Source organism: Oerskovia enterophila (assembly GCF_044748475.1).
GTDB lineage: Bacteria > Actinomycetota > Actinomycetes > Actinomycetales > Cellulomonadaceae > Oerskovia > Oerskovia enterophila.
Genome location: NZ_JBIVFZ010000002.1, coordinates 204,658 through 378,652, shown reverse-complemented (window position 1 = coordinate 378,652; position 173,995 = coordinate 204,658). Strand labels below are relative to the sequence as shown.

The 173,995-nt window shown below is 71.8% G+C and carries 148 protein-coding genes, 1 tRNA gene and 1 pseudogene; 85 read left to right on the top strand and 65 right to left on the bottom strand.

All coding sequences use genetic code 11. The features are described 5' to 3' along the window. Positions 1 to 470: 470 nt before the first annotated feature. From ACIPWA_RS06315 to ACIPWA_RS06260, 12 genes are all read left to right on the top strand, one after another. Positions 471 to 2,498, top strand: coding sequence for a carbohydrate-binding module family 20 domain-containing protein (locus ACIPWA_RS06315; protein ID WP_400288867.1), 2,028 nt, complete (start codon positions 471 to 473; stop codon positions 2,496 to 2,498). Between the two features lie 67 nt (positions 2,499 to 2,565). Continuing rightward, the gene (locus ACIPWA_RS06310; RefSeq protein WP_400288864.1) at positions 2,566 to 3,372 is read left to right on the top strand and encodes a nucleoside triphosphate pyrophosphohydrolase; all 807 of its coding nucleotides are present in this window, start codon (positions 2,566 to 2,568) and stop codon (positions 3,370 to 3,372) included. A 182-nt stretch (positions 3,373 to 3,554) separates the two neighbouring features. After that, positions 3,555 to 4,835 carry a phosphopyruvate hydratase gene (eno, locus tag ACIPWA_RS06305; protein WP_068624355.1) on the top strand — a complete coding sequence of 427 codons (1,281 nt, stop codon included), beginning with the start codon at positions 3,555 to 3,557 and terminating at the stop codon, positions 4,833 to 4,835. 234 nt (positions 4,836 to 5,069) lie between these two features. Continuing rightward, a complete protein-coding gene (locus tag ACIPWA_RS06300; protein WP_400288860.1) occupies positions 5,070 to 6,008 on the top strand; it encodes an FtsB family cell division protein in 939 nt (312 codons plus the stop codon). Between the two features lie 198 nt (positions 6,009 to 6,206). After that, the gene (locus ACIPWA_RS06295; protein WP_400289652.1) at positions 6,207 to 6,725 is read left to right on the top strand and encodes a DUF501 domain-containing protein; all 519 of its coding nucleotides are present in this window, start codon (positions 6,207 to 6,209) and stop codon (positions 6,723 to 6,725) included. 68 nt (positions 6,726 to 6,793) lie between these two features. Beyond that, positions 6,794 to 7,747 carry a Ppx/GppA phosphatase family protein gene (locus ACIPWA_RS06290; protein WP_068624357.1) on the top strand — a complete coding sequence of 318 codons (954 nt, stop codon included), beginning with the start codon at positions 6,794 to 6,796 and terminating at the stop codon, positions 7,745 to 7,747. A 181-nt stretch (positions 7,748 to 7,928) separates the two neighbouring features. Then, positions 7,929 to 8,261: a PadR family transcriptional regulator gene (locus ACIPWA_RS06285; protein ID WP_056645746.1), complete on the top strand. Its 333-nt coding sequence runs from the start codon at positions 7,929 to 7,931 to the stop codon at positions 8,259 to 8,261. Further along, a complete protein-coding gene (locus tag ACIPWA_RS06280) occupies positions 8,261 to 9,664 on the top strand; it encodes a DUF1129 domain-containing protein (RefSeq protein ID WP_400288857.1) in 1,404 nt (467 codons plus the stop codon). Before ACIPWA_RS06285 ends, ACIPWA_RS06280 begins: the two co-directional genes overlap by 1 nt. Before the next feature lie 201 nt (positions 9,665 to 9,865). Continuing rightward, positions 9,866 to 11,425 carry an NAD(P)/FAD-dependent oxidoreductase gene (locus tag ACIPWA_RS06275; RefSeq protein ID WP_400288854.1) on the top strand — a complete coding sequence of 520 codons (1,560 nt, stop codon included), beginning with the start codon at positions 9,866 to 9,868 and terminating at the stop codon, positions 11,423 to 11,425. A 173-nt stretch (positions 11,426 to 11,598) separates the two neighbouring features. Continuing rightward, positions 11,599 to 12,453, top strand: coding sequence for an oxygenase MpaB family protein (locus ACIPWA_RS06270; RefSeq protein ID WP_400288851.1), 855 nt, complete (start codon positions 11,599 to 11,601; stop codon positions 12,451 to 12,453). A 113-nt stretch (positions 12,454 to 12,566) separates the two neighbouring features. After that, positions 12,567 to 12,640 (top strand) — tRNA-Leu (locus ACIPWA_RS06265). Between the two features lie 196 nt (positions 12,641 to 12,836). Further along, positions 12,837 to 13,106, top strand: a complete 270-nt coding sequence (locus ACIPWA_RS06260; RefSeq protein ID WP_400288848.1) for a hypothetical protein — start codon at positions 12,837 to 12,839, stop codon at positions 13,104 to 13,106. A gap of 26 nt (positions 13,107 to 13,132) precedes the next feature. Here ACIPWA_RS06260 and ACIPWA_RS06255 read toward each other — a convergent pair whose 3' ends face one another. Next, complete coding sequence (locus ACIPWA_RS06255) at positions 13,133 to 13,528, bottom strand: VOC family protein (RefSeq protein WP_400288845.1); 396 nt, start codon at positions 13,526 to 13,528, stop codon at positions 13,133 to 13,135. A gap of 154 nt (positions 13,529 to 13,682) precedes the next feature. Here ACIPWA_RS06255 and ACIPWA_RS06250 point away from each other — a divergent pair, with 154 nt between their 5' ends. Together ACIPWA_RS06250 and ACIPWA_RS06245 are read left to right on the top strand one after the other, a co-directional pair. Beyond that, complete coding sequence (locus tag ACIPWA_RS06250) at positions 13,683 to 14,108, top strand: helix-turn-helix domain-containing protein (protein ID WP_082608448.1); 426 nt, start codon at positions 13,683 to 13,685, stop codon at positions 14,106 to 14,108. Positions 14,109 to 14,287: 179 nt separating this feature from the next. Next, on the top strand, positions 14,288 to 15,052 hold the full coding sequence (locus ACIPWA_RS06245; protein ID WP_400288841.1) for a DUF6882 domain-containing protein: 765 nt from the start codon (positions 14,288 to 14,290) through the stop codon (positions 15,050 to 15,052). Positions 15,053 to 15,154: 102 nt separating this feature from the next. On the opposite strand, the gene ACIPWA_RS06240 is transcribed toward ACIPWA_RS06245, so the two are convergent. The 5 genes from ACIPWA_RS06240 to ACIPWA_RS06220 all read right to left on the bottom strand — a co-directional run bounded on the left by ACIPWA_RS06240 (position 15,155) and on the right by ACIPWA_RS06220 (position 18,056). After that, entirely contained in the window at positions 15,155 to 15,760 is a 606-nt protein-coding gene (locus ACIPWA_RS06240; RefSeq protein ID WP_056645763.1) for an ATP-dependent Clp protease proteolytic subunit, read from the bottom strand. Beyond that, on the bottom strand, positions 15,760 to 16,395 hold the full coding sequence (locus ACIPWA_RS06235; RefSeq protein WP_056645766.1) for a ClpP family protease: 636 nt from the start codon (positions 16,393 to 16,395) through the stop codon (positions 15,760 to 15,762). Before ACIPWA_RS06235 ends, ACIPWA_RS06240 begins: the two co-directional genes overlap by 1 nt. 108 nt (positions 16,396 to 16,503) lie before the next feature. After that, positions 16,504 to 16,731: a hypothetical protein gene (locus ACIPWA_RS06230; RefSeq protein WP_068624377.1), complete on the bottom strand. Its 228-nt coding sequence runs from the start codon at positions 16,729 to 16,731 to the stop codon at positions 16,504 to 16,506. Then, positions 16,728 to 17,366: an ArsR/SmtB family transcription factor gene (locus tag ACIPWA_RS06225; RefSeq protein ID WP_082848739.1), complete on the bottom strand. Its 639-nt coding sequence runs from the start codon at positions 17,364 to 17,366 to the stop codon at positions 16,728 to 16,730. Before ACIPWA_RS06225 ends, ACIPWA_RS06230 begins: the two co-directional genes overlap by 4 nt. 135 nt (positions 17,367 to 17,501) lie before the next feature. Beyond that, entirely contained in the window at positions 17,502 to 18,056 is a 555-nt protein-coding gene (locus ACIPWA_RS06220) for a MarR family winged helix-turn-helix transcriptional regulator (RefSeq protein ID WP_082848738.1), read from the bottom strand. A 97-nt stretch (positions 18,057 to 18,153) separates the two neighbouring features. On the opposite strand from ACIPWA_RS06220, the gene ACIPWA_RS06215 reads away from it, so the two are divergent. Beyond that, entirely contained in the window at positions 18,154 to 19,389 is a 1,236-nt protein-coding gene (locus ACIPWA_RS06215) for an MFS transporter (protein ID WP_056645780.1), read from the top strand. Between the two features lie 76 nt (positions 19,390 to 19,465). Here the strand turns inward: ACIPWA_RS06215 and ACIPWA_RS06210 are convergent, their stop codons facing one another. Continuing rightward, positions 19,466 to 19,966, bottom strand: a complete 501-nt coding sequence (locus ACIPWA_RS06210; RefSeq protein WP_056645783.1) for a MarR family winged helix-turn-helix transcriptional regulator — start codon at positions 19,964 to 19,966, stop codon at positions 19,466 to 19,468. Positions 19,967 to 20,132: 166 nt separating this feature from the next. Here ACIPWA_RS06210 and ACIPWA_RS06205 point away from each other — a divergent pair, with 166 nt between their 5' ends. Then, on the top strand, positions 20,133 to 23,336 hold the full coding sequence (locus ACIPWA_RS06205; protein WP_400288836.1) for an efflux RND transporter permease subunit: 3,204 nt from the start codon (positions 20,133 to 20,135) through the stop codon (positions 23,334 to 23,336). 93 nt (positions 23,337 to 23,429) lie between these two features. Here ACIPWA_RS06205 and ACIPWA_RS06200 read toward each other — a convergent pair whose 3' ends face one another. From ACIPWA_RS06200 to ACIPWA_RS06180, 5 genes are all read right to left on the bottom strand, one after another. Next, positions 23,430 to 24,707, bottom strand: a complete 1,278-nt coding sequence (locus ACIPWA_RS06200; protein WP_400288834.1) for an alpha/beta hydrolase family protein — start codon at positions 24,705 to 24,707, stop codon at positions 23,430 to 23,432. A 105-nt stretch (positions 24,708 to 24,812) separates the two neighbouring features. Next, positions 24,813 to 25,457, bottom strand: a complete 645-nt coding sequence (locus tag ACIPWA_RS06195) for a response regulator (RefSeq protein WP_197486996.1) — start codon at positions 25,455 to 25,457, stop codon at positions 24,813 to 24,815. 104 nt (positions 25,458 to 25,561) lie between these two features. Next, positions 25,562 to 27,004: a sensor histidine kinase gene (locus ACIPWA_RS06190; protein WP_068624384.1), complete on the bottom strand. Its 1,443-nt coding sequence runs from the start codon at positions 27,002 to 27,004 to the stop codon at positions 25,562 to 25,564. A 65-nt stretch (positions 27,005 to 27,069) separates the two neighbouring features. Beyond that, on the bottom strand, positions 27,070 to 27,954 hold the full coding sequence (locus ACIPWA_RS06185) for an ABC transporter permease subunit (protein WP_056645794.1): 885 nt from the start codon (positions 27,952 to 27,954) through the stop codon (positions 27,070 to 27,072). Then, positions 27,951 to 28,925: an ABC transporter ATP-binding protein gene (locus ACIPWA_RS06180; RefSeq protein ID WP_056645797.1), complete on the bottom strand. Its 975-nt coding sequence runs from the start codon at positions 28,923 to 28,925 to the stop codon at positions 27,951 to 27,953. The genes ACIPWA_RS06185 and ACIPWA_RS06180 overlap by 4 nt, the downstream gene beginning before the upstream one ends. A 286-nt stretch (positions 28,926 to 29,211) precedes the next feature. Between ACIPWA_RS06180 and ACIPWA_RS06175 the strand changes: the two genes are divergently transcribed. Genes ACIPWA_RS06175 through ACIPWA_RS06165 form a run of 3 tightly spaced genes read left to right on the top strand, consistent with a single transcriptional unit; the run spans position 29,212 to position 32,046 of the window. Further along, positions 29,212 to 30,081, top strand: coding sequence for a Bax inhibitor-1/YccA family protein (locus ACIPWA_RS06175; RefSeq protein WP_400288831.1), 870 nt, complete (start codon positions 29,212 to 29,214; stop codon positions 30,079 to 30,081). A 59-nt stretch (positions 30,082 to 30,140) separates the two neighbouring features. After that, positions 30,141 to 30,632 (top strand): hypothetical protein, encoded by a 492-nt coding sequence (locus ACIPWA_RS06170; RefSeq protein WP_157257357.1) that lies wholly within the window; start codon positions 30,141 to 30,143, stop codon positions 30,630 to 30,632. Positions 30,633 to 30,639: 7 nt separating this feature from the next. After that, a complete protein-coding gene (locus tag ACIPWA_RS06165; protein ID WP_068707379.1) occupies positions 30,640 to 32,046 on the top strand; it encodes a cystathionine beta-synthase in 1,407 nt (468 codons plus the stop codon). Between the two features lie 105 nt (positions 32,047 to 32,151). On the opposite strand, the gene ACIPWA_RS06160 is transcribed toward ACIPWA_RS06165, so the two are convergent. The 4 genes from ACIPWA_RS06160 to ACIPWA_RS06145 all read right to left on the bottom strand — a co-directional run bounded on the left by ACIPWA_RS06160 (position 32,152) and on the right by ACIPWA_RS06145 (position 36,442). Further along, positions 32,152 to 32,850 (bottom strand): hypothetical protein, encoded by a 699-nt coding sequence (locus tag ACIPWA_RS06160; RefSeq protein WP_400288830.1) that lies wholly within the window; start codon positions 32,848 to 32,850, stop codon positions 32,152 to 32,154. A gap of 36 nt (positions 32,851 to 32,886) precedes the next feature. Then, a complete protein-coding gene (locus ACIPWA_RS06155) occupies positions 32,887 to 33,483 on the bottom strand; it encodes a TetR/AcrR family transcriptional regulator (protein WP_082848744.1) in 597 nt (198 codons plus the stop codon). Further along, positions 33,476 to 34,336, bottom strand: a complete 861-nt coding sequence (locus ACIPWA_RS06150) for an alpha/beta fold hydrolase (protein ID WP_400288828.1) — start codon at positions 34,334 to 34,336, stop codon at positions 33,476 to 33,478. Before ACIPWA_RS06150 ends, ACIPWA_RS06155 begins: the two co-directional genes overlap by 8 nt. 81 nt (positions 34,337 to 34,417) lie before the next feature. Continuing rightward, positions 34,418 to 36,442, bottom strand: coding sequence for a glycoside hydrolase family 15 protein (locus tag ACIPWA_RS06145; protein WP_400288824.1), 2,025 nt, complete (start codon positions 36,440 to 36,442; stop codon positions 34,418 to 34,420). Positions 36,443 to 36,623: 181 nt separating this feature from the next. Between ACIPWA_RS06145 and ACIPWA_RS06140 the strand changes: the two genes are divergently transcribed. Then, positions 36,624 to 37,028: an FKBP-type peptidyl-prolyl cis-trans isomerase gene (locus tag ACIPWA_RS06140; RefSeq protein WP_056645814.1), complete on the top strand. Its 405-nt coding sequence runs from the start codon at positions 36,624 to 36,626 to the stop codon at positions 37,026 to 37,028. 35 nt (positions 37,029 to 37,063) lie between these two features. On the opposite strand, the gene ACIPWA_RS06135 is transcribed toward ACIPWA_RS06140, so the two are convergent. Next, a complete protein-coding gene (locus ACIPWA_RS06135) occupies positions 37,064 to 38,311 on the bottom strand; it encodes a class I SAM-dependent methyltransferase (protein WP_400288822.1) in 1,248 nt (415 codons plus the stop codon). Between the two features lie 34 nt (positions 38,312 to 38,345). Further along, positions 38,346 to 39,215 carry an ArgP/LysG family DNA-binding transcriptional regulator gene (locus ACIPWA_RS06130; protein WP_056764133.1) on the bottom strand — a complete coding sequence of 290 codons (870 nt, stop codon included), beginning with the start codon at positions 39,213 to 39,215 and terminating at the stop codon, positions 38,346 to 38,348. A 69-nt stretch (positions 39,216 to 39,284) separates the two neighbouring features. On the opposite strand from ACIPWA_RS06130, the gene ACIPWA_RS06125 reads away from it, so the two are divergent. After that, positions 39,285 to 39,896, top strand: coding sequence for a LysE/ArgO family amino acid transporter (locus ACIPWA_RS06125; RefSeq protein WP_400288820.1), 612 nt, complete (start codon positions 39,285 to 39,287; stop codon positions 39,894 to 39,896). A gap of 229 nt (positions 39,897 to 40,125) precedes the next feature. Then, positions 40,126 to 40,434: an Rdx family protein gene (locus ACIPWA_RS06120; protein WP_400288818.1), complete on the top strand. Its 309-nt coding sequence runs from the start codon at positions 40,126 to 40,128 to the stop codon at positions 40,432 to 40,434. A gap of 35 nt (positions 40,435 to 40,469) precedes the next feature. Here ACIPWA_RS06120 and ACIPWA_RS06115 read toward each other — a convergent pair whose 3' ends face one another. Then, a complete protein-coding gene (locus tag ACIPWA_RS06115) occupies positions 40,470 to 40,904 on the bottom strand; it encodes a DUF5997 family protein (protein WP_056645819.1) in 435 nt (144 codons plus the stop codon). Positions 40,905 to 40,963: 59 nt separating this feature from the next. On the opposite strand from ACIPWA_RS06115, the gene ACIPWA_RS06110 reads away from it, so the two are divergent. Then, complete coding sequence (locus ACIPWA_RS06110) at positions 40,964 to 41,893, top strand: LysR family substrate-binding domain-containing protein (protein ID WP_400288814.1); 930 nt, start codon at positions 40,964 to 40,966, stop codon at positions 41,891 to 41,893. Positions 41,894 to 41,920: 27 nt separating this feature from the next. On the opposite strand, the gene ACIPWA_RS06105 is transcribed toward ACIPWA_RS06110, so the two are convergent. Further along, positions 41,921 to 42,757, bottom strand: coding sequence for a CPBP family glutamic-type intramembrane protease (locus tag ACIPWA_RS06105; RefSeq protein ID WP_400288812.1), 837 nt, complete (start codon positions 42,755 to 42,757; stop codon positions 41,921 to 41,923). A 126-nt stretch (positions 42,758 to 42,883) separates the two neighbouring features. Between ACIPWA_RS06105 and ACIPWA_RS06100 the strand changes: the two genes are divergently transcribed. Both ACIPWA_RS06100 and ACIPWA_RS06095 read left to right on the top strand, forming a co-directional pair. Further along, positions 42,884 to 43,663: a phosphatase PAP2 family protein gene (locus tag ACIPWA_RS06100; RefSeq protein ID WP_400288810.1), complete on the top strand. Its 780-nt coding sequence runs from the start codon at positions 42,884 to 42,886 to the stop codon at positions 43,661 to 43,663. A gap of 197 nt (positions 43,664 to 43,860) precedes the next feature. Then, complete coding sequence (locus ACIPWA_RS06095) at positions 43,861 to 44,778, top strand: glycoside hydrolase family 19 protein (protein ID WP_400288808.1); 918 nt, start codon at positions 43,861 to 43,863, stop codon at positions 44,776 to 44,778. Between the two features lie 122 nt (positions 44,779 to 44,900). Here ACIPWA_RS06095 and msrA read toward each other — a convergent pair whose 3' ends face one another. Then, positions 44,901 to 45,563, bottom strand: a complete 663-nt coding sequence (msrA, locus tag ACIPWA_RS06090) for a peptide-methionine (S)-S-oxide reductase MsrA (RefSeq protein WP_056645828.1) — start codon at positions 45,561 to 45,563, stop codon at positions 44,901 to 44,903. Between the two features lie 164 nt (positions 45,564 to 45,727). Between msrA and ACIPWA_RS06085 the strand changes: the two genes are divergently transcribed. From ACIPWA_RS06085 to ilvA, 3 genes are read left to right on the top strand one after another with little or no spacing between them, the layout of a single operon-like run. After that, a complete protein-coding gene (locus ACIPWA_RS06085; RefSeq protein ID WP_400288806.1) occupies positions 45,728 to 46,960 on the top strand; it encodes a cystathionine gamma-synthase in 1,233 nt (410 codons plus the stop codon). Further along, positions 46,957 to 48,339, top strand: coding sequence for an AI-2E family transporter (locus ACIPWA_RS06080; RefSeq protein WP_400288804.1), 1,383 nt, complete (start codon positions 46,957 to 46,959; stop codon positions 48,337 to 48,339). Before ACIPWA_RS06085 ends, ACIPWA_RS06080 begins: the two co-directional genes overlap by 4 nt. Before the next feature lie 50 nt (positions 48,340 to 48,389). Next, a complete protein-coding gene (gene ilvA, locus ACIPWA_RS06075) occupies positions 48,390 to 49,556 on the top strand; it encodes a threonine ammonia-lyase (protein ID WP_400289650.1) in 1,167 nt (388 codons plus the stop codon). Between the two features lie 305 nt (positions 49,557 to 49,861). Here ilvA and ACIPWA_RS06070 read toward each other — a convergent pair whose 3' ends face one another. The 3 genes from ACIPWA_RS06070 to ACIPWA_RS06060 all read right to left on the bottom strand — a co-directional run bounded on the left by ACIPWA_RS06070 (position 49,862) and on the right by ACIPWA_RS06060 (position 52,578). Beyond that, positions 49,862 to 50,845: a DUF559 domain-containing protein gene (locus ACIPWA_RS06070; RefSeq protein ID WP_400288802.1), complete on the bottom strand. Its 984-nt coding sequence runs from the start codon at positions 50,843 to 50,845 to the stop codon at positions 49,862 to 49,864. Between the two features lie 298 nt (positions 50,846 to 51,143). Continuing rightward, positions 51,144 to 51,626, bottom strand: coding sequence for a transcription elongation factor GreA (gene greA / locus ACIPWA_RS06065; protein ID WP_056645841.1), 483 nt, complete (start codon positions 51,624 to 51,626; stop codon positions 51,144 to 51,146). A 460-nt stretch (positions 51,627 to 52,086) separates the two neighbouring features. Next, positions 52,087 to 52,578, bottom strand: coding sequence for a DUF4307 domain-containing protein (locus ACIPWA_RS06060; RefSeq protein WP_083201190.1), 492 nt, complete (start codon positions 52,576 to 52,578; stop codon positions 52,087 to 52,089). A gap of 166 nt (positions 52,579 to 52,744) precedes the next feature. Here ACIPWA_RS06060 and mca point away from each other — a divergent pair, with 166 nt between their 5' ends. The 3 genes from mca to ACIPWA_RS06045 are packed head-to-tail and all read left to right on the top strand — an operon-like array spanning position 52,745 to position 55,036. Next, positions 52,745 to 53,614: a mycothiol conjugate amidase Mca gene (gene mca, locus ACIPWA_RS06055; protein ID WP_400289649.1), complete on the top strand. Its 870-nt coding sequence runs from the start codon at positions 52,745 to 52,747 to the stop codon at positions 53,612 to 53,614. Further along, entirely contained in the window at positions 53,611 to 54,051 is a 441-nt protein-coding gene (locus tag ACIPWA_RS06050; protein ID WP_400288797.1) for a hypothetical protein, read from the top strand. Before mca ends, ACIPWA_RS06050 begins: the two co-directional genes overlap by 4 nt. 1 nt (position 54,052) lies before the next feature. Beyond that, positions 54,053 to 55,036 (top strand): carbon-nitrogen hydrolase family protein, encoded by a 984-nt coding sequence (locus ACIPWA_RS06045; RefSeq protein ID WP_400288794.1) that lies wholly within the window; start codon positions 54,053 to 54,055, stop codon positions 55,034 to 55,036. A 69-nt stretch (positions 55,037 to 55,105) separates the two neighbouring features. Here ACIPWA_RS06045 and ACIPWA_RS06040 read toward each other — a convergent pair whose 3' ends face one another. Together ACIPWA_RS06040 and trhA are read right to left on the bottom strand one after the other, a co-directional pair. Further along, a complete protein-coding gene (locus tag ACIPWA_RS06040; protein WP_400288792.1) occupies positions 55,106 to 55,420 on the bottom strand; it encodes a hypothetical protein in 315 nt (104 codons plus the stop codon). A gap of 162 nt (positions 55,421 to 55,582) precedes the next feature. After that, the gene (trhA, locus tag ACIPWA_RS06035; protein ID WP_400289647.1) at positions 55,583 to 56,257 is read right to left on the bottom strand and encodes a PAQR family membrane homeostasis protein TrhA; all 675 of its coding nucleotides are present in this window, start codon (positions 56,255 to 56,257) and stop codon (positions 55,583 to 55,585) included. A gap of 412 nt (positions 56,258 to 56,669) precedes the next feature. Between trhA and ACIPWA_RS06030 the strand changes: the two genes are divergently transcribed. From ACIPWA_RS06030 to ACIPWA_RS06005, 6 genes are all read left to right on the top strand, one after another. Beyond that, entirely contained in the window at positions 56,670 to 57,431 is a 762-nt protein-coding gene (locus ACIPWA_RS06030; RefSeq protein ID WP_400288791.1) for an isoprenyl transferase, read from the top strand. Positions 57,432 to 57,599: 168 nt separating this feature from the next. Beyond that, on the top strand, positions 57,600 to 58,106 hold the full coding sequence (locus ACIPWA_RS06025) for a MarR family winged helix-turn-helix transcriptional regulator (protein WP_056645854.1): 507 nt from the start codon (positions 57,600 to 57,602) through the stop codon (positions 58,104 to 58,106). Next, on the top strand, positions 58,103 to 58,708 hold the full coding sequence (locus tag ACIPWA_RS06020; protein WP_400288789.1) for a CE1759 family FMN reductase: 606 nt from the start codon (positions 58,103 to 58,105) through the stop codon (positions 58,706 to 58,708). The genes ACIPWA_RS06025 and ACIPWA_RS06020 overlap by 4 nt, the downstream gene beginning before the upstream one ends. Positions 58,709 to 58,884: 176 nt before the next feature. Further along, complete coding sequence (locus tag ACIPWA_RS06015; RefSeq protein ID WP_400288786.1) at positions 58,885 to 60,783, top strand: alkaline phosphatase; 1,899 nt, start codon at positions 58,885 to 58,887, stop codon at positions 60,781 to 60,783. 224 nt (positions 60,784 to 61,007) lie between these two features. Further along, entirely contained in the window at positions 61,008 to 62,276 is a 1,269-nt protein-coding gene (locus tag ACIPWA_RS06010; protein WP_400288784.1) for a hypothetical protein, read from the top strand. Positions 62,277 to 62,299: 23 nt separating this feature from the next. Beyond that, complete coding sequence (locus tag ACIPWA_RS06005) at positions 62,300 to 63,547, top strand: glycerate kinase (protein WP_400288782.1); 1,248 nt, start codon at positions 62,300 to 62,302, stop codon at positions 63,545 to 63,547. Between the two features lie 67 nt (positions 63,548 to 63,614). Here the strand turns inward: ACIPWA_RS06005 and ACIPWA_RS06000 are convergent, their stop codons facing one another. The 6 genes from ACIPWA_RS06000 to ACIPWA_RS05975 all read right to left on the bottom strand — a co-directional run bounded on the left by ACIPWA_RS06000 (position 63,615) and on the right by ACIPWA_RS05975 (position 71,266). Further along, the gene (locus ACIPWA_RS06000; protein ID WP_400288780.1) at positions 63,615 to 64,925 is read right to left on the bottom strand and encodes an AAA family ATPase; all 1,311 of its coding nucleotides are present in this window, start codon (positions 64,923 to 64,925) and stop codon (positions 63,615 to 63,617) included. A gap of 110 nt (positions 64,926 to 65,035) precedes the next feature. Beyond that, complete coding sequence (locus tag ACIPWA_RS05995) at positions 65,036 to 65,443, bottom strand: RidA family protein (RefSeq protein WP_068624466.1); 408 nt, start codon at positions 65,441 to 65,443, stop codon at positions 65,036 to 65,038. 69 nt (positions 65,444 to 65,512) lie between these two features. Next, positions 65,513 to 66,937, bottom strand: coding sequence for a type III PLP-dependent enzyme domain-containing protein (locus ACIPWA_RS05990; RefSeq protein WP_400288776.1), 1,425 nt, complete (start codon positions 66,935 to 66,937; stop codon positions 65,513 to 65,515). Next, positions 66,934 to 67,809 (bottom strand): IclR family transcriptional regulator, encoded by an 876-nt coding sequence (locus ACIPWA_RS05985; protein ID WP_400288774.1) that lies wholly within the window; start codon positions 67,807 to 67,809, stop codon positions 66,934 to 66,936. The genes ACIPWA_RS05990 and ACIPWA_RS05985 overlap by 4 nt, the downstream gene beginning before the upstream one ends. After that, entirely contained in the window at positions 67,806 to 69,458 is a 1,653-nt protein-coding gene (locus ACIPWA_RS05980; protein WP_400288772.1) for an N-acyl-D-amino-acid deacylase family protein, read from the bottom strand. Before ACIPWA_RS05980 ends, ACIPWA_RS05985 begins: the two co-directional genes overlap by 4 nt. Beyond that, a complete protein-coding gene (locus tag ACIPWA_RS05975; protein WP_400288771.1) occupies positions 69,455 to 71,266 on the bottom strand; it encodes a beta-N-acetylhexosaminidase in 1,812 nt (603 codons plus the stop codon). The genes ACIPWA_RS05980 and ACIPWA_RS05975 overlap by 4 nt, the downstream gene beginning before the upstream one ends. A 118-nt stretch (positions 71,267 to 71,384) precedes the next feature. Between ACIPWA_RS05975 and ACIPWA_RS05970 the strand changes: the two genes are divergently transcribed. The 8 genes from ACIPWA_RS05970 (at position 71,385) to hemQ (ending at position 81,127) form a co-directional block, all read left to right on the top strand. Then, positions 71,385 to 71,750: an ACT domain-containing protein gene (locus tag ACIPWA_RS05970; RefSeq protein WP_400288770.1), complete on the top strand. Its 366-nt coding sequence runs from the start codon at positions 71,385 to 71,387 to the stop codon at positions 71,748 to 71,750. An 82-nt stretch (positions 71,751 to 71,832) separates the two neighbouring features. Beyond that, positions 71,833 to 72,852 (top strand): LacI family DNA-binding transcriptional regulator, encoded by a 1,020-nt coding sequence (locus ACIPWA_RS05965; RefSeq protein ID WP_400288769.1) that lies wholly within the window; start codon positions 71,833 to 71,835, stop codon positions 72,850 to 72,852. 384 nt (positions 72,853 to 73,236) lie between these two features. Next, the gene (locus ACIPWA_RS05960; RefSeq protein WP_400288767.1) at positions 73,237 to 74,952 is read left to right on the top strand and encodes a glycoside hydrolase family 13 protein; all 1,716 of its coding nucleotides are present in this window, start codon (positions 73,237 to 73,239) and stop codon (positions 74,950 to 74,952) included. An 82-nt stretch (positions 74,953 to 75,034) separates the two neighbouring features. Next, positions 75,035 to 76,426 carry an ABC transporter substrate-binding protein gene (locus ACIPWA_RS05955; RefSeq protein ID WP_068624472.1) on the top strand — a complete coding sequence of 464 codons (1,392 nt, stop codon included), beginning with the start codon at positions 75,035 to 75,037 and terminating at the stop codon, positions 76,424 to 76,426. Between the two features lie 408 nt (positions 76,427 to 76,834). After that, positions 76,835 to 77,707, top strand: coding sequence for a carbohydrate ABC transporter permease (locus ACIPWA_RS05950; protein ID WP_068624474.1), 873 nt, complete (start codon positions 76,835 to 76,837; stop codon positions 77,705 to 77,707). 146 nt (positions 77,708 to 77,853) lie between these two features. Further along, positions 77,854 to 78,822: a carbohydrate ABC transporter permease gene (locus ACIPWA_RS05945; RefSeq protein WP_400289645.1), complete on the top strand. Its 969-nt coding sequence runs from the start codon at positions 77,854 to 77,856 to the stop codon at positions 78,820 to 78,822. A gap of 285 nt (positions 78,823 to 79,107) precedes the next feature. Continuing rightward, entirely contained in the window at positions 79,108 to 80,304 is a 1,197-nt protein-coding gene (locus ACIPWA_RS05940; protein ID WP_400288765.1) for a ferrochelatase, read from the top strand. Positions 80,305 to 80,392: 88 nt separating this feature from the next. After that, positions 80,393 to 81,127 carry a hydrogen peroxide-dependent heme synthase gene (hemQ, locus tag ACIPWA_RS05935; protein ID WP_068624476.1) on the top strand — a complete coding sequence of 245 codons (735 nt, stop codon included), beginning with the start codon at positions 80,393 to 80,395 and terminating at the stop codon, positions 81,125 to 81,127. 89 nt (positions 81,128 to 81,216) lie between these two features. On the opposite strand, the gene ACIPWA_RS05930 is transcribed toward hemQ, so the two are convergent. Beyond that, positions 81,217 to 83,079, bottom strand: coding sequence for a M48 family metalloprotease (locus ACIPWA_RS05930; protein WP_400288762.1), 1,863 nt, complete (start codon positions 83,077 to 83,079; stop codon positions 81,217 to 81,219). A 187-nt stretch (positions 83,080 to 83,266) separates the two neighbouring features. On the opposite strand from ACIPWA_RS05930, the gene ACIPWA_RS05925 reads away from it, so the two are divergent. Then, positions 83,267 to 84,103 (top strand): tryptophan-rich sensory protein, encoded by an 837-nt coding sequence (locus ACIPWA_RS05925; RefSeq protein WP_056645883.1) that lies wholly within the window; start codon positions 83,267 to 83,269, stop codon positions 84,101 to 84,103. Between the two features lie 115 nt (positions 84,104 to 84,218). Here ACIPWA_RS05925 and ACIPWA_RS05920 read toward each other — a convergent pair whose 3' ends face one another. The 4 genes from ACIPWA_RS05920 to ACIPWA_RS05905 form a co-directional block, all read right to left on the bottom strand. After that, entirely contained in the window at positions 84,219 to 85,520 is a 1,302-nt protein-coding gene (locus ACIPWA_RS05920; RefSeq protein ID WP_056645886.1) for a Glu/Leu/Phe/Val family dehydrogenase, read from the bottom strand. A 117-nt stretch (positions 85,521 to 85,637) separates the two neighbouring features. Next, complete coding sequence (locus ACIPWA_RS05915) at positions 85,638 to 86,408, bottom strand: aldo/keto reductase (RefSeq protein WP_400288761.1); 771 nt, start codon at positions 86,406 to 86,408, stop codon at positions 85,638 to 85,640. Between the two features lie 80 nt (positions 86,409 to 86,488). Then, positions 86,489 to 87,037, bottom strand: a complete 549-nt coding sequence (locus ACIPWA_RS05910; RefSeq protein WP_400288759.1) for a hypothetical protein — start codon at positions 87,035 to 87,037, stop codon at positions 86,489 to 86,491. Between the two features lie 91 nt (positions 87,038 to 87,128). Beyond that, positions 87,129 to 87,896, bottom strand: coding sequence for a helix-turn-helix domain-containing protein (locus ACIPWA_RS05905; protein WP_400288757.1), 768 nt, complete (start codon positions 87,894 to 87,896; stop codon positions 87,129 to 87,131). 53 nt (positions 87,897 to 87,949) lie between these two features. On the opposite strand from ACIPWA_RS05905, the gene ACIPWA_RS05900 reads away from it, so the two are divergent. Then, a complete protein-coding gene (locus tag ACIPWA_RS05900) occupies positions 87,950 to 91,510 on the top strand; it encodes a proline dehydrogenase family protein (protein WP_400288755.1) in 3,561 nt (1,186 codons plus the stop codon). Between the two features lie 105 nt (positions 91,511 to 91,615). Beyond that, positions 91,616 to 91,909: a hypothetical protein gene (locus ACIPWA_RS05895; protein ID WP_400288753.1), complete on the top strand. Its 294-nt coding sequence runs from the start codon at positions 91,616 to 91,618 to the stop codon at positions 91,907 to 91,909. Positions 91,910 to 91,951: 42 nt separating this feature from the next. On the opposite strand, the gene ACIPWA_RS05890 is transcribed toward ACIPWA_RS05895, so the two are convergent. Next, positions 91,952 to 92,740, bottom strand: a complete 789-nt coding sequence (locus ACIPWA_RS05890) for an anaerobic ribonucleoside-triphosphate reductase activating protein (RefSeq protein ID WP_400288751.1) — start codon at positions 92,738 to 92,740, stop codon at positions 91,952 to 91,954. Positions 92,741 to 93,039: 299 nt separating this feature from the next. Here ACIPWA_RS05890 and ACIPWA_RS05885 point away from each other — a divergent pair, with 299 nt between their 5' ends. Together ACIPWA_RS05885 and ACIPWA_RS05880 are read left to right on the top strand one after the other, a co-directional pair. Then, positions 93,040 to 93,258, top strand: coding sequence for a helix-turn-helix transcriptional regulator (locus ACIPWA_RS05885; protein WP_400288749.1), 219 nt, complete (start codon positions 93,040 to 93,042; stop codon positions 93,256 to 93,258). A gap of 12 nt (positions 93,259 to 93,270) precedes the next feature. Continuing rightward, a complete protein-coding gene (locus ACIPWA_RS05880; protein WP_068624490.1) occupies positions 93,271 to 93,645 on the top strand; it encodes an SdpI family protein in 375 nt (124 codons plus the stop codon). Positions 93,646 to 93,896: 251 nt separating this feature from the next. Here ACIPWA_RS05880 and ACIPWA_RS05875 read toward each other — a convergent pair whose 3' ends face one another. The 6 genes from ACIPWA_RS05875 to ACIPWA_RS05850 form a co-directional block, all read right to left on the bottom strand. Continuing rightward, positions 93,897 to 94,913, bottom strand: a complete 1,017-nt coding sequence (locus ACIPWA_RS05875; protein ID WP_400288747.1) for a LacI family DNA-binding transcriptional regulator — start codon at positions 94,911 to 94,913, stop codon at positions 93,897 to 93,899. A 57-nt stretch (positions 94,914 to 94,970) separates the two neighbouring features. Then, positions 94,971 to 96,422: a GH1 family beta-glucosidase gene (locus tag ACIPWA_RS05870; RefSeq protein WP_400288745.1), complete on the bottom strand. Its 1,452-nt coding sequence runs from the start codon at positions 96,420 to 96,422 to the stop codon at positions 94,971 to 94,973. Then, a complete protein-coding gene (locus ACIPWA_RS05865) occupies positions 96,419 to 97,348 on the bottom strand; it encodes a carbohydrate ABC transporter permease (protein WP_068624496.1) in 930 nt (309 codons plus the stop codon). Before ACIPWA_RS05865 ends, ACIPWA_RS05870 begins: the two co-directional genes overlap by 4 nt. Continuing rightward, positions 97,345 to 98,472, bottom strand: coding sequence for a carbohydrate ABC transporter permease (locus tag ACIPWA_RS05860; RefSeq protein ID WP_400288743.1), 1,128 nt, complete (start codon positions 98,470 to 98,472; stop codon positions 97,345 to 97,347). The genes ACIPWA_RS05865 and ACIPWA_RS05860 overlap by 4 nt, the downstream gene beginning before the upstream one ends. A gap of 103 nt (positions 98,473 to 98,575) precedes the next feature. Beyond that, positions 98,576 to 99,910, bottom strand: coding sequence for an extracellular solute-binding protein (locus ACIPWA_RS05855; RefSeq protein ID WP_400288741.1), 1,335 nt, complete (start codon positions 99,908 to 99,910; stop codon positions 98,576 to 98,578). A 285-nt stretch (positions 99,911 to 100,195) separates the two neighbouring features. Beyond that, a complete protein-coding gene (locus ACIPWA_RS05850) occupies positions 100,196 to 100,702 on the bottom strand; it encodes a DUF2505 domain-containing protein (RefSeq protein WP_068624500.1) in 507 nt (168 codons plus the stop codon). 123 nt (positions 100,703 to 100,825) lie between these two features. Between ACIPWA_RS05850 and ACIPWA_RS05845 the strand changes: the two genes are divergently transcribed. Further along, positions 100,826 to 102,313: a sensor histidine kinase gene (locus tag ACIPWA_RS05845; RefSeq protein WP_056646729.1), complete on the top strand. Its 1,488-nt coding sequence runs from the start codon at positions 100,826 to 100,828 to the stop codon at positions 102,311 to 102,313. Between the two features lie 110 nt (positions 102,314 to 102,423). Here ACIPWA_RS05845 and ACIPWA_RS05840 read toward each other — a convergent pair whose 3' ends face one another. Beyond that, positions 102,424 to 102,672 (bottom strand): WhiB family transcriptional regulator, encoded by a 249-nt coding sequence (locus ACIPWA_RS05840; RefSeq protein WP_056645926.1) that lies wholly within the window; start codon positions 102,670 to 102,672, stop codon positions 102,424 to 102,426. A 298-nt stretch (positions 102,673 to 102,970) separates the two neighbouring features. Here ACIPWA_RS05840 and ACIPWA_RS05835 point away from each other — a divergent pair, with 298 nt between their 5' ends. Next, a complete protein-coding gene (locus tag ACIPWA_RS05835; protein ID WP_400288738.1) occupies positions 102,971 to 103,369 on the top strand; it encodes a hypothetical protein in 399 nt (132 codons plus the stop codon). 56 nt (positions 103,370 to 103,425) lie between these two features. Here the strand turns inward: ACIPWA_RS05835 and ACIPWA_RS05830 are convergent, their stop codons facing one another. The 5 genes from ACIPWA_RS05830 to ACIPWA_RS05810 form a co-directional block, all read right to left on the bottom strand. Next, positions 103,426 to 107,646 (bottom strand): FtsK/SpoIIIE domain-containing protein, encoded by a 4,221-nt coding sequence (locus tag ACIPWA_RS05830; RefSeq protein WP_400288737.1) that lies wholly within the window; start codon positions 107,644 to 107,646, stop codon positions 103,426 to 103,428. A 114-nt stretch (positions 107,647 to 107,760) separates the two neighbouring features. After that, entirely contained in the window at positions 107,761 to 110,463 is a 2,703-nt protein-coding gene (locus tag ACIPWA_RS05825; protein ID WP_400288735.1) for an ABC transporter permease, read from the bottom strand. A gap of 23 nt (positions 110,464 to 110,486) precedes the next feature. After that, complete coding sequence (locus tag ACIPWA_RS05820; protein ID WP_056645935.1) at positions 110,487 to 111,329, bottom strand: ABC transporter ATP-binding protein; 843 nt, start codon at positions 111,327 to 111,329, stop codon at positions 110,487 to 110,489. Between the two features lie 244 nt (positions 111,330 to 111,573). Beyond that, positions 111,574 to 112,296 carry a response regulator gene (locus tag ACIPWA_RS05815; RefSeq protein ID WP_068624511.1) on the bottom strand — a complete coding sequence of 241 codons (723 nt, stop codon included), beginning with the start codon at positions 112,294 to 112,296 and terminating at the stop codon, positions 111,574 to 111,576. Beyond that, positions 112,293 to 113,813 carry a sensor histidine kinase gene (locus ACIPWA_RS05810; RefSeq protein ID WP_400288732.1) on the bottom strand — a complete coding sequence of 507 codons (1,521 nt, stop codon included), beginning with the start codon at positions 113,811 to 113,813 and terminating at the stop codon, positions 112,293 to 112,295. The genes ACIPWA_RS05815 and ACIPWA_RS05810 overlap by 4 nt, the downstream gene beginning before the upstream one ends. A gap of 289 nt (positions 113,814 to 114,102) precedes the next feature. On the opposite strand from ACIPWA_RS05810, the gene ACIPWA_RS05805 reads away from it, so the two are divergent. Next, the gene (locus ACIPWA_RS05805) at positions 114,103 to 114,786 is read left to right on the top strand and encodes a response regulator transcription factor (RefSeq protein WP_056645940.1); all 684 of its coding nucleotides are present in this window, start codon (positions 114,103 to 114,105) and stop codon (positions 114,784 to 114,786) included. Positions 114,787 to 114,821: 35 nt separating this feature from the next. Beyond that, positions 114,822 to 116,177 carry an ATP-binding protein gene (locus tag ACIPWA_RS05800; protein WP_056645943.1) on the top strand — a complete coding sequence of 452 codons (1,356 nt, stop codon included), beginning with the start codon at positions 114,822 to 114,824 and terminating at the stop codon, positions 116,175 to 116,177. Positions 116,178 to 116,216: 39 nt separating this feature from the next. On the opposite strand, the gene ACIPWA_RS05795 is transcribed toward ACIPWA_RS05800, so the two are convergent. Continuing rightward, positions 116,217 to 116,753 (bottom strand): GtrA family protein, encoded by a 537-nt coding sequence (locus ACIPWA_RS05795; protein ID WP_400288731.1) that lies wholly within the window; start codon positions 116,751 to 116,753, stop codon positions 116,217 to 116,219. A 101-nt stretch (positions 116,754 to 116,854) separates the two neighbouring features. Here ACIPWA_RS05795 and ACIPWA_RS05790 point away from each other — a divergent pair, with 101 nt between their 5' ends. Then, positions 116,855 to 118,090 (top strand): 5-(carboxyamino)imidazole ribonucleotide synthase, encoded by a 1,236-nt coding sequence (locus tag ACIPWA_RS05790; RefSeq protein ID WP_400288730.1) that lies wholly within the window; start codon positions 116,855 to 116,857, stop codon positions 118,088 to 118,090. A gap of 3 nt (positions 118,091 to 118,093) precedes the next feature. Beyond that, positions 118,094 to 118,666, top strand: a complete 573-nt coding sequence (purE, locus tag ACIPWA_RS05785; protein ID WP_400288728.1) for a 5-(carboxyamino)imidazole ribonucleotide mutase — start codon at positions 118,094 to 118,096, stop codon at positions 118,664 to 118,666. Positions 118,667 to 118,748: 82 nt separating this feature from the next. On the opposite strand, the gene ACIPWA_RS05780 is transcribed toward purE, so the two are convergent. Continuing rightward, a complete protein-coding gene (locus tag ACIPWA_RS05780) occupies positions 118,749 to 119,645 on the bottom strand; it encodes an LCP family protein (RefSeq protein WP_400288727.1) in 897 nt (298 codons plus the stop codon). Positions 119,646 to 120,664: 1,019 nt separating this feature from the next. On the opposite strand from ACIPWA_RS05780, the gene ACIPWA_RS05775 reads away from it, so the two are divergent. Both ACIPWA_RS05775 and ACIPWA_RS05770 read left to right on the top strand, forming a co-directional pair. Beyond that, positions 120,665 to 121,636 carry a glycosyltransferase gene (locus ACIPWA_RS05775; RefSeq protein WP_400288726.1) on the top strand — a complete coding sequence of 324 codons (972 nt, stop codon included), beginning with the start codon at positions 120,665 to 120,667 and terminating at the stop codon, positions 121,634 to 121,636. Then, positions 121,629 to 122,468, top strand: a complete 840-nt coding sequence (locus ACIPWA_RS05770; protein WP_400288725.1) for a glycosyltransferase — start codon at positions 121,629 to 121,631, stop codon at positions 122,466 to 122,468. Before ACIPWA_RS05775 ends, ACIPWA_RS05770 begins: the two co-directional genes overlap by 8 nt. A 13-nt stretch (positions 122,469 to 122,481) precedes the next feature. Here the strand turns inward: ACIPWA_RS05770 and ACIPWA_RS05765 are convergent, their stop codons facing one another. Further along, positions 122,482 to 122,877, bottom strand: a complete 396-nt coding sequence (locus tag ACIPWA_RS05765; protein WP_400288724.1) for a DUF2304 domain-containing protein — start codon at positions 122,875 to 122,877, stop codon at positions 122,482 to 122,484. 11 nt (positions 122,878 to 122,888) lie between these two features. Continuing rightward, complete coding sequence (locus ACIPWA_RS05760; protein WP_400288723.1) at positions 122,889 to 123,629, bottom strand: glycosyltransferase family 2 protein; 741 nt, start codon at positions 123,627 to 123,629, stop codon at positions 122,889 to 122,891. Between the two features lie 31 nt (positions 123,630 to 123,660). On the opposite strand from ACIPWA_RS05760, the gene ACIPWA_RS05755 reads away from it, so the two are divergent. After that, positions 123,661 to 124,797, top strand: coding sequence for a hypothetical protein (locus ACIPWA_RS05755; RefSeq protein ID WP_400288722.1), 1,137 nt, complete (start codon positions 123,661 to 123,663; stop codon positions 124,795 to 124,797). Here the strand turns inward: ACIPWA_RS05755 and ACIPWA_RS05750 are convergent. From ACIPWA_RS05750 to pseB, 3 genes are read right to left on the bottom strand one after another with little or no spacing between them, the layout of a single operon-like run. Beyond that, positions 124,772 to 126,163 (bottom strand): lipopolysaccharide biosynthesis protein, encoded by a 1,392-nt coding sequence (locus ACIPWA_RS05750; protein ID WP_400288720.1) that lies wholly within the window; start codon positions 126,161 to 126,163, stop codon positions 124,772 to 124,774. The genes ACIPWA_RS05755 and ACIPWA_RS05750 overlap by 26 nt on opposite strands. A gap of 53 nt (positions 126,164 to 126,216) precedes the next feature. Further along, positions 126,217 to 127,362: a DegT/DnrJ/EryC1/StrS family aminotransferase gene (locus tag ACIPWA_RS05745; protein ID WP_400288718.1), complete on the bottom strand. Its 1,146-nt coding sequence runs from the start codon at positions 127,360 to 127,362 to the stop codon at positions 126,217 to 126,219. Then, positions 127,359 to 128,339: a UDP-N-acetylglucosamine 4,6-dehydratase (inverting) gene (gene pseB, locus ACIPWA_RS05740; protein WP_400288717.1), complete on the bottom strand. Its 981-nt coding sequence runs from the start codon at positions 128,337 to 128,339 to the stop codon at positions 127,359 to 127,361. The genes ACIPWA_RS05745 and pseB overlap by 4 nt, the downstream gene beginning before the upstream one ends. A 79-nt stretch (positions 128,340 to 128,418) precedes the next feature. Here pseB and ACIPWA_RS05735 point away from each other — a divergent pair, with 79 nt between their 5' ends. Both ACIPWA_RS05735 and ACIPWA_RS05730 read left to right on the top strand, forming a co-directional pair. Then, positions 128,419 to 129,162: a cytidylyltransferase domain-containing protein gene (locus ACIPWA_RS05735; protein WP_400288716.1), complete on the top strand. Its 744-nt coding sequence runs from the start codon at positions 128,419 to 128,421 to the stop codon at positions 129,160 to 129,162. A 119-nt stretch (positions 129,163 to 129,281) separates the two neighbouring features. Continuing rightward, positions 129,282 to 130,643 (top strand): GNAT family N-acetyltransferase, encoded by a 1,362-nt coding sequence (locus tag ACIPWA_RS05730; RefSeq protein ID WP_400288714.1) that lies wholly within the window; start codon positions 129,282 to 129,284, stop codon positions 130,641 to 130,643. On the opposite strand, the gene pseI is transcribed toward ACIPWA_RS05730, so the two are convergent. After that, positions 130,636 to 131,703: a pseudaminic acid synthase gene (gene pseI / locus ACIPWA_RS05725; RefSeq protein ID WP_400288712.1), complete on the bottom strand. Its 1,068-nt coding sequence runs from the start codon at positions 131,701 to 131,703 to the stop codon at positions 130,636 to 130,638. The genes ACIPWA_RS05730 and pseI overlap by 8 nt on opposite strands. 145 nt (positions 131,704 to 131,848) lie before the next feature. Between pseI and ACIPWA_RS05720 the strand changes: the two genes are divergently transcribed. The 10 genes from ACIPWA_RS05720 to ACIPWA_RS05675 all read left to right on the top strand — a co-directional run bounded on the left by ACIPWA_RS05720 (position 131,849) and on the right by ACIPWA_RS05675 (position 146,466). Further along, on the top strand, positions 131,849 to 133,834 hold the full coding sequence (locus tag ACIPWA_RS05720) for a DUF6541 family protein (protein ID WP_400288710.1): 1,986 nt from the start codon (positions 131,849 to 131,851) through the stop codon (positions 133,832 to 133,834). A 127-nt stretch (positions 133,835 to 133,961) separates the two neighbouring features. Next, the gene (locus ACIPWA_RS05715; RefSeq protein WP_400288709.1) at positions 133,962 to 134,945 is read left to right on the top strand and encodes a glycosyltransferase family 2 protein; all 984 of its coding nucleotides are present in this window, start codon (positions 133,962 to 133,964) and stop codon (positions 134,943 to 134,945) included. Continuing rightward, a complete protein-coding gene (locus tag ACIPWA_RS05710; RefSeq protein WP_400288708.1) occupies positions 134,945 to 135,394 on the top strand; it encodes a GtrA family protein in 450 nt (149 codons plus the stop codon). Before ACIPWA_RS05715 ends, ACIPWA_RS05710 begins: the two co-directional genes overlap by 1 nt. After that, complete coding sequence (locus ACIPWA_RS05705; RefSeq protein WP_400288707.1) at positions 135,391 to 137,715, top strand: hypothetical protein; 2,325 nt, start codon at positions 135,391 to 135,393, stop codon at positions 137,713 to 137,715. The genes ACIPWA_RS05710 and ACIPWA_RS05705 overlap by 4 nt, the downstream gene beginning before the upstream one ends. A gap of 153 nt (positions 137,716 to 137,868) precedes the next feature. Further along, positions 137,869 to 138,465, top strand: coding sequence for an acyltransferase (locus ACIPWA_RS05700; RefSeq protein ID WP_400288706.1), 597 nt, complete (start codon positions 137,869 to 137,871; stop codon positions 138,463 to 138,465). After that, complete coding sequence (locus tag ACIPWA_RS05695; protein WP_400288704.1) at positions 138,462 to 139,562, top strand: DegT/DnrJ/EryC1/StrS family aminotransferase; 1,101 nt, start codon at positions 138,462 to 138,464, stop codon at positions 139,560 to 139,562. Before ACIPWA_RS05700 ends, ACIPWA_RS05695 begins: the two co-directional genes overlap by 4 nt. After that, complete coding sequence (locus ACIPWA_RS05690) at positions 139,562 to 140,548, top strand: Gfo/Idh/MocA family protein (RefSeq protein WP_400288703.1); 987 nt, start codon at positions 139,562 to 139,564, stop codon at positions 140,546 to 140,548. Before ACIPWA_RS05695 ends, ACIPWA_RS05690 begins: the two co-directional genes overlap by 1 nt. Next, positions 140,538 to 141,428, top strand: coding sequence for a hypothetical protein (locus tag ACIPWA_RS05685; protein ID WP_400288702.1), 891 nt, complete (start codon positions 140,538 to 140,540; stop codon positions 141,426 to 141,428). Before ACIPWA_RS05690 ends, ACIPWA_RS05685 begins: the two co-directional genes overlap by 11 nt. A gap of 105 nt (positions 141,429 to 141,533) precedes the next feature. Further along, positions 141,534 to 144,317, top strand: a complete 2,784-nt coding sequence (locus tag ACIPWA_RS05680; RefSeq protein WP_400288701.1) for an FG-GAP-like repeat-containing protein — start codon at positions 141,534 to 141,536, stop codon at positions 144,315 to 144,317. A gap of 97 nt (positions 144,318 to 144,414) precedes the next feature. Next, positions 144,415 to 146,466 carry a DUF6541 family protein gene (locus ACIPWA_RS05675; RefSeq protein WP_400288700.1) on the top strand — a complete coding sequence of 684 codons (2,052 nt, stop codon included), beginning with the start codon at positions 144,415 to 144,417 and terminating at the stop codon, positions 146,464 to 146,466. Between the two features lie 7 nt (positions 146,467 to 146,473). Here the strand turns inward: ACIPWA_RS05675 and ACIPWA_RS05670 are convergent, their stop codons facing one another. Next, entirely contained in the window at positions 146,474 to 148,627 is a 2,154-nt protein-coding gene (locus ACIPWA_RS05670) for a SpoIID/LytB domain-containing protein (protein WP_400288698.1), read from the bottom strand. Here ACIPWA_RS05670 and ACIPWA_RS05665 point away from each other — a divergent pair. From ACIPWA_RS05665 to ACIPWA_RS05640, 6 genes and pseudogenes are all read left to right on the top strand, one after another. Continuing rightward, positions 148,607 to 149,044, top strand: a complete 438-nt coding sequence (locus ACIPWA_RS05665) for a GtrA family protein (RefSeq protein ID WP_400288697.1) — start codon at positions 148,607 to 148,609, stop codon at positions 149,042 to 149,044. The two genes, ACIPWA_RS05670 and ACIPWA_RS05665, sit on opposite strands and share 21 nt — an antisense overlap. Beyond that, complete coding sequence (locus ACIPWA_RS05660; RefSeq protein WP_400288696.1) at positions 149,041 to 150,003, top strand: glycosyltransferase family 2 protein; 963 nt, start codon at positions 149,041 to 149,043, stop codon at positions 150,001 to 150,003. Before ACIPWA_RS05665 ends, ACIPWA_RS05660 begins: the two co-directional genes overlap by 4 nt. A 142-nt stretch (positions 150,004 to 150,145) precedes the next feature. Next, positions 150,146 to 151,345, top strand: a pseudogene (gene glf, locus ACIPWA_RS05655) (UDP-galactopyranose mutase); the annotation flags it as partial. Next, entirely contained in the window at positions 151,342 to 153,300 is a 1,959-nt protein-coding gene (locus ACIPWA_RS05650; RefSeq protein WP_400288694.1) for a glycosyltransferase, read from the top strand. The pseudogene glf and the gene ACIPWA_RS05650, both read left to right, overlap by 4 nt. Beyond that, positions 153,297 to 154,166 carry an ABC transporter permease gene (locus ACIPWA_RS05645; RefSeq protein ID WP_400288693.1) on the top strand — a complete coding sequence of 290 codons (870 nt, stop codon included), beginning with the start codon at positions 153,297 to 153,299 and terminating at the stop codon, positions 154,164 to 154,166. Before ACIPWA_RS05650 ends, ACIPWA_RS05645 begins: the two co-directional genes overlap by 4 nt. Then, positions 154,166 to 154,885: an ABC transporter ATP-binding protein gene (locus tag ACIPWA_RS05640; RefSeq protein WP_400288692.1), complete on the top strand. Its 720-nt coding sequence runs from the start codon at positions 154,166 to 154,168 to the stop codon at positions 154,883 to 154,885. The genes ACIPWA_RS05645 and ACIPWA_RS05640 overlap by 1 nt, the downstream gene beginning before the upstream one ends. A 65-nt stretch (positions 154,886 to 154,950) precedes the next feature. On the opposite strand, the gene ACIPWA_RS05635 is transcribed toward ACIPWA_RS05640, so the two are convergent. Then, positions 154,951 to 155,751 carry a TIGR03089 family protein gene (locus ACIPWA_RS05635; protein WP_400288691.1) on the bottom strand — a complete coding sequence of 267 codons (801 nt, stop codon included), beginning with the start codon at positions 155,749 to 155,751 and terminating at the stop codon, positions 154,951 to 154,953. Between the two features lie 154 nt (positions 155,752 to 155,905). Between ACIPWA_RS05635 and ACIPWA_RS05630 the strand changes: the two genes are divergently transcribed. From ACIPWA_RS05630 to ACIPWA_RS05620, 3 genes are all read left to right on the top strand, one after another. Continuing rightward, positions 155,906 to 156,235 (top strand): WhiB family transcriptional regulator, encoded by a 330-nt coding sequence (locus ACIPWA_RS05630; protein WP_056764226.1) that lies wholly within the window; start codon positions 155,906 to 155,908, stop codon positions 156,233 to 156,235. 286 nt (positions 156,236 to 156,521) lie between these two features. Continuing rightward, a complete protein-coding gene (locus tag ACIPWA_RS05625; RefSeq protein ID WP_400288690.1) occupies positions 156,522 to 159,827 on the top strand; it encodes a glycosyltransferase in 3,306 nt (1,101 codons plus the stop codon). 5 nt (positions 159,828 to 159,832) lie between these two features. Continuing rightward, a complete protein-coding gene (locus ACIPWA_RS05620) occupies positions 159,833 to 161,590 on the top strand; it encodes a DUF5719 family protein (protein ID WP_400288689.1) in 1,758 nt (585 codons plus the stop codon). 2 nt (positions 161,591 to 161,592) lie between these two features. On the opposite strand, the gene ACIPWA_RS05615 is transcribed toward ACIPWA_RS05620, so the two are convergent. Then, positions 161,593 to 162,231 carry a metallopeptidase family protein gene (locus ACIPWA_RS05615; protein ID WP_400288688.1) on the bottom strand — a complete coding sequence of 213 codons (639 nt, stop codon included), beginning with the start codon at positions 162,229 to 162,231 and terminating at the stop codon, positions 161,593 to 161,595. A gap of 32 nt (positions 162,232 to 162,263) precedes the next feature. Between ACIPWA_RS05615 and ACIPWA_RS05610 the strand changes: the two genes are divergently transcribed. Genes ACIPWA_RS05610 through ACIPWA_RS05600 form a run of 3 tightly spaced genes read left to right on the top strand, consistent with a single transcriptional unit; the run spans position 162,264 to position 164,348 of the window. Continuing rightward, positions 162,264 to 162,617: a DUF3499 domain-containing protein gene (locus tag ACIPWA_RS05610; RefSeq protein WP_056646034.1), complete on the top strand. Its 354-nt coding sequence runs from the start codon at positions 162,264 to 162,266 to the stop codon at positions 162,615 to 162,617. Between the two features lie 35 nt (positions 162,618 to 162,652). Further along, positions 162,653 to 164,113 (top strand): phosphomannomutase/phosphoglucomutase, encoded by a 1,461-nt coding sequence (locus ACIPWA_RS05605; protein ID WP_400288683.1) that lies wholly within the window; start codon positions 162,653 to 162,655, stop codon positions 164,111 to 164,113. Between the two features lie 10 nt (positions 164,114 to 164,123). Continuing rightward, on the top strand, positions 164,124 to 164,348 hold the full coding sequence (locus ACIPWA_RS05600; protein ID WP_400288681.1) for a Trm112 family protein: 225 nt from the start codon (positions 164,124 to 164,126) through the stop codon (positions 164,346 to 164,348). Between the two features lie 92 nt (positions 164,349 to 164,440). On the opposite strand, the gene ACIPWA_RS05595 is transcribed toward ACIPWA_RS05600, so the two are convergent. The 4 genes from ACIPWA_RS05595 to ACIPWA_RS05580 all read right to left on the bottom strand — a co-directional run bounded on the left by ACIPWA_RS05595 (position 164,441) and on the right by ACIPWA_RS05580 (position 170,149). Then, entirely contained in the window at positions 164,441 to 166,606 is a 2,166-nt protein-coding gene (locus ACIPWA_RS05595) for an acyltransferase family protein (RefSeq protein ID WP_400288679.1), read from the bottom strand. Positions 166,607 to 166,816: 210 nt separating this feature from the next. Then, positions 166,817 to 167,749: a glycine betaine ABC transporter substrate-binding protein gene (locus ACIPWA_RS05590; protein WP_400288678.1), complete on the bottom strand. Its 933-nt coding sequence runs from the start codon at positions 167,747 to 167,749 to the stop codon at positions 166,817 to 166,819. 94 nt (positions 167,750 to 167,843) lie between these two features. Then, positions 167,844 to 168,719, bottom strand: coding sequence for an ABC transporter permease (locus tag ACIPWA_RS05585; protein ID WP_056764017.1), 876 nt, complete (start codon positions 168,717 to 168,719; stop codon positions 167,844 to 167,846). Then, positions 168,716 to 170,149 (bottom strand): quaternary amine ABC transporter ATP-binding protein, encoded by a 1,434-nt coding sequence (locus tag ACIPWA_RS05580; protein ID WP_400288675.1) that lies wholly within the window; start codon positions 170,147 to 170,149, stop codon positions 168,716 to 168,718. The genes ACIPWA_RS05585 and ACIPWA_RS05580 overlap by 4 nt, the downstream gene beginning before the upstream one ends. Positions 170,150 to 170,703: 554 nt before the next feature. Here ACIPWA_RS05580 and ahcY point away from each other — a divergent pair. Both ahcY and ACIPWA_RS05570 read left to right on the top strand, forming a co-directional pair. Beyond that, entirely contained in the window at positions 170,704 to 172,227 is a 1,524-nt protein-coding gene (ahcY, locus tag ACIPWA_RS05575) for an adenosylhomocysteinase (protein WP_400288672.1), read from the top strand. A 209-nt stretch (positions 172,228 to 172,436) separates the two neighbouring features. Further along, positions 172,437 to 173,873, top strand: a complete 1,437-nt coding sequence (locus ACIPWA_RS05570) for a hypothetical protein (protein ID WP_400288670.1) — start codon at positions 172,437 to 172,439, stop codon at positions 173,871 to 173,873. Positions 173,874 to 173,995 lie beyond the last annotated feature (122 nt).

Below are 173,995 nucleotides of genomic sequence, written 5' to 3'. Positions count from 1 at the left end.
GGGCCCCCGGGCCCGGGGGGGGGGGGCCGCCGGGGGCGCGGGCGCGCCCCCGGGGGGTCCCCGGGGGGGGGGGGGGGGGCCCCCCCCCCCCCCGCCCGCCCCCCCCCGCCCCCCCCCCCAACCCTCTCTCTCGTGGCGCCTGAACTGCACTGCCCGACAACCCGCAACCTTCTTGCATGTCCGGAAAGGGAGACACGTCCCTGGGGTCTGTGTAATCTTTCAGCAAGAACCCGCAATTCTCTGCAATGGTGACAGGCGCGGGTTCGGCCGGCGGTCAGGCCGGTCCAGGGGGACAGGGGGAGCGGTAACGCCCCGGCACCGACGCCGGGGCGCGGACGGGCAGCCACGCACCGACGCGGGGCTGTGCGCAGCACCGAACGGAGAACGCAGCAATGATGCTCAGCCGAACAACCAGACCGGTCCGCAGGAACTCACGGCACAGACTCCTCGCCGGGCTCACGGCGCTCGCCGTGCTCACCTCGGGCCTCGTCGCCGGGGCGGTACCCGCCTCGGCCAAGGCCCCGACGCCCTCGCCCGTGGTCGCGTCGGAGAACGGTCGGGGGAACGTCGTCCTCAACATGTTCCAGTGGACGTGGGACGCGGTCGCCGCCGAGTGCACCAGCACGATCGGACCGGCCGGCTTCGGATACGTCCAGGTCTCCCCGCCCCAGGAGCACATCCAGGGCACCGCGTGGTGGACCTCCTACCAGCCCGTGAGCTACAAGATCGAGTCCAAGCTCGGCAACCGCGCCGAGTTCCAGAACATGGTCAGCACCTGCAGGACCGCAGGCGTGGGCATCGTGGTGGACGCGGTCGTCAACCACACGGCGGGCGCCGACACCGGCTCGGGCACGGGCACGGGAGGGACCAGCTACTCGGTCGACAGCTTCCCCGGGGTCCCGTACGGCGCGAACGACTTCAACGACTGCCGCGCCAACATCACCAACTACGGCGACCGGTACAACGTCCAGAACTGTCGTCTCGTCTCGCTCCAGGACCTGCGCACCAGCTCCGACTACGTGCGCGGCAAGATCGCGGGCTACATGAACGACCTGCTCGGCCTGGGCGTCGCGGGCTTCCGCATCGATGCGGCCAAGCACATCCCGGCCGCAGACCTCGAGGCCATCAAGGCCAAGCTCACCAACCCGAACGTCTACTGGGTCCACGAGGTCATCGGGGCCGCGGGCGAGCCCATCCAGCCCTCCGAGTACCTGGGCAGCGGGGACTCGCACGAGTTCAACTACGCGCGAGACCTCAAGAGCAGGTTCGACGGGAGCATCAAGGACCTGCGCTACATCGCCGACAACAAGCTCGCTTCCGATCGTGCGGGGGTCTTCGTCGACAACCACGACACCGAGCGCAACGGCGAGACCATGAACTACAAGTGGGGCGCCAAGTACAAGCTCGCCAACGCGTTCATGCTCTCGTGGCCCTACGGCTCACCCTCGGTCTACACGGGCTACACGTGGACCGACAAGGACGCGGGCGCGCCCGGTGCCACCAACAGCTCGGTCCCCGACGCGAGCTGCTCCAGCAGCGCCTGGACCTGCACGCAGCGCTGGACCGAGATCGCGGGCATGGTCGGCTTCCACAACACGGTCGAGGGCACGTCCGTGACGAACTGGTGGGACGACGGCAACAACAACATCGCCTACGGCCGCGGTGACAAGGGGTACGTGGCGATCAACAACACCGGTTCGGCCGTGACGCGCACCTACCAGACGTCGCTGCCCGCGAACACCTATTGCGACGTCGTGGCGAGCAAGGACTGCTCCACGACGTACACCGTGAGCTCCTCGGGAACGTTCACCGCGACGGTGCCCGCGTACGGGGCTCTCGCGCTGCACGTCGGGAAGACCGGCGGCACGCCGTGCACGGTCGACTGCCCGACCACCTCCGCCACCACCGTCTACTACTCGACCTCGAAGGGGTGGAGCGCGTACAAGGTCCACTACAAGATCGGTGCGGGCGCCTGGACCACGGCTCCCGGCGTCGACATGACCGCAGCCTGCACGGGCTGGGTCTCGCGCGAGATCCCCGCGAACGGGGCCACCGTCACGGCCGCGTTCACCAACGGCTCGGGCACGTGGGACAACAACGGCGGCAAGGACTTCAGCCTCACGGGCCGGCACGTCCAGGTCTCGGGCGGCGTCGTGACCGCGGGCGACCCGTGCGCAGGGACCGAGGGCGGCGGGCCCGGTGAGACCGAGGGCGACGCGAGCTTCTCGGTCGACGCCACCACGGTCCTGGGGCAGAGCGTCTACGTCGTGGGCAGCATCACGGCCCTCGGCTCGTGGGCACCCGCCTCGGCCAAGCCGCTCTCGGCCGCGAGCTACCCCGTCTGGAAGCTCACGCTCGACCTGCCCGCCGGGACGACCTTCGAGTACAAGTACGTCAAGAAGGACGGCGCGGGCAACGTGGTCTGGGAGAGCGGTGCCAACCGCACCGCGACGGTCGGGGCGAACGGGGCCGTGACCTTGAACGACACCTGGAGGTAGCCGCAGCAGGCAGTCCGGAGGGTCCCCGTCCGGGGGCCCTCCGGTCCGTCGTCCCTACGATGGGCGCATGACCACGAGCGAGCCCTCCAGCCCCGTCGACCCCCTGCGCGAGTCCGTCGCCGTCATGGACCGCCTGTACTCGCCCGGCGGGTGTCCGTGGGACCGCGAGCAGACGCACGAGACCCTGGTCCGCTACCTCCTCGAGGAGGCGCACGAGCTCGCCGAGGCCATCGAGACGGGCGACCGCGCGGGCATGCGCGAGGAGCTGGGTGACCTGCTGCTCCAGGTCCTGTTCCACGCGCGCATCGCGAGCGAGGACCCGGTCGACCCGTTCACGGTCGACGACGTCGCGGCCGACCTGGTCGCCAAGCTCGTCAGGCGGCACCCGCACGTGTTCGCGGACACCGCGGTCGCGACGGGCGACGGCCACGCGGCCCTGTACGCCCAGTGGGACCAGATCAAGCAGCAGGAGAAGCAGCGCGAGTCGGTCCTGGAGGGGATCCCGCTCGCGCAGGGTGCGCTGGCCCGCGCGCAGAAGGTCCTGTCCCGCGCGGAGCGCGCCGGGGTGACGTCGGGTTCCGGCCCGACGACGGAGCCCCCGTCGGTCCCGACCCTCGCCCCGGGCGAGGCGCGGCCGGGGAGGGGAGCGGCGCCGTCGGGCACGGGGGGCGGCGCAGCCGCGGGCGACCAGGACGAGAACCGCCCCGCGCCCGAGGACGCGACCGAGCGGGCGTACGGGCGCGAGCTGCTCGACGTGGTGCGCCGCGCGCAGGCCGACGGCGTGGACGCCGAGACGGCGCTGCGGGGTGCCCTGCGCGAGGTCGAGCGGGCGATCGTCGCGACCGAGAGGAGCGCGAGCGCGCCCCGTGGGTGACGCACGCCGGCGCTCCGGCGGGCGTGGACGGTCGACATGCGGGCGATCGTGTCCACGTGCCGACGGCGGGAGCACTATGTGTTCCCGACCACTAGGCTGGGTTGCGACAACCCCGGACGCGCCCGACCGCCATCGTCGCCTGCCCTGCGCTCCGGACCTGGAAGCAGCCTGAAGGAGCAACCGTGGCAAGCATCGAAGCCGTTGGAGCACGCGAGATTCTCGACTCGCGCGGAAACCCCACCGTCGAGGTCGAGGTCGTTCTCGACGACGGTACCTTTGCGCGCGCAGGCGTCCCCTCGGGTGCCTCGACCGGCGCCTTCGAGGCCGTCGAGCGCCGTGACGGCGACAAGTCCCGCTACCTGGGCAAGGGCGTCGAGAACGCGGTCAACGCGGTCATCGACGAGATCGCCCCCGAGCTGATCGGCTACGAGGCAGAGGACCAGCGCCTCATCGACCAGGCGCTGATCGACCTCGACGGCACCCCGAACAAGGGCAAGCTCGGCGCGAACGCCATCCTCGGCGTCTCGCTGGCCGTCGCGAAGGCCGCTGCCAAGAGCTCGGGCCTGGACCTCTACCGCTACGTCGGTGGCCCCAACGCCCACGTCCTGCCCGTCCCCATGATGAACATCCTCAACGGTGGGTCGCACGCCGACTCCAACGTCGACATCCAGGAGTTCATGGTCGCCCCGATCGGCGCCACGTCCTTCCGTGAGGCGCTGCGCACCGGTGCAGAGGTCTACCACTCCCTGAAGTCCGTGCTCAAGAGCAAGGGCCTCGCGACGGGCCTCGGCGACGAGGGCGGCTTCGCCCCCAACCTGCCGAGCAACCGCGACGCGCTGGACCTGATCCTCGTCGCGATCGAGCAGGCCGGCTTCAAGCCGGGCGTCGACGTGGGCCTCGCGCTCGACGTCGCCGCGACCGAGTTCTTCAAGGACGGCGCGTACCAGTTCGAGGGCAAGGCGACGAGCTCGGACGAGATCATCGCTTACTACAAGCAGCTCGTGGCGGACTACCCGCTGGTCTCGATCGAGGACCCGCTGTCCGAGGACGAGTGGAGTGCCTGGTCGCAGCTCGTGGCCGAGGTCGGCGACAAGGTCCAGATCGTCGGCGACGACCTGTTCGTCACCAACCCGGAGCGCCTCGCCAAGGGCATCGAGCTCAAGTCGGCGAACTCGCTGCTCGTCAAGCTCAACCAGATCGGCACGCTCTCGGAGACCCTCGACGCCGTCGAGCTCGCGCAGCGCAACGGCTTCACCGCGATGGTCTCGCACCGTTCGGGCGAGACCGAGGACACGACGATCGCCGACCTGTCCGTCGCGACCAACGCCGGCCAGATCAAGACCGGTGCCCCCGCCCGTGGCGAGCGCATCAACAAGTACAACCAGCTCCTGCGCATCGAGGAGGCCCTGGACGACGCGGCACGCTACGCCGGCGCCTCGGCGTTCCCGCGCTGGAAGGCGTGAGCTGACGCTCACCTGCTAGCCGCGGTCTGATCGCGGTCGGCAACCGGACGCCCGGTGGTTCCTCGGAACCGCCGGGCGTCCGCGCGTCCGGGGTCCTGCACGCCCCCACGAGTGCCTGCCGCGACGGGTCGGGGCGGCGCGGGTTGTGAACGCTTGGTGTGGATCCGACCACGTTGCCCGGCACGCCGCGGACCCTGCGGCGGGCGGGGACCGCGGGACGGCACAATCGGCACCATGCCCTCGAACCGCCGCCCGTCCACCCCTGGCGCCTCGGCGCGCCCGGGCGGCCGTGGCGCGGGGGGATCGCGCGGGGACGGACGTTCGTCGTCGGGCCGCGCCCGCAGCACAGGCTCCAGCCCGACGACGTCGCGCGCCGACGCGGGGACGTCGGGCCCGGCGTCGGGCAAGCCGGGGGCGGCGGGCACCGCGAAGCCGACGAAGGCTGCGTCGCCGGGGAAGTCCGCGAAGTCCCCGGGCACGAAGCCGGCCGGCTCGGCGTCCGCCGCGGCGAAGGGCTCGGCGAAGAGCTCCACGAAGAAGCCCCCGGCCCCGGGCGGGGCGGCCGCCCGCTCCGGGGCGGCGAAGGCCTCCACCACCCGGACCCCTCGTGCTCGCGGTGCAGCGGGGGGCCGCGCCCCCGCGCTCGCCGACCGTCGCCGGAGCAGGTACGGCCTGCTGCTCCCCGAGGTCGTGACGGTCCGCGCCCTGGTGATGTCCGTCGTCGTGCTCCTGGCCGTGATCCTCCTGCTGCCCACCGTGCGCGCCTACGTCAACCAGACGGGCGAGCTCCGCGCGCTGCGGGCCGACGTGGCCGAGGCGCAGGCGACGCGCGACGAGCTCGAGGTCGAGCTCGGCCGGTGGGACGACCAGGCCTACGTGATCGCGCAGGCGCGCGACCGGCTCAGCTACGTCATGCCGGGCGAGCGGGCGTGGCGGGTCGTCGACCCGGACACGGTCGTCGACGACCTGGACCCGGAGACGGGGCAGGTCGTGACCGACGGACCGGTCGACGTCGCGGGGCACGCCGGGGCGCCCTGGTACAGCTCGCTGTGGCGCTCGGTCCAGCTCGCGGGAGAGCAGCCGGAGCCTGCGACGGTCGACCCCGCGGGCAGCGTGCAGCCCCCGCCGCCCGCGACCGACACCCCGACCGATCCCGCGACGCCCACGGGCTGACCCGGCGGATTGCAGAACCACCCGGGGGAGCGGGGACAATGGGAGGGCGCCGGTACCCGGCGCCGGACCAGCACCGCACGCCGCAGAACGGAACCTCTCGTGAACGACTCGTACCCCGCAGCCTCCGACCTGGGCGACGTCCCGGTCCCGGGGAACCCCTCGGGCAAGTCCACGGCCGCTACCGACGGCACCGACGCCGTGCCCGTCGTCCCCCAGGCCGACCGGTCCCGCCCCGAGGTGACCCCGGAGGACCTCGAGGTCCTGCAGGAGCAGCTCGGGCGTCCGGCGCGCGGCGTCGTCGGCATCGCGGCGCGCTGCGTGTGCGGCCGCCCGCTCGTGGTGCACACCGCCCCGCGCCTGCCCGACGGCACGCCCTTCCCCACGACCTACTACCTCACGAGCCCGGGAGCGGTCGCAGGAGCCTCGACGCTCGAGGCGAACAGTGTGATGAAGGAGATGTCGGAGCGTCTCACGCAGGACGAGAAGCTCGCGGCGGCCTACGCCCGCGCGCACGAGCACTACCTCGCGGCGCGCGAGTCGCTCGGCCACGTCGAGGAGATCGCGGGCATCTCCGCAGGTGGCATGCCCGTGCGCGTCAAGTGCCTGCACGTGCTGGTGGGCCACGCGCTCGCTGCCGGCCCCGGGGTGAACCCGCTCGGCGACGAGGCGCTCGTCATGATCTCCGGCTCGTGGCGCGCGGACCGCTGCACCTGCTGACCTCCTGAGCCGGTCCACGGGCGGGCCGAGCGCCCGTCGGCAGCGCGAGGGATGGCACCCTTGATGCCATGACTTCTTCTCGTGTCGCCGCGATCGACTGCGGCACCAACTCGATCCGCCTCCTCGTCGCCGACGTCGACTCCACGACGGGCGTCCTGACCGAGCTCGACCGCCGCATGGAGGTCGTGCGGCTCGGTCAGGGCGTCGACCGCACGGGACGCCTGGCTCCCGAGGCGCTGGCCCGCACGCTCGACCAGGCGGCCGAGTACGCGGCCGTGATCGAGGAGCTCGGGGCGACGCGCACGCGCTTCGTGGCGACGTCGGCCACGCGCGACGCGGAGAACCGCGGCGAGTTCGTCGAGGGCGTGCTCGCGCGCCTGGGCGTCGAGCCCGAGGTCGTGTCCGGGAACGAGGAGGCCGAGCTGTCGTTCCGCGGGGCGACCGGCGTGGTCGCGGCGCACCACGAGGGGCCGTTCGTGGTCGTGGACCTCGGAGGAGGGTCGACCGAGATCGTGCTCGGCACCGACGCGCCCGAGGCCGCGTGGTCCATGGACGTCGGGTGCGTGCGCCTGACCGAGCGCCACCTGCGCTCGGACCCGCCGACGGCCGAGGAGATCGCGGCGGCGCGGGCCGACGTGCGCGCCGCGCTCGACGTCGCGACGCAGACCGTCCCGCTGGGCAAGGCCGCGACGCTCGTGGGGCTCGCGGGCTCGGTGACGACCGTGACCGCGCACGCGCTGGGCCTCGAGCGCTACGACCGCGACCGGATCGACGGCGCGGTGCTGACGGTCGAGCAGACGCTGACCGCGTGCGAGGACCTGCTGGGTCGCACGCGCGCCGAGCGCGAGGCGCTGGGCTTCATGCACCCGGGTCGCATCGACGTGATCGGGGCGGGGGCGCTCGTGTGGGCAGAGGTCGTGCGCCGGGTCCGCGACGACGTCGCGGCCGCGGGCGGCGAGCTCACGTCGGTCGTGACGAGCGAGCACGACATCCTGGACGGGATCGCGCTGTCGATCGCGTGAGGTTCGCGGAGTCTCCCACCGAGAAGTGAGTAGATGCCCCTGGATCGCGTGATCCAGGGGCATCTACTTCTTGGCGAGCGCGTGCAATGAGGAGCGCGACACGCGGTAGTTCACTCTGCCAGGTAGTGCGGTTAGCGTAGTAGTGTCTGCCGCACAGGAGTCGGTCGAGCAGGGAGTCAGGGTGGACACCACACAGCTGTTGAAGGGCGTCCTCGACGCGGCGGTCCTCGCCGTCGTCGCGGACGAGGACGGGTACGGGTACGACGTCGTGCGTCGCCTGCGGGCCGCGGGGCTCGTCGAGGTGGGCGACGCCTCGGTCTACGGCACGCTGCGCCGCCTGTACTCGGGCGGGATGCTCACGAGCTACGTGGTCCCGTCCGACGAGGGCCCGCACCGCAAGTACTACGGCATCAACGCGCAGGGGCGGGCCATGCTCGACACCCAGCGCAAGGAGTGGCAGGAGTTCTCCGGCACGCTGACCGGCCTCCTCGGGACCTCGGAAGGAGCCGCGTGATGTCCACGACCATGAGCCCTGAGGCCGTGATCCTCGACCAGGTCCACCGCTACGCCGCAGACGTCCGCGCGCACCTCGCGGACCTGTCGCCCGAGCAGGTCGACGACCTCACTGACGGCCTCGAGGCGGACCTCGCGGAGGCGCTCGCCGACATGCCGGGTGCGCTGCGGCCCGTCCCTGCGGGGAGCGAGGTGCCCGACGGCGGAGCGACCTCGTTCCTCGACGTCACCGCACGCTTCGGTCCGGCCGCCGAGTACGCCGCCGAGCTCCGGTCTGCGGCCGGTCTGGATCCCGCAGCACCGGGGCCCCGCCCGCGGATCGGGGTGCGCGGACGCCTGCTCGTGCTCGGAGGGATCTTCGAGTCGGGGTGGAAGTCCCTGTGGGCTCCGGTGACGTCCACCTCGCAGTGGGCCGCGTTCTTGGATTTCGCTGCGGTGCTCCGTCCCGTGTGGTGGGTGCTGCGGGCGTGGGTCGTCGTTCTCGTGCTCCATGCCTGGTTCGGCTTCTCGACCGGCTTCGCCCTGGTGCCGCGCGTGCCCTTCTGGCGCCTGCTCCTGCTGGCGGCGATCGTCGTGAGCGTGCAGTGGGGGAGAGGCCGGTGGCTGCGCTGGCGCGCGGTCCACGCCCTGCGCAAGGTCGTGAACGTCGTCGCGGTCGTCGTCGCCGTGCCGGTCTTCCTGAGTGCAGCCTTCGGGGCGAACAACGAGCTCAACGGGTTGTACGCCGAGCCGTCCGGATCCTACCGGGACGGCTATCAGGACGGCCTCCGTGAAGGCCGTCCCGGCTACAGCGCGAGCGACGTCAGCACGGACGGCGGCGGCGGCGTGTTCGTCGACGGCTCGCAGGTCAGCAACCTGTTCGTCTACGACGCGAGCGGACAGGCGCTCCAGGACGTGCAGATCTTCGACGACCAGGGGCGACCCGTGCGGACCATCACGGGTGAGGGCACCACGCAGGCCTGGACCCTTCCCGACTTCGAGCAGGGCTGGTACTTCCAGCCGTCGTTCTCGACCGACGGTCGCGAGCGCTGGAACGTGTACCCCTTGCGCGGGCTGCCCGAGGACGCTGTCGAGTGGGACGGCTCCGAGCGGCCGGTGCCGCTCGAGGGCGAGCAGCCGCGGTCCATGCCGTCGCCCTTCCTGCAGGCGCAGCCGCTCCTGGTGCCCTCGACGGGCGGCAGCGGACAGGCGACCACCCCTGGCGCGTCGCCTGACGCTGCGCCCGACCCGTCGGCCCCCGAGTCCCCGGCCTCTCCGGAGGCTCCGGCCGGCGGCGAAACCCCGGCCGACCAGTCGGTCGAGGGGACCGCGACGCCGTCGGGACGGGGCCCGGGCGCGCCCTCCCCGGCCACCGCCCGCCCGGTGCTCGAGGCCTCGACGGGAGCTGCGTCGTCGGGCGGCTGACTTCCGGTCCTCGACCTGAGGTTCGTCGGGCGACCCCCGTCGGTCGCCTGGCGAACCTCGATCTTCACCACCTCGCAACCCTCGCCAAAACGGCCGTACCGCCCCCAAACGACGCGCAACCCGGCCGCTTGTGAAGGTTGTCACGCCCACGGATCGGACAGAAGTTCACCAAGAAGTTGAAGACGGTAATACTCTGGTTTCATGCCTCAGAATGACCTGACCTCGGTCACCCCTGCCCAGAACGCGGACAGCGCTGCGTCGCCGCGTCCCCGCAAGGTCCCTCGCATCATCGTCCTGGGTGGCGGCTCTGTCGGTCTGTACTCGGCCCGCCGCCTCCGCAAGAAGCTCGGCAAGCGCGAGGCGGCCATCGTCGTCGTCGACCCGCGCCCGTACATGACGTACGCGCCCTTCCTGCCGGAGGCCGCCGCCGGGTCGATCGACGCGCGCGACGTCGTCGCGCCCCACCGCCGTGCGCTCAAGGGCGTCGACGTGCTCCAGGGCAAGGTCGTCGAGATCGACCACGCCGGGCGCAACATCACGATCCACCCGGAGGAGGGCGACGACTACTCGGTCTCCTACGACCACCTGATCGTCGGCCTCGGCTCGGTCTCGCGCACGCTGCCCATCCCGGGCCTCGCGGAGAACGCGATCGGCTTCAAGAACGTCGAAGAGGCCATCGCGGTCCGCAACCACGTCATCAACCGGATGGACGTCGCGTCGTCCACCTGGGACCAGGACATGCGCAAGCGCATGCTCACGTTCGCCTTCATCGGCGGCGGCTTCGCCGGCATGGAGGCGATCGCCGAGATCGAGGACATGGCGCGCTACGCGACCCGCAACTACCCGACGATCAACCCCGAGGACCTGCGCTTCGTGATGATCGAGGGCTCGGGACGCATCCTGCCCGAGGTCTCCGAGCCCATGGGCCTCTACGCGCTCGAAGAGCTCAAGAAGCGTGGCATCGAGTTCCACCTCAACACGTTCCTGTCGTCGTGCGTCGACGGTCACGTCGTCACCTCGACGGGCGTCGAGTTCGACACCGACACGATCGTGTGGACCGCGGGCGTCAAGGCGAACCCGGTCCTCAAGGAGAGCTCGGACCTGCCGGTCGACAAGCTCGGCCGCGTGATCGTGCTCCCGACGCTCCAGGTCGCGGACGAGGACGGCAACGTCATCCCCGACGCCTGGGCCGCGGGCGACTGCGCCGCCGTCCCGGACCTGCTGAACCCCGGCAAGTTCTGCCCGCCGAACGCTCAGCACGCGATCCGTGAGGCCACGCGCCTCGCTGACAACCTGGTCGCGGTGCTGCACAGCGACGAGCCCGTCGAGTACAAGCACAAGAGCGTCGGTACGGTCGCCTCGCTCGGCCTGTACAAGGGTGTCGCGGAGCTGTTCGGCATCTTCAAGCTCAAGGGCTTCCTGGCCTGGGCCATGCACCGCAGCTACCACGTGATGGCGATGCCCACGGGCAACCGCAAGATCCGCATCGCGATCGGCTGGATGGGCCAGTTCCTCATGGGCCGCGAGCTCGTCTCGCTCGGTTCGCTGCACGACCCGCGCGCGGAGTTCCGCCAGGCGTCCGTGCCGCCCAAGGCTGCGGGCGAGCCCGTCAAGCAGGAGGCCGTGTCGTCGGCCGCCGAGGCCGAGTCGGGCGGCGGCGAGGCGAAGTCCTCCGAGGCTGCTCCCACCGAGGCCGCGGGCACCGAGGCGGGCCACGGTCCCGCGAAGAAGGCGACCAAGAAGGCCGCGACCAAGGCCTGAGTCACCCGCACGTCAGCACGTCCAGAGGGCGGTCCCGGAAGGGGCCGCCCTCTCGGCGTTCCCGGGCTGGACCGGCTGATTCCCGGGGCGGCCTCGGCCGGGGCGCGTGCCCCACCCGTGTACCTGTGGCCGCGGGATCCCCTGCCGTGCGCGGCGGCGCGCACAATGGACGGGTGAGCACTCGCATGGTCGACGACCTGCGGTCCCGGGCGGGCCGTGCCCTGTTCGAGCGTGTCGCGGGGCCGGACGGCCCGGCCGAGCGCTCCCGGATCCACGACACCCCGGGCCCGCGCTGGTTCGCACCGGACTCGGCGATCGCGCGCGTCCACGGCGACGCGTCGATGTTCGTGGGCGGGCTGCGGGCCCTGCTGCTCCAGTCGTTGCACCCGCTCGCCATGGCGGCGGTCGCGGCGCACTCGGGGTACCGGGGCGACCCGTGGGGTCGCCTGGCCCGCACGAGCACTTTCCTCGCGGTCACGACCTTCGGGACGGTCGAGCACGCGCAGCAGGCGATCGACGTGGTCCGCTCGGTGCACGTCCGCGTGCGCGGCACAGCTTCTGACGGACGCCCGTACGCGGCCGACGACCCCTGGCTGCTGCGCTGGGTCCACGTGGCCGAGGCCGACAGCTTCCTCGCCGCGCACCAGCGCTACGGCGAGCGTCCGCTCGACGCCGCGGGCTGCGACGAGTACCTGGCCCAGGCCGCGACGATCGCGGACCGGCTCGGGGCCGTGGACCCGCCGCGCTCGCGCGCCGAGCTGGCGCGGGCCTTCGAGGAGTTCCGCCCACAGCTCGCCAGGACCACCGAGTCCGACGACGTCGCTCGCTTCCTGCTGTCCGAGCCGCCTCTCCCGTTCCTCGCCCGGGGCCCGTATGCGGCGCTGGGAGCGGCCTCGGTCGCGTCGTTGCCCCCGTGGTCACGACGCATGATCCCGGTGCGGTGGCCGATGCGGGGCGAGTCGGTGCTCGTCCGCGCCGGTGGCCGGACGGTCACGAAGGCGATCCGCTGGGCGCTCGCGGGGTCGTAGCCGGACGAGTCGGGCTGCTTCGGCCGAGCCACGCTGCGCCGCTGCCGGCGGGGACAGCCGCGCCGGACGGGCGCTCCGGTCGACCGGGCCGTCGCCGGGATATCCTCACCCAGGCCCCTATAGCCCAATCGGCAGAGGCAGCCGACTTAAAATCGGCGCAGTCTGGGTTCGAGTCCCAGTGGGGGCACTTCGGAGTTCGTATGGCAGGATCCTCCCCATGAACATCCCCCCGAAGGGCTGTGCCGCGTAGGCCCCCATCGCAGGTTCGAGCGCATCGAACCATGCCTCGGCGATCCGATCGCCTGAAGAAGGACGGCCGCTTGTCCGGCTCGGTCCACTCAGCCATCGCACGGCTGGAATCTCGTCGTTTCTGGCCCAACGCGTTGTCCGCTGACCTCGCCCTCCTGGAGACGGTCGCGCGCCAGGGGAGGTGGCCGTCGGACTGTTGCGGATGCAGCCCCGACGTCTACCAAGGACGCATCGACCTCGAGCGCGCCGCCCATGCCATGCCACGAGGCCCTGCCCGCGAGCTCCGGCGTCTGCTCGCGTCCCTCGATGCCAGGATCCTGGCGAGCGGCGCCTTCGTGGTCGAGCCACCTGCGAGCGGATGGTGGACCGTGCCGCCCGACCGTCGCTGGTGGTTCGAACGGTGATCGCAGCGGGCCGTCCACCGCTGGCACTATGACAACCCCGTCGGCCCGTCCGGCTCCGGGGCCTCGGCGGCCTCCTGGCCGAGGGACACCTGGTTCCCGTCGGGGTCCAGCACGCGGGCGACGCGTTCGCCCCACGGCTGGTCCTCGGGCGGCGAGACCACGACGACCCCGGCTGCGGCCAGGTGCGACACGGCCTGGTCGCAGTCGTCGACCGTGACCCACAGGTGCGTGTGCCCGACGTCGGCGCTCTCGCGGTCGACCCCGATCCCCAGCGACGCGTCGCCCACGGCGACCGAGACGTAGACGGGGGGACCGTCAGCGGGGAACTGGTACGTCACGGTGCCGCGCAGGAGGTCGCGGTAGAAGACGAGCGCCCGGTCGAGGTCGGTCGTGGTGAGGATGGGGAAGAGCGTGCGGAACATCGGTGGGCCGCCTCTCGCGAAGGTCACCTCGGAGTCGTTCCCACGTTACGCCAGCAGCAGACGAGCCACTCCTGCGGGCATCCCGGGCGTGGGTCGGCGCTAGGTTGAGGGGACGAGGGCCGCCGAGCCCGCGACCGCGACGAAGGAGCACGCGATGGCAGCCGCAGGCCAGGTGGTGCTCTTCGAGCGCCGGACCGCCGAACCGTTGCTGCGCCACGTCGTGGGCGGGATCCTGCGGGCAGAGCGCACCGAGCAGGCGCGCACGCTGCTCGACGTCGCCCTCGCGGCGCAGGTCTCGACCGCGTACCTCTCGGAGGTCGAGCGCGGCCGCAAGGAGGCGTCCTCGGAGGTGCTCGCCGCGATCTGCCGCGCGCTCGGCCTGCGCGTGGTCGACCTGCTGGCGCGCAGCCAGGACGAGTTCGACGCCGAGGCGAACCGCCGTGCGGGCGTCGAGCGCCGCAGCCTCACCTCGCGGCCGCGTGCCGCGCGCGACCTCCACGCGCTGGGTCCGGCTCCCGCCAGGACGGCGTCGTCACGCCAGAGCGTGTCCACGACGACGGTCCTGCTGCTCGCGGCCTGATCGCCTCGGCTCACCCCGTCCACCGCGCCGTCCCCGGCCGGGCCCGCCTCGTCCCCTCGCCCCGCGGGCCGCGCGCTCCGGCGAGCCACCGATTCCGCCGAGGGTGAATCGCCCCCTCCCGCGCGGCGATCTGTCCGTTTCGCCGCGCGCCCGCGTCCGGTCGGTGGTGTGCTGAACGGATGTCGCAGACGAACCCGGCCCCGACCCTCCAGGACCTCGTCGACCGAGCCGTGATCCTCTCGACCGAGCACCAGGCGCACTTCGCCGAGCTGGGTGGCGAGTCGGCGTGGGACGCCGACCTCGAGGCGGGCACGCTCACGTTCCACAGCGAGATCCCGCTGGTGTGCGGGGCGCACTTCCTGGGCACCGCGGCCCCGGGGACGCAGAGCTGGTTGTGGGGCTGGCACAACGTGAACAACTTCCCCGAGGGCGTCGTGGCCGCGGCCGAGCACGTCCACCAGCGCGGGGTCTCGGGAGGGATCTTCGAGCTGAGCACGGCCGAGATCCTCCTGACCGACGCGGTCCCGTACCGGCTCGCGCTCGCGGCCAAGGCCGTCACGGGCCACTTCACGCACTTCGCGGCTCCCACGGGCGGCGGGACGTGCGCGTGGTTCCTGCTGACCCACCCGCGGTTCGAGCTCCCGCCGGCCTCGGTCCCGCGGGTCCTGCGCGTGATCCCGGAGGGGATCGGCAGCACGACGGTCGCCGACCACCGCCGCGCGGTGCGCGCGTACGCGGTCCTGCGCGGCCTCGACATCCGGTGGCTCGACGAGCAGACGGCTGTGGTCGGTGCGTCCGACGGCGAGGTGGCGGTCGCGTTCGACGGTCACGGTCGCCTGACGAACCTGTCCGCGACGCTCACGGCCGCCCCGGAGCCGGAGCCCGCGCCGGCGCCGCCGCCCGAGCGGCCCGAGCGCCGTGGCTGGTTCGGCCGCAAGAAGTAGCCTTCCCTCCGCCCGTCCTGCTCACCGCGCGGGCGACCCGGGCGCGGGAGGTGAGCGACGTCGTCGGGCAGGGGGACCACCGTGCCCGACGGCGCCACGCACCTACGCCGCGACCGGCAGCTTGCGCGAGGTCACCACGGCGTCGGCGAGCCCGTACTCCACGGCCTGGTGGGCCGTGAAGATGCGGTCACGGTCGGTGTCGGCACGCAGCCGCTCGACGGTCTGGCCAGTGTGCCGTGCGAGGACGAGCTCGGTCTCCGCGCGCAGGCGCAGGATCTCCTGGGCCTGGAGCGTCAGGTCGGAGATGGTGCCCTCGGCGCCGCCCGAGGGCTGGTGCAGCAGGACCCGCGAGTGCTCGAGCACGAACCGCTTGCCGGGCGTCCCCGCGGCGAGCAGCACCGCGGCGGCCGACGCGGCCTGACCCATGCAGATCGTCGAGACGTCCGAGCGGATGAACTGCAGGGTGTCGTAGATGGCCATGAGCGCCGTGATCGACCCGCCGGGGGAGTTGATGTAGAGGCCGATCTCCTGGTCGGGGGCGTCCGACTCGAGGTGCAGGAGCTGGGCCATGACGACGTTGGCGACGCCGTCGTCGATCTCTGTTCCGAGGAAGATGATGCGCTCCGAGAGGAGGCGGCTGAAGACGTCGAACGCGCGCTCGCCGAGCGGGGTGCGCTCGACGACCGTCGGGATCGTGTAGGTGGACATCAGAGGCCGACCTTCCGGGAGTGGGCGGTGGGGCGGACGTCGTCGACCGACGTGACGACGTGGTCGACCATGCCGTAGGCGAGGGCCTGCTCGGCCGTGAACCAGCGGTCGCGGTCGCTGTCGGCCGTGACGGTCTCGGTGGTCTGGCCCGTGTGCTCGGCCGTGAGCCGGTGCATGAGTCCCTTGGTGTACTCGAGGTTCTCGGCCTGGATCGCGATGTCCACGGCCGTCCCCCCGATCCCGGCGGACGGCTGGTGCATCATGATGCGCGCGTGGGGGAGCGAGTAGCGCTTGCCCGCGGTGCCCGTGCACAGCAGGAACTGGCCCATGCTCGCGGCGAAGCCCATCGCGAGCGTGCTGACGTCGTTGGGGACGAGCTGGATGGTGTCGTAGATCGCGAGCCCCGCGCTCACCGAGCCGCCGGGCGAGTTGATGTAGAGCGCGATGTCGGCGCGCGGGTCCTCGGCCGAGAGCAGCAGGATCTGCGCGCACACGCGGTTCGCGACGGCGTCGTCGACGGCGGTGCCGAGGACCACGATGCGCTGGTGCAGCAGGCGCGACGCGAGCTGGTCGTCGAAGGGGGAGCTGGGCGGCGGGGCCGCCTCGGTCCGCAGGAGCGGTGGCTGGTTCGTCATGCCTCGACCATCTCGCGGGGGAGGAGGGCGAGGTCGGGGTATCTGCCGAGGGCGGATCTGCCGACGGCAGACGGGATCCGCGGTGCGACGACGCACCGCGGGATCCGGTCAGACCATCGAGCGGCCCTCGTGCAGACGAGCGGCGAGCTGTGCCCGGTCGTCCGCGGCGGCGTCGAGCCCGGTGCGGCGGGCGAGCCGCAGCGCGTGCGAGGCTGCGCGGCGCTCGCCCCAGGTCGTGAGCCGGGCGCCCGTGACGACGAGGAACCGGTCGCTCGGGCGCAGCGCGCGCAGGGACGGTGAACGGAGGTCGGCGTGGGTCGGTGCGTAGGTGCTCATGAGGGGTTCTCCTTGCCGTTGATCAGGGGGAACGCGTTGAAGTGGACCTGGACGGGGCGGGCCCCGGGGGTGTCCTGCTGACCGGCGAACCGGTCGAGGACCGTGTCGCTGAAGCGCTGCCACTCGGCCTGCACCTCGGCGAGCTGCTCCTTGGTGAGCCACATGTTGATCGTGGCGAGCGTCGCGCCCGAGTCGAGCCACGCGCGGTCGAGGGTGCGGGCGTTGTCGAGGAAGTCCATGATCTTGCGCTGACGCATGGCCTCGAACTCGCGGTTGACCGCCAGCGTCGCGACGACGGCGCCTTGGTTGCCGTCGCCCGCCGCGGCCTCGTCGTCGGGCAGCTCGATGGTGAACCCGCCGGGCGCCCGCTCCCACCAGCGCTCGCGGGCGGTGCCACGGCCCGGGACCTCCTGGACGAACCCGTGACGCTCGAGCTGGCGCAGGTGGTAGCTCGTGGCGCCGCTCGACTCGCCGAGCAGCTCGGCCAGACCGCTCGCTGTCAGTGCGCTGTGGTGCCCCAGGAGATCGAGGATCTGGATCCGCAACGGGTGCGACAGCGCCTTGAGCGCGTCAGGGCCGACGGGCCGCTGAGTGCGGGGCTCGGGTGCCTGCTCGGGTTCGTGGTTCGTGGGCATGACACCACCGTAGCGATGCAAAGATCTCTTTGCAAGAGTTTCTTTGCAAGAAGTTCTTTGGAACCGGTGGTGGTGGCGTGGCGCGGTGGTCTGCGGGGTACGGAGCGTTGCGCCACGCCAAGCGGGCGGGGGGCCTCAGTCCGTGGCCCTGCGTCCGCCGCGCTTGTAGGCGTCCAGGTCGTCGTTGAGCCGTTCGAGCAGCTCGCCCAGCAGTGCCCTGTCCAGGCGTGACCAGTCGGCCAGGACCTCGGCGTAGAGCTCGGTGCGCATCTCGCGGTGCCGGGCCAGCTCGTCGACGCCCTGCGGCGTGGCCTCGACCAGGACGGCGCGCCCGTCCGCAGGGTCGCGCGTGCGGCGGGCGAGGCCGGCCCTCTCCATCGCGACGACCTGCCGGGTCACGGTCGAGGCGTCGAGGCCCAGGTGGTCGGCAAGGGTGTTGACGTTCTGGGCCCCGTCGACGAGGAGGTCGTGGAGCAGGAGGTAGGCCGACCTGTCGAGGGTGCCACTCGGCGGCCCCCCGGCCCGGACCGACTTGGCCCGTCCCGCGGCCGTGGTCCGTTCGGCGCGCCGCAGGAGCTGGGCGAGCTCGAGCTCGATGGTCGAGAGCACCTCGCGCGCGGCCGGATCGGGCGCCCCGGTGCTGCCGTCGGCGAGGCGATCCGCAGAACTGTTACCCCGAGCAACTGTCATGGGTGTATTCTACAGGTAGTTATCTGCATGATGCAGGTAAATCCCGGCGGAGCCCCAGCGGCCCGCGCACCAGCACCCACCAGACCCCGGGGGACGTGTGTCCAGAACCACCAGGAACGAGCCCAACAAGACCGCGATCTACGCGACCGCCCTCACGGCCTTCTTCGCGATCGCCGGTATCGCCGTGGTCGACCCGATCCTGCCGATCATCGGCCAGGAGATCGGCGCGACCACCTGGCAGATCGAGCTGCTCTTCACCGCGTACATCGCCGTCATGGCGATCGGCATGATCCCGGCCGTCCTGGCGACGGGCAGGTTCGGCTACAAGAAGGTCCTCGGCGCGGGCGTGAGCCTGGTCGCGGTCGCGGCGATCCTCGCCGCCCTCTCGCAGAGCATCGGCCAGCTCGCCGCGCTGCGCGGGCTGTGGGGCCTGGGCAACGCGATGTTCTTCGCGACCGCGATGGTCCTGCTCGTCTCCTTGGCCAACGACCGCGAGTGGGTCGTGGGCCTGTTCGAGACGTGCGTGGGCCTGGGCTTCGCGGTGGGCCCGCTCATCGGCGGGCTGCTGGGCCAGTTCAGCTGGCGCATCCCGTTCCTCGCGTGCGGCCTGTTCATGATCGTCGCGCTCGCGCTGTCGATCACGCGCCTCAAGGACCCGGCCGAGAAGCCCGCGCCTCTCCACGTGGGGCAGGTCTTCGCGCTCTTCCGCAAGCCCGGCTTCCGGGCGCTGTGCATCGTGACCGCGGCCTACAACTTCGTGTTCTTCATCATCCTGGGCTACACGCCCGTGTTCCTGGGGCTCGACGTCATCCCGCTCGGCCTCGTCTTCACGGCGTGGGGCATCGGGCTCGCGTTCGGCATCCTGGTCGTCGGCCATCGGCTCGCGCACGCGGTCGGCGCGGTCCAGACCATGGGGATCGCGGTCGGTGGCGTGCTCCTGGCCACCGTGGCCCTCGCGCTCGACCTCGGCACGGCCTGGTCGGTCGTCGTCCTGGTGGTCGCGGGCGTGTTCATGGGCATCGCCAACGCGAACCTGACCGACCTCTCGCTCGCGCTCGGCAGCCCAGACCGCCGTGTGACCACGGGCGCCTTCAACCTGGTCCGGTGGGGCTTCGCCGCCCCGGCGCCCGTGATCGCGGGCCTGCTCCACCCGGTCGGCCTCACGGTCCCGTACTGGGTCGGCGCGGGCGTGCTCCTCGTCGGGGTCGTCGCGTTCCTCGCGACGGCTCACCAGATGGCGGGCGAGCTGGGGGAGTCGGTCCTGTGGTCGCGCTGGAACCGCCGGGCCCGGGCCGTCGAGGGGACGCCCGAGGAAGCGCTCGGCGAGATCTGAGCGGGTGGTGGGCGGCGCCGTCGGGCCGGGCGGAACCTCCCGTCCGCGATGCCCGACGGCGCCGCTCGCCCCTCGCCTACGCCTCGCCCGGGCCGGACGAGCCGGGGGCCTCGTGCTCGTGCGCGCCGTCCTCGCGCACGACGCGCAGCAGCCCGGCGAGCCCGGCCTGGAGACCTTCGAGCTCGGCGATCGTGAGCCGTGCGAGGGTCTCGGGCCCGGCGGGCCCGTCGTTGGCGACGATGCTGCGCACGGCCTCGGCCCCGCGCTCGGTCGCGGCGACGAGGCGGACGCGTCCGTCCTCGGGGTCGGGGCGCCGGGACGCCATGCCGGCGGCCTCGAGCCGGTCGACGATCCCGGAGATCGTCGCCGGGCTCACGCCCAGGACCTCGCCGAGGTGGGTCGTGCTGCGCTCGCCGTCGATGAGCAGGATCCCCAGCGCGCGCATCTGCTGGGCGGTCAGGTGCGTGCGCATGAGCGGCTCGAGACGCCGTGCGAGCACGAGCTCCTGCAGGGTGCTCTGCGCCTCGACGAGCTCGTGCTCGAGCCGGGCGCGGTGGGGGTCGGGGGACGGGGTCACGCGGCAGACTCTAGCGGAGGCACCACGCGCGTCCTGGCCCTGCGAGACCTCGTGACCTGCGGTTTCCCGGCTGCTGGGACGCGGGAACTTCTCGGAATTGCTTAGCGTTAGGCTAACGACCCCGCGACGACGACGTCGTGACAATCCACCGTGCCCTGGAGGCCCCGTGTTCCGTCTCGCCCGAACGTCGCTGGCGAACCGCGCCGTCGTCGCGCTCGCCACGATCGCGATAGCCGTGTTCGGCGTCGTCAGCATGGGATCGCTCAAGCAGGAGCTCATCCCGAGCTTGCAGATCCCCACCGCCGCCGTCGTCGCCGTGTACCCCGGGTCCGCCCCCGCGATCGTCGAGCAGCAGGTCACGACTCCCCTCGAGACCGCTGCGCGGGGTGTCGACGGCGTCGAGGACGTCACGTCGAGCTCCTCGACCGGCATGTCCGTGACGACCGTGCAGTTCACGTACGGCACCGACATGGACCTCGCGGCCCAGCAGCTCCAGACCGCGGTCACGCGCGTGAGCAGCCAGCTGCCCGCCGACGTGGACCCGACCGTCGTGACCGGCTCGGTCGACGACCTCCCCGTGATCCAGCTCGCCGTCTCGGGCGGGGCCGACGAGGCCGCGCTCGCGGAGACGGTCAACGGTGTCGTGGTCCCCGCCCTCGAAGAGGTCGCGGACGTGCGCAGCGTCGCGGTCAGCGGCGTCGCCGACCAGCAGGTCACGATCGACCTCGACGTCGCGGCCCTCGCCGCAGCGGGCCTGAGCCCGGCCCAGGTCACCACGATCCTCCAGGACAACGGCGTGGTCGTCCCGGCCGGGACGGTCGCCGCGGGCGACCGCACCCTGTCCGTCCAGGTCGGCTCGGCCATCACGAGCGCCGACGACCTGGTCAACCTGCCCCTGGTCGTCTCTCCCTCGGCAGCAGGCCCGACGACGCCCGCCGGCCCGAGCGCTCCCGTGACCCTGGGCGACGTCGCGACCGTGACCGTGGGCCCCCAGCCCGCGACCTCCTACTCGCGCCTCGACGGCGAGCCCGCGCTCGCCGTGGCGATCACCAAGACCCCGGCCGGCAACACGGTCGAGGTCTCGCACGCGATCCAGACCGCGATCGACGACATGGACGGTGCCCTCGAGGCGAGCGACGTGCGCGTCGAGGTCGTGTTCGACCAGGCCCCGTTCATCGAGGAGTCCATCGAGGGCCTCGCGACCGAGGGCCTGCTCGGCCTCGTGTTCGCGGTCGTCGTGATCCTGCTGTTCCTCGCGTCCCTGCGCTCGACCCTGGTCTCGGCCGTCTCGATCCCGCTGTCCCTGTTCGTCACGTTCATCGTCATGAACGCGACCGGGTACACCCTGAACATCCTGACCCTCGGGGCCATGACGGTCGCGATCGGGCGCGTGGTCGACGACTCGATCGTCGTGATCGAGAACATCAAGAGACACCTGTCCTACGGCGAGAAGAAGACCACCGCGATCCTCACCGCGGTCAAGGAGGTCGGCGGCGCCATCACCGCATCGACGGTCTGCACCGTCGCGGTCTTCCTGCCCATCGCGCTGGTCGGCGGCATGGTCGGCGAGCTGTTCCGTCCGTTCGCCATGACGGTCGCGATCGCCATGACCGCGTCGCTGCTCGTCGCCCTGACGATCGTCCCCGTCCTGGCCTACTGGTTCATCAAGGCCCCCGCGGTGCCGGCCGACCCCGAGCAGGCCCGCATCGTCGCCGAGCAGGCGCGCGAGGCGGCCGAGCTCAAGGAGCGCCGCGGGCTGTGGCAGCGCGGCTACCTGCCGACGCTCAACGCCGCACTGCGCCACCCCGCCATCACGCTGACCGTCGCGGTCGCGGTCCTCGCGGGCACGGTCGCGCTCGTGCCGCGCCTCGAGACCAACTTCCTGGGCGACTCCGGCCAGGACACCCTCACGGTCACCGAGTCCTTCGCCCCGGGCACGTCGCTCGAGACCCAGGACGCCGCGGCCCGCGAGGTCGAGCAGGCGCTCATGGACCTCGACTCGGTCGACACCGTCCAGACGACGGTCGGCACCGCGGGCGGCCCCGAGGCCGCGTTCTTCGGCGGCGGCGGGTCGCCGCAGGCCACGTTCTCCCTGACCCTCGCGGCCGACGCCGACGGCGTCGAGGCGCAGCAGGAGGTCCGCGACGCGGTCGCGGACCTGGGCGGCGAGGACTCCGAGGGCATCACGGTCGCGGGTGCGGACGCCGCGTTCGGCAGCTCGACCGTCGACCTCGTGGTGCGCGCCCCCGACACCGAGACGCTGGCCGCCGCGGCGGACCAGGTCCAGCAGGTCGCCGAGGACACCGAGGGGGCCTCCGAGGTCACCAACAACCTCGCGAGCGCCCAGTCCACGATCCAGGTGACCGTCGACCGCGACGCCGCGGCCGCCGTCGGGCTCACCGAGACGCAGGTCGCCGGGACCGTCGCGAGCCTCATGTCCCCGGCCCCCGTGGGGAGCGTGAACCTGGGTGACGGGCCCGTGCAGGTGCGCGTCGCCGTCGGGCAGGCTCCTGCCACGGTCGACGAGCTCGAGGCGCTCGTGGTGCCCACGGCCGCGGGCGTCGTCCCGCTCACCCAGATCGCGAGCATCGACGAGGTCGACGTGCCCACGTCGATCTCCCGGGTCAACGGCGAGCGCAGCGCGACCATCGCGGTCACGCCCGCCGGCCAGGACCTCGGCACGCTGACCACGGCCCTCACGGCCGCGATCGAGGACCTCGACCTGCCGGGCGGGGCGACCGTCGAGCTCGGCGGCGTCGCGACCCAGCAGGCCGACGCGTTCGCCGACCTGGGCCTCGCGCTGCTGGTCGCGATCGCGATCGTCTACCTCGTCATGGTCGCGACCTTCCGCAGCCTGCTGCAGCCGTTCATCCTGCTCGTGTCGATCCCCTTCGCCGCGACCGGTGCGCTGCTCCTGCTGCTCGCCACGGGCACTCCGCTCGGGGTGCCCGCGCTCATCGGCATGCTCATGCTGGTGGGGATCGTGGTCTCGAACGCGATCGTCCTCATCGACCTCATCAACCAGTACCGCGAGCAGGGCCGCGGGCTGGACGAGGCCGTGCTCGAGGGCTCGCGCCAGCGCCTGCGCCCCATCGTCATGACGGCCGCGGCGACGATCTTCGCGCTCACGCCCATGGCGATCGGCATCACGGGCGGCGGCTCGTTCATCTCGCAGCCGCTCGCGCTCGTCGTGATCGGCGGGCTCCTGACGTCGACGCTGCTCACGCTCGTCGTGGTGCCCGTGCTCTACACGATCGCCGAGCGTGCGGGCGAGAAGCGCGCCGCCCGGCGCGCCGCGAAGCGTGAGGCCGAGGCCGCGGAGCTCGTCGACAGGAGCACGGCGAAGCCGGAGGCCGAGCCCGCGGTCTGACCCCCCGGGGCAACTGCCCGCGGGCCCGCCGCGCGCGGGCCCAGCACTCCCAGGCCCGCCCGTCCGGAAGGACGGGCGGGCCTCGGCGTGTCCTCAGTCGTCGGCGGTCACGAGCACGGGCGCGAGCGCCTCGTCGAGCCAGTCGAAGACCCGCTGCTCGGTCAGGGCGCGTGCGAGGGGCTGACAGTGCAGGTTCGCCCCCTCGGCCGCGGTGAACCGCACGAGCGTCGCGACGTCGGGCGCGAGCCGCACGAGCTCGTCGGACTGGCCCGGCCAGAACTGCTCGCCCTCGGGGGCCGTGACGAGCAGGGGAGTGGTGATGCGTGCGGCGACGTCCCGCAGGTCGTACTTCTGGACCTCGCGGAGAGTGGCGGCGTACCCCTCGACCCCGTAGGGGCGGGAGCGGAACCGCCAGGTGGCCGCAGTGGATTTCGACAGGCGCAGGCCCATGTCCATGTCCCGGTCGAACGCGTGGTCCTTGCCCTCGTCGAGGAGCTTGAGGAGCGTCTTCGGCATCGTCCGGGTCCAGGAGGCCGCGACCTCGACGACCCCGGGATCGACGACGGCCGCGGCAGGACGGTGCTCGAACGCCAGCGCGCGCGGCACCCAGTAGCCCCCCTGGCTCGACCCGTAGACCGCGATCCGTGCGGCATCGACGTCGTGGCGGTCCACGAGCGCGTCGAGCACGGGGGTCAGGACCGCCTCGAAGTCGTGGCGGAACGGCACCTGGTGCTCGAACAGCATCGACTGCTGACCCGGTCCGTCGAACACGAAGGCGTGGTACCCGCGGCGCAGCGCGCCCGCCACGCACGCCGTCCACATCGAGGTCAGCGAGCCGTCGGACCCGTTGACCGCGACGAGCAGCGAGCGCGGGGGGACCCGCCCCGGGTCGGCGGCGATCGCTGCGGTGGACGCGGCGTCGGACGCGCTGAAGAAGTACCCGGGCAGCGTCGTGCCCTCGTACGGGACGTCGATGCGCTCGACGACGAGCCCGCTCGTCCCGACCCACCGGTCCCACGCGTCGCGATGCTTGCGGAACGTGGGCAGGAGCAGGCTGTCGTCCTCGAGCGCGGCCACCGCGTCGACCGCGACCGCGTAGTACGCCGACGCCCGCAGGAACGCGGCGGCGGCGCTCGCGTCGTGCCCGGCGGCCGCCGCGTCCGTGGCGATCCCGGCGACCCGGTCGCCGAGATCGTGCCACGCGTCGAACCATCCCCTGTGGTCCTTGTCGCGCACGTGCGCGACGGCAGCGAGCACCTCGCCCACGTCGGCGGCCCCGCTCGAGGCGCCGCCGAGGACGGTCCGGATCTCGTAGTCGCGGTCGTGGTCGCCGGAGAACCCGGCGTCGAACGGGTCGTGGTGGGCTGGCATGGCGATCCTCTTCCGCGACGTGCAGGGACGGAGCCGACGGGCGTCGGGCCCCTTCCGACGATCCTCCCGATCCCACCGGCCCACCACCCGGCCCGACGGCGTCGCTCAGCTCGGGCGCGCCACGCCCGTCTCGTACGCCAGGACCACGGCCTGGACGCGGTCGCGCAGACCGAGCTTGCCCAGCACCCGCCCGACGTGGGTCTTGACCGTGGCCTCGGAGACCACGAAGCGCGCCGCGATCTCGGCGTTCGACAGTCCCTCGCCCAGCGCGGCGAAGACCTCGAGCTCGCGTGCGGTCAGCTCCCGGAGGCGCGGGTCGTCGACACCGTGCCCCGGGCCGGCAGCCCCCTGGGCGTGCGCGTCCTCGGGCAGGTAGCCCGCGAACATCTCGAGCATCCGGCGCGTGACCCGCGGCGAGACGGCGGCGTCGCCGCTCGCGACGTTGCGGATCGCGCCGACCAGCTCGGCGGGCCGGGCGTCCTTGAGGAGGAACCCGCTCGCACCCACGCGCAGCGCCGCGAACGCGTACTCGTCGAGGTCGAACGTCGTGAGGATGATGACCCGGCTCGCGGGGAGCTCGGCGACGATCCGCTCGGTCGCGTCGATCCCGTTGACACCGGGCATGCGTACGTCCATGAGGATCACGTCGGGGCGCAGGGCCGTGGCCTGGGCGAACGCGGTCTCGCCGTCGCTCGCCTCGCCGACCACCTCGATGTCGTCCTCGGCGGCCAGGATCATGCGGAAGCCCATGCGCAGCAGCGACTGGTCGTCGACGAGCAGGACCCGGACCGGGTGCGCGGCGTCGTGCGGCACGGCGCCCTCGGCACCACCCGGACGCTCCGCGGGCGGGAGGCTCACAGCGCGACCCCCGTGCCGCCGTCGGGCCGGGACGCCTGGTCGCTCCCCGTGCGGTCGAGGCGCAGCCTCGCCACGACCTCCCAGCCCGAGCCCGTGGGACCGGCCGTGACCGTCCCCCCGTAGACGGCCGCACGTTCGCGCATCCCGATGATCCCTCTTCCTGTGCCGATGGGTTGGTCGCCCGCGATGCCCGCGGGCAGCGGGCGGGCGTCCGCGCCGTCCCGGGCCGTCCCGCCCGGTGCGCGGCCCGCCTTGTTGGTGACCGTGATCTCGAGCCAGTCTCCACCGTCGGGTGCGCCCGCGTCACGCCGGGCGATCTCCACCACGACCATGGGCGTCAGGGGCGCGTAGCGCAGCACGTTGGTCAGCGACTCCTGCACGATCCGGTGCGCGGCCTGGCGCAGGCCCGGGTCGGGGTCCGGCTGGACGCCGACCCGCACGAGCCGCACGGGCAGGCCCGCGTGCCGGAAGCGTTCTGCGATGTCCTCCATGGTCGGGACGTCGGCGGTCGGGGAGAGCGGGGCGACCGAGCCGTCGGGGTCGCGCAGGACCCCCAGGACCCGGCGCATGTCGGCGAGCGCGGCCCGGCCCGTCTCGGTCAGCTCGTCGAGCGCCTGGCCCGCGAGCTCGGGGTCCTTGGCGCCCAGGGCCTTGGCGCCGTCGGCGAGCGCGACCATGACGGTCAGGCTGTGCGCGACGACGTCGTGCATCTCGCGCGAGATCCTCGCGCGCTCGGCCGCGGCCGCGAGCTGGGCCTGCTGGTCGCGGTCGCGTGCGATCGCGTTGGCGCGCCCCACGAGGTCCGCGACGTGCTGACGCCGCCCGCGCACGCTCGACCCGATCGCGATGCCCAGCAGCGCGAACGTGAGCGTGATCGCGACGGCCGCGACCCGGGCTCCCGTGACCTCGCCGCTGCCCACCTCGGCGCGCACGATGGCCCCGGACTCGCTCACCGCGAAGTCGTACCAGATCATCTCCGCGGCACACACGGTCAGGACCAGCGCGCCCAGCACGCTCCACGCCACGGCGGGGCGGTACGTCGTCGCGACCGCGTAGATCGCGAACGCGACCGCGAGCTCGAAGCCCGCAGAGTCGCCGCTGAGGGCGATCGTGAGGACCGCGAGGACCCCGATGACCGCGGCGGTCAGGAGCGGGTTGCGGCGGCGCCACAGCAGCACCGCGCCGCCCGCGAGCGTCGCGGCGGCGACGCCGTAGCGTGCGTGCTCGGGCGGCAGCAGGGTCGTCAGCAGGCCGGGGACGGTGAACCAGGCCGCGACGAACCAGTCCATGACGACCGGGTGACGCACGAAGTACCGGCGGACCGGCCCGAGCTTGCGCGCGTCGAGCTCGGTGAAGACCGCGATGCTGCCCGAGCGCGGCCGGGTGGAGGGCTTGGGTGCCTTGCCGGCACCGGGGACGCCGGGCGCCCCGGGACGCACGGCGCCCGACGCCGGACCACGGGTCTCGTGGTCCGGCGCCGGGCTGTGCGCGGCGCGGGAGATGGTCAGGCGTCCCGACGCTTGAGCAGCACCGCGGCGACGACCAGGACCAGGACGGTCCAGCCGACGAGGACGCCGTAGCCGACCCACGGTTCGAGCGCGCCCGAGGCGGAGGCTCCGGTCATGGGGTCGATCGACCCGCCCGTGGCGAGCAGTCGCTCACCGGCTACCCCGGGGAGGAACTTGTAGATGTTCTCCACGACCTTGTTGCCCGTGGCCATCGCGACGATCGACAGGATCTGCGGGACCACCATGAGCAGGCCGACGACCGTGAAGATCGCTCCGGCCGTGCTCCGGAGCAGCGCGCCGATGCCGAGCGAGAGAGCCGAGATGGTCGCCACGTAGAGCGCCGCGCCGACGAGGATGCGCACGTTGTCGCTCGACCCGAGGTCCAGGGCCATGCCCTGGTTCGACAGCAGCGGGGCCGTGACGAGAGCCGAGAGGCCGACGCCGAGGAGCGTGACGACGAAGCTCGTCACGAAGAGCACGGCCAGCTTGGCGAAGAACGCCGGCAGGCGGCGCGGGACGGCGGAGAACGTCGAGCGGATCATGCCCGTGGAGTACTCGCCGGTGATCGCGAGCACTCCGAGCACCGCGATGGCGAGCTGTCCGACCGAGTAGCCGATCGTCACGATCGTCGCCGAGGGGAAGAAGTCGGACATCGACGCGCCGTCGGCCCCGCTCGTCTCGACGTCGGGGATGTTGATGATCGCGGCGAACATCAGTGCGATCCCGACCATGACCACGACCGTGATCGCGAGCGTCCACACGGTCGAGCGCAGGGTCCAGAGCTTGATCCACTCGGACTTGAGGACACCGCCGAAGGTGAGGCGGGCGGACGAGGCGCGCTGCGCCGTCGGGCGTGCTGCGGAGACGGTGGCGGCGGTCATCGCTTGGCTCCTTCGGAGATCGGGGCGTCGGCCGGAGAGTCGACGCCGTGGCCCACGTGCTGGGTCGCGGACTCGGTCTGGTACTCGACCGAGTCGGCCGTGAGGAGCATGTACGCCTCCTCGAGGGTCGAGGTCACGGGCGTGAGCTCGTGCAGGACGATGCCGGACGCCGCGGCGAGCTCACCGATGCCGGGCGCCTCGACGCCCGTGATCTGGAGCAGGCTGGGCTCGTCCGACGTCACCGTCGCGCCGTCGCGGGTCAGCAGCTCGGCGAGCTGCGTGGCCTGCGGGGTGCGGACGCGGACCGTGTGCTGGGCGCCGCCGTCGACGATGTCCTTGACGGGCGCGTTCGCGATGATGCGCCCCTTGCCGATCACGATGATGTGGTCCGCGGTCAGCGCGACCTCGCTCATGAGGTGGCTGGACAGGAAGACCGTCCGCCCCTCGGACGCGAGGTAGCGGGCCAGGTTGCGGACCCACAGGACGCCCTCGGGGTCGAGGCCGTTGACCGGCTCGTCGAGGATGAGCGTCTTGGGGTCGCCCAGCAGCGCTGACGCGATGCCCAGGCGCTGGCCCATGCCGAGCGAGAAGCCGCCGACGCGCTTCTTCGCGACCGACTGCAGGCCGGTCATCTCGATGACCTCCTGCACGCGGGTCTTCGGGATGTTGTGCGTGGCCGCCATCGCGAGGAGGTGGTTGTAGGCGCTGCGGCCCGTGTGCACGGCCTTCGCGTCGAGGAGGGCCCCGACCTCGGTCAGGGGCGAACGGTGCGCGGCGTAGGGCTGACCGTTGACGGTCACGGAACCGGCCGTCGGGCGGTCGAGTCCCATGATCATGCGCATCGTGGTCGACTTGCCGGCGCCGTTCGGGCCCAGGAAGCCCGTGACCTGGCCGGGCTGGACGGTGAAGGAGATCCCGTCGACAGCTGTCTTGGGCCCGTACCGCTTGGTCAGGCCTCGTGCTTCGATCATGCTCGCCCCTCGGGTGGGTTGCGTGTGGTGGCTCGTACGTCCTCCAGCCTAGGGACCGGGACGTCCGCAGGGATGCCCCCGCACGGTCGATCTTCACGACCGGGTCGCATACGCCGCAAGGATGACGTCGTCGACCAGGGGAGCGATCCTGCGCCCCGAGCGGGTGGAAAAGTCGGACGAAGCCCCCGGGAACACCGGCGCGAACCCGCTCGTTGCATAGGATGGAAACACGGCCAGCGACACCCGCCTCGCCAGAGGGCACTGGACGCCGCGACCAGGAGGAAGCATGAGCAACCCCGTCTTCAACAACAGCGCCATCTTCGGCGAGCCCAAGCGCGCGCGCACCAACCAGGGGGCTGCGGGCACCGTCCAGCAGAACCCCGCGTACGGCACGCCGCCGCAGCAGGCCCAGTACGGCAGCTACGGCGCCCAGGCGGCCGACGCCGCGTCGCTCGACGCCATGTACAACGCGCCGACCGCGACGACCGCGGACACCAAGCGCCTGACGTACGACGACGTCATCATCAAGACCGGTGGGCTGCTCGCTCTGCTCGTCGTCGTGGGCGCCGCGAGCTGGCAGCTCGTCGACACCATGCCGTTCCTGTGGATCGGCGGCGCGATCGTCGGCCTGGTCCTGGGTCTGGTCAACGCGTTCAAGAAGAGCCCGAGCCCCGCGCTCATCGTGGCGTACACGATCGCGCAGGGCGCGTTCCTCGGTGGGATCAGCGCGTACTACAACGCGCAGTTCGACGGCGTCGTGCTCCAGGCGGTCCTCGCGACCGTCGTGACGTTCACCGCCGCGCTCTTCCTCTTCAAGTCCGGCAAGGTGCGCGTCACGCCCAAGTTCACGCGCTGGCTGCTCATCGCGATGGTCGGCTACCTGGCCTTCTCGCTCATCAACATGGTCCTCATCATGACGGGCGTCCTCGACGGCTGGGGCGCACGTGGCGGCACGCTCGGCATCATCGTCGGTCTCGTCGCGGTCGGCCTCGCGGCGGCCTCGCTCATCGTCGACTTCGACTCGATCAAGCGCGGCGTCGAGGGCGGCGTCCCCGCCAAGTTCGCCTGGTCGGCCGCGTTCGGCCTCATGGTCACGCTCATCTGGCTGTACCTCGAGTTCCTGCGCCTGTTCGCGATCCTGCAGAGCAGCGACTGACCTTGGCCGACGCCCGGAAGAAGTCCCCGGCACCCGCTTCGGAACCCGTTCCGACGCGGGTGCCGGTCTTTGCCGCCGGCCTCGTGCTGGCTGCCTTCACGCTGCTCGCCCTCCAGGTTCCCTACGGGCTCCTCGTGGGTCGCAGCCTCCCCAACGCCGTCGCGTGGATCACGGTCGCCGCGGTCGTCATCCTGCTCGTGATGCTCACGGCCGGTGCGGTCGTCGCCTGGCTCGGGCACCGCATCTCGCGCGAGTGGGACGACCGCAAGGCGACCACGCTCTTCTTCGTGCTCGGTTTCGTCGGGGTGGGGATCTGGAGCTTCATGGTGCTCGGCTCGCTGCTGAGCGCCGCGACCGGGAACCCGGGCACCGCGACGAGCGGCGTCGCCCTGGCCTCGGTGCTGTACCTGGCCGTGGCGGGAGGGCTGAGCGGCGCCGTCGGGCGGTACTTCGCACGTGACGCTGCGGACCGTCCCCTGCTCGTCGTGGTCCTCGGGGTCGCTGTCGCCCTGTGTGCCGTGCTGGGCGGGATGGCCCTCGGCAGCGCATGATCGGTGCATGAAGTTCGCACACCACATCTCCGACCTCGTCGGCGGGACACCCCTGGTCCGGCTCGGATCGGTGACCGACGGCCTCTCTGCGACGATCCTCGCCAAGGTCGAGTACCTCAATCCCGGCGGCTCAGTGAAGGACCGCATCGCGCTCAAGATGATCGAGGCGGCCGAGGCCTCCGGCGAGCTCGCTCCCGGCGGCACGATCGTCGAGCCGACCTCGGGGAACACCGGGGTCGGGCTCGCGCTCGTGGCGCAGCGCAAGGGGTACGACTGCGTGTTCGTCTGCCCCGACAAGGTGAGCCAGGACAAGCGTGACGTGCTGGCCGCCTACGGGGCGCGCGTCGTCGTGACCCCCACGGCCGTGGCTCCCGACCACCCCGACTCCTACTACTCGGTCTCGGACAGGCTCGTCGCCGAGATCCCCGGGGCCTGGAAGCCCAACCAGTACGCCAACCCCAACGGCCCCGCGTCCCACTACGAGAGCACGGGCCCGGAGATCTGGGCCGACACCGACGGCCGCGTCACGCACCTCGTGGCGGGCGTCGGGACGGGCGGGACCATCACGGGGACCGGTCGGTACCTCAAGGACGTGTCGGCCCCGCGGGAGGCCGAGGCCGGTGGCCGGGTGCACGTCGTCGGGGCCGACCCCGCCGGGTCCGTCTACTCGGGCGGCGACGGTCGTCCCTACCTGGTCGAGGGCGTGGGCGAGGACTTCTGGCCCGCCGCGTACGACCCGACCGTGCCCGACGAGATCATCGCCGTGAGCGACGCCGACTCGTTCGAGATGACGCGCCGGCTCGCGCGCGAGGAGGGCCTGCTCGTGGGCGGCTCGTGCGGCATGGCCGTGGTCGCGGCGCTGCGGCTGGCCCGTCGGCTCGAGGACGAGGACCCCGAGGCCGCGGCACGCGCCGTGGTCGTCGTGATCCTGCCCGACGGCGGGCGCGGCTACCTGTCCAAGATCTTCAACGACTCCTGGATGCGGTCCTACGGGTTCCTCGACGCCGAGGAGGGCGTGACCGCGGGCGACATGCTGCGCTCCAAGAGCGGGCAGCTGCCGGACCTGGTCCACACCCACCCGGGCGAGACCGTGCGCGACGCGATCGAGATCCTGCGCGAGTACGGCGTCTCGCAGATGCCCGTCGTCGGGGCCGAGCCGCCCGTCAAGATCGGCGAGGTGGCGGGGGCCGTGAGCGAGCGGGCCCTGCTGGACGCGGTGTTCTCGGGCAAGGCGTCGCTCGCCGACCGGGTGGACAAGCACATGGAGGCGCGGTTCCCGCTCATCGGGGCGGGCGAGGGCGTCGCGGCGATCCGCTCGGCGCTGCACGACGCCGACGCGCTGCTCGTGATCGACGACGGCGACCCGGTCGGGGTGCTCACGCGCCACGACCTGCTGGGTTTCCTGGCGCACTGACGGCCGCTGGTCCGCCGGCCCGCCGAGGGTGACGGAACCGCCCGCCGAGGGTGACATCGGATGTCACCCTCGGCGTCGGTGGCGGTCACCCTCGGCGAACGGGCGTCACCCTCGGGGCCGATCCAGGTCACCCTCGGCGTTCGAGGTGAGGGTCCACGCCACGAGCCAGCAACCAACGGCCAGCAGCACCCCGTGCGCGATCCGTCCTGCCGGAGGCGTGAAGAACTGCGGCAGGTAGAGCGCGAGCCCCGCTGCGAGCGGGACGCCCACCCAGCGGGGCACGAGCCCGCCGCGCCACGCGGCCACGGCCACGAGCACCCCGCTCGCGCCGATCGTCAGCAGACCCGCGCCGAACATCGTCACCGCGACGGGCTGCATCCGGACGGCCTCGATCGTCGTCAGGAAGTCGAGGCTGCCGGTCGAGAGGGCATCCTGCGCGATCGCATGGATCCCGAAGATCTCCGCCCCGAAGTAGGGCAGGACCAGCCCCGCTCCCAGCCAGCTCGTCACCACCGCGCCCGACGCCGGAGCCTGGCCCCGCGTCCCGGCGAGCCGTTCGCGCAGCGCAAGGAACGTGGCGGGGAGCAGCACGAAGCCCGCCGCACCGCACAGGTGCGCAGCGATCCAACGCCTCGAGGCGAACGCGGCGGCGAGCTCCGGCGCGGCGACGTCCTCGGGGACCCACGGGCGTACGAGCGGGAACGCGAGGAAGAGAACGCCCGTGACCACGAGCAGGATCGCTCCAGTGCGGGGGCGGACGAGGCCCAGGTCGGGGCGGGTCCGGTCGATCGACGGTGCGTTCATGGCGGCTCTCCTTCGGTGGGTGGGACGGCGGTCGTGTCAGGACGTGGCGGGGCGGGCGAGGTCCGCGATCCCGACCACGAGCAGGCCGACGAGGACCTCGAAGCTGTGGTCGACGTCGTCGGGCATGCCGAACCCGCCCAGGAGCTCGAGCGAGACGAACCCGTGGACCGCCGACCGCACCGCGCGGATCGCGTCGACCGTCGAGGCCTCCGGCAGGCCGAACCCGCGCAGGACTGCCGCGACGACCGCGACGGACTCGGCGCCCGCGAGCGACAGCGGGTCGTCGGCCTGCGCGCCGAGGTCGGGCGAGACCTGCGTCGCGGCGTACCTGCCCGGGTGCTCGCGCGCGAAGCCGCGGATCGCGTGCGCGAGCGCGGAGAGCGCGTCCGGGCCCGAGCGGCCGATCGTCGCTGCCGCCGCAGCGCGCGTGAGGTCGTCGACCGCGACCACGGCGACCGACCGCCGCAGGTCCGCGAGAGAGCCGACGTGCTTGTAGAGGCTCGGGGTCGCGACCCCGGCTGCCGCGGCGACCTTCGCGAGGGTGAGGTCGGCGAACCCTTGCGGGCCGCCGTCGTCCACGACCCGCAGCGCGAGGGCCGTGACCGCCTCGCGGCTCAGGCCCGCCCTAGCCACGGGCGGCCCAGCCGTGCGCACCGGCGGACGAGCGCAGGCCGTCGAGGAACGCGCGGGTCGCGGGCGCGACCACGTCGGGGGACTGGTGCTGCGGATAGTGCCCGACGTCGGGCACCAGGTGGCCCTGCGCACCGATCGACTCCTGGATCCACGCGAGCTCGGCGGCCTGGTCCGAGAAGTCGGGGTCGAGTGACCCCATGAACGCGATCGCGGGGGCGTGGACCTCGGGGAGCCGCGCCTCGACCGGTGCGTGCGTGAGGGCGAGCGCGAGCTCGCGGAAGCTGCGCAGACGACCGGGCTCGCGCATCGAGGTGCGGAGCGCGGCCACGTGCTCGGCATGCCACGGGGCCTTGCGCCCCTTGGTCAGCGACGAGTAGAAGCCGGCCCACGCGGCGGCGCCCCAGGGGCGGGCCAGGGTGATGCGGTAGAGCAACCGGTTCGCGCGGGCGCGGGCGGCGCTCACGGCCGGGTCCCGCAGGAACGGGCCGAGGAGGACGAGGCCCGCGACGGCGTCGGGTCGCTCGGCGGCAGCCCACGTCGCGGCGCCGGCGCCCATCGAGCTCCCGACCAGTACCGCAGGCCCGCCCAGCTGCTCGACGAGCGCCAGGAGGTCCTGGCCCGTCACGACGTCGCCGTGCGTGCGGAAGGTCGTGTCGCTGTCGCCGTGGCCGCGCAGGTCGGTCACGGCGACGCGGTAGCCCGCGGCCACGAGCGGGGGCACGAGGTCGCGGTAGGTCGAGCGCAGGTCGCCCATGCCGGGGACGGCGACCACGAGCGGGCCCGTGCCGGTCACGGTGTACGCGATGCGCCCCTCGGGGCGGGGGAGGAACTCCACGGTCTGGTGAGTGCTCATAGCGAATAGGCTAATACCATTAGCCAAGGGTGTGCAAGAGGGGCACGTGGGTCTGTCCGTCACCCTCGGCAGGAGAGCCCGTCACCGTCGGCGGGCCGCCTCGAAGTGCCCCGCGTCGTCGCGCCGCTCCTCGGCCCGCACCACGTGCACGACCGCGTTGATGAGCGCGAGGTGCGTGAACGCCTGCGGGAAGTTCCCCAGGTGACGACCCGAGTGCGGGTCGATCTCCTCGGCGTACAGGTCGAGCTCGCTCGCGAACGACAGCAGCCGCTCGCACAGCGCCCGCGCCCGGTCGAGCTCCCCGACCTCGACGAGCGCCGACACGAGCCAGAACGAGCAGATCGTGAACGTCCCCTCCTCGCCCGAGAGCCCGTCGTCGGTCTCGTCGGTGCGGTACCTCAGCACGAGCCCGTTGACCGTGAGCTCGCTCGCGATCGCGTCGACCGTCGCGACCACGCGCGGGTCGTCGGACGGCAGGAACCGCAGGAGCGGGACGAGCAGCAGCGACGCGTCCAGGGTGTCCGAGCCGTAGCGCTGGACGAGCACCCCGCGCGCGTCGACTCCGTGCTCGAGCACGTCGGCGCGGATCTCGTCGGCCACGGCCTGCCACTGGTCGGCGTAGTCGGGCTCGTCGTACATCCGGGCCAGGCGCGCCCCGCGGTCGAGCGCGACCCAGCACATGACCTTCGACGACGTGAAGTGCTGGGGCTCGCCGCGGATCTCCCACAGCCCGCGGTCGGGCTCGTGCCAGTGCGCGGCGGCCTCCTCGACCTGAGCCTTGAGGACGGGCCACAGGGACTCGGGCAGCTGCTCGCGCGACTTGGCGTGCAGGTACACCGAGTCGAGCACGGCCCCCCACATGTCGTGCTGCTGCTGGTCGTACGCGGCGTTCCCGACGCGCACCGGTCGGGCGTCGTCGTACCCCGCGAGGTGGTCGAGCGTGCTCTCGGTGAGCTCGGTCTCGCCCCCCACGCCGTACATGATCTGCAGCTCGCGCCCGTCCCGGCAGACGTCGTGCACGAACGCGAAGAAGTCGTCGGCCTCGCGGTCGAGGCCCAGCGTGTACAGGCCCCACAGTGCGAACGTCGAGTCGCGGACCCACGCGTAGCGGTAGTCCCAGTTCCGCTCGCCCTGGGGCGCCTCGGGCAGGGACGTGGTCGCGGCGGCGAGCAGCGCCCCGGTCGGGGCGTACGTGAGCCCCTTGAGCGTGAGCGCGCTGCGCTGGAGGTACGAGCGCCACGGGTGGTCGGGGAAGACGCCCTGCGTGATCCAGTCGCGCCAGTACTGCTCGGTGCGGCCCAGGGCGTCGGCGGCCTCGGGCCAGGTCGTGGGGGTGGGACGGTCGGACCACGACAGCGTGACGTACGCGGTCTCGCCCGCGCTCATGCGCGTGCGGCCCTGCGCGCGACGGTCCTCGACGCCGAGCCGCAGGCTGCCGCTCAGGCGCAGGTCGGGGGTCGAGGCGTGCGCCGAGCGGGTCACGAGCGTGCTGTACGTGGGCCCCTCGTACTCCCACCGCGCGGGCTCGCGCCCGTAGTCCGGGAGCGGCTCGCACACGACCTCGACGTCCACGGTCCCGTTGACGCACACGATGGTGCGCAGCAGCATGTGCTCGGCGTCGCAGTCCGTGGGCGTGCGCCGGTGCGTCCGTGAGCGTTCGTCGACGTTGTGCCACGGCCCCATGAGCATCGCGTCGCGCACGACGAGCCAGCCCGTGGGCGTCTGCCACGTCGTCTCGAGCACGAGCGTGCCCGGCACGTAGCGCCGGGCCGCAGGCACGCGCGCGCCGTACGGCCCCACGCGGAACGAGCCCGCCCCCCGGTCGAGCACCGCCGCGAAGATGCTGGGCGCGTCGGGGCGCGGCACGCACATCCACTCGATCGCGCCGCTCGGGGCCACGAGCGCGTTGCACTCGCAGTCGGACAGGAACGCGTACTCCGCGATCCCGGGGTACGCCGAGCGCCGCCCGCTCGGCACCTGGGCGCCGCCCGCGTGCGTCACGGGCGAGTCGAGCCCGTCGCCCGCGTCCACGGGCCGGGCCGAGTCCGCCGGGGCGAGCGGGGCGGCGTCCTGGGTGGTCTCGCGATCGGCACGCGGAGCGTTCATGCAGCCAGCGTGCGCCTCGGGGCGGCAGTTGTCAGGTGGAGCGGTGCCCGACGGCGGAGCGCACCCAGGAGCGTGCGGTGCGCTCCGGCGTCGGGCACGCGGGACAAGCGAGCCGGGGCTCCCGGCGGCGCGACGCTTAGGCTTGTCCCCGAAACCCTGACTCCCACCGAGAGGTAGCACCATGAGCACGCAGCTCCCCACCGCGTCCGGCACGTTCGGCGACAAGCCCGTCCTGACGTTCCCCGAGGGCGGCGCACCCGCCGGCCTCCAGGTCCAGGTCCTCGAGGAGGGCAGCGGCCCCGTCGTCACCGCGGGTCGCACCATCGTCGTGAACTACCTGGGTCAGGTCTGGGACGGCGACATCTTCGACACTTCGTACGACCGCGGCCAGACCATCTCGTTCCCCATCGGGACCGGCGCGGTCATCGGCGGCTGGGACAAGGGCCTCGTGGGCCAGAACGTCGGCTCGCGCGTCCTGCTCTCGATCCCGCCGGAGCACGGCTACGGCATGCGCGGCGTCCCCCAGGCGGGCATCGGCGGCACGGACACGCTGGTCTTCGTGGTGGACGTCGTCGGGGTCCAGTGACTCCTCGCGACTGACGGGCCGGGGCCCTCAGGTCCTCACCGGGCGACGCTGCGCGTCACCGTGAACTTGGGGCCCCGGCCCGCCTGCGTCGTGGGGCCGACCGCGCGCTCGAGCGCGGGGCGGTAGCGCAGGTGCGAGTTGTAGACCGTCCACAGCTCGCCACCCGGGCGCAGCACGCGCCCCGCGGCCGCGAACATGCGGTGCGCGACGCCCGTGCTCAGGGCCGCGCCCTGGTGGAAGGGCGGGTTGCACAGCACGACGTCGGCGCTGCGGTCCGCGAGCGAGGAACCCACGTCGTCGCGCACCACGCGCAGCCGCTCGCCCACGCCGTCGGCCTCTGCCGTGGCGCGGGCCGAGCGCACCGCGGCCTCCGACTGGTCGGTCGCCACGACCAGGGCGTCCGGGCGCGAGCGCGCGAACGAGACCGCGAGGATGCCCGTGCCGCAGCCCAGGTCGACGGCATCGGTCGCACCGGGCGAGACCTGGTCGAGGAAACCCAGCAGGTAGCGCGTGCCGATGTCGAGGCTCGCGCCCGCGAACGCCGCGCCGTACGCGACCACGTCCAGGTCGAGCTCGCCCAGGTGCGCGGTCACGGGATACGTGAGGTCGACGGAGGGCCGGGGCCCGCGGGCCACCAGGACGCGCGACTTCTGCCGCGCGAGGCTCGCCCGCACGTCCGTGAAGGACTCCGCCAGCACGTCGTTCATGGCCGGGGTCATGTGCTTGAGGCGGCCCCCCGCGAGCAGGACCACGTCCGGGGCGGCGTACCGCGCCACGTGCTCCGCGACGTCGCGCAGGGCGGCGAGCGAGCGCGGGAGCTGGAGCACGACGACGCGTGCCCCCCGCAGCAGGTCCTCACCGAGCGGGAGATGGGTGAACGTGGCGTCCAGGCCGGGGAACGCGCCGCGCGACGCTTCCTGGGCATTGTGGTCCAGGGCGATCTCGCTCGTGAGGGCGTCCTGGTGGACCCGGACGCCCGAGAGCCCGTGCGCCACCACGGCACCCAGGGTCAGGGCCCCGAACCGGTCGTCGATCACGACGACCTCCCCGGGGCCGGTCGCGGCCAGGGCGCTCGCGGCCTCGTCGAGCAGCAGCCGGTCGGTCGCGTCGACCGCCACGAGCGTGGGGTCTGCCGTGCCGCCGCGCGGGAGACCCGGGCCGTCGTCGGACGCGAAGCGCTCGAGCCCCGCGAGGAGCCCGTCGAGGGCGGCCTGGTCGCGCGCGGACTCGGGGCGCTCGGGTGTACTGGGCGTGACGGGGTGGTCGGAGGTGGGGGAGGGCACAGGACAAGTCTGCCCTGCCCCGACCTGCCCGGCGTCAGCGCAGGTGGGCGGCCGCGGCCTCGCGGACCGCCGCCGCGACCCGGTCGAGCGTCGGGGAGTGCAGGCGCCACTGCTGCCAGTACTGCGGCACGGTCAGGCTCGCGGCGTCGTCGAACCCCACGAGCCGGCCTGCAGCCTCCGCCTCCTGGCTCTGGAGGTCGGGCAGCATGCCCCAGCCCATGCCGAGCTCGACCGCCCGCAGGAACTCGTGCGAGGCCGGGACGTGGTGGCGTGGGCCGCCCGCACGACCGCGCAGGTAGCGGTCCTGGAGGTCGTCCTTGCGGTCGAACACCAGGACGGGCGCCGCAGCGAGCGCGGCGGTCGTGGGACCGTCGGGGAACCAGCGCTCGACGAACGCGGGGCTCGCGAACGGGCGGTAGCGCATCCGGCCCAACGGCGTCGAGCGGCAGCCGGGCACGGCAGCGGCGACCGACGTGATCGTGGCGACGGCCGTGCCGTCCCGCAGGAGGTCGATCGAGTGGTCCTGGTCCTCGCGCAGGATCTCCAGCCGGGCCCAGGACGAGGCCTCGGCGAGCACGGGCAGGGCCCAGGTCGTCAGGGCGTCGCCCGTGATGACGAGCGTGATCTCCGGGGTGCTGCCCGAGGTCAGGTCCAGCTCGGCCAGGACCTCGGAGTGCTGGAGCGCGAGCCGGCGCGCGTGGCGCACGAGCACCTCGCCGGGCGCCGTGAGCGTCGCGGGCCGGCCCCGGCGCACCAGCACCTGGCCCACGGCGGCCTCGAGCGCACGCATGCGCTGGCTGATCGCGGACGGGGTCACGCCGAGGTGCTGCGCGGCGGCCTCGAACGTGCCCGTGGTCGCGATCGCGTCGAGCGTCCGGAGCTGGTCGGGCTGGAGGTCCACCATGAGCAGATCTTAAGGTTCTGCAGGAACATTCGCTGTACTGAACCTCGGGCCGTACCTACCGTGGAGGGCGTGACCACCCTCGCGCCCCTGCTCGCCGGCCTCGGCACCGGACTGTCCCTGATCGTCGCGATCGGGTCGCAGAACGCGTTCGTGCTCCGGCAGGGGCTGCGGCGCGAGCACGTCCTGCCCGTGGTCCTGGTGTGCGCGCTGTCGGACCTGGTGCTCGTCGCGGCAGGCGTCGCAGGCTTGGGAGTGCTCGTCTCGAACGCACCCGTGCTGCTCGCGGTCGTGCGCTGGGGCGGGGCCGCGTTCCTGCTCGTCCTGGCGGTGCAGGCCGCCCGGCGCGCGCTGCGTCCCGCGACCCTCGATGCGGCCGGAGGTGGGCTGCGGATGTCGGTGGGTGCCGCCGTCGGGACCGCGCTCGCCCTGACGTGGCTCAACCCGCACGTCTACCTCGACACGGTCCTGCTGCTCGGCTCGCTCGCGGCCGCGTACGGGGAGAGCGGGCGCTGGGTCTTCGGGGCCGGGGCGGGGATCGCGAGCATCCTGTGGTTCACGACGCTGGGATTCGGGGCGCGAGTGCTCGCCCCGGTCTTCGCACGACCCGTCGCGTGGCGCGTGCTCGACGGCGGGATCGCGCTCGTCATGGCCGTGCTCGCGGTCGTGCTCGTGGTGCGGTAGCTGGTCGAGCAGGGAGTCGGGGCTTCCCGGCACGACAGCGGCCCTCTCCGGTGTTCTGCACAGGGGGGCCGGCCGCGGCACTGTCGCATCGGTGCCGAGCACGAGGTTGCGGTCGCTATGACGGGTGTGGCGACCGCGACCTCGTGCTCGAGTGCGCGCAAGGTCGTGCTCGGGCATTGCCGATGGGTACGCGGCCCCGGCGGGCCCCGCCGTCTGGCACGCTGGGCGCGTGGACGAACAGAGCACCGAGACCCCGGCCCGCGTGGCCATCACCTACTGCACGCAGTGCAGCTGGATGCTGCGCGCGGCGTGGCTCGCGCAGGAGCTGCTGACGACGTTCGGGACCCGGCTCACCGAGGTGGCGCTGGTGCCCGGCACGGGCGGGATCTTCCAGATCCACGTGGGTGACGAGCTGGTGTGGGACCGCAAGGAGAAGAAGGGCTTCCCCGAGGTCCCGGTGCTCAAGCGGATCGTGCGCGACCGCGTGGCCCCCGGCCTCACGCTCGGTCACACCGACCGCGCCGGGGGCGCCTCCTAGCCGCTGCCTCCGGGCCGCTCAGACGACGCGAGGCGTCACTCGCCCGCCGCGGCCTTGTGCTCGGCCTCGCGGTTCGCGCGCGCGACCTTCTTGGCCTTCTTGAGGTCGCGCTCCTTGATGCGCTCCTCCTCGGCGCGGACCTCGGCCTGGACGGTGCGCTCGCGCTCGAGCCACGCCGGCGGGTCCTCACGGAGCTCGTTGATCTGCTCGGTGGTCAGTGCTTCCTCGACGCCGCCGCGGGCCAGACCCGCGATCGAGACGTTCAGGCGACCGGCGACGACGGGTCGCGGGTGGGGTCCGTTGCGGCGGAGCTCGACGAGCCACTCGGGCGGGTTGGTCTCCAGCTCCTCGAGCTGGCCGCGCGTGATGGTCCCCTCCTGGAACTCCTGGGGAGTGGCGGGAAGGTACACCCCGAGCTTCTTCGCCGCGGTAGCGGGCTTCATGGTCTGGGAGGAGTGCGGGGTGCTCATGGTCCCAGGGTATCGGTCCCGGCCGCGGTTCCTCGTCCCGGGGCGGCTAGTGTTGTCGGGTGGAAGAGACTGCGCGCAGCGCCGAGCACGAGGCCGAGCAACCGGCCGAGGACGTATCCGACGCGCAGGCCCTCGGCTTCCGCGTGGCCTACGTCCCCGGCGTCACCCCGTCCAAGTGGGTGCGGACGTGGATCGACCGGGTCCCCGACGTGCGCCTCGAGGCGCTCGCGGTGCCGTCCGCGCAGGTCGAGGCCCTCCTGCTCGACGGCGGAGCGGACGTCGCGATCCTGCGTCGCCCCGTGCGCAGCGAGGACCTGAGCCACATCGCGATGTACACCGAGGTGCCCGTCGTCGTCGTGCCGCGCGACCACGTCTTCGCGGCGCTCGAGAGTGACGAAGCGCTCACCGTGGCCGACCTCGCCGACGAGGTGCTGCTGCACCCGCTCGACGACGTGCTGGGCTGGGCCGAGGGCCCCGACGGCGCTGCCGCGGACGACGACCGGCCCGCGCTGCCCGGCAAGCCCGCGCGCGAGCGGCCCGCCACGACTGCCGACGCGATCGAGCTGGTCGCCGCGGGGATCGGGCTGCTCGTCGTGCCGCAGTCCCTCGCGCGGCTGCACCACCGCAAGGACCTGACGTACCGGCCGCTCGGCGACGGCCCCGAGGCGCCGGTCGCGCTGGGCTGGGTCACCGAGGACAAGACGGACCTCGTCGAGGAGTTCATCGGCATCGTGCGCGGCCGCACCGCGAACAGCTCGCGAGGCGTGGCCGGCCCGACGCCCCCCACGCCCGAGGTGAGCAAGAAGAAGGACGGGCGTTCGTCGTCGGGCAGCAAGAGCGGCGCAGGTGCCAAGGGGGCCCGGGCCACGAGCGCCGCCGCACGCAGCGGCGCCAAGCAGGCCCCGAGCGGCGGCAAGAAGTCCGGCAAGTCTGTCGCCAAGCGCCTCGGCAAGTCGCAGTCGATGAAGGGGCGCAAGAAGGGGCGCTGACGTCGCCGCGCCCCGCGCACAGGCGGCTCAGCGCCCGCCCGTGACGAACACGTCGAACAGCTCCGGGTGGTGCGCGTGCACCAGCACCGCGAACACGATCGCGTCGAACAGCAGGTGCACGCACACCACGTAGGTCAGCGACTTGGTGCGCGCGAAGATCCAGCCCTGGACCAGCGCGAACGGGATCGTCAGGAGCGGACCCCAGCTGCGGTAGCCCAGCTCCCACAGGAACGACACGAAGACCGTCGCCTGCAGGAGGTTCGCGGGCCACAGCGCGAAGTGGCGGCGCAGCAGCGCGAACACGACGCACACGAAGAACAGCTCGTCCCAGATCCCCACGGCGTTGACGCCCACGAAGAGCCGCGCGATCTCCTGCGGCGTCTCGATCGGCGGCCAGTTCTGGTAGGAGCCCGACCCGATGAAGTACGCGGGCAGGATCAGGTAGCCCGCGACCAGGACGACGAGCAGGTACACGATCTGCGTCCGGTTCCAGCGCCTGCCCGTGCGCACGGGGAACCGGATCGCGTCGTCGCGGTAGACGTAGCGCGAGACGGCCCACGGGACCAGCACCGCGAGCGAGAGCACCACGGCGAAGCGCGCGATCCCGGCGTCGCTCAGGTCCGCCGCGAGCGGGATGGTGCTGATGATGCCCATGCCGAGCGCGATCAGCAGCAGGTCGCGCCCGAGCCGCCGGTCGACCAGGAGTCCCAGCACCACGCCCGCGACGAGCGGGACGTACCCGAGCGGCCGCACGTGCACCGCGAACAGGAGGACCGCCGACCCGCACACGAGCGCCGCGGCGAGGAGCCGCCAGGCGACGCGCAGGGCCGTCTCGGGAGGGGCGGCGCTGCGGGCTGCGGTCACGCGCCCCACGATGCCACGGCTGTGCTCGTGAAGGCGGGGTGTGGGCCGCGCGAGGGTTGCCGGGAGGTCGCCGGGTCCGACCGTGGGCGGATGTTCATCCCCTGTTCACCTCCGTACCATTCCGGGGTGAAGTCCCCCAGATCGCCTCTCCTCCTGGCCCTGCTCTGGCTGCTCGCGGCCGCTGTGATCGTGCCGTCGCTGCTGCTCCTGCGCGGACCCAGCACCGACCTCTACCTCGCGGTCACGGCCCGGACCGCGGACCTGCCCGGGGTCGAGCTGGTCGCCGAGGTCGGCGTGATCGTCCTGGCCCTGCTGTGGCTGCTCGCGGCCTGGCAGGCGCGCGGGGCGGGGCTCGTGGCCGTCGCGACCGCGGTCGTCGGCGGCGCGGGGGCCGTGCTCGCGTACGTGACGTCCGAGGTCGCCAAGACCGTCGTCCAGCAGCCCCGCGGCTGCTGGGACCTCATCGAGATCGCGCACTGCCCCGAGGCGGGGGACTGGTCGTTCCCGAGCAACCACACGACCATCGCGTTCGCGCTCGCGACCTCGGTGGTCCTCACGGCGCTCGCGACGGGTCGGGCCCGCGGGGGAGCCGCGGACGCCCTGTTCGGCACGACGACGGCGCTCCGGTTCCGCCGCGCGCGTCGCCTCCCGCCGCACCGGGCCATGGTCGTCGCGCCCGTGCTCCTCGCGGTCGTCACGGGCGCGGCGCGCCTGGTGCAGGGTGTCCACTTCCCGCACGACGTCGTCGCCGGCGCGACGGTCGGTGTGTGCGTCGTCGTGGCGGTCGTCCTGGCGCTGCGGAGGCCGGGGGCGGCGGGGCTCGGGGTGCTGTGCCGCAACGAGGTGGTGTGCCGGCTGGTGCTGGCGCCGGGGGTTCGTGGCGAGGCCGACGTGCGGCGGGGCTGACGGTGACGTGCAGGGCGACGAGGGCGACCTGACCCCTCGCGTGGACGCGCCGAAACCTGTCGATTGGTCGGTTTGTTCGAGTTGCTGACATTTGTCCGCGTCGCTACCTTGTCACCGCGGCGAGATGTCGCTGTGAAGTGTTCAACGATGAGCAATAAATGGGGGCTTGGATGTTCGGCACAAGAACTGTCTCTGGTGTGCGCCGAGGCGTCGCGATCGTGGCCGCAGGACTCGTGAGCGCGGTCGTCGCGACGGCAGCGGCCGCACCAGGAGCCGCGACCACCGCACCGGCCGCAGCGCCGCTCGCGGTCGTCACCGAGACGACGGCACCCGCGAGCACGTGCGCCGGCGCCTGGAGCGAGACCACGGCCTATCAGGGTGGCGCGACCGCCTCGCACCACGGCCGCAACTTCGTCGCGAAGTGGTGGACGCAGCGCGAGAGCCCGGGCGCGACGAGCGTGTGGACCGACGCCGGGGCGTGCACGGGCCTCGAGTCCGACTTCGTGATCAGCGAGGCCGAGTTCGACGCGATCTTCCCGAAGCGCGACGCGTTCTACACCTACCAGGGGCTCGTCGACGCCCTGGCCGCGTACCCGAGGTTCGCGAACACCGGGACCGACACCATGAAGACCCAGGAGGCGGCGGCGTTCCTGACCCATGCCGACTTCGAGTCGGTCGGCCTGCGGTACGTCAAGGAGATCAACACCGCGAACTACTGGATCAAGTGCGACTACTCGCAGTCGTTCGGGTGCCCGGCGGGCCAGGAGGCCTACTACGGTCGCGGGCCGATCATGTTCAGCTGGAACTTCAACTACAAGGCGGCCGGCGACGCGCTCGGGATCGACCTGCTGAACAATCCGTGGCTCGTCGAGCAGGACCCGTCGATCGCGTGGCAGACCGCGCTCTGGTACTGGAACACGCAGAACGGCCCGGGCGTCATGACGTCGCACGAGGCGATGGTCGGTGGTGCGGGCTTCGGTCAGACGATCAACTCGCTCAACGGGGCGCTCGAGTGCAACGGGGGCAACCCGGCGTCGGTCCAGAGCAGGGTCGACCGCTACCAGAAGATCACCGCGATCCTGGGCGTCGCGCCGGGCTCGGGCCTGACGTGCTGAGCGGCTGAGGGGCGGCTCGCCCCGGACCCGCAGGGTCAGCCTGCCGAGAAGTGAGGAGATGCCCCTGATCCGACCGGATCAGGGGCACCTCCTCACTCTCGGCGAGGCTGCTCAGCCCAGCGTCACGCCGCGTCGGGGAACGGGATCCCCGTCGTCGCGTGGCAGCGGTACCCGTTGGGGTTCTTGTCGAGGTACTGCTGGTGGTAGTCCTCGGCGTAGTAGAACGTGCGGCCCTCGGCCGGCGCGACCTCCGTGGTGATGGGGTCGAGCCCGCGTGCGGTCAGCACCTTCTGGTAGCGGGCCTCGGTCTCGCGGACCGCGGCCTCCTGCTCGGGCGTCGTCCAGTAGACCGCCGAGCGGTACTGGGTGCCGACGTCGTTGCCCTGCCGGTAGCCCTGCGTGGGGTCGTGGCGCTCCCAGAAGATCTTGAGCAGCTCCTCCTCGCTCACGACCGACGGGTCGTACGCGACGAGCGCGGTCTCGGTGTGCCCCGTGCGTGCGGTGCAGACCTCCTCGTACGTGGGGTTCGGCGTGGTGCCGCCCATGTAGCCGACGGCCGTCGAGATCACGCCCGGCACCTGCCAGAAGATCTCCTCGGCTCCCCAGAAACAGCCCATCGCGAGGTACAGCACGCGTGTGCCCTCGGGCCAGGGACCCGTGATCGAGGTCCCGAGGACCGTGTGCGGGCGGGCTGCGGGGAGCACGGGCTGGTCCCGCCCGGCGAGCGCCTTCTCGGGCGCGACCATCTGGGTCTTCATCGAGGACCCGAACAACGACTCGAACATCTTTACCTCCACCTGTTGCCGACACCTGGGCAACACCTCGTCGCCGTCGGCTGTTCCCCGGAACCCTCCCGCCACGAGGGCGCGGGTGAAATGCACACGTCCGCTCTCCGAGAACCGTCGTGTTCCGCAGGAACGCGCGCCCTCGGGGCACGTAGGCTCACAGGATGAGCAGCGCGAGCACTCCCTCCCACCCCGACTGGTCGAGCACCGGCTTCGCGACCCGCGCCATCCATGCGGGACAGGACCCGGACGCGACGACGGGGGCCGTCGTGCCCCCGATCTACCAGGTCTCCACCTACAAGCAGGACGGCGTCGGCGGTCTGCGCGGGGGGTACGAGTACTCCCGGTCCGCGAACCCGACCCGCACCGCGCTCGAGGAGGCGCTCGGCGCCGTCGAGACGCCTGCCGGGGCTGCGCAGGCGCGCGGCTTCGCGTTCGCCTCGGGCCTCGCCGCGGAGGACACGCTCCTGCGGGCGACGCTGCGCCCGGGCGACCACGTCCTGGTGCCCGACGACGCCTACGGCGGCACGTACCGCCTGGTCGCCCGGGTCTTCGGCCCGTGGGGGATCGAGCACACCGCGGTCGACCTCACCGACCTCGACGCCGTGCGGGCTGCGGTCCAGCCCGGCCGCACCAAGGTCCTGTGGGTCGAGACGCCCACGAACCCGCTGCTCGGGGTCAGCGACATCGCCGCCCTCGCGGAGATCGCGCACGAGCACGGCGCGACCCTCGTGGTCGACAACACGTTCGCGACGCCCTACCTGCAGCAACCCATCGGCCTGGGCGCGGACGTCGTGGTGCACTCCACGACCAAGTACATCGGCGGGCACAGCGACGTCGTCGGGGGAGCGCTCGTCGTGGCTGACGGGGCCGAGCTCCCCAGCGATCTCGTCTCGCCCGCGGGGACCCGCAGCCTGGCCGACGCGGTCGGCTTCCACCAGAACTCCTCGGGCGCGGTCGCGGGGCCGTTCGACGCGTGGCTCACGCTGCGCGGTCTCAAGACGCTCGCGGTCCGCATGGACCGGCACGCGGCCAACGCCGCGGCCGTGGCCGAGTTCCTCGAGTCGCACCCCGCGGTGACTCAGGTCATCTACCCGGGGCTGGCCTCACACCCGGGTCACGAGCTCGCGACGCGGCAGATGCGCGGTTTCGGCGGCATGGTCTCGTTCCGCGCAGGGAGCGAGGAGAAGGCGCTCGAGGTCTGCGCCCACACCCAGGTGTTCACGCTCGCGGAGTCTCTCGGCGGGGTCGAGTCCCTGATCGAGCACCCTGCTCGCATGACGCACGCGTCGGTCGCGGGGTCGGCCCTCGAGGTCCCCGACGACCTCGTGCGCCTGTCGGTCGGCATCGAGGACGCGGCCGACCTGATCGCGGACCTCGCGCGGGCGCTCGCGTGAGCGCGGCACCCCGCAAGCGTCGCGCCGCCCAGGCGCAGGCCGGCACCCCCCGCCCGACGGCGTCGCCCGCCACGGCAGGGGCCGTCGCGTCCTCGACGGCCTCCGCCGGCAAGGGCACGCGCGGCGGCAAGCCGTTCGGCGCGGACGCCGTCCCGCCGTCGATCCAGACCGCTGCGGCCTGGTCCTGGAGACTCCTCCTGATCGGCGCGCTCGTCACCGCGAGCCTCTACGTCACGGGGCTCTTCAAGGTGATCGTCGTCCCGGTCGCGATCGCGCTGCTCCTCACGGTCCTGCTCACGCCCGTCCGCGGCTTCCTCCAGCGACACCTGCGCTTCTCGCGCGGGCTGGCCTCGATCTCGGCGCTCCTCGGCATGCTCGTGGTCGTCGCAGGGCTCGTCACCGTCGCCGGCAGCACGATCGTGAGCGGTATCGCCGAGCTCAAGGACAAGGCGATCGACGGCTTCAACGAGTTCATGAGCTGGTTGGAGTCGGGTCCGTTCGGGCTCGGCGTCGAGCAGATCAACGGGTACCTCAAGGAGCTCGAGGGGTTCATCGCCTCGAGCCAGGACAGCATCGTGTCGGGCGCGCTGGGCGCGGCCACGACGGTCGGTCACGTGGCCGCGGGGGCCGTGATCGCGCTGTTCTGCACGTTCTTCTTCCTGCTCGACGGACGGACCATCTGGTCCTGGTGCGTGGGGCTGTTCCCGGCGCGCTCGCGCGACACGATCCACCAGGCCGGACGCCGCGGCATCGTCACGCTGTCCGCCTACGCCCGCACCCAGATCCTCGTGGCGCTCGTCGATGCGGTCGGTATCGGTGTCGGTGCGGCGTTCTTCGTGCCGTCCCTGGCCCTGCCGCTCGGCATCCTCGTGTTCGTCGGCTCGTTCATCCCGATCGTGGGCGCGGTGGTGACGGGCGCGGTCGCCGTGCTGGTCGTGCTGGTCGCGAACGGGTGGGTCGCGGCGCTCATCATGCTGGGCATCGTGCTCGCGGTCCAGCAGATCGAGAGCCACGCTCTCCAGCCGTTCCTCATGGGGCACGCGGTCTCGCTGCACCCCGTCGCGGTGCTCCTCGTGGTCGCGGCCGGCGGGTTCGCCGCAGGCATCGTCGGCGCGCTGTTCGCGGTGCCGCTCGCTGCCCTGATCAACACCGTGGTCCTGTACTTCAACGGGCACGACAAGTTCCCCGACCTGGGGACCGACGACACCCTCGTCATCCGGGGCGAGCCCGTGCTCCCGGTCATGATCCGTCGCGCCGAGGCCGACCTCGCGGACGACGAGATGGTCCCGGCCTCCTCGACCCCCGCGGGTCGACGGCGTGCCCGCCCCGGGCGCGCGGCGCCGTCGGGCCCTGGGACGAGCACGGGCGAGGACGCGTGACCCTCGCCCGACCCGCCGTGACGCTCGACAGCATCCGCGACGCGGCCCGCATGCTCGACGGCGTCGCCTACCGGACCCCCGTCCAGACGAGCCGCGCGATCAGCCAGGTCGTGGGCGTGCCCGTGCTGCTCAAGTGCGAGAACCTCCAGCGCGCCGGATCGTTCAAGATCCGCGGGGCGTTCATCCGCATGGCCCGGCTCACGGCCGAGGAGAAGGCGCGCGGCGTCGTCGCGGCGAGCGCCGGCAACCACGCCCAGGGCGTCGCGTTCGCGGCGGGGCTGCTCGGCATCCAGGCGGTCGTCTACATGCCCGTCGACGCCGCGCTGCCGAAGGTCGCCGCGACGCGCGAGTACGGGGCCGAGGTGCGCCTGGTCGGCGTCGACGTCGACGAGACGCTCGCGGCGGCCAAGGCCGAGGCCGAGCGCACGGGCGCCGTGTTCATCCACCCGTTCGACCACCCGGACGTGGTCGCGGGCCAGGGCACGCTCGCGCTCGAGATCCTCGAGCAGGTGCCCGACGTCCGTACGGTCGTCATGCCGCTCGGCGGCGGCGGGCTCGTCGCGGGTGTCGCGGCGGCCATGGCCGAGGCCGCGCCCCACGTCAAGGTCGTGGGGGTCCAGGCAGCGCGCGCGGCGGCGTACCCGGGGTCGCTCGCGGCCGGGGTCCCGACGACGTCGCTCGCCCGCTCGACCATGGCCGACGGCATCGCGGTGGGCACCCCGGGCCCCGTGCCGTTCTCGATCGTGTCCGAGCTCGGCTCCGAGGTCCGCACGGTGACCGAGGACGAGCTGTCCCGGGCGCTGCTGATGATCACCGAGCGGGCCAAGCTCGTCGTCGAGCCCGCGGGAGCCGCCGGGGTGGCCGCGCTGCTGGCCGACCCGACCGGGTGGGAAGGCCCGGTCGTGGTGATCCTGTCCGGCGGGAACATCGACCCGCTGGTGCTGCTGCGCGTGCTGCGGCACGGGCTCGCGGCCGCGGGCCGGTACATGCAGATGCAGGTCCTGCTCGACGACCGGCCGGGGGCGCTCGCGCAGATGCTCGACGTCATCGCGGGGGTCGGTGGCTCGATCATGCACATCGACCACGACCGCACCGACGTGCACCTCGCGATCGGTGAGGCGTGGGTGCGCATGCAGGTCGAGACCAAGGGGCAGGAGCACTGCGAGGCGCTCGTCGCGCAGCTGAGGGGCGCGGGGTACCGGGTCCTGGCGGGCTGAGGTGGGCCGCGCTGCTCGTGGGCGCCGGGCTGGACGGGCTGAGGTGAGCTGGCGCCGTGGTGTCGCGGCCCTGCTGCGGGCTGAGGGGGCCTGACTCGCTGAGTCGGGCCGGCGCTCTTGCGCTCGCTGGGGGCTGGGCTGACCTGACGCCGAGATGCGGCCAAGGGGGGTTGAATCGCTGAGACGGCCCCCGTTGGCCGCATCTCGCGGGTGGCGGCCGTGCGCTGGCGCCTGCGCTCTCCGGCGGCGTGGGCGTGGGGCCGGGCCGGCCCCGGAGCCAGGCCCGGAGCCGGGGCCGGGGCCGGTCAGCGTCGAGCGACGACGACACGGGCGCTCACCGGGGTGTCGGGAGCGTCGGCGAGCCGGCGGAGGTCCACGCCCTGGTCCTCGAACGCGGTGATCAGCCGCCCGCAGGTCACTTCCCACGCCGTGAGCACGTCTTGCGAGTAGAGGACGATCACCCGCCAGCCGAGCCGCTCCATGTTCTCGCGCCGGGCGACGTCGCTGCTCATCTGATGCTGGGACGAGTAGTGGTGTGCGCCGTCGTACTCGATCGCGATGCGCGCCTGCGGCCAGCACATGTCGGGACGCGCGACCCACTGGTCCTCGGCGAGCAGGTCTGCCCCGACCACCGGGCACGGGAAGCCTGATGCGACCAGCTGGAGCCGGACCCGCGTCTCCATCGGGGAGTCGACGAACGACCGGGCAGCGGCGAGCGCAGTCCGCAGGGTCTGCCGCCCTCGGCCCCTCACGAACCAGGACAGTGCGCTCTCCAGCTGGAGGCGCGTGGTGGCCGGGTGGCGCAGACCGAGGACCGCGTCGGTCAGGACGACGAGGTCCTCGACTGTCAGGAGGGTCCCTGTGCCGGTACCCGTCATGCTCCCGAGGTCGAGCCACGTACGTGCCGGGACGGTCACGGGAAGCTGTCGCTGTCGGAAGGAATGCCGGGCGATCGCCCCGGAGTGCCCGACGATCAGCGCCGCCTCGCGCGGTCGTAGCCCAGCGCGGCTGGAGACGTGCAACCTCTCGAGCGGTCGATGGTGCGCGGGCAGAGGCAGTCCCAGGAGAGCGGCCGCCGTGAGGTGCGAGAACGTGTCCCCGTCCCGGAAGGTCAGCGCGACGGCTCGGCAGAGTGCTTCGAGGTCGTCGGCGGAACTGGCCGCCATGCGTACCCCGCGCACCGGCGCGTGCAGCGCGGGGTGGCGAAGCTGGTCGCGCGTGCACCCGGCCGCGTAGGCGTCGGCCACGAGGAACGGGGTGGGCGGGAGCGGGACGAGGGCAGACGGCACGGGGAGAGGCTCGCAGATCCGGGCGTCCTCGTGGGGCCGGTCGTGGTTCCTGTGGATGACGGGCCAGGCCGCGAGGGGTGGCCAGGGCCCGTCCCTGGGATCGAGATGCGGCCAACGGGGGTCGAACTGCCGAGATGACCCCCGCTAGCCGCATCTCGCTGGGCGCCCCGGACGCACGCCGCGAGCCGCGCCCCATGCCCCGGACGCACGACGGCCCGGGAACCGTTGCGGTTCCCGGGCCGTCAGGGGTGCGTCGAGCCTGCTCCGGCCGGAGCGGCGACGCCGGTGTGCAGCGAGGTCAGGCCTCGAACGGCTTGGCGGCGAGGATCTCGACCGCGATCTCGTTCCCGTTGGGAGCCGTGTAGGAGACCTTGTCGCCGATCGAGGTGCCGTTGATCGCGGCGCCCATCGGGGACGTGGGGGAGTAGACCCGGATGTCCGTGCCGCCGGCGATCTCGCGCGAGCCGAGCAGGAAGGACATCTCCTCGCCGGCCACGTTCGCGGTCACGACCATGCCGGGCTCGACCTTGCCGTCGTCCGGGGGCGTGCCGATCTGCACGTTGCGCAGCTTCGCGGTGAGTTCGCGGATGCGCGCCTCGTTCTTGGCCTGCTCCTCGCGGGCGGCGTGGTATCCGCCGTTCTCCTTGAGGTCGCCCTCGTCGCGGGCGGCGGCGATGCGCTCGGCGATGTCGGTGCGGCCAGCACCGGACAGGTGAGCCAACTCGGCCTGAAGCCTGTCGTGTGCCTCCTGGGTCAGCCAGGTGACGCTGGTCTCGGTCACGGTTCGCTCCTTCCTTTCCTTGCGTTCCGGCGGCCGTCGTCTGTAGACGTGGCCGCACAGGGGGGAGGCAGTGGGTGCGGGTGAGAGCGACTCCGCTGCCTGCCCGTGGTGGTGGCACCGACCGGTGGCCGGTGCCGCGTGGCGGGTTTCGCTGGTCCTGAAGCTTCTGGGGCAGCGTGAATCCCTCAGGATACCAAATGTCCGCTGCATCACACCGTTCTCTGCCCCCGCAGACCTCCGTGGTCTGCCCCGCGACCCGTCGTGGGACGCCTCCGAACCGTTGCGGGCGGCACCGCCCGCGGTCCCATCCTTGCACTGCTCACGGAGCGGCCGCCAGGAGCTCGTGCAGCCGGCTCTTGGCGCCGTGCCCAGCACGCGGTCGCAGTCTCTACGCCGGACGCCGGGCCACGTCGACCACCCCTGGTCTCACCCCGACGTAGGGCCCACAGCGCACCTGGCGTCAGGGCAGCGCGACGCAGCTCTCGACGATCCCGGTCGTGGCGAGCTCGGACGTGGCCACGCTCACGGTGTACCGGCCTTCGAGCTTGTCGCTCGGGCCGACGACCACCTTGACGGTCCCGACCTGGGCGTAGCTGTCGGCGAGCGCGTCGATCGTGCACTCGGCCTGCGTGCCGGGCTTCATGGAGACCTGGAACGTCACGTCGATCTGCTCGGAGCTGACGACCTTGAAGCCGAAGTCGTCGTAGCGCACGGGCGTGGCGGCCTGCCCCAGGCCGATCCAGACCGTGACGGCGATCCCGACGAGCGCGGCGGCGACGATGCCCGCGATCGCCAGGCGGCGTCGCAGGGGCGTGGGCTCGGGCCCGTAGCGTCCTGCCGGGGGCCGGGGGCCCTCGCTGCGCGGCACGAGGCCGATCGGGTTCTCGTCCTCGTCGAGGGCGTCTGGCCCGGGGTTCGGGGAAGTTCCCAGCGGGGGCGTGCTGTTCGTCATGGTCGATCGACGTCCAAGGGTTGGGTGGACTACCTGCTCGTGAGTCATCATTGTCTCTGAACTTCTTCACCGCGAAGTACCCCCAGGAGGACCTGTGACCGAATCGACGGCGCGCCAGACCGCAGGATCGGCGCCCGGGACGGTCGACCGCGCACCGCTGCGCCTCATGGCCGTCCACGCGCACCCCGACGACGAGTCGAGCAAGGGGGCTGCGACGTCGGCCCGCTACGCCGCCGAGGGCGTCGAGGTCCTCGTCGTGAGCTGCACGGGCGGCGAGCGCGGCGACGTGCTCAACCCGAGCTTCGGCGAGCTCCCCGCGACCGCGGAGGGCATGGCCGAGCTGCGGCGTGCGGAGATGGCCGCAGCGGCCAAGGCGCTCGGCGTGAGCCACCGCTGGCTGGGCTTCGTCGACTCGGGGCTGCCCGAGGGCGACCCGTTGCCCCCGCTGCCCGAGGGCTGCTTCGCGCTCGTGCCGCTCGACGAGGCTGCGGCGCCGCTCGTCGAGCTGGTCCGCGAGTTCCGCCCGCACGTCATCACGACGTACGACCCGAGCGGCGGCTACCCGCACCCGGACCACATCATGTGCCACAAGGTCGCGTTCGAGGCGTTCCACGCAGCAGGCGACCCGGAGCGCTACCAGGTCGAGGGAGGGGCGCCCGCGTGGGAGCCCGCCAAGCTGTACTACAACCACGACTTCTCGATGAACCGCATCCGCACGATCCACGAGGCCGTGGTGGACGCAGGGCTCGAGTCGCCCTTCAGCGACTGGGTCGAGTCGCGGGCCGCCCGCGAGATCCCCGAGCGTGAGGTCACGACGCGCGTCGAGGTCGCCCCGTACTTCCCGCAGCGCGACGCGGCGCTCATCGCGCACGCGACGCAGATCGACCCCGAGGGCTTCTTCTTCGCGATCCCGCGGGACCTCGAGGCCGACGTGTGGCCCTTCGAGGAGTTCGAGCTCGCCGAGTCGCGCGTCCCCACCACGCTTCCGGAGGACGACCTGTTCGCCGGCATCCGCACCGAGGAAGGTCTCGTATGAGCCCGACGCCGCAGCTCGCGGTCGATCTTTCGTCCCACCTGGCCGGAGGCCCCGGTTGGGCGGCGGGGGTGACTGCCGAGACGACGCCGTCTCCCGCGCCGACGACCGACGAGCTCCGTCCGGGGCTCGAGCCGACCGACGTGTCGCCCGGCCTCCCGGGCTTCCTCACGATCTTCGCGGTGGCCCTCGCGTGCGTGGTCCTGTTCCTCTCGCTGACCAAGCAGCTGCGCAAGGTCCGCTACGACGAGCGCGGCGCCGGGGCTGCGTCATCGGGCGGGGCCGCAGCGACGGGAACGGCCGGCACGGCCGCTGACCCGGACCGTCGGGACGGCCTGTCGGACGCCGGCTCCAGCCGCGACGACGCGGGATCGAGCGACTCCGGGAGCAGCAGCGACTCGGGATCGAGCGGCGGCGACTCCGGCGGCGGCGGCGACTGACATGACGCAGACGCCGCACGGTCCGGTCCGGGTCACGATCGCCCAGATCGAGGTCTCGAACGACCATGCGGCGAACCTGCTGGTGGTGCGCTCGGCGTTCGCCGAGGCAGAACGGTTGCACGCCGATCTCCTGGTGCTCCCCGAGTACGCCTCGGGGTTCGACCCTCGGGGTGTGGGGATCGAGCACGCCGAGCCTCTCGACGGCCCGTTCGTCACGACGCTCCAGCGTTGGGCGAGCGAGACCGGGGTCGCGGTGATCGCGGGCACGACGATCCCGGGCTCCCTGTCACCGCTGGGTGGCTCGGACGAGCAGGGCGGTGGGCCCACCTCGCGCGGCTCGACGTCCTCCGACGGCGCAGCCTCGCAGGAGGGCTCGGGCGGCGCACCGGTGAGCACCCCGGCCGCAGCGGCACCTGACCGCCCCACCCGAGCCGTCAACGCGGTCGTCGCGATCGACGCGCACGGTCGGCTGTCGGGCGTCTACCGCAAGGTGCACCTGTACGACGCGTTCGGGCACCGCGAGTCGGACCGCCTGGAGCCGGGACCTGCCGACGCGCCGCCGACGGTCCTCACGGTCGGCGGCCTGACGTTCGGCGTCATGACCTGCTACGACCTGCGCTTCCCCGAGGCGGCCCGTCGCCTGGTCGACGCGGGCGCAGACGTCCTGGTGGTCCCGGCCGCATGGGCCGCGGGCGATCTCAAGGCCGATCACTGGCGCACCCTGGCCCGCGCCCGGGCGATCGAGAACACGTCGGTCGTGCTCGCCGTCGGGCAGGCCGGGAAGGGCGTGACTGGACGGTCGCTGCTCGTGGGACCCGATGGTCAGGTGGGGCTCGAGCTCGACGAGCGAGCGGGCCTGCGTACCGCCGACATCGACCCCGAGGCCCTGGCCGGGGTGCGCCGGACGAACCCGTCTCTCACGAACCGGCGCTACGCCGTCGTGCCGGTGCCCGGCCCTGCAAACGAGCCGCACCCGACGCGGTGAACGCGGCGCCGCCGTCGATCGACTTGATCGGCGGCGGACACCCCGCACCCGGCGTCCCGAGATCTACCCCTAGGACATGTCTCCTGATGGGGTCTTCGGCGTGGGCAAGCTGTTGAGGTTGTCGACGAATCGCTCGGTTGCTTCCTTGCCGATCACCTCGTTGAGTGGCTCGGCGAACCACTTGAGCCAGATCGCATCGACCTGCGCGTTCGTGATGACGCCGTCGTTGATCAGCCGCTGAGCGATGGGCTTCGCCTCGAGGTCGTACTCGTCTTGTGGCGCGCCGTCGGGTTGTCCAGGGGTGAGGCCGTACGGGTCCAGTTCGTTGAGCAGTTCGAGGACGTTCTTGATCGTGCTTCTCCACACCTGCATGTCTTCGCGCATCCTCACATGATGCGGCAGGTGCGTCGGCTCGGCCGCGAAGCCAGGTGATCGTCAGCCCACCCCGGGAGCGGCCGAAGGCAGGACCCGCGGGCCCACTGCGGACGAGGGCGTCAGCGCGATTCTTGTGAGTGGGCGTCGCCCCCGGTGTCCTTCTCTGGGCGGCTAGGCGTTGAGCGCGGCGATCATGATCGCCGCGTAGTGGCACCCGAAGCCCACGACCGTCAGGACGTGGAAGATCTCGTGGAACCCGAACCACCGGGGGCTCGGGTTGGGGCGCTTGAGGCCGTAGACCACGGCGCCCAGCGTGTAGGCGAGCCCGCCGATCGCGACGAGCCACACGATCGCGGGGCCACCTGGCGTGGTCCAGAACTGCGGCATGTAGCCGACCGCGACCCAGCCGAGCGCGACATAGATCGGGACGTAGACCCACCGCGGTGCGCCGAGCCAGATGATGCGCGCCGCGAGCCCGAGCAGCGCCCCGGACCACACGATGATCAGCAGGACCGTCGCGGTCTGCTTCGGCAGGAGCAGCACCGCGAGCGGCGTGTACGTGCCCGCGATGATGAGGAAGATGTTCGAGTGGTCGGCTCGGCGCAGGATCCCCGCGACCCGGGGGGACCAGGTCCCACGGTGGTAGACGGCGCTCGTGCCGAACAGCAGGCAGGCGCTCAGGCCGAAGATCGCGCACGCGACCTTGCCCGCGACCGGGGGAGCGAGGACCACCAGGACGATGCTCGCGACGAGGGCCACAGGGAAGGTGCCGGCATGGATCCAGCCGCGCAGCCGGGGCTTGACCGCATCGAGAGCGTCGGCGGCCTTCTCGCCGATGCTCGACAGGGCTTCGCCTGTCGACGCCAGCGTGTTCTCGACGGCGTCGCCTGCGGACGGGCGCTCGGAGGGTCGTGCCACGGAGAGACTCCTACTCGTTCTGCGTCGGGCCAGGGAGCGGGGTGTCCCTGACCCGGGGGACTGCACGTGAGTCGACGTGAACGGCTCAGGAAACAACCTACGCCATCGTAAGTTACGTCACCGTAGGTAGCAGCCGCGGACTGTGAAGATCCTGCGCAAAGGCGCACCGTAGCGCGGGCGTCTGGACATTTCGACTGTTGCCTCCGGTACCGTTTGGCGGGCGACCTGCTCGATCGTGACCTGCGGCCGCGCGGCTCGTGCCCCTCGTGCTCGTCGCGGGAGCGCCCCGGCCGCGTCGGCCCCCGTCGCTCCACTCCCTTCATACCGCTAAGGACCTCACGTGCGCATGCCCCACCTGCTCTACGGGCTGTACGAGCGACGACTGGCGACCTCGCTGCCGCGCGAGGCGATGCCCCGGCACGTCGGAGTGATCCTCGACGGCAACCGGCGCTGGGCCAAGTCGTTCGGCGAGACCGCCGCGACAGGCCACCGGCGCGGCGCCGACAAGATCGCCGAGTTCCTCACCTGGAGCGAGGACCTCGGCATCGAGGTCGTCACGCTCTGGATGCTGTCCACGGACAACCTCTCGCGCTCGCACGAGGAGCTCAGTGCGCTGCTCGACATCATCGAGGACGCCGTGCGCGACCTCGCCGAGACCGGCCGCTGGCGCCTGCGCGTCATGGGCCGCCTCGACCTGCTCCCCGAGCGTCTCGCGACGGCGCTGCGTGACGCCGAGGAGCGCACCGCGGGGGTCGACGGCCTCCAGGTCAACGTCGCGATCGGCTACGGCGGTCGCCACGAGATCGCGGACGCCGTCCGGTCCTACCTGCGGGAGCAGGCCGACCGCGGCGCGTCCCTCGAGGACCTGGCGGAGAATCTCGACGTCGAGCACATCGAGGAGCACCTCTACACCAAGGGGCAGCCGGACCCCGAGCTCGTGATCCGCACCTCGGGCGAGCAGCGGCTCGGCGGGTTCCTGCTGTGGCAGAGCGCGCACGCCGAGTTCTACTTCTGCGAGGCGTACTGGCCCAGCTTCCGCCGGGTCGACTACCTGCGTGCCCTGCGGTCGTACTCGCAGCGCGAGCGCCGGCTCGGCAGGTAGGCCTCCGGGGCGGAGCGCCCGCCCGTGCCGTCCTGACGGTCCGGAATACACCTCTCGCCCCGCCGGTTGTACCGCTCGAGTTCATACGAACGCATCTACCCGGGTGACGTGCGCCGACGAGGCGAGCGGCGCCGTCGGGCCGGTGCACCCCGCAGGATCGAGAGACGCATGCCAAGCCCCACCACCGCCCTCCCCGCCGTCCACGACCGAGCCACCACGCGCGAGGCCGCCGAGACCTGGGAGTCGCTCTTCCGCACCCAGGTCGCCCTCATGCGCCGCTTCCAGGCCGACGACATCTGGGAGGAGCTCACCATGCGCGAGTACGACGTGCTCTTCACGCTCTCCACGTGCCCCCAGGGCGGGACCCGGCTGCGCGACCTCAACGAGTTCGTCCTCATCAGCCAGCCCTCGCTGAGCCGCATGGCAGAGCGCCTCGAGCAGCGCGGCCTCGTGGAACGCGTCCCCGCGCCCGACGACGCACGCGGCACGATCGTCCGGCTCACCCCGGAGGGCGCGCGGCTCCAGAAGGAGATCGGGCGCAGGCACGTCCGCACGATCAGCGCCTACGTGGGCGGGGCCCTCGACGCCGACGAGCTCGCGACCCTCAAGGGACTGCTCGACAAGCTCCGGGGTGCACAGGAGCACCTGCCCGCGCGCGAGGGGAGCGAGGCGTGAGCGCGGGCCCCCAGGAGGGGAGCGCCGCGGAGCCGACCGAGGCCCGGACGCTGAGCGTCGTCGCCGTCACGGGCGGGGTGAGCTTCCCCTCGACCACGCGCGCGCTGACCGACCTGCTGCTCGACAAGACCGTCGCCCGCCTCACGGCCGCGGGGGTCGCGGTCGACGCCCGGACCGTCGAGATCCGCGAGCACGCGCAGGACGTCGCGACCGCGACCGTCGTGGGCATGCGCAGCGAGGAGCTCGAGCTCGCGCTCAAGACCGTCGAGCAGGCCGACCTTCTGGTCGTCGCCTCGCCCGTGTTCCGCGGCTCCTACTCCGGGATCTTCAAGTCCTTCTTCGACCTCGTCGACTCGCTCGCGATGGTCGACAAGCCCGTGCTGCTCGCGGCCACGGGCGGCACGGCCCGTCACACCCTCGTGATCGACCAGGCGCTGCGCCCCCTCTTCTCCTTCATGGGCGACCTGATCGTGCCCACGGGCGTGTTCGCGTCCAAGGAGGACTGGACGATCGAGCTCTTCCCCATGCCGTGGCTCGACGAGCGCGCCGAGCGCGCCGTGGGTCAGCTCGTGCGGTTCGCGGACCTGCCTGCCGCGCAGTGACGGCCTGACCGGGCCGCGGCGCCCGCAGGCGTCCCACGGCCCGGCCGGACATTTACCCCATCTGTCCCCGCACGGCCTCTCACCGTTCACCGTCGCGCCACCTCGACCCGCTTGGCTCTCAGGTGCCGGCCGGAACTCGACTCCGGACCGGACCAGACCTCGACAGGGAAGAGACCATGACTTCACGTGTACCGATGAAGTGGCTGCGGATCGCCGGGACCGGCGTCCTCGCTGCTGGTATCGCGATCTCCTCGACCACGCCGGCGCTCGCCGCGCCGTCCGCAGACCCCGGGGCGCCCGGACCGAAGAACATCATCCACCTCATCGGTGACGGGATGGGGTTCAACCAGGTCGACCTCGGCAGCCAGTTCGAGCACGGCCGCACGGCCTACCAGACCACCGTGAAGCCCGGCGGCGTCTCGACCCCGGTCCCCGGCCAGGCCGGCACGCAGGTGTACCAGGAGTTCCCGGTCGCCCTCGCGATGTCCACGTACCAGTTCGGCAACACGTACGACCCGGTCCAGAACTGGAGCAGCTTCTCCGCGCCGCTCAAGAACTCGACCGACTCCGCGGCCGCCGCCACGACGCTCGCGACGGGCGTCAAGACGCTCAACAACGTGATCGGCCAGGACGAGAACCACGAGGACCTCAAGACGGTCGCCGAGCGCGCGCTCGAGCTGGGCAAGGCCACGGGAGTCGTCACCTCGGTGCCGTGGACCCACGCGACGCCCGCGTCCTACCTGGCGCACAACGAGCACCGCAACAACTACCACGACATCGCCGCCGACATGATGGACTCGGGCGCGAACGTGATCTTCGGCGCGGGCAACCCCTGGTACGACGACAACGGCGACAAGCGCGCCAACCCCAGCTACAGCTACATCGGCGAGACCGAGTGGAACAAGCTGGTCGACGGCCAGTCGGCGTTCGACCTGGTCGAGTCCAAGGACGACTTCCTCGCTCTCGCCGACGGCGACACGCCCACGCACGTCCTGGGCACCGCGCAGGTCGCGGGCACGCTCCAGGCCGACCGCACGGCGCTGAAGTCGGGCGACGTGCCGTTCACCGCCCCGCAGAACGACAACGTGCCCTCGCTCCCGCAGATGACGGACGCCGCGCTCAACGTGCTGTCCAACGCCTCGGACGAGGGCTTCTTCGTGATGATCGAGGGCGGCGCGATCGACTGGGCCTCGCACGACAACAACACCGCAGGAGCGGTCGAGGAGCAGGTCGACTTCAACCGGACCATCGAGACGGTCGTGGACTGGGTCGAGGAGAACTCGAGCTGGGACGAGACCCTCGTGGTCATCACGGCGGACCACGAGTGCGGCTACCTCTCGGGCCCCGCGGCGAACCCCGCCTGGACCCCGGTCCAGGGCGCGCAGGGCGAGGCGCCCCAGGTCAGCTGGAACAGCGGCGGCCACACCAACCACCTCGTGCCCGTGTTCGCCAAGGGCCCGGGCTCGGAGCTGCTCGCGGCGGCCGCGACGGGCACCGACCCGGTGCGTGGCGCCTACCTCGACAACGCCGACGTCGGCCGCGTCTCCAACGCCCTGTGGGCCGCGAACGACACCGACGGCATCCCGCTCCTCGCGACCGTCCCCGAGGCCGGTGAGGTCGGCGGCAAGCTCACGCTGTCCGTCGCGGACTTCGGTGCGGGCGTGGCGCTCACGGGCGGCGAGAACGTGGGCGACCGCCTGCGCTTCGCGGGCACGCTCCCCGAGGTCTCGGTGACGGACTCGCGCGCGACCGCCACGGTCGGCACGGGCGGCTGGACCGTCTCGGGCCAGTCGGGCGACCTGTCCTCGGGCCCGCGCACGCTGCGCGCCCAGAACCTCGGCTGGACCCCCGGCCTGGTCTCGGCCAAGGACGGCGTGATCGCGGGCTCGCCCGTGGCCTCGCTCCTGGGCGGCGGCACGGGCCTCGCGGCCCCGGCCACGCTCGCGACCGCGACCTCGGACAGCCGCCTGGGCACCACGACGGTCTCGGCCGACCTGGCGCTCGAGGTCCCCGTGGACACCCGCGAGGGCGACTACGCGGGCACCCTGACGGTCTCGCTGTTCCCGGTCGACTGACCGTCGTCACCTGACGGAGCCGTCGGGTCCCGGGTGCGCTGCGGCGCGCCGGGGGCCCGGCGGCCTCTTCGGGTTCCGCTCGTCGGTCTCGACGACGTCACGCACCGTGCGTCGTCGGGTGACCGCGGGCCGCGCCCGTCCTCCTGCCCGACGGCGCCACGCCCGTCCCGCCCGCGGGTCGCGCTGGGCGCGGGGCCACGACTCTTCCCGCTCGGAGCTCCTCGATGAACGTCACCCCCCGCCTCACGGCTCGTCCGCGCCGCCTCACGGCTCGTCCGGCAGGCCCGGTCCGCCTGCCCGCCCCGGCGCGCGTGGCCAGGACGGCCGGCGCCGCAGCCCTCGTGGGCGCCCTGCTGACGGGCGCGCTCGCGGCGCCCGCCGGTGCGCTGGTCCTCCCCGCGCTCACCCCCGGTTCCCACGCAGCGACCGGAACCGTCGCCGGGACGGGTGCGGCGCCGTCGGGCACGGCGACCTCGACCGTGGACGGCGCAGCGACCGCTGACAGCGCCGCCGCCCCGGCTAGCGACGAGCCGCCCGCCGCGCGCACGACCTGGGCCGTCGAGCCCGCGACCGCCGAGGGGCCCGACGGACGCGTGTCCTACCGCGTGACGGTCGACCCGGGTGGCCAGGCCGTCGAGCACGTCACCGTGACCAACTTCAGCGACCACCCCGCGACGTTCGACGTGTACGCGAGCGACGGCGTCGTGACCGCGGACGGGCAGTTCGACCTGCTGTCGGCAGGCACCGCGCCGAGCGACGGCGGCTCGTGGATCACGCTCGGCGAGGGCGAGACGGCGGGACCGAGCCAGCGCGTCGAGATCGCGGCCGAGTCGTCGGCGACCATCCCGTTCACGGTCGCGGTGCCCGCCGACGCGACCCCGGGCGACCACCCGGCCGGGGTCGTCGCCGCGCTGGCCCGCGCCGAGGGGGACGGGTCGAGCGTCACGTTCGACACCCGTGTGGGCGCGCGCCTGCACCTGCGCGTCGCGGGCGACCTCGCCCCGGCGCTCGCTCTCACCGACGTCCGCGCGACGTACGAGCCGAGCTGGAACCCGTTCGCGCCCGGCTCGGTGCGCGTCGAGTACTCGGTCGCGAACGAGGGCAACGTGCGCCTGGGCGCCGACACGCAGGCTGCGGTCGCGGGCCTGTTCGGCTGGAACGCGCGCGAGGTCGTGGCCCCCGCGCAGCGCGAGGTCCTGCCCGGGCAGGACGCGGGCGGGGCCGTCGTGATCGACGGCGTCTGGCCGCTCGGCAAGGTCTCGGGGGACCTGACGACGACCCCGCTCGTCGTGGGCGACGACGTCGTCGAGGTCACGCTCACGCCCACCGCGGCGACCTACGGCGCGTGGGCGCTGCCGTGGGTCCAGCTGGGGTCGCTGCTCGTGCTCGTCGGGGTCGTGCTCGCGGCGGTGCGCGCACGTCGCCGGCGCGAGGCGCGCACGCAGGCACGGATCGATGCCGCGGTCGCGGCCCGGGCCGCCCAGCGCGCCTGAGGGAGCGTGGCTACGATCGGGACGTGCCTTCGACGACGAACACCGACGCCTCCCGGACCCTCGACCCACCCGGCGGAGCGCGACCGTTGCGGGTCGTGATCGCGCCCGACTCCTTCAAGGGGTCGGCGACCGCGGACGCGGTCGCGCGGCACATCGCGGACGGGGTCCTGGCAGCCGCACCCGACGCCCTCCTCACGCTCCTGCCCATGGCCGACGGCGGGGAGGGCACGCTCGACGCGCTCCTCGCGGTCTGGGGCGTGCCGGCACGTGAGCTCGTCACGGTCGACGCGATCGGCCGGCCGCACACGGCCCGCTACGGGGTCTCGGCCGACGGCCGGGTCGGTGTGGTCGAGCTCGCCGCCGCGAGCGGCCTGCCCGACGTGAGCGACGTCGCCCTCCAGCCCCTGCACGCGCACACGCGCGGCACGGGCGCGGTCGCCGCCGCAGTCCTGGACGCGGGTGTCGAGGAGGTCCTCGTGTGCCTCGGCGGGTCGGCCTCGACAGACGGCGGGGCGGGTCTCCTCACGGGCCTCGGGGCGCGGCTGGTCGCGCACGAGCCGGCGACGGTCCCGTCCTCGACGGACGGGGAGCTCGCGGGCAGGGTCGTGCCCGACGGCGGCGAGGGGCTCGCGCGCGTCGTGGGCCTCGACCTCGGCGGGCTGCACCCGCGCGCCCGTGAGGTGCGCTGGCGCGTGGCGGTCGACGTGACGAACCCGCTCGTGGGCGAGCGCGGAGCGGCGGCGGTGTTCGGCCCGCAGAAGGGCGCGAGCGGGTCGGACGTCGCGTTCCTCGACGCGGCCCTCGTGCGCTGGGCCGACCTGCTCGAGCGCGAGACCGGGGTGCGCACGCACGAGCTCTCGGGGGCTGGGGCCGCGGGCGGGGTGCCCGCGGCCCTCGTCGCGGTCCTGGGTGCCGAGCTCGAGCACGGCGCAACGCTGGTCGCGCAGAGCATCGGGCTGCCCGCGGCCGTCGCGGACGCGGACCTGGTGCTCACGGGCGAGGGCTCGTTCGACTCGCAGTCGGTCAACGGCAAGGTCGCGGACGCGATCGGCACGCTCGCCGCGGCGGCCCCCGGGAGGCCTCCGGTGGTGGTGCTCGCGGGGCAGGTCCTGCTGCCCGCCCAGCGGACCCGGGCCGCAGGAATCGCGGCCGCGTTCTCGATCGCACCGGGGCCGATCGACCTCGACGAGCTCGTGGGGCGCACGGGGAGCAGGTTGGCCGAGCTCGCGGCGTCGGTCACGAGCCTGTACCTGGGGTCCGTGCGCCGCTGATCCCGGGACCCGCCGAGTGCATGATCCTGCAGCGACACACCCGGCGAGTCGCCGCAGGATCATGCACTCAGCGCTTCGGCCAGTGCCACAGCGGCTCGTCGAGCGGACCCTCGCGGCCCGCGACGGTCGTCTCCCCGAGCTCCTTGACGAGCTCGACGTGCGCGAGCCCGGGCAGTCCGCGCGCCCCAGCGTGACCGGTCCGGGGCGCGCGGCCTCCCGGTGCCGACAGCGCCGACGTCCCCGACGCGCGCGAGCCGTCCGCCGCCTCCTCCATGGCCCGCACGAGTGCCCCCGAGTGGGTCACCACCACGACCTGCGTGCGCTGCGCGGCCCCCGCGATCAACGACCCCAGCGCGGGCAGCAGGTCGGGGTGCAGGCTGGTCTCGGGCTCGTTGAGCACGAGCAGCTCAGGGGGGCGGGGCGTGAGCAGCGCGGCGACCCACAGCAGGTAGCGCAGCGTGCCGTCGGACAGCTCGGCACTGCCCAGGGGACGCAGCAGGCCGTGCTGGCGCAGCTCGAGCGAGAACCTGCCGTCGTCCGCCGCGCGGACCCGCACGGTCGACCCCGGGAACGCGTCCTCGACCGCGGAGTCCAGCTCGTCGGCCAGCCCCAGCTCGCGGATCGTCTCGAGCGCTGCGGCGAGGTCGGCGCCGTCGTGCGCCAGGACGGGGGTCCGGGTGCCGACGTGCGCGCCGCGGGCCGGAGCCAGGGCGTCGGTGCGGAACTGGTCGTAGAAGCGCCAGGACCGCAGGCGCTCGCGCACGAGCACGAGCTCGGGTGCGCCCACGGGGTCCACGACCTCCGAGAGCATGCTGTCGAACGACCGTAGGCGCCGACCCGACACCTGCCACGACCCGTCCTCGTCGCGCAGCCGGACCGACGGGCCGTGTCGGTCGGCGACCAGCGTCGCGGGTCGCAGCACGGGGCCCGACCACACGACCTCGGTCTTGATCTCCGGGTCCAGGCCGAACGACTCGCCACCGTCCTGCGGCAGCCCCAGGTCGATCGCGTACCCGTACGCGCCCGCGAGGGGTGGACCTGCGGGGGTGGCGCCGTCGGGCAGGAGGTCCGGGCCGCTCGCGAAGCCCAGGCGCAGCGCGACCGGTCCGTTGCGGACCGTGCCCTGCACGGGGTGCACGCCCGCGCGCACCGAGCGGCCGATCACCTCCGGCCCGGCCCACAGCGTCGAGGGCAGCCCGCCCTCGCGGGCCAGCGCCCCGACCGCGCCGCCCAGCGCGCACTCGGCGAGCAGGCGCAGCGAGCGGTACAGGCTCGACTTGCCCGCGCCGTTGGCACCCGTCACGACCGTGAGCCGGCCGAGCGGCAGGACGAGGTGCCGCAGCGAGCGGTAGCCCTCGATGGCGAGCGTCTCGATCATCCCGCCAGGCTAGGCGCGGCCACCCACGGCGCGCGTTCCGCCGAGTGCATGATTCGGCTGCGACACGCCCGGCGAGTCGCAGCCGAACCACGCACCCAGCGGCGAAGGGGTCAGTCCGTGATCGCGAACGCGTCGATCTCGACCAGCATCTCCTCGCGGGGCAGGCCCGTGAAGACCGTGGTGCGGGCGGGCAGCACGCCGCCCGGGCAGTTGGCCTCGACGAACGCGCCGTACGCGTCGTTCATGATCGGGAAGTCCTCGCGCTTGGTGAGGTACACGCGCAGCATCACGACGTCGTCGAACGTGGCGCCCGCGCCCTCGACGATGGCCTTGACGTTCTCCAGGGTCCGCGTGGTCTGCGCGGCGACGTCGCCGGGGAACAGGTACTCGCTCGTCGCGGGGTCGACCGGCCCCTGACCCGAGACCTGGACGAACGGGCCCTTGCGCACGCCCTGGTGGAACGTGTGGGCCGGTGCCGGTGCGTGCGGGGTGCTGATCGGGGACTTGGCGGTGCTCATCGTGCCTCTTTCTCTCGGGTTTCTCTCGGGATGTCGCGGGTGATGCTGGGTGGTCCGGGACGGGCAGCGTCAGAACTCGGTGCCGACGAGGTCGATCACCTGGTCGTCGTCGCCCACCACGGCCGCCACGCGCCACGTGGAGAACAGCGTGCACGGGTGCGAGATCCCGAACCCGACGACGTCGCCGGGCCGGATCTGCGTCGTGGCCGGGGCGCTGCCCGCGGGCGTGGGATCGACCGTGAGGTACAGGTGCTGGTCGTTGAGGCCCGTGACGCGGGCCCCCGCGAGGTCGTGCGCGGGGCGTAGGTCGCCGTTCTCGTCGAGCGTGCGCAGCCACAGGGCCGTGGGCAGGTCGATGTCGTACGACACGTCGCGTCGCCCCACACCGCACAGGACGAGCCCCGGCTCGGGGACCGAGAGCACCTGGCCCCACACGACCGCGGCCGCGTGCATGGGCTCGCCGCCCGGGATGCGGTCCCACGGGTCCATGCGGGCGCAGAACCCGTGGTCGTGCGTGAGGTAGGCGCCCGAGCGCACGACCACGCGGACGTCGCGGGTGGTCCCGCCCCCGTCGGCGCCGCCGCCACCGTCCACCCCGTCGCCCGCGACCGTGAGCGGCCCGGGCAGCTCGGCGAGCACGACGTCGAGGAACGAGCTGCCGCCCGCGGTCACGACCACGGGCTCGTCGTCGGGGACCAGGCCCTCGCGCACGAACGCCGCCGCGACGTCGCGCAGACCGCGGCAGTAGGCCGTGACCTTGGCCAGCTCCTCGGGCGTGGTGCCGCCCGCGGCCGACCCCTCGTACCCGGCGACCCCGGGCACGCGCAGTCCCGCGGCACGCACGGCCCGCGCGAGACCCAGCGCGTCGGCCGTGCTGCGCACGCCCGTCCGGCCGCCGGGGACGCCGACCTCGACGAGCACGCCGAGGCCTGCGACGACCTGGGGCGAGGCGCCCGCGAAGCCGCGCGAGAGCAGCCCGACGCCCTCGATCGAGTCGACGTAGACCCACACCTCGAACGGGGTGCCGCCCGGGGCGACCGAGGCCTCGAGCTCGCGGCGCAGCCACGCGATCTCGCGCGGATCCATGAGCTCGTTCGCGAGGAACACGCGCTCGACGCCCCACGTGCGCACCACGCGGAGCTGCGCCGGGTTCGCGACGGTCGCGCCCCAGGCCCCGGCGCGCGCCTGGCGGGCGTAGAGCCCGCGGGACATCGCGGTCTTGACGTGCGGTGCGTGCTCGACGCCGTGCTCGGCGCACAGCCGCGCCATGAGCGAGACGTTGTGGTCGAGGGCCGCGTCGTCGAGCGTCAGCAGCGGCCAGGAGAAGGCGTCGTCGGTGATGCGGGGGGAGTCCGCGAGGACTTCCGCGACGGTCCGCTCGGCGTCGAGCCGCAGGCCCTTGGTCGCGGGCCCGACGACGGCGCTCGGGTCCGCGGGGACGGTCTCGCGGGCGGACGGCTGGGTGGGGTGGGCAGCCTGGGTGGGGTCGGTCATGCGTTCCTCCCGGTGGGTTCGTAGCCGCAGCGCACGGAGCCCATCCCGGCGGAGACCGCGCGGGCGGCCTGCACGACGAGCGGGCCCAGCTCGCGCACCCGCGCGGGCGGCATGTGCGAGGCGAGGGCGGAGACGGAGAGCGCGCCGATCGCGGTCTCCGTGTGGTCGACGACGGCGGCCGCGACGCAGCGCACCTCGGCCTCGTTCTCGCGGTCGTCGATCGCGTAGCCGCGCTGTGCGACCGTGCGGAGCTCGGCGCGCAGGGCGTCGGGGTCCGTCAGGGTCCGCGCGGTCACGGCGGGCAGCGGGTGGTCGAGCACGGACTCCAGCAGGTCGACGTCGCTCGCGGCGAGGATCGCCTTGCCGACTCCCGTGCAGTACAGCGGCATGCGGCGTCCGATGCGCGAGGCCATGCGCACGACCGCGGTGTTCTCCTTCTTGTCGATGTAGACGACGTCGAGACCGTCGCGCACCACGAGGTGGCACGTGGCCCCCGAGGCCCGCATGAGGTCCGCGAGGTGGGGCTCGGCGACCGTGCGCAGGTCGAGCCCCTCGAGGTAGGCCTGGCCGAGCCGGAGCGTGCCGGCGCCCAGCACGAACCGTCCGCCCGGGGTGCGCCGGACCAGGTGGACCTCGACGAGCGGCGCCAGCAGGCGAGAGACCGTGCTCTTGTGCGTGCCCAGGACGTCCGCGAGCTCGACGAGGCTCAGGCCGCGGGCCGCGTCGTGACGCAGGGCGTCGAGGATCGTCAGGGCGCGGCGGAGCGACTGGGACGAGTTCCGGGCGGCGTCGGCGGCGGGTGCCGACGCGTCCGGGAGCGCCTGCCGCCCCGGGTGGGCGGCGCTCGCCGCCTCCCGCGCGGTCGCCGTCATGCGCGCCCCGCCAGGACGGTCGGGCGCAGCGCCCGCCCGGGGGTGGCACCGGTGGGCCGCCCGCCCGCGAGCACGGGCACGCCCGCGACGAGCACGTCGTCGATCCCGGTCGCGGGACGGCGCGGGTCCTCGTACGTCGCGACGTCCTGCACGGTCTCGGGGTCGAGCAGCACGACGTCGGCGCGTGCGCCCGGCCGCAGGACCCCGCGGTCGCCGAACCCGAAGCGCTCGGCGGCGGCGGTCGACAGGTGCCGTTCGGCGTCGTGCCACGTCCAGTCGCCGAGCGCGCGCACGTGCTCGGCGAGGAAGCGCGCGAACGCCCCCCAGCCGCGCGGGTGCGGGCGCCCGCCCTGATAGATCGCGTCCGATCCGCCCATCTGCGCCGGGTGGCGCAGCAGCGCCCGGACGGACCCGGGGGAGTTGGTGGGGGGCTGGGCGAACACGCAGCCCGCGCGCAGGTGGGTCGAGACCAGGATCTGCAGCGTCGTCTCGACGGGGTCGAGGCCCAGGCGGTCGGCGACGTCGAGCAGCGCCATGCCCTCGCTCCACTGCAGCTCGCCGGGCACGGCGGCCATGGTCACGCGCTCCCAGAGGTCCGCGAGGCCGGGGAAGTGCTCGGCGCGGAGGCGCGCGACGACGTCGGGGTCCTGGAGCATCGCGACCGTGGCGTCCGGGTCCGCGACGGGCAACCACGTGGGCAGCGAGACCATCGAGAGGATCGAGCAGCCGCGCAGGTACGGGTAGGAGTCGAACGTGACGTCGAGCCCGGCCGCGTGGGCGTCCTCGACGTAGCCGATGAGCTCGTCCGCGGGCCCGTGGTAGTGCGAGACGTGGGTCGCGACGCCCGACGCCCGCGCGACCCGGACGAGCTCGGCCATCGCGGACCCGGCCTTGTCCTCGTAGCCGCGCATGTGGCTCACGTGGGGAAGGTCGTGCTCGGCGAGGACGCGGGTCAGCGCGACCAGCTCGTCGTCGGTCGCGTTCGAGGCCGGCGCGTACTCGAGGCCCGTGGACATGCCGCACGCGCCGTCGTCGAGGGCCTCGCGCAGCAGGGCGACCATGCGGCCCGTCTCCTCGGGGCTCGCGGGTCGGGCCGCGCCGCCCAGGACGCCGTAGCGCAGCGTGCCGTGCGGGACGAGGTAGGCGACGTTGAGGGGCGTGGTGCCCTCGTACGTCGCGAGCAGGTCGGCGACCGAGCCGCCCCGGAACGTGGGGTGCTCGCCGTTGATCGCGCTGAAGTAGCCGGTCGCCCAGGTGTGCGCGTCGGGGGTCCCGTCCGCGACGGGCTGCCTCGCGGAGGGGGCGTAGGAGACGCCGTCCTGGCCCACGACGATGCTCGTGACGCCCTGGCGCAGCATCGCGAGCTGCACGTCCGGGTCCAGGACCGCGGCCTCGCCGTGCACGTGGGAGTCGACGAAGCCGGGGAACGCGATGCGGCCCGCGGCCTCGATCACGTGCGCCCCGGCGGGGACGGGTACCGTGCCCGCCGGCACGACGTGGTCGATCACGTCTCCTGCGACCAGCAGGTCGACAGGCCCCGACAACCCCTCCGGGGTGGTGAGCCGTGCGCCGCGGACGACGAGCGTCACGCCCGTCGTGCCGCCCCCTGCTGCCAGGACGCGGGCGTCCTGACGGTCCGTGGTGCTCATGCCTGCCCCTCCGAGCTCGCGTCGCGTCCCTCGATCCAGCCGCCCACGCCGGCATAGCCGCCCGCGGCCATCTCCTGGTCGAGGTGGCGCAGGAACCCGTGCACGCCGGGACGCTGCTGCCAGGGCTTCGGCCCGTCGAGCGGGCGGTACTCGACTCCCGCCGCGTCGAGGCGCGGCAGGTGGTCCTGCTCGAGCCGAGCGAGGAACTCGGCCGAGGCCGGACCGCCCGGGGTGCGCTCCGCCGTCGGGCTCCAGACGACCTCCGCGAACGCCGCGAGGCGGGGGAACGCCGCGTAGTCGACGCGGCGCGGCGAGTCGAGGTGCTCGGACCAGACCTCGGCCTGGGCGCCCAGCAGACGACCGGGCGCCGCGTCGAGGCCCGGGTGCTGCGCGAGGACCTCGGGCGGGAACGGGTCGAACGCGAGGACGTCCTCGACCGTGCGCAGGAACCCCACGGGGACGGGCTCGTCCTCGCCGTCACCCGCACGGTGGTCCAGGTAGACGACCTGCTCCGGGGCCATGACGACGTCGTTGCCCGCCTCGAGCGCGTCCGCCCCCACGGTGAAGCCGCGCCACGCGGTCACGACGACGTCGCGCGGGAGCTGCTCGCCGAAGCCCTCGTCCCACACGACCGCCCGACGCCCCTGGGCCGTGACGTGCTCGCTCAGGCGGGCCAGGAACCAGCCCGCGAGGTCGGCGACGTCCGCGAGGCCGCGCTGCTCGGCGAGGGCCACGATCGCCGGGTTCTCGCGCCACAGCGTCGTGGGGACCTCGTCGCCGCCGATCGCGATCCAGGGGGAGTCGAAGATGTCCAGGACCTCGTCCAGCACGTTCGTGAAGAACTCGAGCGCCTCGTCGGACGGGTCGAGCACCTCGGTGCTCACGCCCCACGTGGTGCGCACCGTGTGCGGGGTCTTGCGGGTCCCGAGGAACGGATAGGCCGCGACGGCCGCCTCGACGTGCCCCGGGGCGTCGATCTCCGGCACGACGACGACGCCCCGCTCGCGCGCGTGGGCGACGATCTCGCGCAGGTCGTCCTGGGTGTAGAAGCCGCCGTGCGGGCGGCCGTCGAAGACCCCCGTGCGCCACGTCCCGACGTTCGACTCGGTGCGCCAGCCGCCGACCTCGGTCAGGAGCGGGTAGCGGTGGACCTGCATGCGCCAGCCCTGGTCGTCCGTGAGGTGGAGCTGGACCACGTTGAGCTTGTGCGCCGCCGCGAGGTCGATGAACCGCAGCACCTCGCGCGTGGGCAGGAAGTGCCGCGCGACGTCGAGCAGCACGCCTCGCCAGCCGAAGCGCGGGTGGTCCTCGATGGAGAGGGCGGGCAGGTGGACGGTGCTCGCCGGGGTCCCGGGGGCCGCGGCGACCGGCGCCGTCCGGTAGGCCTGCGGGCCCGCGAGCTGGCGCAGGGTCTGGACGCCTGCGTGGGCACCGGCCGCGTCCGCGGCCGTGAGCAGCACGGCCTGCGGGGTGATCTCGAGGCGGTAGCCGCCCGCGGGGCGCGACGCGTCGAGGGCGAGGGTCACGCCCGGGCGGGCTGCGTCGTCGGGCGTGACGTTCGCCCGGTGCGCCCCTCCGGGAGCGCCGCCGGGTGCCGCAGAGGGGCTGTCAGCGGCGCCGTCACCGACGACGAACGGGAGGTCGACGCCGAACGCCGCCTCCGTGGTCCGACGCCACCAGCGCGCGGCCGCGGCGAGGGCCGGGTCCGTACGGACGGGCGTGCCGTCGGTCAGCGGGAAGGTGCCGGTGGCGGGCTGAAGGCTCACGGGCGCGGGCAGGAGCCCGGGCGAGAGGGTGGGGGCGCTCACCCGTCGAGCCTAACCACGGCGCGGCGCTCGTGGTGTGCCGCGCACACGGGTTGTTGTGCACTGCACGACGGCCGGGGCGGTGATCCGCGTGTCGGTGGCGCGCCCTAGGCTCGCGGGCATGCCCGCCCAGAAGCTGCGCCTCCTCGACTCGTTCTTCACGCTCGCGCACGAGCCCCACTCCGCGTTCCCGGACGACGACGAGTGGGTCGCGCTCGTGCGTGCGCCCGAGGGCCTGACGGTCCTGCGCGAGGCCTCGCCCTTCGGTGGCGGTGGTGACCGCTGGGCGGGGTTCTACGGCGACCCGCACGGGCTGGGCATGCCGGGCATGCTCGCGGCGATCGTCGGGCCGCTCGCCGACGCGAGCATCGCGGTGTTCGTCGCCTCGACGTTCCACGCGGACCTCGTGCTGGTCCCCGAGGACTCGGTCGAGGCCGCCGTGGACGTGCTGGTCGACGCGGGGCACACCGTGACGCGGGGGCGCTGACGGCGCGGAAGGGCGCTGACGGCGCTGCTCAAGGTTGCGCAAGTGAACGCAAGCGGCTTGCGCGCTGCGTATAGTCAGCAGCATGTCCAGACGACTTGCCGAGGTAGCCAAGAAGGTCGGCGTCAGCGAGGCCACGGTCAGCCGCGTGCTCAACGGCAAGCCAGGGGTCTCCCAGGCGACGCGCGACTCCGTCCTCACGGCCCTCGACGTGCTCGGGTACGAGCGCCCCACCAAGCTGCGCGGTGAACGAGGCCGACTCGTCGGCCTCGTCCTCCCCGAGCTCGCCAACCCCATCTTCCCCGCGTTCGCCGAGGTCATCGGCGGCGCACTGGCTCAGCAGGGGTTCACGCCCGTGCTCTGCACGCGCACCGCGGGCGGCATCACCGAGTCCGAGTACATCGACCTGCTGCTCGGCCAGCAGGTCTCGGGCGTGCTCTTCGCGGGCGGCTTCTACGCCCAGCGCGAGGCCGACCACGAGCCCTACCGGCGCCTGGCCGAGCGCAACCTGCCCGTGGTCCTCATGAACGCCTCGATCGAGTCGCTCGACTTCCCACGGGTCTCGTGCGACGACGTGGTCGCCATGAACCAGGCGCTCGGGCACGTCCTGTCCCTGGGGCACCGCCGGATCGGGTTCCTCCTCGGCCCCGCGGACCACATCCCGTCCGAGCGCAAGCTCGCGGCGGCGCACGCCCTGGCGGCGCGCCACGGCGTCACGATCGACCCTGCGCTCGTCCAGCACAGCCAGTACTCGCTCGAGAGCGGTCAGGCCGCCTCGGTGCGGCTCCTCGAGGCCGGTGCGACCGCGATCGTGTGCGCGAGCGACCCGCTCGCGCTCGGCGCGATCCGGGCGGTGCGCCGGACCGGGCGCGAGGTCCCGACCGACGTGTCGGTCGTCGGGTACGACGATTCGGCGCTCATGAACTCGACCGACCCCGCGCTCACGACCGTCCGCCAGCCCATCGAGCCCATGGGGCGTGCGGCCGTGGACCTGCTGGCGAGCATGATCGCGGGGGCCGACGTGTCCCGCGACGAGCTGTTGTTCGAGCCCGAGCTCGTGGTGCGCGCCTCGACCGCGCCGCTGAGCACGAGCGGAACCCGCTAGGCGAGCGGCACCCGCTGGTCGGGCGGCACCGGCTGGTCGAGCGGCACTGAGGGCGCCGCCCTGGGGTAACCCGGGGCGGCGCCCTTCGTCGTGCCCGGAGCCGCGAGCTGAGTGCGGAGTTCTTGCGCGACTTGCCGGGCGTGTCGCGCAAGAACTCCGCACTCAGCGACGCGCTGCCCGGGAGTCGTCCTACCCACCGCCAAAGGTCGCGTTTCGATAACGCTACTGTCGAGTTCTTGCGCGATTGCTGTCGAGTGATTACGTTGATGCCCAAGACGCCGGATCCACGGATCAGGAGTCCAGCGGCCCGCCCACCCGGGACGCCGCGCTCGACGCAGAGCACCCGTTCATCGCTGAACGGGACGGACGGAAGACGAGGACACGGTGCGCGAGGACGACTCGACCCGAACGACGGCCGACCCCACCTGGTGGCGGGACGCGGTCATCTACCAGGTGTACGTACGCAGCTTCGCGGACGGCGACGGCGACGGCACGGGCGACCTGGCCGGCGTGCGGCATCGTCTGCCATACCTGCGCGACCTGGGCGTCGACGCGATCTGGTTCACCCCCTGGTACCTGTCCCCGCTCGCCGACGGCGGCTACGACGTCGCGGACTACCGCGAGATCGACCCGCAGTTCGGCACCCTCAGCGAGGCCGAGCAGCTCATCGCCGAGGCCCGCGAGCTGGGCATCCGCACGATCGTCGACGTCGTGCCCAACCACGTCTCGGCCGCGCACCGCTGGTTCCAGGCCGCGCTCGACGCGGGCCCCGGCTCGCCCGAGCGCGAGCGCTTCTGGTTCCACCCCGGCAAGGGCCCGGGCGGCGACGAGATGCCCACGCACTGGGTCTCCGACTTCCAGGGCACCACCTGGACCCGCACCACGAACCCCGACGGCACGCCCGGCGAGTGGTACCTGCACCTGTTCACGCCCGAGCAGCCGGACCTCAACTGGAACCACCCCGACGTCCGGCGCGAGCACGAGGACATCCTGCGGTTCTGGTTCGACCGTGGCGCCGCGGGCATCCGCATCGACTCCGCAGCCCTGCTCGTCAAGGACGCGACGCTCCCCGAGGTCCCGGCCCACCCCGGCCCGGGCGAGCACCCCCACGTCGACCGCGACGAGATCCACGACATCTACCGCGGCTGGCGAACCGTCGCCGAGTCCTACGACGAGCCGCGCGTCCTGGTGGGCGAGGTCTGGCTCGCCGACCGCGCCCGGTTCGCGCAGTACCTGCGCCCCGACGAGATGCACACCGCGTTCAACTTCGACTTCATGGCCCGCCCCTGGGACGCCAAGTCGCTGCGCGAGTCCGTCCAGACGACGCTCGACGCGCACGCCCCCGTGGGCGCCCCCGCCACGTGGGTCCTGTCCAACCACGACGTGACCCGCCCCGTGACCCGCTACGGCCGCGAGGACAGCGCGTTCTCGTTCGGCGCCAAGCGCTTCGGGACGCCGACCGATCTGGCCGCGGGACGTCGTCGGGCACGGGCGGCCGCCCTGCTCTCCGCCGCGCTGCCCGGCTCGCTGTACGTCTACCAGGGCGACGAGCTCGGCCTGCCCGAGGTCGAGGACCTCCCGCTCGACGTCATCAACGACCCCATGCACTTCCGGTCCGGGGGAGTGGACCCCGGCCGCGACGGCTGCCGCGTCCCCCTGCCGTGGGCGCGCGGCGGGAGCAGCCACGGGTTCGGGCCCGACGGCGGCGCTCACCCCTGGCTGCCCCAGCCGGCCGGGTGGGGCGACCTGTCGGTCGAGGCGCAAGCCGACGACGACGCGTCGATGCTCAGCCTCTACCGCCGCGTCCTCGCGCTGCGCCACGACGACCCCGCGTTCCGCGGCGGCTTCGCCTGGGCCGACGACGTCTTCGTCGGCAGCGGCCCGGGCGACGTGACCGGCGACCTCCTCGCGTTCACGCGCGGCGACGTGCTGTGCGTCGTCAACCTGGGCCCCGCCGTCCCCCTGCCCGCAGGGTACGAGGTGCTCCTCGCGAGCGCCGACCTCGAGCACGGCGCCGCAGGCGTCGAGCTCCCCACCGACACGGCCGCGTGGCTCCGGCGCACCCCGCCGGGCCACGCGACCGGCACCACCCCGACCTGACCAGCCCACCCACCCGCACCCACCACCGCACCGTGCTGAGCAGCACCGCCCAGCGCACCCGCCCGCACAAGGAGCAGAGACAATGAAGTCCACACGCCGCGCGATCGCCCTCACCCTCGTGGGGGCCCTCACCGCCACCGCCCTCGCCGCCTGCTCGAGCTCCGGCTCGGGCGACGGCGACGGCGAGTCCGCCGACGGGAAGACCACCCTCAAGGTCGTCTCCCTCCTGCCCGGCTCCGAGCCCGAGGCGATCGACGCCTTCAACGAGCAGGTCAAGCAGTTCGAGGACGCCAACCCCGACATCGACGTCGTGCCCGAGGAGTACGAGTGGAAGGCGACCACGTTCGCCGCCCAGCTCGCCGGCGGCACGCTGCCCGACGTGTTCGAGATCCCGTTCACCGACGCCAAGACCCTCGTCGAGAACAAGCAGATCGCGGACCTCGACACCCAGTTCCGCACCCTGCCCTACGCCGACAAGTTCAACCCGGCGATCATCGAGGCCGGGACCGGCCCCGACGGCCACGTCTACGCGATCCCCGCCAAGAACGTCTACGGCGTCGGCCTCCACTACAACCGGGCCCTGTTCGAGTCCGCGGGCCTCGACCCCGACTCGCCGCCCACCACCTGGGACCAGGTCCGCGAGTACGCCAAGAAGATCGCCGACGCCAACCCCGGCGTCGCCGGCTACGCCCAGATGACCCAGAACAACACGGGCGGCTGGCAGCTCACCGTCAACACCTACTCGCGCGGCGGACGCGTCCAGGAGGTCGGCGACGACGGCAAGGCCACCGAGTCGCTCGACAACGACGGCACCAAGGAAGCGCTCGAGTTCCTGCAGGCCCTGCGCTGGGAGGACAACTCCATGGGCAGCAACTTCCTGCTCGACTGGGGCACCATGAACGAGGCCTTTGCCGCAGGCCAGGTCGGCATGTACACGTCGGGCTCCGACGTCTACACCTCGATGGTCCAGTCCAACGGGCTCGACCCCGCGACCTACGGGCTGACCGCGCTCCCGCTCGACGGCGACGACGCCGGCGTCCTCACGGGCGGCACCCTCGCCGCGATGCCCGCCAAGGCCACCGACGACAAGAAGGCCGCCGCCGTCAAGTGGATCGACTTCTTCTACCTCAACAAGCTCGTCGACCAGGACGCCGCCGTCAAGGACGCCCAGACGCTCGTCGCGAGCGACCAGCCCGTCGGCACCCCCGTGCTCCCCATGTTCAGCAAGGAGCAGTACCTGGAGAACCAGGAATGGATCAAGGACTACATCAACGTCCCGCTGAACCAGATGACCGGGTACACCGACACCATGTTCGACCTGCCCCTCGTCGGTGAGCCGTCGCAGAAGACGCAGGAGGTGTACGCGCTCATGGACCCCGTCGTCCAGGCCGTGCTGACCGACCAGAACGCCGACATCGACAAGCTGCTGGCGGACGCGAACAAGCAGGCACAGGCGCTGCTCGACCAGGGGTGACGCCGGCCCCGAGGTGAGGGCTGCCGCGCGACCTTCCATCCGCACTCGTGCCTCGCGCTCCCGCCAGGCCCGACCACGGTCGCGCGGCAGCCCTCACCTCGGGCCTTGCCCCTGTCTCGCCCGGGCTCACCCGGAGCTCGTGAGAGCGGGCGCCCGGCCCCGTCCCCCGTCTCACCTCCCGGTCCTCACCGCTGATCTCGCCGGGGCTCGCCCGGAGCTCGTGAGAGCGGGCGGCCCGGCCCCCCATCCTCCCGGTCGGTCGCGGGCGCCCCCTCCGACCGACCGGGAACCCTCTTCTCCTCTCCCTGACCCGAAGGACCCCTCGTGACCGCGACCAGTGCACCACCGCGCAGACGCCATGAAGCGCCCGCCGACAAGCCCGCCCGACGACGGTCGCCCGCGACCTGGGTGCGTGGCGGCGGGCTGAGCAACCTGATCTTCATGCTGCCCGTGATCGTGATCTTCGGGGTCTTCTCGTGGTTCCCCATCGTGCGCGCGCTCGTCATGAGCGTGCAGGAGACGAACCTCGTCGACACCCAGTTCGTGGGGCTCGACAACTTCCGGTACGTCCTGGCCGACCCGTTGCTGTGGACCGCGGTCAAGAACACGGCGTACTTCGCGTTCCTCGCGCTCCTGTTCGGCTACCCGATCCCGCTCGTGGCCGCCGTGCTGATGAGCGAGGTCCGGCGGTACAAGGGCCTGTACTCGGCCCTGGCCTACCTGCCGGTCGTGGTGCCGCCCGTCGTGGCCGTGCTGCTGTGGAAGTTCTTCTACGACGCCGGCCCCAACGGGGTGTTCAACACGATCCTCGGCTGGGTGGGCCTGGGCCCGTACCCGTGGCTCCAGGACGCGTCGACCGCCATGCCCTCGCTCGTCCTCGCTGCCACGTGGGCCGGCGCGGGCGGCACGATCATCATCTACCTCGCGGCCCTCACGAGCGTCCCGCCCGAGCTCTACGACGCGGCCGAGGTCGACGGCGCGGGCGTGTGGCGCAAGGTGTGGCACGTGACCATGCCCCAGCTGCGCGGGGTCCTGTTCATCACGTTGATCCTGCAGATCATCGGGACCGCGCAGGTGTTCCTCGAGCCGTACCTGTTCACGGGGGGCGGCCCCGCGAACTCGACCATCACGATCCTGCTGCTCATCTACAACTACGCGTTCGCGAACAGCCTGGGCGGCAACTACGGCGCAGCGACGGCCCTGTCGCTCATGCTCGCGCTCGCCCTCGCGGCCTTCTCCGCCCTGTACTTCCGCCTGACCCGGTCCTGGAGCACCTCATGACGACCTCGCGCACAGACCGTCCCGCCGCCTCGGGCGGTACGTCCCCCGCGGGGCGGGGGGCCACGCCCGGTGACCTGCCCGACGGCGCAGCCCGCCCCGGGACCTACCCCCCGCCCGAGGAGGTCTCGGCCCAGGCGGGCGGCTCGATGGCCGCGCTCGCCGAGAAGGCCCTGCTGACCCGACGCGAGGGCGACGCGGCACGCGAGCGCAAGAACCGCCGTCGGGCGCTGGATGCCGTGGCCGACCGTGGCGCCGTGTCGACCGCCGACTGGCGGCGCCCCTCGGTGCGGTTCGGGATGGGCGGGACGCACGTCCTGCTGCTCGTGCTGCTCGTCGTCGCGGGGCTCGGGCCCATGCTGCTGCTCGCCAAGTTCGCGGTCACTCCCACGCAGGACATCCTGCGCACGCCCATGGCGATCTTCCCGAACGGCATCGCGTGGGACAACCTCGACAAGGCGTGGAACGAGGTCCAGGTCAGCAAGTACTTCTTCAACACGATCTGGCTCGCGCTGGGCTCGTGGGCCGTGCAGATGGTCGTCGCGACGACGGCCGGGTACGCGCTGTCCGTCCTGCGCCCGCGCTACGGCAAGGCGATCCAGGCCGCGGTGCTGTCGACCATGTTCATCCCGGCCGTGGTGCTGCTCGTCCCGCTGTACCTGACGATCCTGAACCCGCCGCTGCTGGGCACCTCGCTCATCAACAGCTTCTGGGCCGTGTGGCTGCCCGCGGGCGCGAGCGCGTTCAACGTGCTGCTGGTGCAGCGGTTCTTCGACAACCTGCCGCGCGAGGTCTTCGAGGCCGCACGGGTCGACGGCGCGGGTCCCTACCGGTTGTTCTGGTCGATCGTGCTGCCCATGTCCAAGCCGATCCTTGGCGTGGTCTCGGTGTTCGCGATCATCGCGAGCTGGAAGGACTTCCTCTGGCCGCTCCTGGTCCTCAAGGACCCGCTGATCCAGCCGCTGTCGGTGCGCCTGCCCGCGATCGCGGCCACGACCGACAAGGGCGTGTTCCTCGCGGCGCTCGCGATCTCGACCATCATCCCGGTGCTGCTGTTCCTCGTGTTCCAGCGCACGTTCCTGCAGGGTGCGGGGCTTGGGGGAGCGGTCAAGGGGTAGCCGTGGGCGCCGGGTGCGGCACGGGGTGCCGACGGCGGCGCGCTCGCGCTGACCGCGCGGACACGCGCTCGTGAGATGCGGCGGACGGGGGTCGGGAGATGCTTCCCGACCCCCGTCCGCCGCATCTCGTGGGCTCGCGCAACGGCCCGTGCCACCGCTCCCGTGCCACGGGCCGGGCCCCGACCCGCGCTCGCGGCGGTTCTGACGAACTGTCCCGTCAATGTCACGTCGGGGTCGTCCGGCTCCGGCCGAGAACCCCCAGGAACGCCTGACATGATGGCAGGCATGCCCTCGTTCTCGCCTCAGACGACGGCCGCCGGACCCGGTGCACGGACCAGCACCGCTCCTGCCGCTGCCGCAGAAGTCCGCCCCTACGACGCCCTCCTCCTGTACTCGTTCGGAGGGCCCAACAAGCCCGAGGACGTCGTGCCGTTCCTGCGCAACGTCACTGTCGGCAAGGGGATCCCCGACTCGCGCCTCGAGGAGGTCGGCGAGCACTACTACGGGTTCGGCGGCAAGAGCCCCATCAACGAGCAGAACCTGGCCCTCAAGGCCGCGCTCGAGGAGGAGTTCGCCTCGCGCGGGATCGACCTGCCCGTGGTGTGGGGCAACCGCAACTGGGAGCCGTACACGCGCGACGCCGTCGAGCAGCTCGCCGGTGCGGGGGCCGAGCGCGTCGTGGCCCTCGTGACCTCGGCCTTCTCGTCCTACTCCGGGTGCCGTCAGTACCGCGAGGACCTCGCGCTCACGCTCGACGCGCGCGGTGAGCTCGGCCCCGACGGCTCGACCGGCATCCAGTTCGACAAGGTGCGCTCGTACTTCAACCACCCCGGGTTCGCGCAGGCCAACGTCGATGCCGTGCTCGAGGCCTACGAGGCGCTCGCGGCCAAGGGCGGCGACGTGACCGAGGCCCGTCTCGTGTTCGTCACGCACTCCATCCCGCTGACCATGGAGGCCGCGTCGCGCATCTCGCACGCGACCTACTCGCGCCAGCACCTCGACCTGGCCCGCGTCGTCGCCGAGGAAGTCTCGGCGCGTCTCGGCCACGAGGTCGAGTGGAACCTCACGTTCTGCTCGCGCTCGGGCCCGCCCGCGCAGCCGTGGCTCGAGCCGGACGTCAACGACCACCTCGAGTCGCTCGCGGCCGACGACGTCACGAACGTCGTGCTCTCGCCCATCGGCTTCGTGTCGGACCACATGGAGGTCGCGTACGACCTCGACACCGAGGCCATGGAGACCGCGTCGCGCCTGGGCATCACGGCGGTGCGCGCCGGGACCGTGGGGACCCGCGCCCCGTTCGTGGCGGGCCTGGTGGACCTGGTCCTCGAGCGTGCGGCCATCGCGCGCGACGAGAAGTTCGCCGAGGCCGTCGTGGGCGAGCTCGGCCCGTTCCGCTCGGTGTGCGCACCGGACTGCTGCCTGCGCCGCGACGGCGAGCCCAGCGGCATCCCGGCGCTGTGCAGCACCGACGTGCACCGCTGACCCCGACGACACGGCGGCCCCCGGTCGCCACGACCCGCCCTCGGGACGCCGACGTCCCCGAGGCCCCCGCACCGAGAGAGGCACGACGATGAACGACGCGCACCGCGTCCCCGTGGACCACGAGCAGATCAACGACGCGATCCGCTACACCATGTGGTCGGTCTTCGCGCTGGCCGAGTCCCTGCCGGCCGACCCCGCCGAGCGCACCGAGATGGTCGAGGCCGCGCTCGCCGCGGTGGGCGGCGGCGAGGACCCCGCGGCCGTCGACGGCGACCTCGTGGTCCGCGGCTGGTACGACGTGGGTGGCCTGCGCTCGGACGCCGACCTCATGGTCTGGTGGCACGGCCCCAGCATCGAGTCGGTCCAGGGTGCCTACCAGCGTCTGCGGGCCAGCGAGCTCGGCCGCCACCTCGAGCCCGTCTGGTCCAACGCGGCGCTGCACCGCCCGGCCGAGTTCAACCGGGGCCACGTCCCGGCGTTCCTCATGAACGAGGAGCCGGGGGCGTACCTGTGCGTGTACCCGTTCGTGCGGTCGTACGACTGGTACCTCCTGCCCGACGCCGAGCGCCGCACCATGCTGCGCGACCACGGCCTCGCGGCGCGCGACTACCCGGACGTGCGCGCCAACACGGTCGCCTCGTTCGCGCTGGGCGACTACGAGTGGCTCCTGGCCTTCGAGGCCGCCGAGCTGCACCGCATCGTCGACCTCATGCGCGAGCTGCGGGCCACCGAGGCGCGCCGCCACGTGCGCGAGGAGACGCCGTTCTTCACGGGGCCTCGGACCACGCTGATCGAGTGGGCGGGCCGGCAGCCGCTGTCCTGAGCCGCCGTCCCGACCGCTGAGTGCGGTGCAGCTGTCGCGGATCCGCGACAGCTGCTCCGCACTCGGCGTCTCTGCGGGCGCGCGGGGCGTCAGCCCGCCGGGACCTCGTCCTTGACGTAGGGGTAGATGCCCGCGAGGAACGCCTGGTCGCTTTCCTTGGTGAGGCGCTCGCCGGACCAGGTCTCGTGCACGCGCACGACCGTGCCGTCGTGGAGGGTGAGGTCTGCGCGGACCGGGCCGGCCTTGACGATCGTGGCCTCGCGGATGTCCTCGAAGGCGAGGTACCTGTTGGACGCGGCGACGTCCGCGACCTCACCGGACTGCAGCAGGGCGATGAGCCGGTTCTTGCCACCCTCCGTCTTCTTGGGGCACGGGCGCAGGACGAGCCCGGTGTCGAGGACGAGCACGTCGTGCTGTGCCCCGTCGACCTTGACGTTCGCCAGGCCGCCGAGGATCTCGGCGCCGTGGGCCGTGGCCGTCGTGCTGACCTGGACGGCTCGCGCGGTGTCGATCCCGAGCGCCGAGAGCCGCGTGACGGCATCGTCGACCGTCGCCGGGTCGAGGGCCAGGCGGCCGATCTCCTCGAGCGGGAGCGGTTCGCCGTCCGGTCCGACGAGCCGGGCAGGTCCGGACCAGGACAGGCGCCAGGTCCCGACGCCGCTGCGGACGGCGGCGGTCCCGAGCAGGGTCTCGATCGAGGGCATGAACGCCTCGGCGGCGTCGGGCTCCGCAACCTCGGGGACGAACTCCCGGACGAGCGCGACCAGGCGCCCGGTGCGCACGAGCTCGAGCACCGTCGTGAGGTCGGCCGACGCCTGGCCCGCGACCCGCGCCGCGCCGCGGTACACGAGGTCGGCGTGCCGCTGCTCGGTCTGAGGCATGGAGCGCTCGGTGAGCGTCTGCCAGTCGACGGCGGTCCGGGTGCCGATGTCGAGCGCCCGTCCGGCCACCTGCGCGCTGCGCTCCTCGAAGCCGGGCACGAGCGCGCTGGCCGGCCGGTCGTCGACCGTGACCGTGCCCTCGGGCATCTTCTCCATGGCCGCGATGCGCAGACCGATCGCCGGGTGGGTGTCCCAGCGCGAGTGCTCCTCGTCGGGGGTCTCCTCGCGCATCGACGCGAGCTCGGCGTCCCGTGCCTCGAGGATGCGGGCGAAGCCGCCGAACACGTCCGCAGACGTGGGCGCGTACCCGTTCTCCCAGCCGAGGCCGATGTACTGGCGCTCGTAGAACGTCCAGGCGGTGTCGACGAGCGGCACCTCGCGAAGCGCCGACTGTGCGGTCGAGCGTCCGGCGACACGCACCGAGATCTGGTCGGCCTCGAGCTCCTGCCGGCGGCTCACGGCGGCCGAGACCAGGACGTAGAGCTTGGCGTACTGCTTGAGGAACCAACCCACGAGGTTGCCCGAGAGCTGCTGGACGGTCGCCATGATCGCCGAGCGCCCGCGGTAGGTGATGGCGCCGAGGCGGGTGTGCTGCTGGGAGTAGTGGCCCAGCTCGTGCCCGAGGATCGAACGCATCTGCGCGACGTTCATGGCCTGGAGCAGCGGGATGCCGATGTACAGGTGGCGCTTGCCGCCGACCAGACCGAGGAGGCGGGTCTCCTCCGAGACGGCCGCGTTGACGTCGGCGACCAGGCGGATCTCGTCGGGCACGCGGGTCTGTGCGGCGTCGGCGAGCTCGCGGACCGTCGACCACAGCTCGGGGGCGTCCGAGGGGGAGAGGACGACGCCCGGCTCGGGCGACGGCTTGGCGCGGGCGACCTTCCACAGGGCGACCACGAGGCCGACCGCGACGGCCACGGTGAGGAAACCGAGCTTGGCAGCCCCGGGCCCGGCGTGCTCCGAGAACGCCCACACGGTGGCGGCCCCGAGCCCGACGACCATCGCGAGCGCGAGGACGTAGAAGCCGACGAGCATGAGGACCGAGAGCGCTGCTCGCAGGGTGGTGGACATGGCGTTCTCCGACGACGGGGACCGCTCCGATGCGATCCGCTGGCGCCGGAGCCTAGCGCCTCGGAGGCGCGCGGCACCAGCGGATCCAGGGGCGGCCGGTCGCTCGTGGTCGGCAGCCGGTGGTCTCGCGCGCGCAGGGCCGCCCCTCCAAGATGCTCAGCATGCTGAGCGTTGGCATCCTGGAGGTATGAGCACCGACCGACACACCACCACGTCCCAGCCGGTCGCGGTCCCCACGACCGCCGACCGGGTCCGCCAGGTCACCGTCCTCGTCGGGGCCGTGATCGCGATCGTGGGGGCCGCGTTCGGCTCCGGCGCGTTCGGTGGGCAGGCCGTGCAGAACGCCTCGGGAGGGGCCCTCGCGGCCGATGCCACCCCGGTCGCCCCCGACGGCCCGGCGTTCTCGATCTGGTCGCTGATCTACCTGGGGCTCGCGGTCTTCGCGGTCTACCAGGCGCTCCCACGCCACGCCGCCGACGCCCGGCTGCGCGCCGTGTCCTGGTGGGTCCTGGCCTCGATGCTGCTCAACGCGGCCTGGATCGGTGTGGTCCAGACGGGCGTCCTGCCCCTGAGCGTCGTGGTGATCGGGGTCCTCGTCGCGGTGCTCGCCGTGATCCTCGTGCGGCTGGTCCGGACCCCGCCCACGAGCGGAGCCCAAGCACTCGTCCTCGACGGCACGGTCGGCCTCTACCTGGGCTGGGCCAGCGTGGCCACGCTCGCGAACGTCGCCGCCGCCCTCACCGACGCGGGCGTGGGGGACCTGGTCCTCGGGGCGACCGTCTGGGGTGTGCTCGTCGTCGCCGCCGGCGCGGTCCTGGCCGTCGCCTACGCGCTCTTCGCGGCGCGGCGGCCCGTGGTCGCGATCGGCATCGGGCTGGCGATGTCCTGGGGACTGGGGTGGATCGCCTACGGCCGGGCGAACGGCCCGCTGGTCGACACCACGGTCGCGGTCGCGGCCGGCCTCGCGGCGGGCGTCGCGCTCCTGGCCCCGGTCGTGACCACGCTGCGCGCACGGCGCGGCTGACGCGCCGCCGTCGGGCCTGGCACCTCCCACGGCCCGGCACCCGCCCCGCCCCCGACGCGCGAGGGGCGGCCCTCGCCGTGCGAGGACCGCCCCTGCCGAGCGTCGAGCAAGGACCCTACGGGTAGAGCCCGCGGATCTGGTGCGCCTCGGCGGTCCGCTGGATGCCGATGACGAGCGCGGCGTCGCGCAGGCTCAGCTCCTCGCGGCGGGCCAACGACGAGACCCCCTGGTAGGCCACGTGCATGCGGTGCTCGAGCTTCTCGCCGATCTCCTGCTCGGTCCACCAGTACGCCTGGTTCGCCTGGACCCACTCGAAGTAGGACACGACGACGCCGCCGGCGTTCGCGAGGATGTCCGGCACCACGGTCACGCCGTTCTTGGCGAGGATCCGGTCGCCCGCGGCCGTGGTCGGGCCGTTCGCGCCCTCGACGACCCAGCGAGCCTTGACGGTGTGCGCGGTCACGTCGTCGAGCACTCCCTCGACCGCGGCCGGGATGAGCACGTCGACCGGCAGCGCGAGCAGCGCGTGGTTGTCGATCGGCTCGGCGTCCTCGAAGCCGACCACGGTCCCGGTCTCGGCGACGTGCCGGAACAGCGCGGCGACGTCCAGTCCGTCCTCGTCGTGGATGCCGCCGTACTGGTCGCTCACCGCGACGACCCGGGCGCCGTGGCCCGCGAGGATCGCGGCGGCGTGCGAGCCGACCTTGCCGAAGCCCTGGACCGCGACCGACGCGTCGGACAGCTCGAGCCCCGCCTCGGCGAGCGCGGCCCTGGTCGTGTGGACCACGCCCTGCGACGTGGCCGTGGTGCGCCCGAGCGAACCGCCCACGGGGATGGGCTTGCCCGTCACGACGCCCGGGATCGTGTAGCCCCGGTTGACCGAGTAGGTGTCCATGACCCACGCCATGGTCTGCTCGTTGGTGCCCATGTCCGGTGCCATGATGTCCCGCTCGGGGCCGATCACGGGCATGATCTCGCTCGTGTAGCGACGGGTCACGCGCTCGAGCTCGGCCTGCGAGTACTCGCGCGGGTCGATCGACACGCCGCCCTTGGCCCCGCCGTACGGCAGGTCGACGACGGCGCACTTCCAGGTCATCCACATCGCGAGCGCGCGCACCTCGTCGATGTCGACGCTGGGGTGGTAGCGCAGACCGCCCTTGCCGGGGCCGCGCGAGACGTTGTGCTGGACGCGGTAGCCGCGGAACAGCACGATGTCCCCGCTGTCGCGTCGGAGCGGGACCGAGACGTTGACCTCGCGGCGCGGGGTCGCGAGCATCTCGTGCAGGCCCGGGTCGTAGCCGAGGATCTCCACCGCGTTCGCGAGCTGGCTGTGGGCCGTCGCGAGGGCCGAGGCCTTCTCAGGGGTGGGTGCTGGCTGGGTGGCACCGCTCGTGGGCGGCGTTGACGTCGTCGTCACTCTTCCTCCGGGTGATGAGGGATTCCTCGCGGTCCCGTGGTGAGGGACCGTGTCCGACCAACGTACCGCCAGGTCGGGGCGTGATTCACGTCCGCGCCCGTCCCGGCGGTCGCGTCCTCACCCGAGCGCGTCGATGCTCGCGAGCTCGTCAGGGGTCAGGGAGAAGCCCGTGACGTCGAAGTTCGCCTCGATCCGGGCCGGGGTCACCGACTTGGGGATCACGACGAACCCGTGGTCGAGGTGCCAGCGCACGACGACCTGCGCGGTGCTCACGCCGTGCGCCCGGGCGACGGCCTGCAGGGCGGGGGAGTCGAGGTTCGTGCGCTTGAACGGGCTGTACCCCTCGAGGACCACGCCGCGCTTGGCGTGCTGCTCGACGACCTGCGCGTCGTAGTCGTCAGGGCCCCACGGGATCTGGTTGACCGCGGGCGTCTCACCGGTCTGCTCGGACAGGATGTCGAGCTGGTCCACCGAGTAGTTGGACACCCCGACTGATCGCACGAGGCCCACGTTCCGTGCCGCGAGCAGCTCGGCCCACACCCAGGGCGAGGCGTCGCCCGACGGCGGCCAGTGGACGAGCCACAGGTCCAGGTAGTCCGTGCCGAGCAGGCGCAGGGACTGCGCGAGGGTCTCGTGCTCGCGCCCGACGTCGGCGGGGCGCAGCTTGGTCGTGAGGAACACGTCCTCGCGCGGGACGCCCGACGCGGCGAGGGCACGGCCGACCTGCTCCTCGTTGCCGTACATGGTCGCGGTGTCGATGTGCCGGTACCCGACGTCGAGCGCGTGGCGGACCGCGCGGTAGCAGTCGTCGCCCTCGGACTGCCAGGTGCCGAGGCCGAGCAGGGGGATGTCGCCGCCGGGCAGGGCGGCGGTGGGGATCGAGGTCATGGGTCCCAGTCTTGGCACGGCCGGCGCGGGTGCGCGACCGGGAGGCTGGTCGTGACGAGCCGTGCGGTCGTCGACACCGCTCACTCGGCGTCCAGGACGACGGTCGCCCGCTGAGGGCCCGGGCAGCCGCGACCGTCGGGGCTCGCGGCCTGCCAGTCGACCTCCACGACACGGTCGAGCGCGACGTCGCCCGTCGACGAGCGCACGACCGTCACGACGACCTCCGACGGAGCCGAGAACACGGAGCCGGTCCAGACCGGTCCGGTGACCGTGGGCGGGGACGGCGCGGCCGGTGCGTCGGCCGAGCCGTCGGACGGCGCGGCGACGGACGGAGCTGCACCACCGGAGAGGTCGGTGATCGGAGGAGCGTCCGGGGCAGGCACCAGCTGCACCGAGCCGGCACGGATCAGGCCGCAGCTCCCGGCTCCCGGCGGGCAGTCGACCGCGACGTCGAAGGCCTCGCGGTCGGGCCACGAGTCGGCGAGCCGCACCTCGAGCGTCGAGGCCTGCATGATGGCTGGGCAGACCACCACGTCGTCGCCCACACCGCACGCCGCCAGCAGGGGAAGCACCGCGGCACCGAGCACGAGCGCGCCGGCAGTGCGTCGGGGACGGTCGTCGTGGCGCACGGGCACAGGTCTCCTCGTCGTCGGGGGGATCCCTTCGATCCTCGTCGCCCCGAGGCTAGGCGGCTCGGCGCGACGCGTCACGCCGACTCGCTCACCGCCGCGCCCGGCGCCGGAACGACGACGGCGTCTCGCCCGTCAGGCGCGCGAAGGTCCGGGTGAACGCGGGCTGGTCGTAGAAGCCCGTGACGACCGCGATCTCGGCGATGGGGGAGTCCGTCGCCGCGAGCATCTCGGCCGCGCGGTCGACCCGGGCGCGGAGCACGAGCTGGCGCGGGCTGAGCGAGAACACCCGGCGCACGCGCCGGTCGAGCACCGCGGGCGTGCACCCCGCGAGGGCCGCGAGGTCGGCGACCGTGAGCGACTGGCCGAGGCGCGCCTCGATCCCCGCGACGAGCCGCGCCATCGAGTCCATCGAGGCGTCGTCGGCGTCGTCCTCGCGCAGGTCCTGCGAGACCGAGACCAACCCGACGAGGCGACCTGCGCCGTCGTGCACCGGGAGCTTGGACGTGAGGAACCAGCCGGGCGTACCGCCCAGGCGGCGGATGAGCTCGAGCTCGTTGCGCAGCGGGCGACCCGTGCGCAGCACCTCGGCGTCCTGCTGGTCGTAGCGCTCGGCGAGCTGCGGCACGAACAGGTCCGTGGCGCGCCGCCCCAGGACCGTGCGGCGCGAGCGTTCGGTGGTGCGGGCCACGAAGACCCGGTTGACCAGCACGTAGCGGCCCGTGACGTCCTTGGCGCAGAACATGGTCGACGCCAGCTCGTCCATGAGGTCGACCATCGCGGGGCTGAGGGCAGCGAGCAGCGCCTCGCCCTCGGGCCAGGTGCGCGGTGCGGTGGGCTTGTCCGGAAGTGATGCCATGACAGCCCGGATCGTACAAGACGAAGCGTCAGCATCGGGGGCAGGCTAGGGAGATGAGCGACGACGCCCTCGCGGCTGAACCACACGCGGAGGACCGGTCACGAGCCGGCACCGCCGCGCCCCTGCACCCGGCCGACGGCCCGACCAGCACCTCGACCGACGCCCCGATCGCCGACCTGACCGACGACGCCGCGCGCCTCGCCCGCAGCTGGATCGCCGCGGCGGAAGCGGCCTCCGAGGGGGCGCGCGAGCGCAGGACCGCCGAGCGGCTCGGCGCACTGGTGTCCGACCCCGCGGGCCTCGAGCTCGCCGTGCGTTTCGTCGACAACGTGGCGCGCCCGCAGGACGTCCAGGTCGCCGCGCGCGAGCTGGGCCTGCTGGGTGAGCTCGCGGGAGGCGCCAAGGGCTTCCTCGGCCCGGTCGACACCACGCTGCTGCGGCTCGGCGCGCGCATGGCGCCCGTGCTGCCGACGGTCGTCGTGCCCGCCGCGCGGATCCGCCTGCGCCAGCTCGTGGGCCACCTCGTGGCCGACGCCGGCCCGGGTCTCGGCAAGCACCTCGCGCGCACGCGCGCCGAGGGGTACGCGCTCAACGTCAACCTCCTCGGAGAGGCCGTGCTCGGCGAGGACGAGGCGCAGGCCCGGCTCGCCCGGACCATCGCGCTCGTCGAGCGCCCCGACGTCGACTACGTGTCGGTCAAGGTGTCCTCGGTCGCGTCCCAGCTCGTCACGTGGGACCTCGAGGGGTCGCGCGACCGCGTCGTCGAGCGCCTCCTGCCGCTGTTCCGCGCAGCGCGCGACCACCGGGTCTTCCTCAACCTCGACATGGAGGAGTACCGCGACCTGGCGCTCACGACCGAGGTCTTCCAGGCGATCCTGGGGCGCGAGGAGTTCCGCGCCCTGGAGGCCGGGATCGTGCTCCAGGCGTACCTGCCCGACGCGCTCGGCGCGCTCGACGGCCTCACCGCGTTCGCGACCGAGCGCGTCGCGGCGGGCGGCGCCCCCGTCAAGGTGCGCCTCGTCAAGGGCGCGAACCTCGCGATGGAGAAGGTCGAGGCCGAGCTCCACGGCTGGGAGCAGGCGCCCTACCCGACCAAGCCCGACGTCGACGCCAACTACGTGCGCCTCGTCGACCACGCGCTGCGCGCCCCGCGCACCGACGCCGTGCGGATCGGCGTCGCGAGCCACAACCTGTTCCACGTCGCGCTCGCGATCCTCGTCGCGCGGGCACGAGGTGTCAGCCACGCGCTCGACATCGAGATGCTCCAGGGCATGGCGCCGGGCGAGGCGCGGGCCGTGCGGGACGAGGTCGCCCGGGACGGCGGCCGCGTCGTCCTCTACACCCCGGTCGTCGCGCGCGAGGACTTCGACGTCGCGATCTCCTACCTCGTGCGCCGCCTCGAGGAGAACGCGGCCGAGCAGAACTTCCTGCACGCCATGTTCGCGCCCTCGGACCACCCCTCGGACCACCCCTCGGACACCGCGATGGACCGCCAGGAGGCCGCGTACCGCGCCTCGGTCGAGCTCGGCACCCGGTACTCCGACGCGGACGTGACGCCGCGTCGTCAGGCGCGCGACGCCGTCGGGCCGCTCGATGCGGCGACGCCCGGCGACGCCGTCGCGACCGGGTTCCGCAACGCCTCCGACACCGACCCGGCCGTCGCGGCGAACCGCGCCTGGGCCGCACGGGTCGTCGGGCCCGACTCCGGGTACGTGCCCGCGCAGTCGCCCGAGGTGACCAGCACGGACGAGGTGGACGACGTCGTCGCGCGCGCCGGGAAGGCCGCCGCAGCCTGGGCGCAGGTGGTCCCCGCGGACCGCGCCCGCGCGCTGCGGGCCGTGGCCGCGCGCCTCGAGGAGGCGCGCACCGCCCTCGTGACCGCGATGGTGCACGAGCCCGGCAAGACCGTCGCCGAGGCGGACCCCGAGGTCAGCGAGGCCGTCGACTTCGCGAGCTACTACGCGCGGTCGGCCGAGGCGCTCGACCAGGTGCCCGGCGCGACGTTCACGCCCGACGGCGTGACCCTCGTGACCCCGCCGTGGAACTTCCCCGTCGCGATCCCCGTGGGCGGGATCGTCGCGGCGCTCGCGGCCGGCTCGGCCGTGATCGCCAAGCCCGCCCCCGCGACGCCGCGCTGCCTCGAGGTCGCGGTCGACGCGATCCACGCGGGGCTCGCGGACGCCGTGGCGAGCGCGCCCGCGGGCAGCAGCCTGACGGCCGAGGCCGTGCGCGACGTCGTGCAGCTCTCACGCGTGCCCGACGGCGACCTGGGGCGCCATCTCGTGACGCACGAGGGCGTGGCCCGCGTGATCCTCACGGGGGCGATCGAGACGGCGCAGATGTTCGCGTCGTGGCGCCCCGACCTGGACGTGCTCGCCGAGACGTCGGGCAAGAACGCGATCGTCGTGACCCCGTCGGCCGACCTGGACCTCGCGGCGGCCGACGTCGTGCGCTCGGCGTTCGGTCACGCGGGGCAGAAGTGCTCGGCGGCCTCGCTCGTGATCCTCGTGGGCTCGGTCGGCGACCTGCGCACCGAGACCGGTCGCCGGTTCTCGGTGCAGCTCGTGGACGCGGTCCGCTCCCTCGCGGTGGGACCGGCGACCGCCGTCTCGACGACCATGGGGCCTCTCACCGAGGTCGCCGAGGGCAAGCTGCTGCGCGCCCTGACGACGCTCGAACCGGGCGAGCAGTGGCTCGTCGCGCCGCGCCGGCTCGACGAGGACGGACGTCTGTGGACCCCGGGCCTGCGCTCGGGCGTCGCGCCGGGCTCGTTCTTCCACCTCACCGAGGTGTTCGGCCCCGTGCTGGGCATCATGACGGCCGCGACGCTCGACGAGGCGATCGAGCTGCAGAACGCGGTCTCGTTCGGCCTCACGGGCGGCATCCACAGCCTCGACGACGCCGAGGTCGACACCTGGCTCGACCGCGTCCAGGTCGGCAACGCCTACGTCAACCGGGTCATCACGGGGGCCATCGTGCAGCGCCAGTCGTTCGGCGGCTGGAAGCGCTCGGCCGTGGGCCCGGGCGCCAAGGCCGGTGGGCCCAACTACGTGGCCGAGCTGGGCACGTGGAGCGACGCGGTCGCCGCGGGCTCCGGGAGCGGGGCGCCCGACGGCGGCCCCGTCCCCGCGCGTGAGACCTCGCCCGAGGCGTGGCTCGCGTGGGCGCAGGCCGACGACGCCCGCTGGTGGGCGCACGAGCTCGCGGTCGAGCACGACCCGTCAGGGCTGCACGTCGAGTCCAACGTGTTCCGGTACCGGCCGATCGACGTGCTCACGGTCCGGGTCGGTACGGGGGCTGCGCCGGTCGAGGTCGAGCGTGTGCTGTCCGCGGCACGCACGGCCGGGGTGCCGGTCGTGGTGAGCCGCGCCGACGGTGCGTCGCCCGTGAGCGACGCCGGCTTCGCGGAGGCCGTCGCGCGAGGCGAGGTCACGGGCCGCGTGCGTGTGGTGGGCTCGGCGCCGGGCCTGCGCGAGGCTGCGGCCGGCCACGTGGGCGACGTGACGGTGCTCGACCACCCGGTGCTCGCGAGCGGCCGGCGCGAGCTGCTCACGGTCCTGCGCGAGCAGGCGATCAGCCGGACGATGCACCGGTTCGGGCACGTGACGCGCTGAGCGGCCTGCCCGGGACCGCCGAGCCCGAGGTTCGTCCCGCGACCGCCGCTGGTCGCCGGAGAAACCTCGGGCTCGGCACGGGGAGGTGTCGGTAGGGTGCCCCGCATGGACCCTCTCGCACGCCGCGCCTCCAAGCGGTGGAACAGGACCGCACGCACGCGCATCGACACCCACGGGTACCCGGCGCGTCATTTCGGGCTCAGCCTGCCGGACGGGGAGGGACGGGACGACGTCGCCGCCCTGTTCGAGCGCGTGGCGGCCGAGGTACGGGCGATGGGACTGAAGGCCGAGGACATCATCTCGATCACCTACGAGGAGATCATCGACGAGGACGGCCACTGGCCGAACTTCGTGGTGACGTTCTCCCCGCGCAAGCACCTCGGGCCGCGGGGGCGCTGAGCGGGCCCGTTCCGCGCGCTCGAGGGCGAGCACGGACGCGGGCTACGTGCGGCGTTCGAGCTGCGGCAGGTCGTCGTCGTGGAGCACGTCGGACAGCCGCATGCCGGCCAGCTCCGCGGCGTACCCGGCGTCCGTCCCGAGCGGGTGCGCCTCCTGGAGCACGTGCCCGCGCACGCCCAGGGCGGCGAGCCGCCCGCAGAGCTCGAGGACGTCCCCGCGCGAGTGGACGGTCGGGTCGACGGTCGTGCGGACTTCGTGCTCGACCCCCGAGCGCTGGAGCACCGCGAGCGACCTGTACGCGGCGTCGCCCGAGGGGCGCGCACCCGTGACGAGCTCGTAGTCCTCGGGCAGGTGCTTGATGTCGAGGCCCACCCAGTCGACGAGCGGCAGGACGTGCTCGAGCCGCACGGGCCAGGGGCCTGCGGTGTGCAGCCCGACGGCGAGCCCCAGCTCCCGCACGTCGGCGATCGCTGCGGGGAGCGCGGCCTGGAGCGTGGGCTCGCCGCCCGAGAAGACGACCCCGTCGAGACGGTCACGCTGCCGCTCGAGGAACGTGACGACGTCGGGCCACGGGATGGGTCCCTCGGTGTCCGCGGGGGTGGTCGGGGCGAGGTCCCTCGAGTGGCAGTAGGTGCAGCGCCAGGGGCAGCCCTGCAGGAACACGGTCGCGACGAGGTGCCCCGGCCAGTCGACGGTCGAGAGCGAGGTCATGCCCGCGACCGCGAGCGGCGCGAGCGTGCGGCTCGGGCGCGAGCCGCTCCCACGTCCTGCGGTCGGTGACGCGGTCGGTCGGCCGGCTGGACCCGGGGGAGAGCTCGCGAGGGAGGTCATGACAGGTCCTTCCGTCCGTGGATGGGTGTCGGGAAGCCCTCCCGGGCGCGCACGGGTCGGCGTCGACGCGACGTCCCTCGACCGTACGCGCGTGTGACCCGCGACTCACCGACGCATCTTGTGAGAACTTTCACAAGATGCGTCGATGGGGTGTCCGGCGCGCCGTGCACCCCGACCCTTGTCCGGGTGTCAAGCGTCCTTTACTCTCGACGCATGCTGCACCGAGCCCTCCGGACCGTCGTGCTGCTCGACCTCGCCGTGCGCTCCCGTGCGCACCGGGCACGCCTGGTAGCCGCCTGATGGAGAACCACGTGCGCACCCGCCGCGCGGCTCTCGGGCTCACGCAGGCCGAGCTCGCCGAGCGGCTCGGGGTCTCCCGCCAGACCGTCATCTCGATCGAGCGCGGGCGGTTCGACCCGAGCCTCCCGCTCGCGTTCCGGTTGTCGGCCCTCCTCGGCGCGTCGATCGAGGAGCTGTTCGTCCCCGCGGACCACGACGTCCGCACCGATCCCCTCTAGAAAGAGGCCCCCGTGCTCGGAGTCTGGATACTCGTCGTGGTCGCGCTCCTCGTCGCGTGGCTCGCGTTCCTCGGCGCGACCGACCGGATGACGCGCAACGGTCTGATCGGGATCAGGACGCCCGCGACGCAGCGCAGCGATGCGGGGTGGATCGCCGGGCACCGGGCGGCGCTCAGGGTCGTGGTCCCGGGGGCGGCCCTCGTCGTCGTGGTCGCGCTCGTGGTGACGGTCCTCGAGCCCGACGGCGCCACGGACGTCGCGTTCTTCGCCGTCGCGGGTGCGTTGCTCGTCGAGGTGGTCGTCGCGGCCGTGGTCGCCGAGGTCGCGGCCCGTGGCGTGGACGTGGGCCGGGGCGACGAGCGCGCCGACCAGTGGGACGTCGACTGATGCTGCGGTTCATGAGGTCGGTGACGCTCGCCGACCCCTGCTGCAGAGTGGGCCCCGACCGCTCGCGTCGCCACGGAGGTCGGGACGCTCTGAGGCCGAGATGCGGCTAACGGGGGTCGAATCGCTGAGAACACCCCCGTTGGCCGCATCTCGCGGGGCGAGGCTCGGGAGTGGTGGGACGTGCGCAGACGCTCACCACCGACGGGAGAGGTCTGGTACGGACGCGTGCCGGATACCGCCACTGCCTGCTGTCAGTCCGACGCCCCGCGGATGAGCTCGGGGGAGAAGATGCGGGCCGACTCCTTCACGGGGCGGCCGGCGATGAGGTCGAGGAGCATGCCGGTCGCAGCCTTGACCATCTCCACCACGGGGTTCTGGACCGTCGTCAGGGCGGGGCTCGTGGTCGCGGCGACGCCCAGGTTGTCGAAGCCGACCACCGCGACGTCGCCCGGCACGGACCTGCCTCGGGCGCGCAGGACGCGCAGCGCGCCCTCGGCCATGAGGTCCGACGCGGCGAAGACCGCGTCGATGTCCGGGTGCCGGTCGAGGAGCTCCTCCATGGCCGCCGCCCCGCCTGCCGCGGCGAAGTCCCCGTAGGCGATCGCGTCGTCGGGCAGGCCCGCCGAGCCCAGGGCCGCGCGCCACCCCGCGAGGCGGTCCACCGCGGCCGTCATGTCCTGCGGTCCGGCGATCGTCGCGATGCGGCGGTAGCCGCCGTCGAGCAGGCGCCGGGTCGCGATGCGACCACCCTCGACGTTGTCGACGTCGACGTAGACCAGGTCGTCCATCGCGGTGAAGGGGCGCCCGACGAACACCGCGGGCAGCGGCGAGGCGAGCACCGCCCCCTCGAGGTCGTCCTCGCGGTGGTGCGAGGTGATGATCGCGCCGTCGACGTGACCGCTGCGCAGGTAGCGCACGATCCGGCCCGCGTGCTCGTCGGGCCGGGCGATGAGCAGCACGAGCTGCAGGTCCGTGGGGGCGAGGGCCGCACTGACCCCACGGAGCGTTCCCGAGAGGAACGGGTCCGTGAGGATGCGCTCGTCCGGCTCGGGTACGACGAGCGCGATCGAGTCGGTCCGTCGCGTCACGAGCGAGCGGGCCGCGCGGTTCGGGGTGTACCCGAGCTGGAGGACCGCGGCGTCGACGGCGGCCTGCGCCTCGGGAGAGACGCGCAGGCCGCCGTTGATCGCGCGGGACGCCGTCGAGCGGGACACGCCGGCGGTCTGGGCGACCTCGTCCAGGGTCGGCGCGGAACTCAAGGTGCTCATGGTCTCAGTATCCTGCCAGGCCACGATGAGAGAACTGCCACGATCGGCGTCGACGCGCTAGGAGCGCGCGGGGACGGCGTTGTCGGCCGCCACCTGGGCGAACCACCGACCGCTGGCCTTGACCGTGCGCTCCTGGGTCTCGTAGTCGACCCGGACGACCCCGAACCGCTTCGAGTAGCCCCACGACCACTCGAAGTTGTCCAGGAGCGACCACGCGAAGTAGCCGCGCACGTCGGCGCCGTCGACGATCGCGTCCTTGACGGCCCGCAGGTGGGCGTCGAAGAACTCGAGGCGGTTCTGGTCGTCGACCGACCCGTCGGCCTCCACGACGTCGTCGTAGGCGCAGCCGTTCTCGGTGATGTAGAGCGGAACTCCCGCGGGACCCGTGTAGTCCGCCTGGAGGCGGTTGAGCAGGCGCGTCAGGCCCTCGGGCTGGATCTCCCAGTTCTGGTCCGTGACGGGCAGACCGCGCGGGTGGTTGAACACGCCGTCGGCGGCCGGGTAGGGGCTCGACGTCCTGCGCTCGACCGGGGCGTCGCCCACGAGCTCGGTGCTCGCGGGACGCGAGGAGACGAGCTCGCCGTGGTAGTAGTTCACCCCGAGCGCGTCGATGGGCGACGAGATGATCGCCAGGTCGCCGTCCTGGATGTGGTCCGTGAAGCCGTACTGCGCGACGTCCGCGAGGACGTCGGCCGGGTACTCGCCCTTGATGACCGGGTCGAGGAAGATGCGGTTGAACTGACCGTCGATGCGGCGGGCCGCGTCGACGTCGCCCGCGTCGTCGGGGTCGACCGGGTCGGCGACCGTGAAGTTGAGCGTGATCCCGAGGTTCGCCTCGGGGGCCCGCTCACGCAGCGCCTGGACCGCGAGGCCGTGGCCGAGCAGCAGGTGGTGCGCTGCGGCGAGGCCGTCGGGTCGGCTCTGGCGCCCGGGCGCGTGGATGCCGCCCGTGTACCCGAGGAACGCCGAGCACCAGGGCTCATTGAGGGTCGTCCAGACCCCGACCCGGTCGCCGAGGGCCTCGTGCATCGTCACGGCGTAGTCGGCGAACCGGTAGGCCGTGTCGCGGTTGGTCCACCCGCCCTGGTCCTCGATCGCCTGCGGGAGGTCCCAGTGGTACAGCGTGATCCACGGCAGGAGGTCCTTGGTGAGGAGCTCGTCGACGAGGCGCGAGTAGAAGTCGAGCCCCTTCTGGTTGACCGCTCCGCCGCCGGGCTGCACGCGCGCCCACGAGGACGAGAACCGGTACGTGTCCAGGTTCAGGTCGGCCAGGAGCGCGACGTCCTCGCGGTAGCGGTGGTAGTGGTCGCACGCGACCTCGCCGTCGTCGCTGCCCAGGACGGCGCCCGGGATCCGGCAGAACGTGTCCCAGACGGAGTCCTCGCGGCCGTCGGTGTGCGCGGCCCCCTCGATCTGGAACGCGGCGGTGGCGGCGCCCCAGAGGAATCCCTCGGGGAACTCGACGCGCCCCGTGGTGCCCAGGGTGCGGGGTGTGATGATCTCGGTCATCCCTTGACAGCTCCTTGCATGATGCCGGCGACCAGCTGGCGACCGGTGAAGATGAACAGCACGATCAGCGGCAGGGTCACGAGGAACACCCCTGCCATGACGAGCGAGTAGTCCACGAAGTAGTTCGCCTGGAGAGAGCGCACCACGAGCGGCAACGTCGGGTTCTCCTGGTTCAACACGATGGACGGCCAGAAGAAGTTCGTCCACTGCTGGACGAACGTGAACAGCCCGAGCATCGCGGCGGCGGGTCGTGCCGCGGGCAGCGCGATCGACCAGAAGGTCCGGAACATCGACGCTCCGTCGACGCGAGCGGCCTCGATGAGCTCGTACGGCAGCGACTCGGACAGGTACTGGGTCATCCAGAACACGCCGAACGCCGTGACGAGCGCGGGCACGATCACGGCCTGCAGCTTGCCGATCCAGCCCAGGTCCGACATGAGGATGAACATGGGGATCACGCCGAGCTGGGTCGGCACGGCCATGGTCGCGATGACGAAGACGAGCAGGGGACCCCGGCCGCGGAAGCGGAGCTTGGCGAACGAGTAGCCCGCGAGCGTCGAGAACAGCACCACGGACAGCGAGGTGATGACCGCGATGATGACCGAGTTCGTGAACGCCTTCCAGAAGTTGATCGCGCTCGAGCCGACCACCTCGGCGAACTGGGTGAACAGGCTCATGTCCGGCAGGAGCTGCGGCAGCGCGCTCTTGGAGATCTCCTCGGGGGTCGAGGAGCCCAGGATGAGCGTGAAGTACAGCGGGAAGACGGAGACCAGCAGCACGAGGCCGAGGACCGTGTAGGTGATCCAGCCCGGGCGGCGGGTGTAGCCGCCCGTGCCCTTGCGGACGGGGCGACGGTTGGGGCGGCGGGCCGCGGCACGAGCGGCGCCGGCGCCGGCGGTCTGCGCGACGACGGGGATCGAGCTCATCGCTTGTTCCGTTCGTTCGGAGCGCCCGTGGGCGCGCTGCTGCTGCGGGCGGGGGCACCGCTGGGTCGGCCGGAGGCGTTCTGCGCGCGGACGGCCGCGGCGGCGGCCTTGCGTCGGGCGCGCTGGACCCCGCGGGGGACCTTCTTGCTGGGGCCCGACGTCGAGATGCTCCGTGTGATCGCGAAGTTCACCAGGCCGATGAGCAGGATGACGATGAACAGGATCCAGGCGATCGCGGCCGCACGGCCGAAGTTCTTCTGGTTGCCCCACGCGACGTCGTAGAGGTAGAGCACCGTCGTCATCCACTGCCGGTCGGCGCCGCCGAGGCCCTGGGCGTCGAACGCACGGACCTCGTCGAAGATCTGCAGGCCGCCGATGGTCGAGGTGATGATGACGAAGATGATCGTGGCGCGGATCTGCGGGACGGTCACGGAGAAGAACTGACGGAACCGGCCGGCGCCGTCGATGATCGCGGCCTCGTAGAGCTCGCGCGGGACGGCCTGCATCGCGGCGAGGAAGATCAGCGCGTTGTAGCCGGTCCAGCGGAAGTTGACCATCGAGGCGATCGCGACGTGGCTCGCGAGCGTGTCGGCGTGCCAGCGGATGGGGTCGATCCCGAACGTGCCGAGCAGACCGTTGATGAGGCCGTACTGGTCGGCGAAGAGGCGCCCGAAGATGAGGCTGACCGCGATGGGGGCCACGACGTAGGGCAGCAGGACGCCCATGCGCCAGAACGTGGCGGCGCGCAGGTTCTGGTCGAGCAGGGCCGCGATGATGATCGCGCAGATCACCTGCGGGACCGAGGACAGCAGGAAGATCGAGAAGGTGTTGCGCAGCGACTTCCAGAAGGTGGGCTGCGCGAGCACGTCGGTGAAGTTCTGCAGGCCGACGAAGTCTCCCTGTCCGCCCAGCAGGTTCCACTCGTGGACCGACACGAACGCCGTGTAGATCAGCGGGAAGAGCCCCGTGATGGCGAAGAGGATGAAGAACGGGGAGATGTAGAGGTAGGGGGAGAGCTTGACGTCCCAGCGGCCGAGCCGCTGGGAGAAGCCGACGCGGCGCGAGGAGCGGCGCGGCGGTTCGCCGAGGCCCTGGGAGGGCTGGGTGGGAGAGAGGACGGTCATCTGACTTTCCTGTGCTGGGTCGAGCTGGGACGCGGTGCCCGACGGCGGGCTGGGGCGTGGGAGCGCGGGGTGACCTCCCGGAGAGGTCACCCCGCGCACCGGATCAGCTCAGGCCCAGGTCCTTGTAGGCCTGGACTGCCTTGTCCCACGACGCCTGGGCGTCGGCGGTCTTCTCGACGTCGACGCGCTTGATGGCGTCCTGGACCGTCTGGTGGATCGCGAAGTAGTTCGCGCCCTTGAACGGGGCCCCGTCGATCGCGAGCGCACGGTTGACGAAGATGGTGCCGACCGGTGCGTCGTTGAAGAACTCGTTGGTGAAGGACTGCACGGCGTCGGACTCCTGCGCCTCGATCTGCGAGGGGAAGGTGCCGGCGTTGGTGAACGCCGTGGTCTGCTGCGCGGGGTCGGTCAGCCAGGCGGCGAGCTCCTTGGCGGCGTCGGCGTTCTTGCCCGACGCGGGGACCGTGAGGAACGAGCCGCCCCAGTTGAGGCCGCCGCCGGGGAAGACGTCAGCGACGTTCCAGCCGGTCACGCCACCCGAGCGCTCCTCGACCGGGCCGGTCATCCATGCGGGGCAGATCATCGTGGCGAAGCCGTTGTTCTGGAACGCGGCGTCCCAGTCGGCGCTCCACTGCTCGAGCCCGGCGGACAGGCCGTTGGTGGCCGACTGCTCGACGACCGTGTTGTAGATGTCCTGGATCGCGGTGTTGGTCGCGAGGTCCTTGGGCGTGCCGTCGGACTCCTCGTAGGCGTTGTCGATCTGGTTGACCATGCCCTGGGAGATCGACATCGCGCTGTCGTACCAGGCGGCGTCGCTCGCGGCTGCGAAGGTGGCGCCCGCGGCGAAGTAGTCGTCCCAGGTCGCGTCGGTCCCGCCGAGGAGCTCGGCGACGGCTGCCGGGTCGGTCGGGAGGCCTGCGGCCTCGAAGAGGTCCTGGCGGTAGCAGATGGCGCTCGGGCCGATGTCGGTGCCGTAGCCGATGACCTTGCCGTCGGGGGTCGTGGCCTGCTGGACCTTCCAGTCCACCCAGCGGCCGTCGAGCGAGGCGTCGGTCAGGTCGGTGAAGAGGTCGGGGTACTGCATGAGCTCGGGGAGCCAGTCGACCTCGATCGCCTCGATGTCGGCCAGTCCGTCGCCACCGGCGGCGAGCTTGGTCGTGAGGTTGGTGCGTGCGTCCTCGGACTTCGCGGCCTTGGTCTGCTTGACCGTGACGTTGGGGTGCTCGGCGGTGTACGCCGCAAGGAGCTCGTCGGTGTAGCCGAAGTCGTTGAACGTGGCGACGGTGAGGGTGATCTTCTCGCCGTCGGAGGAACCGCTGCCGTCGTCCGACGAGCCGGAGCCAGAGGAGCAGGCGGTGAGGGTGAGGGTGAGGGCCGCGAGCCCTGCGACGGCGGCGGTTGCCGTGCGGGTGCGGGTCGGACGGGTGCTGCTCAGCACGATGACTCCCTTGTCGATGATCGGCGTGGCAGCGCTTCCACGATCAGGGGTGGTAGCGCTCCCACGAAGTGCCACGATGGTGGCCCGCCGCCTCTGGGGATGTCAACCTCGTGACGTGACATCTCGTCGTGGAAACGCTCCCACGCGCATGTTCGTGCAGGTCAGCGCGTTGTGATCGCGCCGACCGTTCCCCAATCGTTATTGGTTCCCGACCGCCTGGAAAGTAATATGGACGGTCGTTCAACTCTGCTCGCGGCGGTGAACGACCCGACGATCGCGCAGGCCTCAGGGGGCCGTGAGCCACTCCACGCCGGCCTGCTCCTCCGACGTGAGGGTCGCGCGGACCGCCCCGGCCGCGGCCTCCTCGACGGCTGCCGCGAACAGGGGGACCGTGGCCTTGAGCTCGCCGTCGTACGCGTGCCGTGTGCCGCCGTCGGGCAGGGCCTCGAGCGTGACCGTGCCGGTCATGCGGACGGGCGCTCCCGTGATCTCGAGCGAGACCGTGCCGCGCCGGACGCCGCCGTCCGCGGGCTCCCACACCTCGGCCTGACGGACCTCGAGCGCGTTGCCCACGAACGCGCGCAGGTGACCCGGGATCTGGTCCGTGGGCAGTGTGCGCCGCACGACCACCGAAAAGCCCTCGTCGATCGAGCCCGTCACGTCGGCGAGCTCCACGAGGGCCTGCGGGCCGCCCGTGCGCTGTGCGCGCCAGCGGACGAAGGCCTCGCTCGCGAGCATCCGGGTGACCTCGTCGAGACCGGCGGGGTAGTGCAGATCGACGCTCAGGTGCACAGGTTCTCCTCGGGACGTGCTGACCGGCGCGCAGGGGGCGCCAGGGAGTCCGACTCTACCGAAGGAGAGGCCTCGATCCCGTGAAGACGCCCACGGATGCGTACGCTGGGGCTCGTGTCTGCCATGAGTGACTTGATCTCCCGCCACGCCGAGCTGTCGCCTGCCGACAACGAATGGCTGCACCTGCTCGTCGGCGACTGGCAGGTGGTCTCCGACCTGGCCTTCGCGGACCTCGTCCTGTGGCTGCCCACCGACGACGGCAGCTTCGTCGCCGTCGCGCAGTGCCGGCCCAGCACGGGGGCCACGGTCCACTACGACGACATCGTCGGCTCGACCGCCCCCGAGGGGCAGCGACCCCAGCTCGAGCGGGCGCTGTCCGAGGCGCGGTCGCAGCGCTCGCGCGAGCCGCGCTGGTTCGGGGCGTACGCGGTGCGCGAGGAGGCCATCCCGGTCGTCCACAACGGGCACGCGATCGCCGTCGTCGCGCGCCAGACCAACCTCGGGAGCGGGCGCACGCCCAGCCGCCTCGAGCTCAACTACGTCGAGGCCGCCGACGACCTCATCGCGATGATCTCCCGGGGCGAGTTCCCGGCGCCCAACGCCGCGACCGGCCCGCGTCGGGGCGCGCCCCGCGTGGGCGACGGCCTGATCCGCCTCAACTCCGAGGGTGAGGTCCTCTACGCGAGCCCCAACGCGCTGAGCTGCTTCCACCGCCTCGGGGTGATCGGACCGCTCGTGGGCCGCTCGCTCATCGAGGTCACGACGGACCTCATCGAGCACCAGACACCCGTCGACGAGTCCCTGCCGCTCGTGGTCATGGGCCGCGCCCCGTGGCGCACGGACATCGAGGCCCGCGGGGTCGCGCTCTCGCTGCGGGCCCTGCCGCTCACCGAGTCGGGGCAGCGGATCGGTGCGGTGCTGCTGTGCCGTGACGTGTCCGAGCTGCGCCGCCGTGAGCGCGAGCTCATCACCAAGGACGCGACGATCCGCGAGATCCACCACCGGGTCAAGAACAACCTGCAGACGGTCGCGGCCCTGCTGCGGCTCCAGGCGCGCCGGATGGACGTGCCCGAGGCGCGCGCGGCCCTCGAGGAGGCCATGCGTCGCGTCGCGACCATCGCGCTGGTCCACGAGAGCCTCTCGCAGACCCTCGACGAGGAGGTCGAGTTCGACGACATGGGTGGGCGCGCGCTGCGCCTGGCCGCGGACGTGGCCTCGGCCGACACCAAGGTCCGCACGGTCCAGACGGGGAGCTTCGGACTGGTGCCGGCGGAGGACGCGACGCCGCTCGCGCTCGTCCTGACCGAGCTCGTGACCAACGCGGTCGAGCACGGGTTCTCGAACCGGACGAACGGGACGGTCGAGATCGACGCGCAGCGCGAGGGGTCGGCGTTGCGGATCATCGTCGCCGACGACGGGGTGGGCATGCCCGTGCCCGGGACCGAGCCCTCGGAGAAGCCCAAGAAGAGCGGCCTGGGCTCCCAGATCGTCGCGACGCTCGTGTCCAACGAGCTGGGCGGGACCATCGAGTGGTCCGATCGTCCGGGAGGCGGGACGCAGGTGGTGCTTCAGCTCGTGCTGCGTGACGGCGGTGGATCGCGCCAGGGGTGACGAGCGCCTCGACGGAGAGGATCCAGAACGTCGACAATTCTCTTCCCGAGGCAAACATAAAGGGCCGTCACCAGCAGGTGACGGCCCTTTATGAGAAAAGTATGTGAAGCTCAGCCGGCGCGACGGGCGCGAGCGGTGCGGCGCTTGAGCGCACGACGCTCGTCCTCGGACAGGCCGCCCCAGACTCCCGCGTCCTGACCGGACTCGAGCGCCCACTTGAGGCAGGTGTCGACGACGTCGCAGCGGCGGCACACGGCCTTCGCCTCTTCGATCTGGAGGAGGGCAGGTCCGGTGTTCCCGATCGGGAAGAACAGCTCCGGGTCTTCGTCCAGGCAGGCTGCGCGGTGGCGCCAGTCCATGTGAGGTCTCCTTGGCATGACGAGCAAGGCCCCAGGTGGAATGGTGTCGGACGCACGTCCACAAAAGGGCTTCAGGCTCAGGTGGGGGGTAATTGATGCTTGAACTAGGTTCACATCTTGAGAAGCCCAGCACAAGGGGTTGCCGGAAAGTTTCTGCGACGTGAACGGTGAGGTCTTGGTCACACTTCGGTGAAGGTGCAGGTCACGCGTAGTCTGGGTTGTCGTGGCAGCTGTGAGGACTCCGAATCAATCGACGCCCGAACCTCCTGAGGACGGTTCAGGCCCGTCGACCCCGCCCGTGGGTGGTCCGCGACCGCTCGCGCTGTGGGTCGTGATCGCCGGGATCGGGCTCGAGGCGGTCGCGCTCGTCGTCGGCGCGCTCCTCGTCCTGGTCGAGCTCGTCTCGGGCAGGTCGTCGGCCGTGGGCGTCTCGATCTTCCTGGTCGTGTTCGCCCTGGGGGTCGCCGCGGTGCTCGGTGCGAGCGCGCGAGGACTCCTGCGCGGACAGCGCTGGTCCCGGTCCCCGGTGGCCACCTGGCAGCTGCTGCAGGTCGTCGTCGCGTTCAGCTGGCTCCAGGTGGAGGTCACGGCTCCGGGGATCGCGGTCATGGTGCTCGCGGTGGTGGTGCTCGTGTGCCTCATGCTGCGTCCGGTCGTCGTCGCGACGACGCGCGACACAGCCCGCGCGGAGGGCTGACCGGGCGAGCGGAGTCGTCGGCCGGCCGGCTGGCCCCGCCCCGCCCCGGCCGCACCTCACCCGGCGAACGCGACCTGCACAGGGACGAGCGCGCCCGAGCGGACGAGCACGGCCCGGCCGGCGGGCCCCGCACCAGGATCGAGCACCCGCTCGAGCGACATCCCGAACACGTCGCCGCTGCCGCGCTCCCCGGGGCGCAGCACGATCCCGCAGCGCGCCGCGCGCACCTCGGCGAGCGGGCCCCGGTGCGCCGTCGCGGCGGCGACCGTCGACGCGGAGGCCAGGAGCGCGACTCCCGTCCGCACGAGTCCCGTGAGGACCTCGACCTCGAGCGGGCACGCGTGCTGGAGGACGTCGAGGTCGTCGACGACCACGAGGTCGCCCGGGGCCGGCGGCGTGGTGGCGAGCAGGTTCAGCGCCGTGGCTGCCTCGTACGGGGAGAAGGTGCTCGCGACCACGAGTCCGCCCGCGCCCGCATCCGTGGTCACGAGCTCCGCGAGACGCGGGTCGCGCGAGAGCACGGCCCGCACCCGGCCCGTCGGCAGCGCGTACCCGAGCACGAGGAGCAACGCGTTGCTGCGCCCGCTGCCCCCCGGGCCGACGACGAGCCCACCCGCGGTCACGTCGAGGCACTGCGGTACCGCGGCGTCACCGCCGATCCCGACGGGTACGGCCCGCAGCGAGTCCTCGCCCGGCATCGGGAGGTCCGCCGGGAGGACGAGGCGGGGGAGAGGCACGAGCCGTAGGGGAACCGACCGGCCGTCGTCGTGGGACGGTGCGTCCGAGGACGCGTCGCGCTCGAGCGGCGAGGCGTCGACCACGACCTGGCACTCGACGGGCTCGTCCGCACCGAGCCACACGCCGCGCCCTGCTCGCCCGCCGCGCCCCGCGAGGCGTGAGGGGACGCCGTGCGCGACGTCGTCGTGCACCGCGCTCGAGGTCAGCACGAGCCGCGGCCCGACGCGGTGCGCGAGCCCGCCCAGTCCCGGCGTCTGCCCCGAGAGGGCGACGTGCACGCCGCGCGCGGCCCCGTCGCCGAGGAGGCGGCCCAGGAGGTCGGCCCCCGTGCCCCCGGCCAGGAGCCCGAGCGAGGCACGCAGGTCCTCGATCCCGTCGAGCAGCACGAGCGTGGGGCGGCTGCCCGCCCGGGCGAGCAGGAGGTCGACGAGCCGGGCGACCCGGCGTGGGTCGTGCTGGTCGACGACGGTCCCGCAGCCCGCGTGCTTCCGCAGGGCGGGCCCCGTGAGCGCGGGGTCCTCGGCGACGACGTGCACGTCCCACCCCCGGTCGAGGGCGGCGACCGCGAGCGCCCGCAGCGCCGTGGTCCGCCCCGAGCGAGGTCGGCCGACGACGGCGAGGTGCCCCTGATCGACGTCCCACGTCACGACACCTCGGCGCTGCTCGGCGGGCAGGTCGGAGAGGGCCAGGGGCAGGCGTTCGGAGGCGTCGCCGGGGGAGGTGCGCGCGCCGGGAAGGTCCGACGGCGTCACGCGCCCTGGCAGGCCCGGGAGCCAGGGCGCGGGGTGAGGGGTGTGCGCCGCGGTCGCCGCGGCCTCGCGGGCTGCCGCGACGAGGACCGTCACCAGGTCGGGGGCGTCCGGTTCCGGCGCACGCATGGGGAGGGGAGCCGCGCCCCACCGTGGTGCGGTGCGCACGGTGTCCGTCCCCCGTGGGGCTGGGGAGGCCGCATGGGCGCACTGGAACGCGAAGGGCGGGCCGTCGCCGCGGCGCAGGACGGCCCGCCCGGGGCGGTCGACCGGTATCCGGGCGGCGTGCGGTGCGTCGATCACGTCGTGCGAGTCGCCCGCGTCGACCTGCCGCAGCGCGACCCGCAGCGAGATGTTGGCGCGCATGTCGGCGGTGATCGCACCGGTGGGCCGCTGGGTGGCCAGGACGAGGTGCACCCCGAGCGAGCGCCCCTGGGACGCGAGGCGCAGGAGCCCGGGGAGGAAGTCCGGCAGGTCGTCCGCGAGCGCCCGGAACTCGTCGACGACCACGAGCAGGCGGGGCAGGACGCCGGGCGGAAGGTCCTCGAGGCGCGTGGCCCCCGCGCCCGCGACGACGTGCTCGCGGCGGCGGAGCTCGGCGCGCAGCCCCGCGAGCGCCCGGCCCGCAAGGCCGGGTTCGAGGTCCGTGACCTGCCCCACGACGTGCGGGAGACCGACGCACCCGCCGAAGCTCGCGCCGCCCTTGTAGTCGACGAGCGCGATCGCGAGGTCGCGCGGGGACGTGGTGAGGGCCAGGCCCAGGACGAGCGACTGGAGCAGCTCGGACTTGCCCGCGCCCGTGGTCCCGGCGACGAGCGCGTGCGGGCCGTCCCGCACGACGTCGACCACGACCGGTCGGCCGGACGCGTCGAGCCCGAGCGGGACCGGGAGACCTGGGGTGGTCGACGCGTTCTGGGCGGACGCCTTCCATCGGCGCGCGACGTGGGTCGCGAGGGCGGCTGCGTCGGCGGTAGTGAGCCCGAGGAGCGCCGCGAGGGACACCGTGACGGGAAGACCGGGGGCGGCGGGGTCGGACGGTTCCCCGGCCGTCGGGGTGCCCGCGCCGACGGGCCAGCGCCCGAGCCGGGCCGTCGCGGCGAGGTGCCGGGCGTACCGCTCCGCCCAGCCAGCGGTCACACCGAACCAGGGGGCGGGCCCGTCGCTGCCGTCCGCGAGGTGCCACCTGCCGTGCGTGGCGTCGAGCACGGTCCGGCACCAGGCAGGCACGGTGATCTTGTCCGGGGTGAGCAGGATCAGCCGGTCGTGCGGGCCTCGGGCGGCCCACCACCGGTCGAGGGCCTGGGCGCCGTCGCGTCGGCCGTCGGGACGGGCAGGGGAGTCGTCGACGAGCAGTGCGCGGTCGGTCGTGGGGGCTCCCGGAGAGGTGTCCCGGCGCCGGGAGGCCCGGGGGAGCCAGCGCAACCACGCCCACTCGTGGGCGTCCTCGTCGGCGTGCACGGCCTCGACCGTCGCGCCCGAGGCGACCTGGGCCAGGAGGAGCGTGCGGGCCGCGGCGAGCCGGTCGGCCCGCTGCCCGACGACGGCCATGCACCCGTCGGGGAGCCGTGCCCCCGGGGCGCGGGGTGGCCCGGGAGGCGTGCCGGTCCCGGGGGCTGGACCGAGACTCGTCGCCGGAGCGGCACCCTGCGCGCGCGACGGGTCGGGAGCGGCGCGGTGGACCGCGATCACGGCGGTCATGAGGTCTGCCGGGCTCGGGACCGGCGGCCCGCCGTCGGCCGCCTCGGTCGCCGGCCCGGGGATGCGGTCCGGGCACATGTCTCTGCCCGCACCCGTGCCCCGGTGCGCGCAGGCGAGGGAGGGCGTGCCGACAGGGTCCGTACTCGTTCGCGGCGCGATCGGTCGCCCGTCGTCCGCACCCCCACCGGGGGAGCGCCGGGAACCTGTGCCGACGCCCGGCACCGGTCGCCCGGCCTGGCCGGCGGCAGGGCCGGACCCGTCCTGCCCGGGTGAGCGACGTCGTCGGGCAGCGACGAGGAGCGGGACCACGAGCATGAGCGGACCGAGCAGGGCCAGGAGCGCGAGCACGGGCTGACGCAGCGTGGCCGCGAGCGCGAGCGAGCCGACCGCGGGGGTGAGCGCCATGGCGATCGACTGACCGCTGAGGCCTGGACCGACGGCCGGCGCCGGGGCGGGGAGGGGCAGTGCGCTCGTGACGGCCCACTCCTCGAGACGGGGACGCGGGCGCAGGTCGTGGACCGCGTCGCCCACGAGCAGGACCCTGCCCGGGGGCCAGGCCTGGGGCCGACGACCTCGCACCCGGCGTGGACGCACGCCGGGGGACTCCCACGTGCCGCGGGCGCCCCGGACCGCGACCCGGACCGCGGCCCGGACCCGCGGGCGCCGCCCGGTCCGCCGGGTCCACGGGAACGCCGCGCCGCGCCGGGCCGCGAGCGTCACCACGACCGTCGATCCACCGGGGTCCGAGGTGGCCAGCACGAGCCTCGAGCCCTCGCGCAGGGCGTGCAGCCCGCCGCTCCCCGGACCCGACAGGACCGCGACGTGCCAGGGCGTACGCAGCGCCTCGGCCTCCGGGTCCTGCGCCCCGGCGCTCGCGGCCGGGCCCGTCCCCGGTGGGAGTGCGCGCAGCGTCGCCCCCGGGAGCAACGGGCGGGTGCCGACGAGGTGGTCGTCGTGCACGAGCACCCCGTCGACCGCGAGCGGCGAGACGAGCAGCTCGGGCCGACGCGCGAGGCGCGCGAGGTCGGCCCGGAGGTCGCCCAGGCGGGCGCCGGGCTCGAGCAGGACGTCGAGGCCGGGATGGAGGGTCATGCGCACGTGCCGATCCTGGCGCTCGGGCGGACGCCCCCGCAGACGACGACGGCGCGCCTGTGGACGAGGGGGTCGTCCACAGGCGCGCCGTCGGGCGTCGAGCCTTGCTGCGGGTCAGTCGACCGCGAGCGCCTCCACCGGGGAGGTGCGGGCGGCCGAGCGGCCGGGGATCACCGACGCCAGGAGCCCCGCGACGAGGGCCACGACCAGGACCAGGGCGACGTCGCGCCACGGCACGGCGAGCGTCACGTCGCCCATGACGGCGAGCGCCGCGGACGCGCCGGCCCAGCCGTAGAGGATGCCCAGCAGGATGCCGAGCACGGCACCGACCCCCGCGATGAGCATGCCCTCGATCGCGAGCATCCAGCGCAGCTGGGACCGGCTCAGCCCGATGGCCCGCAGGGTCGCGGACTCACGGCGGCGCTCGATGACCGAGAGCGAGAGCGTGTTCGCGACGCCGATGAGGGCGATGACGACCGCGACCGCGAGGAGACCGACGATGACGCCGAGGATCGTGTCGACGACCTTCTGGTACATCGCTCGTTCGACCGCGGCCCCCGTGACGTCGATCGGGAGGTCGCTGTCGGCGAGCGCGTCCTGGAGGGCGGGCACCACGGACGCGGCGTCGTTGACGTCGGCCAGACCGACCCATGCGGTCGTGACCGGCGCGCCCGTCGCGACGCCCTCGAGCGTCTGCGGCGTGACGAGCAGCGCACGTCCGCCCATCGGGGTCACGAGGGCCTCGAGGGTCGCGGGCGTGCCCTGGGGGTTCGCGTCCTCGGGGAGCGGTGCGGCGGTCAGCACGAGCTGGTCACCCGTCGAGATGTCCCAGCTCTCGGCGACCCCTGCCGGGACGACGACCGTGCCGGGGGCCAGGCCCTCGACGGCCTTCTTGTCGCGCGAGAGCGCGGTCGCCGCACCGGGGTCGACGCCGCGTGCGAGGAACGTGATGTCGTTGCCGTCGAGCGGGACCGTGACGGACGTCGCGGTCAGCGGGACGACGGACTCGACGCCGTCGACCTTCTCGGCCGTGGCGATCGTCGACTGCGGGAGCTCGACGGGCTGGTTGCCGCCGTACTCGTCGTAGCCGTCGGTCGCGAGCGAGACGTCCACGGGGTAGCGGCCGTCGAGCTCGTTGTTCATGCTCATCCGGGCGCTCACGGCCCCGGTCGACATCATGGCCACGAGCGTCACGCCGATGAGGAGCGCGGTGCTCGTCGCGGCCGTGCGGCGCGGGTTGCGCAGCGTGTTCGCGGCCGCGAGCTTGGCCGTGCTGCCCGAGCCCGTCAGGACCTTGCCCACGAGGCTCACGACCTTGGGGAGCCAGAAGATCGCTCCCACGAGGACGCCCACGAACGAGGCGGCGCCACCGGCGGTCGCGGCGAGCAGACCGGCCTCCGCGCTGCCCTGCTGTCCCAGGAGGACCCCCAGGACCAGGAGGCCCGCACCGCCGACGACGAGGATCGACGAGATCGCGAGGCGGACGCGTCCAGCGCCCGACGAGAGGGTCGGCGCGTCGGAGGGACGCAGCGCGGCGAGCGGGGCGACCCGGGTCGCGGCACGCGCCGGCGAGAACGACGCGACGAGCGTCACGACGGTCCCGACGAGCAGCGGGACCAGGACCGCGACGGCCGTCACCTGGACGACCGAGGGCAGCGGGATGCCGAGGTCCATGCTGCCCGCGACGGTCAGCGCGAGCTGGACGAGCCCGATGCCGAACAGGATGCCGGCGACCGAGGCGACCAGCCCCAGGATGACGGCCTCGAGCAGGACCGAGCGCGCCAGCTGCTTGCGGTCGGCGCCGACGCAGCGCAGGAGCGCGAGCGTCCGGGTGCGCTGGGCCACGAGCACCTGGAAGGTGTTCGCGATGACGAGGGCCGCCACGAGCAGCGCGATCGCCGCGAACGTGAGGATCACGTAGGTGAAGACGTCCTCGCCGCCCGTCATCTGGGCGGCCTGGTCCTTGGCGTACTCGGCACTCGTCCAGACCTTGGTGTCTCCCCCGAGCGAGCTCGTGACGGTCGACCGGACGGCCTCGAGGTCGGTACCGGGCGCCAGGGCGACCAGGACCGCGTTGTACGAGGTCGCCGAGTCGCCCGGGACGAAGCTCTCGGCCTCCCAGGCGGTCAGGTCCTCGTTCGACAGCACACCCGCGCCGCCCACCTGGGCATAGGCGCCCATGGGGTCGTCGAGGGTCCCGACGAGAGTCAGGTTCTCGTCGGTGTCCACGAAGGTGCCGGCGGGCGCCTCCTCGTCGGGGGCGGGCTCGTCGGCGGGGACGGCGTCGCCGCCCTCGTCAGCCGACGCGGCGTCCTCCGACGGCGCTCCCTCCTCGGTGGGTGCACCCGCCTCGGGCGCTGCGCCCTCGGCGCTCGGCGTCCACACCGAGCGCACGACCGTCACGGTGTCGCCGAGCGCGAGCCCGAACCGCTCGGCGACGTCGGACGGCAGCGCGATCTCGCCCGAGCGTGCGGGCATCGCGCCCTCGACGACCTCCTGGGCCTCGAAGCGCGGGTCCGAGGCGGTCGGGACGACCACCTGGTAGGTGCGCTTGCTCCCCGAGACGAGCTCGAAGGCGCGCATGACCTGCGGGTCGGCGGCCTCGACGCCCTCGGTCCCGCGGATCTCCTCGAGCCCGGCCTCGTCGATGCCGGCACCGTTCGCGACCACGAGGTCGGAGTCGGCGAACTGCGCGGCGATCGAGTCGGTCGTGATGCGGTTGATGACGGTCCCCGCGAGCAGGGTCGCGGTGAGGAAGGCGGTCCCGATGAGGATCGCGATGCCGGCGGCGCTCAGCCGCCCGATGCTGCGGCGCATCTGCGCCAGGGTGAGCCGGACCATCAGGCGCGCACCGCCGTCGGACCGGTGGTGCCGGCGAGAGCGTCCGCGGGGTCGCTCTCGAGCGTGCGCAGCGCGTCGAGCCCGGCGAGGACCGACTCGGGCGTCGGGTTGTCGATGTCGCCCGCGATGCGCCCGTCGGCGATGAGGATGACACGGTCCGCGTAGGCGGCAGCCGTGGGGTCGTGCGTGACCATGATGATGGTCCGGCCGAGCTCGCGCACCGAGCGGCGCAGGAAGCTCAGGACCTCGGCGCCCGAGCGCGAGTCCAGGTTGCCCGTGGGCTCGTCGGCGAACACGACCTCGGGCTTGGCGATGAGCGCGCGGGCGATGGCCACGCGCTGCTGCTGGCCGCCCGAGAGCTCGCTGGGGCGGTGCGTGAGGCGCGCGCCGAGGCCCAGGGTCTGGACGAGCGTCGCGAGCCACTCCTTGGTCTCGGCGTCGACCTTGCGTCCCGCGAGCTCGATCGGCAGCGTGATGTTCTGCTCGGCCGTGAACATGGGCAGCAGGTTGAACGACTGGAAGACGAAGCCGACGCGGTCGCGGCGCAGCCTGGTCAGCTCGTTGTCGCCCAGGGCCGTGATCTCGGTGTCGCCGATGAAGCCCTGGCCGCTCGAGGCCGTGTCGAGCCCGGCGAGCAGGTGCATGAGCGTGGACTTGCCCGAGCCCGAGGGGCCCATGATCGCGGTGAACGCGCCCTTCTCGAAGTCCACGTCGACGCCGTCGAGGGCGCGCACGGTCGCCTCGCCCTTGCCGTACAGCTTGGTCAGGGACCGGGCGCGCACGGCGGGCGTGCCTTGCGCCGGGGCGTTGCCGGGGATGGGCTGGTACACGGTGGTGTCCACGTCTGCTCCAGGAGAGTTCGTCGTCGGTCTGCGCCGGTCCCGGGCGGGGCGCGCGAGGCGTCCGTGGCCGGGACCGAGGGGGTGCGGGAGAGGGCTCGAGGCCCTCGTTCCCACCTGATGACGACACTAGGAGCCGGGGCGGGGGTCGTGCGTCCGGCGAGGGGCGGGTCCTCGGGACGCGGGACGTCATCCCGTGGTCGTACGCGGACCGGGGGAGACCCCTACCTGCAGGTGCCCGACGGCGTCACGCGCCCGGGCGCACGAGTCCCGTCTCGTACGCGGTCACCACGGCCTGGACGCGGTCGCGCGCCCCGAGCTTGGCGAGGATGCGCCCGACGTGGGTCTTGACCGTGGCCTCGGCGACGAACAGGTCGCTCGCGATCTCGGTGTTGGACCGGCCCCGGGCCATGAGCACCAGGACCTCGCGCTCACGCTCGGTGAGCGAGGAGATCTGCTCCTGCGCCCCCGTGTCGACGAGCTGCTCGGCGGGCAGGGCCACGACCAGGTGCTCGAGGAGCCGGCGGGTCGAGGACGGGGCGATCACCGCGTCGCCCGAGTGCACGGTGCGGATCGCGGCGAGCATCTCCTCGGGCGGGGCGTCCTTGAGCAGGAACCCGCTGGCCCCGGACCGGATGGCCTCCAGGACGTACTCGTCGAGGTCGAACGTCGTGAGCACGATGACCCGGGGCACGTGCTGGCCCTCGGCCGCCGCGGCGGTGAGCTGGGCCGTGGCCGAGAGGCCGTCGAGGTGCGGCATGCGCACGTCCATGAGCACGACGTCGACCGGATGGTCCGCGAGGAGCCGCAGGGCCTGGAGCCCGTCGCCGGCCTCGACCGTGACCTGGAGGTCGGGCTGGGAGTCGATGACCATCCGGAACCCGGCACGCACGAGCTGCTGGTCGTCGACGAGCGCGACCCGGATGGGGGCCTGCGCGGGGAGGTCGGGAGTGAAGAAGGTGGAGGTCATGGTTCCTGGGGATCGTCGGGTGCGGGTGCGGGTGCGGGTGCGGGTGCGGGTGCGGGGGTGCCGGACGTCTGCTGCCCCATCCTGCCCGACGGCGGAGCGGGCGGCGCCGGGACGGGGGGAGCGACGCCGTCGAGCCGGGGGATGGGCATGGTGAACCGGACGCGGAAGCCGCCACCGGGGCGCGGACCCGTGGTCACCGCGCCGCCGAAGATCACCGCGCGCTCGCGCATCCCGAGCAGTCCGTAGCCGGGGGAGTGCGTGCCGTCGGCGGACGCCCCGCGGCCGTCGTCGTCGACCGCGAGCTGGAGCGTGTCGACCCCCCACGTCACGACGACCGTGACGGTCGGGTCGGGGCCCGCGTGCTTGAGGATGTTGGTGAGCGCCTCCTGGCACACGCGGTAGACCGTCAGACCGGCGCCCGGGGGCAGCGGGCGCGGGGTGCCCATGCGGACGAGCGAGATGCGCATGCCGCTGTCGCGGACCTGCGAGACGAGCGACTCGAGGTCGGCCGAGTCGGGCTGGGGCGTGAGCTCGACGCGCCGCACGGACCCGGTGGCGGTCGGCACGGCGCCGGTCGTCGGGCTGCTCGTGCGCGGGCCCGTCGTCTGGCTCGTCGCCGTGCCTGCCGCCGCGCCCGTCGCCCGGGCCTCGTCCAGGACCTGCCGGGGACGGTTGTTGAGCCCGGGGGCGTGCGTGAGCTGCGCGGGGTGGCCCGAGCCCGCGACCGCGTCGCGGTCGTCGGTGCGCAGGACGCCCAGCAGTCGGCGCATGTCGGCGAGGGCCGCACGACCGGTGTCCGAGACCGTGGCCAGCGCACGCGTGGCCGCGGCGGGGTCGGCGGCTCCTGCGTACCGGCCGCCGTCGGCCTGGGCGATGATGACCGACAGCGAGTGGGCCACGATGTCGTGCATCTCGCGGGCGATGCGCGAGCGCTCGGCGGCCGTCGCGATCTGCGCCTGCTGGTCGCGCTCGACCTCGAGACGCTCGGCGCGGTCGACCAGGGCGTTGATGGTCTCGCGCCGTGAGCGGCGCACCAGGCCGAAGGCCCAGACGGCCAGGAACATCATCGTGGAGAACATCGCCGTGAAGACGAGCACCCCCGCCGCCTCGGCGGCGCTGCTGGCGTTGACGGCGAGCCTCAGCCCCAGCACGAGCGACCCCGCGGCCGACGAGATCATCGCGGTGCGGTGGGCCCAGCGAGGGCCGTAGACCGTCACCGAGAACAGCGAGATCAGCAGGAGGAAGTCGGACGGCAGGAAGATGATCCCGACGAGCAGGTGGAGCAGCGCGACCGCGTAGACCGTGACCGCCGAGGCGACGGGGCGGACGCGCCGCCAGGGGAGCGGGGCGAGCATGCCGATCGTGAAGAGCGTCGAGAGCGTCGACCCGCCCGTGACGGAGGACCCGTAGGCGAGCGCGAACGGGATGAACACGAGCGCGACGACGACCGTGCTCGTGAGGTCGACCGCGAACCGGTGCCGCTCCCACCACTTGCCCATGTTCTCGTACCAACCCATGACTGCCAGGGTAGGTGGCGGGCCCGGGGCGACGCGTCCTCCCGGGGACGGACGGGGCGCGCGACCGTGGGGGGACCCGCGGTCGCGCGGGCGGCCGGGACGAGAGGCGGCGCACGAGGTCCTGCGGTGGGGAACCGGCGGCCCGCCGGGACCTGCCGGACGGCGCGGACCGGGACAGACCCGGGCAGAGCGGAACGCCTGCCGCGGTGTGTCCATCAGGTGTGTCACGTGCGTCCCACGGGGCCTGATGGATAACGCCAAAGTTCTGCGAATGCCCTAGCATGATCGAATGACCCACGTACTGCTAGCGGAGGACGACCCGGCGATTGCCGAACCTTTGGCGCGTGCGCTGACGCGTGAGGGTTACAACGTGGTCGTGCATGGAACTGGTCAAGGAGCGATCGACGCCGCGAGCGGTGTCGACATCGTGGTCCTGGATCTGGGCCTCCCGGACATGGACGGCCTGGACGTCGCACGTGAGATCCGCAACAAGGGTCTGACGACACCGGTCCTGGTCCTCACCGCGCGTGCCGACGAGGTCGACCTGGTGGTCGGCCTCGACGCCGGCGCCGACGACTACGTGACCAAGCCTTTCCGCCTCGCCGAGCTGCTCGCCCGCGTCCGGGCGCTGCTGCGCCGTACGCACGGCGACCCGACCGACGAGGAAGAGCTGGTCGCCCAGGATGTCCGTATCGACGTCGCTGCGCACCGCGCCTTCCAGGGCGACCGCGAGCTGCACCTGACGACCAAGGAGTTCGAGCTCCTGCGCGTCCTCATCGCGAGCGCGGGGTCCGTCGTGGTGCGTGACACCCTCATGCGAGACGTGTGGGGCTCTGAGCCCGTGGGCTCCACCAAGACCCTGGACATGCACGTGTCCTGGCTGCGTCGCAAGCTCGGGGACGACGCCAACTCGCCGCGCTACGTCTCCACGGTGCGAGGCCTCGGCTTCCGCTTCGAGACCGGCGAGGGCTGATCCCCCGACGGGGCTGAGCGAAGGGTCGGGGAAGCGTGCGTCGACGCGTTCTGCAGGCGACGGTCGCGGCCGTCGCCGTCGCCGTGCTCCTGCTCGGTTTTCCGCTCGCGTTCCTCGGGGCGCAGTTCGTCCTGGCCAACGAGATGGACCAGCTCCAGGGTCGCGTCGACACCCTGGCGCGCAACATCGACAACAGGCTCGCGCAGAACGAGCCCATCCCGCAGTCGGTCCTCGACAACGCGTCCGTGGGGCGACCGGGGGAGCTGCCCGCGTACGTGTTCGTGAACCTCCCGGACGGCGAGCAGATGACCGCGGGCGAGGTCGTCACGGGGCGAGCCAACGAGGCGGCGGACCGGACGGACCAGAACGCGACGGTCGCGCTCAGCACGTCGTTCGCCGAGAGCTACTGGAAGGCCGCCCAGATCGTCCTGCTCGTCGTGGCGGCCTCGGTCGTGGCGTTCGCGGCCGGGATCGCCATGGCCGTGTGGCAGGCGAACCGGCTCTCCGCGCCGCTGGTCTACCTCGCGGCGTCGGCCGAGCAGCTCGGGTCGGGGCAGGTGCGCCCGCGGCTCGAACCCTCCGGGGTCGAGGAGATCGACCTCGTCGCGGCCGAGCTCGCACGCAGCTCGGACCGCCTGGCCGGCCGCCTCGCGGCCGAGCGGCAGTTCGCCTCCGACGCCTCGCACCAGCTCCGCACGCCGTTGACGGCGCTGAGCATGCGGCTCGAGGAGATCTCGATGGCCTCGGACGACCCTGCCGTCCAGGAGGAGGCCCGGATCTCGCTCGAGCAGGTCGAGCGGCTCGTCACGGTGGTCGACGACCTGCTGACCCAGTCGCGGCGGGCCCAGGGCGGGACCACCGAGGCCGTGCGGCTCATCGAGGTCGTCCGGCAGCAGGAGGAGGAGTGGGTACCGACGTTCGCCCAGGCCGGGCGTGAGCTCGTGATCGACGTGCCCGAGGGGTACCAGGTCCTCGCGACGCCGGGCGCTCTCGCCCAGGTCCTCGCGACGCTCATCGAGAACTCGCTCAAGCACGGTGCAGGCACCACGACGGTCCGCGCCCGCCCCAGCGGGACGAGCGGCGCGGTCGCCGTCGAGGTCGGCGACGAGGGCGAGGGCGTCTCGGACGAGATGGCGCCACGGGTCTTCGAGCGCGGTGCGACCTCAGGAGCGGGGACGGGTCTGGGTCTCGCGCTCGCGCGCGACCTGGCCGCAGCCGACGGAGGAAGGCTCGAGCTCGCGCAGCGCCGTCCGCCGATCTTCGCGCTCTTCCTCGCAGGGGTCCCGCGGACGCTCGACCCGCGGGTCGTCCTGCCGACGGGGACGCTGATCTCCGCGCGGGGCGGGCGGCGGCGTCGGCGTGGTCGTGGACCCGAGGTCGAGCCCCGCTAGGTGCGGGCGCTCCGGTGATGAGCGGGATGCCGCGCCCGGTCAGGCTCCTGTGAAGACGAACCTGCGGTAGCTCACGTAGCGGAAGACGTTGGCCAGGGCGAGCCCGACGACGTTCGCCGAGACGTTCTCCGCGAGGGGAGACGTCAGGCCCATGACGCTCGTCGAGAAGGCGAGGCAACCGAGCGAGATCGCCATGCCGACGGCGTTGACGAGCAGGAAGCCGATCAGCTCGCGCGTGCGCTGCGTGGTGCGCCGGTCGGAGAAGGTCCAGTAGCGGCTGCCGAGCCACGAGACCAGGGTCGACACGACGACCGCTATGGCCTTGGCTTCGAGAGGGCTCGAGCTGAGCGCCTCCCAGGGGCCGAAGCGCAGGAGGTTGAAGACGCCGAGGTCGACGAAGAAGGCGATCGTCCCGACGAAGCTGAAGCGGCCCAGCTCGAGGAGTCGTGCGGCGACGCGGGCGCGGCGCAGCGCACCGCGGGCGAGGCCGTCGGCCGTCGCGCGGGCGGACCTGACCTCGCGTGCGGTGGACGACCGGGTGGGATCGAGCGCGAGCTCGTCGACCTGGCTGGACATGATGGGCAGGGTACGCGGTCGACCTGGGAACGATTGCCAGGAGCAACTGATCGCTGGGACGGGTCGGCCGGGGGCGTGCCGAGCGACTACCCTCGGTACACGTGTCAGTACCAGTGATCGCCGTTGTCGGAGGCGGGCAGCTCGCCCGCATGATGGCCCCTGCGGCCGGTGAGCTCGGAGTGCACCTGCGGGTGCTCGTCGAGGCTCCCGGGTCGTCGGCGGCCCAGGTCGTGACCGACGCCCCGGTGGGCGCGGCGGGGGACGAGGCCGCCGTGCGCGAGCTCATCGCACCGACCGACGGGCGTCCCCCCGCGGACGTCCTCACATTCGAGCACGAGCACGTACCCAACGACCTCCTTGCCGACGTCATCGCGCACGGCACCCCGGTGCGACCCGCACCGCACGCGCTGGTCCAGGCGCAGGACAAGATCGTCATGCGTCGGCGGCTCACCGAGCTCGGGGCCCCGTGCCCACGCTGGGCACCCCTGCCTGTCGACCCCGAGCAGGGCCACACGAGGCTCGTCGAGTTCCTCGCCGAGGTCGGGGGACAGGCCGTGGTCAAGACCTCGCGCGGTGGGTACGACGGCAAAGGCGTGCGCGTCGTGTCGTCCGCCGACGAGGCCGCTGACTGGCTCGCGGCGGCCGCCGCGGGCGGACCGCAGCTCCTCGTCGAGGAGAAGGTTCCCTTCACGCGTGAGCTCGCGGTCCTGGTCGCCCGCCGTCCGAGCGGCGAGGTCCGCACCTGGCCCGTGGTCGAGTCGATCCAGCGCGACGGCGTGTGCTCCGAGGTCGTGGCGCCCGCGCCCGACCTCACCGACACCGAGGCCGAGGAGGCCAGGACTGCCGCGATCGCGATCGCCGAGGGGCTCGACGTGACGGGCGTGCTCGCGGTCGAGATGTTCGAGGTGCTCGACAGCACGGGCGACGGCCGTCCGGTGCGCCGCGTCCTGGTCAACGAGCTCGCGATGCGCCCGCACAACTCGGGGCACTGGACCATCGACGGCTCGGTCACGAGCCAGTTCGAGCAGCACCTGCGCGCCGTGCTCGACCTGCCGCTGGGCGACACCTCGCCCACGGCCCCGTGGACCGTCATGGCCAACGTGCTGGGGTCGAGCCTCCCCCGGCTGACGGACGCCCTGCCCGCGGTCCTGGGGGCGTTCCCCGACGCGCGCGTCAACCTGTACGGCAAGGACGTGCGCCCCGGCCGCAAGCTCGCCCACGTGAACGTGAGCGGCCATGACCTGGTCGAGGTCCGCCGTCGGGCGCTGGGCGCCGCCGCGCTGCTGCGCGGCGAACCCCTCCCCGAGGACCCCACCACCGACGAGACGAAGGCCTGAGACATGACCGAGAACACAGTGACAGGCACGAGCGCCACGCCCGACAGCCCCGTCGTGGGGATCGTGATGGGTTCCGACTCGGACTGGCCCGTCATGCAGGAGGCCGCGAACGCGCTGCGCGAGTTCGGCGTGGCGATCGAGGTCGACGTCGTCTCGGCCCACCGCATGCCCACCGAGATGATCGACTACGGGCGCAGCGCGGCCGAGCGCGGCCTGCGGGTCGTCATCGCGGGCGCCGGGGGCGCAGCGCACCTGCCAGGCATGCTCGCGGCCGTGACGCCCCTGCCGGTCATCGGGGTGCCCGTGCCCCTGCGCTACCTCGACGGCATGGACTCGCTCCTGTCGATCGTGCAGATGCCCGCCGGCGTGCCCGTCGCGACCGTCTCGATCGGTGGCGCGCGCAACGCCGGCTTGCTGGCCGCGCGCATCCTGGCGTCCGGCACCGACGACGACGCAGCGCGCCTGCGCGAGAAGATGGTCGCCTTCCAGGAGGGGCTCAGCGAGCAGGCGCACGCCAAGGGCGCCGCGCTGCGTGCCTCGGTCGCGGGGGAGCGCCGGACGGGGTTCGGGGCGTAGGGGTCCCTAGCGAGCGGCAGCGGGGCCTCCCGAGATCGGGAAGCCCCGCTGCGGCCGACCACAGCGGCCGCCGGGCGACGAGCTAGGACTGCGGCAGCCCGCCCACGACACCCGCGGGCAGCTTGCCGTCGCGGACGTCGGCCCAGAAAGCGGGGCTGAGGTCGGGGTCGAGCTGGACCGTGGACCCCACGCCGCCCGGACGGTAGTCCGGGTTGGAGATGGGCGGGGTCCCCGTGATCCCTCCTGGTCCGTTCGCCGCGCGGAACGCGAGCGCCATCTTGCCGAGGTCGATGATGCCCGTCTTCTCGTCGACCACGAGCGAGGCGAGACCAGCGTCGATCAACGAGACCTGCGTCCCGGGCTTGAGCAGGAGACTCTTGTCCGCGGCCTTCTTGCTGATCGCTCCGATGACCTGGCGCTGGCGCTCGGCACGGCCGATGTCTCCCTGCGGGTCGGAGTAGCGCATCCGGGAGAACGCCAGAGCCGTGGGGCCGTCTGCGGGGTGGCACCCGGCGGTCCAGACCAGCTCGCTCCGGGCGTCGTCCACGTCGTAGTCGAGGCACAGCTCGACACCTCCGACGGCATCCACGATGCCTTCGACGCCCCCGAAGCCGATCTCGATGTAGTGGTCGACCGTCAGCCCTGTCAGCTGCTCGACCGTCTGGACGAGGAGCGGTGCTCCGCCCCACGAGTATGCCGCGTTGAGCTTGGAGGCCCCCTTGCCGGGGATCTCCGCATAGGTGTCGCGAGGGAGGCTGATGAGCGACGCCGGACCGCTGCGCGGCTTGTGGAGCAGCATGATCGTGTCGGTGCGAGCCCCCTCCGTGCCGTCCTCGCTGATCCCTTCGCCACGGGCGTCAGATCCCGCGAGGAGGTAGGTCTCGCCCGGGGTGCCTGCCGCGCCTGAGAGAGCCTCGACGTGCTGGATCTTCCCGTTCGCCCACACGAGCAGGCCGATCGGCCAGGCGAGGAGGAGCACGAGGGCGAAGATGCCGACGACGGCAGCGAGACGCCCCTTGCGGAGCCGGAAGCCGGACCCTCCGCGCGAGGACGGCCCGTCGGGCCGAGGGTGCGCGGACGGGGGACGGCCGCCCCCGGGCGGGACGTTCGACCGTCCCGAGGCGCTCCGGACCGGCGCAGGGTGGCCGGACGCAGAGTGCGGAGCCGACTGAGGGCGGATCGTCGCCGGCCGTGCGGCGCCGGCGGCACCCGCTGCGGACGGGCGCGGCGCAGCGCCGTCTTCGGTACGGCTCGCCGCACGGGTCGGTCCGCTCGCTGGTCGGGTCTGACGCTCCACGGCCGGAGGGACGGACGGCGGAGACTCGGCGCCGGTCGCCGCGCGACGCGCAGGGGCGGCAGCAGCCGACGGCTCGCCGTAGCCGGTACGCCGTCCGCCGACCGAGCGCGAAGGGATCGCCGACGGAGGGGTGCCGGGACGAGCCTGCGGGGTGGGGGCGCTCCGGGACGACTGGCGCTTGATCCGCGGTTCGGCCGCGAGCGGGACGTCCGGGGGCAAGGGTTCGGAGGGGCCCCGGGGCGCGGAGCCAGGGGTGCTCGAACCGACCGGGATGGCGTCGCCGGCGCTGGGCGGTCGCGCGGCCCGCCCGGCCTGCGGAGTGAAGCTCGGGGGGCGGGTACGGCCTGACTGTGACTCGTCGTGGGACACGGTGACCTCAGTCGCCGACCGACGAGACGTCGTCGAGCCGACGGCGGCCTCGGGGCCTGCGGAGTCCTGGGGCGAGGGGGCGAACGGCCAGCATGACACGGATGCTCCCACTGCTGACGCCCTGCGGACCGTAGGCGGGGCCGATGGTAGGCGCAAGAAGCGGAAGTGACGTCACAGCAAGAGAGCCTATTGCGACCCGAGGAACGGGCTGAGACCGCCGGGAGCGCTTCGGGTGGAGGACTTGTGTAGATCGTCGATCGCCGTTCCGGGGGCAGGCGGTCGAGGAACTCCTGGTCTGCTCGGGTAGGGTGCAACCCGTGCCTGAGAGTCCGTTGAGTTCGAGATCCACGCCCCGTGTCGGGGTCGTCGCCGTCGTCGTTGCCTACAATCGGCGTGATCTGCTCAAGGAAGCCCTCGACGCGCTCGCGGCGCAGACTCACCCGGTCCGTGGGGTGGTCGTCGTCGACAACCGTTCGGAGGACGACTCCGCGGTCGTCGCTGCTGAGCACCCGATCGGGGCCACGGTCCTCGAGCTCAGCCGCAACACCGGGGGGGCCGGCGGGTTCGCCGCGGGAATCGCGCACGCACTCGCCGAGTTCGACCCCGAGTGCATCTGGCTCATGGACGACGACACCATCCCGACGCCGACCGCGCTGGCCGAGCTCGTCCGGGTACGTGACGAGTATCCCGAGCCTGTGGCGCTCCTCGGCAGCAGGGTGGTGTGGCACGACGGGCGTGACCATCCGATGAACACGCCTCGCCGGCGCCCGGGTGCCACGAGCGACGAGAAGACCGACTCGGCTGCGGTGGGTGCCTTCCCGGTCCGGTCGTCGTCCTTCGTCTCGATGCTCGTCGACTCCCGGGCGGTTCGCTACCACGGTCTTCCCGTGGCCGACTACTTCATCTGGAACGACGACTTCGAGTTCTCCGCGCGCCTGCTACGGCGGGGGATCGGTCTCTTCGTGCCCTCGAGCGTGGTCGAGCACCGGACCAAGGTCTTCGGATCGACAGACGTCGATCCCGGTGAGCGCTTCTACTTCGAGATTCGCAACAAGGTGTGGATGCTCACCCGTTCCAGCGCGTTGTCGCCGGAAGAGCGAATCCTGTACACCGGCTCGTCGCTGCGCCGCTGGGCGCGAACGTTCGCAGGCTCCTCCCGACGCGACGTGCTCCGCAAGGCTGGGCTGCGGGGGCTGCGGGACGGGGTCCTGCGTTCACCGCGTCCGACCACGAGCGTCCTCGACGGGGCCGGTGTCGATGCCTCGGAGATACTCGACGTCGAGGGCGGGCGCCGTCGTGAATGACGGACGACCCGGCTCTCCGCAGTTCTCGGTCCTGCTTCCGGTGTACGCGGGCGACGAGCCCGCCTTTCTGGAACGTGCCTTCGCCTCGGTGACGCACGAGCAGACCCTCGAGCCGACCGAGGTCGTCATCGTCCGCGACGGCCCCGTCGGGACGGAGCTGACGTCCTCGCTCGAGACGATCCGGACGGGGAGTCCCGTGCCTGTCGTTCTCGTAGAGCTCGAGGCGAACGTGGGTCTCGCTCGGGCGCTCGAGGAAGGCCTTGCACGTTGTGCCCACGAGATCGTCGCGCGAATGGACGCCGACGACATCAGCGAGCCGTCGCGGTTCGCCGTCCAGGTCCCGTTGGTCGCCGAACGGTACGACATCGTCGGCTCGGCGATCGAGGAGTTCGAGGTGGAAGGCGGACCAGCAGGGATCGTGCGTATCCCGCCCCTGACGTCCGAGGAGATCGACCGGGCAGCGCGATTCCGGTCACCCTTCAACCACCCTTCGGTCGTCTACCGACGCAGTGCCGTCGCGGCCGCGGGTGGCTACGAGGACCTGCCCCTCATGGAGGACTACTGGCTGTTCGCTCGGATGCTCGCTCACGGTGCCCGAGCGCTCAACGTCGCGGACTCGCTGGTCCGGTACCGGGTCGGCGCGGGGGCGTACGGGCGTCGCGGTGGTACTCGTCTCCTGGCCTCCGAGCTCGAGCTGCAACGGCGGTTGCGAGGCATCGGCTTCACCTCCACGCTGCAGGAGATTCGCAACTCGGTGCTGCGCGGCGGATACCGGTTGGTGCCGCAGGCGCTGCGTCGTCGGGCATACCGGGCGGACGCCCGACGACGCTAGGCCTTCGTGGACCTCACGGCGTGGTGTCGTCCGACGTGGAGCCCGGCTCGACGGAAGCTGACTCGACCCGGCTGTCGACGGACGCGAGCTCTGCCTCGGCGAGACTCAGCTCGCGCGTCAGGAGGGTGATCTTCCGACCGAGCTCGTTGAGTCTCCGGTTGCTCGTCGCGATGTAGCTGACGAAGGCGATCACGAGGGCGTAGAGCAGGAGGTCGGTCCCTCGACCGACACCGACGGCATTGGCGACGAACGACAACGCATCGGGGAAGATGATCGCCAGCACGGCAGCGACCACGAACGTGGCGAGCAGGAGCCTCCGGATGGCCTGGTGCCGGGCGTTCGCAGTAGATCGGGTGAGCATGACCGACACCACGACGATCGCGGCGATGAGGATGATCTGGATCAGCATGTGGTGCTCCGCTACTTGAAGATGAGATCGACGAGGATGTTGACGGAGTTCCAGACCGACTGCCCCTTGGCGCGAGAGTAGTCGGTGTAGAGGATGTGGACCGGGTACTCCCTCCACGGAAGACCGGAACTGCCGAGCTGGTGCACGATCTCGCTCGCGTGCGCCATGCGATCCTGCCGAAGGTTCACCGCACGGGCTGCGTCGACCCGCAGAACCCGCAGTCCGTTGTGGGCGTCGGTCAGCTTCAGTCCCGTGCTGCGGTTGGTGAACCACACCGCCATCGCCAGGACCACACGCTTGACCAGGCCGGGCTTGGTGCGGGCGTCCAGGAAGCGAGAGCCGAAGACGATGGCGAGGTCGTCCGCCCGGGCGGTCTCGACCATGGCCGCAGCGTCCTCGACCCGGTGCTGCCCGTCTGCGTCGAACGTGACGAGGTACCGGGCTCCGGGCTGATTGCGGGCGTACTCGATGCCGGTCTGCAGGGCTGCGCCCTGCCCGAGGTTCACCGCATGACGCAGGACCGTGGCGCCACCGAGGCGTGCTTGTTCGATCGAGTCGTCGGTGCTCCCGTCGTCGACACAGACGATGTGCGGGAAGACGGTGAGGGCAGCTCGGACGACGTCTTGGATCACGCTCGCTTCGTTGTAGAGCGGGATGACCAGCCAGGCGTCGTCGATCGGCGTGAGCGGACGTTCAGCAAGGGCTTCTTCGTCGAGCGCGCGGGATGGTTCGCGCGTCGGTGTGAGGTGCATGACTCCTATTCTCGCAGGTGCACGGGCCCCCGTGGCACACGTCCTCGATACGTCTGGGTATGCTGACCCGCGGCGCAGCCCGGAGGCGACGTCGACGCCCAGGCGTCTCCCGTCTGATCGAACCCACGGAGATCGACCCTTGGAATCGCAGAACCACTACTACGGTCACAGCTTTGGCTTCGCCCACTATCTCGGGCTCGACCGACCTCGCCACATCGCAGGGCTCGTGCAGCACGGATGGACCGCCCAGTCGCCCGTGGAGACGCATTTCCGTGACTTCCCGAAGCTGGCCGCAGACTCGCCTCTCCCGCACCAGCGGCTCTTGGTGTGGTCCCACTCCTCGCGGGCTTGGGAACCGGACCGCTCAGCCGCCACGACTGCGGTCGGTGCACCGTTCGTCTACGAGGCTCTGAGTCGCGGTGCCGACAGCACCGCCACGGGCCAGGGCACCGTGATCTTCCCGGTGCACGGGATCGAGACCCAGGCCATCTCGGGTGACCACCGAGCTGCGGCGCGCCGTTGGTACGACACGGAGGGGCCCTCCACGGTCTCGATCTACTGGAGCGACGCGCGCGACGAGCGACTCGTCGACACCTACCTCGAAGCAGGGCACACCTGCGTCACGCTCGGGCGACGCACTGATCCCCACTTTCTCGGCAGGCTGTACGCGCTGCTCTCCGGGGCGTCGAGAGTCGTCTCCAACAGACTGTCGACCCCGGTCGTCTACGCGGGTTGGCTGGGGCGGGAGGTGGGCGTCTACGGTGACCCGATGCTTCTCGCGAGCGAGGACCCCGGGTCGCTGAGGCGTCTGGAGCTCCTGTGGCCGGAGTTCTACGGGGAGAAGACCGTGGGGGACGAGGTACGCGCCGTTGCAGCGGTCGAGCTCGGTGCGGACGCCGTCCTCTCTCGGACCGAGCTTCGCCGCGTGCTCGGCTGGGATCGTCGCCGAGTCGCTCCGTGGGTTCGGCACTGGGCGGTCTCGCCGGTGGAGAGGGCACTGATCAACGTCCGTCGCCGCAGCGAGGCGCCGACGGCGACCTCGGAAGCGGCTGGTGGGCCGTCCTGGGGCGCCTGGTTCGTCGCGGCGACGTCGTACCTCCCGCGCCCGCTGGGCAGCGTCGACCCGAGCAAGACCCAGCCGATCAGGCTGGAGACGAGTCGGGCCTGACGGGTCGCAGCCACCGAAGAACCGGTCGGGCGCAGCCGAGGAGCACGGCGACGAGCAAGACCAGGCGCAGCCCGGTACCCCATGCCGTCTCTGGCAGTGCCAGTGCGGCGCACGTCGACACCCCGGTGACGACCAGCGGGAGCAGGGGGGCAGGTGGCCCCCAGCGGGGCGAGAACGTCAGGGCCTGGACCGCTGTCGTGAAGAGGGCCATCAACACGTAGATGGCTGTGTAGGAGAGACCGATCCCGGCGATTCCCCACACCGGGACGAGCACGGTGGCCAGCAGCAACCCCGAACCGACCGCGAGAGGAGTCGTCACGGAGAGTGCTCCCGTGCGCCCACGGACCAGGATGAGGTGGCTGCTCGCGAGGTAGTAGACCGACGGCACCGCGGAGAGTGCGGCGAGCACGACTCCGGTCGACATCTCCGCGTGGTCGTAGCCAGGCGGCGTGGCCACCCGAACCAGGAACGGTGCTGTCAGCGCCACGGTGCTCACGAGGACGGCCACGACCAGAAGAATCGTTCGTGTCGTCGACGTCAGCACGGCAAGCCGACGGTCCGGCGTCTGCTTGTAGATGAGTGGGGCCCAGGCATTGTTGAGAGCGCCGGTCAGAACCGTGGCCCCAGCACCGAGTGTCAGGACCACGTTCGCGGTTCCGCCGGCGTCCAGGATACGGTCGGCGACGACGACGAGGCCTGCGATGGCGAGGTACAGCGCGACCTGATGGGGGACGGTCGGCACCCCGAGCCGAAGTGCACGGAGCAGGCCGCGCCACGACGCCGCGCGAGGCCCGGAGGCGAACGCGATGACGATCCCTGCGAGCCCGGCGAGCAGATAGCCGCCGGCCAGTGCGGCGAGGTACAGCGTCCCGCTGCGAGCTCCCGAAGCGATCAGGCAGAGGCCCACAGCTGGTCCGGCCAGCGTGCCTCCGGCCGCGAGGAGCACGAAGGGCACCGGGCGTTCGGCGCCTCGCAGGTACGACTGAGCGACGATGACGATCCCGCCCCCCAGCGACGCCAGGACGGAGAGAAGGAGAGCTGTGTCCCACGGGCGTCCGAGGAGCGCTGGAGCCCACCAACGGCCGGTTGCCAGGGCGAACCCGGCCAGCAGCACGCTGATCACGGTCGATTGCGCCACCAGGCCACGAGCGCCGGACGCTCCGGCCGAGCCGAGGATGTACTCGCGGGTGATGGCCGCACCCATCCCCAGCGCCACCATGATGACGCCGACCTGGATCACGGCGGTGCCGAGTGCCACGGTGTCGTACTCGGCCTGAGGCAGCAGGCGGGTGACGATCGGCAGGATCAGGAGCGACGCCACCGCAGGCGCCGCGGTACCTGCCGTGTAGATCAGGGCCCGCGACACCGTCCGACCACGGTCGGACGGGACCGGGGGGGCCGACGGCGCGGCGCCCTGACTCATCGTGCCGTGGTCAGCGCCGTGCGAGTGGCGGCGATCACCCGTTCGACGTCACCATCGGTCAGTCCGGGGAACATCGGAAGCGAGATCTCGCGGCGGTAGTAGTCCTCGGCGTTCGGGCACTGGCCTCGGGTGTACCCGAGGTCCTCGAAGACCGGGTGCCAGTATGCCGGGATGTAGTTCACCTGCACGCCGATGCCCTGCTCCCGCAGTGACTCGAAGACCTGTCGGCGACGCTCGGCAGGCACGCGCAGCGGGTAGAGGTGCCATGCCGGCGCGGCGCCGGCAGGGAGCACGGGGACGTCCACACCGTCGATGCCGATGAACGCCGCGTCGTAGAGGTCCTTGACCTCGGACCGACGTGCCACGAAGTCGTCGAGGCGCTCGAGCTGGTTCCGCCCGAGGGCTGCGAGGACGTCGGGGAGTCGATAGTTGAGGCCGAACGAGTGGACCTCCTGGTGCCACGGTCCTTCGTCCGGATAGCGCTGAGCCGATCTGTCGCGGACGAGACCATGGTTCTTGAAGGCCCGCGCGCGCGTCGCGAGCGACTCGTCGGAGGTGACGACCGCGCCGCCCTCGGCGGTGGTGAGGTTCTTCGTGGGGAAGAAGGAGTACGTCGTGAGGTCCGCCAGCGAACCCACGGGCCGACCGTGGAGCAAGGATCCGATCGAATGGGCAGCGTCCTCGATGTAGAGGAGTCCTCGACGGGTCGTCACGTCCCGGAACGCGGCGTCGTCGGCAGGGACGCCTGCGTAGTCGACGGCGGTGATGGCGGCCGTTCGCTCCGTGACGGCGGCCTCGGCGGCCTGGGGGTCGAGGATGCCCGTCGCAGGATCGACGTCCGCGAAGACCACCTTGGCGCCGAGGAGGGCCGCGGCAGCGGCGGTCGCGACGAAGGTCAGGGGGGTCGTGACGACCTCGTCACCCGCACCGATCCCCGCCGCGGCGTAGGCGACGTGGAGCGCGGCGGTTCCTGACGTCACCGAGATGGCGTGAGGGGCACCAGCCCGCAGAGCGATCGCGGCCTCGAACTTGTCGACCTCAGGACCGGTGGTGAGCCAGTCGCTGCCGAGCGCACCGACCACCGCCTCGATGTCCGACTCGTCGATCGACTGGCGTCCGTAAGGGAGCATCTGCTCGCTCATGCTGACTGGAGCAGCGTGCGGATGTCCTCGACGGACAGCCACTCGTCGTTGGAGTCCGACTGGTAGGCGAAGCCGTCCGGCACGGGAATACCGTCAGCCGGAGTCTCGTAGCCCCAGCCACCGACGTAGGGCATGATCACGTACCGGTCGCCCAGACGCACCGTCCGGCGAGAGTCGTCCGGCGCGATCATCTCCTCGTGGAGCTTCTCGCCGGGGCGGATCCCCACCTCGTGCTGTGCTGCGCCCGGCGCAACGGCTTCGGCGAGGTCGACGACCTTCATGCTGGGGATTCGCGGGACGTAGATCTCCCCGCCCTCCATCATCTCGAAGGAGTCGAGGACGAACTGCACAGCATGGGGAAGGGTGATCCAGAAGCGGGTCATGCGCTTGTCCGTGATCGGCAGCGACTCTCCGGCAGCGGCCAGCTGCTGGAACTTGGGGACGACGCTGCCCCGGGAGCCCATCACGTTTCCGTAGCGAACGACCGAGAAGCGGGTCTCGTGCGCAGCCGCGTAGTGGTTGGCGCTGACGAACAGCCGGTCGGCGCAGAGCTTGGTCGCGCCGTAGAGGTTGATCGGGCTCGAGGCCTTGTCGGTGGAGAGCGCGACGACCTTCTTGACCCCGGCATCGATGGCGGCCTCGACCACGTTCTGCGAGCCGGTCACGTTGGTCGCGATGAACTCGAACGGGTTGTACTCGGCCGTGTCGACCTGCTTGAGTGCGGCGGCGTGCACGACGTAGTCGACGCCGTGCATGGCGCGCTCGAGGCGGCGGCGGTCGCGGACGTCCCCGATGAACCAGCGCAACCGCGGGTCGTCGCCGAACATCGCGCGAACCTCGAACTGCTTGAGTTCGTCGCGGCTGAAGACGACGATCCTCCGGGGAGCGTGGTTGTCGAGAACCTCTCGGAGGAATGCCTTGCCGAAGGACCCGGTCCCGCCCGTGACGAGGATCGATGCGCCGGTGAGCATGGACATGCAGGTGACTTCCCATCGGTAGTGGAGTGTCGCGCCCGGTGGCTTCGCCACTGCCGAACGCATAGGTCATTATGGCACGGTGCAACTAGCAGATCCGAAGGTCGTCGTCGCGATCCAGGCCCGAACAGGTTCGACCAGGCTGCCCGGCAAAGTCCTGCGCCCCTTGGGCGGGCGACCGGTCCTCGAGTGGATGGTGCGGGCCGCCGCATCGGTCAGGGGCGTTGACGGCGTCGTCGTCGCCACGTCCACCGCGCACGGTGACGACCAGGTGGAGGATCTGGCTCGCTCCCTTGGTGTCGACGTGGTGCGAGGCAGTGAGGACGACGTCCTGAGCAGGTTTCTCCAGGTCGCGGAGACGACCGGGGCGGACGCACTCGTGCGCCTGACGGCGGACTGCCCCCTCGTGGACCCCCTGCTCGTCGAGCAGGTCGTCGCCGCGTGGCGCACCGATCCCTCGCTCGACTACGTCGCCACGACACTGGTCCGCACGCTCCCGCGGGGACTCGACGTCGAGCTCGCGAGCGTCGAGGCGTTGCGGGTGGCGGACGTCGAGGCGCGCGACCACCATCGGGTGCACGTGACGTCGTACCTCTATGCCGGCGACCGGCAGTTCCGGACGCTCGGACTCGTGGTCCAGCCTGCGGCGAACGATCTCCGGGTGACGCTGGACACCGCCGAGGACGCTCGTGTCATCGAGGCGGTCGTGGAACGCCTGGGCGACAGGCCTCCCCGGTGGTTCGAGGTCGTGGATCTCCTGAGGAGCGATCCCGACCTCGTCGCGGCCAACGCGGGAGTCCAGCAGAAGGCGTTGACCGACGGATGAGCGTCGCGTTGCTCAGATGCGATGCGACAGTGCAGGGCGGGGTCGGCCACCTCGTCCGGTCCGTCTCGATCGCGATCGAGGCGAGGTCGCGAGGTTGGGAGGTGTGCCTGGTCGGGGAGGTGACGTCCCCGCTCGCTCTCGACGTGGTGGCCGACGCAGGACTCGAGATCCTCGCCCTCGACAGCCTGGACCTGGGGCGCGCAGCGGCAGAGACGGGCGCCACCCTGGTGCACGTGGACGACTATGCGACGCCCGACGTCCGTTCGTCCCTGGCGCCCGTCGATGTCCTTCTCTCCTCCATGGAGGACGGGTCGTTCGGTCGTCGACCGGCAGATCTGGTGATCGACTCGACCATCGGCGCCGAGGACGCGGAGCGTCCCGTGGACGGCTCGGGAGTCGTGCTCCTCGGGATCGAGTACGCACCGATGCGTCCGCAGGTGCGGCAGGCTGCCGAGCGTCGACGTTCCGCTCCGCCGGTACCTGACGCGTCCGGGGTCCACTGCGTGGTCGTGATGGGTGGCACTGACGCAGTGGGTGCGGCAGCGGTCGTGACCGGGGTCTGCGGGCTCTCGTCGCGTATCGCACGGTGCACGGTCGTCGCTCCGGAGGAGCGGTGGGCAGCGATCCGGAAGGCGGGGCGCGGGCTCTCGCTCGAGCTGCTCCTGCCGTTCCCTGGGCTGCTCGACCTTGCCTCGCGCGCTGACGTGGTCATCAGCGCCGCAGGCACGACCGCTTGGGAGCTCGCGTGCATCGGCGTGCCCACGGCGCTGGTTGCCGTCGTGGACAACCAGGTGGACGGCTACGAGGTTGCGGTTGCACGGGGGATCGGAGCGCCGCTCGGTCTGCTCGCCGACCTCGAGCGTTCTCCCGAACAGGCCGCGAGCGTCTTGGACGAGATGATCATGACATCGTCGAGCCGGACGGCGCCGTCCCGGCTGGACGGCCTGGGAGCCTCCCGGATCGTCGATGCCTGGGAAGAGCTCCTGGCGTCGGCCTGGGCCGACGTCGGACCTCGCTCGGTGATCGAGGTCCGACCAGCGGTCAGCGCTGATGCCGCGGTGCTGCTGCGTTGGCGCAACGATCCGGTCACGCGGACGGTTTCACGCACCACCGACAGGGTCCGCTGGTCGGACCACGTGGCGTGGTTGGAGAGAGTTCTGGCATCGCCCGAGAGGCTCCTCCTCGTGGCCGAGTCCGACGGACGCAGGGTCGGTACCGTTCGATTCGACGCACTCGATGGAGGGTGCTGGGAGGTCTCGATCACGCTGGCCCCCGAGGTACGGGGCCGGGGGCTGGCCGCCCGAGTGCTCGAGGCGGCCGAGTCCGCGTTCTCCGCGTTACGCGGACAGCACGACATCGTCGCGACGATCCTGCCCGAGAACCGCTCGTCGCAGGCGGTCTTCCGGCGGCGAGGCTACGTGCTCATGGAACGCGGGCAGGACTCGTTCGACGTGCTCGTGAAGCGGGCAGAGGTCAGATGACGTCCCAGCTGAGAGGCGTCCCGCGAGGAACGTCCTGCGTGAAGGTGCGCCCGGTGACGGTGTCGAGGAGAGCAGGCTCGAGCCCACCAGCCGGTCGGATCGACCGGACGTTGGCAGACGAGACGACATCGCCCTGACGGACGTCAGCGACGACGAACAGCGAACGGCGAAGGCGGCGGCTCTCCGTCTCGCCCGCTGTCGGTCCCACGTTCACCGAGCCCAGGGCGAGCCACCCGCGCTCCGACTCGGCGACGAGCGCGGCCAGCTCTGCCGGTTCGAGCGAGAAGTCCGAGTCGACCCCGCCGTCCGAACGCGCGAGCGTGACGTGCTTCTCGAGCACCGAGGCCCCGAGGGCGACAGCAGCGACTGCGACCCCGATACCCATGGTGTGGTCCGAGAGACCCACGACGACGTCGAAGGTGTCCCGCAGGACGGGAATCGTCCGCAGGTTCGACTCGGCGGGCGAGGCAGGGTAGGAGGACGTGCACCCCAGGACCACGATCTGGTCGTTGCCCTCGGCGCGGATCGTCCGGACAGCCAGGTCGACGTCGGTGATGTTCGCCGCGCCCGTGGACAGGATGACCGGCTTTCCTGTCCGTGCCACCCGACGAAGCAGCGGGAGGTCACCGATCTCGAGCGACGCGATCTTGTAGACGGGCGCACCGAGGTCCTCGAGGAGGTCGACGGCGGTGTCGTCGAACGGGCTCGAGAAGGGGACGAGGCCGTGCTCGCGCGCACGCTCGAAGATCGGGCCGTGCCACTCCCACGGCGTGTGGGCCTCCTCGTAGAGCTGGTAGAGGTTCTTCCCTCCCCAGAGCTCGTGGCCCTCGCTCACCCGGAACGCAGGACCGTCGGCGTCGATCGTGATGGTGTCGGCCCTGTACGTCTGGAGCTTGACGGACTGGGCTCCGCTCTCTGCGATCATGTCGACGATGGCCAGGGCCCTGCCCAGGTCTCCGTTGTGGTTGCCGGACATCTCGGCGACCACGAAGGGGCGATGATCTTCACCGACGAGGTGCTGGTCGATCGAGACGGTACGGCGGTCCTGTGGAATCGGCATGACTGCGACTCTAGCCCGCTGATTCGCTCCGCCTCGAATCACCGGTTGGGCCGTGGATCGGCACCACGCTAGATTGTCGTAGCCCGCGCGGGGTCCCCGGCGGCAACTGGACGAGAGGTAGAGGGTTCTCATCGTGGTGGAGTGGGTGCCTGCTGTTCCTGCCGTGCTGGCAGGGGCGGCCTTCTTGGTCCTGCCCGGTCTCGTGCTTGGTGCCCTGTCCGGCCTCCGGGGTCTCACGATGTGGGGGAGCGCACCGGTGCTCTCCGGGGCGGTCGTCGGTATCGCTGCGGTCGTGGCCGGGCAGCTGGGGATCACATGGTCCTGGCTCGTCGTCGTGGTGGCGACCGTCGGCCTGGGGCTGCTTGCCTTCCTCGTCTCGCGTCTCACGGGGAGCTGGCGCTCTCCTCACGTCACCAGCGCGACGCACTCGCGAAGGCAGGTCGCCGTGGTGGTGCTCGTCGGCCTTCTTGCCTCGTCACTCCTGCAGGTGCGTCGGATGCTCACCGCCATCGGCACGCCGGACGCCGTGGCGCAGACGTTCGACACGTCCTACCACCTCAACAGCGTTCGCCTCATGCTCGAGTCGGGCGACGCGTCGAGCCTTCACATGGTGCTCACCACACCAGGAAAGTCGCTCAACTTCTACCCGGGGCTCTGGCACGGATTCTGTGCGCTCGTCGTCGAGCTCTCGGGGGCGGACGTCGCGACGTCGGCGAACGCGCTCTCGGTGGTGATCGCGGGCTTGGTCTGGCCGCTCTCGCTGCTCGCGCTTGCCCGAGCCGTCTTCGGCCCTCGCCCCGTCCTCCTGGGAATGACGGCGTTCCTCTCCTTCGCCATGGTGCAGTTCCCGAACACGATGCTGAGCTTCGGGATCCTCTATCCGAACCTTCTGGCGTACGCATATGTCCCCGCCGTGCTGGGACTCCTCGTCCTCGCGCTGTGGAAGGCGCGCGGGATGCGCCGGACCGTCCCCTTCCTTCTCGCCGGCGTCGGCTGTGTCGCGCTGGTCCTGGCTCAGCCGAACGCGCTCTTCGCGCTTGGCTACCTTCTTGTCCCCCTGGGGCTCCAGTGGACGATCCAGAGGTCGGCGCAGGTCGCCCGCACCGGCCCTCAGCGCTGGAAGGCCGCTCTTCCTCCGGCCCTGTTCGTCGGGGTCTGTGTCGCCGCCTACTGGGCTGCGGGCCAGGTGGCGATGGTCGCCACGTTCCGTGAGCAGGTCTCTTGGCCTGTGCGTTCGACCTGGCAGGAAGCGATCCGTGCGGTCCTGGACCTGAGTGCGATGCATCCCCAGGGCACGGCCAACCCCGTGCTCGCAGTTCTGGTCGTCATCGGGTTCGCCGCGGCGATCCGGGTCAGTCGGTGGCGCTGGCTCGCGGGCGCCTACCTCCTGCTCGCAGCCCTCTTCGTCGTCGTCGCGTCCGTCGACACCCCGCTCCGAGCCCAGCTCACGGGGTACTGGTACGGCGACCCTCAGCGGCTGGCGTCGCTCTTGCCGATCATCGGGCTCCTCCTGGCGTCGATCGGTGCTGCTTGCGTCGTCTGTGCACTGTCCAAGGCCTTCGAGGTGTGGCGGCGGGTAGACGCGCCCCGGTTCCGCGTCGAGGCGTGGAGATGCCTCGCCACGGTACTGATCGGTGCACTCGTGGTGGTCGTTCTCCCACGGACCGACGTGTACGCAGAGTCCTTCCTGTCGATGTCCTCGACCTACCAGATCGATCCGGACTCCGAGAGCTCCGTACGCCTCGTGGACGAGCACGAGTACCGACTGATGGACGAGCTGCCGGAGATCGTCCCCGAAGGTGTCGTCGTCGTGGGCAACCCGTGGGACGGGAGCGCGATGAGCTGGGCGCTGGGCGAGCGCGAAGCGCTCTTCCCGCACATGGGAGAAGTCGTCGAGCCGGACAGATTCCTCGTTGCGACAGCGCTCAACCAAGCGTTGGTCGACCCAGCGGTGTGCGAAGCGGTGGACCGGCTGAACGTCGGCTACGTCCTGCGCATGGGACGGCATCTCTGGGGCGGCAATCCCATCGGGTACGAGGGTCTTGACGGGCTCGTCGAGAACGGTGTCGGCGAGCTGGTCGCCCAAGAAGGGAATGCGCGCCTCTACAAGATCACCGCGTGCGACGATTGACTCGGTCGCACCCGAGGGTGACATTGTCCGCCGACGGCCTGCAGGCGGGCGGAGCGAGTCGCCTGCAGTAGTTTCTGCCACCACGAGAAGACGTCTTGTGGAATCTACATCCGCCTCTGAGGGGACAATGAGCAAGCGACTCATCAGCTATGTGCTGCCGGTGTACAACGAGGGCGAGAGCATCGAAGCGTTCTATCAGGCGCTCGTCGAGGCCACCGACCGTGTTGCGGAGAAGTACGACTTCGAGTTCATCTTCGTGGACGACGGGAGTCGCGACAACTCTCTCACCGCGCTGGAGGCGCTGCACGCCCTGGATCGACGGGTGCAGGTCGTGGAGTTCTCACGGAACTTCGGACACCAGATGGCCGTCACCGCGGGGATCGACCTGGCGCGCGGTGACGCGGTGGTCATCATGGACACGGACCTCCAGGATCCTCCGAGCACCAGCCTTCGACTCATCGAGCGATGGGAGGCCGGAGTCGACGTCGCCTACGCGCAGCGGGTGTCCCGGAAGGACTCCCCCCTCAAGCGGTGGACGGCGCACGCCTACTACCGACTGCTCAGCCACCTGTCGACCATCGAGATACCTCGGGACACAGGGGACTTCCGGCTCGTGAGCCGAGAGGTCGCCGACGAGCTGCGCAAGTACCGCGAGGCGAACCGGTTCGTCCGGGGAATGGTCGCGAACGTGGGGTTCCGGCAGGAGGCAGTTCCGTTCGCGCGCGACGCACGATACGCAGGAAAGACCGGATACTCCCTGTCGAAGATGATGCGTCTCGCCTTCGACGGGATCCTGGGATTCTCCACCAAGCCTCTTCAGATCATCAGCAGACTCGGTGTGCTCATCTCTCTCGTGAGTATTCTGGTTCTCGTCTACGTGGTTGCGGTGAAGTTGTTCGCACCCGAGTCCGCCATCCCGGGGTGGGCGTTCCTCGCGGTGGGGGTCTTCTTCCTGGGCGGGGTGCAGATCTCGATGCTCGGTGTTCTCGGGGGGTATATCGGGCGCATCTACATCGAGTCGCAGGACCGTCCTCTCTACATCGTGCGGTCGATTCTTCCGAAGAGGCCGGAGACTGCATCTGCTCGATCTCTCCCTCGCGAACTCACCTGATGCGCCGACCGGGTACGCGGGTCCTTCGCTTCGCACTCGTCGGTATGGTCAACACGGCCATCGACCTGCTGCTCTTCGGACTGCTTCGACACCTGGGGCTCGGGGTGCTGCTGGCCAACACGGTCTCCACCTCGGCCGGTCTCGCCTTCAGCTTCGGCGCAAATCGACGCTTCACCTTCGGCGACCGGCAGGGGAAGAGAGGGCAGCAGGCGATCCTCTTCCTCGGGGGTACAGGCGTGGGGCTCTGGGTGCTTCAGCCCGTGGTGATCCTGACGAGCGAGGCGATCATGAGGAACGCCAACGTCACGTCCTCGCTGGTCCTCCTCTGGCTGCCGAAGATCCTGGCGATCGGATGTGGCCTCGTCTGGAACTTCCTCTTCTACGACAAGGTCGTCTTCCGCAACGGCTCTCAGCCGTCACCAGGAGACACCGAGGTGCCCGAAAGATGACCGTGACTGCCGACGTCTCTCACCGCAACCGCGCTCGGATGCCTTCCTGGGGCTGGAGCGCGGTCCCGGTCCTGCTCGCCTGCATCGTCACTGCAGGCCTTCTCCACGCGTTCTCCGTTCCTCTTGCCGCTTCATTCGGGTACGCCGTCTACTGGGCGCTCGTGATCGGCCTGCCAGGAACGCTGCTCTGGCGATTCCTGCGTGTCCCCACCCGGAGCCTCCTGGAGGACGTCGTGGTGGGAACCACCCTCGGCCTCGCCCTCCAGACCGTTCTCGTGTGGGGGTTGTCGTCGGTCGGTCTGGATCAATGGGCACCGTTGTGGGCAGTGCTGGTGCTTGCGCTGGCGGTCGTCCATCCGTCGGCCCGATTCGTCTGGCGTCGCCCGACGATGCACCGACCAGTTCCTGCTGGGGTCGTATGGCTCTTGGCCGCGATCTCGGTGACTGCTGTCTGGTGGGTCGCCCGGACCAGCTTCCTCCTCAACGAGATCGCGCCCCTGCCAGGCCGCCCTTCCGAGTTCTACGCGGTCGCGCCCTACATCGACATGAGCTTTCAGCAGGCTCTCGTGTCCGCTGTCGCGCGGCCATGGCCACTTGAGTATCCCTATGTCGCCGGCGTGCCGCTCGACTACACGTTGATGGTCTACGAGCACCTCTCGGACATCGTCCGGTGGGTGGGGACGGACACGACGCTCGTCGTCATGAGGCTCTTCGTGGTCCCTCTGCTCGTCCTGCTCGTCCTGGCGTGCGGCGTCCTGACGATGCGGCTCGTCGGTCGCTGGTGGGCAGCGCCGCTCGGCGCGCTCCTTGCCGTCTTCGCGGCTCCGATCAATCTCTCCGCAGAGCTCCAGTCGCCGTTCTTCGACGTGGGGACGCTGAGTCTCGGGACGTTCCGCAGCCCCACGCAGTCCTTCGGCGAGCCTCTGTTCGTCGTGCTGATCCTGTTGACCTGCATCTTCCTTCGGTCACCGCGGAAGACGCGCTTGCGCATCGTGCTCCCATTCGTTCTCCTGGCGTTCGTAGCGGCGGGTGCCAAAGCGACCTTTCTCCCGCTGCTGGGGTGCGGGCTCCTCGGGGTACTGGTCTGCGTCCTCCTGTGGGACAGGCGACGAAGCGTCGGGGTCGTCGTTCTCGGCGGCCTGATCGTCCTCTGCACGGTCGCGTCGCTCCTGCTCGTCGTCGGGACGAACTCGCGGTCGTTGGAGATCGGGGACGGTCGGCAGCTGCTTGCACGGTTGCCTCTGGTCCAAGCACTCGGCGACCTCGCGGAGCCCAAGGTCTTCGTCGTCTCGCTCGCCCTCGTGGTGGGATCGTGGTTGCTCGTCGGAGTCGGAGCGATCCTCCTTCTCTGGTTGCGACCTCGTGACCCTCGCCTCTGGCTGCTCGGGGGGATCGTCGGGGCAGCTGTGGGTGCGACTCTCGTCGGTCAGCATCCTGGGCTGAGCCAGGCGTACTTCATCCGCTCGGCGTGGCCGGTCGTCGGAGTCCTGTCGGCCTGGGGAATCTCGGTCGGTCTCCGTCGCGTCGTGGGCAACGAGGCGCGCATCAGGACGTGGCTGCCATGGGTCGCAGCGGGTTTCGGTGTGGCCGTCGTTCTTCGAGAGCTGGTGCCCTGGACGTCGCGCGGGCAGTCGGGTACCGGCGTCGTCGTCGACATCGCACTCAGGGGCGTGCTGCTCGGGCTCGTCCTCGCCGGATTGGCGGTCCTCTGTGCGCGCACGCTCCGTGGTTCAGCCATCTCCTCCAGGTCGCGGACGACGGCCGTCGCGGGGGCCACGGCCCTGGCGATGCTCCTCGGCGGCGCCACCCTTGGCGAACAGCTGTCCTGGAGGACGGTCGGTCCTGCGGCGGAAGGCTACCGGGCCAACGGGCCCGTGGTCCCCGAGGACGTTGCCCTGGCCGCCCGCTGGATCCGCGACAACTCTGCCGAGGAGTCGGTGATTGCGACCAACGGCCACTGCGTCTCCGCTCCGGCTCCGGACGGGGGGTGTGACGCCCGTCGTTTCTGGGTGTCGGCACTCGCCGAGCGTCAGGTGCTCGTCGAAGGATGGTCCTACGCCAACCCGCCAGGCCAGGTCGCGCCCGGTTTCCGCGACGGCGACCCGTTCTGGGACGGAGAGCTTCTCGCGCTGAACGACAAGGCCTTCAGCGAGCCCGACCCCGCGCTGCTCTCGGCCCTCGCCGAACGGTACGGCGTCGGTTGGCTGCTGGTGGACCGTTCCGTCGGCCCCGAGAGTGCGGAGCTGGCAGATCATGCAGACCTCGTTCTGGACCTTCCTGGAGCCGCGGTCTATCGGCTCGACAGCGGTTCGTCAGGATGAAGGTTCGTGGCAGGGCCCCTCTGTGGAGTCCTGTCGAGCAGAGCCGTCCCGGCCGCAGGACGGCCGGTCGGAGCATGGTGACGACGCGTCATCATTCGGCAAGGGTCGAGTGTTCTAAGGTGAGTTCGTTTCACGCACCAGGAGGAGTGACGTATGGGTGTTCGGGTTGCAGCGAGTGCCGACGTGGCGGAAAGTGCGTCGCTCGGCGAGGGGACCCAGATCTGGGATCTGGCGCAGGTGCGAGAGGGTGCGGTCCTCGGAGAGTCCTGCATCGTCGGGAGGGGGGCCTACATCGGCACCGGTGTGCGGATGGGACGACACTGCAAGGTGCAGAATCTCGCCCTGGTCTATGAGCCGGCAGAGATCGCCGACGGCGTGTTCATCGGGCCGGGAGCCGTCCTCACCAACGACACCTACCCGCGAGCGGTCAATCCGGACGGATCGTTGAAGAGCGCCGCGGACTGGCAGGCCGTCGGCGTGACGATCGGCGAAGGGGCGTCCATCGGCGCTCGCGCAGTGTGCGTCGCTCCCGTGACGATCGGAGCGTGGTCGACCGTCGCCGCAGGTGCCGTGGTCACCAAGGACGTTCCAGACCACGCGATCGTCGTCGGCGTCCCAGCGCGACAGGTGGGATGGGTCGGACACGCCGGGCATCCGCTTCGACGAGAGGCTGAGTTCTTGGTGTGCCCCGTGTCCGGCACGACGTACGTAGAGCACGAAGGTTCCATCAGAGAGGTAGTACCGGAATGAGCCAGACGTTTATCCCAGCGGCCAAGCCGATCATCGGTGATGACGAGAGGGCGGCCGTCGATCGCGTGCTGCGCAGCGGCATGATCGCGCAGGGACCCGAGGTCGCGACCTTCGAGAAGGAGTTCGGAGACGTGCTCGTCGGAGGACGCACCTGCGTCGCCGTGAACTCCGGCACCTCCGGTCTGCACCTCGGACTGCTTGCCGCCGGGATCGGGCCGGGTGATGAGGTGATCGTTCCGTCGTTCACCTTTGCGGCGACCGCCAACTCGGTTGCGCTGACCGGTGCCACCCCCGTCTTCGCGGACATCGATCCCGACTACTTCTGTCTCTCTCCGGACGCGGTGCGTGCCGCCGTCACCGAGCGGACCAAGGCGATCATGCCCGTCCACCTGTACGGACATCCTGCCGACATGGTCGCGATCGACGCGATCGCTCGAGAGCACGACCTCCTGGTGTTCGAAGACGCTGCGCAGGCGCACGGTGCCTCGTTGGGAGGCGTCCCCGTCGGACGGTTCGGGACGTTCGGCATGTTCAGCCTCTACCCGACGAAGAACATGACCTCGGGTGAGGGTGGCATGGTTGCCTGCGACTCGGACGAGATCGCCCGCAACGTCAGGCTGCTGCGGAACCAGGGGATGGAGAAGCAGTACGCCAACGAGGTGGTGGGGTTCAACGCACGCATGACCGACGTCCATGCGGCGATCGGCCGGGTGCAGCTGACGAAGGTCGGCGCTTGGACCGCTGATCGGCAACGTCACGCCGCCTTCCTCGACGCGCACCTCGAAGGTGTCGTCGTCCCTGCCGTCGCGGCGGACGCGGTGCACGTCTACCACCAGTACACGATCAGGGTCGAAGAGGGGCGCGACCGGATCGTCACGGCACTGCGCGAGGAACACGGCATCGGGTCCGGCGTCTACTACCCGATCCCCAATCATCGCCTGGACAGCCTGAAGCACTTTGCGCCGGACCTCGATCTTCCGGAGACCGAGCGCGCCGCGCGGCAGGTCATCTCCTTGCCGGTCCACCCCTCGCTGACGACCGACGACCTCGAGCGCATCGTCGCCGGGGTCAACGCAACCGTGAAGGCGGGCTCCTGATGGCCGACCTGCGCGTAGGACTGATCGGTCTCGGTGCGATGGGCCGTCACCACGCCCGTGTGATTCGTGACCTGCCGGGCGTGAGCCTCGTGGCCGTCGCCGATCCGGGGGGCGACCCGTACGGCGTCGCCGGCGGACTGCCACTGCTCAGCGATGTCCACGAGCTCGTTGCCGCTGGTATCGACATGGCCGTGGTCGCCGTGCCGACGGAGTTCCACGAGCGTGTGGGCCTCGTGCTGGCTGCCGCCGGCGTGCACACGATGGTCGAGAAGCCGATCGCGGAGAACGGTGCTGCGGGAGAGCGTGTTGCGGCCGCGTTCCGCGACGCCGGCCTCGTGGGGTGCGTCGGGCACATCGAGCGCTTCAATCCGGCGCTCCAGGAGATGCGTCGTCGCATGGAGGCGGGCGAGCTCGGAGAGATCTACCAGATCGCGACCCGACGACAGGGGCCGTTCCCGGGAAGGATCGCCGACGTCGGGGTCGTCAAGGACCTCGGCACCCACGACATCGACCTCACGGCCTGGGTCGCGCAGAGCGAGTACCGGACGATCTCGGCGCAGGTGGCCCACCGGAGCGGTCGCCCCCACGAGGACATGGTCCTCGCGAGCGGGCGGCTCGCCAACGGGGTGATCGTCAGCCATACGGTGAACTGGCTCTCGCCCATGAAGGAGCGGCTGACGATGGTGACCGGTGAGCGTGGGGCCTTCGTCGCGGACACGGCCAACGCTGACCTGACGTTCTATGCGAATGGCGTGATCCCGACCGAGTGGGAGTCGATCACTGCCTTCCGGGGCGTCTCGGAGGGAGACATCATTCGTTTCGCGATCGCCAAGCGCGAACCCTTGCGAGTCGAGCACGAGGCCTTCCGAGATGCGGTTCTCGGCCTCCGGAACGACGTCGTGACGATGGAGCAAGGACTCCGGACGCTGCAGGTCGCCGAGGCGGTCCTGCTCTCCGCGACCGAGGGTCGCACCGTTGACCTCTGACAGGAAGGGTGCCGCGAGGTTCCTCGTCCCGGGGGCGGTGCTGATCGTCAGCGCACTGCAGCTCTATCGCCTGTGGGTGATGAGGTCGTCTGGAGTCTTGGAGCTGGGGGGCGGCGAATGGTTGCTGCTGCTCGTCGCGGTCGGGGTCGTCTGGCCGGTGGGAACCTGCTTCGCCCTGCGGACCGTGCTCGGCCTGTCCGGAGGACGGTTGGCCTTCGGGATGCTCGGCGTCGCAGCGATCGGCCTGTTCCCCTGGGTCGCGATCGCTGGGCTCTCCCCGCGGGACGTCGTCTTCCTGGCGTTCGCTCCCGCGCTCGTCGGGGGTTTCGTCGCGGCCTGGCAGGCACGGCCCGGTGGACGGGCGCTCTGGGGAGTCAGCGGCCTGCTGGCTATCACGTCCGTCATCCTGCTCTGGGGAGCATCCTCTCGAGGGGTGGGACAGCTTCCCGACGAGTCCGGGGCTCAGGCAGCGGGCGAGGTGCTGCTCGCCACCGCGCTCCGACTCCCTGCGGCCTGGATGGGTGCCTTGCTCGTCCTGGTGGGGGTGGTGTGCGCCCTTCTCGACGGACGTGGGCGCTCATGGGTGTGGGTGCACCTGGCGGTCGGTGTCGCCTACGTCCTGGCTGCTGCCCCCGGGATCCCGGTGGTCGGCGCTGCGACTCTGACGTGGCTGCCCTCGGCCCCGCTGATGGCGGCCTGTCTCGGTGTCTCCGGGACGTTCCTCGGAGCCAGGGGCGCCGCTGAGCTGACGACGTCTGCCCAGGCCAGGATTCCCTGGACTGGCGTTCGCACGGCGGTGGGCGTGGCGATGGTCGTCGTCGTCGTCGTCCTGTCCGGGCGAGGTCTGATCTCCGCGGTGATCACCACCGGCCTCGGCTGACGCTCGCCCCGTCACCCGGATGGCGCCTACCGGTAGGTGAACATACGGTGACCTAGATTGCCCGTGGCGGTGAGGTTCCGGGCTGGGAACGGGAGGCTGCGGAACATGACCCGTCGTTGGTGGAAGCGGAAGACCGCGACCTCTTTGCTGTTCGTGATGCTCGTCGGGACGGCGAGCATCACGAACAGCGGGGCGGCCGCAGGGCACACGATGGTGGACGCCGGCCAAGAGGGCGGATCCATCACACCGACGATCGACGAGGTCGCCCTGGAGGTCGACCCAGTCCTCCGTGGCGAGCTCGGTGCCGCCGTCGCGCGTGGCGACGATCCGCTGTCGCCGACGAGTCAGGCCGCACCGAGCGCCCGAGGGGCCTTCGGTGCACCCGAAGTCGTCCTTTCTGCGACGGCGGACGGTTCGGGCTTCGCGACCGTCGGGGTCACCTGGGCCACGGGCTCTGCGCCAGACGGTACCGAGGTGGGGGTCCGGACCAGGACCGGCGACGTGTGGTCGGAGTGGATTCCGGTCGAGCTCGATGTCCGTACTGTCGCGGACGACGATCCACCGGACGGTGGCGCGCTGCGCGACGGTACCGACCCCTTGCTCGTCGGCGAGGTCAACGAGATCCAGGCGGCCGTGCGCGGAACCGCCGGTCAGGCCCCCGTCGACGCGCGCCTGGTCGTCGTCGACCCCGGGGCGACCGAGCCGCTCGTGCCCGGTGCAGCGGCGGGTGAGGTTCGGCAGACGCGGATGGAGACGACGCCCTCCCGCACCGAGACCGATGCCGGCACCGGAGCCGCTCAGATCCTGGCGGCGGCCGCGTCCGCTCCGCGGGTTCACTCCCGCGCGGAGTGGGGCGCCGACGAGTCACTGATGCGGTGGACCCCCGAGATCGGCTCGATCAAGGCAGCGGTGGTTCATCACACTGCCGGGACGAACGACTACACCGCAGCGCAGGTGCCCTCCATCCTTCGCGGCATCTACAGCTACCATTCGATCTCCCGCGGGTGGGGAGACATCGGATACAACTTCCTGATCGACAAGTTCGGCACGGTCTGGGAAGGTCGCGCCGGAGGAATAGATCGAGCGGTGATCGGCGCGCACGCCTCGGGTGTCAACTCTCAGACCTTCGGTGTCTCGGTGATGGGCAACTACGAGCAGGCCGCCCCGTCGCAGGCAGCTCTGAACTCGCTGACGTCGCTGATCGCCTGGAAGCTCGGTCTGCACGGAGTCAGTCCGGTGGCGACGACCACGGTCTCGGGTATCTCACGCCCGACTGTCCTCGGGCACAGAGATGTCGGGCAGACCGCCTGCCCGGGGGTGAACATCTACAGCAGGCTCGCGGGGATCCGCAGTGCGGCCGCCTCGCTCCAGGGGCAGGGCGTCGACAGGGGCCCGGTTCGTGACCTGACGGCCGACGGCTTCCCGGACCTCATGACCAGATCCACGGACTCGCTCGCGCTCCTGACGTCCAGCGCATCCGGCTGGGCGCCGAGCAAGGCCGTCGGGCAGGGATGGCCAGGGCCGCAGACCATCGCTCCCGGCGACTGGAACGGGGACGGTCATCCTGACCTCATGCTTCTCGAGCGAGCCTCCGGACGTCTGTGGCTCTACCGAGGAACGGCTGCCGGATCGTGGGATCCCCGGGTCCAGATCGGTGGGGGCTGGGGGGTGATGAACCTGGTCGTCGGAGGGCAGGACTGGACCGGTGACGGCCGCCCTGACCTGCTGGCTCGAAAGTCGGTCGACGGTTCTCTGTGGGTATACCCCTCGGACGGACGCGGAGGATTCGGCGTTCCCCGACAGATCGGCAGCGGCTGGAATCAGATGACGACCGTCTCGATGCTCGGCAACCTGTCGGACGGGCGCCCTGCGCTGGTCGCCCGACGAGCGGACGGTGTGCTGCTCCTGTATCGAGGGGACGGACGAGGTGGGTTCGGCACGACGTCGGTCGTCGGGCCCGGATGGAACGGGATGTCGTCGATCATCGGTGCCGGCGACGTCACCGGGGACCGGGCAGTCGACCTGGTCGCTCGCTCGTCCTCGGGCGACCTGTGGCTCTACCCGGGCGACGGGCAGGGGCGGTTCGGCGGTAGGTCGCTCCTGGGTACCGGCTGGCAGGTCTTCACGACGGTGCTGCCCGCTGGGCGTCCTGGAGCTGGAGAGGACTTCTTCGCGGTCACGCCCGGCGGCGTCCTGTACCGATACGCCTTCAGGGGTACGGGTGGCTTCGACGCCAGCCGTCCGCTGGGTGTTCCGGCGGCATCTGTCGCTGAGCTCATCAGTTCTGGGGACTGGAACGGCGACGGGCGGGCGGACATCATGACTCGTCGCACGAACGGGGACCTCTACGTGCACCAGCGTCGGAGCGACGGTGGCTTCGAGGCTTCCGGTACCAGGGTCGGCACCGGATGGCAGATCATGACCCAGGTTGTCGGTGCGGGCGACTGGCTCGGTACTGGTACGCCTGGGCTGCTGGCGCTCGAACGTGGCACGGGGCGTATCTGGCTCTATCCCGGGAATGGACGGGGAGGCTTCGGGAACCGCCTGCTGATCGCCAGCGGTGCGGCCAACGTGGACAGGATCGTCTCCGCGGGTCACTGGTCAGGTGGCAGGTCGCCGGACCTGATCACCCGAGATGCCTCGAGCGGTGTCCTTTCTCTGAGGAAGGGAAACGGCGGCGCGCTGCTGGACAGCCCGCGAACCATCGGGACTGGCTGGTCCGGCATGTCGGCGATCGTGGGGATGGGAGACGTCAATGCGGATGGCGCGCCGGACCTGATCGCTCAACGTGCTGACGGCACTCTGCTTCTCTACGCCGGTGACGGAAGAGGGGGATTCCTCTCCACCCGCACGGTCGGCACCGTAGCCAGGGCCGCGACGGTGTCCTAGCCGAGGTCACGTCCGTTGGAGGACGCCGGGGGAAGGTAGTCTGCTGCCTGCAGGAGGGTGGACGATGCCCCCTGTCGTCTGATGACCGGGAGAACGCGTGACCTTGCTCGACGTGGTGCTGGCAGGACTTCTTGTGCTGGCTGTGTGGTGGATCCCCGGCGTGGTGCTCGGGCGTGCTGTCGGGCTGAGGTGGCTCGACCTCGTCGTGGCCGGTCCGGTCCTCTCCCTGGGATTCTTCACCGTTCTCGGAGTCTGGTCAGGGATGCTCGGGATGCCATGGGACATCCTGAGCGTGTCGCTGTCGCTGGTGGGCGTGAGCGCGCTGGTCTTCGGTGCGCGCATGGTGTGGGGTCGACGCCGGAGACAGCGCGCTCCCGTGCCTCCCAAGGTCTCCCTGCCGCTCCCGCGTGGGCGTGCTGCCCTCTACGTGGCAGCTGGCATCGCAGTCGGTGCGGTTGTCGGAACGTGGACCTGGTGGCAAGCGACTCAGGGGCTCACGCTTCTCAACCAGGACTGGGACATCCCGTGGCACGCGAACATGGTGCGGTTGATCGCGGACACGAGGGAGTGGAGCACCGGCCTCGCCGGGAACTTCGCCTACTACGACACGGTCATCGAGGACGCCCCGATCCGCAACTACCCGATCGCCTTCCACGCTGTGGTGGCCCTGGTGTGGCCGTTGTCGAGCCTTGGCGTCCCCGAGTTCCTCGGTGTCTTCCAGCTCTTCGTGATTGCGCTCCAGGTGCCCTTGTCCGCAGCCGTCATGACCTGGTACCTGTCGCGACGAGCCGGTGCTGCCGCCATCGCGGCGGTCGCCGCGACGGCGCTGAGCTCGTTTCCCTACGACCTCCTCTTCCGGGGTCCACTGATCCCTCTGGTGATCGGCCTCGCGCTCCTCGGTCCGTTCTTGGTCGTGGTGCTCAGGGCAGCGCAGAAGAGAAGTCTGACTCTGGGAGTGGTGGGCGGGATCGGTGCCGTCGGGCTCTTCGGTGCTCATGCGAGCATCGGTGTGGTCGCCGCGGTCGTGCTCCTGATCTGGGTCGTGCTGGCCTCGCCATGGACCTGGTCCGGGGTGAGATCGCGGTTCCTCGGTCTGCTGCCGGTCGGTCTGGTCGCCGTCGTGCTCGGGGGCCCGCTCGTGCTGGAGATGCTCCGTGAGTCAGGTCGAGTCTCCGAGATCCAGTGGCCCGCGTATCAGACCGTCCCGCAGGCCTTCGGGGAAGTGCTGCTCTTCTCGCACGGTAGCGGGATGGCTCAGTGGTTCTGGGCGGTCCTCGTCCTGCTGGGAAGCTGGGCATTGCTGCGGCGGCGGCAGCTCTGGTGGTACCTCGTCGTCTACATCGTCGCCGTCGGGCTGGCGGCGTTCACCGCAGGTTCCGACGGTGAGCTCATCACCAGGCTGACCGCCTTCGTGTACAACGATGCATGGCGACTCGTCGGTGTCGCCACCTTGCTCGCCGTTCCTGTCGTCGGCATCGGCGGACAGTGGGCGCTCGACCAGGTGCGGGCGAGGGTGACCGCCCGCCCACGGATCGCCAACGGTGCTCTGTCGGTGGTGGGTGTGCTCCTTCTCGTGCTCGTCCTGCAAGGAGACGCCCAGCGCAACGTGTCGTCGATGCAGCGTGGGTACCGAGCTGGCGAGACCGTCACCCACGGTGAGCGGGAGATGATGGAGGCGCTCTCGGCGGTGGTGCCAGCAGACGGCCAGGTGCTGAACGACGTCTGTGACGGGTCCGCCTGGATGTTCGCGCTGTCCAACCGGATGCCCATGATGCGCCACTTCGAAGTGATCCCGACTCTTCGCCAGGAACTGCTCCTGGAACACTTCAACGACTTCGACGACGATCCTGAGGTGCGTCGGGCTGCGGCGGAGCTGGGAATCACCCACGTCTACGTCGGCACAGGCTTGATCCGGCAGTACCTCGATCAGCCGTCCGGACTCGAGGACCTCGACGACGTCGAGGCGCTTCGTCTCGTTGCCGGGAATTCGGACGCACGCATCTACGAGATCGACTGGGCGTCGGTCGGCGACGGACAACAGATGCTGGACCAGGCGAGGGAGAACCAGGTGCACCGGGACGGTGTCCCGGGTATCTGGGAGAGCAAGGATCCTGACGCGCTGGCCGACAGGAACGCTGTGTGCGTCTGACCGCTGATCAGAAGATCCGCGCGATGCTCGCCCAACCGGTGCCGATGGCATGGCGCGGGCCGAATCCGGAGCCGGTCCATGGGTACAGGTAGAGGATGCCGTCGCCCCCGGCGGCGACGAGGTCCGGGCGGCCGTCGCCGTCCCAGTCGGCAGACGCACCGATCAGCCGCATCGACTGCCACCCTTCGCCGATCTTGACCGGGTCGAAGCCGCCGACCCCGTCGCCTCGGTACAGCAGCAGTCGCCCGCTCGAGTCTCGAGCGATCACGTCGACCTTGCCGTCAGCGTTCCAGTCTCCCGCACCGAGCACGGCCGTCATGGCTTGCCAGCCGGGGCCGACCAGCGTACGAGGCGCGAACGCTGTCCCTGTCCAACGGTAGAGCCACATGGATCCACCGGCATCGATCGCCAGCAGGTCTGCTCGACCGTCCCGGTCGACATCGCCAGGCGCCACGAGAGCTCGCATGTTCTGCCACCCGGTGCCGACGGGCTGACGGGCTCCGAAGCTGCCCGTCCCCGTTGCCGGGTATCGCCACAAGCCGCCCCCCGCGTCGGTAGCGAGCACGTCGGGATTGCCTGTACCCATGAGGTCGTTGGTGCGGGCGGTGAGTCGCATGACGTGCCAGCCGACGCCGATCGTCGACACGCCGGTGAACCCGCCCTGCCCGTCGCCGTTGTAGGCGCGGAGCTCGCCGGCGGGAGTCTGGGCCAGGATGTCGGGGCGGGAGTCACCGGTGAAGTCCGAACCGAGGCGTGAGCCGCTCGTGGGCTTCCACCAGTCGCTCCGTAGCCCCAGCGCTGAGCGAAACCCTGCCCCGGTCGTCGTCGTCGTACCTGTGGTCCCGGAGACGACGACACTGGTGACCCGGCCTCCCCACTCCCCGTGGCCTTCTCTTCGCACGTCGATCGTCCGTGGCGTGCCGATGCCAGGGAACGCCTGTCGGACCGTGGCGACGGGTACCCGGACCGACCACGCGTGCACGGGGTTGCCGATGCCGTCCCACGGGTCGGCGCGGGCGACGAGGTAGGGCTGGGTGCCGGCAGCGGTCCATCCGCCGTTCGACGAGCTGAACTGCGTGAATGCGGGTCTGCCCGCATAGTTGCGGACCTGGAGCGCGGTGCCGGCGACGGCGGAGTCCGTGGATGCGAACTCGTGGTCGGCCGTCAGGGTGCCGTTCGACGAGAAGGACTTGTGTCCGGGATAGACCTGGCACTGGGTGGTGTCGCACGTCTGCCAGCCACCTGTCCCGGACTGGCTGACCTCGAACGAGGCGTAGGTCCGGGCAGCCACCGACTGGGCTCGTAGCGCGTCGGCCGGCCAGGAGGCGGGCATCTCCGCGGGGACGACCGAGCGGAGGTACTGCTCCATCGATACGACGTTCACCGTGCGAAGCCGGGGTGAGGTTCCGTCAGGAACAGCCCGCACCGTCCCTCGATAGTCTTTCTGCGTCCCGTTGGGAAGGACGAGTCTGATGAAGCCCGACGGTGCAGCGAGGCTGAGGAATCCGGGTGATGCGCCTCGGGACCACCGTTGCCACGCCCCGTCGATCAGACCTTCGAGGTAGAACCCCGCCGGAAGTCTCACCACGCGCCAGAGCTGTGGTGTCCGGCCGGCGAAGGAGATGGCGGTGCCGGTGGTCGTCCCGTCGCTCGCCGTCATCCCGGGGACCGCGAGGACCCGTACCTCGTTGTCGAGGTCGGCGCTGATCAGCACGCTGATCGAGGGATCCGGCCGCTGCGCGCGCTGGGTACCCGGATAGTAGAAGCCGAGCATCTCTTCGTACCCGACGCCGAGGGTCGCGGCGGCCCGTGCGCCGTACTGCGACAGGCCCCGCCCGTGCCCGTAGCCCCTCCCGGCTATGGTCAGCGTTCCGTTGTCCGGCAGGTAGTATCGCTCAGTCGGTCCGGCTGCAGCCGCAAGCGCGGACGCAGGAAATGTGCCTTGGCCCAGCATCAGGGTCGCGATCGCGACGATCGTCGCGATGACGCTCTGGCTTCGGCGCATGGGAGCCTCCAGACGCAAGGGACCGACTCCCCAGAGTACGGCGACGCGGTGCGTTCTGCATGGCGTCGAGAGTTCTGGCCGGCCATCCGGTCTGACGACGAGAGTGAGTTCCGAGTGAGTCACGGGACGTCCCGAGTGAGCAGGCTCCTGCAGCACTCAGCGGTTCGGTACCTCGGTGTCGGTGGGGCCGCGTTCCTGCTCGACCTCGGGCTGCTGACGCTCGCCTACAGAGTCTTCGGTGCTCCTCTGTGGGTAGCGACGGGTATCGGCTTCTGGGGAAGCTTCGCCTTCAACTTCACGCTGCAGCGGCGCTTCGCCTTCGGTGGACAGACACCGACCGGGCGCGCCCTCATTCGCTATTGCGTGCTGCTCGGGGTGAACTCGGCGATCAACATCCTTGTCGTCGAGCTGTTCGAGCGCGCGGGCTGGGGCTTCGCGACAGGGAAACTCGCAGTCACGGCCGGCCAGACCGTCTGGAACTATTTCGTGTATCGCTACTGGGTCTTCAGTGCGGGGCCGAGTGCGAACACCTTGCCGCCCGCCGTGGAGACGCCGACAACTGAGGAGAGATGACGATGTACAAGGGCGCCAGAATTGCTGCGGTGGTACCGGCCTTCAAGGAAGAGTCGATGATCGGCACGGTGATCTCCACCATGCCCGACTACGTGGATCACATCGTCATCGTCGACGACTGCAGCCCCGACGGCACCTCGGACGTGGTGCGCACGTACGACGACGATCGGGTCACCCTGATCCGCCACGAGGTCAACAAGGGCGTCGGCGGATCGATCGTGACCGGGCACAAGGCTGCCGTCGAGCTCGGCGCAGACGTGAACGTGGTCATGGCGGGCGACGCCCAGATGGACCCTCGCTACCTGCCGGACCTCCTCGACAAGGTGACTGCTGGTGGGTACGGGTTCGCCAAGGCGAATCGCTTCTTCCGTCCCGACTCCTATGACGGGATGCCCGGATATCGCGTCTTCGGCAACATCGTCCTTTCCTTCATGACGAAGTTCGCTTCGGGCTACTGGCACCTCTTCGACCCGCAGAACGGCTATACGGCCGTCCGTACGTCCGTCCTGGCGCAGGTTCCGCTGGATCGCGTGGCAGAGCGCTACAGCTTCGAGAACGACTTCCTCATTCACCTGAACGTGGCAGGGACCTCGGCCGTCGACGTCCCGATTCCCGCCGTCTACGGCAGCGAGGTCTCCAGCATCAGGCTCGGGAAGGTCGTGCCGGAGCTGCTCAGCCTCCTCTTCCGGGGCTACTGGTACAGAGTCTGGTACCGCTATGTCCTCTGGTCCTTCTCGCCGGTCGCCCTCCTGCTCCTCATGGGCATCCTGCTGACGACGATCGGTCTGGTCGCGGGGACCTGGATGGTCGCGGCGACGTGGAACTCGACCCCGGCGACGGCTGGGACCGTGCTGCTGGCCGTGACACCCTTCGTTCTCGGGGTACAGATGCTGGTGAGCTCCTTGCAGCTCGACATCCAGGAGAGCCCAGACAAGCCGACGCTCCAGCCCTTCGAGTAGCGACGCGGTCGAGCCGGCCGTCGGCCACGCCGACGGCCGTCGGACCTGGAGTGAACGTCTTGTGTTGATCGTCTGACTTGCGGTTGCCGTGTGATGGGCCATGGCCCGCGAGCGCTAGGCTGGCTCGGCTGGCTTCAAAGACTTAGGAGTATGTGTGGACGCGGATCTTGTCGTCGTAGGGTCGGGCTTCTTCGGGTTGACCGTGGCAGAGCGGTTGGCCGAGGAGCATGGCAGGAAGGTCCTCGTCATCGACCGGCGGAGTCACATCGGTGGCAATGCGTACAGCGAAGCGGAGAGCGAGACGGGAATCGAGGTCCACCGCTACGGTGCGCACCTCTTCCACACCTCGAACGAGCGGGTCTGGGAGTACGTCAACCGCTTCACCGCCTTCACCGACTACGTGCACAAGGTCTATACCACGCACCGTGGTGAGGTCTTCCCGATGCCGATCAACCTCGGGACGATCAATCAGTTCTTCCGGTCGGCACACGGTCCTGACGCTGCGCGCGCGCTCGTCAAGGAGCTGTCGGCCGAGCTGGGCGACAAGAAGCCCGCGAACCTGGACGAGCAGGGTGTCTCCCTGATCGGGCGTCCGCTCTACGAGGCGTTCATCCGTGACTACACGGCCAAGCAGTGGCAGACGGACCCCACGGAGCTCCCCGCCAGCATCATCTCGCGTCTGCCCGTCCGCTACACGTACGACAACCGCTACTTCAACGACACGCACGAGGGTCTGCCCGTCGACGGCTACACGGCGTGGATCGAGCGCATGGCCGACCACAAGAACATCGAGGTGCGCCTCGGTGTCGACTTCTTCGACGAGAGCCAGCCGGTCAACAAGTCGAACGTCGTCGGGAACGTGCCGGTCGTCTATACCGGTCCGGTCGACAAGTACTTCGACTACGCAGAGGGCGATCTCTCGTGGCGGACCCTGGACTTCGAGCAGGAGGTCCTTCCGGTGGGAGACTTCCAGGGCACCTCGGTCATGAACTACGCGGACGCTGACGTTCCGTACACGCGGATCCACGAGTTCCGACACTTCCACCCGGAGCGTGCGTACCCGAGCGACAAGACGGTCATCATGAGGGAGTTCTCGAGGTTCGCCGAGAAGTCCGACGAGCCGTACTACCCGATCAACACGGCGACCGACCGCGAGCGGCTGCTCGCCTACCGTGACCTCGCAGCGGGCGAGAAGGACGTGCTGTTCGGCGGGCGTCTGGGCACCTACAAGTACCTGGACATGCACATGGCGATCGGCGCTGCGCTGTCGATGGTCGACAACAAGCTCGCTCCGTACTTCACCGGTTCCTCGACCCTGGAGAGCGGCGGTGTGGACGCATGAGCAGCAGCGGCGGTGTTCGGGTTCTCCAGCGGGTCGTCCTCCCGCTCGAGCCTGATCAGGACATCCTCCCTCTGTACGTCGAAGGGCGTCAGGGCCAACCGGTCGTGAGCGTCGGCTCGGACGGCAAGGAACGTACATCGCACTCGGGGCCCGCCGGGCCTCAGGGGATCGAGCAGGTTCTGTCTCGTCGCAGGTACCAGGTACAGCCTCTCGAGCGCACCTCGTTCGGCACGTACTTCAACGCGTTCCCGGCGAGCTACTGGCGTCGGTGGACCGTCGTCACGTCGGTGCGCCTCCGCCTGACGCTCTCCGGAGCGGGCTCGATCTCGGTCTACCGTTCGAACGCGCGCGGGAACATCTACCGCGTCGAGGGGGAGCGATTCGGGGAGAGCGAGTCGACACGCCTCACCTTCGACCTTCCTCTGACGTCCTTCGCGGACGGCGGCTGGTACTGGTTCGACGTCGTCGCCGACCAGCAGGGTGCCGTGCTCGAGGAAGCTCAGTGGGAGACGGACAGCGACCGAGAGATCGGTACCGTGACGGTGGGCATCACGACGCTCAACCGCCCTGTCGACGTCGTCGAGCTCCTGGGGCAGCTCGGTGCCGACGACGCACTGCTGTCCATCCTCGACCAGGTCACCGTGGTGGACCAGGGAAACCAGCACCCCGAGGACGTCGAGGGGTTCGAGGACTCCGAGGAGGGACTGGGGGGCCGCCTGCGGATGATCCGCCAGGCGAACCTGGGAGGTTCCGGCGGGTTCTCGCGGGGTATGAGCGAGACTCTCGACGCGGGGAAGAGCACCTACCACCTCATCTCGGACGACGACGTCCGGGCAGAGCCGGAGGGCATCCTCCGGGCGGTGACGTTCGCCGACTTCGCTCGGCGTCCCACCATCGTCGGTGGTCACATGTTCTCCATGTACGACCGCTCGTACCTCCATTCGATGGGCGAGCGCATCAACCAGTGGCGTTTCTGGTGGGGACCGGTTCTCGAGGACACTGACGGGCACCACCTGAACGAGTCCTCGCTTCGTTCGACCCCGAGCCTCCACCGGCGTGTCGATGTGGACTACAACGGTTGGTGGATGACTCTCATCCCCACGGCCGTCATCCGCGAGCTTGGTCTGTCGTTGCCGTTCTTCATCAAGTGGGACGACGCCGAGTACGGTCTCCGAGCCCGTGCGGCCGGTGTTCCGACCGTGACGCTCCCAGGGGTCGCGGTGTGGCACGTGCCGTGGACCGACAAGGACGACAGCCTGGACTGGCAGTCCTACTACCACCAGCGGAACAGGTTCGCCTCAGCGCTCATCCACTCTCCGTTCGAGCACGGAGGACGGCTCGTCCGCGAGAGCATGTTCCATCAGGTCAAGCACCTGCTCGCTGCTCAGTACTCGGTGGCAGAGCTACGGATCGAGGCGCTGGAGGACCTGCTCGACGGCCCTCGCCACATGCACGAGCAGCTGGACAGCAGGCTGGCCGCGATCCGTCGGACGCGATCGGAGTTCGACGACTCGCGCGTCGAGAAGGAGCCGTCAGCCTTCCCCGTCGCCCGCAGGAGCAAGGTGTCCAAGCGCGGAGAGGTGGTGCACCTTCCCGAAGGAAGGTTCGGCACCTACGCGATGGCCGCCATGGGGATGCTCAAGGCTGTGCGCCCGGTGAAGCCGCTGAGCCGGACTCATCCGGAGTCGGAGATCGCCGCGATGGATGCCAAGTGGTGGATGCTCTCGCAGTTCGACTCAGCGGTCGTCTCGACGGCCGACGGCTCGGGCGCAGCGTGGTACAAGCGCAAGCCAGAAGCTTTCAGAGATCTCCTGCAGCGCAGCATCCTCATCCACGAGAGAGTTCTTCGCGAATGGACGACCCTTGCGCAGGACTACAAGGACGCCCTTCCTGAGCTGGTGGGGCAGGACGCGTGGAAGCGCACGTTCGAGCGTACCCAGCAGGAAGAGTCGTGAGCGCAGAGGTACCGCTGACAACTCCTGGGTACGGCCGCGGACTTCTTGACGTCTTCAACCGGCGCTATCTCTTGAAGTTGATCGTCCGCAAGGAGCTCAGGGTCCGGTACCGAGGATCCGTCCTCGGGATGGCTTGGTCGTACGTCAAGCCTGCGGTCCAGTTCCTGGTCTACTTCGTTGCGCTCGGCCTCTTCATGCGGCTCAGCGGGCAGATCGAGGACTACGCGATCTACCTGTTCTCGGGCATCGTGGTGATCAACTTCTTCAGCGAGGGCTTCGGGAACGCCACCCGGTCCGTGGTGTGGAACGCGCCCCTGGTTCGGAAGATCTACCTGCCGCGAGAGCTGTTCCCCGTGGCGTCGTTGTGGGTCTCGGCCGTCCACTTCTTCCCGCAGCTGGTCGTCTTGCTCATCGGCACGTTGATCGCGGGATGGCGGCCGGGGCCGACCGAGCTCTTCGCGGGCGTCGTCGGGTTCCTGATCGTCGCGATGCTCTCGCTGGGTCTGGGGCTTCTCTTCGGAGCGGTCAACGTGCTCTACCGGGACGCCGAGAACTTCGTCGACCTGATCGCGATGGTCGCGACGTGGGCCTCGCCCGTGCTGTACCAGTGGGAGATGGTCGAGAAGGTCCTGCCCGGCTGGCTCTTCACCGTCTATCAGCTCAACCCGCTCACTGCGGCAGTCGAGCTGTTCCACTACTGCTTCTGGTTCCCGGCGACGGCCGGGGCGAGTGCTTCGCCCCCGATCCTCATGCCGCCCAACATGTGGCTCTTCGCAGGGATCGCCGTGCTGGTCTCGCTCGGGACCGTCGTGGTCGGTCAGACCGTCTTCAGGCGCCTCGAGGGGCGCTTCGCTCAGGAGCTGTGATGTCCACATCCATCGAGATCGCCAACCTGCAGAAGCGCTTCACGCTGCGTCACAACCGTTCGCTGAAGGAACTGATGGTCTCCGCGGTACGCGGCCGCGACCTGTCGGACACCTTTCTCGCGCTCGATGACGTCTCGTTCGAGATCGAGGAAGGTGAGACGGTCGCACTGCTCGGGTTCAACGGGTCGGGCAAGTCGACTCTGCTGAAGCTGATCTCCGGGGTCCTGCGTCCGGACGCGGGGACCGTCGGCACGCGAGGCAGGGTGGCAGGCCTGATCGAGGTCGGGGCCGGGTTCCACCCGGACCTGACGGGCCGGGAGAACGTCTATCTCAACGCCGCGATCCTGGGGCTCAGCCAGTCCCAGGTCGAGCAGCGCTTCGACGAGATCGTGGCTTTCAGCGAGATCGAGAAGTTCATCGACACCGAGGTGAAGTTCTATTCGTCGGGCATGTTCATCCGACTGGCCTTCGCGGTGGCGGTCCACTCGGATCCGGAGGTCTTCCTGATCGACGAGGTCCTTGCCGTGGGGGACGAACCCTTCCAGCGCAAGTGCCTGGATCGGGTGCGTCAGCTGCGCGACGAGGGCCGCACGCTCGTCATCGTGAGCCACGACCTCGACATGGTCGCGGGGTTGTGCGACCGCGGGATCCTGCTCGAGAAGGGTGTCGTCGTCGCGGACGGCGACACGAAGACCCTGGTCGACAAGATGCGGGCCTGACAGCCCAGGACGACGAGCCGAGGGTCGGGCAGGCGCGCACTGCGCGCCCGCCCGACCCTCAGTGCTCAACCGTCGACACGCTCGCTCGTCCGCAGGCGGTCGAGCCGCTCGGGGTCCTGGGCGAGGACCGCGGTCAGCGTGGGGGAGAGGACGACCACCGAACCGTCGACGGCCAGGACCTGCATCGTCCGTCGCAGCAGACGGGAGGCGTCGCCCTCCTGGACGAGGACACGCGCCCCCGGGGCGACGTCGTCGCCGAGCCGGGTGGCCCACGTGACCAGCTCGCCGTGGAGCACGGCTCCCGGCTCGAGCGCGACCGCGTCCGGGTCGATCTCCTCGACCCAGCCGATCTGGTCGCCGTAGGTCATGACGGCCGAGCCCGCGTCGATGGCACCGGCAGGGAGGTCGCCGTCGAACCGACGGGCGAGCGCGGGGAGCGGCACGGCGACGACTGGTGCGCGCGTCCCCGTCCAGGCCGCCGGCCGGGACGTCACGACGACGTCGACGTCGCGCGCGAGGTCGAGGAGTGCGGGCACCCCGGCCCCCTCCTCCCGCTCGACGACGCCGCTCACCGCGGGGTCCGGCACGAGGACGAGCGTGGCGCCCGTCCTCCATGCGGCGAGGCCCCAGACAATCGCCCGCCAATGCGGGGGCAGGTCGAGCAGGACTCGTGTCCCTGGGGCAGCGTCGAATTCTTCGACGAGGAGGTTGACGGTTTTGTTGATCCAGTTGTGCAGGACCGCTCCCGAAAGCTCCACGCGCTCGCCGTCGTCGCCGTACCAGGTGACACGGGGACGCCCAGGGTCTCGGATGATGAGACGTTGCAGGTCAGCGACGTGAGCGACGGGTGCGGGGGAGAGGGCCATGGAGTCCAGCCTAGGGTGCGGTCGTCGGTGCAGCGGACTCCGTGATTTCACCCACGGGATCGGCGCGATAGCACATTTCGGCTTGACGGACGCGCATGACACGCGTGTAATTTCCCTAATGCAGTTTCCAAAGAACGGCATGAAGGGGCGCATCATGTGGAACGTGCTGGGCGAGGACCAAGGGGCATTCCCCTCGGATGCAGGTCGGACGATCGAGACGGTAGCCCCAGTGCTGCCGCTCTTCGGTCAGGTGGTGGACGACACGCTCATGGGGTGGCAGGAGCGCGCTCTGTGCGCACAGACGGACCCCGAGGCGTTCTTCCCGGAGAAGGGCGGCTCGACCCGCGAGGCGAAGAAGGTCTGCACGGGGTGCGAGGTGCGCTCCGAGTGCCTCGAGTACGCGCTCGAGCACGACGAGCGGTTCGGCATCTGGGGCGGTCTCTCGGAGCGTGAGCGCCGCAAGCTGAAGCGTCGGGTGGTCTGACCGGCACCCTGCCCGCCCAGGAGGTCCAGGGTCCGCGCGCCGTCGCACCGGGGCCTCAGCGCGGGGCGCCCCCGAGCGCTCCGGGTCCGCGACCTGCCGAGCCGAGGTCCCACGATCCACGACGGACGCGGGTCATGATGACGGCAGGATGACTTCTTCAGACACCACCACCGTGACCGGGCCCCTCTCTCAGCCGGGTGCAACGCAGCAGCGTGCACGCGGCGTGGCGGCTGACGCCGCGGTGGCAACAGCGGGCTCGTCCTCCGCGACGGTCACGGTCACCGCCGTGATCGTGACGCAGGGGCACACGCGCTACCTTCCTGAGACCCTCGACGCGGTCCGGGCGCAGTCGATCGCCCCCGACGCGGTGATCGTCGTCGACGTGGCCACGTCCCGGGCCATGAGCGAGTACCAGGAGCTGCACCTGGGCGGCGCACGCTTCCTTGCGGCCCCGCACGCCCGGTCCTTCGGGCAGGCGGTCGACACGGCCCTCGCCTCGCGCGGCGAGGACACACCTCCGACCTGGCTGTGGTTGCTCCACGACGACTCCCCTCCCGAGCCGGGCGCCCTGGCCGAGCAGCTGCGCGCGGTCGAGCACTCCGCCACGGTCGCGGTCGCAGGCGCCAAGCAGCGTCGATGGGACGCCGGCGGTGACGACGACGGGCTGCTCCTCGAGGTCGGCTTCACGATCTCCCCGCTGGGGCGTCGGATGACCGGCATCGACGAGCACGAGATCGACCAGGGGCAGCACGACGCACGGGAGGACGTCCTGGCGGTCGGGCTTGCCGGCGCGCTGGTGCGGACCGCGGTCTGGCTGGAGCTGGGCGGCACCGACCCCGAGCACGGGGTGTTCGGGGACGGCCTCGACCTGTGCCGTCGGGCACGCCTCGCCGGGCACCGGATCGTCGTCGTGCCTCGGGCGGTCGTGCGCCATGCGCAGGCCTCGCTCCTGGGACTTCGGCAGGAGGACCCGCGGGACGAGGAGCACGAAGCTCCCGTTCCCGACGTCGACGCGTCCTACGGTGCGCGACGACGGAGCCTCCTGCACCAGCGGCTCGTCAGCGTCTCCCCTCCGATGCTCCTGCCGGCGGCTCTGGCGATGATCCTCTGGGCTCCCTTCCAGGCCATGTACCGCCTCGCGGTCAAGCGCCCGGGACAGGCTCGCGACGAGCTCCTGGCGCCGTTGTGGGCGGTCTTCCGCTTCCGGGCGCTCGCACGCTCCCGCAGGAGGATCCGGCGGACGAGCGTGCTCCCGCGTCGTGCCCTGGCGCCACTGCGGGGGACTTGGCGGGACGTGCTCGGGGAGCGCCGGGACCACCGCCTCGCGCACGCCGAGCTGAGCAGGACCGTCGAGGCTCCGACGGATCTCGAACGGGCCGAGCTGCGGACCCTGGCCCGTCGTCGACGCGCGATGCTCTCGGTGGTCGTGGTCGCCCTGCTCGGGGTGACCGCGGTCGTGTTCGGCCCGCTGCTCTCCGTGCTCGGCGCAGGGGGCCGGTTCGTCGGCGGAGCGCTCCTGCCCGCGCAGGGCCGTCTCGCCGAGACCTGGCAGGCGGCCACCGGTGGCTGGATCGCGGACGGGATGGGGGCTGCCGGTCCGGCCGACCCGTTCACGTCCCTCCTGCTGTCGGCCTCGCTCCTCGGCGGAGGCGTTGCGCAGCCTGTGCTCGGCGTGCTCGTGGTGACGTCGTTCCTCGTCGCGGGGCTCGGAGCGTGGTTCGCCGCGGGTGGCGTCACGCGCTCGGTGTGGTTGCGTGCCTGGGCGACCGTGGTCTGGGTCGCGGCACCCTCGCTCGTGATCGCACTCGGCGACGGCAGGCTGGGAGCCCTCGTCGCCCACGCCGCGCTTCCCTGGGTCGCCCTCGGGGTGCTGCGGGCGCTCGGTGTCCATGCCCGCGACGAGGTTGCCCCCGCGCTCGTGACCAGGTCCGTGGTCGAGGCCGGCGCGACGCCGACGGCCCCCCGCGTGGTCCGCACGGCCCGGCGCCGGCGCCAGGGATCCATCGGGGCGGCCGCCGCGGCGGCCCTCGCGCTGCTCGTCGCGGTGTGCGGTGCGCCCGTGCTGCTCCCGGTCGCCGCCCTCGCGCTGGCTGTCGTCGCCGTGGCCGCCGCACAGCACCGTCGGTACCTCCTCCTGGTGCTCCTCCCGTCGATCGTCCTGCTCGCCCCCTTCTGGGGGCGCGTCGTCACGACCTGGGACGACGGAGGATGGCGACTCCTGTTCGCGGACCCCGGAGCTCCCGTGCAGGCCGTGGCCGCACCTGCCTGGCAGCAGCTTCTCGGGCAGCCCGTCGAGGCCGCCGCATGGTTCGACCTGGACGCCGGCGCCCTGGGGGAGGCTGCCCGCTGGGCGCCGCTCGCCACCGGCGTGCTCGTCGCCACCCTCGCGCTCGTGGCGCTGTTCCGTCGTCGAGGAGCAGCCGTCGTGAGCGCCTGGTTCGTCGCTGCGCTCGGCCTCGTGACGGCTGTCGTAGCGGGCTCCGTGGAGGTCGCGGTCGGGGAGCACGGCGCGATCACGGGATGGCCCGGGATCGGGGTCTCGGTGGTCCTCCTGGCGCTCCTGGGGGCCGCGCTGCTCGGTGCACCGGCCCTGCGTCGCCCTGCCCGTCCGGCCGTGACGGCGGCCCCGGGGGGCCGCGCGCGTGCCGGATGGCGGGCCGGCGCCGTCGGGCTGCTGGCGCTCGTCGCGCTCGCTGTCCCCGCGGCGTCGCTCACTTCGTGGGTGCTGTCCGCGACCGAGCAGGACGGTGCCGTCGGCGACCTGACCGTCACGACCGAACCCGTCGTGCCCAGGGTGGGCCAGCAGATGCAGGACTCCGAGCGCGAGGTGCGCGTGCTCTCGATCGAGCTGGGGCCCGGTGGGGTGCTCGAGTACGCGCTGCTCCGTGGCGACGGTCCGCAGATGATCGACTCGTCGAGCGTCGTCCACGTCCACGCCATGGGCGACCCGTCGTTCGCTCAAGGGCCCGTCCCTGACCTCGTCGCCGCCATGGCCTCCGGGAGCTCGGCCGACGCCGCCACCGGGCTCGCCGACCTGGCGGTGGGGGCGGTGCTGATCCCCGCCGAGCCGGCCCCCGACCCGACGACCGCACGTGAGCGCGCCGAGCTCGTCGCCCGGCTCGACATGGTGCCGGGCCTCGAGCGCGTGACCGAGGGGCAGTCGGGCGTGCTGTGGCGCGTCGCGCCGGGCCCGGCGGAGACCGACGCGCCCGCCTGGGCGCGCGTCGTCGACGCCCTACCCGCGACCCCGGCCGCGGGGGACGAGGCGAGCGAGGCGGTCTCCGTCGAGCGTTCCCTCCCGGCCGACGACAAGACCGTGGCGACCCGGGTCGACCCCGGTGCGCAGACGCGCGCCGTAGTGCTCGCCGAGACGGCCGACCCCGGGTGGACGGCGACGCTCGACGGCCGGAACCTCCCACGCGCCGAGGTCGACGGGCGCCAGGCTTTCCTGCTCGGCCCGGACGGCGGGTTCCTGAGCATCGAGCACGACCCCGCGCACCGGCTCCCGTGGCTCATCGCCGCCGGGGTCACCCTGCTGATCTTCGTGCTCCTCGCCGTGCCGGTGGGACGTCGTCGGACCGGAACGAGGTAGTACCTGTGACCACCAGACGCTCGCACCCGCGCGCTGCCCTGCGCCGGGTCGCAACCATCTCCACGGGCCTCGTGGCTGTCGCGCTCACGGGGGTCGTGGCCGCCGTCGGCGTTCCTCAGGGGTGGGGTGCCGCGCCGGGCGCGGTCTCGACCGACGTCGAGCAGATCGAGGCGTCGACGCCCGAGCGTGTGCTCGTGTGCCCCGCACCCGTGAGTCTCGCGGACACGGCGCAGGTGGGTGACGCGCAGTTCAGCGCGGCTCCCGTCGAGACCGCGACGGCCCTGCGCGCGGCGGTGGTCGGCGGGGCGGGGGCGGGCACGGCGAACCCGGGGGACACGCCCGTGAACCTCACGGGCCTCGACGCGCTGGACGCCTCGCCGCTCGAGCAGGGGGACGGCGCCACGACGGTCTCGCTGGCCGACGTGACGGACAGCGAGGTGCTGCGCGTCGGTGCCGGGATGCCGGTCGACACCCGGGTCGCGGCGTCCGTGGGCTCGGTGACGACAGCAGGGGACCTGCGTGGTCTCGCGGCGGCGAGCTGCGCGGTGCCGGACATCAGTCACTGGATCGTCGGAGGGAGCACCGAGGTCGGCAGCAGTGCGCAGCTCGTGCTCCAGAACCCCGGACGCACGCCCGCCACGGTGCGGTTGAGCGTCTGGGGGCCGGGTGGTCCCGTCGTCCTGAGCGGGGGCGGCCAGTACCTCGTCCCGCCCGGCGAGGAGGTCGTGACCCTCGTCGAGGCGGTCGCGCCCGAGCAGCGCCGTCTGGCCGTGCACGTCGAGTCCACGGGCGGCACGGTCGCCGCCTACCTGCAGCACGGCACCCTCGACGGCCTGGTGCCGGTCGGGGTCGACTTCGTGGTCCCCGGGGCCGAGCCGACCACGGCGCTCGCGCTCGGCGTCACGAGCGCGGGCGAGTCCGTCGAGGACCCCCTGGCGCCCCAGCTGCGTCTGCTCGCACCGGGGACCGAGGCGGGGACCGCGACCGTGACGGTCTACGGCACCGACGGGCGGGTGCGGTTGCGAGGCGGCGAGGAGCAGGACCTCACCCCCGGTGCGGTCACGGACGTGTCGCTCGGTGGGCTGCCCGCAGGGGACTACACCGTCACGGTGGACGCGACCGTGCCGGTCGTGGCCGGCGCCCTCCAGGCGCGGGCGGGAGACCCGGTCCCCGACTCGCTCGACGACACGCCGCAGGTCGACCGTGCGTGGGTCGCGGCGACCGCGCTCGACCCGGGTTGGGCATCGCCATCGTTCGGCGAGGACGCGTCCGAGGCGGCAGGGACGATCGAGCCCACCACGGCCCGGACGACCGACCGCGGGACCGTGACCCTGGTCCCTGGCACCAGCAGCATCGTGCGCGTCGGTGCCGTGCCCTTGGCGCCCCCGGAGCGCGGCGACGACGGGGCACCGACCGGGACGTTCAGCGGGACGCTGCGCGCCTACGGGGCCGACGGCGCCCTGCTCGGCGAGACCGCTCTCGCGGTCGAGGCGGGGACGACGATCAGCCTCGACGCGCTCGAGCTCGGCGGCGGGAACGAGCCTGCGGTCCTCACGCTCGACGCGAGCGAGACGTCCGGCGGGGCCACGCAGCAAGGCCCGGTGCCCGTGTGGTCGGTGCTCGCGAGCGCGGGTGCCCCCGTGGCCGGCGCAGCCGAGGGAGCGCCCGGCTCGTTGCTGTCGGTGCTCGTCCCGGTGCCGCCCGCGTCGAGCCAGGGCACGGTCGCGGTCCGCGCCACGAGCACCGCGGGCCTGCCCGACTGACCTCAGTGCCCGCCCTGGTACCGCGGGTCGATCTCCTCGGGGGTCCGCGCGAGCATGTGCGCGACCTGCTCGACGACGACGTCACGCACCAGGTCAGCCGTGTCGTCGTCGTCGAACGCCCGGGACTCGATGGGGCGCCGGTAGACGACGATCCGGGCGGGCTGCCCGGAGTCGGCGGGGAAGTACCGGCCGAGCGGCACCCCGGCGTCCTCCCAGGGGGCGGGGTCGGAGGGCGGGACGTCCTCGACCGCGAACTCGGTGCCGTGCAGCTGCTTGGACCAGCTGCGCTCGAGCAGGGCGATCGTGGCGATCACGTGCGCGTCGAACTTCTCGCCGCGCGTGCGGTTCGCCGGTGCCGACGGCGGGAGCAGAGGGCCCCGGATCCCGCGCCCGCGCCGGTCGCGGCGACGCGGGTGCGGCCCGGCGTCGTTGAGGTCGGGCCCGCGGGCCGGGATGCGCAGCGACGCCACGAGGGGTGCGGGCGCGTCGGGCGCGGCCCGCTCGGGGCGCCGCCGGCGCCCGTGCGGGGTGGGAGAGGGGGAGGGTGAGGGGTGGGCGGGCACGTCTCCGAGCCTAGAGGACGGCTGCGTGCCGTGCCCGGGCCGACCGGTCGCGAGGACGGGGATCGGCGTGTATGGCATCGCGACCATCGTGCAGGGCGTAGTGTCAGCGCGTGAGATCCGTCAGACAGTGCTCGCGCACCGCATGCACCCGCGCGTCGGTGGCGACCCTCACCTACGTCTACGCGGACTCGACCGCCGTGCTCGGGCCTCTGGCCCACATGGCCGAGCCCCACAGCTACGACCTCTGCGCCGAGCACGCCGAGCGGCTCACCGCCCCCCGTGGGTGGGAGGTCGTGCGGCTGACGCAGCACTTCGAGGAGACCGGGCCCAGCGACGACGACCTGTCCGCGCTGGCCGAGGCCGTCCGCGAGGCGGGGCGCACGCGTCGAGGCGCAGAGCCCGACGACGTCACGGAGGTCGGGCGTCGAGGTCACCTGCGTGTCCTGCGCGCCGAGGGCGACTGAACGCAGGGTCCTGCCGTCCCGGCTAGGCTGATCCGGTGCCCATCGACCTGACCCAGCTGATCAAGGCCTACGACGTCCGGGGCACGGTCCCGGACCAGTTCAACCCCCAGGTGGCCCGAGCGATCGGCGCGGCCTTCGCACGCGTCGTCGTGCTGCCCGAGGCGAGCCCCGGTGAGCCGCCCGCCCGCCCGAGCGTCGCCGTCGGGCGAGACATGCGCGACAGCGGGCCAGAGCTCGTCGACGCGTTCGCGCTGGGCCTCGCCGACGCGGGCGTGGACGTGATCCGGATCGGCCTGTGCTCGACCGACGGGCTCTACTACGCGTCCGGCGCGCTGGACATCCCTGGGGCCATGTTCACGGCCTCGCACAACCCCGCCGTCTACAACGGCATCAAGCTGTGCCGTGCCGGTGCACGGCCCGTGGGGCAGGACTCAGGCCTGGTCGCGGTGCGCGAGCTCGCCCAGGAGTACCTCGACGGCGAGCTGCCCGCCCCGGTCGTGGGCCAGGGCGAGATCACCGACCGCGACATGCTCGCCGACTACGCGGCCTTCCTGCGCTCGCTCGTGGACCTGCGCGGCATCCGCCCGCTCAAGGTCGTCGTCGACGCGGGCAACGGCATGGGCGGCTACACCGCCCCGGCGGTCCTGGGGACCGCGGCGGGCCTCGAGGCGCTGCCGCTCGACGTCGTGCCCCTGTACTTCGAGCTCGACGGCTCGTTCCCGAACCACGAGGCCAACCCGCTCGACCCCAAGAACCTGGAGGACCTGCAGGCCGCGGTCGTCGAGCACGACGCGGACCTGGGCCTCGCGTTCGACGGCGACGCCGACCGCTGCTTCGTGATCGACGAGCACGGCGACCCCGTGTCGCCGTCCGCGATCACGGCCCTGGTGGGGCTGCGCGAGGTCGAGCGCGAGAAGACCGCCGGGCGGGTCCCGACGATCATCCACAACCTCATCACCTCGCGCGCGGTCCCGGACTTCATGTCGGCGGCGGGCGCGAAGGTCGTGCGGACGCGCGTGGGCCACTCGTTCATCAAGGCGCAGATGGCCGACAACGACGCGGTGTTCGGCGGCGAGCACAGTGCCCACTACTACTTCCGTGACTTCTTCTTCGCCGACACGGGCATGCTCGCGGCGATGCACGTGCTCGCGGCGCTCGGCGGGCAGGAGCACCCGCTCTCGGCGCTCGGTGAGGTCTACGAGCCGTACACCTCGAGCGGGGAGATCAACTCCGAGGTGGCCGACGTGCCGGCCGCACGTGCTCGCGTCGTCCAGGCGTACGTGACCGAGGAGGGGGCGGGGCCGGTCGTGGTCGACGAGCTCGACGGCCTCACGGTCTCCCACTGGGACTCCCACCCGCAGTGGTGGTTCAACCTCCGTGCGTCCAACACCGAGCCGCTCCTGCGGCTCAACGTCGAGGCCGCCGACGAGGACATCATGGAGAAGGTGCGCGACGACGTCCTGTCGCTCGTGCGCGCCACCGAGAACGAGAGCTGAGGTCGAGCACATGAGCAAGGACACGACGGCGGGGACCCCCGCAGGTGGAGCCGTCACCCTCGACGCCTGGGTCCGGGAGGCGCTGCGCTGCCCCGTGACCGGCGCTTCGCTCGTCGACGGCACGGGCCCCGACGGGAGCCCCGAGCTCCACTCGACGGACACCGAGCGCCCGCTCGCCTACCCGGTCCGTGACGGGATCCCGGTGCTGCTCGAGGGCGACGCGCGCGCCCTGTAGAGGGCACCGCAGCAGCACTGACCGTGAGCCCGGTGGGCGCCCCCGCCGGGGAGCCCACCGGGCTCACACGCGTCTCGGCCCCAGCCTTGCGGTCACCCTGCCGTCGCGTCGATGGCGTCGACGGCGTCGGCGAGGAGGGGGCCGAACTCCTTCGCGTAGAGCCTGTTGAGGTGGTCCGCGTCGTAGTACACAGGCATCCCGCCGACCACCGCGTAGCACCATGTCTCGTCGCAGAAGTAGCGGGAGAGGTCGATCGAGTGGACTCTCGGGTGGTCCATGGTCGTGGCGGCGTGCATCATCGGGTCCAACGGCTGGGCGACCGTGCGTTCGACCCTGCAGTCCACGGGGGAGGTCGGGTGCTGGACGATGCAGGCCTGGTCGCGGACGGTCGAGTTCAGCGGAGGGTCGGAGATCACGAGCACCGGGACACCGGCATCCGCCCACGGTGCCCAGTACGACTGGAAGCCCTGACGGTACTGGTCGAGCTCGTCGCGACCGGTTCCGTCGTCGATGTCCTCGCCGCGCGCGAAGCTCGAGGTGAGGACCAGGGAGGGCCGTGCCTCGAGGACGGCCCTGTGCACATCTGCACTCCACCGGTCGCAGGTCTCGATCTTGGCAGCCGAGTCCGGCGTCCCACGGTATCCGACGTAGGAGACGTCCGCGGGCGGGCACGCGCCGAGGAAGCTGATCGTCAGCCGCCAGCCGCGATCGCGGGCCACCTCGAAGGCGGTGGCCTGCCACTGCTGGGCGTGGGAGTCCCCGAGCAGCCACACCTCCTCCGGGTCGCGGTCACCGTCCGAGAAGTCGCAGACGCGAGTGGTCCGGGTCTCCCCGTACGAGAGCTCGTCGAGGAGCTCGCCGCACTCAGGAGGTACGTCCCAGTACTGGTTCACGGCTCCCATGACGACCGCGGGCGCCGGGCCGAACGGATCGGCGCACCCTGCGTCCTCTCGCAGAGCCAGTGGACCCGAGCACGCGGCGAGCTCCTTCGTGTGAGCCGCCGCGACCGCCACCGCCTCGTCCTCGGCGCCGACCGCCTGTGCGTGCAGCCCCCAGGTGAGGCCACCCACGGCGAGCATCCCGACGAGCATGAGGCCGAGCGACCGCTGAGGCTTCGCCGAGGCCCAACCCCAGGTCCGGGCGCGGTCCTCGACCGCGACCTTGGTGAGCCAGGCGAGTGCGAGGGACAGGATGAGGATCCCCACCTGCTCGACCCGGCCGACCGGGCGTGCGAGGGCGAACGGCGCGAGGACGATGAGTGGCCAGTGCCAGAGGTAGACGGAGTACGAGACGTCGCCGAGGAACTGCACGGGGCGTCTGGCGGTGACGACGTCGTGCAGCAGGGGGGCTCGCCGCATGCCGGCCACGATGACCAGCGCGGCACCGACTGCCGGCACCAGCGCGGTCCACCCGGGGAACGGGGTCTCGGTCCCGTAGACGAGTGCCGACCCGACGATCATGGTGAGGCCGAGGAGGGAGAGGATCTCGGCGAGCGCGCGCCTCGGGAGGACGCGATGGCCGACGAACGCCACCAAGGCTCCGAGCCCGAACTCCCACACCCGCACGGGGGTGACGAAGTAGGCCTCGTTCGGGTGCGAGCTCGTGTAGACGATGCTGACGGCCAGCGAGGCGGCCCCGACGGCCACCATCGCGACCGTTGCCACCGTTCGCGGCGACCTGCCGGAACGTCGGCCGATCAGGTAGAGGGCACCGAGCAGGACCGGCCAGACGAGGTAGAACTGCTCCTCGACCGACAGGGACCAGTAGTGCTGGGCGACCGTGGCGGACTCGTTGAGAGCCGAGTAGTCGACGGACTTGGCCGCCAGGACCCAGTTCTCGACGTAGAAGGCGCTCGCCGCGACCTCTCGTGCGTTGCTGGACCACTCGGAGAACGGCAGGAAGGCCCGTACACCGACCGTCGAGACGGCGAGCACGAGGAGAGCCGCGGGAAGCAGGCGCCGCACGCGTCGGGCATAGAACTGGGCGAGCCTGATCCTGCCCGTCGCCTGGAGCTCCTTGCTCAGGTGCGACGTGATCAGGAAGCCGGAGATGACGAAGAAGACGTCGACGCCCACGAAGCCTCCGGGCAGCCTGGTCGGCCACAGGTGGTTCACGACGACAGCACCCACGGCGATCGCTCGCAGCGCCTGGATGTCCGTGCGCAGGCCGGTGCCAGGTCGAGGACCGAGGTCACCTCCGCGGGCGACGTCCACCGTCGCGGGCGCGACGTCACCGACATGACCTCGGAGGGTGTGCATTTCCCACATGGTAGGGGGTCGAGCAGCATCCGCCGCGCGCCGCCCTCCTCGGGGCCGCAGCCGCCCTGGTACGACGGCGGGGCCGCCCCCCCCCGGGGGGGGGGGCCCCCCCGGGGGGGGCCCCCCGGGGGGGGGGCGGGGGGGGGGGGGGGGGGGGGGGGCCCCCCCCCGGGGGGGGGGGCCGCCCCGCCGTGTCTCGCGACCGAGGGATCAGCCGTTCGCGGCGGCCTTCAGGTCGTCGACGAACGTCGGGTTGGCCTCGAGCCACTCGCGCACCGAGGCGTCGTTGTCGGAGCCCTCGTTCTCGTTGAACATGATGTTCTCGAGCGAGAAGAGCTGCTCGTCGCTCAGCGTGAGCGCCGAGATCCAGGACGCGACGTCAGGGTGGTCCGCGGTGAAGCCCGTGCGGGCGACCGAGTGGATCTTCTCGGCGTCACCCATGGCGCCCTCGGGGTCCTCGAGGTCCTTGACGGGGAACGCGTCGTAGGCCCAGTGCGGGCGCCACAGCGTGACCGCCACGTTCTCGCCCGCGTCGGTCTTGGCCTTGAGCTCGGCGAGCATGGCCGGGGTCGAGGAGATGACGAAGTCCATGTCGTCCAGGCCGTAGGTCGGGATGGCCTCGTCCTGGGTGATGCGGGTCAGACCCGCGCCGGACTCGATGCCGACGATGCGGTTGCCGAACAGGTCGGCGTTCGCGGCGAGCTCGTCGAGGCTGTCGATCGGTGCGTCCTCGTTGACCGCGATGGTCAGCTTGGCGTCGTCGTACCAGTACCCGAGGTCCTCGAGGTCGTCGCCGTACTGCTCCTGGTAGTCGGCGTGCGTGAGGGGCAGCCACATGTCGAAGTTGACGTCGAAGTCGCCTCCCGCCATACCCGTGTAGACGATGCCGGGGTCGGCCGTCTCGGTGCGGACCGTGTACCCCTCGTCCTCGAGGATGGCCTTGAACAGGTGCGAGACCGCGATGCCCTCGTCCCAGCCCGTGTGGATCGCGATCGTGATGTCCTTGTCAGGAGCGCCGGAGGCCGAGCCGGAGCCGGAGTCGGTCTCGCCCGAGGCGCAGGCCGCGAGCCCGAGCCCGAGGGCGAGCGAGGAGGCGACGATCGCGGTGCGACGACGGGCCTGGTGGTGACGTGCGGGAGACATGCTGTCCTTCCTTCGGGGGCGGGCCGCTGGCGCGGCCGCGCCCGCCTGGGTTGGTGGTGGTGCAGGGGACGTGCGGGCCCGGACTGACCGGGGGTCAGACCGCGCTGGCCGCGAGGGCCTTGGCGACGGGAGAACGGGTGCTGAGCGCCGAGGTGACGCGGTCGAGGAAGACCGCGAGGATCACCACGGACAGCCCTGCCTCGAACCCGAGCGAGATGTTGATGCGCTGGAGGGCTGCGACGACGTCGCCTCCCAGGCCGCCTGCGCCGACCAGGCCGGCGAGCACGACCATCGAGAGCGAGAGCATGATGACCTGGTTGACGCCGGCCATGATGGTCGGCATGGCGAGCGGGAGCTGGATCTGGCGCAGGATGCGGCCCGGCGTCGAGCCGAACGCGTGCCCGGCCTCGACGACCTCGGAGTCCACCTGGCGGATGCCCAGCTCGGTGAAGCGGACGCCCGGGGCGAGGGCGAACACCACGGTCGCGACGATGCCGGGGACGGCGCCCGTGAGGAAGATCATGACCATCGGGATGAGGTAGACGAATCCCGGCATGGTCTGCATGAAGTCGAGCACGGGCCGCACGACGCGTGAGACCTTGTCGTTCCGGGCGGCCCAGATGCCCAGCGGGATGCCGATCGCGAGCGCGATCACGCTGGCGACGAGCACGAGGGCGAGTGTCGCCATCGCGTTGTCCCACTGGTCGACGCCCGCGATGACGACGAACCCGACGAGGGTCGTGACGGCGAGCCTCCACCCCTTGGCGAAGAACGCCAGGGCGGCCAGGACGAGCGCGACGACGACGAACGGCGGGCCCTGGAGGACGGCCGCGAGGGCGTCGTAGCAGGACAGCAGGACGTCCTTGACGACCGCGAAGAAGGGCTTGAACGCGGCGATGAGCCAGGTGACGAAGACGTCGACCCAGTCGCCGAACGGCAGGCGGGGGACGAACGTGTCGGTGGTGCTCATGCGCTCGCTCCTTCCGTCGTGGTGGCGTCGTGCGGGGCGGTCGCGCCCTCGGCCGCGTCGGTCCCAGGGGCGAGCCGGCCGTCCGTGTTCTCGTCGGGTCCGACGGCGTCGCTCTCGTCGAGCGTGGGCGGCACCATGGCCTCGAGCAGGGTCACGCGGGGGATCACGCCGACCAGGCGGTTCCTGTCGTCGGTGACCGCGACGGGAAGGGGGGACTCGGCCGCGGGGGCGAAGAGCTCCGCGAGGGGCGTGTCGACGCTCACGGGAGCGACGCCGTCGTGCACGATCGACTCGATGCTCGTGTGGTCGCCGCCCGACTTGAGGAGGGCGACCGCGTCGTCGTCGCGCACGACGCCACGCAGGACGCGCTGCCGGTCGACGACGTAGGCCGCCGACACCTGCGCCTCGCGCATGGTGCGGCTCGCCACGCGCGGTCCACCGCCGAGCGGCACGACCGCCGTGGGGCGGACCATGACCGACGAGGCGGTCAGGACGCGTGTGCGGTCGACGTCGGCGACGAACTGCGCGACGTAGTCGTTCGCGGGGTCGGAGAGGATCTCCTCGGCCGTGCCGATCTGGACCGTGCGGCCGTCGCGCATGACCGCGATGCGGTCTCCCAGGTGCATGGCCTCGTTGAGGTCGTGCGTGATGAAGATGATGGTCTTGCCCAGGGTCTGCTGGAGATCGAGAAGCTGTTCCTGCATCTCCCGGCGGATCAGCGGGTCGAGCGCGGAGAAGGCCTCGTCCATGAGCAGCACGTCGGTGTCCGCGGCCAGGGCGCGGGCCAGGCCCACACGCTGGCGCATGCCGCCCGAGAGCTGCGAGGGCAGCGAGTCCTGCCAGCCGCCCAGGCCCACGAGGTCGAGGGCCTTCTGTGCCTTTTCTCGGCGCTCGGCCTTGCCCATGCCCTGGATCTCGAGCGGGTACGCGGCGTTGTCCAGGACCGTGCGGTGCGGGAGCAGGGCGAAGTGCTGGAACACCATGCTCACGCGGCTGCGGCGCAGGGCGCGCAGCTGCTTGGCGCTGACGGTCGCGAGGTCGGCGTCGCCCAGGAGGACGTGGCCGGCCGTGGGCTTCCACAGGCCGTTGAGCATGCGGATGAGGGTGGACTTGCCCGAGCCGGACAGGCCCATGACCACGAAGATCTCGCCCTGCTTGACGTCGAAGCTCGCGTCGATGACCGCAGCCGTGCCGAGAGGCTTGACGTCGGTACGGCTTGCGCCCTCCTTGAGGCGGCGCACGGCCTCCTGCGGGCGGCGGCCGAAGACCTTGTAGACGCCCTGGACGCTCACGGCCACAGGGCGGTCGTCGGGAAGGGCGGCGGCGCCGTGCGCGCCGGGGTACGGCTCGGTCTCGACCGGGAGCAGGACCGGCGCGGTGCTCTGCCCGGTGCTGCTGTCGGTGCTGGTGCTCGTGCTGCTGGTCGTCATGCTGGCGGTGCTCGCCACCTTCCACGTGTCGTGGCGGTCCCGGAACGCTCCGGGAGGGCGCCAGGGGGACCTGGCAGCGACCTCCCGGTGCGCTCAGCGCCGTCAGGCGCGTCACGGTCCACCGGATCGTGGCCCGCTGCCGGGGGCCGCCCGGGAGGGCGGCCGCCGCGAGACGCTGCGGGCCGTGACCTGTCGCCGGACGGCATGGCGCCGGGCCGGGACAGGTCGATCTGTCTCCTGCACCCTGCCCGATCCCAGGGCGAATTGCTACCGAGTGAACGGTGTGCATGGAGGTTTCCGGGGAGATGCTTGACTGTTCAATCGTTGCGAGCGCGCGGTTTTGACCATTCACAGGATCGTTACCGCTTCGTGATCTTGAATTGGTCAAGCAGATTTGTTATCGCGCGCGGGCGCGAACTGTTCTACGGCTGGGAGGGTGGGCCTGGTCGCCGAGGAGACCGTCACCGTGGGCGCTCGCGGTGGTCACCCCGGCGCCCTCCGGGTCACCCCCGGTACTCTGGAGCGACACCGTCAGAACCGTCGTTCGGAGCACCATGTCTTCTGCCACGCCCGCCGCCCAGGCCTCCTTCGACGAGGTCCCGGGCCGCTACAAGGTCCGCGACCTGTCCCTCGCCGAGGCGGGTCGCCACCAGATCCGCCTGGCCGAGCACGAGATGCCCGGGCTCATGGCGCTGCGCGCGGAGTTCGGCACGTCCCAGCCCCTGGCCGGCGCCCGCATCGCCGGCTCGCTCCACATGACCGTCCAGACGGCCGTCCTCATCGAGACCCTCGTCGCGCTCGGTGCGCAGGTGCGCTGGGCGAGCTGCAACATCTTCTCGACGCAGGACGAGGCCGCCGCGGCGATCGTCGTCGGCCCGCACGGCACGCCCGAGGACCCGCAGGGCGTCCCGGTGTTCGCCTGGAAGGGCGAGAGCCTCGAGGAGTACTGGGACTGCACCGAGCAGATCCTGCTGTGGCCCGGGGAGCAGGGCGCCAACCTCATCCTCGACGACGGCGGCGACGCCACGATGCTCGTCCACCTGGGGCTCCAGTACGAGCGCCTCGGCACGGTCCCCCCGGACACCCTGCCGGGGGAGCCGGACCACACGCACGAGATGAACGTCGTCCGCTCGGTCCTGCGCCGGGCTCTCGCGGCCGACCCGCTGCGCTGGACCGGCATCTCCGAGCAGCTGCTCGGCGTGACCGAGGAGACGACCACGGGCGTGCACCGCCTGTACCAGCTCGCCGAGTCGGGCGAGCTGCTCTTCCCGGCGATCAACGTCAACGACTCGGTCACCAAGTCGAAGTTCGACAACAAGTACGGCATCCGCCACTCGCTGCCCGACGGCATCAACCGTGCGACCGACGTCCTCATGGGCGGCAAGGTCGCGTTCGTCGCGGGCTATGGCGACGTGGGCAAGGGTGCTGCCGAGGCCTTCCGCGGCCAGGGTGCGCGCGTCATCGTGTCCGAGGTCGACCCGATCTGCGCGCTGCAGGCCGCGATGGACGGCTACCAGGTCGCGCGCATCGAGGACGTCCTGGGCGAGGCCGACTTCTTCATCACGACCACGGGCAACAAGGACGTCGTCACGGCCGAGCACATGACGGCGATGAAGAACAAGGCGATCGTCGGCAACATCGGCCACTTCGACAACGAGATCGACATGGCCGGGCTCGCTCAGGTCCCGGGCATCACGCGCACCGAGATCAAGCCGCAGGTCCACGAGTGGACGTTCCCGGCCGCGGGCGACGAGGAGCCGCGCTCGATCATCGTCCTGTCCGAGGGACGCCTGCTCAACCTGGGCAACGCGACGGGCCACCCGTCGTTCGTCATGAGCAACTCGTTCTCCAACCAGGTCATCGGTCAGATCGAGCTCTTCGAGGACAGCAAGCGCCCGGAGGACGAGCGGACCTACGAGCGTCAGGTCTACCGCCTGCCCAAGGTCCTCGACGAGAAGGTCGCGCGCCTGCACCTCGACGCGCTGGGTGTGCGCCTGACCCAGCTCTCGACGAGCCAGGCGGACTACCTCGGCATCCCGGTCGAGGGTCCGTACAAGCCGGAGCACTACCGCTACTGAGCGGACGCGCGCGCCCCTGGACGAGGGGCCCGACGACGGAGGCCGGGTTCCGGGAGGAGCCCGGCCTCTCGTGCCGGTCACCGTGGGTGGGCGTGCCGGTGGACCTCGGCGAACGGGGGCGGCGCCCACCGCGGCGTCCGCCACCCCGAGCGCACCCCTCCCTCCTGCGCGAGGATGTACCCAGCACCGCGCGCTGACAGGAGAAGACGATGGCGACCGTCCCGAGCGAGCCCACGATCAGCGACCCCGAACGAGCCGAGCTCGAGGCCCTGCGCGCCGAGGTCCAGCGCCTGCGGGCCGAGCGGACCGCACCCCCACCGTCGCCCGGAGCGGCCGTCGCCGCCCCCCACCGCCACTGGGTCCGCTGGACCGCGGTGACGGTCCTCCTGGTCCTGGCCGGGGTCCTCATGCTGGGCTCGGTGCTCGCCCGCTACGTGCGCGGCGAGATCCTCGACACCGACCACTACGTCGCGACCGTGACCCCGCTGGGCTCGGACCCGGCGATCCAGGCCGAGATCAGCACCAAGGTCAGCGACGCGATCCTCGAGCGGATCGACCTCGAGTCGGTCACGACCCAGGCGCTGACGACCCTCACGCAGAACGCCGAGCGCCTCCCGCCGCAGGTCATGGGACTGGCCCCGCTCCTCGCGAGCCAGGGCGAGTCGTTCGTCCGATCGACGGTCGACCGCATGGTCACCTCCCCGACGTTCGAGGAGCTGTGGATCGTCGCCAACCGTCAGGCGCACAAGAACCTCGTCTCGGTGCTCACGGGGGAGGGGGAGACCTCCGTCACGGCCGACGCGAACGGGCAGGTCACGCTCTCGCTCGGACCCATGATCGACGAGGTCAGCAAGCGGCTCTCGGCCCGCGGCTTCACGTTCGTCGACAACCTCCCGTCGATCAACCCGCAGTTCGTGCTGTTCACCTCGGACGACGTCGTGACGGCCCAGCGTGCGGTCGCGTTCCTGAACAAGGCCGCGAACGTCCTGCCCTGGCTCTCGCTGGCCGTGGCGGTCTGCGCGGTGTGGGCCGCGCCGCGCGGCGGGCGTCGACGCGCGACGGTCCTGGCCGGCGTCGCCTACATCGTCGCGATGGCGCTGCTCGCGATCGGGATCACCGTGGGGCGGTCCCTGTACCTGAGCGCGGTCCCGTCCGACGCGCTGTCCCCGTCGGCCGCGACCGCCCTGATCGACGCGGTCCTCGTCCCGTTGCGCACCTCGCTGCGCGCCGTCTTCGCGTTCGGTCTGGTCGTCGCGCTCGCGGCCTACCTCACGGGCTCCAGCCGATCGGCCGTCGCGGTGCGCGGCGGCTTCAACTGGGCGGTGCGCGCCGTGAGCCGTGGCCACGCGGGCGACGGCGGACGCGCCCCGCACCCGTTCGAGATCTGGGTCGCGAGGCTGCGCTGGCCTCTCGTCGGGCTCGTCCTCGCGGGGGCGCTGACCGTCCTGGTGTTCTCGCGCTACCCGAGCGGGAGCACGATCCTCCTCATCGCCCTGGTCGCGGCCGTCCTCGTGATCGCGATCCAGGTGGTCTCCGCGCCTGCGCGCGGCGCGACCAGGGTGACGCCCGAGGAGGGGGCGAGCGCCGCCGTCGGGCAGGGGACCGCCGAGGCCCACGAGGAGCCCCCGGTCCCCACGGCCCGCTGAGCGAGCCGTGGGGGGGGGGGGGGGCGCCCCCCCCCCCCCCCCCGGGGGGCCCCCGGGGGGGGGGGGGGGCGGCGGGGGGGGGGGGGGGGGCGCCCCGCCGCGACGAAGTGGGCGCCCACACA

Excerpts from the sequence above, each read along its gene's own strand:
- ACIPWA_RS05915 (WP_400288761.1), bottom strand. The coding sequence starts at position 86,408 with ATGACCTCGATCCCCACCGCCGCCCTGCCCGGCGGCGACATCCCCCTG.
- ACIPWA_RS05815 (WP_068624511.1), bottom strand. The coding sequence starts at position 112,296 with ATGACCTCCACCTTCTTCACTCCCGACCTCCCCGCGCAGGCCCCCATC.
- ACIPWA_RS05700 (WP_400288706.1), top strand. The coding sequence starts at position 137,869 with ATGGGTGTTCGGGTTGCAGCGAGTGCCGACGTGGCGGAAAGTGCGTCG.
- ilvA (WP_400289650.1), top strand. The coding sequence starts at position 48,390 with ATGCTCGACGGCGTCGCCTACCGGACCCCCGTCCAGACGAGCCGCGCG.
- ACIPWA_RS05660 (WP_400288696.1), top strand. The coding sequence starts at position 149,041 with ATGACGATGTACAAGGGCGCCAGAATTGCTGCGGTGGTACCGGCCTTC.
- ACIPWA_RS06015 (WP_400288786.1), top strand. The coding sequence starts at position 58,885 with ATGACTTCACGTGTACCGATGAAGTGGCTGCGGATCGCCGGGACCGGC.
- ACIPWA_RS05690 (WP_400288703.1), top strand. The coding sequence starts at position 139,562 with ATGGCCGACCTGCGCGTAGGACTGATCGGTCTCGGTGCGATGGGCCGT.
- ACIPWA_RS05895 (WP_400288753.1), top strand. The coding sequence starts at position 91,616 with ATGGACCCTCTCGCACGCCGCGCCTCCAAGCGGTGGAACAGGACCGCA.
- ACIPWA_RS06220 (WP_082848738.1), bottom strand. The coding sequence starts at position 18,056 with ATGACAGTTGCTCGGGGTAACAGTTCTGCGGATCGCCTCGCCGACGGC.
- ACIPWA_RS05765 (WP_400288724.1), bottom strand. The coding sequence starts at position 122,877 with ATGCTGATCCAGATCATCCTCATCGCCGCGATCGTCGTGGTGTCGGTC.
- pseB (WP_400288717.1), bottom strand. The coding sequence starts at position 128,339 with ATGTCCATGCTCACCGGCGCATCGATCCTCGTCACGGGCGGGACCGGG.
- ACIPWA_RS05860 (WP_400288743.1), bottom strand. The coding sequence starts at position 98,472 with ATGACCGTCCTCTCTCCCACCCAGCCCTCCCAGGGCCTCGGCGAACCG.
- ACIPWA_RS05930 (WP_400288762.1), bottom strand. The coding sequence starts at position 83,079 with ATGTCCACCACCCTGCGAGCAGCGCTCTCGGTCCTCATGCTCGTCGGC.
- ACIPWA_RS05705 (WP_400288707.1), top strand. The coding sequence starts at position 135,391 with ATGACCGTGACTGCCGACGTCTCTCACCGCAACCGCGCTCGGATGCCT.
- ACIPWA_RS06040 (WP_400288792.1), bottom strand. The coding sequence starts at position 55,420 with ATGCGCGAAGACATGCAGGTGTGGAGAAGCACGATCAAGAACGTCCTC.
- ACIPWA_RS05595 (WP_400288679.1), bottom strand. The coding sequence starts at position 166,606 with ATGCACACCCTCCGAGGTCATGTCGGTGACGTCGCGCCCGCGACGGTG.
- ACIPWA_RS06300 (WP_400288860.1), top strand. The coding sequence starts at position 5,070 with ATGCCCTCGAACCGCCGCCCGTCCACCCCTGGCGCCTCGGCGCGCCCG.
- ACIPWA_RS05870 (WP_400288745.1), bottom strand. The coding sequence starts at position 96,422 with ATGACCGAGATCATCACACCCCGCACCCTGGGCACCACGGGGCGCGTC.
- ACIPWA_RS06240 (WP_056645763.1), bottom strand. The coding sequence starts at position 15,760 with ATGTCCACCTACACGATCCCGACGGTCGTCGAGCGCACCCCGCTCGGC.
- ACIPWA_RS06165 (WP_068707379.1), top strand. The coding sequence starts at position 30,640 with ATGAAGTTCGCACACCACATCTCCGACCTCGTCGGCGGGACACCCCTG.
- ACIPWA_RS05990 (WP_400288776.1), bottom strand. The coding sequence starts at position 66,937 with ATGACCGACCCCACCCAGGCTGCCCACCCCACCCAGCCGTCCGCCCGC.
- ACIPWA_RS05840 (WP_056645926.1), bottom strand. The coding sequence starts at position 102,672 with ATGGACTGGCGCCACCGCGCAGCCTGCCTGGACGAAGACCCGGAGCTG.
- ACIPWA_RS05875 (WP_400288747.1), bottom strand. The coding sequence starts at position 94,913 with ATGAGCACCTTGAGTTCCGCGCCGACCCTGGACGAGGTCGCCCAGACC.
- ACIPWA_RS06310 (WP_400288864.1), top strand. The coding sequence starts at position 2,566 with ATGACCACGAGCGAGCCCTCCAGCCCCGTCGACCCCCTGCGCGAGTCC.
- mca (WP_400289649.1), top strand. The coding sequence starts at position 52,745 with ATGGCCGTCCACGCGCACCCCGACGACGAGTCGAGCAAGGGGGCTGCG.
- ACIPWA_RS06045 (WP_400288794.1), top strand. The coding sequence starts at position 54,053 with ATGACGCAGACGCCGCACGGTCCGGTCCGGGTCACGATCGCCCAGATC.
- ACIPWA_RS05890 (WP_400288751.1), bottom strand. The coding sequence starts at position 92,740 with ATGACCTCCCTCGCGAGCTCTCCCCCGGGTCCAGCCGGCCGACCGACC.
- ACIPWA_RS05955 (WP_068624472.1), top strand. The coding sequence starts at position 75,035 with ATGAAGTCCACACGCCGCGCGATCGCCCTCACCCTCGTGGGGGCCCTC.
- ACIPWA_RS05630 (WP_056764226.1), top strand. The coding sequence starts at position 155,906 with ATGTGGAACGTGCTGGGCGAGGACCAAGGGGCATTCCCCTCGGATGCA.
- ahcY (WP_400288672.1), top strand. The coding sequence starts at position 170,704 with ATGTCTTCTGCCACGCCCGCCGCCCAGGCCTCCTTCGACGAGGTCCCG.
- ACIPWA_RS06175 (WP_400288831.1), top strand. The coding sequence starts at position 29,212 with ATGAGCAACCCCGTCTTCAACAACAGCGCCATCTTCGGCGAGCCCAAG.
- ACIPWA_RS06085 (WP_400288806.1), top strand. The coding sequence starts at position 45,728 with ATGAGCAGCGCGAGCACTCCCTCCCACCCCGACTGGTCGAGCACCGGC.
- ACIPWA_RS06280 (WP_400288857.1), top strand. The coding sequence starts at position 8,261 with ATGTCCACGACCATGAGCCCTGAGGCCGTGATCCTCGACCAGGTCCAC.
- ACIPWA_RS05900 (WP_400288755.1), top strand. The coding sequence starts at position 87,950 with ATGAGCGACGACGCCCTCGCGGCTGAACCACACGCGGAGGACCGGTCA.
- ACIPWA_RS05585 (WP_056764017.1), bottom strand. The coding sequence starts at position 168,719 with ATGAGCACCACCGACACGTTCGTCCCCCGCCTGCCGTTCGGCGACTGG.
- ACIPWA_RS05600 (WP_400288681.1), top strand. The coding sequence starts at position 164,124 with ATGAGCAAGGACACGACGGCGGGGACCCCCGCAGGTGGAGCCGTCACC.
- ACIPWA_RS05945 (WP_400289645.1), top strand. The coding sequence starts at position 77,854 with ATGGCCGCGCTCGCCGAGAAGGCCCTGCTGACCCGACGCGAGGGCGAC.
- ACIPWA_RS05745 (WP_400288718.1), bottom strand. The coding sequence starts at position 127,362 with ATGAGCGAGCAGATGCTCCCTTACGGACGCCAGTCGATCGACGAGTCG.
- ACIPWA_RS06195 (WP_197486996.1), bottom strand. The coding sequence starts at position 25,457 with ATGGGCTTCCGCATGATCCTGGCCGCCGAGGACGACATCGAGGTGGTC.
- ACIPWA_RS05995 (WP_068624466.1), bottom strand. The coding sequence starts at position 65,443 with ATGAGCACCGCCAAGTCCCCGATCAGCACCCCGCACGCACCGGCACCG.
- ACIPWA_RS06250 (WP_082608448.1), top strand. The coding sequence starts at position 13,683 with ATGGCAGCCGCAGGCCAGGTGGTGCTCTTCGAGCGCCGGACCGCCGAA.
- ACIPWA_RS06225 (WP_082848739.1), bottom strand. The coding sequence starts at position 17,366 with ATGCCCACGAACCACGAACCCGAGCAGGCACCCGAGCCCCGCACTCAG.
- ACIPWA_RS06275 (WP_400288854.1), top strand. The coding sequence starts at position 9,866 with ATGCCTCAGAATGACCTGACCTCGGTCACCCCTGCCCAGAACGCGGAC.
- ACIPWA_RS05570 (WP_400288670.1), top strand. The coding sequence starts at position 172,437 with ATGGCGACCGTCCCGAGCGAGCCCACGATCAGCGACCCCGAACGAGCC.
- ACIPWA_RS05710 (WP_400288708.1), top strand. The coding sequence starts at position 134,945 with ATGCGCCGACCGGGTACGCGGGTCCTTCGCTTCGCACTCGTCGGTATG.
- hemQ (WP_068624476.1), top strand. The coding sequence starts at position 80,393 with ATGAACGACGCGCACCGCGTCCCCGTGGACCACGAGCAGATCAACGAC.
- ACIPWA_RS05640 (WP_400288692.1), top strand. The coding sequence starts at position 154,166 with ATGTCCACATCCATCGAGATCGCCAACCTGCAGAAGCGCTTCACGCTG.
- ACIPWA_RS05805 (WP_056645940.1), top strand. The coding sequence starts at position 114,103 with ATGACCCACGTACTGCTAGCGGAGGACGACCCGGCGATTGCCGAACCT.
- ACIPWA_RS06185 (WP_056645794.1), bottom strand. The coding sequence starts at position 27,954 with ATGACCGCCGCCACCGTCTCCGCAGCACGCCCGACGGCGCAGCGCGCC.
- ACIPWA_RS05905 (WP_400288757.1), bottom strand. The coding sequence starts at position 87,896 with ATGGCATCACTTCCGGACAAGCCCACCGCACCGCGCACCTGGCCCGAG.
- ACIPWA_RS06060 (WP_083201190.1), bottom strand. The coding sequence starts at position 52,578 with ATGACGAACAGCACGCCCCCGCTGGGAACTTCCCCGAACCCCGGGCCA.
- ACIPWA_RS06000 (WP_400288780.1), bottom strand. The coding sequence starts at position 64,925 with ATGATCGAGACGCTCGCCATCGAGGGCTACCGCTCGCTGCGGCACCTC.
- pseI (WP_400288712.1), bottom strand. The coding sequence starts at position 131,703 with ATGCCGATTCCACAGGACCGCCGTACCGTCTCGATCGACCAGCACCTC.
- ACIPWA_RS05885 (WP_400288749.1), top strand. The coding sequence starts at position 93,040 with ATGGAGAACCACGTGCGCACCCGCCGCGCGGCTCTCGGGCTCACGCAG.
- ACIPWA_RS05980 (WP_400288772.1), bottom strand. The coding sequence starts at position 69,458 with ATGAGCACCACGGACCGTCAGGACGCCCGCGTCCTGGCAGCAGGGGGC.
- ACIPWA_RS05970 (WP_400288770.1), top strand. The coding sequence starts at position 71,385 with ATGCCCGCCCAGAAGCTGCGCCTCCTCGACTCGTTCTTCACGCTCGCG.
- ACIPWA_RS05865 (WP_068624496.1), bottom strand. The coding sequence starts at position 97,348 with ATGAGCTCGATCCCCGTCGTCGCGCAGACCGCCGGCGCCGGCGCCGCT.
- ACIPWA_RS05940 (WP_400288765.1), top strand. The coding sequence starts at position 79,108 with ATGCCCTCGTTCTCGCCTCAGACGACGGCCGCCGGACCCGGTGCACGG.
- ACIPWA_RS05695 (WP_400288704.1), top strand. The coding sequence starts at position 138,462 with ATGAGCCAGACGTTTATCCCAGCGGCCAAGCCGATCATCGGTGATGAC.
- purE (WP_400288728.1), top strand. The coding sequence starts at position 118,094 with ATGACCGAGAACACAGTGACAGGCACGAGCGCCACGCCCGACAGCCCC.
- ACIPWA_RS06025 (WP_056645854.1), top strand. The coding sequence starts at position 57,600 with ATGCCAAGCCCCACCACCGCCCTCCCCGCCGTCCACGACCGAGCCACC.
- ACIPWA_RS06290 (WP_068624357.1), top strand. The coding sequence starts at position 6,794 with ATGACTTCTTCTCGTGTCGCCGCGATCGACTGCGGCACCAACTCGATC.
- ACIPWA_RS05615 (WP_400288688.1), bottom strand. The coding sequence starts at position 162,231 with ATGCCATACACGCCGATCCCCGTCCTCGCGACCGGTCGGCCCGGGCAC.
- ACIPWA_RS06200 (WP_400288834.1), bottom strand. The coding sequence starts at position 24,707 with ATGCCAGCCCACCACGACCCGTTCGACGCCGGGTTCTCCGGCGACCAC.
- ACIPWA_RS06235 (WP_056645766.1), bottom strand. The coding sequence starts at position 16,395 with ATGACGAACCAGCCACCGCTCCTGCGGACCGAGGCGGCCCCGCCGCCC.
- ACIPWA_RS06150 (WP_400288828.1), bottom strand. The coding sequence starts at position 34,336 with ATGAGCACTCACCAGACCGTGGAGTTCCTCCCCCGCCCCGAGGGGCGC.
- ACIPWA_RS06130 (WP_056764133.1), bottom strand. The coding sequence starts at position 39,215 with ATGGTGGACCTCCAGCCCGACCAGCTCCGGACGCTCGACGCGATCGCG.
- ACIPWA_RS06050 (WP_400288797.1), top strand. The coding sequence starts at position 53,611 with ATGAGCCCGACGCCGCAGCTCGCGGTCGATCTTTCGTCCCACCTGGCC.
- ACIPWA_RS06230 (WP_068624377.1), bottom strand. The coding sequence starts at position 16,731 with ATGAGCACCTACGCACCGACCCACGCCGACCTCCGTTCACCGTCCCTG.
- ACIPWA_RS05590 (WP_400288678.1), bottom strand. The coding sequence starts at position 167,749 with ATGTCTCCCGCACGTCACCACCAGGCCCGTCGTCGCACCGCGATCGTC.
- ACIPWA_RS05635 (WP_400288691.1), bottom strand. The coding sequence starts at position 155,751 with ATGGCCCTCTCCCCCGCACCCGTCGCTCACGTCGCTGACCTGCAACGT.
- ACIPWA_RS06255 (WP_400288845.1), bottom strand. The coding sequence starts at position 13,528 with ATGTTCCGCACGCTCTTCCCCATCCTCACCACGACCGACCTCGACCGG.
- ACIPWA_RS06245 (WP_400288841.1), top strand. The coding sequence starts at position 14,288 with ATGTCGCAGACGAACCCGGCCCCGACCCTCCAGGACCTCGTCGACCGA.
- ACIPWA_RS05680 (WP_400288701.1), top strand. The coding sequence starts at position 141,534 with ATGACCCGTCGTTGGTGGAAGCGGAAGACCGCGACCTCTTTGCTGTTC.
- ACIPWA_RS05925 (WP_056645883.1), top strand. The coding sequence starts at position 83,267 with ATGAGCACCGACCGACACACCACCACGTCCCAGCCGGTCGCGGTCCCC.
- ACIPWA_RS05845 (WP_056646729.1), top strand. The coding sequence starts at position 100,826 with ATGAGTGACTTGATCTCCCGCCACGCCGAGCTGTCGCCTGCCGACAAC.
- ACIPWA_RS05580 (WP_400288675.1), bottom strand. The coding sequence starts at position 170,149 with ATGACGACCAGCAGCACGAGCACCAGCACCGACAGCAGCACCGGGCAG.
- ACIPWA_RS05825 (WP_400288735.1), bottom strand. The coding sequence starts at position 110,463 with ATGCGCCGCAGCATCGGGCGGCTGAGCGCCGCCGGCATCGCGATCCTC.
- ACIPWA_RS06115 (WP_056645819.1), bottom strand. The coding sequence starts at position 40,904 with ATGAGCACCCCGCACTCCTCCCAGACCATGAAGCCCGCTACCGCGGCG.
- ACIPWA_RS05795 (WP_400288731.1), bottom strand. The coding sequence starts at position 116,753 with ATGTCCAGCCAGGTCGACGAGCTCGCGCTCGATCCCACCCGGTCGTCC.
- ACIPWA_RS05985 (WP_400288774.1), bottom strand. The coding sequence starts at position 67,809 with ATGACGGCGACCGCGCGGGAGGCGGCGAGCGCCGCCCACCCGGGGCGG.
- ACIPWA_RS06010 (WP_400288784.1), top strand. The coding sequence starts at position 61,008 with ATGAACGTCACCCCCCGCCTCACGGCTCGTCCGCGCCGCCTCACGGCT.
- msrA (WP_056645828.1), bottom strand. The coding sequence starts at position 45,563 with ATGTTCGAGTCGTTGTTCGGGTCCTCGATGAAGACCCAGATGGTCGCG.
- ACIPWA_RS05650 (WP_400288694.1), top strand. The coding sequence starts at position 151,342 with ATGAGCAGCAGCGGCGGTGTTCGGGTTCTCCAGCGGGTCGTCCTCCCG.
- ACIPWA_RS06180 (WP_056645797.1), bottom strand. The coding sequence starts at position 28,925 with ATGATCGAAGCACGAGGCCTGACCAAGCGGTACGGGCCCAAGACAGCT.
- ACIPWA_RS05715 (WP_400288709.1), top strand. The coding sequence starts at position 133,962 with ATGAGCAAGCGACTCATCAGCTATGTGCTGCCGGTGTACAACGAGGGC.
- ACIPWA_RS05760 (WP_400288723.1), bottom strand. The coding sequence starts at position 123,629 with ATGCACCTCACACCGACGCGCGAACCATCCCGCGCGCTCGACGAAGAA.
- ACIPWA_RS06140 (WP_056645814.1), top strand. The coding sequence starts at position 36,624 with ATGAGCACGCAGCTCCCCACCGCGTCCGGCACGTTCGGCGACAAGCCC.
- ACIPWA_RS06160 (WP_400288830.1), bottom strand. The coding sequence starts at position 32,850 with ATGAACGCACCGTCGATCGACCGGACCCGCCCCGACCTGGGCCTCGTC.
- ACIPWA_RS05965 (WP_400288769.1), top strand. The coding sequence starts at position 71,833 with ATGTCCAGACGACTTGCCGAGGTAGCCAAGAAGGTCGGCGTCAGCGAG.
- ACIPWA_RS05810 (WP_400288732.1), bottom strand. The coding sequence starts at position 113,813 with ATGGGTTGGTACGAGAACATGGGCAAGTGGTGGGAGCGGCACCGGTTC.
- ACIPWA_RS06145 (WP_400288824.1), bottom strand. The coding sequence starts at position 36,442 with ATGAACGCTCCGCGTGCCGATCGCGAGACCACCCAGGACGCCGCCCCG.
- ACIPWA_RS05830 (WP_400288737.1), bottom strand. The coding sequence starts at position 107,646 with ATGACCCTCCATCCCGGCCTCGACGTCCTGCTCGAGCCCGGCGCCCGC.